Raw genomic sequence first — 171,413 nt, 5'->3', positions numbered from 1 at the left:
ATCCTGCGCAAGATTGCTGAGAACGACTATGGCGCCCTGGGTGATACCAGCACACTGGCCGATCCCGGCGTGGTCGATGATCTCATCGAAAATCGAATGAACCGCTAAGGTTTTCCCCGAAGCCGGGCGTCGATCCATCGCCCGGGTTCATTCCCTGTCGGGCCGACCTTTGTGTCGGCCCGTTTTTTCATTCTGCGGCGGATACCACCGCGTGCCCTGACCGACGCAACGTCCAAAGAGCGCTGATCAGCGCAGGCGCCACACAAGCGGCAGACAGCACAGACGCAACAGCAAACCCCTGCGTTTCAAACACCGGCCGGAACGCGGCGGTGCCCACAAACATCGCCACATAGGTGGTGGCACTATAAAGCCCCAAGATTGCCCCGCGCTGGCTGGGCGAGAGGGCGCTCATCTGCCCAACCAGAATGTTCAGGCCCATATGGTTCACCGCGCCCCAAAACAGACACACCCCAAAGATCGCAAGCCCCTGTCCAGCGCAGACCGCCATCAGCAGATAGACCAGTAGCAGCGCGCCGAACACCACCGGCGCGGCCCGCGTGGCGCCAAAACGATCGATCAACCGATCCAGCGGCGCCACCATGCCAAAGCCAACCCCGTAGGTTAGCGCACCCAAGCCCGCCATTCCGGTGGAAAACCCCAAAATCGTGGTGAGATGCGCCCCGAGGTAAGCATAGAGCCCATAAAACGCACTCATAAAGCAAACCACCGCCAACAAGATGGGCAACAATCCCGGTACGCGAAACGCTTTGAACGGCGACACCGCTTGTACCGCAGCCCGCTGTGGCACTTGCATCTTCCAGATCAGCACACTCAACCCAGCGCTCAGCGCGGCCATCAACCCAAACACCGCCCGCCAATGCAGCAGATCCGCGAGCACCGCCGCAAAGGATACGCCGGCCACAAGACTCAATGTCCAGCCAGTGAGCACCTTGCCCAGCGTTGCGCTCTCCTGACCTTTTGGGGACACATCCGCTGCCAGACCATAGGTGGCTGGTAACGCCAGCCCGGCACCAATGCCAGCCAACCCTTGTGCGAACGTCAAGACGTCCAAGCTTGGCGCCAAAGCACTGATGAATAGCGCGATCACCAGGATCACCAGAGCCACTATCAACGCCCGCTTCAACCCCATCTGGTCTGCGCGCGGCGCGAGAAACAATGCACTCACCGCTGTACTGCCGCCATAAACCGCGGAGGCCAACATTACATCCGGTGCGCTTTTTTCGACAAAGTCCAAGGCCACATCCGCCGCAATCGGGCTCAGCACCAAAGAATTGGCCCCCACAACAGCAATGGCACACATCAACACCCAAACTGGTTTCATATCAGACTCCGTATTTTGGAGACTGGATAGTCAATCTGGTGCAATCTGTGTATATCATAATGCGCTTTAGTAAAAATTCCGAATGAGGTTCAGGTGACACTCAAAGACACACAGGGTTTGGACGCCATTGACCGAAAGCTATTAGGCCTTTTGAGCGAAGATGCTGAGCAAAGCTACGCCACTCTGGGTGACAAGGTGGGCCTGTCCCCACCTGCCGTGCATGAGCGTGTGAAACGTTACAAAGCCTCCGGCCGCATATCTGGTGTGACCGCGCAGCTTGATCCAATGATGACCGGCAAACCGTTTTTGGCCTTTCTACATGTCGACACCACCGGTTGGGGCAAGTCCACCGCTATGATGGAGTTGCGTGACTTGCCCGAATTGGAAGAAATCCACTCTGTGACAGGAGACACTTGTATGCTGCTGAAAGTGCGTATGCAGGATTCCAAAGCCATGGAGGCCCTGCTCAAACGGCTCTACGACATGCCCGATGTGGTCAGCACCAAAACATATGTGGCGCTCTCGACATATCTGGAACGCCCGGTGCAGGCTGGCATCACCGAGTTCTGACATCTACCCACATTGTGTTGGCACAATCTTTCTGTTGCCTTGGTTAATCCGCCGCCCTAGCGTGCCGCGATGAACGATCATTCAGACCAGCAAGACCGCCCCTTGCTTGGCATCCTTTTGATGCTGGGGTTTTGCGTGCTCGCCCCGTTGGGCGACGCTGTAGCCAAACTCCTGTCCGGCGCGGTCCCATTGGGGCAACTGGTCTTCATCCGCTTTGCACTGCAAGCGCTGATCCTGATCCCGATTGTGATTGTGACCCGTCGCCCCTGGCGCACGTCTGGACGTGTCTTCAAACTGGTCGTCTGGCGCACCTTGCTGCACATCGCAGGCATTGCCTTTATGTTCACCGCCCTGCGCTATCTGCCCCTGGCAGACGCCGTGGCCATTGCCTTTGTCATGCCGTTCCTCATGTTGATCTTGGGCAAATATGTGCTCAATGAAGAGGTTGGCCTACGCCGTCTCATGGCCTGCGTGGTGGGCTTTGTTGGCACGCTCATGGTGATCCAGCCCAGCTTTATCGAAGTCGGCGCCCCCGCCCTGTTGCCGCTTGGTGTGGCTGTGATCTTTGCCCTCTTTATGCTGGTCACCCGCCAAATTGCCAAAGACACCGATCCCATTGGTGTGCAAGCAGTCAGCGGCGTGCTGGGCTCAGCCTTTATCGCCGTTGCACTTTTTGCCGGCCAATCACTGGAGTGGCCCGCTCTGTCACTTTCCAGCCCCGACACCCAATACTGGGGCCTCTTATTGGCGATTGGAGTAATCGGCACCGCCGCCCATCTGGTGATGACTTGGAGCCTGCGCTACGCGCCGTCGTCCACCCTCGCCTCGATGCAGTATCTCGAAATCCCCATTGCCGCCCTGATTGGCTGGTTGGTGTTTGGTGACTGGCCCAACGGTCTCGCCGCACTTGGCATCTGCATCACCATGGCCGCTGGTCTTTATGTGGTGTTCAGGGAGCGGGCCAGCCTTCAGGCGTCGCAAGCAGTGTCTTAACCAACAGCGGCAAAATCGCTTTGGGCACGATCAACAGCATACCAGGTCCGTCCATCTCCAACGTCACAACTCCGGTTGCCGCATTTGACGTGCCAATTGCTCCGCTGGGTGCAAAAGCAATGTCGTCGATTGCCCATTTCAGTCCCATTGAGCTCCCGGTCACATCCCGCATTGGGAAAAGGGATACCCGTGTACCCGCAGGCACATCCAGCATCAGTTTGGGTGGCACAACACACAGCACATCAGTTTCCCCTACCAGCACACAGCGCCGATCCGCACGCTGCACCAGCACGTTATACGCCGCCAGCTCGTGATCCATGCGTGCACCAGTGAAGCCCACAGCCACCACCAACGGCGTCTCTATATTGCGCAGAGCCTTGTCAAAATCGGTACTGTCCTGCTCTGTGATTTCATGCACACGTTCCCACGGAATGCTCGCCGCCTGAACCATGTCCAAACTGTCCAAATCCCCAATCACCGCCTCCGGCATGTGATCCGCTGCCAAACAATGCGCGGCGCCGCCGTCAGCCGCCACCAATGTCGGGGCAAGCGCCAATGAGTCGTCTATATCTGAATCTCGCAACGATCCCGCACCAACCAGCGTGATTGGTTCCATACTGTGAACAATAGCTGCCATGTCGCCCCGTTTCGCCCCTCTCAAAAGCCCCTCGCCACAATTTGGCCTAGAAATGATACCCTGTCTTCCACAGAATCGGTCACGTTTCGACTTTCCTTAGGTGGTAGTTTGATTGCGAGTAGTGCAAAGGACCCGCAGAAGATGGTTACTAATAACAAAGTGCTCACGGTGTCTTACGGGACATTCTCCTGCACCCTTGAAGGGTTTGAGGAGTCGTTTGATACAATGAAGGCAATCGCTGAGTATTTCAGGGATCTGGCGGCGGACGATCGGTATTTTGGTGCCGAACCCCCGACCCCGGATGCTGAGATGCTTGCCCGCATCGCAGAGAAAGAAATCACCCGCCGCGTTAGTGCGCGTTTGGATCATGGCGCCATCGTTTTGAGCGCAGGTGAGCCAAAAGACGAAAACGAAGCTCGGCCCGAGCAGGTAGAACAACACGTGGCCAAAGCCGCGCCTGAGGCGCAGCCAGGACCAGAACCACAAGCAGCACCTGAGCCTGTGGCTGAAGCACCTGTGATTGAAGAGGTCGTGGCACAGGCAGCGGTGCCAGCCGTTGAAGACACACCCGCAGAAGGGCTGGTTGACGTACCAGTAGAAGACGTTGCTGAAGCTGTTGTCGAGGACGCCCCGGTTGCAGCCGAAAAGGTGATCGAAGAGGAAGACGCGCCCGCTCCTGTAGAGGAAACCGTTGCAGAAGACGTGCTGGCCGAAGCACCTGTGGCTGAGGACACCCCTGCTGAAGTTGAAGCAGACGTGGCCGAAGTTGCGGTGACCGAAGAGCCCGCGCCGGAAGCGGGTTTTGAAGGCACTCCTGAACCGGTCTCTGAAGACAATATCGCTGACAGCGTGATGGCCGCAATTGCCGATGACAGCTTGCCAGAGGCCAAAGTAACCCCTGTTGTCGACATAATTGAAGAGACCATCGAAGAGGTTGCGGCCGAAGACATCGTTGAAGTCGCGTCCTCAGAAGTAGACCTCGCAGGCATCTCCGCCGCTGTGTCCGCTGTGGACGCCCTGTCTGATGACCAGCTGCAAACCGATTCCGAAGCAGACACCTCCGACCTTCTGATTTTGGATGCGCCTGTGGAAAGCAACAGCGCGGACCCGTTTGCCGAGAACGCGGCGGACAACGCCGTAGAGGCCGCCGATTGGGAAGACGCTGCCGACGAACCGGAGTTTGAAGAAAACTCCATCGCCGCCAAGCTGGAGCGCATTCGTGCCGTTGTCGCCCGTGTAGAAGCTGAGCCGGATACCGCGGCCGTGGACGCCGAAGACGATCAACCAGAGTTGACCACTGCCGAGGCACCTGCTGACAGCAACATCTTCGACGAAGAGTTGGCGCCGATGGATTTGACCCCAATCAACGCTGAAGACGATGAAGCTGTAGAGGCGGCCGCTGAGCTGACCGAAGACATCGTAATGTCTAAGGCCGAGGTCGAAGACGCCGAGATTGTAGATGTGCTGGCTGAGGAATCACCGACACCAGAAAAGGTCGTTGCTGAGGAAGAGGCAAAGCCGGAGCCAGTTGTGCAAAAAGTGCGCCCGCTGCGTGCCCGCGTGGTTCGAATGAAAAAGGCTGACTTTGAGGACGCCGTTGCCTCGGGCCAATTGGAAGCCTCTGCGGATGAAGACGGCGAAACGGTCCAATCCCCTGCGCCTGAGGCCCCAAAGCCAACCAGCTTGACACCCGAAGACGAAGCGGACCTGCTGGCTGAATTGGCGCAAGTGGAAGCCGAGTTGAAGCTGTCCGACGTTGCGCAGGCCGCGCCAAAGGCCGCTCCGCAAGATGACGCGCAGGTTGTTTTGGACACGCCGGTTGCACCGGAAGTCGAAACAATGGGTGAGCCTCGCCAGCAGCCTGAACCAGATCTTTCCCGCCTGATGGCCAAAGCCAACAGCGAAATGGAAGAGCCTCAAGGTAAAGGCCGTCGCAGCGCCATCGCGCATTTGCGCGCCGCTGTTGCCGCCACTCGCGCCGAAAAACGCGCAGGCAATGATGGCAAAGGCAAAGACGACACCGTCGCCTACCGTGACGACCTCGCCTCCGTTGTGCGCGCCGTACCAGGTGGCAAATCCGGTGAGGCCAAATCATCCAAATCAAGTGCAGCTCCGCTAAAACTGGTGGCGGCGCAACGTGTTGATGCCACCGAGCAAAATAAATCCGAACAACCCGCTCAACAAGAGCCTGAAAGTGTACAAAAAGCCCCCCGCCGCGTCCCTGTTCGTCCGCGCCGGGTGTCTTCTGACCAACTGGACCGCGACGAAGCCGCGAAGTCCGCTGCCCCGGTCAGCGCCAAAGGCACCACGTTGAGCGGGTTTGCAGACTATGCTGCGAGCATGGGGGCAAGCCAATTGCCGGAAAGCACCGAAGCAGCGGCGGCCTATTTGACTTATGTTGAAGGCCTGGAGCGGTTTTCCCGTCCGATGTTGATGCGCATGTCTCGTGAGGTGAACATTCCACAATTCACCCGCGAAGAGGGTCTGCGTGCCTTTGGACAGCTGTTGCGCGAAAAGAAGATCGACAAAGTGGCCGGTGGCCGGTTCACTGCCAACGCCTCGATCAACTTCAAGCCACGTGACAGCAAAGCAGGGTAAGTCAGCCTGCAAAATTTGCAAAGCAAAAGCCCGATCAGCCGATCGGGCTTTTCAATTTTGCAATATCGGTGCGTCACTTCCCACAGGCAGCAATGACCCACGGTAGCGCACCATCAAGCTACCCGTCGGTGCATACAGAGCCACATCAAAATGGAACGTCCCATCTCGCTCAAATTCTCGCGTATCACTGAACGGCAACAGTATTTTGGGCAAAGCCACTCCCAGACACCACGCGCGACGCACCGGCATATGAACCTCGGCATCTTCAACCTTCAGATCCATTTCAAACAAGAAGGCGCCAAACCGTTCTCGAAACCGTCCCTCTTTTGGCGCCAGCTCACAGCGCGACCGCATGACATGCCCACCAAAGTCGCGTGCCCAGACCTCTCCTTTTTCTGTCACTGTCTTGGTCACTGAAACCTGACACCGCTCTGTGGCCTTGGGAAACCCAAAGACCCGCGCCGCCGCTACAGCCAACAAGCCATTGCCCCTCTCAATCTGCGCGTGCCCGTGAAGCCGTGTGACGTCCACCACCCTATGCGCATCTTGCACCGCCGCAGGCAAGCGGTCCCAGAAGGCACCCAAAGCCTTCTGAAATTGAGGGACCCAAAGTTTTTCGCTGCGGGTGTCATGAACCTGTAAATCCGCAAATGCCGCCTGCATCTCTTTCAAAGGCACTTCCGTAACGCACGCCCGCGCGCCTGGGGGAATATCTGCCAAATTGCGGACCACCGCACGCGCAGCCACCGCAGGCATAAACGGCCCCTCTCCGGCCTCCGCCACCAACCGCCAGCTGCGGCGGACCGTCGCTCCGCTGACAGCCCCCACAACATCGACGGCCATCCCACCGCGATCCGTTCCAAATGGTTGCAGTATCTGTGCCAGCGACCGAAACACCGCCAACCGGCGTGTTGTAATCTCAAAAGGCCACACCGAGCGCACCGCCGCCACTATCGCCATGCCCCAATTCAGAATCCCAAGCTCCATGCCCGCCCGAAACATCACGGAACGCGCGCCAAACACTTTGGGAAACAAGCAAATGTCCGGCACCTCAATAAACCGTGCCCGACGCGTCAAGCCTGGCATCAAAGTCACCGACCGCGCATCACTCCATCCTTTTTGATCCTGCCAGCGGCTCCCGCGCCACACAGGGACCGCCGCCCCAAGTTGAGACAAGATGCTGGCCATAACAGAAGCGCCGCGCGGGGCTTGGTTTCCAGGGAGGATTGCGGTCTCGATCAGATCAACCTGCGCCATGTCCCGGCAAAGTTCCGCGGCCACTGCGCCTGACAATGCAGGCACGCTGGACACCCCGGAAAGAACCCGCCGTCCGGCGGCTTTGGCAGCCTCATCCAATCCACTGATGCCCTGCGCAAATGCCGCATCGTCAGCCAGATCCAGATAATCTGCGCCGATATCAATGCAAAGCCGCGCCACGTGATACCCATCGGCACCATAGGCCTGAAACGGTCCAGCGGCATCAATCACCACCTCAGGCTTCAGTTCCAGAAGTTTTTCGGCATCGCGATGAATATCAAACGCGGCCCAATCGCAGCCCAGCCTGGTTGCAAGCGCGTCTGCTTTTCCCGCATCGCGCCCCACGATGGTAACCTCATGCCCGTCGCGCAGCAAAAGCTCCGTCAACCGGCTGCCAAATACACCGTAGCCGCCCAGCACCACAATTTTCATTTTAACAACAACCGCGCCTTCAACTTTTCATCTGGTAATGAACACATATCGCCTGTGCCAAACATCGCGTAGCGATTGCGCGCGATCCGCCGGTAAATCCAATCCTGCATCCCACGCGGCAATATTCGCAAAACGCGTAGTATATGCCCAACGCCACCCACCGTTTGGCCGACACGAATGATGGCATCCAGCGAACCGTAAGCCTGCCCATCCATGATCAGCAACCAGCTTTCCGGATCGTCCGGCTTCAACCCATAATGCCCCAAAAGCGCCGTACCAAGCTCCGTCTGCCCAGGACAAATCCGAAACACCTCATCCCGATCAAACCGCGCAATCATGCGCGCGCCAAAACTGCACAGCGCGCACTCCCCGTCCATCACCGTGATTGGTCCACTGTCATCAAACGGCGGCACCGTGGGATCATCCCGATATGAAAAGGAAATGCGTGGGGTCAACTCAGCCATCGCCAACTGTCCCCCGCTCTAAGGGGAGCTGCAAGCCCTCACATCGACACCCCCGCAAAAACGCAAAACGGCGACACCGAAGTGCCGCCGCTCGCTAACTTTATGCAAGGTCACCCTAAGGATCGTCGTCAAACCGCTGCTTCGGCGCATCCGGATCCGCCTGACCAATGCCTTTGAACACCGATTTGAACGGCAGGATCCAAACAATCCCAAGCCCCACATAGAGCAGCAAAGTCACCAGAACTGAATCCGGTGCAATGGTGGTGGCCAGAACCGAGGCCACCAGAATGTAGATGGGCAAGCCAACCAGCAGCACCAGCAGCGCAACCCGACGACGGGCTTTGTAACTTAGGGCCATGTCAGTCTCCTGTCAGAGGCTTGCGCGATCAATCGGCAAACGGGTCAGTGACCAGAATGGTGTCTTCCCGCTCCGGGCTGGTCGACAACAGCGCCACAGGGCATTCGATCAGCTCTTCCACGCGCTTCACATATTTCACTGCATTGGCTGGCAGATCGTTCCAGCTGCGCGCGCCTTCGGTGGTCTCAGACCAACCCGCAATCTCTTCATAGATCGGCTTACACCGTGCCTGCTGATCCGCCGCCGTGGGCAAGTAATCCAGCGTTTCTCCATCCAGATCATAGCCGACGCAGATTTTCAGCGTTTCAAACCCGTCCAGTACATCCAGCTTGGTCAAGCAAATGCCTTTGATACCAGAAGTCGCACAGGTTTGACGCACAAGCGCAGCGTCAAACCAACCGCAGCGGCGCTGACGACCAGTGGTGGTACCAAACTCATGGCCACGGGTGCCAAGGCGCTCGCCGTCCACATCAGGGGAGCCATCGGCATTCAACAGCTCGGTTGGGAACGGCCCCTCACCCACGCGGGTGGTGTAGGCTTTCACGATGCCCAGCACATAGTCGATAGAACCTGGACCAATGCCCACACCGGTCGCCGCTTGGCCGGCAATCACGTTGGAAGAGGTCACAAACGGATAGGTGCCAAAATCAATGTCCAACAGCGCGCCTTGCGCCCCTTCAAACAGGATACGCTTGCCCGCTTTGCGCTTCTCGTTCAGCACTTTCCAAACCGGCGCCGCATAGGGCAGAATTTTTCCAGCAACCTCTTTGAGCTTCGCAACCAGTGCATCGCGGTCAATGGCTTCCACGCCCAGACCTTTGCGCAGCGGATCATGGTGCTGCAACGCGCGATCGACACGGGCTTCCAAAGTGGCGGCATCCGCCAGATCGGCAACACGGATCGCACGGCGGCCCACCTTGTCTTCATAAGCCGGACCAATGCCGCGCCCAGTGGTGCCAATCTTAGTACCTTTGGAGGCCGCCTCTTCACGCGCCCGATCCAACTCGCCGTGGAACGGCATGATCAACGGCGTGTTTTCCGCAATCATCAATGTCTCTGGCGAAATATCCACGCCCTGCGCCCGCACGGTTTCGATCTCATTCAGCAGGTGCCAAGGATCCAGCACCACGCCATTGCCGATCACCGACAGTTTGCCACCACGCACCACGCCAGACGGCAGCGCGTGCAGCTTATACACCTTGCTATCAATGACCAGCGTGTGGCCCGCGTTGTGCCCGCCCTGGAATCGCGCGATGACATCGGCACGTTCGCTGAGCCAATCAACGATCTTACCTTTTCCTTCATCGCCCCACTGAGCGCCTACAACAACAACATTGGCCATATCCGGTCCTTTGCAGAGAGTTCAAACCCGCGCCCTTGTAGCCATGTTGTTTGGCTTGGGAAACCGCAAAGTGCGTCGCAGACTGGACAGAGAGTGGCTTTTTGCGCGAGGATTGTGAAAAAACACAGGCAAGACATCTAAGGGGACAGAGATGGGGCTCTTGTTACGCTGGCTGATCGCCTTTCTGTTGTTGGCAGCAACCTACAACCCAACCGAGTACAATTTTGTTGTCTGGGCACAGGCCAACTACGCCGAAGAACTGCCCCTAACCGTGCTGCTCGGCCTTCTGCTGCTGATTGGCTACGTGATTTACCTGCGCGCCACCCTTCGCTCCATCGGCGCCTTTGGCATGTCGGTGGTGCTGGCCGTGCTCGCGGCCGTCGCCTGGGTTCTGCACGATTACAACATGCTCAGCCTGGATAACGGCGCGGTGAACATCTGGCTGGCCATCCTGGCTTTGTCGATTGTGCTGGGCATCGGCCTCGGCTGGTCCATTGTGCGCCGCATGCTGACCGGCCAAGTGGATGTGGACGACGTAGAGGCATAATCTCTGCTGATGGCTCCACCACGTATAGCGAACCTAAAGACGCTCAGGACAGTACACTCGTCATGACATTTAAAGATGGTGTGCAAATCGCAATTTCAGGCTCAGCAGGAAACAGCAAGTTTGGTATCGGTACGCGAGACGGGGACAAAATTTACGCTAGAGAAAACTCGATATATTACACCGCTGATGCAGACAGTCATGATGACGGAGCTGCTGCTTACCTTTCCAATCCAGACTCAACGGACTTAGAACACATGAGCTATGGCGCTTGGATTGACGCTGACTCCAACTCCTCCGGCTCAATTGCCGCAGGTACGTATGGAGCCGCCACGCCGGAGGCGGTCATGCCAAGCAGCGGATCAGCCACGTACACCGGCTAAGGTGTCGGCGTTGCAGACCTCAATGACGGTACGCTGTATGCAACCGAATTTGACGTCGCTGTTTCCACATCCAACTTCAGCACGGTCACGATCAACAGCTCCAACACAATCACGACCGATTTAGTCGGCACCAACGGCAGCCGCCACAACTCGTCTCTGAATTTCTCCGGTACCGGCAACGTTGATGGGTCCGGGATACGCGCCAATCTGACATCGTCGTCCGGCAGCGGTACCGCAACGGGCAGTTTTTATGGCTCCAATGCCGAAGAACTTGGTGCGACTTTTGGCATAGACGGCTCAAGTGGCGCACACGTCGGCTCCTTCGGCGCTTCGCGCTAATCCGAATGTGCCAACCTGACTGGCTGACCATGCGGCGTGGAGAGATAAGCCTCGGTCCACGCCGTTTTTAACTGCTGCATCGCGCCCGCATCGGCCAGCCCGCGCTCCGAAAGAAACCCTTCAAGCGTTTCCAGCCACGCGTTGAAGTAATCCTCGCCACCATCCAACTCTTTTGACAGGCCATGCGTCTTAAGTGTCGCGCCAAACCGCTCCGCCCAATCTGCCCAAACAAAATGCCCCGCTTCATTGAGCGCCACGGTGATCGCAAACACCTGGGCATGCCAAGGCTCGGAAAACGCTGGCTCCGGCTTGTCGCCACACCAAGTCATTGCGCAGGCTCCAAGTAACTCTCCCACAGGTCCAGCACGACCACATCGCGCGGGTCCGCTTCATCCCCCCACAATTCCTGCGCGGAAAACTGCACCGCATACAACGGTTCCGCCGCCTCGCCTTTGAAATGCGCATTGCTGTCGGGAAACACATGCGCGCCGTGCTGCAAAACAACCACACCTTCAGCCCCCGCCGCATAGGCTGGCAAACGCGTGTGTCCACCTGGCACCGCTACATTGCGCGCAATCCGACGGGTTTTCACCACGGCCCCCACTGCAAACTTAGGCCCGGCCGCGTCCCTTGTATACGGACTGCCATGCGTCAGAACCGCCTCGACCGACTCCGGCTTCGCGGCCTTGTCGGCAATTGGCGACACGCCCTCTGCCTTCCCGCTGGCCAGTTCATTAACAGTCACAACACCCCGATCCACCATCAGGTCCGCCAGACCACCCATCCACTTTTCATAATAGCTGAAGGACATGTAGTCCGTTGGATCCAACAACTCCCGCGCATGCCGGGACGCATCAATATTCCACTGGCCCAAAAATCCGCAGGCCACATTGAGCGCCAACGCCCGCTTGTGCCAGTCTTTGGCCTCCGCAAAATCATAGCCATCTTGCGGGTCCACCGGCCCCGTGCCTAAACGCCCGCCCATGTCATGGATACGGCTCATGCCCCCGGCTCCTGTGCCAAAGCGGTGCCAATCATACTGTCCCGCGACACCAGCGCCGCCAGTTCCTCTTGGGAAAAGCCTTCTGTCCCTATAGGCCGCTGTGGCACCACCAAATACCGCACCTCAGCGGTGCTGTCCCACACCCGCACTTTCTGACCTGCAGACAATGTGACTCCAAATTCAGCCAACACAGCCCGCGGTTCACGCACAGACCGCGCTCGGTAGGCGTCTGATTTATACCAGCCAGGAGGAATCCCCAGTAAGGGCCACGGGTAACAGCTGCACAGGGTACAAACGACCATGTTGTGCACGTCATCGGTGTTCTCAACAAACACCATATGTTCGCCCTGTCGCCCATAGAGCCCCATCTGCTGAAGCACCGGCATCGGATCCTCCACCATCTGTTTGTGAAACTCAGGATCACGCCACATCTTGGCCACCACTTTGGCGCCATTCTGAGGACCAATCTTGTTCTGGTAGAGATCTATGATCTCATCAAGCGCAGCGGGATTCACCAAGCCTTTGTTCGTCAACAGAGTTTCAAGTGCCTTGACCCGCAACGCGGGGTCCGATGGCAGGTGAGAATGCGGGTGGTCATGATCATGTGGCATGCCAAAACCCTGCCAGAACACCCCGTCTGCGTCCATCCTCAAAACCACATCCGCACCGCAGCAGGATCAACTTCACAAATCCACCTTGCCCCCCGCCTCAAACTTGCCTACATACCCCGCTAACAATCCGAACGCTCGCATTACAGGTCCCAATGGAAAACGTTGTCCTCATCATCCATCTTCTTCTGGCTTTGTCGCTGATTGGCGCCGTACTGGTGCAACGTTCCGAAGGCGGCGGCCTTGGAATGGGCGGCGGCGGCGGTGCCGTATCTGGCCGCGCAGCAGCCACCGCGCTGACCCGCGTCACCTGGATCCTCGCAGCCGCGTTTATCTGTACGTCGATCGCGCTGACCGTGATTGCTGCCAAAAATTCTGCCTCCAGCTCGGTGTTTGACCGTCTGGGCACGTCTGCCCCAGCGGCAGAAGAATCCGCACCAACCCTACCGGGCGCAGGCGACTCGCTTCTGCCGCCTTCTGAGGGCGACAATGCGCCACTGGTGCCACGCGCCGACTAAACGTCGCGCACTGTAAACAAATTCTGGCGGTCTCTCGGGGCCGCCTGATTTTTTGCCCGTTTCGGGCGTCCACCACAGCTTGAGGCCGATACGCCACCCGCAACAGCATCTTGCGGTCCGGTTGCCTTTTGTCTGCGAATCCTATATTACTTAAGTCCCGTGATGCTGGGTCAATTTTGCAGGGAAATCTGCACTGACTTGGGCGCTGCTACATCGACAACACGTCCGACCAATGGGTCGACAATCACGGGGGATGCCACGCACATGGCACGCTATATTTTCGTTACAGGTGGGGTTGTTTCATCGTTGGGCAAAGGCCTTGCGTCTGCGGCCTTGGGTGCGCTGTTGCAAGCGCGGGGCTATACCGTGCGCCTGCGCAAATTGGACCCTTATCTGAACGTGGATCCGGGCACCATGTCCCCGTTTGAGCACGGCGAAGTGTTTGTCACCGACGACGGCGCCGAAACCGACCTCGATCTGGGCCACTACGAACGCTTTACCGGCGTGCCTGCCCGCATGACCGACTCGGTCTCCTCCGGCCGCATCTATTCCACTGTTCTGGAGAAAGAGCGTCGCGGTGATTATCTCGGCAAAACCATTCAGGTGGTCCCACACGTCACCAACGAGATCAAAGACTTCCTGCACGTTGGCGACGACGAAGTTGATTTTATGTTGTGCGAAATTGGCGGCACTGTGGGCGACATCGAGGGCTTGCCGTTTTTCGAAGCCATCCGTCAGTTCTCCCACGACAAACCCCGTGGCGATGTAATCTTTATGCACCTCACCCTGCTGCCCTACCTGGCCGCCTCCGGTGAGCTAAAAACCAAACCAACCCAGCACTCGGTGAAAGAGCTGCAATCCATCGGCATTGCACCTGACATTCTGGTCTGCCGCTCCGAGCAGCCGATCCCGGAAAAAGAGCGCCAGAAGATTGCTCTGTTCTGTAACGTGCGCAAAGAGCATGTGGTGGCCGCATATGATCTAAAGTCGATCTATGAGGCGCCTTTGGCTTATCACCGCGAAGGTCTCGATCAAGCTGTGCTCGACGCCTTTGGCATCGCTCCGGCCCCACGCCCAGATCTGCGTGTCTGGGAAGACGTGAACGACCGCATCCACAACACCGACGGCAAGATCAACGTCGCCATCGTGGGCAAATACACCCAACTCGAAGATGCATATAAATCCATTAAAGAGGCGCTCACCCATGGCGGCATGGCCAACCGGGTGAAAGTCAACGTGAGTTGGGTTGATGCTGAGCTCTTTGACAAAGACGACGCAGCGCCTTTCTTAGAAGGCTATGATGCCATTCTTGTCCCAGGTGGTTTTGGCGAACGTGGCACCGAAGGCAAAATCAAAGCTGCGCAATTTGCCCGTGAGCATAAGGTGCCCTACCTCGGCATCTGCCTTGGCATGCAAATGGCGGTAATTGAAGCCGCCCGCAACAAAGCTGGCATCTCTGACGCAGGCTCCGAAGAGTTTGACCACGAAGCTGGTGAAACTCGCTTTGAGCCGGTTGTGTACCACCTCAAAGAATGGGTGCAGGGCAACGCCAAGGTCACCCGCAAATCCACGGACGCCAAAGGCGGCACCATGCGCCTTGGCGCCTATGATGCGACCCTGACCGAAGGCTCCAAAGTGGCCGCTGCCTATGGCGCCAACGCGATCGAAGAGCGCCACCGCCACCGCTATGAAGTAGATATCAAATACCGTGAGAAGCTCGAGGCCTGTGGCCTGCGCTTCTCCGGCATGAGCCCGGATGGCCGCCTGCCAGAAATTGTCGAATGGGAAGATCACCCGTGGTTCATTGGCGTGCAGTTCCATCCGGAACTCAAATCCAAGCCCTTTGATCCACACCCGCTGTTCCGCGACTTTGTACGCGCGGCAAAAGAAAACAGCCGGTTGGTCTAACTCTGCACTACAAGCTTCAAAGGGCGCGCTCACGAGCGCGCCTTTTTTTGTGCCTACACACCGTTCCTGCGCCTCCAGACCAAGACTTTCCTTGAGTGTGAGCGGGCCGCGCTTCCCGGAAAGGCAAAGGCTCCGCGCAAACACACCTCACTTGTGACACCCTTCGGTAATTTCTCCCCCCAAGCTTCCCTTGACCAAACGGTCAATTCAAACCGAAACTCCACCTCAATTGATTAGTTTGTTGAGGATGTCCCAAATGACCAATTTCGCGCGAATTTCCGCTGTCGCAGCCTTTTTCCTCTCTGCCCTTCCCGCCTTGGCTAGCGATGATGCCTCTGACACGTTGCTGCAACTGATCCGCGACAATGGCTGTCAAATGACCGCTGTCGAAGCGGTGGAAATCTTGCCAAGATACGGTCTCATGCCAGCCCAAACCCGCGACATCATCCGTGACTGGGACAAAAAGAAATGGCTGGCGGATCACAGCATCGCAGGCGTCAAACTCTCGAAGGATGGCTGCAAAGGCTAGTCGCTTGCTGATGACGTTGAATGCGCAACGTCCGCCCGATTAACCGTGACGTCAACGTAACCACACCGCACCTCCGTAAAACAGTCGCGATACCGACGTTATACCGACACGGATTTCATAGGTTGACACAGCCCCTTCCGATTGCGTTTGACCCGCTCTGCGCGGCGCAGTACCAAACTGGCAACACCAAAAAAAGGGCATGAGGCCATGATCTACAAATCTGCGCAGGACTGGCGCGATGCAGAGCAGAAAAAAGTGCTGCTCTTTGGCATGTCCGGATTGGGAAAAACCCATATTTCCAACACCTTGCGCGAAAATGGTGATTGGTTTCACTACTCCATCGACTACCGCATTGGCACCCGCTACATGGGTGAACACATCGCTGACAACGCCAAACGTGAGGCGATGAAGGTTCCGTTTTTGCGGGAGCTGTTGATGACCGACAGCATCTATATCGGCTCCAACATCACATTTAACAACCTCGCCCCCCTCTCCACCTATTTAGGCAAGCCCGGCGACCCCGAAAAAGGTGGTCTTCCCTTTGCTGAATACATGCTGCGCCAACGCCAACATCGCACCGCTGAAATGGCGTCGTTGATGGACACAGCACCCTTCATTTCCCGCGCCCATGACCTCTATGGATACGACCATTTTGTCTGCGATACCGGTGGATCCATCTGCGAAGTTGTGGATGCGGATGATCCCAAAGATTCGATCATGACCGCCCTGTCCCAAAACACATTGATGGTCTGGATCAAAGGCTCCGATACACACACCGAAGAGCTGATACGCCGGTTTGATAGATCACCTAAACCGATGTATTATCAGCCGGAATTCCTACTCGATAGCTGGCACACCTATTTGGATGAAACCGGCAAGAACGAGAGCAGCGTTGACCCGGATACCTTTGTGCGCTGGACCTATGGCCGCGCCTTGGCGCACCGTCAGCCACGCTACGAAGCCATGGCCCGCTGGGGTGTAACCGTGACTGCCGAAGCTGTCTCACAGGTCGCCACAGCTGCCGATTTCGTTGACGTGATCGCCACAGCCCTTGAGCATCCCGCGGTCCCTGCCTAACTATGGCCCTCACGCCACCTCAAACACCAAACAAACAAAGAGACTGACATGCCCATCAAGATCCCCGCCGACCTACCCGCCTTTGACGTGCTCAAGCACGAAGGCGTCATGGTCATGGCCGCGGATCAGGCCTCCCGTCAGGACATCCGCCCGATGCGGATTGGGCTTCTCAACCTGATGCCAAAGAAAATTCAGACGGAAAACCAATTTGCCCGTCTGATCGGTGCAACCCCGTTGCAGTTGGAATTGTCGCTGATCCGTATGTCGGAGCACAAAACCCGCAACACAGCCGCGGAGCATATGGCGGAGTTTTATCGGCCATTCCAAGAGGTTAAAGCCTCCGGTGAGAAATTTGACGGGCTCATCATCACCGGTGCACCCATCGAGCATCTCCCTTTCGAAGAGGTCACCTATTGGGAAGAACTCTGCGAGGTTTTTGATTGGACCCGCACCCACGTACACTCCACTTTTGGCGTCTGCTGGGGTGGCATGGCAATGATCAACTATTTTCACGGCGTGCAGAAACACATCATTGACCACAAGGCCTTTGGCTGCTTCCGCCATCAAAACCTCGCGCATTCCTCTCCGTATCTGCGCGGCTTCTCAGACGACTGCGTGATTCCTGTGAGCCGTTGGACGGAAATCCGGCAAGACGAAGTGGACGCCCGCCCGGAATTGCGCACTTTGCTGCACTCTGAAGACGTTGGTCCTTGCCTGATCGAGGCTCCCAAAACGCGAGATCTGTTTATTTTCAACCACTTCGAATACGATAGCGACACGTTGAAACAGGAGTACGATCGCGACATATCGGAAGGTACAACCATCAATGTACCGTCCAACTACTACCCGAATGATGACCCCTCCAACCCGCCGCAGAACCGCTGGCGCAGCCACGCACACTTGCTCTACGGCAACTGGGTGTCCGAGATCTATCAAACCACGCCATTTGACATGTCTCGCATCGGCCATGAAATCACCGACCTGCGCGCCTAACCTCGGCGCGCCGCCATCCCGATTGCGCTAAGGCGCAGGACACCCCATATTGGGGAAAACGGAGAGCTTTCATGGACTTGCCCTTTGACGGCGCGATAAGCGCCTACTTTGAGAACGAGGCCCCCGCCGAGGTGCGCGACGCCATTCAGCAAGCCGGCAAAAATGACATCCTCTCTGGCACCTATCCGCACAAAGACCGCTTGAGCCGCAAAACCTACGAGGCAGAGCTAGAAGCCTTACAGATCGAACTGGTCAAGATGCAGCACTGGGCCAAGGAGAGCGGTGCCCGAATTGCCTGTGTCTTCGAAGGCCGTGACGCAGCTGGCAAAGGCGGCACCATCAAGCGCTTCCGTGAGAACCTGAACCCGCGCGGCGCGCGCATTGTGGCCTTGTCCAAACCCACAGATTCTGAGCGTAGCCAATGGTATTTCCAACGCTACTTTGACCACCTGCCGTCGGGGGGCGAGTTGGTGCTCTTTGACCGCAGCTGGTACAACCGCGGTGTCGTTGAGAAGGTCTTTAGTTTTTGCGAGCATTACGAGCGCGAGCGCTTCTTCCATCAAGCCCCTAATCTCGAAGAAACTCTCGTAAACGACGGAATTTACTTGTTTAAGTTTTGGCTCAACGTCGGCCGCGCAGAGCAACTCCGCCGTTTTCTGAGCCGTGAAACCGACCCCCTCAAGCAGTGGAAGCTCAGCTGGATTGACGTCGAAGGCCTCAAACGCTGGGGCGCCTACACTGCCGCTATTGGCGAAACCCTGCGCCGCACCCATTCAGAGGCGGCACCGTGGACTGTCATCCGCTCAGACGACAAACGCCGCGCACGCCTGAACGCAATTCGTACTGTGCTGCACGCTCTGCCCTATGACCGGAAAGATGTAGATGCGATTGGCGCCATTGACGACAAGATCTGTGGCGGACCGGACATCTGGAATGCCTAAACGCGGCTATCATCACGGCAACCTGCGCCAGGCCTTGGTTGAGGCCGCTCTCAGCTTGATTGAGGCAAAGGGCCCGACCGGTTTTACCCTCTCAGAGGCAGCCAAGACCGCGGGCGTGACTCCGGCTGCGGTCTACCGTCACTTTGAAGGCCGTGAAGACCTCATCGCCGAAGCCGCCCGTCAGGGCTATGAAATCTTTGCAGATTTGATGCAGTTTGCCTTCGACAAAGGCCAGCCGTCCGCCTTGGCCTCGTTTGAAGCAACAGGCCGTGCTTACCTTGCCTTTGCCCGCAAATACCCCGGTCACTACATTGCGATGTTTGAAAGCGGGATTTCCGTCAACCGCACTCCAGAACTCGCCGCTGTTGCAACCCGGGCCCGCGGCGTGATGGAACACGCCGCCGCCGAGCTCTCCAAGCACATTCCGCCGGAAAAACGCCCTCCCGCCAGCATGTTCTCCGCCCACATCTGGGCCATGAGCCACGGCGTCGTGGAACTTTATGCGCGCAACTCGCCAGGTACCCAAAGTCCCTTTGCTCCGGAAGACCTGCTGGAAAGTGGGATCGGCGTGTACTTGCGAGGGCTCGGATTGATCGAACCGGACCAATGACCCAAGGAAACATCGTGGAAAAGCTTCTTCTATTGCCACTTCTTGCGGGATTTGCCACCCAAGCGCTGGCGCAAGACGTACGCCCGTTGTCGGAGTTCGCAGAGACGCGGGCGGCCTTCACTCAAGAAAGTGACCTTGCGTGTGCGGGCGACACTGAGGCATTTGGCCGTTTGCTCAACGCGGCGGACCCCGCACAACAAGGGGATCCGGCTGCGCTGTCAGCTTTGGCATGGCTTGTCGCCTCGGAGAACTGTGCTTACTACACCGGCGACGACGAGCAGGTTTCGTACTTCTACCTGCGCGCCGCTCAGGAAGGGTATCCCGTGGCCTTGGCCTATGGTGGCATACGCATGATCCGAGGTCTTGGCCTCCCCCAAAACCCAGACGCCGGGGCGGGGTTGGTGATGCTGGCTCTCGAAGGGGGGTTTGGGGACGCCGGCGCGATGCTCGCGGGGGAGCTAATCACTGGCATCTACATGCCGCGGAACCTCGAAGCTGCAAAGAACCTGCTTCAAGCAGCTGAAGCGACAGGTGCTGAAGGCGCGTTGCTGAACAACGTTTGGGCCGCCTACGCCGCCGTGTCGCAGTAACGCGCGGCGTTATTGATAGGCCAGAGCCACCCAGATGTGCACAGCTACCAAAGGCACCAACGCTGCCGACAACCCAATGTGGACCAACAGCCAAACAAGATAGATCATGTTGCTGCGATACCGCAGCACTTCCCGGTTTAGCACTCCAGTTAGGGCAACGAGAAATACCACGGCACTCAAGGTACTCATCCAGACATGGCCAAACCGCACCGCATGTATGGCAAACAACAGTGTCGCTGCCGTGCCCACCCAACGGTGCCGCACCACAGCCTGCCGGGCATTCCGATTATCTTTCGTCACGCGCTTGAAAAACAGAACCCACTGATACCCCAGCAGACCAAGCAGCAATAGCCCGGTCGCCACCTGTTGCGAAAATCCGGTGAGAGGCTTGGCCAGCACAGATTTCGCTTCAGAAGACAGCAGTATCATCCCGAGCCCCAGTGCAATCAGTATTATCAACACGTAGGGCGCTCTCTGCCAGGTCGAGATTAGAACCCGCATGGTTTGCTCTCCTCATCGGCTTGCACCGCCAACGTGCCTTGCCCCACTCCCCGAGGGCTACGCCGCTCTCGCATCACCGCCTGCAAAACCACTGGTGCGGCGTGTGCTTTTACCTCCGCCAAAAACACCTCGACATTTGGCAAAATCCGTCGATCTGCCGAAGGCCAGCTCTCCGATATCTCAACCGGCACCTCAAACCGCGCCGCCTTTCCCAGATACGTTTCATAGGTATGCGCGACAGAGACGTACATCGCGTCCAGCACGCCCAGAAACTCATCTGCCGTGACCTCATCACGCGGATAGGTCCAGGTCGTCGCGCCCATCACATCGTTGAGCTTCCAGTCCTTTTTGGGACTGTCTGGGTGTTCATTGTGGCAGATCACACAGGGGGCAACTTCCGCCACATCCGGATACATGGCCACAAATCCACTCTGCGCGTCGTCTGAATAAACTGCGGTGCGCGTTGCCTTAACAGTCTCAAACGCGGTCACCTGCCCCGCCCCAAACAAATTGGATTTATTGATAGGCGCGTCTGAACCCAAATACAGCCCGACCAGCGGCGGCAGGGTTTCCATGTGCGCCGCCGTGGCCCGCAGAAACAACGCAGGTAAGGGTCCCTGTTCCACGCCAGGCTCTTGCCACTCTTCACCAAATTTGAGACCCGATGCCATGCCCCCACCAACAATGCGTTTGGTATAAACCCCTCGCGCTGCCTGATTAATGGCGTTTACCCCGTCAAACAAAGCCTTGACTGGATGAAGGCACCCGGAAGCTTTTTCTTCCCCCTCCACCAATGGCGCTGGCGCAGACACAAACAGATATATCGCCAAGCTCCCCAAAACACCTGTTAGAAAAATGCGTGGCAAGGTCAAGGCGCTTTCCCTTCGTAGAGTTTGGTGCCGCCAAATGGATCATCGCCACCCTGAAAATAGCCCCAGATTTCCGCCGCGGGCAGTACTTCGACCATTCGCGTCGGAGGCTTCAGATGATGATTTCCATGAAAGTCATGACACCCCAAGCAACTGCCCCACTTTTCCAGCGAAACAAGGCGTTCATGGGACGTGTCTACCGGATCATTTTTCACGTTCAAATCTTCATGACAGGCCTGACAAAGGGTTGGCGCAACTGTCACGATTTGCGGAACATGTTCAGAGTGACATCCCAAACAGCTGCGCGCATCAACCTGGACAATTGCTTTGGCAAAACGCGGCTCTCTGAAACGATAGATCGGGTGACGCTCGTTGGGGCGCGCATGGCAGGCAAGACACTGCTCCGAGCCGACTTCAGCATACCCAAAATCCACCGGCGTTTGCCGCAACCCAAGCACATAACGGACCTGCGCCTGCACCTGTTGGCGCACCGTTCCAGGCGTTTTTAAATGACATGCGGCGCAGGCAACATCAGCGTGCGCTGCAATCAGCGGTCCGTGGGCAATTGATGGTTTAATCTTGGCGTGAGTGAGCGCAAATCCGGCCCACACCGCGGTAGGCATAATCGCCAACACAGCTAACAAACGCACAATTCGGGCAGGCGGCCACGCCATACGCCCCTCCAAAACCAAGAAACCGTTAACAACTTGTAAAGTGTTGCGGAAATTGGTTAATCAATCGTTAATTGAATTATCTAGGCACAAGCGAGAAGACATGCCAGTGGCACCTCTTCTCGATGAAAGACCAACAAGAGGTCGAAGTTACGCTCAAAGACAGCCACGCACCCAGTCCAGCCGCGCTTTTGGAACCAGGCCATAATTATAGAGGTTCACCCCGGTTGCGCCGTTGTCGCGCAACAGTTTGATCCGCTCCGCAAAGGCCGCAGCCCCGTCAAATTCCGGGTACCCCAACCGCAAGCCCACCTGCCCGCCTGCATTCTGTGGCAGAGCTGATGCATAAGAGGCCAAACCCAGCGCTGCCTCGTCCCCCATATCATAGGCGCACAACATAACTTTCAATCCAAGTTCCGCGGCCGCTTTATGGTCGCAACCGCCAAGCCAGCCCGCCTGCCCATCAATCAGCATCAACTCAGACGAGGGCGCGCAAGCCTCCTTGGCTTGCGCTAGCACCGCCTTCACATGGTCAAATCGCAAATCCAGATAGGCCCGCAATTCCGCATCAAATTCAAAGGCATCCAGCCCGCGTTCGGGGAAATCAGGGCACACGCGCTGGGGCGTACCCCCTGTACACATCTGATCGATCAGCCCCCGCACACGCGCTTGCAACGCCGGCATATCCAGACCGGCGGCCTGCCCGGCCTCCTGACAATGTTCACAGAAGCACAGCGCCATCAGAAAATCCCCTTCCGGTGGCAACCCAACCATGTCTTTCTCATGATGATACTCATGGGCAAAGCCAAGGAAATTGGGGCTCTCCAACTCAATCCGGTTTGGCTGATAGTTCCGCGAAATATCCTGCACCAGATTGCCGACATAGGCTTGTGCCTCGGGATTGGCAGGACAAAGATTGTAGGAATTTGCATCCCCAAACGCATTGCGTGTCACCAGATCCGGTTTGGCAAAACCAAGCGCGGAGTTATGCAGACATACGGTCCAGCAAGACACATCCAACCCACCTGCATCCCGCGCCTCAATCATCCCGCGCAACACATCCTGTTCCTGCGCCAACGACGACACCAAAGGCTGCACCGCTTGCCCTTGCCAGATGCTGGCATCCGGGCGGAAATACAATGTGCCATCCTCTGGAAAATACGCCCTCCGCTTGGGGCTGCGGACCTGCAGAAACCGACCCGCGTGATACACCGTTGCCAAGCTGATCATGTCAAAGCCCAGCTCACGCAACTCTGACGACACCGCCTTCTGTCCAATATCAGCGATATCCCAAGGGTAGGTCCACATTGCGTTGCTCACAGTCTTTCCTTTTAGATCAGCAGGTTGGCTCAAATTCTTTTACCGGAAAGCCAACCCGTTGCGCAGTCTGAAAATTCGTCAAAATCGGCAAAGCAACACCGCAAAAGAAAAGGCCGCTCCCAAAGAGCGGCCTTTCCAAAATATCTTGTTGTCCAGCGATTAACGCTTGGAGAACTGGAACGAACGACGCGCTTTGCGCTTACCGTATTTCTTACGTTCCACAACGCGGCTGTCGCGTGTCAGGAAGCCGGCGGCTTTCAGGGCGCCACGCAGGGAGGGTTCATAAAGCTGCAGAGCTTTGGAAATCCCGTGCTTAACCGCACCAGCTTGACCGGTCAGACCGCCGCCTTTGACGGTGGCGTAAACGTCGAATTCACCTTCAACGCCGGCAACCTGCATAGGCTGACGCAGGATCAGCTGCAGAACCGGACGGGCAAAATACACGTCTTGGTCCTTGCCGTTTACGATGACCTTGCCGGAACCCGGCTTGATCCAAACGCGGGCAACAGCGTCTTTACGTTTACCAGTCGCATAAGAACGACCGAGCTCGTCACGTACCGGCTCACGCGGTGCCGCAACTTCTACAACAGCTTCTTCACCAGCAACGGCGTTCAGCTCTTCAAGCGAGTTGATTTGATCAGCCATTGATTAGCTCCGGGTGTTTTTGCTGTTCATGGACTTCACGTCCAGCACTTCTGGGGCCTGTGCTTCATGCGGGTGCTCAGCACCGGCATATACGCGCAGGTTGGTCATAACCTTACGGGACAGGCGGTTGCCTGGCAGCATACGCTGAACCGCTTTGGTCACAACGCGCTCTGGGTGCTCACCTTCCAGGATCTGACCTGCGGTGCGGGATTTGATGCCGCCCGGGTGGCCAGTGTGCCAGTAGTAGGTTTTGTCCGCGCGCTTTTTGCCGGTCAATTGGATTTTATCCGCATTGATCACGATGACGTTGTCACCCATGTCCATGTTCGGAGTAAAGGACGCCTTGTGCTTGCCGCGCAGGCGCATGGCGATGATCGACGCGAGACGGCCCAGCACCACGCCTTCGGCGTCGATGATGATCCATTTCTTTTCGATGTCTGCCGGAGTAGCAGAGAAGGTTTTCATGTTAGGTCTTCCACGATTGGTTGACAGATACTTCGGTTGCCCGACGCATCAAAATACGATGGCCGGGTTATAAAGCACCGCCGCGTCACGTCAAGCGCACACAAGTCAAAATAACCATTCCTTTTCAATGACTTATGATTTAGGTATCATCTTACCCCATTATACCGGTGCATGTTGCAGCGGTTTTGACAGCATTTCCGACATGTTTTCCAGCGCCGCCCGCAAATCCGCCTCAGATACTTGTGGAGCCAAAGCAATGCGTACCGCATTTGGCGCCCGCCCATCTGCCAGCACGTATTCATCTGCCGACTTGATCCGTATGCCTTCCGCATCACAAGCCCGCACAAACGTGGACCCGCGCCAGCCATGTGGCAACTTAAGCCAAATGAAAGGCACAAACGGCCGCCAGCGAATGTCCCAGCTGCCAAGCACATTGACAGCCAGCTGCACACGCTTGTTGACAAAGCGCACAATCCGTTGCCGGATCTCGTCCGCCTGACCGCTCTGGATCAAGTCAGCACAGATGTCGAGCATCGGCTGCGGCAATCCGTAAAACATCGACTGAGCCACGTGCCGTGCAGTTTGCGAACTGCCCTCCGGAGCCACAAGGTATCCAAACCGCAGGGACGCTGAGACTGATTTGGTGAGCGAGCCGATATACCAAGCGCGATTCGGACAAAGCGCCCGATACGATGGCGTATCCGCCGGTCCTAAAGCGTGGCAATCATCCTCAATGATCTGCAAATTATAGCGCCGCGCGATCGCTGCGATCTCCTGCCGCCGCTCCAGCGGTACTTTGATTGCTGTCGGACTGTGCGCCTGCGCCGAGGTCACTAACACCTGCCCGCCGTGGCGCCTCAGCGCCTCTTCCAACTTCTCCGGCCGCATCCCATGTGCGTCCATCTCCACACCAATCACCTCTGCCCGCAACAAACGCCCAGCATGACGGACACCGGGGAAAGTCACCGCCTCAGTCAAAATGACCGGATGCGCGCCATGCAAACAGCATTGCAGCGCCGTCACCGAGGCGTTCTGGGCCCCCATGGTCAACACAATATCTTCTGCAGTGATCCGTCCCGCAACATCCGGACCAATCCAGTTAACCACCGCCTGACGCGCATGCAGGTCCGTGGCAGACGTCGGACACAACAAATATGACATGTCACCATGCGCCGCGACGCGGGCCATCGCCTCTCGGATGACGCGATCCTGCCCCACATCTGGCACGCGCACCGCCCGCATATCAAGGTCTTCCGTTTGCGAAAGCGAGATCAACGGCTCGGGCGGCAGCACCGTCTCTGGTCGCCCGTCCGCCACAAAGGTGCCGCGCCCCACTGTGGTCTCCAACAACCCTTCTTCCACCGCCAATTTATAGGCCCGTGCCACCGTACCGGGCGTGATGCCCAAGCGCCAAGCTAACTCACGCACAGGTGGAAGCTTCTCCCCAACAGGTAGATGCCCACTGCGCACCGCACCGCGAAGTGATTGTATCAATACAATGTATTTCGGATCGGTACAGCTTTCAAAACTAGGGGGCCATATTGTATCAATCACAATGTTTTCCTCGCAATTGTGCCACAGCAGGGGTACACCGCCCTTGTAACAAATTTAAGGATTGTATCAATACAATATTGGAGATGACCATGACAATGACCACAACAAACCTGCAAATCCTGACAAACCACAACGCAAACGCGCAACTTCCAGTTGCTGCACGTGCGGCGCTGTCGTTTGCGGCAGTGGTCACGGAATGGGACAAACGCGCCCGCACCCGCCGAGCGCTCGCCAAGCTGAACAAAGCGCAGCTGGAAGATGTTGGATTGACATTGCATGACGCCCGGATCGAGGCGCGTAAAATGATGTGGCAGTTCTGATCCCCGTCAGACGCCTCTTCCACTGGGTCGGGCTTGTCCCGACCCCTTTTTTGTTTGGGTTAGCTTTTACGTGGCGGAATTGCGTAGGTCATATTGGCCCGCGCCACAGGCGCCTCTGAGTCTTCCGAGTATATCAGCACGTTTGACACAGACAGCGTCCGCCCCAACTTCAACAGCTGCGTTTTGGCAATCAAATCTTTGCCCGCCTCCGGCTTGCGCATGAAATCCAACGAACAATTAGTGGTAACCGTCAACGCCTCTTTGCCAATGATGGCCATGGTTGCCACGTAGGCCGACACATCTGCTAAAGCAAACATCGATGGCCCCGAGACTGTGCCACCTGGGCGCAAATGGCGATCCTGAACCATCATCCTCATCACCGTGTTAACCCCATCTACGTGCTCCACAACAAAATCATCTTTGACCTGTGGGAATACCTGCTCGAGCCACGCGCCCATTTCTTCTGCAGTCATCACGGCTTGCATGCTTTTCCTCCGTCTCTTCCCGCGCTACCCTCGCGCCAACTTGGGAGGAGAGCAAGATGACACTTTTGGAACGTCGCGACACAAACGCAGTGGCGCATCTCACCATGAATGCGCCTGAACGCCTGAACGCCCTGTCAGACGAGATGCTCGCCGCGCTACAAAATGAGTTTGACACCCTCAAAGACGACACCTCCATCCGTGCCATCACGCTGTCTGGCAGCGGCAAAGCCTTCTGCGCCGGGCACGATCTCAAACAAATGACGGCCGGACGCCAATCTGAGGATGGCGGTCGCGACTATTTTGCGGATCTGTTCAACCGCTGCGCCACGATGATGCAGACCATCCAACAGCTGCCCCAACCAGTCATCGCACAGGTGCACGGCATTGCCACCGCCGCAGGCTGCCAGCTGGTTGCCACCTGCGATATGGCTGTGGCTGCCAAAGGCACCCGCTTTGGCGTGAACGGCGTGAACATCGGCCTGTTTTGCTCCACCCCCATGGTGGCTCTAACCCGTAACATCCCGCGCAAGCAGGCGTTTGAAATGCTAACTACAGGACAGTTCATTGACGCCACCCGGGCCGAAACCTTGGGCTTGATCAATCGCGTAGTGCCTGAGGAGAACCTGCAATCCGAAACCACGCAACTTGCTGAAACCATTGCGCAAAAGCTCTCTGCCGCTGTGAAAATTGGCAAACAAACTTTCTATGAGCAACTGCAAATGCCACTGAACCAAGCCTACGCCCATGCTGGTAGCGTCATGGTCGAAAACATGCTCTACGCGCAGACTGAGGCTGGCATAGAGGCGTTCCTCAATAAACAAACACCAACCTGGGATCAGTAACCCGTTTCCAATCCCCAAACGGTGTTTTTCCAACAAAGCTGTGTCGAATCCTAATCAACTTGGGCACAACAAAAACAACTTGAACCACACGCATGTGTGGCACCAGTTCGCTAAGCGGCTCGGCTCGTTACCGAACCGCGGGTTGCGCGGCGCCTCATAGGTCACTTTGTACTGCTTACTTCTGACTTGTGAGGCGCGCGCCTCTTTTACGCTTTCCTCTTCCCAAACGCCCATCCCTGCCCTATGTCCGCCACCATGACAGAGACATTGCATATCGTGGGCGGCGGCATGGCCGGCGCGGAGGCCGCATGGCAGGCCGCAAATATGGGCGTAAACGTGGTGATCCACGAAATGCGGCCCAAGGTTGAAACCTTTGCGCACCGCACCGGGCATCTGGCAGAAATGGTCTGTTCCAACTCCTTCCGCTCTGACGACGACGAGCAAAACGCCGTTGGCCTGCTGCATTGGGAAATGCGCGCCGCAAACGGGCTGATCATGGCCACCGCAGACAAACACCGTTTACCAGCAGGCGGCGCCCTCGCTGTGGACCGCGATCCGTTTGCGGAATCCGTGACCGCTGCGCTGATGGATCACCCCAATGTTTCGGTAGAATATGGCGAGATTTCCGAGCTGCCCACCGAAGGCCACTGGATCATCGCGACCGGCCCGCTGACCTCCACAGCCCTTGGAGCGGCCATCCAAGAAGAAACCGGCGCAGACCGCCTGGCCTTCTTTGATGCCATCGCCCCCATCATCTATGCCGAAAGCATCGACATGGACGTGGCCTGGCTGCAATCCCGCTATGACAAAGGCGAGACCGAGGAAGAACAAAAAGCCTATCTCAACTGCCCGATGACCAAAGACCAATATGAGGCCTTCATCGACGCGCTTCTGGCAGCGGACAAAACCGAATTCCATGAGGGCGAAACCGCTGGCTACTTTGACGGCTGCCTGCCGATCGAAGTCATGGCCGAACGTGGACGCGAAACCCTGCGTTTTGGCCCGATGAAGCCAGTTGGCCTGACCAACGCACACAAACCAGACGACAAGCCTTATGCCGTAGTGCAGCTGCGCCGCGACAACGCTTTGGGAACCCTTCTGAACATTGTGGGCTTTCAAACCAAGATGAAATACGGCGCTCAGACTGAGGTCCTCAAGATGATCCCGGGTCTGGAAAATGCTTCCTTTGCGCGCCTCGGCGGCATCCACCGCAACACTTTCATCAACTCGCCTACACTTTTGGACGACCAAATGCGCCTGAAGTCCCGTCCCAACATCCGCTTTGCCGGTCAGGTCACCGGGGTAGAAGGCTATGTGGAAAGCGCTGCCATGGGGTTGCTCGCGGGCCGTTTGGCTGCTGCCGAGATCCTAGGAAAACCGCAGGACACCGCCCCGCTAAACACCGCCATGGGGGCGCTGGTGCACCACATTACCGGAGGCGCAGAGGCCAAAACTTTCCAGCCTATGAACGTGAACTTTGGTCTGTTCCAACCTGTCGAAGGGCTCAAAGGCGGCCGTCGCGGCCGCAAAGACCGTTACAAAGCCTACACCGACCGCGCCAAGGCGGATTGGCAGGCCTGGGTGGACGCACAAGCGTAACTGGACGGCTCAGGCATCTTCAAATAACGTCAAAAGAGCGGGCCAATCGGACCTGCTCTTTTCGTGAAGACATCTCTATAAGCGACTGGAACTGTGACCTTTATCACCCGCCTCGCCCCATCCCCAACCGGCCCCTTGCATTTGGGGCATGCTTATTCGGCGATGCTGGCGCACGACATGGCGCAAGTCGCTGGCGGCACATTTTTCCTGCGCATCGATGACCTTGATCAGTCGCGCGCACGCCTACACTGGGAAGAACAAATCTACGATGATCTCACCTGGCTAGATCTCACCTGGGAGACGCCCGTCCGCCGCCAGTCCGACCACTTCGCTGATTACGACGCAACATTGCACAAGCTTTCGGAAATGGGCCTCACCTATGCCTGCACCTGCACCCGCCGCGACATCGAAGCCGCTGCAAACGCTCCGCAAGAAGGCGTCCCGCAATTTGGCCCCGACGGGCGCATTTATTCGGGAACATGTCGCAATGCAGGACACGCCTATTCAGACGCCAAATGCATCCGTCTCAACATGCGCGCCGCCTGCGAGAAGGCCCTGCCCGCACATTTTGAGGAAAGCGGCCCGGACCACGCAGGCACGCACGCCTTAGGTCTCGACACGATGGTCTCAACTGTGGGCGACGTCGTCCTGGCCCGCCCCAACATGGCCGCATCTTACCACCTGTCCGTCGTACTAGATGACGCCGCCACTGGCGTGACGGATGTCATTCGCGGCGCGGACTTGTTTGACGCCACTGCAATCCATGTGGTGCTGCAAAACCTGCTCGGCCTACCCACGCCCCGCTACCATCACCACAAATTGATCCGCGACGACAATGGCAAGCGCCTCGCCAAACGAGACGACGCCCGCGCCATTGCCAAATACCGCGCAGATGGGGCGTCCCCCGCCGACATCCGCGCCATGGTTGGCCTTTAGTCTTCCAATGGCTTCATCAGTTCCACTGTCTCACCATCGCGCACCGCCGTGTAAAAACATGTGCGTCGGTTGGTGTGGCAGGCTGCGCCGGTCTGCTCAACGAGCACCAAAATACAATCCTGATCACAATCATAGCGGAAATCGACCAGCTTCTGCACATGGCCAGAGGTCTCACCCTTGATCCAAAACGACTGCCGCGAGCGGCTCCAATAAGTGACCTTCTGGGTCTCCAACGTCTTGGCCACCGCTTCGGCGTTCATCCATGCCATCATCAGCACTTCGCCGCTTTTGCTGTCTTGCGCAATTGCCGGGATCAAACCAGCTTCATTGTACTTCAGCGCCTTTGGATCAAATCCCATACCATCGTCCCCTTTGCATCCGCGATTTTCCTCTCTATCTAGGAAAGGCGTAAAAAAGGAAACCGCGATGTCCGGCGAAACCGACCTGATCAAGCTCTACTCTGGCCAGATCCTGCAACTCGCAGCAGCCATTCCGCACACGGACCGGCTCGAGGCTCCTGATGCCACCGTGAAAAAGCGCTCGCCGCTCTGCGGCAGCACTGTGACCGTCGATCTCACAATTGAGGACGGGCGCATCGCCCGCTTTGGACAAGACGTCAAAGCCTGCGCCCTGGGCCAAGCCGCGGCCTCTGTTGTCGGCGCCAATGTCTTGGGACAAACCCGCGAAGGTATCGAAACCGCACGTGACGCGCTCAAAGCCATGCTAAAGCAAGATGGCGCCACACCGCCTGCACCCTTTGACGGCCTCGAAGTGCTGCGCCCCGCGCGGGATTACAAAAATCGCCATGCCTCCATCATGCTGGCATTGGATGCCACTGCCGAGGCTTTTGACGCGGCAGAGCAGGCAAACTGCGCCTAAAAAGCATCCTCCCCAATCTGCATGACCATCTTTCCAGCCGCGCGGCTTCTTCTATGAGCCATCTCCACAAAAAACCGCCGCACTTCCCAAAGGAAGGCGGCGGCAAGCGCAAGCGGTATCGTGTGGGACCCGGGCCATCCGACTTAGGGGGAGGCAGACCCCCAAGAGGACTATGAACAGGCAGTGTCAGTCGAAACGCATCAATTAGGGGACAGATGCGCGGACGGACCGGCACGAAATTCGCAGGCAGAATTAGATCAGACTCACCACGTCAAACTAGAACAAACACAAAAGCTCATATCAGAGCTCACACAAAACCCGGAACATGCAGCGCAAGCACCAGCATGAAAACCAAGGCCAAACCGCCAATAGCGTCCTGCAACAATGTATCGCCAGAGTTGCGCACAACCGATTTGATTTGCTGCATCATTTGGTCTCTCCTTCCCGAGCATTTTGTTGCCACTTTGTTCTCATATTGGGTGAGTCGAGTAAAGAACTTTTTGAGAACATTTGAGAACATTAAGGGAATTAGTACCTTAGAGAGAGACTAACCCACTGAAATCAAACGGATCGCCTGATCCTGCTCCATCAGCCACAAAAGAACACGTGCCGCTTGGCCGCGCTCACTTTCCAGCGTCGGGTCATCATGCAGCAGCTTGCGGGCATCGCTCTGTGCCACGGCCATCAGGCTCGCCTGCGTCTCCACATCCGCAATCCGAAAGCGTGGCAAGCCCGACTGCGCCGTGCCAATCAAATCTCCTGCGCCACGCATCTCCAGATCCGTCTCGGCGATCGCAAAGCCGTCTTCGCTTTCCCGCAGGGTTTTTAGGCGCTTCTGTCCCCCTTCGGTCAAAGGCGCTTGATACATCAGAAGACAGGTTGAAGCCAGGGAGCCACGCCCGACACGCCCCCGTAACTGGTGCAGCTGCGCCAGGCCAAAGGCCTCCGCCCGCTCAATCACCATGATGGTCGCATTGGGCACATCAACGCCAACCTCAATCACCGTGGTGGCCACTAATACTTGTGTCTCGCCAGCCTGAAACGCCGCCATGGCCGCGTCTTTCTGCTCGGGCGGCATTTGCCCATGCACCAACCCGCACACACCTTCGCCAAGCGCGCTGCGCAGCGCTTTGAACCGCGCATCCGCCGCCGTGTAATCCACCCGCTCACTTTCCTCGACCAGAGGACAAACCCAATAAGCCTGCTTGCCTTCTGCAACCGCCTTGCGCAAATGCTCCACTACTTCGTCCAGGCGTTCCGTCGAGATCAGCGCCGTGGTAATCGGTTGCCGCCCCGGCGGCTTTTCGTCCAGCACCGAGACATCCATGTCGCCATATTGCGCCAAAGCCAGAGAACGCGGGATCGGCGTCGCCGTCATCACCAGCACATCCGCCCCCTCGCCCTTTTTACCCAGTTCCAACCGTTGCCGCACACCAAAGCGGTGCTGCTCGTCGATGATGGCAAGCCGCAGATCAGCAAAATGCACATCCTCCTGAAACACCGCATGTGTGCCCACTAGAATATGAATGTCACCGCGCGCCAACGCCTCCAGCTTTGCCTGGCGGTCCTTGCCTTTGTCGCGTCCCGTCAAAACCTCTACAACAACGCCAGCGCTCTCCGCCAACGGTTGCAACCCCGCCATATGTTGCCGCGCCAAAATTTCGGTGGGCGCCATCATCACGCCTTGTCCACCAGCCTCGACCGCCACCAACAACGCCATAAACGCCACCAAAGTTTTTCCTGCGCCTACATCTCCTTGCAGCAGCCGGTTCATCCGCTGATCAGTTGCCATGTCCCGCGCAATCGCCTCAACCGCCCGCTCCTGCGCACTGGTTGGGCTATACGGCAGCGCCGCCCGCACCTTGGCTTGCAACACCCCGGTCTGCTCGGAAATCACGCCCTTGGCCCGCTGCAACTGGCTGCGCGCCAGAGCCAGCGTCAATTGATGTGCCAAAAACTCATCATAAGCCAACCGCTCCCGCGCCGGATGATTGGGCGACACCTGCTCCAAAGTCTCAGGCCGGTGCACCAGTTCCATCGCCTCACGCCAGTTGGGCCACTTCGCTTTGTTCTTTTGTGACGGATCAATCCACTCCGCCAGTTCCGGAGTGCGGTCCAAGGCGGAGCGAACCGCCTTCACCATGGTCTTTTGCGTCACACCATGAGTCAGCGGATAGACCGGCTCAAACGCCGGGATTTCCTCGGCTTCATCCGGTGCCACCACATATTCCGGATGCACCATCTGCGCGACGTTATCAAAGACCTCTACTTTCCCAGACACCACCCGCCGTGCACCTTCCGGCAGGATTTTCTTCAAGTAGTCTCCCCGCGCATGAAAGAAAACAAGCTGAAAGGAAGTCAACGCGTCCTGCACTGTGATCCGGTACGCCCCGCCACGGTTGCGTGGTGCGCGGTGCTCCCCCACCAAAACCTGCACGGTCACCACACCAGGCAGCTCGGCTTCATTCACAGAAATTTTCACTCCACGATCAATGCCAGAATATGGCAGCAAAAACAAAAGGTCACGCGGTTTCATGACGTCAATCTGCTCTAGGTGCTGCGCCGTTTTGGGGCCAACACCATCCAGTTTTGTCACATCCGCAAACAGCGGGAATAGAAGCTCGGGACGTCCGCTCATAAGCCCTCGATCATCGCCAGCCAGCTATCTTCATCGAGGATCTCGATGCCCAAGTCCCCCGCCTTTTTGGCCTTACTGCCTGCGCCGGGTCCCGCCACCAATAGGTCGGTCTTCTTGCTCACAGAGCCGGATACTTTGGCGCCCAAAGACTCAGCCCGCGCCTTGGCTTCTGCCCGTGTCATCTTCTCAAGTGACCCCGTAAAGACCACCGTCTTTCCCGCCACCGGACTGTTTTGTGCTGGGGCATCCGGCGACACCACGGTCAGCATGCCTACTAGCCGGTCAAACTCGCCGCGTTCCCGCTCGTTGGCAAAGACATCAGTAAGCGAGAGACCAACAGCCGCGCCGATCCCGTCGATCCCGGTCAGGTCATCCCACGCCGCCTGGGCCTCGACAGACACCTCATGCGCCGCCACGGCCGCATCCCGAGACTCTTTTACCTTCGCACGTCGCCCTTCGGCTTGCGCCGCTGCTCGCTCTCGATCTTCTGCCAAATCCGCCGCGCGCCATGCCAGCGCAGCCGGCCGAGCCTTTTCCGCCGCAGCGGTCATGTCGCCCCACGTCAAGAAATGCAGCGCCAAATCCTTGGCTGCTGTTTCCCCTACATGTCGAATGCCCAGACCAAACAACAACCGCGCAAAAGCAATCTCGCGCTTGTCCTCAATCGCAGCAAAGAGGTTGACCACACTTTTGTCTTTCCAGCCTTTTCGGTTCGAAAGCTTGGTCAGGTTCGCACCATCCCGCTCCGCAAGCGTGAAAATATCCGCAGGTGTCCTGACTGGTAGATCAGGATCTTCGTAAAACATCTCAATCTGTTTGGTGCCCAACCCTTCGATATCCAGCGCCTTACGGGCCACGAAATGCTTCATTTTTTCAACCGCTTGCGCCGCACAAATCAAGCCGCCGGTACAGTAGCGCACCGCGTCCCCTTCTTCGCGCACGGCTGCGGATTCGCATACAGGGCACTTTTCCGGAAATCCATACGGCACAGCCTCGTCTGGACGTTTCTTCAGATCTACATCCGCCACTTTTGGGATCACATCCCCGGCACGATAAACCTGCACCCAGTCACCTTCGCGGATGTCTTTTCCATCGCGAATGGTCGCCCCTTTGCTGTCTCGCCCAGCAATGTAGTCCTCATTGTGCAAGGTCGCATTGCTAACCACCACGCCGCCCACCGTCACCGGAGCCAATCGCGCCACCGGGCTCAACGCGCCCGTGCGGCCCACTTGAATATCAATCTCTTCCAACCGTGTCCAAGCTAGCTCCGCCGGGAACTTGTGTGCAATCGCCCAACGCGGCGTTGTCGAGCGGAATCCAAGTCGCTCCTGCAGCGCCAGATCGTTTACCTTGTAAACCACCCCATCAATATCATAGCCCAACGTCGCGCGCCGCTCTTCGATCATCTTGTAGTGTGAAATCAACGCTTCGGGACTGTCACACACTTTAGTCAAGTCGTTGATGACAAACCCAAAGCTTTGAAGCCGCGAAATTGCATCCATTTGGGTGTCCGCAAGGGATTCTGACAACTCCCCCCAAGCATAAGCAAAGAACCTCAGTGGCCGCTCTCGTGTGATCTGCGCATCCAATTGCCGCAGGCTGCCCGCAGCCGCATTGCGCGGGTTGGCAAACACCGTCTTTGGTTTCTTGCCAGCCGCCTCCAATTTTTCGTTTTCTTCGCTGATCCGCGCATTCAACGCCTCAAAATCAGCGTGGCTCATGTAAACTTCACCGCGCACCTCCAGCACCTCTGGCGCATTAGCAATGTTCTGCGGGATATCGGCAATCGTGTGCGCATTGGCTGTCACATCTTCGCCGGTGCTGCCGTCACCCCGCGTTGCCGCATGTACCATCTCGCCATATTCATAACGAATGGACAGGCTTAACCCGTCAATCTTTGGCTCCGCCGTAAACCCAAGCGGCTCGGCTCCCATACCCAGATACTTGCGAATGCGCTCGTCAAAATCGGCTACATCTTGATCTTCAAAGGCATTGCCAAGGCTCAGCATGGCCACCTTATGGGTGATCTTGCCAAAACCCTCGGACGGTGTCGCACCAACCTGCTCGCTGGGGCTGTCGTCACGCTTCAGATCCGGAAACTGTGCTTCAATCTCGGCATTGCGCCGTTTGAGCCGGTCATATTCCGCATCCGTGATCGTCGGCGCATCGGCCCCGTGGTAATCGCGATTCGCGTGGCCTAACAACGCAGAAAGGCGCGCGAGGGCCTCGCGCGCCTGATCTAAAGTCATATCTGTGACAGCAATCTCTTTGGCCACGGCCGCCTCCCTATACTACCCTCCCAAGCAATAGGGCTGACAACCGTCAACGTCCAGAGGTCGCAGGCGCCTTAGGCGCGCATCGCCACCGGATCGTCCGTTCCAGCTACCGGTTCCGGATCGCGCAGCACATAGCCACGGCCCCAGACGGTCTCGATGTAATTGTCACCACCGGTCGCCTCCGACAACTTCTTGCGAAGCTTACAGATAAACACGTCGATGATCTTTAGTTCCGGCTCGTCCATGCCGCCATACAGGTGGTTCAGGAACATCTCTTTGGTCAGCGTGGTGCCCTTACGAAGGGACAGCAGCTCCAGCATTTGGTATTCTTTACCGGTCAGGTGCACAGGCTTGTTTTCGACTTCGACAGTCTTCGCATCCAGGTTTACGTTAATCTGGCCAGTCTTAATGATTGACTGAGAATGGCCTTTGGAGCGACGGATAATGGCATGAATACGGGCCACCAGCTCTTCGCGGTGGAACGGTTTGGTCAGGTAATCGTCTGCACCGTAGCCAAAGCCCTTGAGCTTGCTTTCGGTGTCATCCGCACCCGACAGGATCAGAATTGGTGTGTCGATACGGGAGGTGCGCAACTGACGCAGAACCTCGTGGCCGGTCATGTCTGGCAAGCCCAGGTCCAGCAAAATAAGGTCGTAATCGTAAAGCTTCGCCAGATCGATGCCTTCTTCGCCAAGATCAGTGGCGTAAACATTCAGGTTGGCGTGAGTCAACATCATCTCGATGCTTTTGGATGTTGTAGGATCGTCTTCGACCAGCAGCACTCTCATTGGTTCGGCTTCCTTACGTTGGAGGGTTACTGTCGTTAACCTTAACGAATAAAGGTTAACGACTGGTTACCGATTTAGGAAGGTTAACAGAGATTGCTAGAGTTAGCGATATTTTTGAACGGCCGTCGCCTTCAGCGCGTCTTGCCCATGGGTGGAAACTGCTGTCACCCATTCATTAAATTCATCTTCACTTAGACTATACATTTCAAGCGCTTCCCGCTTGGTTATCAATCCATACGCCACGCCACGCACCACGGCCGCTTTGCGGGATGCCACCCATCGCTTGGTTTTGGCTGGCGGCAAGTCGGCACGTGTCATGACCTGACCATCGGTCAGAGTCACACATCTGGGGCCTTCCACTTTCTTTAAAAACATCTCGCTCATCCTCTTGGTGGGAAAATAATCGCGCATGGGACTTAACGAGGCCCTAAAGCAGCCCTTGAGAGTGTGTAAGATTTTCCTATATTCTCTTGGACTTCTGACCCGGAGAGACTCACCATGCCGCTTGATGGCGACACACCCCTTAATTCGCTCGGTTTTGCCAAACCCCCATCCGAGACCCGCGTGGTTGTTGCCATGTCCGGTGGCGTCGACAGTTCCGTGGTCGCCGCCCAATTGGCGGACGAAGGCTACGATGTGGTTGGCGTAACTTTGCAGCTTTACGACCACGGCGCGGCTTTGGCCAAAAAAGGCGCCTGTTGCGCCGGTATAGATATCCATGACGCCCGACGTGTGGCTGAGGAAAAAGGGTTTCCGCATTACGTCCTGGATTATGAGAACATTTTCCAAGATGCCGTGATTGATGAATTTGCCGACAGCTATCTTGGCGGCGCCACACCTGTGCCCTGCATCCGCTGCAACGAACGGGTGAAATTCAAAGATCTTTTGGAAACCGCCAAAGATCTGGAAGCGGATTGCATGGCCACCGGTCACTACATCCAGCGAAAACTCGGTGAAGAGGGTCCGGAATTGCACTCCGCCGCTGACGCCAATCGCGACCAAAGCTATTTCCTGTTCTCCACCACCCCGGAGCAGCTTGATTATCTACGCTTCCCACTGGGCCACCTGCCAAACAAAGACGCTACCCGTGCTTTGGCTGCCGAATACGGTCTTGCGGTGGCGGACAAACCAGACAGCCAAGACATCTGCTTTGTTCCCAATGGCGACTACGCCAGCGTGATTGAAAAACTACGCCCCGGTGCAGCGGAACCAGGCGAAATTGTTGATAACGAGGGCGCTGTCCTTGGCACGCACAACGGTGTGATCCACTACACCATTGGCCAACGGCGCGGTCTCGGCATTGGCGGCCTAACGACGCCGCTATATGTGGTGAAGCTCGACGTGGACAAAAAACAAGTTGTCGTTGGCCCCAAAGAGTTGCTTTCAACTCGCATCATTCCGGTCCGCGAAATCAACTGGCTTGGGGATGAGCCGTTTGAAAGCCGCAAGGAGTGGCACATGTCAGTCAAAGTGCGTTCCACTCGCCCACCGCGTGACGCCATCTTGCGTCCAACAGGACCGGACACCGCCGAGGTGGAGCTGCTCACACCAGAAGAGGGTGTCTCCCCCGGTCAGGCCTGTGTGTTTTATGACAACGACAGCTCCCGCATCTATGGCGGTGGCTGGATCTGGCGCGGCTACTGAGCCGCGCCGTCAGGTGATGTCAGTGCCAGTATTGATCACCACGTAAAGCCCGATGGCGATCATCACATAAGGTGCCAGCCACTCAAGGCGCTCCAGACGTGACACCTTCGCAGGGGCCATCGAGGCTAAGGCAGCTCCCCCAACGGCCAAACCCACCACAGAAAGGCCTGCGCCAAACAAAATTGGCGCTGTGTAACTCGGGCCCGAATCCGCCAACAACGGCGTGAACACAGCGAAACTGTCAAACGACACGCTGAGAAAAAGCGCAATAATTGCCAGAACATGCGACTTCGACACTTGCTCCGCGGCGGTGCTATCAGCGCCCAGATAGCGCCCAACCAAGGCATACAGACCCAATCCAATCGGAATGAACCCGAGGTAGCCAACCTGATGCGGCAAGCCAGTCTCTAGCCCGGCGGACACAAAGTAGGCCGCAGACAGCATCATGCCCTGTGCAATCAGATATCCGCTCAAGGTCCGCAACTGCCCAACGGTCAAGATCAAACCAACCATGATGGCGAGGTTGTCCAAATTGGTGGCCACATGCGCGGTCACTGCGGACAGCGCAATGCCAAACTCATCGATCATTTTTACAGTCCATCCAATACAGCTCGGGCTGCGCGCAGACCGGGGAACTCCTGTCCCCGCCCCAAACGCTCCATGGTCAGATCCATGGCCGCACGTTGTCCCGAAGAGTCATCCAGCACCCGCAGAATGGCGGGCGCAATGTCTTCAGCCTGAAACGCTGGCCCCATAAATTCCGGCACTGTCCGACTCTCTGCCACCAAATTCACCAACGTGCCCGTATCTATCAGGAGCATGCGGCTGATGATCTGCCAACTGATCCAACTCATGTTATAGCCAATAACCATAGGCGTATCGCTGGCGGCAAGTTCAAGCGACACGGTGCCCGATGCCGCCAAAGCCACATCCGCCGCCTTAAACGCCGCGAGTTTTTGCGCATGCGCCTCTGCTGCACTCATCTCATTTGGATCAAGCACAATTGGCGTGACTGTCCAGTCCGCTACCAGCTCTTTCACCAGCCCTGCCACTGGCGCTGCCGCAGGCACAACAACTTTCAAATCCGGTTTCTGGTGAACCAATCGCGCGACCACTTCGCCAAAGGTTGGCGTCATCCGACCAACTTCCCCCCGCCGAGATCCCGGCAGGGCCAGCAGCAACGGCGCGTCATCAATGCCATGGTTCATCCGAAACGCTGTAACCTCGTCGTCACTTGCCACTGGTTCAGTGACCACCGGATGACCAACAAAATCACAGCGCAGTCCAACCGCCTCCATGTAAGGCGGCTCAAACGGCAAAAGCGCCAAAACCTGATCCACGTGTTTGGCCATTTTCTTGGCTCGCTTTGGCCGCCACGCCCAAACCGACGGCGCCACATAATGCACGCATCGCAAGTTGCTCTTCGCCTTCACTTCCCGCGCCACGCGCAGGCAGAAATCCGGGCTATCGATGGTCACCATCACATCTGGCTGCCAGTCCAGCGCCGCATTTGCGGTTTGATGCATGCGCTTCACCAGATGTCGGTACTTGGGCAACACCTCTGCAATGCCCATCACACTTAACTCATCCATCGCGAACAAGCTCTCAAGCCCCTGCGCTGCCATCAACGGCCCACCAACGCCGGCAAATTGCACATCCGGCACCAGTTGGCGCAGCCCCTCCATGAGCGCCCCACCAAGCCGGTCGCCCGACAACTCGCCTGCGACCAGAAACACCTTCATCAGATCACCCGCGACAACAAGAACAGTCCGGTGTCTTCCAATGCTGCAAGAGTTTGCGATCGACCCAACACAACCACGCGCCCTGCCGCCACCACGACACCTTCTACGCCAGCCTTCGCAGCCGCTCGCACGGTATCCGGCCCAATCGCAGGCATATCTACCCGTAAATCCTGCCCCCGCTTTGGTGCTTTTAGGAAAACCCCTTTGCCGCGGCGCAAATGGTCCGGCGTCTCAGATACAAACCGCAACATCGCGTCGGTGCCTTGTAAGGTCTCAATGCCAAGCGCGAGCCCCGCCGCCACAACTGCACCCTGCCCCACATCCAACGGAGACAGTGCAAGCAAAATGTCCGCAGCCCTGCTTGCATCCTGCATGGCCTGCTTTGACGGTTCAGGACCTGCCAACAGGCCTTCTTCTGCGGTCAAACCGTCAAGCAGCTCATGTGCGCCAACAACCTCAAAGCCCTGCTCTTCAAACACCGCAATGATCAGCCGCAAAATTGCATCGTCGCCACCTTGCAGCGCGGGCATCAAGCGTGGCGCAATAGCCATCATTCCAGCATCAAACTCAGCAGGATTGAGAGGAGGACGTCCAAGGCCACCAGCCATCACAAGGCGCGTTACACCGCCATCCTTCAAGGCCTCAAACAGCCCGCCCATCTTTTCAAAACGATGAGAAAATACGTCGCCGGGCATGTCATGTGAAACACCTTCAAAGACAACACACATTGCGTCCGGATGCGCCGTTGCCAGCGTAACCGGCAAAGTGCCGCCGCCACAAAGAATAGCCAGCCTGCTCATTGTTTACCTCGGCGTCAGGAAAGAACGGTCAGAGTCGCCCATGATAAAGGCAACCATCTCTTGCACATACGCGCTGTCGGTCTCTTCGCCCAAACGCTTGGCCCGCGCTTGAAAAGCACCCTCGCCCTGCGCCAGCATCTGAAACGCCGCCCGCAAAGCGGTGATGTCAGAACGTGCCACACCGCGACGTTTCAATCCCACAAGGTTCAGCCCGTCAAGCTCGCCACGCGGTCCTTGCACCAGGCCATAAGGGATTACGTCGTTTGTCACCATACTGACCGCGCCAATGATGGCACCACGGCCAATACGCACCCACTGGTGAATGCCGCACAATCCGCCGATAATCACGTCATCTTCAATGATACAATGTCCCGCCACGGCTGCCGAATTCACCACAATCACGTTGTTGCCAATCTGTGCATCATGCGCGATGTGGCAGCCGGCCATGAACAACCCGTCGTTGCCTACGCGCGTAACTCCGCCACCACCCTCAGTACCACTGTTCATGGTGACATGCTCACGGATGCGATTGCGTTCACCGATCAGCAGCTTGGTGTCTTCACCACCAAATTTAAGATCCTGCGGAACTTCGCCAATCACAGAGAAGCTAAACACAACCGTGTTCGCACCAATCTCGGTGTCTCCGGTCACCACCACATGGGACTTCAGCTCAACACCCGACTGCAACACAACCTTTGGCCCCACCACACAAAACGGCCCCACAACGCAGCCATCCGAAACAACCGCGCCGTCTTCGATCACCGCTGAGGCATGCACCTCTGCTTTTGCAGAAATAGCCATCAGCGTTACTCCTTAGGCAAATCCATCATTGCGGTGAATTCAACTTCACACGCCACGTCGCCATCAACTGTTGCGGTGCCAGCAAATTTCCAGACTTTGCCGCCTGGTTTGCCTCGGGTGGTTTCCACTTTCATTTCCAGCTTGTCACCTGGAACAACCATCCGGCGGAACTTACATTTGTCGATGCCCATGAAATACACCAACAAGTCTTTGTCGGCCAAATCCAGTGCTACGCCCACCATAATGGCCGACGTCTGCGCCATGGCTTCCACAATGGTTACACCTGGCATGATCGGCTTTTTGGGGAAGTGGCCCTGAAAATGCGGCTCGTTCATCGTGACCATCTTGATGCCTTTGGCCGATTGATATCCATCGATATCAATCACTTTGTCGACCAGCAAAAAGGGATAGCGATGCGGAATGAGCCGTTGGATCAGTTCGATATCGGCGCTCTTGAGATCTTCGGACATAGTTTGCTCCTCGTGCGGCCTAAGACTTTGATCCTAGCCCTAGCAACCCGCGCCGCGAGGAGCAAGCGCCAGCCTGCAATCAATGACTTACCATGCCACCAAAATCGAAAACCATCGGAACAAGGCCAACACCCTGTTTCTATTCGTCTTCCGGTAGCCCGCTTTTGGCCCGCCCATCTCCCAACATTCGATTGAGGCGCTCAATCGCAAAAGACGTCACATCCACTGCCGGGTCTCCCAGCAAAATGTCCCGGCGCTCCAGGATCACGCTCGCCCCGGCATCCCGCATCAGCGCTGTCAAAACTGGGCTGGCAACACGGATAAAGGCCTCCTGCTCGCGCTGACGACGCTGCTCCAAATTGGAGGCTTTCTGGTCTTGTTCCAAGCGGATCTGCACCACCCGTGCGTCAAACGCCTCTGCCACCGCACGAAACGCGTCTGCGTCCATCTCACCGCGCTTGTCGGTGAGCGCCCTCTCTTCCGCCGTCAACTCCGCCTGAATGCGTCTGTTCTCCGCCAACAAAATTGACTCGTCCGCCGCCAACTCTTGGGCCACGCGAATGCCAAACATCGACTGACTGAACATCACGTCACTGTCGACAGTCAACACTTGGGACTGCGGCAATGCGGTTTCTTGCGCAAAGGCAAACGGGGCGCCGAGAAGCGCCCCGACCAGAAATACTATGCGAAGTGCATTTCCACTCATATCAAATCAGAACTGGGCACTGATGGTGAAGTCAAAACTCTGATCCCGATCAAACTCTTCTTTCTGCAGGGCTTTGGTGAAGTTGAACCGCAGCGGGCCAATTGGCGTTGTCCAGAAGATCGACGCCCCAATCACATGACGTAAGGTGAAGTCTTCATAGTAGACTGTGCCTACACCGCTTGTGTTGTCCAGCCCCCACAACGACCCAACATCGTAGAACAAGCCGCCTGTGATCCCCAGTTCTTCCGGCAGGCCCAACGGAAACTCCGCCTCAAACCGGGCCGAAGCGTAGTACTTGCCACCCAAGGCGTCATCCAACGACCCATCCGCCGAACGCTCACGCGGGCCGATGCCGTACGGCTCAAAGCCGCGGATGTCCCGATTGCTAACGATGTAGCGATCATCAATCCGACTGTCGCCATCTGGAGAGTACAAAGCACCACCTTGCAACGTGGCACGCAAGGTCACCTCTTCATGCCATACTTTGGATTCAGCCACCGCACGCGCGGTTGTTGAAACAAATGTATAGTCGCCGCCAAGCCCACCGAAGTCTTGTCCAAACTCCAAAAGGTACCCTCGGTTTGGATCAAGTCCGCGCCGGCGTGTATCATAGCGATAGGTGTAGCCGACGGAGCTCTTCCAGAGTTCGCCACGAGAAGCTTCAGTATCAATAATCGAGCCGGGCACCGCATTTGCGCTCTCAACGGTGATATCGGATCGTTCCAACTTATACCGCAGCTGCATGTTGGAATACTCACCCATCTCAAATCCGAGATATGGAGAAAACTCTCCAACAGTGTTGGTAAAGCGCGCTTCTCCGGGCTCGAACTCCTTGTAGAAGAACCCAAATCCGGCGGTCAAGTTACGCCCCAAAAACGCTGGTTCCGCAAACGACAAACTGTAGTCTTTAATGTCTGACGAGGTGGAGAAGGACAGTCCAAAGCTCTGGCCACGCCCAAGGAAGTTTGACTCGTTGAACCGCACAACAAGCCCCAGCCCATCGTTGGTCGAATAGGTACCACCCAGCGCCAATGAACCTGTTGGCTGCTCTTCAACATCCACATCCACAATCACTTGGCTTGGCGAGCTGCCCTCTCGGGCATTCACATCTGCCACCGTGAAGAACCCAAGCGCACGGATGCGTTCTGCGCTTTCACGGATTTCGCGTGGGTTAAAGGGATCGCCTTCGGCAATGCGGAACTGGTTCCGGATCACCTTGTCCAACGTTGTTGTGTTGCCTTCGATGTCGATGCGCTCAACAAAGATCTTAGGGCCTTTGGTCAGTACGAAATCCACATCCAGCGTCAAATCACGGTCGTTGCGCGAAATCCGCGGGTCCACCCGCAGGAAATCTTGCCCCTGTTTCAGACCAAACCGTTCCATCCGGGAAATTGAGTTTTCCACCAGTGTCGGAGAGTATACCACACCCGGCTTCAGACGCAGCGTGTCCAGATAGGCCTGCGCATCAACGCCATCAATTTCGCTTGTCGCCGTGATGTTGCCAAACTTGAACTGCTGGCCTTCCTCGATGTTGAACGTCAGGAAATAGCCGTCCCGCTCACGAGACAATTCTGCGTTCACACCCACCGTGCGGAAGTCGACATACCCTCGCGACAGATAGAAATCGCGCAGCACCTGCTTATCAAACTCGATGCGGTCATTCACAAAGGTGTCCTGTTTAAAGAACGCCCGAAGAAGACCTGCCTGTTTGGTCGCCAAAACACGACGCAACCGATTGTCACTAAAGTTGCGGTTGCCCACAAAGCCAATGCGCTCAATTTCGACGACACCACCTTCGAACACTTCAAAGATCAGGTCCGCGCGATTGTCGCTGCGTCGAATAACACGGGTGTTCACGCGCGCGGCCAAACGGCCCTGTTCAGAATACGCCTGTGTGATGCGCGCGGCGTCACGCTCCGCAACCGCTGGATTTAAAACACGACGAGACTCTGATTCCACCAACTGCGACAACGCCTCATCTTTGAGACGCTTGTTGCCCTCAAAGTTGATGCGGTTGATTGTGGGATACTCCGTCACCTTGATGACAAGGGTGCTGCCACTTGGAACCATTTCAACGGTTTCAAACACACCACTTCCCAAAACGCGCTGATACGCAGCATTCACCTGACCAGCCGTAACAGCCGTGCCACGTGGAATCGCAGCGTAGTTGGCCACCGCGGCGGCTTCGATCCGCTGATTGCCTTCCACCCGAATGGAGCTGAAATTATACGTTTGTGCGCGGCCAAAGGTTGGCATCGCGATCACAACCGCAAAAATTGCAAAGAAAAACGCTGTTATGAGGCGCCGATTCTGCACCTCTCCCCCGTCTTTGGCGATCGCCAAAGCCCTCGATTGTTTGGTCATTCCCAAACTCCGCAGTACATCCCAGTTGGATTGTGACTATCGGGTCTGAGGGCTGATGTCAAAACAGCATTGGCCTTTGATCAAAGAGAATCGGCCTGCGCGGCTTCAGCATGGATAGCGGGTGAGGCCTATTGCACCACACAATATTGTGTGCCGGCCCCGTTCCGCTCACTTGGCGTCAGTACAGGCCGCCATTCATGATCATCGTGCCGATGTAGGAGCCAAGCGACAACCCGGCGATGATCGCCGTTGGGAACAACAAACGTTCCCAGTTAATGTCGATGAGCAAACCAACTGCGCGGTATCCGTCTTCGATTGTGTGCATAGTTCCAAACCCAATTCTTACCTACTCGCTAACAGTAGCCGGCGAATTGGGCAAAAATTGGGCGCAGAGAAAAACCCACGCCCAAATTTTCGGTTTACGGGCAGAACAAATCGTTGGTCAGACCAAACACCATCATGCTCAATACCAATACCAAGCCCGCCGTCATCAGAATCCGCAGCACGCCGTCTGCAGGCGGTTTCCCGGTCACAGCCTCATAGGCGTAGAACACCAAGTGGCCGCCATCCAGCATCGGAATCGGGAACAGGTTCAATAGGCCAATTGCGGTGGACAATACGGCGATAAACCAAATGAAGCTCTGCGCCCCTTGGCTAGCCATCGCGCTGGAGGTCTGCGCAATTCCGACCGGACCTGACAGGTTACAGCTGCTGATCGCGCCGGTGATCATATGGTATAGCCCGCTGACAGAGCCTTCCATGATCCGCCCGGTCTGACGCACACCAGCCATAAATGCCTCGCCCGCTGGTAAAGTCTCTGTCGCTGGATCAAATGCCAACCCGCCACCAATGCCGATCCGCCAATGCGTGACGAACCCACCATCCGCTTGCGGTTCATCCACACGACGTGGTGTCAAATCAAATTGATCCACTGTGCCCGCACGGTCCACCGTCAACGACAACGTACGCCCTTCACCACCTTCAACAGCTTCCTTCAGCTGAGAGAAAGCCACAATCGGCGCCCCGTCGATCGCGGTGAACACGTCACCCACTTCCAGACCAGCGTTATAGGCCGCCGATCGCGGCGCCAGAGACTGCACCATCGGCGGATACAAAAACGGCCCGGACACCTCTAAAGTCCCGCCATCGCGCTCAACCGAATAACTCAGCACCGCTTCCTTGGGCATCGCCTTGGCAAATTCATCAAAAGCCGCTGGATCGTCAAACGACGGGATCTCCGCCCCAGCAATCGCGGTCACAACATCGCCCTGCTGCAACTCGTACGGCGCCTCCGGCAGATCCCAGATCTCACCCACGATCAGCTTGCTGCCAATCTGACCGTTGAACATCATCACGCCGGTGAAGATAATGATCGACAGAATGAAGTTGAACACTGGGCCCGCCAGAACTGTGGCAGCTCGCGCCCAAAGCGGGGCTCCATGCATGGTGTGGCGCCGCTCTTCCTCAGACATTTCATCCATAGCTTCGCCGTCTTTGCCGCTTGCAGCATTGGCGTCACCCTTGAACTTTACATAGCCGCCCAGTGGTATCGCCGCGATCTGCCATTTGGTGCCGCGCTTGTCATAGCGCGACCAAATCACCGGCCCAAAGCCAAGGCTGAATACGTCCGCGCCAATGCCGCTCCAACGGCCAACAATATAGTGACCATACTCATGGATCGCGACGATGATCGACAAGGCCAAAACAAACCACAACACGGTCAGCCCGCCGCCACCAATACCGGAAATCAGCGATAAAATATCCAAAGGGGTCGTCCTCTTTCTGGGGCGTTATGCCAATTTTTGCATGACCTGATCGGCCGTCTTGCGAGCCAGATGGTCGGTTTCCATAACCGTATCAAGGGTCATTTCGGCATTCTTGCGGCAATGTGATGGAGAAAGCAGTGTCAAAACCTCTTCGACCACCTCTGCCATCTGCAAAAATCCAATGCGATGCGCAAGGAACCCGTCCAGCGCACGCTCTTTGGCTGCGTTGAAAATCGCGCCGGCATGCCCACCCAACTCGAGCACCTCATGCGCCAGTCGCAGCGCTGGGTAGCGTTGCAGATCGGGTTCGCGGAAATGCAACGCACCAATCTTCGCCAGATCGAGCCGCTCAACCGGCAGCGTCTTGCGCTCCGGCCAGTGCAAGGCAAATCCAATCGCGTGGCGCATATCCGGTGGACCAACGTGGGCCATCAATGCACCGTCATTGAACCCGACCAAGGCATGCACCAGTGACTCCGGGTGCACCAGCACCTCGATTTGCTCATGCGCGCAGCCAAAAAACTCTTTGGTCTCAATGACCTCCAGCGCCTTATTGAACATCGAGGCACTGTCCACTGTGATCCGCTGTCCCATGTTCCAATTGGGATGGCTGCTGGCCTGTTCCGGCGTTGCCCGCGCCATGTCTTCCAGCGTCCAATCGCGGAACGCACCTCCGCTGGCGGTGATGATGATCCGCTCTACTGCGGCCATGTCTTCGCCAATCAGACCCTGGAAAATCGCCGAATGCTCGCTGTCCACTGGCAGGATACGCGCGTTGTGTGTCGCAGCGGTGCCCATGATCAACTGACCTGCCGTAACCAGAGATTCCTTGTTGGCCAGTGCCAATGTCGCGCCCTGCTCCAGCGCCACCAATCCTGGGGCCAGCCCCGCCGCGCCAACAATCGCGCTCATCACCCAATCGACAGGTCGCGCAGCCGCCTCGCGGATCGCAGCTGCGCCCGCTGCGGCCTCAACACCGCTTCCAAGCAGCACCGCGCGCAGCTCGTCCAACCGCATCTCATCCGCCGTCACCGCAATATCCGCATTCAGTGCCCGCGCGTCTGCCGCCAGTTGGGCAATGTTCTGCCCGCCACTTAGCGCCACCACGTCATAGCTATCAGGATCGCGTCGGATCAGGTCGATGGTGTTTTGCCCAATCGACCCGGTTGCACCAAAAATGGAGATTTTTCTCATGTAGCAGGCAGCCCCAATACTGCACCCAGCACCAGCACCAAAAGCGCTGCGCCCAACATCGCGTCAAACCGATCGAGCAAGCCGCCGTGACCGGGAATAAGATTAGAACTGTCTTTGATGCCTGTCCGACGTTTGATTGCACTCTCCGCCGCGTCGCCCATTTGTGAGGCAAATGCCGTCAGCACTGATAGGATAATCAATGGTGTGCCACCAAATACCATGCCTACACATGCCGCAGCCACCCAGCCGGCCATAGTGCCTGACCACGTCTTTTTCGGACTCACTTTCGGCCAGAACTTCGGTCCACCAAACACCCGACCAGCAAAGTAGCCAGCCACATCCGTGGCCACCACAACGGACACCAACCACATGACCCAATAGGCCCCACGCACGTCCCGCAGGACAATCAAGCCATAACAGGCCAACATAAGGCCCGCAGCGTAAGCCACGTATATTCCACGGTCTTTCTTGAGTTGCCCCGCACCTGCCAAAGGCACGGCCAACAACATCGGCAAAATCGCCTGTCCCGGCACAAAGTCAGTCAAGAACATGACCACAGCAGCCAACGCCCCCATGGACAGAGAGATTTTCTGGTCACCCCCGGACATCATCCGGCTCAATTCCCAAATCATGCCGCCGCAAATGATCACGACAAATTCGTGGAACAAAAAGCCCCCTTGCCAAATCGCCAAACCGCCCACGCCAAGCAGCACCACTGCTGACAGGGTCCGAGGCAACAAGTCGCCCCACTTACCAGCCACGCTGCTCACACCGTCACCGTGCCAAAGCGACGGTCACGTCGGGCATAAGCGTCCACCAATTTACGGAACTCCTCTTTGGAGAAATCCGGCCACAACGTGTCAATAAACTCGTATTCCGCATAAGCCGACTGCCAAAGTAGGAAATTAGAGATCCGGGCTTCGCCACTGGTGCGTATGACCAGATCAGGATCGGGCAACACATGTGTATCTAGATACTTCGGCAACGTCTCTTCGTTCACATCTTCCGGTGACAACGAGCCATTCGCCACGTCTTGCGCCAACCTTTGCGTAGCACGGGCCACTTCGTCGCGACCGCCGTAGTTCAACGCAATTGTGAGGTTCACACCGTCATTTTCTGCGGTGAGCTCTTCCAGCTCGTCCATCAACGCACGCAGCTTGGCATCCAATCGAGGCCGATCCCCAATGAACCGCACCCGCACACCTTCCGCCTTTAGCCCGCGCGCTTCTTTGCGGATATATTGGCGAAACAGGCTCATTAGGCCTGCCACTTCCGCTTGCGTGCGCTTCCAGTTCTCAGTCGAAAACCCAAAAATCGTCAAATACTCAACGCCCAAGGGGCGGCAGGCGCGCACAATCTCCTTGACGCGCTTGGCCCCGGCGTGGTGCCCAAATAACCGCGGGCGACCGCGTGCCTGCGCCCACCGCCCGTTGCCATCCATGATAATGGCCACATGCCGAGGGCCGGTCGCGGGAATCTCGTCACCCATGTTGCTTCAGACCTGCATGATCTCGGATTGCTTGTTCTCAAGCGCGCCGTCGATCTGCTTGATGTAGCTGTCGGTCATCTCCTGAACTTCAGCTTCCCAAATCTTTTGATCGTCCTCAGACAGACCATTCGCTTTGGCTTTCTTAATCGAGTCCATGCCATCACGACGCAGGTTGCGGATCGCCACACGGGCATGTTCAGCATATTGCGCGGCTACGCGGGTCAACTCGGTCCGGCGTTCTTGGTTGAGTTCCGGAATCGGCAACATCACAATAGTCCCGTTGGTCTGAGGGTTGATACCCAGACCAGAATTCATGATCGCCTTCTCAACGGCACCAACCATCGACTTGTCCCAAACGTTGATGGTCACCATACGCGGCTCCGGCACGTTTACTGTGCCCACCTGGTTTATAGGTGTCTTGGACCCATAGGCCTCCACCATCACTGGCTCCAACATACTTGCCGAGGCGCGGCCTGTACGCAGAGAGGCAAATTCAGTTTTCAACGCGCCCATTGCACCATCCATGCGGCGGGTCAGGTCGTTGGTATCAAGTTCGAACTCTTCGGACATGAGATTGCTCTCTTCTTCTGTGTATTTTCTTTTGTATTTTTCGCGCGTTGCGGCGCCACTGGCACCGCGTCACGCAGTCTCAATCACTTTAACGGGATCAGACAACCTTTGTATAGGTGCCCTTGCCAGCCAGAATACCCTTGAAGCCTCCAGGCTCATCCAACGGAAACACGATCAGCGGCAGGTTGTTGTCCCGCGCCAAAGCGATTGCACTGGCGTCCATCACCCGCAACCGCTTTGTGAGCACCTCATCATAGGTGATCTCATCAAAGCGCACTGCGTCATCATGCTCGGCCGGATCCTTGTCATAAATTCCGTCCACACCGTTCTTACCCATAAAGATGGCTTCGCAAGCCATCTCATTGGCCCGAAGCGTCGCCGCAGTGTCGGTGGTGAAATACGGGTTGCCTGTGCCGGCAGCAAAGATGCACACACGTTTTTTCTCAAGGTGGCGCACGGCGCGGCGACGGATGTAAGGCTCAGCCACTTCATCCATACGAATGGCGCTGATCACACGCGTAAACACGCCAAGTTCTTCCAATGCGCTTTGCATTGCCAGCGCGTTCATAACCGTTGCCAACATACCCATGTAATCAGCAGTGGTGCGTTCCATACCCTGCGCGGCACCGGACAATCCGCGGAACACATTGCCGCCGCCGATGACCATGCAGATCTCGACACCCATGTCGTGAACCGACTGCACTTCTCTGGCAATACGCGCAATTGTTGGCGGGTGCAGGCCGTATCCCTGATCTCCCATCAACGCCTCCCCCGAAATCTTCAACATCACACGGTTATAAGTGGCGTCGGCGGGGGCGGTGTCGTCGCTCATGTTGCACTCCATCTGCGCATCGTTTTAGGATTGGACGCAAAATGTCGGAAAAAGCCCGCAGGTTCAATGCGAGAGTTGGGAATAACCGACAAAAGTAAGCGCAAAGTCAGGTCACCCTCATGTCACAACTGCCGCCCATCGCCTCCAATCAACCCGTATTGATTGCAGGCCCCACCGCCAGCGGCAAAAGTGCCCTTGCTCTGGAGATCGCACAAACACAAGGCGGCGTGATCATAAATGCAGATGCGATTCAGGTGTTTGACAACTGGCGCGTGCTGACCGCCCGCCCCTCAGCAGACGACGAGGCAACCGCCCCTCACTCTCTGTACGGACATATTCCCTTTGACGCCGAATACTCCGTTGGCCACTGGCTACGCGAAGTTTCGCCTCTGCTCTCCAACGGCCCTCGCCCTATCATAGTTGGTGGCACAGGCCTGTATTTCACGGCTCTGACACAAGGCCTCGCGGACATCCCCGCCACGCCACCAGCCCTGCGCGAGCACGCCAACGCCCGCGTTGCAGCTGAGGGCTTCCAAGCCTTGCTTGCCGAACTTGACTCTGAAACCACTGCCCGGATCGACACCCAAAACCCGATGCGTGTGCAGCGCGCTTGGGAAGTCCTCACAGCAACAGGCCGCGCATTAGCTGATTGGCAAGACAACACGCCGCCCCCGCTCTTGCCATTGTCCGATACAATGCCGATTGTTTTTGACGTGCCCAAAGACTGGCTCAACGCGCGGATTGCTCGGCGGTTTGATCTGATGTTGGAACAGGGTGCTTTGGACGAGGCACAAGCCAACCTTTCGACCTTTGACCCAACACACCTCTCCGCAAAAGCCATCGGTGCCCCAGAGCTCATCGCGCACCTACGCGGAGAAATTGACCTCGACACCGCCCGCGAGCGCGCCACAGTTGCCACTCGGCAATTTGCCAAACGGCAACGCACGTGGTTCCGCTCAAAAATGAAAAACTGGCACCACCACACGCCCGCAGGAACCTAATCTCCGCGAAATTTCGCCAATTTCCAACACATTGTGGGCAGTCGCCACTTGCTCGAATCGGACATCCCGCGCTTAATCGTTCGCAGGATGACCGATAAAAATTTACATATCCCGTCATTTATGACCAAGCCAGGCATGGGCGGCATGTCTGCGGTGGTTCGCAGGCCAGCAGCATCTGTTGCCGCATCCCCGCCGCCACGCCCTGTTTTGGCAGATCAACCCTTGCCACAAATTCGTGTAGAGACTCTTGCCGGCCTGACCAAAGGCGCGCCCTGGATGCTTGAGCAATTACACGTGCGGTCCCATCACATCTTATTGTGGACCACTCGCGGGCAAGGGCGCGTTTTGCTGCACGGATTGCGGCGCGGCTTTGGTGCCCACAACGCGATATTTGTCCCCGCAGGCAAACTGCTCTCTTTTGAACTTGGCCTTCAGGTACAGGGCTTGGCCATGCTGATCCCGGATGATGGTCGCGTAACCTTGCCCGACCGCGCCCAACACTTGCGCCTGCAAGACGGCTCCGAGCAGGCAGAGTTCACCGCCATCCTGGATGCCCTGCGTCGCGAGTTACACGACAAGCGCCCATTTATGGCCGAAGCTTTGAATGCACACGCCCGCCTTCTGTCGGTTGCATTACGTCGTGACCTACAAGAGGCTGGCCCACCACCACCAACCCGTGCCTCAGAACGCATTGTGCGCCGCTTCTGTGATATCTTGGCGGCAGAATACGCCAGCGGGCGTCCCATGGCCTGGTATGCGGACCAACTTGAGATCACCCCAACCCATCTGACTCGCGTCTGCCGTCAGGCGGCCGGGCTTACGGCGGCCGAAATGCTGTCTCAAATGACGCAACACCGCGCCCGCAGTCTGCTTTTGGACAGCGACCTGCCCATCAAACGTGTGGCTGATTCCCTTGGGTTTGGCAGCGCCGCTTATTTCACGCGGTTCTGCCAACAGCACTTTGGTGCTGCACCGAGTCAGGTGCGCAAACAGGCCCGCGGCCGGTAATTTGTCTGAAGATATACAGGCTTACCCGCCCCAAATGACTCGCACGTAGTTGCGTGTCTCGGCATAAGGCGGCACGCCGCCATATTTCTCCACCGCACCTGGACCCGCGTTGTAGGCCGCCAAGGCCAATCGCCAGCTGCCAAACTTTTGATACTGCTGCTTAAGGTAGCGTGCCCCACCTTCCAGGTTTTGCTGCGGATCATGTGGGTCCACTCGCAGCACACGAGCAGTCTGGGGCATCAACTGCGCCAACCCCAAAGCCCCTTTGTGCGATTTGGCCTTGGCGTTCCAATTGCTTTCCTGTTGCACCAGCTTCAGGAAAAGATCCACCGGAACGCCATGCAAAAGCGCCGCTTCCTGCGCCATCACCAGATACGGCCCGCGATACTTGCCATTGTAGCTTCCGGAGCCCCATTTGGACGGGGTAATGACGGGTTTGGGTTTCAGTCGCACAGAGTTGCGATACTGCTCAGACGCCCGCCCATCCAGCACTTTTGTCTGGTTCTTGAACAACCGCGCATTGGACTTGGTCGACAGGCTTTGCGCTGCCACCGGCCCACACACCAAGGCCAATCCAATCACCAATCCCAAAATTCTGCGCGCCATGTGCGCCTGCTCCACCCTGCTTTTGCGGCCTTCTTAATCAAATTGCAGGGAATTTTCTAGACCAAGGACCGCCACTTGGCAAAATCCCGCGCGTCCCGCGTCTTTCCCGCCTCAGGTTATCCACAAGTTTCCTTCTTTGTAATGGGAGAAACCGCTTCCCATTCATCCCCCGCAGTGGTGTATGGTGCCCCAAATCGAGTTAAAGAATCCGTGGGAGACATAGGCGCATGGCCGGATCGGTGAACAAAGTAATTATCATTGGCAACTTGGGGCGCGACCCCGAGGTACGCTCCTTCCAGAACGGCGGTAAAGTGTGCAACCTGCGCATTGCCACTTCTGAAACCTGGAAAGATCGCAATACCGGCGAGCGCAAGGAACGCACCGAATGGCACTCCGTTGCTATTTTCCAGGAAGGCCTCGTGCGCATTGCAGAACAGTACCTGCGCAAAGGCTCAAAGGTCTACATTGAAGGCAAATTGCAAACCCGCAAGTGGCAAGACCAATCCGGTCAAGACCGCTACTCCACCGAAGTGGTGCTGCAAGGCTTTGACGGCGTTCTGACCATGCTCGACGGCCGCTCTGGCGGCGACGGCGGCGGCTTTGGCGGCGGTAGCAGCGGTGGCGGCTATGACCAAGGTGGCGGTGGATACGATCAAGGTGGCGGCGGCAATTTCGGTGGCGGCGGTGGCAGCAACCAAGGTGGCCCCGCTCCAAGCCGGGACATGGACGACGAAATCCCGTTCTAAGTCACACCAAAGTGAGACAGTTTCAGAGGTCGCCCTTTCGGCGGCCTCTTTTTGTGCGAACAACACCCGCGCCAGCCTTTACACCACCCCAAACTTCTCCCAATGTCTTGCACAAGTGAACGATCATTCAGCGAGGCCCGACATGAGCGACCCCACAAAATTTGACAACCAACTCTCGGACCGCCTGGTCACCTATTGCGCCATCGACAGCCAATCTGACGAACATTCCACCAGCACCCCATCGACCGAGATCCAACTCGACGTCTCCCGTCATTTGGTCGCGGAGTTGAAACGCATCGGTGCCTCAGACGTGGAATTGACCTCTTACGGCGTGGTTCTCGCAACTGTACCCGCCACGGTCGAGACCGCCCCCACAATCGGTTTTTGTGCCCATGTCGACACAGCGCCACAGTTCAACGCCACTGACGTAAAACCCCGCGTAATTGCCAACTGGGACGGCAGCGACATCACATACCCGGACAACCCGGATCTGGTTTTGAACCCATCTACTTCCGCTTACCTCGCAGGCAAAGAAGGCGAGGACATCATCGCCGCCTCCGGCCTCACCTTGCTGGGCGCCGACGATAAAGCTGGCGTCGCCATCATCATGACCATGGCCGAGCACCTGCTGACCACGCCAGACCTGAAACACGGCAAAGTCCGCCTGGCTTTCACACCAGACGAAGAGATTGGCAAAGGTGTGCACGCCGACCTGCCCGCCGATTTTGGCGTTGATTTCGCCTACACGCTGGACGGCGCTAAACGCGGCACAATGGAGTATGAAACCTTCTCCGCTGACGGCGCTGTAGTCACCATCACCGGCACCTCCGCCCACCCCGGCTATGCAAAAGACAAGATGACCAACGCCCTGCATGTGGCGGCACAGATCGTCTCTGATCTCGACGAGCCCGGCACCACCCCGGAAACCACCTCAGGACGTGAAAGCTTCACCCATGTCTACGCTCAAGAAGGTGGCAGCAGCGAGGTCACGCTTCGCTTCATCCTGCGCGCCTTTGAAATGGACGACCTCGAAGCCCAAGCCACCCGCCTGAAAGCCGCTTGCGCCAAAGCCGAAAGTGACTTCCCCAGTTCCAAAGTTGGCTGCGAGATCAGCAAACAATACCGCAACATGCGCTACTGGCTGGAGAAGGATATGACCCCCGTGGAGCTCGCTCGCGCTGCTATCCGCACCGAAGGCTTTGATCCGGAATCCGTGCCAATCCGTGGCGGCACCGACGGCTCCCGCCTGACCGAATTGGGTGTGCCCTGCCCCAATCTCTACACCGGCATGATGGAAATCCACGGCCCGCTGGAATGGGTCTCTGTGCAAGACATGGCCAGCGCCACACGCATGATTTCCAACCTCGTAAAAATTGCCGCCAAATAACAAAACAGCGCCCGGGGTCTCCCTCGGGCGCTGTCCTTTTCTACCTAGGACAAATGATCAGTTACCGACGCTGAACCCATAGGTCTCAGTCACATAGTCGATATCTTTATCACCCCGTCCTGACAGGTTGAGCAGAATCGATTTGCCCGGGTTACTCGCCGCTTCCCGCATGGCAAACGCCACCGCATGCGCGCTTTCAAGTGCCGGAATAATACCCTCGTGACGGCTCAGCTTGTAAAACGCATCCAACGCCTCTTTGTCGTTTGCCGCCGTATAGCTGGCCCGCCCGGTGCGATACAAATGCGCGTGCTCTGGCCCCACACCCGGATAATCCAATCCGGATGCCACCGTGTGCACCGGTGCAGGCTCACCGTTCTCGTCTTTCAGAAGCATGGTGCGGAACCCGTGAATGTCCCCGTCCTCACCATAGGTGATGGTGGCCGCGTGCTCCCCCAGCTTTGACGATGTGCCCAGTGGCTCCACACCATACAGCGCCACATCTTTGTCCTCAATGAATCCGGCAAACATGCCCATCGCGTTGGACCCGCCGCCGACACAAGCAGCAACGATATCTGGCAAGTTACCGGTCATCTCCAGGAACTGCTCGCGTGCCTCAATGCCGACAATGTGCTGGAAATCCCGCACCATCATCGGGAAGGGATGTGGCCCCACCACCGAGCCGATTGCAAACAGCGCGGTGTCTGCCTGTGGCACGTAGCTCTCAAATGCGCTGTCCACTGCTTCTTTGAGCGAGCGCCCACCAAAGCCAACAGGCACCACTTCCGCCCCCAAAAGCTTCATGCGCGTTACATTGGGCGCCTCTTTGGCAATGTCGATCTCCCCCATGTGGATCTCGCACTCCATGCCAAAATATGCCGCCGCCGTCGCCAGCGCCACGCCATGCTGCCCCGCACCGGTTTCCGCCATCAGCTTGGTTTTGCCCATGTGCTTGGCCAGCAGACCTTCCGCCATACAGTGGTTTAATTTGTGCGCGCCGGTGTGGTTCAGGTCTTCGCGCTTGGCGTAAATCTGTGCGCCACCGCAAATCTCAGACAGGTTTTTCAGGTGTGACACCGGCGTCGGGCGCCCTTGGAAATGTTTCCGGATGTAACGCAGGTCCCGAATGTAGTCTGCTGATTTTGAAATCTTATCATAGGCTTCCGCGATCTCTTTAAAGTGTGGCTCGAGCACGGGCGGCAATTGTGCGCCGCCATACTCCCCAAAAAAGCCGTCACGTGTCGGGGTTTCTTTCAAATACGAAGACATAAGCGGGGGTCCCTCTGGTTACCTTTTCAGAGGTGACCCTGTCCGCTTTGTAACATCTATGTCATGGGACCGATTGCCGCGCCGCTAAACTTACCGCCGTGCCAACTCTTCTTGCAGCAACTGGCGCACCACATCACACGGCACATCCGCGGTCACAAACGCCTCGCCAATCCCGCGCGCCAGAATGAAACGCAACTGACCATCCACAACCTTCTTGTCCTGCCCCATCAGCTCCAACAATTCATCAGCGTCCGGCAGTTCACCCTCAATGTCTTTGAGATCCACTTTCATGCCCATGGCCCGCAGATGCTCCCGCACCCGGCTTGGCGCTTCCTGCGCACAGAGCCCCAAACGCATCGACAATTCAAACGCCAGCGCACAGCCCACGGCCACACCTTCACCGTGCAACAACCGGTCGCCATAGCCGGTGGCGGCTTCCAAAGCATGACAGAAAGTATGCCCCAGATTGAGCAAAGCGCGATCCCCCTGCTCGGTCTCATCACGCACCACAATCTCGGCTTTCATCTCACAGGATCGTTTCACCGCCGCAATCCGCGCCGCCTCATCACCCGCTGCGAGCGCGGGCCCCTGCGCCTCCAACCATTCAAAGAAATTGGCGTCACCCAACATCCCGTATTTCACAACTTCGCCATATCCGGCGAGGAAATCACGCGGCGTCAGCGTGCCCAACACATCGATATCCGCCAAAACCAACCGCGGCTGATGAAAGGCCCCCACAAGGTTCTTTCCCAATGGACTGTTGATGCCAGTTTTGCCGCCAACTGAGCTATCCACCTGCGCCAAAAGACTGGTTGGGATCTGCACAAAGCCCACGCCACGGCGCAAGATCGCTGCCGCAAAACCGGTCAGATCACCAATCACCCCACCGCCAAGCGCCACCACAAGGTCCTTGCGCTCCACGCGTTGTGACAGCAACCACTCAACTGTTTGTTCCAAAAACGCCCAGCTCTTGGTGCTCTCACCCGCAGGCAGCACCAGCGCCTCCATGGCAATGCCTTCCGCCGCCAAGCCTGCTCGCAAGGTCTCCAGATGCAGCGCCGCAACATTCTCATCCGTCACCACACACACCTGCTTGCGTGCCAGCATCGGTCCAATCAAAGCACCGGATTTTGCCAGCAGGCCCGGCCCGATGTGAATGTCATATTCCCGGCCCTCAAGGCCAACGTGTACGGTTTCCACCACGACTTATGTCTCCGCCAAAACATCGGGGCGCGCGTCTAACAACGCCTGCGCCACCCGATCTGCCATTTCTTCGATGCTCAACCCGGCGTCTGCCTTCACCGGCAAGTCCGCCAAGCCATAAAGCGGCACTCGGGCCTCAAAAATCTCTTCCAGCGTTTGGCGCGGATTTTCTGTGCGCAACAGCGGCCGGGTATCTTTGTGTTTCACACGGTTCCACAAGAGTTCCACATCAGCGTCCAGCCAAACAGCCACACCGCGCTCAGAAATCTCCGCACGGTTGCCTTCCGCCAGATAGGCACCGCCACCAGTCGACAGAATGCAGCGCTCTTCTTCCAGAAGTCGGGCAATCACCTGACTCTCCTTTAGGCGGAAAAACGCTTCTCCGTCTCGCTCAAAGATTTCGGCGATGCTCATATTGGCTGCCTTCACGATCTCCGCATCGGAATCGATGAAGGGTACATCAAGTTTGGCCGCTAACGCCCTACCAACAGCGGTTTTTCCCGCCCCCATCATGCCAACAAACACAACGGTTTTTTTCAATTCATAGCTCATCAAATGCCCGCAATCGGCTAAGCCTTGCCCAAAAGTGTGGTTCGCGCATTGAATGACGTGATCTTGCCAGAAAGGCCAGTTATAAGTTGAAAAAAAGCAGGCAGGATAATCGAGGATATTATGGGCAGACTCTTTCGGGCCTTGTTGTTTCTGGTGGTATTGGCCGCGGTGGCCTTAGTGGCATACGCCTATCTGGGGCCAATTTTTGGCGCGGATTTCTCCGCGCCACAAGCCGAGGTGCGGATCCCCTTGGAATTGACGGGGCAATAGGGTGATACGCCCATTCCGCAACAGCCTCGCCGCGCTCTTTTTGAGCACCGCTGCGCTGCACGCCCAAACCGCACCGCTCTCAGCGATTGACTGGCTCGACCACACCCCAACTGTGACCTTGGACATGGGCCTGCCACTCTACGAAGCCCCAGTCAGCGAAGGCGTTGCCACTCCGGCAATCAACGTCAGCCCGCTCTCGGAAACCTCTCAAGACGCGGTGGGCCTACTGCCTTCCAACGTCACCGGCCTGCCCGCCTCGCTGTGGTCAGCCTCTGAGGCCGACACGCTCAGCGGGCTGGTCGCGGCCCAACGCCCGGAAGTCCTGCCCGCGATGCAAGCGTTGCTCTATACGCTTCTGCTGGCAGAGGCGGACGCCCCGCGCGAAACCGGTGTCACCAACGAGTTACTCTTGGCCCGTGTCGACAAGCTTGTCGAAATGGGTGCACTGGAGCAGGCCGAAGCTCTGCTAGAGCGCGCCGGCCCAACCACTCCGTCGCTGTTCAAGCGCTGGTTCGACGTGACCTTGTTGATGGGGCAGGAAGCCCGCGCCTGCGAGGCGCTCATAGCTGCACCACATCTTGCCACAGACTATGCCTCTCGAATTTTCTGCACCGCTCGCGCAGGCGATTGGCGCGCCGCCGCGCTGACGCTCGACACGGCCAAAGCGTTGGGTTTGATCTCAGAGGAATTGGATGCGCTCCTGCTGCGCTTCCTTGATCCGGAACTGTTCGAAGGAGAGCCGCTGCTGGTCGCCGCCAACGGGCCTGATCCGCTCAAATTCCGTCTTTATGAAGCCATTGGCGAAGGCCAAACCGCCGCCCGCCTGCCACGCCCCTACGCTCACGCGGACCTACGCGACACCGCAGGCTGGAAGGCTCAGCTTGAAGCCGCGGAACGGTTGGCGCGCACGTCAGCTCTACACGAAAACGCGCTGCTCGGCATCTACACAGAGGGTTCTCCGTCGGCATCCGGTATGATCTGGGACCGCGTTGCGGCTCTGCAAGCCTTTGATCGTGCGGTCACCAAGCAAGATCTGCGCGACGTGTCTGACACGCTGCCCCAAGCCTGGGCCGCGATGCAGCAAGTCCACCTTGAGGTGCCATTCGCGCGCCTTTATGGCCCAGACCTGTTGCAATTGCCGCTGCAAGGTGTCACCGCCCGTCTCGCCCGTGACATTGCTCTTCTTTCGTCAGACTACGAACGCGCCGCACGCTCCGGTCCACGGGACTTTCTGGCCGGCCTTGCCCTTGGCACCCCGCCTCGAAAACCAACCGATCCGGTGCACCGCGCCATTGCCGATGCATTTCACGATGCGGGTGTTCCGCAAGAAATTTCCTCCATGCTCGCCCGGGGCCAGCTTGGTGAAAGCCTGCTGACCGCCATGGAGCTCATGAACGATGGCGCTGCCGGCAACCTCGGGGCACTGACCGAAGCACTCGCCACCTTCCGCGCGGTTGGCCTGGAGGACACCGCCCGCCGCGCCGCATTGCAAGTGGCCCTCTTGGACACACGGGGCTGACATATGGCCGCGCCCGCCGACATGCTGCAGTGGATCGCCACCTTCCTGGAGGCACAGGCCGCCGAACTGGGCGCCTCCCCCAACACCCAGGCAGCCTACGCCCGCGACCTGCGCGACTTCGCAACATGGGCCACCGGCAAAAAACACACCTTCGACAGGCTCGCACAATCGGACATCGAGGACTACCTCCTCTATTGTGATGCGCAAGGCCTTGCCCAATCCACCCGTGCCCGCCGACTCTCGGCCATCAAACAACTCTTCCGTTTTGCCTTTGAGGAAGGCTGGCGCGGCAACAACCCCGCGGTCCAGATCAAAGGCCCCGGCCGGGCCAAACGTCTGCCCAAAACCCTGGACGTCACCGAAGTAGATGGGCTGCTTGCCGCCGCCCGCGCCCACGGTCGCACAACAGGGGACCGTCTGCGCAACACATGCCTGATGGAGCTACTCTACGCCACCGGTATGCGCGTGACCGAGTTGGTGAGCCTGCCAGTTTCCGCGGCCCGCGGCGACCCTCAAATGCTCTTGGTGATGGGCAAAGGCGGCAAGGAACGTATGGTGCCACTTTCGCCGCCTGCCCGCGATGCCCTTGCAGCCTGGCTCACCTATCGCGACGCCGCCGAAGATATCGCCCGCGCCAAAGGCAAGCCGCCGTCACGCTTCCTTTTCGCCTCCCGCAGCGCTTCCGGCCATCTGACCCGGCACCGGTTTTACATACTTATCAAAGACCTGGCCGTCGTCGCCGGCGTCTCCCCGGCCAAAGTCACGCCACATACGCTACGCCACGCCTTTGCCACACATCTTTTGGCAAATGGTGCCGATTTACGGGTGATCCAGACTTTGCTGGGACACGCCGATGTCGCCACGACAGAAATCTACACCCACGTTTTGGATGAACGTCTGCGTGAGCTGGTTACCACCCATCACCCTTTGGCCAAAGGCGGCAAGCGCAGTTCCTGAGGCAAAACATCCTCTGACGGCCAATATCCGCTGAGTAACGCATGATCATAGCCTTGCGTGAGCCCCGCGTTCTGCATAGCTGCATGAGCCGCCTCGACATCGTAAGCCAATCTCTTGATCTCCGGCACACCGTCGCGCAACACCGCAAACCGTGTCTCCTGCAGCCCATCATGGCTCGGCATACCCACCGCCCCCGCATTGAGCCACCTTACGTCCCCAACCTGCCGCTCAAACGCAATCCCGGAGTGCCCCGCAATCACCAGATCCACCGCCCCAACCAACACTTCCAGCGTCGCAATCTCCTCAACAAACATCGCCTCAGGCGACACTGAAAACACAAACCGAGCCACATCGGTCACACCACCGTGGATTACAGCCACGCGCTTGTCCGCCTGCTGGAACGTCACCACATCCGGCAACCTCGCCATCCACCGCCGCGCCTCAGAGTCGACCTCCGCGTTCGCATGGGCATACCAACCAGCAGACAACAGATCACAGGCCGTGCCCGCCTCAAAACCGCAACCACAGTCCAATGCATTGGCCGCCAGTTGTGCCTCACAATTCCCAGCAACAACCACGACGCCAGCTCGTCGCACGGCTGCCACAGTCTCCGCCGGCTGCGCACAATAAGCCACCACATCACCGGTGCAGATCACATTGCCTTTGGCCACTCCCAACGCCTCAGCCTGTGCCAGAACCGCCTCTGTTGCCTGCAAGTTGGAATACGGCCCACCAAACAGCAGCACCGGCCCCAAAAGCTCTCCCAAATCCTGATGTCGCACTGCCTGCCTCCGCCAAGTCTTTGCCGCAGACTTACGGCCTCACGTGCAAAGCGCCAATCACATGACCGTCAGAAACAAAAAAGGCCGGGGCATGCCCCGACCTTCCCGACATCATCTCACTTGAGACTTAGTCGTACTTCGCGACGAGGGCCTCTTGGGTGCCGTCCGCGACGATAGAATCGATGGCTTCGTCCATACGGGCAATCACGGCCCCGTCAGTGGTTTTGGAGCAAGCCAAAAAGAACTCATTCCGGGAGATTTCCATCGCAATTTCAAAGCTGCCGTCGGCAATCGCAACATCTGCCGCAGATTCCAACGCCACCATATAATCCACACGGCCTGCGCCCAGCTTCTTCAGGGTCATCTCCGCATCCGGTGCCAGGTCGATATCGCTTGCACCCAGACGGTCCAGCAACGCCACGGCAAAGTCACCAGTCTGCGTGCCAACTTTCTTGGAGAGCGCCTGTTCCACAGAAGAAACGTCGCCATTCGCGCCCGGTTTCTGGATCAGGTAGATCGCCTCGGAATACATCGGGCCGGCCCAGTTAAAGCGGTCCTCACGTTCGGGTGTACGTGCAGTGGTGAACACGCAAGTGTTGGCGTCCTGTTCGGCCAATGTAATGGCGCGCGACCACTTGGTCACCTCCATGTCTGCAGACACGCCAGAACGGGACAGCGCCTCGGTGATGATGTCCACACCGTGGCCGGTCAGTTCACCGTTTTCGACGTAGTTGTAAGGGGCATAGTCTTCCGTAAAAAACTTCACGTCCGCGGCCTGTGCAACAGTTGCTGTGGAGAGGGCCAACGCGCAGAGTGCAAGAGTTTTCATTAGTGGATTTCCTTGTTGTATATCTCTGCTGTTGGTTCTCGCGGCTATTTCTGAACGCCGTGTAAATAGGAAACAATTTAACATCGCAACTTTTCAAAGCCCTGCAAAACAACGATAAAAGGCCGAAGCAGCAGCCCCGGCCTTTCCTGATTTTCAACAGTAAGTCGCACCCTAGTACCGTGATACAATCTCAGCCTGTGTACCGTCTGTCATGAGAGAATCCATTGCAGCGTCAATCTCGGCCACAACGGCCGCTGGCGTGTCATGTGAACAGGCGATGAAATACTCATCCCGCGATACTTCCATCGCGATTTCCAGACCCGCGTCCGCTGCGGTTAGCGCATTGGCGCTTTCTTGGCCAAGGATCACATAGTCCAAACGCCCCGCTGCCAACTTCTTCATGGTCTTGTCCAGATCTGGTGCCGCATCCACTTTGGCCGCACCCAGCTCTTCCAACAGATCCACGGTGAAATCCCCCACCTGCGTGCCAATGGATTTGGTCAGCGCCTGCTCCAAAGATGTCACCTCGCCGTTGGTGCCCGCGTTCTGGATCAAATACATGCCTTCCACATACATTGGCCCCGCCCATTGGAATTTGTCTTCCCGTTCGGCCGTGCGAGCCGTCGAGAACACACAGGTGCTTGCGTCTTTCTCGGCCAGCGCTATGGCGCGGGTCCATTTTGTGATCTCAACCGTATGCGACAGCGCCGCGCGCTCTGCGACTTCGTTGATCAGGTCAATCGCGTGCCCTTTGGCTTGCCCGTCCGCCATCCAGGAATACGGCGCATAATCCTCGGTCAGGAACGACACGCTGGCCCCATCGGCCGTCACTACAGTTGGCAGCATAAGTGCGGCACATACAAAAGTTTTCATAGACTCAAATCCCCATGAGTGTTTCAACTGCCGCTCCCCTAGAACATTCACGCTAAAGAACGCTTAAGCGCACCGCCCCCCTTGATCCAACACGCGCAGGTGCCCATAACCTAGCTGACTGACCATTCAGAGGACCCCATGGAGCCAACCACCACATTTGACACCGCTTTCTGGATCACATCCGGTGTGATCTTATTTCTGCTGATGTTGTCTGCCTTTTTTTCCGGCTCCGAAACCGCGCTCACCGCGGCCTCACGCGGCAAACTGCGTGCTCAGGCCGACAAAGGCAGCCGTGGCGCCCAACGCGCCCTGAACGTGACCGAAGACAGCGAACGGCTGATCGGCTCTGTGCTGCTGGGCAACAACCTGGTGAACATCCTGGCCACCTCACTGGCGACCGCCCTCTTCACCCGCGCCTTTGGCGAAGGTGGCGTGGCGCTTGCCACTCTGGTCATGACACTCCTGGTTCTGATCTTCGCCGAGGTTCTGCCCAAAACCTACGCCATCACCCGCCCCGAAGATGCCGCTGCCACTGTGGCCAGCCCCATCAGCGTGATTGTCACACTGTTTTCACCCATCGTCGCCGCCGTGCGCGTGCTTGTGCGCGGTGTGTTGCGCCTGTTTGGTGTGGAAACTGACCCAGACAGCCAGGTGCTTGCCATGCGCGAAGAAATCGCTGGCGCCATCCAACTCGGCCACTCCGAAGGCATTGTCGAAAAAGAAGACCGCGACCGCATCCTTGGCGCGCTTGATCTGTCTGATCGTGTGGTTGAAGAGATCATGTTGCACCGTTCCGGCATCCAAATGATCAACGCCGACGACGCCCCTGCCGACATTCTCAAACAATGTTTGGAAAGCAACCACACCCGCCTGCCGGTCTATAAAGACGATCAGGAAAACATCATTGGCGTGGTACACGCCAAAGACCTGTTCCGCAGCATGTACACCCGTGCCGTGCAGGAAGAGACCAACGCCCGAGATCTCTTGGCCTTCGATTTGACCGAAGTTGCTAAAGAGCCCTACTTCGTGCCGGAAACCACCTCACTGGACGACCAGATGCGCGAATTCCTGCGCCGCCACGCCCACTTTGCACTGGTGGTTGATGAATACGGCTCCCTGCAAGGTCTGATAACGCTCGAAGACATTCTCGAAGAAATCGTCGGCGAGATCACCGACGAGTTTGACGAAGACGCCGAGCACCTGATCCGCAAATCCGAAGACGGTCAGTTCTTGATCGAAGGTGCCATGACCATTCGCGATCTCAATCGCGCCACGGATTGGTCTCTGCCCGATGACGAGGCCAACACCGTTGCCGGTTTGGTGATTCATGAGGCACAGATGATCCCAACAGTTGGACAGGTCTTTTCATTCCACGGCTTCCGGTTTGAGGTCACCGGCCGTGAGGCCAACCGGATAACCGATCTAAAAATCCGTCCGCTCTAAACGGACCTTTTGGCCCATCTCTGCACCGCGCGTGATGGGCCACATCACCAAAATGAATGAGGCTTTGGGCGCGTTTGTCGGAAACAGACTTGCCATGTCGCGTGCAGCTGTTCACCTGTGAAGCATCTGACGCGCGGACAAACTCATGCAAAACGTACACGGTATTCTGATCCTTGTGGCTGCCATGCTTGGCTTCACCCTTGAGGACATGTTCATCAAATCGCTCTCGGTCACCATCCCCGTGGGCCAAATCCTGATGGCGCTGGGTCTTGGCTCCGGGGCGGTTTTTGCCGTGCTCGCCATCATGCGGGGTGACAACCTCTTTGCCCCTGCAGCCTGGTCGCCGCGCATGTTGCTGCGCACGTCCTGTGAAGCAGGCGGCGCCGTGCTCTTTGCCACCGCCCTCTCCCGCGTTGACCTCTCCACCGTTGCTGCGGTGTTCCAAACCCTACCGCTGGTCATCACCCTTGGCGCGGCGCTCTTCTTAAGTGAACAAGTCGGCTGGCGCCGCCTCACAGCCATTCTGGTTGGCTTCACGGGCGTACTATTGATCATTCGCCCGGGCACCGACGCCTTTGATCCCAACGCCCTTCTGGTCCTCGGCGCCGTTCTCGCTGTGGCCATTCGTGACCTGATCACCCGCACCATTGACGCCTCTGTGTCTTCCTTTGTGGTTTCATTTCAGAGCTTCGCATCCCTTGTGCTCGCAGGCCCGCTCCTGATGCTCTTCAACACAGCAGACTACACAGAACTCACCACCTCCCACCTCACCATGATGGCAGGTGCCGTTGCCTTTGGGGCCGCGGGCTACTGGGGCGTGGTCACCGCGCTCCGGCTTGGCGAGGCCTCCGTTGTGGCCCCCTTCCGCTACTCCCGTCTGCTGTTCTCAATCCTCGTCGGCATGGTGGCGTTTGGCGAACGTCCAGACCTGCCCACCATGCTCGGCGCCACGCTGATCATCGGCTCTGGTCTTTTCACCTTCATGCGGGAGCACCGCCTCGCCAAAGCCACCGCCCCGGCCCAAGCTTAAGGAAATCCAGCAAAACAGCGTCCTCCTGTCACTGTTAGCCCTAACCTGTGGAAAAACCACCGTTAGCGCTATCAAACAGCGTTTACTTTTGCCCCCGCCCTGCTATAGCTGCGCCCGACATTTGTAGCCATCCGAGGGATCCTCCGACATGAGCACCATCATTGATATCTTTGCCCGCGAAATTCTCGACAGCCGCGGCAACCCAACCGTCGAAGTTGACGTGATCCTCGAAGACGGCACCATGGGCCGTGCCGCTGTCCCTTCTGGCGCTTCCACAGGTGCGCACGAAGCGGTTGAGAAACGCGACGGCGACAAAGACCGCTACTTGGGCAAAGGTGTTCTGGAAGCTGTGAACGCCGTAAACGGCGAAATCGCCGAAGCGCTGGTGGGCATGGACGTGACCGAACAGGTTGCCATCGACGAAGCCATGATCGAACTGGACGGCACCCCAAACAAAGCCCGCCTCGGCGCCAATGCCATTCTGGGCGTGTCGCTGGCTGCTGCCAAAGCTGCCGCAGACCACACCGCCCAGCCGCTGTTTCGCTACGTTGGTGGCACCTCTGCCCGCGTTCTGCCCGTGCCAATGATGAACATCATCAATGGCGGCGAACACGCCGACAACCCAATCGACATCCAAGAATTCATGATCATGCCAGTCTCTGCGGCCAACATCCGCGAAGCCATCCGCATGGGCGCCGAAGTCTTCCACACCCTGAAAAAAGAACTCTCCACCGCAGGCTACAACACCGGCATCGGTGACGAAGGTGGCTTTGCCCCGGCTCTGGAAAGCACCCGCAAGGCGCTGGACTTCGTGATGACCTCGATCGAGAAAGCGGGCTACAAGCCGGGCGAAGACATCTACCTCGCGCTCGACTGCGCCTCCTCTGAGTACTTCAAAGACGGCAAATACGAGATGGTGGGCGAAGGCAAATCCCTGACCTCTGCCGAGAACGCGCAATACCTCGCCGACCTCTGCAACGACTATCCAATCATCTCGATCGAAGACGGCATGGACGAAGACGACTGGGACGGCTGGAAAGCCCTGACCGACCTGATCGGCGACAAAGTCCAGCTGGTCGGCGACGACCTGTTTGTGACCAACCCAACCCGTCTGGCGGACGGCATTGCACAGGGCGTGGCCAACTCCATGCTGGTGAAAGTCAACCAGATCGGGTCTCTGACCGAGACGCTGAAAGCTGTCGATATGGCCCACCGCGCGCGCTACACCAATGTGATGTCCCACCGCTCCGGCGAAACCGAGGACGCCACGATTGCCGACCTCGCTGTCGCCACCAACTGCGGCCAGATCAAAACCGGCTCCCTGTCGCGTTCCGACCGTCTGGCGAAATACAACCAGCTGATCCGCATCGAGGAAGCGCTGGGTGAAACCGCCGAATACGCAGGCCGCTCAGTATTGAAGTAAGGCCTTTTTGATAGGTTGAAAAACCAAAGCCCCCGAACGCCGTTTCGGGGGCTTTTTTGTCTGGCGAAGACCAACGGTTCTGTTACCCCTGCATCTCCACTTGCTAGCGCGTATCTCGCTTAAACCCTCTTCGATCTTAACACAGGCGATCCGGCCACCTAAGATCAACCGCTTCATCCTGAACGTGTCAGTTCTGAAGCATGCCCAGCCTTCAAACTTTGCTTTGACCAAGTGAAAGCATGTCTGCGAAATTGATGGGCGAAAATCCCACACCAATTTTGTATGTGTCCAAATCCGCTTGTGAATGCGTGAGTTGATCCGTCCGAGCCAAGGTAGCAAGCTCCAGCTGCAACTCCCGAACTCGTTGTACAATGTGGCGAGCGGTCTTTTGTGAGATTCGACGCGTCTGCGTCGAGAACGTCGAATGCGCCGTGTCTTTCCTAAGAAAAGATGCCCGCAAAAAATCCATATTCAGTTGCAAAAGTTTTTGGTGCAGCGGACCATCGCGTCGAAAGTGAACCGGCGCTTGCACGGTAAGGCGAATGACGGTGTTCGGCATCACCTCCGCGAGCCCTAGCTTCTCGAGCCTCCGACCAAGGGAAAACAGCTCGATCTCCTCAAGCTGATATTGCTCACAGATCGTTTCAGAGCTCATACCATCCAAAAGCAACAAGAAAAGGTGGAACGCGTGCGGGTCTTCAGACAGCTGTATCTCCAATCTGTCGCCCAAATGAATAGGACGCACCTCCACACGATTAGCCTCCGTAACCAAGTCATCGAGCGTCAGTCCTAAAACATTACAAATCTCTGTAATGCGGCTAAGCTTACAATCTCGTTCCGAAAACACTCGTTTGACCGTAGGTTCTGACAGCCCCAAAGCACTGGCCAACTCGGCATAGGTCATACCCCGCGCCTTTAGCACGGATTTCAAGACTTCAAAAAGCTCGGCCTGCATATCCACATCCTAATACCATTGCCCTCAATCAAGTGTCATAAACCGATACCAATCGGGAAGTAATTGCCCCTCAAGTATATTCAATCGCATCTTCTGCTCCATATAGACACGGAGTATCTCATGAAAAACATCCTACCCACACTAACTGCCGGAACTCTCTGCATAGCGACATCTGTGCTGGCTGATCCTTCCGGTTGGACCAGCGGCGCTTTTGACATGCCCGAAAGCGCCATTTACGACGAAGCGCGTGATCGGATTGTCGTGAGCGTAATTGCCGGCCATCCGGGAGAGGCCGACGGCAACGGTGCCTTGGCACTACTGTCCCCGGAGGGCGACGTGATTGATCCAAACTGGATCACGGGTCTTAACGCGCCAAAAGGCATGGCGATTTTGGAAAACACGCTGTTGGTCGCGGATCTGACACAACTGCACGAAGTGAACCTTACAACCGGCACACTTCAACACAGCTGGGAGGTTGACGGGGCAGTCTTTCTCAATGACATCGCGTCCGACACGAAAAAGGCTTACATCAGCGACTTCATGGCCAACCAGATTTGGCGTTACGAAGCTGGGGAAATCACCTCCTGGCTGGTTTCCGACACGCTGTCACATCCCAACGGCCTCTATCTGGACGGTGACGAGCTTTTGGTTGGCTCCTGGGGGCAAGGTATGCAGAGCGATTTCTCAACAGAACACCCCGGATCGCTTTTGGCCGTGAACCTCGATGATCAAGAAATCAGCGTCATTGCGGAACAGGTTGGTAACCTTGATGGCATTGCGCGCATTGGAGACAAGCTTTTTGTCAACGACTGGATCACTGGAGATCTGTTTGAAGTGCAGGCGGATGGAAGTGTTGCCTCAGTTGCAAAATTTGCACCTGGACTTGCAGACATCGCCGCTTTTGGGAACGCGCTTCTTTTGCCGTCGATGCTGGAAGGCACCATTTCTATGCAATCCTTCCCCTAAGGTCATGATTTGAAAACAAAAAAACGAGGCGTGCCCCGCACGCCCCGTCCAATCTCTTTAACCACTGCACCAATCCATCCTGACCGAACCGGTCAAAACGCATCCCGCGCCTGCAGCCTCAGTGCAAATGCTCAGACAACACCTCAACAAGCTTATCAATCCGCACCGGCTTGGGAATAAAGCCGGAAAACCCGACCTCATCACATTCCTGCTTCTGCATATTGGACACGCTTGCGGTCACGGCGATGATCTTTGGCCCTTCCGGGGACAACAACCGGCTGATCTCGCGGGTGGCGTCAATGCCGTCCATATTGGGCATGTTGATGTCCATCAGGATCACGTCATACTGCCCGGATTCCGCTTTTTGCACACACTCGATCCCGTCATTGGCAACTTCGCAGTTGATGCCGCAATGCTTCAAAAGCCGCTGCATCACCTTCAAATTAATCGGTTCGTCATCGGCCACCAAAATACGCGGATTGAGGGCAGAAAAGTCTGGCTTGGTCATGCTGCGTTCCTTTTGTCTTGCGATGCGCCACTGCTGGCGGTGTTGAGTTTAGTCGGTATTGTGAGCGTAAACGTGGAGCCTTTGCCCACTTCACTTTCAAGCGTGATATCCCCGTTGGCTTCCTGTGCAATGCCCTGCGCAATCGACAGGCCCAGACCGGTCCCGCCCGCCTTCCGGCTTGAAGAACTGTCCGCCTGCACAAAGCGCTCAAATATCTTGGCCTGATCTTCCCGCGCAATCCCGGCACCGGTGTCCGTGACCGCCACGGAAAACACCGCGTCGTCCGATCCTTCGGTATGCGCGACACTCGCGGCCACATGAACCGATCCTTCGTCGGTGAACTTCACGGCATTGCCAACCAAGTTTACAACAACCTGCCGCAGTCGTTTGGCATCCCCAAGAATCTCCGGCGCGTTTTCAGGCACCTCAAGATGAAACGACAGATCCTTCTTCTGTGCCAATATCGTCGCGAAGCTGGTGGCGTTTTTCAAAAAGTCTTTCACCTCGATCGGATCAGATTTCATGCGAAGCGCCCCGGCTTCGATTTCCCCAAATGTCAAAATCTCTTCAATCAACGCCATCTGGTTGTCCGCACAGGAGTTCAGAATATCAATCAACTCTCTGTCTTCCTCCGGCAGGTCCGCCAGTTCCAAAAGCTGTGCCGCCCCAATGACACCGTTCATCGGCGTACGCAGCTCGTGACTGATGGTGGCAAGGAACTGCGTCTTGGCCATATCCGAGGCCCGCGCGGCCTGCGCTTCCTCTTGTAGCTCAGACTGAATGCGTAGAACTTCTCGCACCAGCGGTCGCGCCACGGTGAACCAGGCAAAAACCGCCGCAAACGACGCAATCACAAACACCAGCACGGACAGGAAAATGGGCAACTCACCTGCGGTTTGTGATTTCCGACTGAGCACCAGGTTCACGTGTTCGAGTTGCTCGGAAGACAATGTGTTGGCCTCAGCCCAGTACGCCTCCAGAGTTGCCGGGTCTTTTTTGCCATCAGCAAAGACCTCAGCGGCCGCCAGCAGGATTGTCCCAATCGAGTTCTCCAAGGAAACCACATCAGCGTCTGCGGCCTCCCATGTATCCTCGTCCTCTTCCCAGATTTCTTCCAAATCCTCGGGCATTTCATTGCCAAGCAGACCCAGCTCTCGGCTCAAGCCAATCGGGTCAATACCTGCCGCCTGCGTCCGATCATTCAGCGCTTGCCTCGTCTCGGAATCCGTCTCTTCCATAATCTCATCGCCGTCAGGGTCCGCAGCCCGCAAAGCCGAGTAATATCCAAGTGCTCGCACAAAGGTCTTTTGAGCTTCCGCTTCATCGTAAGACCGAGATGTCTCCAGCTGCGCAGCGTGGCCTTTCAATTTGGCCACAGCCTCAATCATCTGCCCAATGGTCAGCACATATCGGGATGTGGCAGCTGCGGACTGATGAAAGAAAATCGAGGCGGCGCTGGCGATAAACATTGGAACCAGCAGAACAGCGATCGTAGCAAAAAGCCTACGCCTTAGGTGACTTTGATGGATAGAGCCCACTTTTGTGCCCGTATCCTCTTTAGTGCTGTTCATTTCGGTCTCCGTGACTCTCTGAATCTTCAATAAATTTGGCACGCGGTTTTTTGTTGGTAGGCAACGCATGTTTCGAAACCATTAACCTTTGCCCAAAAAGCCATGTTTCGGCATCCCCTTTCCCAAAAGGCACACACTTTGCCATCAGAAATTGAAATCTCAAACAAGCAGAGACGTTTATGGAGAGTTGACCGCCTCCCCGCCTGCCCCTCCTCACGCCTTCGTGACCCCAATGTGTGTTGACCTCCCCCCACTGGAACCTGTCACACCGTGTTCAAACAAAACCACGAGGCGCGCATGGCACATCCCCCCAAATCTATCCAATTCACACGTCGATCTTTCCTGATCAGCGGCGCGCTCACCCCCTTTGTGGCAGCTGCCCCCGCTCTGGCGCTCACCGAAGCGGAGCCAGAGCCATCTGTGCAGCGCAACGTTTCTTCCTTCCGCACCCACGCATGGGAAGACCATTTTGACACGCTCGGTGTTGGTCTGATCATCTCCGACACCACCACCCGCGTGCTGCAGCACTGGACGGCGGATGGCGAGATGCGCATCTACCCCACCTCCGTTCCTCTCACCGACGAGCTGACCAAACGCGGCTATACCGAAGTCACCGAGAAACGCGCCAATCCCGGCTGGGCGCCCACGCCGTCGATGCGGGAGCGCAACCCCGAATGGCCGCCCTATGTGAAAGGGGGCGATCCCTCCAACCCGCTCGGAACCCGCGCGCTATATCTGTCGTGGCAGTACTACCGCATCCACGGCACCCACGACACGCGCAAGATTGGCCGCCGCTCCTCCAACGGCTGCATCGGCCTCTACAACGAGCACATCGAAGAGGTGTTTGACCGCACCAAAACCGGCACCAAAGTCAAATTGATCTGATCCTACAAAATGACCAAACCTCTCGCCATTGCAGGCGTGGTGCTGGCTCTGGGCGCGACCACTTTTGCCGCGCTCCAGTTTCAGCCCACCCCGGCCCAGCCAACCACCGTATCCGAAACCGCCGCCACCAGCGCCATGGTGGCCGTCAAGCAGCCCGCCGCTCACAATGAGCTGGCGCAACTGGGCAAGCGCGCCTTTGAGGCCACCTGCGCCACCTGCCACGTCGACAACGCTGCAGGCCAGGACGGCGTCGCCCCACCACTGGTGCACAAAATCTATGAGCCCGGCCACCACTCGGACATGGCCTTCTTCATGGCCGTCGACAACGGCGTGCGCGCCCATCATTGGGCCTTTGGCAACATGCCCCCTGTGGCGGGCTTGACCAAAGGCGACGTGAAAGCCATCGTGGCTTACGTCCGCGAGCTGCAACGCGAAAACGGCATTTTTTAAACGCCGCGCCAGAAAAACACCCAATCAAACACCCTGTAAGAGTACCCGTATGCCTCTCACCCGCCGCCAGTTCCTCGCCAGCACCGCCGCCCTCGCCCTATCACCAAAAACCAGCTTTGCGGCCACCTCCCCGGTGATCGAAGCCACCACAGGCCACGTGCAGCTGATTGACGCGGAGTTTGGCGATTACCCACAAACCGAGATCTGGGGCTACAACGGGTCGGTGCCGGGTCCGCTCCTGCGCTTCAAGCAGGGCGACACGCTCAAGCAAGAGCTGCTCAACAGCCTGCCCAGCCCCACGGCGATCCACTGGCACGGCATCCGCCTGCCCAACGCCATGGACGGCGTGCCTGGCATGACCCAGAACGCGGTGCCCACCGGTGCGCGGTTTCACTACGAATTCCCGCTCAAAGACGCCGGCACCTACTGGTATCACTCCCACAACCAATCGACAGAACAGGTCGCCCGCGGCCTCTATGGTGTGGTTGTGGTTGACGAAAACAACGCACCAGACGTGGACCATGACATCGTGGTGGTGCTGGACGATTGGCGCCTCAGTGACGACGCCCAAGTCACCGACGATTTTGGCGCCATGCACGATTGGACCCACGCCGGACGGCTGGGCAACTACATCCACGCGCAGCTCTCCGAGCAGCCGGACTCCGTGCCCGAAAACGCCCGCCTGCGCCTGCGCTTTGTCAACGTCGCTACCGACCGTGTGATCACCGTCTCCGTACAAGGCGGCGACGGCAAGCTGATCGCCCGCGATGGCATGCCACTGGAGACCCCCGAACCGATCGACGCCATGTCCTTTGGCCCAGCCGAGCGCGCCGACATCCTCATCGATACCAAAGCCAACGAGGCCAATGCCGTGCAGATCGTCCTGCACGAAGGCGACACGGGATACTTGCTCAAAGAAATCCCTATTGCTGGCTCCCAACCCGCCCGCGAGGCGATCCGCCCGCTGCCCGCCAATCCCATGCCCCGCCTCACCGACCTGACTGACGCCTTGACCGTGCCCCTGCATATGGAAGGCGGCGCCATGGGCGGCTTGCGCGAAGCCACCTATGAAGGCGAAACACTGGACATGCGCAGCTTGGTCGACAAGGGCCAGGTCTGGGCTTTCAATGGGCAAGCCGGGCTGAGCGAAACGCCGCTGGTCGAGGTCCCCCAGGGCCAGATCGTCCGCATTCCGATGCAAAACGACACTTCCTTTCCCCACGCCATGCACTTGCACGGCACTCATTTTCAGGAAGTCCTGCCCGACGGCAGCTTTGGACCACTCAAAGACACGCTCTTGATGCTACCGCGGGAGTCCCGCGAGATCGCCTTCATCGCAGGCGCGCCGGGCAAATGGCTGATGCATTGCCACATGTTATCCCATGCTGCCGCAGGAATGCGCACCTGGATTAAAGTGGTGTGAGCGGAAAACTTCCCCAATACAACGTGCATCACTGACCCCGTCGCGTGATGTATCAAATTTTTCTCGATCGATCCCTTGAGAAACCCACACAATCAAAGCAAGTATTCATGAGGAACAACTCACCTTATTGGCCATATTAGAATACATGTTTTTTAGGACCTCCCCCGACCAGCTACGCCGGCCCTTCCTGCGCGCCTCCCTGATATCGTTAGCAGGCATTTTTTCCGCCCTCAACACCTCTGCACAGGCGCAAGATATCTTCCCAGTTACGGACAAAGGAGGCTTGCACGGTGCATATGTGGTGCCCATTGAAGACTTCAACCGGGTGGATGTGCAGCTGATCGTCCTGTCCGGTGCCTACGATGATCCGGACCCTTCAGGCACCGCCCATTTGACTGAACACCTCACCGCTTTTTCTGCGGATGCCACCATCCTCAAAGAAGTGCGGGAACGCGACTTGAATGCCAGCACATTTAATGCGGCCACTGTCTACACCAACTCCGGCTCGCCAGAGGAGTTGGAAACCCTTCTACGCCTGTCCAGGGCGGTTCTGGACACCCCCGTTCTTCCAGACGATTTTGCACAAAGCGAAATCGATATTGTCGCGCGTGAGACGTTCTTACGGGAGCGTCAGTACGATGGTCACCGTCATTGATCGCCCCGACGTCACCCTTGCAGCGCTTTACCTCACCGCTAGCTTGCGCCTTATGCAAATGACTTGGCACTCCACAGCGCTCACCGATGGCACCGCGGCGGCCTGGCAAAACGCCAGCACAGGTCCCACGGTTGTCTTCCACCACGCCACCGCGCTTGGTCCGCGCTGTTATGCACCATTCCTCTCAAACCTCGGCACCACCTACCACCTCAAAGCCCTCGCCATGCGGACCCTGTGGCAAGACGCCCCGCCTCCCAATCGAAAACGCGAATGGGACCTCTTTGCGGACGATCTGATCGAATGGATCGAGGCCACACAAGATACCCCCATACTCGCCATGGGCCACTCCATCGGTGCGGCAACCACCGCGATGGCGGCCGTCAAACGCCCCGATCTGTTCAAAGGTCTCGTGCTGATCGAGCCCTCCGGCGTGACCCGCCGTATCCGCCTGCTACTGAAAATGATCCCCTACCGCCTGCGCCAATCCAAAGGCCCCGCCGCCGAGGTGCTCAACGGCCCAACCCATTGGCCACACTTAGAGGCAGCCTTCGCCTATTATCGCGCCTCCAAGGCCTACCGCCGATTTGACGATGCCACATTACGCGGCCTGATCGACGCGCTCACTGTCGCAACGGACACCGGCATCAGACTGGAATACCCGCGCAACTGGGAGGCCCATCTCTACGCCACCCCACCGCTGATTCTGCCAACCCTCAAGCGCCTCTGCGTGCCCACCGAGGTCATCATCGGCAAGCCTTCCCTGTTCATGGACCCTTCGATCGCCCGCAGCCTGCGCGACAGCCGCCCGGACATGACGTTCCAGTCCCTACCCGACTACGGCCATCTGCTCCCACTGGAAGCCCCCACACAAGTTGCCGCCGCCGCCCGCACCGCCCTCGACCGGTTGGCCTAACAACTTCTCGCTTGCCCCCACAGCCTCGACCTGCCCCTATGTCGCCAACAAACGACAACGGACGCAGCCCATGACCGCAGATCAGATCATCGCGCACCTGAACCTGACCCCGCCCCCCGAAGGCGGCCACTACCGCCAGACCTGGATTGCCGAGAGCGTAGACGGCGCACGCCCGGCTGGCACCTCGATCTATTTCTTGCTGAAGGCGGGTGAGACCTCGCACTGGCACCGCGTCGATGCCGCCGAAATCTGGCACTACTACGCCGGTGCCCCCCTGATCCTATCGCTTGCGGAAACCGACCAAGGCCCGGCCACCGACCACGTGCTTGGCCCAGACCTCGCCGCAGGCCAATTCCCACAACACATCGTGCCCAAAGACCACTGGCAAGCTGCCCGCAGCACCGGCGATTGGACCCTAGTAGGCTGCACCGTCTCCCCAGCATTTCATTTCGAAGGCTTTGAACTGGCAGCCCCGGATTTTGACATCCCGCGCTGATACCTCTTGCCCTTGTCGCCTACCCCTCAGGCTCACTCACCGTGCCGCCCCCCACAAGCGCCATCACGCCGGTGGTGCTGGGACAGCTTGTTGGCAAACCCCGTGCCACCCGTACCGCCAGATAGGCAAAGGCCTGCGCTTCAAGCATGTCGCCATCCAGCCCAACCTCTTCGACCGGCACCACCGGACAATCCAGCGACACCCGCAACATCTCCATCAACACCGGATTGAGCCGCCCGCCACCAGTGACCAGCACCCGGCTAGGCGCTTCGGGGCAGTGCCCCATGCCCTGTGCCACAGCGGCGGCACACATTGCCGTCATGGTCGCGGCCGCGTCTTCATCCGACAGCTCGCGCACCAGCTCCATCATCTCTGGGAAATCATTGCGGTCCAACGACTTTGGCGGCATGCGCGAGAAATACGCCTCCTGCAAAAACAGCTCCAACGCCCCTGTCGCTACGGTGCCCTCTGCGGCCACCTTACCACCTTCGTCAAAGGCCAGCCCGCGCCGTGCCCGCAACATGTCGTTCAGCGGCGCATTGGCAGGTCCGGTGTCAAACGCCAGCAACGCGCCCTCGTCCTCAGGCACAGACTTGCGCGGATCCACCCAGGTGATGTTACCCACACCACCAAGGTTCAAAAACACCACCGGCTCAGTGGCACCACACCACTTGGCACAGGCAAAATGGAAAAACGGCGCCAACGGCGCGCCTTCGCCCCCAAGTTCCACATCCGCAGAGCGGAAATCCCACACCACCGGCACGCCCAGCGCCTCAGCCAAAGCTTGCCCGTCGCCCACCTGACAGGTCCCACGGCCACGCGGCTCATGTGCCAACGTCTGCCCATGAAAGCCCACAAGCTCTGCATCCTGAAACCCGCTCAGCACCTCCGCATGCGCCGCTTCAATCACCGCCGCCGCCGCATCGGCCTCCGCCCCGGACCAATGGCCCAACGCTTGCGTCAGCACCGCCTGTTCTTCTTCGCAATAGCCGCGATAAGCCGTGGCGCCAAAACTCTGGATCACCTGCCCATCGGTCTCAACCACAGCCGCGTCCACACCATCCAGTGATGTGCCAGACATCGCCCCCAACGCACGTACAACCGTGTGTTTATTCTGGCCCTTGAACATGGCCTTATCCTTTTGGTTTGCTCACCCGATCCACGCGTCGGCGCGGTGGCAAAACCTTAAAGGATCAGCACCCCATATCACCAGCCCAAAACAGAAATGCCCCACGCTCTGTGTGTAATATCCAGACCGTGGGGCGGCCCTCAAACGGCACGCTCCGACTTCAGCGAGTATGGGGAGCCCCCAGAGCCGGAGACAGAGGAGCTCTGTGCACCTCCCGTCGCCAGGCTGCGCGTGACTTCACCCGAACCACAATCGCAATCAATCCAAGGCAAATCCAGAACACCTGGATCATAAACGATCCAAGATTGAAGTCCTGCACCAGACTCACCAGAACAAGTCCCGCACCAAAAATATTGATGACAAAAAAGGCAATGTCCTGACTGCTGAGAAAGCGAAAGGTGATCAGGGTATAGTTGGTCAGGTAAAGGCAAAACCCCAACACGCCACACCCAGTTGAAACAGGGGTGGGAAGCGCCTGAATATATTCAATAACATACGCAAACAATAACCGCGCTCCCCGATAAATAACTTCCTGTTCAATGAGCGTGAACCTACCTGAAACAGGCGCGCATATCCTATCCCCACTTGGGGACATTCAACACATCCTCAGGATTTCCATACCATCTGATCAAAACTCCGGAATGTCATAGCGCAGGCCATCCGGCGCCATGTCTTTTCCAGCCGCCCGCGCCGCCAACCAAGGCCAGTTCTCGATGTGGTGATAGTGGCCCTTGCCGCGCAATATGGTCAGCGTCGCATTGTTCAAATGCTGCGCCAGCAACTCCGCGCCTTGCATAGGCGCAACATTGTCGTCTGGCCCCTGAAAAATCTCAACGGGCGTGTGAATATCGGAGGGATCAAAATCCCACCCCTGCGCATTAAGCAGGTTCTCCTCCACCATCCCCTCCATGCCAGAAGCCGTGCGCAAAGCCAGCATTTCAGCCGTTCGCCTGCGGATCACTGGACAGGAAAGAATGCGAATATCGTCCGCACTGCGCGAGCGGCGGCAATAGCGGTCAAAGTAACGTTCTTTGTTTTGCAGAATCGAGCGCACCAAAAACGGAATGATCTGGCGCAACATCGACGGCCAGTGCCGCCCAAGTATGCAGGACATATGATAAAACTGATCCAGCTCCCGCCAGTTTTCATGGCGATAAAACGGATAGCTGGCCGAAGACAGCACCACCTTGGATATCCGGTCCTGCAACTCATGTGTCACCGCCAGCGCAGACCCGCTACCAAAGGACACCGACAACACCCCTGCCTGTCCAACACCCAGATGATTCAAAAGCTCCCGCACGTCTGAGGCAAAATCCCGCAGGCTCTGCATGTCAAACGGGTCTGACAAAAAACTGCCTGGGCGACAGGGGCAAATCAATCTCACGCCGGCCTGTTCCATCAAGTCATGGCAGCGTTGCGGATACCCAATCATATCGATGGTCACTCCGGACAGTGCGTCAAACACCAGTACCGGCACCCCATCTTCCGGACCAATGCAAAAATACTCATGTTGTCGCCCATCCCTCAAAGTGATGCGATTGCGCACTTGGAACAACACACTTGGCAACGCCTCTTGCGTGCGCACCGCCATAAGCGGTGATTGCGCCAATAGCGCCGCCAACTCATTGCGGCTTTTGGTGTCGGTCTTGTCATACACCCGCTTCAAGTAGGTGCGCACACTTTCATAAGAAATGCCCATGCGCCGCGCTGCTTCGCGCAGATCATAAGACTGCCCCATATGCCGCAACACTTCCGCTTCCCGCCGTGTCAGCTTGTGCTGCCTCGCCAAATGATCGGCGCCCATATGGGTCTGCAAACCAGAAGATATCACCACGCTTGCTGCAATAGGTGGGAACCCAATTCGCGCAGCCTCCTCTCGTGGCAAAACGATAATATCCGCCACCCCATCTTTTTGGCTCTGGTATTCCAACGCCACGCCGCTGCGGTTCACGTCTGCCGCACATTGGGACATCAACTGCCCTTCCCCCGACGCCGGCAAAAAAACCTGCACCTCCTCTCCCTGCGATACAGGCGCTGGCAACACCTCATACAGGGCACGGTTGGCCATCAACACATGCCCGTCTTCATTGAGCAGTGCCACGCCAAAGGCAAAACTGTTCAGGATGGACGACAGGTAGGCCTCGCGCTCCTGCAACCCCACAACACGCTCTGATATGCTAAAGGCGCGTCGAAAGTGCCGCGACAGGTTCTCAAACCCCCGCGTCTCTGCCTCAATCTGACGGGGGCTCTCCAAAAACCGACTATCACGCGCCCGGTGCACCTCTTCCACCAGCTCGGAAATCAACTCCGGCCACAGCGAATTGTCCAGCGACGCCTCATACACAAGATGCGTCAGGTCCTCAAAACGATCACTCATCAAAACAACTTCAAAAAAGGTCAGTTTAGCAGCGCAATCCTCCTCCACATAGTGAGGAAACCCCGCCCCCACACTGCCGTGCAATCCCGGCTTACAAACACGCGCCCAAGGTGCTAACAGGACGGGACGCGCCCCACCGGGGCCAGTGACAACCAACAACGGACAATGAGTGGCACCATGACCTACACGCCCAAATCGGAATTCCTCACCGTGATGCTAGAGCGCGGCTTTGTGGCCGATTGCACAGATTACGAAGCCTTTGACAAAGCGCTCTGTGACGGTGTGGTGCCCGGCTATATCGGCTTTGACGCCACCGCCAAGTCCCTGCACGTGGGCTCGCTCATTCAGATCATGATGCTGCGCTGGCTGCAAAAAACCGGTCACAAACCCATCACCCTGATGGGCGGCGGCACAACCAAAGTGGGCGACCCGTCGTTTCGGGCTGACGAACGCCCGCTGCTGACCAACGATCAGATCGACGCCAACATCGACGGCATCAAACAGGTGTTTGCCAAATACCTCGACTATGGCGACGAGGGCACCGGCGCGCTGATGCTCAACAACGCCGAATGGCTCGACGAGTTGAACTACCTCACTTTCCTGCGTGACATCGGCCGCCACTTCTCGGTCAACCGCATGTTGTCGTTTGAAAGCGTGAAGTCCCGTCTGGACCGCGAGCAATCCCTGTCGTTCCTCGAATTCAACTACATGATCCTACAGGCGTATGACTTCCTGGAGATCAACCGCCGCTATGGCTGTCTGGTGCAATTTGGCGGCTCTGACCAATGGGGCAACATCGTCAACGGCATCGACCTGACCCGCCGCGTGGATGAGACCCAGATCTTCGGCCTGACCTCTCCACTGTTGACCACCTCTGACGGCAAGAAGATGGGCAAATCAGCTGATGGCGCGGTCTGGCTCAACGCTGACATGCGCAGCCCGTATGAGTTCTGGCAGTTCTGGCGCAACACCACCGACGCCGACGTGGGCCGCTTCCTCAAACTCTACACCGAAATGCCGGTGGACGAGTGTGACCGCCTCGGCGCGCTGGCAGGCTCGGAAATCAACGAAGCCAAGATCATCCTCGCCAACGCGGTGACCACACTCTGCCACGGTGCCGATGCCGCGGCCACGGCGGAAGCCACAGCACGCGAAGTGTTCGAAAAAGGCGGCGTCGGCGACGACCTGCCCACTGTGACGCTCACCTCTGAGGACCTCGGTGACGGTATCTCCATTGTGCAGTTGATCGTAAAAACAGGTCTGGCCAAGTCGGGCAAAGACGCCAAACGCCTGATCAAGGAAAACGGCGCCAAGCTGGATGACGCCCCACTGACCAACGCCGGCCTGATGATCGACGCCGCCGCGCTCGCGTCCCCAATCAAGCTCTCTGCCGGCAAAAAGCGCCACGCATTGGTGCAACTCGACGGCTAACCTCTCGCGCAACGCATGTTATTCAAGGCCCGCGCCACTCGGCGGGCCTTTTGCTTTCTCATTCCTCCAATATCCCGGGGTGAATGCGCCAAAGGCGCAGAGGGGCTGGCCCCTCCCACTCCCCCCTAGACACACTGACGCCATTCAGGTTATTTGAACACACGTTCATTTACCGCCTAGAGGAGGCTTTCCATGAAACTTGATCAAACCTGCGCCGTGATCACCGGGGGGGCCTCCGGTCTGGGCGAAGCCACCGCCCGCCACTTTGCCGCAAACGGCGCCAAAGTGGCGCTGTTTGACCTCAATGAGGCGCGCGGCGCAGAGATCGCAGCAGAGCTTGGTGGCACCTTCCACAAAGTGGACGTGACCGATGAAGACAGCGCCGCTGCCGGTATTGCAGCCGCCAAAGCTGCCATGGGCAAAATCACCGCCGCCGTGAACTGCGCTGGCATCGCGCCTGCGGCCACCACCCTTGGCAAAAACGGCCCGCACCCGCTGCACACTTTTCAGAAAACCATCGACATCAACCTCGTGGGCTCCTTCAACGTCGCCCGCCTCGCCGCCGAAGTGATTGCGGAAAACGAAACCGAAGCAGACGGCGCGCGCGGCGTGATCATCAACACCGCCTCCATCGCCGCGATGGACGGTCAACGCGGCCAGGCCGCCTATGCCGCCTCCAAAGGTGGCATTGTCGGCTTGTCTCTCCCGATGGCCCGTGACCTCGCCCGTTCTGGCATCCGCGTCATGGCAATTGCACCGGGCATTTTCCTGACTCCAATGCTGCAAGGCTTGCCGCAAGAAGTCCAAGACCAACTGGCGCAAGACGTGACCTGCCCAAAACGTCTGGGGGACCCGTCCGAATATGCCCGCCTCGCTGGCTTCATTGTCGAAAACGGCTATCTCAACGGCGAAGTCATCCGCATCGACGGCGCCCTGCGCATGCAGTAACAAAACCGTAGGGTGCGCATTTACTGCGCACCTTGCTATCCTCTCCGCAAAGGAGAGCGCCATGCCCCGCCAAAACCGCGTACAACCAGATGGCCAGATCATCGCGCACCCCACGCGCGGGACCTTCATGGGCAACCGGGGCATCCTGCACGACGACACCGCGCACCAGCATGGCAAGCTGACCCACCGCCGCTGGCGTCACAAAGCCTGGGTCTGCTGTGTGTTGTCGTTCAAAAACCGTCAGCGCCAGCTCATGGCCCGCAACCGCTACACCGAACTGTTTTTCTATGACGAAGCTGTCGCGCTCGCCGCTGGACACCGCCCCTGCGCCGAATGCCGCCGCGCCGACCACAAGGCTTTCCTCGCCGCCGCCGACCACTCTGGCTGCGCCCCCGACTTCGACGAACAGCTACACACCGCCCGCGCCATTCCCCGCGTCTACGGCCAAAACCGCCCCCTTGAAGATATTACCGGCTTGCCAGACGCCACCTTCATCCTGACGGACACCGGCCCCGCGTTGCTACTTGGGGACATGGCGCTGCCGTTTACCCCAGAAGGCTACACCGCCCCGATCAAACGCCCGCAAGGCACACACCCCGTACTCACCCCCGCCCCCACGCGCATCGCGCTCCACAACGGTTTCCGCCCCATGCTCCGCCTGCCCGCCTCGCTGGCCTAAGCCCAAAACCACCGCGCTGTTGACAAACTTCCGCCGCCAAGTGCCTTTAGAGCAACAAAAACACCTTCAACGCGGACACCCAAATGAGCTTTCCCGATCTGTTTGACCACTTTGACCACGTCTACATCGTGAACCTGCCTTATCGGGACGACCGCCGCAGCGAGACCATTGCCGACTTTGCCCGCGTCGGTGTGACTATCCCAAACGAACACATCACTTTCTTTGAGGCCTCCCGCCCGAAGGAAAAAGGCGCGTTCCCCTCGATCGGCTCACTCGGCAACTTCCTCTCGCAAACCCGCGTGCTCGCCGACGCTCTAGAAAAAGGCTATGAGCGCATCCTGATCTGCGAAGACGATCTTGAACTCAACGATCTGCCGGACAGCACCGTCGCCAAAGTGCTCACGGACCTGAAAACCACAGATTGGTCGATCGCCGCTCTTGGCTACCTCGAACCGGAAACCCCACCCACCGACAGCATTGGCCTCAGCGAGTGGACCGGCGGCACCCGTGGCACGCAATTCTGGGCCATCCAGGGCGACAGCGTCCGCGCGTTCCATGACTACCTCGAACTTGTCCGCGCCCGCCCCTCCGGCCATCCCGAAGGCGGCTCGATGTTCTTTGACGGCGCCTTCAACATGGTCCGCACCATTGTGCCCGGCACCACCTTCCGCCTCGCCACGCCCTGCCTTGCGGGCCAACGCAGCTCCCGCACCGACATCCACGACCTGAGATTCTACGACCGCGTCGAACCGTTCCGCAGCATCGTTGGCGCCCTGCGCAAACTGATGAACCGTGCCAAAGGTTAATTTCTGCACCGCAGCACAAATCCCCACCTCCGCAAAACAGTCGCAATACCGACAAGATACCGACGTGGGTTTTGGCCGTTAACTTCTGCACCGCAGCACATCGCCAACCGGAATCGCTGGCACTCCGCAAAGCCCCCTGCCATACCTTGCGCAACACTTCACGCGCAGGACCACCACATGACCCAGATCGTCTCCTCTCTCGCCGAGATCTCCGACAATTACAAAGCGCTGTTTGTCGACCTTTGGGGCTGCGTACACAACGGCGTCACCGCCTATTCAGAAGCCGTTGCCGCCTTGCAAGCTTACCGCGCCAGCGGCGGCATTGTGGTGCTGGTCACCAACTCCCCCAAACCCCGCGCTGGTGTGGCCGAACAGCTTGGCTCCTTTGGCGTTCCTGACGATGCTTATGACACCATCGCCACGTCTGGTGACAGCGCCCGCTCCGCGATGTTCAATGGCGCCGTCGGCGAAAAGATCTACTTCATGGGCGAATGGCAACGTGACGAGGGGTTCTTCCAACCTCTTGAAATCCTTGACAACCCTGTCGACATTCAACGCGTCCCACTGGCCGAGGCTGAAGGCATTGTCTGCTGCGGCCCGTTTGACACCATGGCCGACCCAGCCGTGAACCGCGCTGATTTCCTCTATGCAAAAACCAAAGGCATGAAACTGCTCTGCGCCAACCCTGACATCATTGTCGATCGTGGCGACATACGCGAGTGGTGCGCCGGCGCCTTGGCCAAACTCTACACCGAAATGGGCGGTGAAAGCCTGTACTTTGGCAAGCCACATCCCCCCATCTATGACCTCGCCCGCCGCCGCCTCACCGCCATGGGTGCTTCTGTGTCTGATAGTGACATCCTCGCCATTGGCGATGGCCCACACACCGACATCTCCGGCGCCATGGGTGAGAACATCGATTCGCTCTTCATCACCGGCGGCCTCGCCGCAGCAGAGACCAAAACCGCGCATCAACCAGATGAAGCCGCGTTAACGAATTATCTCGCAGATCAGCAAGTCACACCACAATTTGCGATAGGCAAACTACGGTAACACAAAAGCACTTGATTTTTCTGCAACTGCAAAGTAACAATATTGCCAATCAAGCACAAATTGCGTCACTTAATTGCACAGCCAATCCAGACTCGGAGGGCCCAATGTTGGACAATCTGCCTCGCGGCACCATATTTATCGAAGACCTCGAAATCGGCATGACTCGCTACGTGCGCAAAACCGTGACCGATCAGGACATCGAAATGTTTGCCGCCGTGTCCACCGACCACAACCCGGTGCATCTGGACGAGGACTATGCCAAAGACACCATGTTTGGCGGCCGCATCGCGCATGGCATGCTCACTGCTGGCCTGATCTCCGCTGTGATCGGTGAGCAACTGCCCGGCCATGGCACCATCTACATGGGCCAGTCGCTGAAATTCCTCGCCCCGGTGCGCCCGGACGACACCGTTGTGGCCTCCGTGACCGTCACCGACATCGACATAAGCAAACGCCGCGTAAAACTTGAATGCGCCTGTATGGTAGAGGGCAAAAAAGTCCTCGCGGGTGAAGCCACCGTGCTGGCGCCGTCCCGCAAGCTGGACTGATCATTCCCAACACAAATCTCCTCCAAAACGGTAGGGCGGCGCCAAAAGCACCGCCCTATTTGCTTTAGAACTTACCATTCTCATGCGACATCTCGGCTGGAATCTCACTGATCGTGTCCCAATGTTCAACGATTTTGCCATCAGCCACGCGGAACAAATCGAAAAACGCGGTTGGGGTATCTCCCAACGCACCTTCAGACGCCGTAAACACAAAATTGCCTTCCGCAACAATCAAATGGGTTTCGTCATAGCGCATTTTCTGCCCCGCCTGTGCCATGGCTGCCAACGCCGCGCCAAGTCCATCCAACCCATCCGCAACCAAGGGATTGTGCTGCAAGTACGTGTCCGCCGAGATGTAATTCGCAATGTTTTCAGGCGCCTGTCCGTGCAGCACATCCGTTACAAACGCCGTCACAACCGCCTTGTTCTCAGCCGTTTTTTCGAGATCAACAACCTCGGTGCCACCGTCCGTCATCAAACGACCGGAAGGGTTGGGTGCCGCGAGCGGTTGAAGATTGTCCCAATGTTCCGCGACTTTTCCACCCTCTACTCGGAACACGTCAAACGCCACCAAAGTCTCCGACCCAAAGGCCTGTGCGTTGTTGTAAGTGGTGTGCAAAACCACAAAATCCCCCTCCGTGATCACCCGATGTGTGTCGATTGTGATGCCACTTGCCTTGAGTGCCGGAATGAAGCCGATAATGGGAGCCGCGCCAGTGGGCACTGCTGGATTGTGTTGAATGTAATCCGGCGCCAACAGCTCCGTCGCGGCCTCCGGGTCAAATTGAATGAACAGCGCGGACACCGCATTCAGAACAGTTTCAGTGATGGTCATAAGACAGCCTTTCGAATCACCTTGTTTTCATAGTGATTGAGAAGGTATTATTTCTGCACCAAGTATCAATTACGCACCTCAAAGGAACGAAGTATGGTCAAAGTAACCGCCCTTACAAAAGAGGAGGCTGAGAACTGCCCGGTGCGGTCTGTCCTGACCCGCGTGACCGGAAAATGGCAATTGCTGATAGTTCTCAATCTGGGCAACGGTGCGCAGCGCTTTGGCGAATTAAAGCGATCTATTGGCGATGTGACGCAACGGGTATTGACCGAGAACCTGCGCACATTGGAACGCGACGGTCATTTGACTCGCACGGTTCATCCTGGCCCGCCCCTGGCCGTCAGCTATGCGCTCACCGATCGCGGGTTTGCGCTGCTTACGGTTTTGAAACCGCTGGTGGATTGGGCTGCGGAGAACTTTGACGATATCGCACAATCGCGCAATTTGGCAGACCAGTAACCGCCGTTGCGTCCTCTCTTGCGCCTTGCCGCTTCAAGAGCTAACCCTGCCACATGCAGATCATTCGCGACTACCAGTTTGTGACACCCCAAGATCGCGGCGCCAGCGTCGCGATTGGCAATTTTGACGGCGTGCATTTGGGCCACCAATCGGTGATTAACCTTGCCCACAATGCCGCGCCTGACGCGCCTCTCGGCATCATGACCTTTGAGCCACATCCACGTGAATATTTTGCGCCCGACGCGCCACCGTTCCGCTTGGCCAGCGCCGAAACCCGCGCGCACCGTCTGGAAAAACTCGGTGTCGACAAGCTATATGAACTGCCGTTCAACACCGCGCTCTCCAGCCTCACCCCGGAGGAATTTGCCCGCGACGTGATCGCCAAAGGCCTCGGCCTCACCCATGTGGTGGTTGGTGCCGACTTCTGCTTTGGTAAAGGCCGCAAGGGCACCGCAGACGATCTTGTGGCCTTTGGCCAAGAGTTTGGCTTTGGCGTCACCGTCGCTCCGCTCATTCAAGCCGGCGACGGTCAGGTCTCTTCAACCTCCATCCGCCAAGCCCTCTCAGACGGCCGCCCCCGCGACGCTGCCAACATGCTCGGCCACTGGCACCGCATTGACGGGTCGGTGATTGGCGGCGAACAACGCGGCCGCGATCTCGGCTTTCCCACCGCCAACATGTCCATCGACGATCTGCACCAGCCCAAATACGGCGTCTATGCGGTTCTTGTGGACGTGCTCGACGGCCCGCACACCGGCAGCTATTTTGGCGCCGCCTCCATTGGCACTCGCCCGATGTTTGGCGAAAACAAAGCCAATATCGAAACCTTCCTGTTTGATTTCTCAGGCGACCTCTACGGCCACACCCTGTCTGTTGGCCTTGTTGAGTACCTGCGTCCAGAAGAGAAATATGACAGCCTCGACGCGCTTGTTGCTCAAATTGCACAAGACTGCGACGACGCCCGCAACATCCTGAATGCCCTATGACACGCCCCCCTTTTCTAAAAGCCCCCAGCGATCCCATCGAGCGCCACGGCCTCGCCAAACGCTTCTGGGAAAAGAAGCCGCTGACCTCCCTCAACGACAAAGAGTGGGAGGCGCTTTGTGATGGCTGCGGCAAATGCTGCCTCAACAAGCTCGAGGACGAGGACACCGGCGAAGTCGCCCTGACCCGCGTTGCCTGCCGGCTGCTGGACGATGAGACCTGCCGCTGTGTGCAATACGACATCCGCCATCAATTTGTGCCGGAATGCATTGTGATGACCCCGCAAAACATCCACGAGCACGCCTATTGGATGCCGCAAACCTGCGCGTATCGCCTGTTGTGGGAAAAGAAGCCGCTTTATGACTGGCACCCGTTGATCTCCGGCACGCCAGATACGGTGCACGACGCGGGTGTCTCTGTGCAGCACCAAACCGTATCCGAATTCGAAACCCCGCTGGAGCAGTGGGAAGACTTTATCATCGAGGAGCCCTCCTAATGCACTTTGCCTCTGACAACTCCGGCGCCGCGCTGCCCGAGGTCCTCGCCGCCATTACCGAAGCCAACGACGGCTACGCCATGGGCTATGGCGACGACGTGGAAATGACCCAAGTCACCGCCAAAATCCGCAAGATTTTTGAAGCTCCCGAGGCAGCCGTTTATTTGGTCTCCACCGGCACCACGGCAAATTCACTTGCGCTTGCAACCCTTTGTGATCCTTGGCAAACCATCTTCTGTACAGAAGTGGCGCATATCCACAAGGACGAGTGCAATGCGCCCGAGTTTTACACTGGCGGTGCCAAACTCACACTGGCGGCGGACAAAGACGTCGACAAGATGACGCCAGCATCACTGCGCGCCGCCATCGAGGTCGAAGAGACCCGCGGCGTGCACGGCCCGCAACGTGGCCCTGTGTCGATCACGCAGGTCACCGAATACGGCACCGTCTACACCCTCGCCGAACTCACCGCGCTGTGTGATGTGGCCAAATCCTACGACCTGCCCGTGCATCTGGACGGCGCGCGCTTCACCAACGCCATGGTCGCGCTTGGCTGCACCCCTGCCGAAATGACCTGGAAAGCCGGTGTCGACGCGGTCAGCTTTGGCGGGACTAAAAACGGCTGTATGGGGGTCGAAGCGGTGATCTTCTTTGATCCCAAACACGCCTGGGAGTTCGAACTGCGCCGCAAACGTGGCGGCCACCTGTTCTCCAAACACCGCTACCTTTCCGCGCAAATGCTCGGCTACCTGCAAGACGACGTCTGGATCGAAGCCGCCACCAAAGCCAACGCCAACGCCGCCCATCTCGCTGGCGGCCTACGCGCACTTGGGGCCACCTTCAAATACCCGCCACAGGCCAACATGATGTTTGTCGCCCTGCCCCGCGCCACCCACAAACGCCTGCTGGACGCCGGCGCGGTCTACCACCTCTGGGACGGCACTCTAGAGGGTGACGACGCCGAGATGGTCACCGCGCGTTTGGTCTGTGACTGGTCGCTCAACAAAGAGGTGATCGACCAATTCCTCGATCTGGCCGCAGGGAAATAATCCGGTGAGAGACAGCCTACGCGCCAAAGCAGTTCAGATTTGCAACGACAAGATCACCAAGAAAGGTGAGACCGTCGGCCTGTCCTTCTATGCCTTCTTTGCCAACAAGAACGACAACCCGGAGCTGCTGATGGAGGCCGCCACCTGGTGGATCCAAACCCATGAGCTGGACCACTTTGAGAAAGCTGTAAAGGTGCGGGATATGATCCTGTCCGGCGCATAAGAACCGCTCAAAGCCTCTCTTGAACCAACCACTTATAAGCCGCGCGCATTCCGTTTAGAGATTGCGAGCGGTTTCCGTACACAAACATCCAAAGTCCGGTGCTGAGATAAGAGTTGCCGGTGTAATTTCGCTCAATCAGCACCAAATCCCGCGCCGCATCAACCATCATAAAGTGCTCACCGTAGCCGTCGGTCCACACCGTGCCATCCGCGTCTTTTATCCACCAAAGATACCCCGCATGGCTGTATTGCCCGTAGCCAATATGATTGTCGCGCAGATCACTATGCGGCGCGGTTGAGAGCGCGATCCAGCTTTCCGGCACAACTTGCTGCCCCCGCCAGACGCCTTCCTGCGCCACCATCACGCCAATCCGCGCAAAATCCCGTGCGCTCATATAGGTGTGATAATGCGGGTGTTGCGTATCTGTGCTGGGCATAAACCACGGGTCGCCCATAATCACATTCTCTGCCTGAAAATCCTGCATCCCCAACGGCTTCGCCAGGAACGCGTCCATGAACGCCCCAATTTCATAGCCGGTTTCCTGCACAAAGATCGTGCCAAGCGCGTTGGCATCAAAATTGTTGGCAAAGAAGTACGCGCCGGGTTTGTAACTGTCCCGCTGCGGCCGATCCGTGATCTGCGCGTCATGTTCCCCGGCGGCAGGCAAAAACACCCCCGACCGGAACATCAACAAATCCCGTATGGTCGCGGTTTTTTCCTGCGCTGTGAGGGGAATGGTTTCATCAATTCCCAACTCCGCCAGTGTTTTGTTTAGGTCAATCAGCCCCTTATCCACCGCAATGCCATACATCAGGCTCATGATGGATTTGCGCATCGAATGGGTGTTCATGATCAGATCAGTAGGACCGTCGGCAAAAATGACATCGCCTTTATACAAGATCATACGCGCCCGCTTGCGATCATCCGGCCCCGGCGCAGGCCAAAGCGCTCCAATCTGGGAGCTGTCGAAATCCGCAAAACTATGTGCGGTTTGTGTCTCCGGTGAAGGGTTCCAAACTCGCGGCACAGTGACAAGGGCAAAGACACCCAACATCAACGTGAGGATAGACCAAACAAACAGTTTTCGCATGACAAATGCCCTCGTGAATTTATCACAACCCAGAGCTGACAAGTCCTGTACTAAATATCAAGTCGGTTTGTGGCGACCGTTGCTCAGAACTGATCAAGCCAAACATTCGTTTTAGAAGAGCCTCTCCAGTCCTGCCAACGGAAGAGGCTGGTGGAGCCAAAATCACAAACTGGATCAGTTTGAGAAAGTGCCGCAAGTGCTTTTGTCGGGGGGCGAAGCACTCGGTTCTTCAATCCAGTACATTCTTTTCAACAATATTGTGGTGAGAAATTTCTCACCAGCCCCTTTTGTTTTTGGAGAAACGACCCAAACAGCCAGGCCATTGATTTCAGTCAAGTTAGTAGCCCTGAAGTGGGCTAGACTCGAAACGTTATGTCAATCGACGGCATTTATCGGGGGTGTGCGATGTCCGAAATTCCAAAATGGGTTCGTCCTACGGCAATAGTTGCAGCGCTTTTTGGTGCCCTGACCGTTTTTTCTGGAGGTATGGTTCTTTTTGGTAATTCCGCCGCCAAAGCTGCGGCCGGGGACGCTGTTCCATTGGTTCTTTGGTTCAATTTTCTGGCCGGCTTCGCCTATATCCTTGGCGCATTTGCGCTCGTTTTTTCGACGACTTGGGGGCTTCGAGCCTCATGGGTGATAGGGATTGGCACCTTTTTGATATTCACCATACTGATTGCAATGGCCCTTAATGGAACCGCATTTGAATGGCGCACAATCGGTGCCATGAGTCTGCGTTCCGGTTTTTGGTTGGCAATTGCGATTGCGCTTACAAAACGAGTAAGGAAACGCACGCAATAGCAAAGCGCCAAATCCCCCAGACCGACAGCTTTCCCCGATGAATTCAACTGATCGCTGCAACGGCACCGATTGATGCCCGACAACCTAGTCCAGCGTACTCTCAACCATCCGCCGCACCTCAGCCGCCAGCACATCCGCATGGGTGATCGCGCCCATATGCCCCGCACCGGCCACGGTCACCCGCCGCCCGTTCTGCACCGCGCCTGCAACGCCATCACAAACCGGCTTCATAATCGCAGGGCTCTCCGCCCCGTCCATCACCACCACCGGCACGGCAATCTCGCCCAATCGCGGCATGATGGTGCCAATGTCTTCCAGCACATCCTGCTGAGAGGCCACCACAAACGGCACCTGCCGCGTGAAGGTCGCGCGGGTCTCTTCCGGCAACGCTTCCCAAGACGTCCCGTTCCCCCACTCCTCCACAAACATGCGTACCGCCGCTTCCGGATCACCAGCGTCATTGAGGGCAAACACCTGCCCCATATGCGCATCATTCTTGGCCACGGCCTCCGGCGCAGCCGCCTTGGCCGCCAGCATCATAACTGGCTCAAACAACGACAATGAGCGCACCAGATCCGGCCGCTCAATCGCCAACTGCAGCCCCAGCAGCCCGCCATAGGAATGCCCAATCACATCCACCGGGCCGTCCAGACGCGCCAATATCGCATCCAACATGGTCTGGCCGGTCAACGTACCCGGCACATACTCCGCACTGCGCCCATGGCCCGGCATGTCTGGTGCCTCAATCGTCAACAGATCGTCCAGCGCCGCGCCAATGCCGCGAAAGGCACCCGAATGCCCAAGGTTGCAATGCAGCGCCAAAGCCGCACGCGGCCCCTGCCCCAACACACGCCAATGCATGTCAGGCGTCTTTCTGGTGTCCAGTGCCATAGCTCTTGAAGTGTCCTTACAACTCACCCGCTAAATGCGCGTCCAAATCGTCCAACCGGTCCTGCCCCCAGAACCGCGCCCCATCGTCCGTCACATAAAACGGCGCACCAAAGGCCCCCGCTTCCACCGCTTCATCCAGATTGCGGGCATAGGTCTCCGCTCCAACCAACAAGCCGCTGTCCGCCAGCGACGGATCAAACCCGGCCTCAGTCAAACAGGCGCGGATCACATCATCCTGTGCGATGTCTTTCTCCTCAGCCCAGCACGCCCGCAAAAACCCATGCGCCAAAGCACCCAAGTCGCCACCACCGGAATTTGCCGCCGCAATGAAGGCATAAGAGGATGGCGCCATATTGGTCGGCCAATGTGCCGGGTTCAGATTGAAGTCCATGCCCAGCTTCTTAGCCTGCCGCTGCATTTCCTGCGCGCGGTATTCCTGCCGGCTGACGTGACGTTCTTTCGGTGGCGTGCCCCCGGTGCGGCCAAACAGCGCCACAATATCGAGCGGCTTATAAACGATCTCCGCGCCGTGTTTGGCCGCGATCTGTTCCAACCGTGTGCCTGCCAAATAGGAATACGGAGAAATTGTTGAGAAATAGTAGGTGATCGTGGCCATTTTTGCCTCCCATAGCACGCACGTCGCTTTGCGGGACGTTAGGGCCATGTTAAGGCGAGTGCAACGTCACGAATCTGTCACCAAAGCCACCTGGGGATTACCGCGCTATGGCCACCATTCTTGAACCAAAACTGATCACTGGCAATGCCAACAAACCGCTTGCCAGCGCCATCGCGCGGCGCATGTCGATGCACCGGGGCAGCAACGTCAACCTGATCGACGCCCGTGTCGAGCGTTTCAACGACGCCGAAATCTTTGTCGAAGTCTACGACAACGTGCGCGGCGAAGACATGTTCATCATCCAGTCGACCTCCAATCCGGCAAACGACAACCTGATGGAACTGCTGATCATGTCCGACGCCCTGCGCCGCTCCTCGGCCAGCCGCATCACCGCCGTGATCCCCTACTTCGGCTACGCCCGTCAGGATCGTCGCACCAAGGCCCGCACACCCATCACCGCCAAGCTGGTCGCCAACATGATGGTTGAGGCTGGCATCGAGCGCATCCTGACCATGGATCTGCACGCTGCCCAAATCCAAGGCTTCTTCGACATCCCGGTCGACAACCTTTACGCCTCCCCGGTGTTTGCGCTCGACATCAAAGCGCAGTTCAAAGATCAGCTGGACGACGTGATGATCATCTCCCCGGATGTGGGTGGTGTGGCCCGCGCACGCGAATTGGCGAAACGTATCAACGCCCCCCTGGCCATCGTCGACAAACGGCGCGAGAAACCGGGCGAAATTGCCGAGATGACCGTGATCGGCAACGTCGCAGGCAAAAAATGTATCATCGTGGACGACATCTGCGACACTGCCGGCACGCTGTGTAAAGCCGCCGAAGTGCTGATCGAGCATGGCGCCACCGAGGTGCACAGCTATATCTCCCACGGTGTGTTGTCCGGCCCGGCGATTGAGCGCATCACCAACTCGGTGATGAAGTCGCTGGTGATCACCGACAGCATCGAGCCCACCGAGGCCGTAAAGGGCGCCAGCAACATCCGCATCGTGCCCACCGCCCCGATGTTTGCTCAGGCGATCCTGAACACCGCCAACGGCACGTCCGTGAGCTCGCTGTTTGAAACCGAGACGCTGGAGCCAGCTTACGAAGGTCTGTTCAAGACCTGATCGGAGGGTCAACCGCTCTAACGATACGAGAAAGCCCCGGCGAAAACGTCGGGGCTTTTTCTGTGAGTATCTCGAGCACCTCCGAGTGACGGCGATCAGTGACAAGCAGACCATGACCATACCTGTACTTTCTATCGCCCGTTTGGGTACCAGATACTCCCTAACGAACAGGCCGAAACTTTCGAGCAGACAAGCGCCCAATGCTGGGCACAACATCAAACTTAAATGCCCGAAACGCATCAGTCTCTAAGTGCTGCCGCCAATGCATTTCTGACTGCCACACCTCGTAGATCAACCACTGTCCAGTTGCGCCCTCTTCTTCGCAAAGACTGTATTGCACACATCCAGCCTCTGCGCGTGACGCCGCGGTCAACAGCTTAAGCTCAGCCGCCATGGCCTCCTCATGACCATCACCAGCCTCCACTTCGGCAACAACGACAAATACAGTCATCTAATGGGCCTCCCGGATAAGGTCGGCGGCCTTTTCTGCGATCATGATCACAGGTGAGGCCGTGTTGCCGGACACAATTTTCGGCATGATAGAGGCATCGACCACGCGCAGACCTTCAAGCCCTCTCACCCGCAAGTCCGGCCCCACTACAGCGGCATCGTCCGTGCCCATTTTGCAGGTTCCAACCGGGTGAAAAATTGTGGTGGCAATATCGCCAATGGCAGAAAGTAGCGCGTCATCACTTTCCACCTCAGCTCCCGGGAGCATCTCTTCAGGCGCGTGAGGTGCAAGGGCGGTGGCCGTCATAATCTCGCGCACCTGCTTCACAGACGTCAGGGCCACTTGCCGGTCTTTGGCAGCAGACAAGTAATTCAACTGAATGTCTGGTTGAACCTGCCGGTCCGAAGTCGAGATATGGCAACTGCCAACACTCTCTGGCCGCAAGTTACAGACAGACACAGTGATGGCCGGATAGGGATGCAATGGGTCTCCCAATTTGTCGGTGGACAAGGGTTGCACATGGTACTCCAGATCAGGCGTCGCCATCGCAGGATCTGACTTGGTGAACATGCCAAATTGACTGGGAGCCATCGACATCGGCCCCGACTGGGTGAACATATACTGCAACCCGATCCGCGCTTTGCCTATGATTGAATTTGCCATGGTGTTCAGCGTTTTGGCGTTTTTGACCTTAAACACAGTGCGAATTTGCAAGTGATCCTGCAGGTTTTCGCCAACACCCGCACTCATGTGTTGTACATCAATGCCGTGTTCTTTCAGCACGTCCACGCGCCCAATACCCGACAGTTCCAGAATTTTGGGAGAGTTGATCGCCCCTGCGGCAAGCAAAACTTCCGCACTGGCTTTGGCCAATGTTTTCTGCCCCCTGTGGGTGAAATGCACGCCCGTGACCCGCGTGCCCTCAAGCACCACATGATCGGTATGTGCTTCAGTAATCACACGCAGATTGGGCCGCTTCATGGCCGGACGCAAAAACGCTTTGGACGTGTTCCAGCGGACCCCGCCTTTCTGGTTCACTTCAAACAGGCCGCTGCCCTCGTTGTTCCCATCGTTGAAGTCAGCGCGTGGCGCGATGCCAAATTCGCGCGCGCCCTCCTGAACCGCCTCAAGGATCTCCCAGCCCAAGCGTTGTTTGGACACTTTCCATTCGCCGCCCGCCCCATGCAACGCGTTCTCACCGGCATGGTGATCTTCCGATTTTCGAAAATACGGCAAGACGTCATCCCACGACCAACCGGCATTTCCCAATTGCCGCCAGTGGTCATAATCCGCAGCCTGCCCGCGCATGTAAATCATGCCGTTCACTGAGGAACAGCCGCCCAACACCTTGCCACGTGGATAGACCAGCGCCCGCCCATTCAAGCCAGACTCATTGGCGGTTTTCATCATCCAGTCGGTGCGCGGGTTGCCGATGCAATACAAATAGCCAACCGGGATGTGCACCCAATGGTAATTGTCCGACTTGCCTGCCTCCAACAAAAGAACCCGGGTTTTGGGATCTTCTGTCAAGCGGTTTGCCAGCACACATCCAGCGGTCCCCGCCCCAACTATGATGTAGTCGTAGTCACCCTCTAAAGGGGTTGGAATTGTCATATTCTTAGTCTCGGCTGTTTGGATCAGAAGGCAACCACAAGCTTGCCAATCATAGTGCCGCGCTCAATCAACGCATGCGCCTCTTTCAAGGTGTCAGCGCTTAAACCACGTAGCGTGGTGGTTTCCGTTGTGCTGACGATGCCATCATCCACCAAGCGCGCCATGCGGGCCAGTATCTGCCCCTGACGTGCCATATCCGGCGTCCCAAACAGGGAGCGCGTGAACATAAGCTCCCACATCAAAGCCGCTGACTTGCCTTGTAGCGCCGAGATATCAAGCTTTTCATCCGTTTCCACAATGGTGCCGATCCGACCCTGAGGAGCGATCAAGTCACACATGGCATCCCAGTGCTGGGCTGTGTCGGCATATTGCGCGATGAAGTCTACAAACTCCCGGCCGCTGGCCCGTGTGTCCGCAATCAGATCGCGGTGGTTCACAACCTCATGTGCCCCCATTTTTCGACACCACTGTGCACTTTCTTTGCGCGACGCGGTGGCAATGACTTCCAAGCCCGTGAGCTTGCGTGCCAACTGTTGTGTGATGGACCCGACCCCTCCGGCGCCACCAATCACCAGCAACGATTTGCGGGACGGCCCAGAGGCCACCTGCAATCGGTCAAACAACATTTCCCAGCTTGTGAGCGACACCAAGGGCAGGGCCGCAGCCGCCTCCGGCACCACATTGCCAGGCGCGTGGGACACTATCCTGTGATCCACGGCCTGTAGTTCCGCATAAGACCCGGGGCGGTTTGCATCCCCCGCATACCAAACACGATCTCCCACCTCGAAACCGGATACATCTGCCCCGATGGCCTCAATGCGGCCAACAGCGTCATAGCCCAAAATCATCGGAGCTTCATGTGGCGCGTCCACGGCAGTGCGAATGCGCCGTTTGGCGTCTGCTGGATTGACTGAAATGGCTTCAACCGCAACCAACAGGTCCATGGCGCCAATTTCAGGCGTGGGCATATCAACTTCAAACAGGCTGTCCGCGTGTTCGATGGGCAGAGAGTTTACAAAACCAATGGCTTTCATGAGTTGTCCTCCAGAGAGCGCATCTGCGCCCAGATAGGTTGCATTGCGTCTGACAGGGTCGCAAAAATTTCGGCGCGTTTTTGGTAATGCGCGCGCATCGCCGGATTGGGCGCAAAGGTCTGGCGTGGGCGCGTCATTTTGGCGATGCCCTCCGCATAATCCGCCACCAGCTCCACGGCCACCGCAGCACCAATTGCGGCACCCAGCGCGCCGGTTTCCTGCGCCTCGGCCACCACAATTGGCACGCCCAAACAATCGGCAAACATTTGCGGCCAATGTGGGCTTCGAGCGCCGCCGCCTGACAAAATAGCGCGGTCAATGTTCACCCCGGCATCTTGCAAAACCGCAATATGACGACGGTGTTCAAACATCACCCCTTCAAATAACGCGCGCAGCATATGGCCTTCAGTATGCCAGCCAGCCACACCATAAAACCCAGCGCGAAACTCTGCGCCTTGCCCCGAGCCGTAAAGAAACGGGTGAAAAAATGGATCATCCAGTCGCGGCGCAATCTCTCCGACACGTTGATTGCAGTACCCAAAGGGGTCGTCGTGATGCCCCCCTCGCTCCACAAATTCACGGACGTACCACTCCAAATTCACCGCAGAGGTGGCGCTGGCCTCGATATTGACAAACTGGCCGGCGCCAAACGCGCTGACCATAAAGACGTTGGGATCAACCACAGGCGCGTCAGAGAACACCTGATTGATACTCCAGGTGCCCGCAATAATTGAAGCGTCCCCCGCACAGCCCGCCCCAGAGCCCAAGGCACTGGAGACCACATCGAAATAGCCCCCGATCACTGGCGTGCCTTCCGCCAGACCTGTGATTTTTGCCGCCTCAGCCGTGACATGGCCCGCAATATCGGCGGGATCGATCAGGCGCGGCAACATCTCTTCTGCGTCGGCCAAGCCATACAGCGCCAAAAGCTCTGCGTCATAAGTGGCCTGAGGCATCCGGGTAAGGCCACAGCCGGACATGTCGGAGATGTCACTGACCCGCGCGCCAGTCAGCCGGTTGGTGATAAAATCTTTGCACAACAGCACCGTACCGGTGGCGGCATAAAGGTCCGGCTTATGCCGCTTCACCCATGCCAACAGCGCAGGTGTTTGCGACGGCCATGGTTTTTGCAAGCAGAGCTCATGCAGTCGATCACCATGGGCAAGCGACAACTCCTCAGCCACAGAGGCGGCCCGCGTGTCCAGAGATTGAATGCCAAGCAGCGGCGCCCCGGACTTATCCAACAGATAAAGCCCGTTGCCATGTCCCGCACAACCAACCGCCGCGATCTGTTCCGCGGCAATTTCGGCCTCCGCGATACAGGCAGCGATCACAGTGCCAGCATTGGCCCAAAGCTCGCCTAAATCACGTTCAACGTAGCCTGGCTGCGGCGTGCTGGTCTGGCCATCCAATACCTGCATCGCAACCTGTTGGCCCTCTAGATCAAACAGCACCGCCTTGATCACGGTGTTGCCTGCATCCAGCCCTAGGAGGTATTTTTGCGCTGATTTAACCACGGTTGTATATATCCCAAGCTTCGTCACCCGAAGCGCCGGAGTGGATCAGCGCCATCAGCGCAGCGACCACAGCCTTCGGATTGTCATGCTGATAGATATTGCGCCCGTAGACCATCCCCTGCGCGCCTTGCGCCATAAGAGCAGCGGATTTGTTCAGCACAGATTGAAGATCATCTTTGCCGCCGCCACGCACCAGCACCGGCACCCGAGCCGCCTCAATCACGCGGTGAAAATCCTCAGCGTTTTCAGTGGGATCCGCTTTGATAATGTCAGCGCCCATTTCTGAGGCCAAGCGCACGAGGGTCACAATTTTCTCAGCGGCGCCATCAACTTGATAGCCACCGCGCACATCGTTGGGCAGCATCACAAGCGGCTCGATCATCAAAGGCATGCCGTATTTGTCACATGACGCCCGCACACGGCTGATGTTTTCCACACACTGACGGAACAGCTCCGGCTCGTCGGGCAACATGAACAGATTGACCACCACTGCCGCCGCATCCATTTCCAACGCGCCAATAATCGGTTCATCAGCGTTTTGTAGCATCGACCACATCACCCGATGGCGCTGGTCGTTGTAGGGGTTGCCCATGTCGATGCGCATCACCAACGCCGGCTTGTCCTTTTCAGGGCGGTTTTGCAGCAGGTCAGCCTGACCATAAGCACATTGGATTGCGTCCGGCTTGGCCTTGATCAGCGTGTCCATCACACTTGGCATGTCTTCCAGACCCACCATGAAGCTGGGCTCATTACAGACGCCATGGTCAATTGCCACATCCAGACACCCGCCATTTGTGAACATGCGGTTCATCCGCGCTTTAGTGCTTACGCGCATTTCATACTCCATTGTTTTGTGCGTTCGGCCAGCATCTGCGGGGTCACCCCGTAGAAGTCCGACAATTCTTCGATCAATTGATTTTTCTGTGCTGTGGTTTCCGCAGCTGACAGGGACAGCTCCTCTGACAACACCTGCGCCAGTCCCCCGATAAGCCCTAAGGATATCTGCCCGGTGATCGCCAAAGAGGTGCGTCGCAAAGCAATGTCAGCGAGCGTTTGAACGTGTTCATCGGTGATGAGGCGGCGTATCTCGGCTTTCGAATACTGGACACCTTCGCCAAGGGAGACATCCCCTCCCAAAGATGTGCAAAACGCCTGAACAGACGCTGCAGCACTGCCGTAGTGCGACATCAAATGCCGCGCTCGATCCGAGCTGATGGCAAAACGATGCTGCAAGGCTTGGGTAAGCACCTCGGATTGCTCAGAATAGCCTTTGCCGCCGCCAATTGCCAAATTACGCGTATCGCGGCGCCGGGGCTTGCCCAGCTCTTGCAAAACCATATCGGCGGTTTGTTCCGCAAAGGCGCGAAAGGTTGTCCACTTACCGCCAACCATGCAAAATTGCGGCACATCTCCGGGCAACACTTTGACATCATGGCCACGGGAAATACGCCCAGTGAACTCCTGCGTGCTCTGCGGCAACGGCCGAATGCCCGAGTAGCTAAACACGACGTCGGTTGCGGACATCTCGATGTTGGGAAACACCAACCTCAACGAATCCAAGATGTAGTTGAGCTCATCCGCTTCGCACCGCACGCGGGCAGCTTCTTCGACCCGGATATCGGTAGAGCCCGCCAGAACTTTGCCCTGATACGGGAACACAATGCACACCCGCCCATCGGCGTTCTCAAAATAGGCCATATGGCCACCGAGCGCCTTTTCCAACGCAGGGTTGTCGATGATCAGATGGGAGCCTTTGGTGCCGGCCACCATCTTTTTCTCAGGTGCACCCGCCAAGTTTGACACCGATTTATCCAACCAAGCGCCCGTTGCATGCACAATTGTGCGGGGCTTAATGTCCAAGCTTTTGCCGGAGCGCTGACAGGTCAGTGTATAAGTGTCTCCAGATTTTTGCAGCTCGGCATAGTTTAGGGCGACGCAGTGCGGCGCGGCTTCACCCACATCAGAGATCATTTCCAGACACAGCCGTTCCGGATGCGAAATCCATGCATCGTAGTAAACCGCCGAACACTTGGCCTGTGCGGTGATGTCAGGCCAGCGCCTGCGGGTTTCCGCCCCGCCAAAAAAGGCATGTCTCGGCACCGCGCGACTTTTCCGGGTCACCCAGTCATACAGCCCCAGCCCCAATTTGATTGGCAGCGCACCGCGGCTCGACGGCTTGCCCTGCCGCCCTAAAAAACTCGCGGCAGAATTCAACATGCCAGAAAACAAAGAGGTTATTGGGATCACGGTTGGCAACGGCTTCACCATATGTGGGGCGTTGCGCAACAAGGCATCACGCTCCAGCAACGACTCTCGCACCAGATCAAATTCACCGTTTTCCAGATAGCGCAAACCACCGTGGATCATACGCGATGGTGCCGCAGAACATCCCGACGCAAAATCGTTTTTCTCCACCAACAGGACCCGCAATCCTTGCAGGGACAGATCCCTATAGACACCGATCCCATTCACCCCGCCGCCGACGACAACAACGTCAAAGGCATTGTTATCCTTGATCAAAGCCAGATTATTTTGGCGTGCGTCAGACATAGCTTTCCCGTTCACCGCAGCACATGCGATGTTGCAAAGGTTTCATTGTGACGAGAGTTACCCGTCGAGGTCGGTCAGGTTCTTTTGAGCCGCAGTACTGATGACTTCGAGATCGTCGCTGCTCAATCGCAAACGCCCAGCCTTGGCGTTTTCCGCGGCTTGACCAGCATCACGCGCACCACAGAGTGAAAAAGTTATGCCCGGTTGTTGCACGGTCCAGGCGATGACCGTTTGGGCACACGTGGCCCCATGTGTTTCCGCAACCTCTGAAATGGCTTGCATGAGCTGCGCCACTTTTTGGCGATTGGCCATCGAGAAACGCGGGTTGTCCTTGCGTTGGTCATCCCCCTCAAACACGCGATCCGGGCCAATTTTGCCGCTTAACAAACCCAGCGCGAGCGACGAATAACTCAGGATCGACACACCTTTTTCAACACACAGAGGCGCCATTGTGGTGTCCAGATCCCGCTTGATCATGGAGTACTCTTCCTGCACCGCATCCAATTGACCTGCGGCGAGATAAGCGGCCACGTCCTCTGGTGTGGTATTGCTGGCGCCAATCGAACGGATCTTGCCTTGGGTTTTGAGCTGTTCCAAAGCTTCCATGGTCTCTTCAACCGGCGTTGTTGGGTCCTGCCAATGGGTGATGTAGTGGTCAATCACATCTGTGCCCAAGCGCTTCAGGCTTTGCTCCACCTCATAGATGATCGCGTCTTTCCCCAGATACCGATGCACTGGGCCGCTGTCGTAATCAAAAAAGTGATTTCCCTTTTGTGTGTGCCAGACCAAGCCACATTTGGTGGCCAAAACCACCTTGTCGCGGCGTCCCTTAAGGGCCTTGCCGACAATTTCCTCAGCCACGCCTTGCCCGTAGGCCGGCGCCGTGTCGATCAGGCTGATACCTTCGTCAATAGAGGCCTGAATGGCCTTGATGGATTTGGCCTCATCTGTGCCCCCCCACATCCAGCCGCCAATGGCCCAGGTGCCTAGCCCAATGGCGGAGGCCTGGATACCAGAGCGGCCAATTTCACGCGTCAGCATGTTGTGTTCCTGTCGATCAAGCATTGAGCACTTCCTCTTTCAGCAAGGCGGTTGCGGTGTGCTCGTCCGTGACAAGCGAGTTGAAATACCCACCATTAAGCGCAGCGGCGATGGGTTCGACCTTTTCGGCCCCCGACGCGATGGCAATGGTGACGGGAATGCGGGCCAATTCTTGCGGCAGCAGCGCCACAAGACGGGAGTTGTAGGTGTTGCCAGAAACACTGCCGTCTTCCTGAATGAGGTGGCCGAGAAATTCGCTGCGCACCCCGGTTTTATACAGCCGTGCACGCTCCACTTCTGACACTGGATGGGCCATGTAGTATGTGCTGTCCGCACCAACGACGGCTCCGATGCCCACCACAGCCACATTGGCGCTGCGGGCCTCACTCATGACCTCGCGCACAGACTTAACCGACATCACCAGATCGCGTTCGCCTTCGGAATCCGCGTGTAGCGGCGCATGAATAAGCCGCGCGCGGCCCGACAACTTGTCAGCCAGCTGCGTCGTGATGTGGTTCACGTCGGTGTAATGCTGCCCTTGAACGCCGCCGGTCATTGGCACCACTTCAACGTCATAATGCGCGCTGACAGACAGGTTCTCGATCATCACGCTGAGAGTTTTGCCGCCCGAAACCGCAATCTTGTCGCCATCCCGGATCGCATCCAGCAATAGGTTCGCAGCGCCCTTGCCCACTTCAGTTAAAGTCGATGTCTCGCTGCCTGTCACAGACGGCACCACCAAACACCGTTTCAAAGACCAGCGATCCGCGATTTCGCGTTCGAGATCAAAAAAGCGCATCAACGGGCTTTTGATCGTGATCTGCACCATGCCAAGTTCCCGGCCCTGCTTGATCAGACGGTTCACCTTGGCCGTTGAAAGCTCCAGCGCTTTGGCAATGTCAGACTGCGCACGTTCATCTTCATAATGCATCGACAACACACGCACGATGAGACGCATTTGTTCTGGATTTGGGGTCAGGGAACTCACGATACTTTGCCCTTTTGACTAACAAGGTGGTTGGTGGCCGCCGCTGTCAAAAGCGCCGCGCCGATTACAAGTGTTTGATAATACGCAGGGACAATCGTCAACATGCCGACGGTCAACGCCATGATGATCAGCGCACCGACAAAAGAGCGCAACACCCGCCCCTCGCCACCGCTGAACGCCGTCCCGCCAAGCAGGACCACCAGGATCGCGGTGAGCTCCATGCCGTCGCCAGACAGCGGATCCCCCAGAGACATAAAGCTGGATCGGGCAATCCCGGCCAAGGCTGCGGTGACACCAACGATGACATAGAGCAGGAAAACAGTGCGCCCAGTATTGATGCCAGAGAGTTTGGCCGCAGTTGGGTTACCGCCCGTTGCGGCTGCGTATTTGCCAAGCTTGCCGCGGTTTTGCACAACAATCAGCACCAACGTCACCGCCACGGCGACCCAGAAGGCAGCCGGCAACTTGAGAAACACCCCGTCCCGTCCATAGTCATTAAACCACGCCGGCATTTTCAATCCACCACCGGATTTGATCGCCGAAACCCCGTCCTGCACCAACAGCAGCGCAATGCCTTTGAACAAACTCAGCGTGATCAGTGTTGCGATCACAGGCGTGATATTGAGGCGCACAACCAAGATCCCATTGATCGCTCCCAATACGGCACCAGCCAGCATTGTCAGCAGAAAGGCGGGCACAAACGGCATGCCATTGATCGCCAACATCGCATAGATCACCGCGGTCAGCCCCATTGTGCTGCCAATGGACAAGTCGATGTAACCTGACACCATCAGCAATGTGAACGCGCCAGCAACAACAAGAATGGGCGCAGACACACGCAAGATATTGATGATGTTGCGCTTGTTGAGAAAGTTTCCCCGCTCAAACAAGGCAAATTGATCCAGATTGGCCAGGCTAAGCAGCGCTACGATGGCCACAAGCACAAAGTAGATATAGTAGTTGCGCAGGAAGTTGGCCGCACCAGACGCGACACTCTGTTCCGCAGTTTTGGATTGAGATGACATCGACATCGTACTCACTTATTCCGACGGGCCAGCGCCCAGGTTTGCGTGACAATCGCGAGGAAAACGGCCACCGCTTTGAGAATGAACTGCCAATCCGGCGAAAGCACCAATCCTGTGGCCGCAGAGGTGACCACCGCAAGAATGATGGCACCAAAGAACATGCCAATCACGGAGCCAAAGCCACCTGCAATGGCAACACCGCCAAGCAATGCAATGACCAGGGCATCAAACTCCATCAGCAGTCCCCGATTGGAAAACCCCGATTTGTACTCAGACGCCAGAAGGATCCCCACCACCCCGGCAATACCGGCACTAAACAGATAAAGCTTGGTGATATGGCGCGCCCGATCGATGCCAGACAGGCTTGCGGCCTCCGGGTTGGCGCCAATCCAATAGGTGATGCGGCCAAACACCATTTTCCGCTCCACAAATATGGCAACCACCAACAACAGCCCCATAAGCACCACGGGAAATTTTATGGATGTGCCAAACAAACTCAGATTTCCAAGATAGCCAAAGGCATCTGGCAAGTTTGTGTTGCGCTGTGAACCATGGGTGATGACCTGCGCAATGCCACGCGCCACCATCATTGTACCCAAGGTGACAATGATCGACGGGATGCCAAATCGCACCACAAACAACGCGTTCAGAGCACCAATTGCCAAAGACCCAAGTAGGGCACATGCAATCGCAAGCCCATAAGGAAGCCCAAGCCCAGTGGACAGCGCATTTGCGCCCTCCGTGCTTTGAGCAAACCAGACGGACAAAACACCGGACAAGGCCACAATGCCTCCCACCGACAGGTCAAAGTTGCCAGACACCAACAGGAAGGACACCCCTACGCCAAGCGCAATCACCGCCCAATTGTTGGTGACCAAATTGACCACATTCTGCCACTGGAAAAAATTGGGAACCAACAGCGAGGCTATCAGAAAGAGACTGATCGCAACCGCCGCCACAAGGGACGAGATGAACCCTTCGTCGCTCATTTTGGACCGCGTTGGCCCTGAAGGGAGAGTGTCTGTCACGCTGCTCATCGTGCATCCTCGTCTTGACCACCGGTCACCACATTCAAAATATGGGCGATATCCACATTTGGGCCGTTTTCGATTTCTTCTTGAAGACAACCGTCAAACATCAAGAACACACGGTCACAAATGCCTAGAACTTCTTCCAGTTCCGAGGAAAACACCGCCACCGCATTGCCTTCGTTTGCCAGGTCCTTGATGATTTCATAAATTTCAGTCTTAGCACCAACATCCACGCCGCGCGTTGGCTCATCCAGAAGCAGAAGGTCTGCCTGCGAAAACAGACACTTGGCCAGAACAACCTTTTGCTGATTTCCGCCAGAAAGCTTTTCCGTGTGTTTCTCGATGGAGCTGGTCGCGATGCCCAGCTGAGTGACAAACTCCTGGGCCGCAGTGCGCACGTCTTCAGCTTTGAACACACCGTTTTGCGTCACCCTTGGCAGGTTCATCACCGGCACGTTTTCACGAATGGTCAAACTGGTGAACAGACCCTGCGTGCGGCGTTCCTCCGGCACCAGCGCGATGCCTTTGGCAATCGCTTCTTTAGGTGTCCTGCCGCCGGGTTTGCCGTGAAATGTGACTTTCCCATCAAAAGAGTCCGCACCAAACAACGCCCGTGCCACCTCGGTTTTTCCGGCCCCAACCAGTCCATAAAACCCAATGATCTCACCTTCTTTGATGTCAAAGGACACATTTTTCAGAAGTTTGGTGTTCAAACCTTCGGCCTTGAGCACCACTTTTTCACCGATCTTGCCGCGCGGTGAATAGCTCTGAAACACCGTCCGCCCGATCATCATTTCAATCAGTTCCGCGCGTCCGTCCACGTCGCTCAGCGGGCAGGTGGTGATATGTTTGCCGTCGCGCATGACAGTGACCGTGTCACCCAACTCAAATATCTCGTCCAGCTTGTGAGAGATATAGATCACAGTGACATTGTTTTCGCGCAGTCGCCGAATAACCGTGAACAAACGCTCCACTTCGCGCTCTGATAGCGCCGCAGTGGGTTCATCCATAATGATAATGTTTGCGCCGGATGACGCCGCACGTGCAATTTCAACAATCTGTTTTTGCGCGACACTCAAAGTCGACACCCGTGCAGCCGGATCAATGGCAGGTTCAATCGTGGCCAAAGTCTGGGTCACTCGGTCTTCAAGGTCCGACTTCACAAAAAACCCAAATCGACTTTTCTCCATGCCCAACGTCAGGTTCTCTAGTACTGTCAGCTCGTCAACCACGTGCAGCTCTTGGAACAAAGTTGCTATCCCGCCCTCGCGTGCCTCTTGCGGACTGGTGGGGACGTAAGCCTTACCATTCACCGTCATCGCGCCGGCCGTTGGCGCAAGTGCGCCCGTCAGCATCTTAACCAGCGTTGATTTGCCCGCACCGTTCTCCCCAACCAAACAGTGCACCACACTGTTTTGAATAGAAAATGTGACATTGTCGACAGCCCGGACACCCGGATAGTCTTTTGTCAGCCCATCAACGGAGAGCACCGATGTTTTCTGCTCTTCGGTCATGCCTGCTTCCCCCTGGCTCGAAGCACTTCATCTCGACTTGCGACGCCTCAGCGTTGTGGGTTTGTCGCAATGCTCAAATAGTTCTGGCAAGCTGGCGATCCCTATGACCCATCCCCGGTCACGTCAGAACCGCCAACCGCCTTCGTGTGGACTTATCCGCCGAACTGGCTGTCCAACCACTTCTCCGCATCAGCTTTGTCCATTGTCCAATTGGAAATGGTATACGCTTTGTAGAAGAACTCTTCAGCGGTGTCCGATTTCGGCGCAACCTTACCCTCAAGCACGTCCATAATCAGGTCGATACGGCCCATCGCTGTTTCCAGCGGTGGCAAACCCATGGACACTTTCAGGCTCGAGTTCGGATCAAACACGTGGTCAACTTCAACCGCGTCAAAATCCACGCTGGCCACGATCTCTGTCAACGGCTTGCCGTTTTCAAATTTGCCGCGCCCAAGCTGGGACAGGCCCGCCATGGTGCCAACGGTCAGGTTTGACGCTTCCGAGTAGATCAGGTTCACTTCAGGACGCTGGGTCAAGAGGTCCACGATAATCTGCTTGGCCGCTTCCTGACCTTTGCTGGAGTCCAATGCGCCGAGGTTTTCGGCCGACGCATCCACAGACAACACACCTTCAACAAACGGCGCTGTACGCCCAGAGTTGACCTCTGTGTGGTTTGGCCAGCCAAGCTGCACCATCACAATTGGCTTGTCTGGATGGGCCTCTTTCCAAGCGGTCGCCATTTGGGCGCCCATTTCAAACGACACCGATGCTTCATCGCTGCGGGCCGTAGGAATGCCAGTGTCGGTGATTGGGCTAAAGAAGGAGGTCATGACAATGCCCTCGTCCAGCGCGTCCATCACACCAGGCGTTGCCGCCTCAGCATCCCAAATGTGCAACGTTGCTGCATCAAAGCCACCAGCAACAACCTGATCAACGTTTTGAGTCATCACCGCACTGTCGGCCTGACCGTCAAACACAACAACCTTCGCGCCATACTCCTCCATCGCGTATTTCTCAGCAGCCGCGGCTTGCGACTGGTGAAACACGTTGGACAAGTCTGAAACAAAGAACGCGATACGCTTACCATCGTCTGCAAGCGCCGACCCTGCCGATATCGCCAAGGATGACACCATCAACGTGGTCGCCATAAGTTTCTTTCCAAAGATCCCCATTACACACTCCTCCCATGCATTGGATCAAAGAGATGACAGTCACCTCACTTTTCCGGTTTCCCGCGCACCCTCCCGAATCCGCAATAAATATCAACCGATGAAATATAATTCACATAACGGAAATTTATGTCAACCCTGACGAATGATGTGCCACCCCAAAACTCTGTAGCACTTTCAACAGAAACACTATTTTGAGCGCCGTGACCTGATTTTTTTCGCTGATAAGACACCTCAGACACCATTTTCAGACCAGAATGGCGTGGGGTTTCCGGCGTGAATTTCAAGCGACTCAGGTTAAAATCAACGTTGGGGGGCAAGTCCGAGGCGACGCCGTCTTGTCTAACGATCGCGTAGACGATGCAGCCCAACCGAAAAATAGGCAAAGCCAAACCAATCCCGCCTTTAAGGCGGTCAATAATGCACAAACACATCAGGCCAAGAGTAAATTCAATCTCTTGACAAAAATTTTCAGGATTCAGATAACCGCTCCAGATCAGCCAAGGTTATGCCTCCGCCAGTCACCTGCTTGTGTCATGGAGGGATAAATGGCCTATACTTTCAAACTTCTACCTGTTTTTTCAGCTGCGCTGATTGCGCTGGCGAGCCCTGTGCTGGCGCGTGATATTACCCATGAATTGGGCACCACTGACGTGCCAGATGACCCAAAACGCATTGTGGTTCTGGAATTCAGCTACATCGACGCTTTGGCCTCTGTTGGCGTTGCGCCGGTTGGCCTGGCCGATGACGGCAAACGAGACCGTGTCATCGCGCCTTACATCGATGTGATTGGCGACGACTGGGTGTCTGTTGGAACACGCAAAACGCCAAGTCTAGAGATCATTGCATCGCTTCAGCCAGACCTGATCATTGCCGATAAAACCCGCCACACGGCGGCTTATGACACTCTGTCAGAAATTGCGCCGACAATTGTTCTGGACAGCCTTGGTGGAGACTACCACGCATCAGTCGCGCAGATGGCCGCGATTGGCACAGCGATTGGAAAATCCGTCGAAATGGAGGCGCGGATCACAGCGCATAAGGCGACGATGGCGGAGTATGTCGCTCAGATCAAACCAAAAGCAGAAGGCATTGCAGCACAGTTTGGCGTGACCAATGCCAAGGGTCTGTGGTTGCATTCTCCCCGCTCCTACAATGGGTCTCTGCTGGAAATGTTCGGTTTTGACAGCAACATGGAAACCGCTGATGGCGCGGTTTATGAAAAGGTGTATGTGCCGACCACGCTTGAGCAACTGTCGGAGATTGACCCCGATCTCCTGCTGGTTGGCGCCTATGCCGACCCCAGTTTTGTGGACGGCTGGGCTGGTGAAACCCTTTATGAGAACCTGACTTCGGTAAAAGCTGATCAGGTGCTTCCTGTGACCGCGCACAATTGGTCGCGCCTGCGCGGCATGTTGGCAGCAGAGATGACCGCCGCGGATGTCGTCAGAATCATGGACGCGCTTGAGTGAGCCATTCCGTAACAGCGCATGGCGCGGGTAAGCTTCCGCGCGGGCTGGCCGTTGGGCTGGCCTTGGCGGTGCTGTTCAGTGGTGCGCTGTTCTCCTTGGCAACCGGGGGACGATCAGACGTTGGGCTGACCGATCTCTGGGCGCCGGAGGGGATTGCGGCGACGGTCATCTATGACACCCGGGCGCCACGCATGTTTGCGGCGACGCTGTTGGGGCTCAACTTGTCCCTGTCAGGTTTGATCTTGCAAGCAGCGACACGCAATCCGCTGGCGTCACCTGCAATCTTGGGGCTGAACCAAGGCGCCGCCCTTGGCCTGTCTCTTGGGTTGGTGTTGCCCCTGTTTAGCGGCGTTCCTTTACAGGTAATGGCCCTTGTGGGGGCGTTTGGCGCAGGTGTTGTGACCTTTGCCATCTCCGGAGGATTTACCGGACGTATGGACTCCTTGCGTCTCGTACTTGGCGGTGTGGCTGTTGGGGCGTTTTCTTACGCCATGGTCCGTTTTGCCTTCACCCTTGAGGATGAATTGGCACGGTCAGTGGTGCGGTGGACCGTCGGGGATATCACCGACATTCGATGGCCCGCGGTGCGGCGTTTGGCCCTGTGGGGCTTGCCGGGATTGTTTGCGGCGCTTGCCTTGTCACAAAGATTGAATTTGATGGCCCTTGGACAAGCGTCCGCCCAAGGGCTTGGGGCAGATTCACGCATCACTCTGTTGTTGGGCACTTTGATAGCCGCTGCCTTGACCGGTGTCAGCGTATCAGTTGCGGGACCAATTGCCTTTGTTGGACTTGTGGTGCCACATCTTGCAAAGCTGCTATTTGGGGGCGACCATCGCATTTTGGTGCCCGTTTCGGCCCTGCTTGGCGCAGCGCTCATGTTGTATGCGGATGGGGTGTCCAAAGTTTTGACTGCGCCGGTTGAAGCACCGGTTGGCGTGGTTGTCGCCCTGATTGGAGCCCCTTGGTTTCTATGGCAGACCGTATTTGCGCGAGATCTGTCATGACCAGACGCGCGCGGATCACTCTGCCTTCTTTGGTCCTCCTGTTGACGCTGGCCTTTGTCTGGTCGCTCTCTGTTGGGGCGGTGAAGATACCGGCATCTGTGATCATCAATACTTTGTTTGATCTGGACGGCGATCAGCAGAGGTTCATCATCAATCGGTCGCGGTTGCCACGCAGTTTACTGGCCGTGCTCACCGGCGGAGCGATGGCCCTGTCAGGCGTTATTGTGCAGGCGCTTTTGCGCAATGCACTGGCCAGCCCCAAGATCATCGGCATCAACTCGGGGGCGGCTCTGGCGGTTTTGCTGGGCACGTCGCTGGCGCCGGACTTGGCTTTGGCCTGGTTGCCTTTGGTCGCTTTGCTGGGCGGGACGCTGGCAGCAGGAACAATTTACGGCCTTTCGGCCCTGCGCCCGATGTCGCCGGAGCGGTTGATTCTTGTTGGCATTGCGGTGGGATTGGTCTGCGACGCAGGGGTAGATTTCATTATGGTCACCGCCAGCACATTTGAAATTTCCGCACCTTTGGTTTGGCTCACTGGATCCCTTTGGGCGCGCGGTTGGCAGCATTTGTCCGCAGTTTGGCCATTCCTGTCGCTTTTGTCCGCACTCTGTCTGTGCCTTTTCTTCCGACTGGACCTTATGCGCTTGGGCACATCACAAGCCACGGCGCTGGGCGTGAATGTACGGCTGGAGCGCTTTGTACTTTTGGCGATTGCCACCTTGCTGGCCTCGATCTCAGTCAGTGTGGTGGGTGTCATTGGCTTTGTGGGGCTGATGGCCCCCCATATTGCCCGGCAGTTGGTGGGTGGGCGTCATGGGGTGCTTTTGCCCACAGCGATGCTGATAGGGGCGCTTCTGGTGGTCTTGGCAGACGCAACAGGTCGCGTGTTGGTGCCGCCGTTGGAAATTTCCGCCGGCATTCTGACGGCTCTGTTTGGCGCGCCATTCTTTGTTTTTATCCTTTTGACCAGCCGCATGGAGACGCGCGAATGAGCATTGAGTTGACTGATATTCGTGCCGGATATGGCGGGTTCATGCTGGATCAGGTAACCGCCACCATCAAGGCCGGTGAATTAACCGCACTGATTGGACCAAACGGTTGCGGAAAATCCACTTTGCTTAAAACCATTGCGCGCCAACTGCCATTGAGTGCCGGTACAGTGCGGATTTCGGGGCGAGATACAGCACGTGAACCCACCAAAGCCATTGCGCGGCAGGTTGCGGTGTTGCCTCAGCATCCTGTGGTGCCTCCCGGGATCAGCGTCGGGCAATTGGTTGGTTACGGCCGTGCGCCACATCAAAATCTGTTTGGTGTACGCAGCCGCACTGATCAGGAAAAAATCGAAGCCGCGCTGGAAGCTGTGGCGATTGCAGATTTGCGCGATCGCATGGTGAGTGAGCTTTCAGGAGGGCAGCGTCAGCGGGCGTTTTTGGCCATGTGTGTGGCACAGGACACGCCTTATGTGCTGCTGGATGAACCCACAAGTTTTCTGGACATCAAATACCAATATGAAGTCTTAGAGCTAACCGAGACCCTGCACGCGGCTGGAAAAACCATTGTGGCGGTTCTGCATGACATCGGTCACGCCGCGCGGTTTGCCACCAACCTTGTGGTGATGAAAGATGGGCGGCTGTACGCGACGGGCACCCCAAACCAAATCCTGACGCCAGAGCTTGTCGAGCAGGTGTATGGTCTGCGCACGCGTGTCTACGCCGATCCCGTAACGGGCAGCAAAATGGTGAGCCCGGTGCCAAATATGCAGCCGTCACTTGGCCATGAAACGGCCAGGACCATGTGTGTCGGGCTTGATTAGAGATTTTGGGCAGCCCCAACAATCTCGCGTCCCATTCAGCCGCCTTGGATCAGACCGTCTCTTGCCATTGATCTGCAAGACCACCCCCAATGCCCAGAACGTCGATTGCGCGCGCGGCCAGTTGATCCACGATCTGGTTCACCGACGTTGGGTTCAGGTAAAACGCGGGCACCGGTGGCATCACAATCGCCCCCATTTCGGTCACCGATGTCATGTTCCTGAGATGCGCCAACGTCAGTGGGGCCTCGCGGGCCAGTAACACCAACCGCCTGCGCTCCTTTAACTGCACGCCAGCTGCGCGGGTCAGCAGATTGTCATCCAACCCGGCAGCGATGGCGGCCAGCGACCGCATGGAGCACGGCGCGACAATCATGCCCGCAACAGGCACGGACCCCGAGGCAATGCTGGCGCCAATGTTGTGCACGTCGTGAACCTGCGAAGCCTGCGCCTTCAAGTGGTCCCACGCGTCTGGGCCGACCTCCTCTTTCAATGTGCGCTGAGCCGCCGCGCTGGCCACCAAATCCACCTCGGCACCCACTTCACGCAACTGACGCACCACTGAAACGCCTAAGGCCGCGCCTGACGCGCCGGCAATCCCCACGATCACTCTTACGTTGCGCATCATTTTGCGTCCTTTTTGAGCCCTGGCATCACCTGAGCAACGAGGCTTTCCGCAAAGGCCGCGTCCGCTGGCGCTGTGTGCATGACAGCGCCCCAATCACGGCGGGTCTCACTCTCAATTTTGATGGTGGCATCAAGGCCAATTTTTCCGGCCAATCCGGGCTCTGGCGAGGCAAAGTCCAGATAGTCCATGGGTGTGTTTTCAAGTTGCAAGACATCGCGCCCCGGATCCATCCGGCTGGCCAATGCCCAGGCAATGTCGTCCCAATTGCGCACATCGATGTCGTCGTCCACCACCACAATCATCTTGGTGTAGCTGAACTGCGGCAGCATCCCCCACAGCGCCATCATCACGCGACGGGCTTGACCGGGATAACGCTTGTCGATGCTGATAACCGCCATGCGGTATGAACAGGCTGCTGGCGGCAGCCATACGTCGCGGATTTCCGGGATCTGTGCTTGAATGGTTGGCAGTGCCAGATGGTTGAACACCTCTCCAATCACCGCAGGCTCATCCGGAGGCCGCCCCGTATAGGTCGACAAATAAAGCGGGTCTTTGCGGTGGGTCACTGCTGTGACTTGCATCACTGGGAACGGCTCCGCCTTGTTATAGTAGCCAGTGTGATCGCCAAATGGGCCCTCCGGCGCTGTCTCTGTCTGCGAAACATAGCCTTCCAATACAATTTCAGCATTTGCTGGCACCAGCAACGGCACCGTCTTGGCCGCAACCATCGCAGGCCGTTGCCCATTGAGCGCTCCGGCGAAGGTCAGCTCCGACACGGTTTCCGGCAAGGGCAAGGCGGCTGACAACAGTGTCGCGGGGTCTGCACCCAATACCACCGCCACCGGGGTTGGCTCCCCAGCTTGTGCCCAGCTTCTATGATGCGCCGCGCCGCCGCGATGAGGCAGCCACCGCATGATCAGCTTGTCGCGGTTGAGCACCTGCGCGCGATACACCCCCGCGTTATATTGGGTCACCTGTGCGGCCTCCACGCCACAAGGTTTGGTGATCACAACTGGCCAGGTGATCAGCGGCCCTCCGTCCCCCGGCCAATGCGTTTGCACCGGAATTTTTCCAAGATCCACCGCTGCGCCTTCATGCACAATCTGTTGAACAGGCGCGGATCGCACCGTCTTGGGCCGCGTATTAAGTGCGGCTTTCAGCATCGGCCAACGCGACAGCGCATCCCGCAAGCCGTCCGGGGGTGTTGGCGCCCGAAGTGCTGCCAAGAAATGTCCCAGCTCTGAGACATTCTCTAAAGAAATGCCCAGCCCTGCGGCCACCCGTTCGGAGGTGCCAAACAGATTTGTCACCACTGGCATGTCAAATCTGCGTCCCGCGTCTGATTGCGGCGTATCAAATTGCAACACTGGCCCGCCCCGCTCCAACACATGCCGATGCACAGCGGTCATCTGATGACGCACCGCGACCGGGGCCGTAACGGCTTGAAATTGGTCGGTCTCTTTGCACCAAGCCAGAAAGTCTCTCAGGCTAGCAAAAGGCGGAAGTTGGCGCACGGGGGAGTCCTGTTTTTGTCTGTCCGCTCCGCCTAACAGCAAAAATGCCGAGCGAAATTGACCACCGTCAATTTGCCCCTCCCCGTCAGACTTTACGAAGGGAGCAATCAAGACAAGACCAAGGGAGTCCTCCTTGTCCCAAACTTCTGTTTCCGTGCCTCGGTGCCCGCCTCTTTTGGCAGTGCCGTTGCGCGCTGTGCCGCTTGCGCCGCTCTCAGCCTCACTCACAGCTTTCTCGCGCCGGATTGCCACCTCACATCCCGGGTTGTTTCGCCGCTTGGGTGACTATGCCAACACGCCGTTTGTGATTGACCCAACCGATCTGCCGCTGGTGATCTTGTTGCATCCCGGCAATGGCAAACCCACCATCAAACTGACCCGCCGTCCGGTCGAAGGGGCCGCCCGCATCGCAGGGCCTTTGGCCGCGCTTCTGGGGCTTGTGCATGGCGGCTTTGATGGGGATGCGCTGTTTTTCTCACGAGATCTGGTGATCGAAGGTGATACCTCTGCCTCGCTTGCGCTGCGCAACGCCATTGATGACGCGGAAATCGACTTCTCGGAAGAGCTTATGAACCTGACCGGTCCGCTTGCCGCGCCGGTCCATCGAGCGTTGTTGCTGTTGGAACGGCGCACTGGCCTGTATCTCACCCGTCCGGAGGAACCCGCATGGTGATGGAAATTGTCTGCCCGGCGGGCACGCCTGCTGCTTTGCGGGCGGCTGTGAAAGCCGGAGCGCACACGATCTACTGCGGCTTTGCGGATGAAACCAATGCCCGCAATTTTCCGGGGTTGAACTTTGACCGGACCGAAATGCGCGAGAGCGTTGCCTTTGCCCATCAACATGGCTCGAAAGTTCTGGTGGCCATCAATACCTTCCCCCGCGCGGGCGACGAAGCCATCTGGCACCGCGCTGTGGCAGATGCGGACTCCTGTGGCGCGGATGCGGTCATCCTGGCCGACGCAGGGTTGCTTGATTACGCCGCGCGCAATCATCCAAACCTGCGCCGCCACCTGTCTGTACAGGCCGCTGCCGCGAATGCTGACATGGTCAACTTTTACGCAGAAACTTTTGACGTGAAGCGCGTGGTTTTGCCACGTGTGTTGTCGGTGCCGGAAATTGCCGCCATCAACGCGGAAACCGAAGTGGAAACCGAGGTCTTTGTGTTTGGCGGTCTTTGTGTGATGGCCGAGGGCCGCTGTTCGCTCTCCTCATATGCCACCGGGCGCTCGCCAAATATGAACGGCGTCTGTTCCCCGGCCAGCCACGTGGAATACCACGATCACAATGGGGTTCTGGATGCCCAACTGGGCGGTTACACCATCCACCGCGCGCAAAAAGGCGACGCTGCCCCGTATCCAACGCTCTGCAAAGGCTGTTTTACCGCAGGCGAGAAAACAGACCATTTGTTCGAAGACCCGGTCAGTCTGAATGCCGAGCAGCTGATCCCACAGTTGCAAAAAGCAGGCGTGACCGCCCTTAAGATCGAAGGCCGCCAGCGGTCGCGCTCTTATGTGACCCAAGTGGTGCGCAACTTCCGCGAGGCGGTGGACGCCTTGGAGGATGGCCGCCCCCTGCCGCAGGGCATGCTGGCCCGTCTGTCCGAAGGTCAGGCCATGACCACCGGCGCTTACAAAAAGACCTGGAGATAACCCATGCAGCTCACTGTGGCCCCCATCCCGTTTTTCTGGTCCAAAGACACTTGGTCTGCGTTTTATGAAGAAATCGCCGAGACGTCTGTTGACCGTGTGGTGCTGGGAGAATTGGTCTGTTCAAAGCGCCTGCCGTTTTTTCAGGATCAGATTCCAGGCGCAATCGAACGTTTGATCGCCGCTGGCAAAGACGTCGCCTTGACCAGCCTTGCCCTGATCACACTCAAACGCGAACGCAAGCTGACCGCCGATCTGGTGGAGATGGGCCTTGAGGTTGAGATTAACGACCTCTCCGTGTTGTCTTACCTGCCCAAAGGCACCAATTTCTCTGTTGGCCCGTTGGTGAATGTCTATAACGAAGGCACACTGCGTTGGCTGGCCTCGCTTGGGGCAACGCGTATCTGCCTGCCGCCAGAGTTGCCTCTGGCTTCAGTAGAGATACTTGCCAAAGAGGCCGAAGCGCTGGGTGTGACGATTGAGGTTTGGGGCCATGGCCGCCTGCCGTTGGCCATCTCTGGTCGCTGCTATCATGCGCGGCTGCACGGCCGCACCAAGGACAACTGTCAGTTTGCGTGCGAAGACGACCCAGACGGGTTGGATGTCGCCACGCTTGATGGGCAGCCCTTCTTGACCATGAACGGCGTGCAAACTTTGTCCGACAGCTACGCCACCACGGTGCATCAGATCGACCAATTGCGTGCTGCTGGCGTGACGGCCCTGCGCTTGTCTCCGCAATCACAAGGCTTTGCCGACCTATGCCACCAGTACCGCGCCTTGGTGGAGGGCCAATGCAGCAGCGAGGCTGTGCTTAACGCCATCACCGGGCAAACCCCTGAGATCCGCTTCTCAGACGGCTTTTTGACCGGAGACCGGGGTGTGGCCATGTCCACGCCTCCAATTGCTGCGAGGACGTGAGACACAGCGCATTCTGGCAGGCGCCTTACCGGCCGCTGTTCACAGCCGCCGGTGTTTGGGCTGTACTGTGCATCGCCTGGTGGCCTCTGGGCACGTCTTTCGGAGTGCCTGCGCCTGCAATGTCAGCGCCGGTGCTCTGGCATATTCATGAGCTGTTTTTTGGCTTTGCCACCGCAGCCGTTGGTGGCTACCTGCTGACGGCCATGCCCAATTGGATTGGCAAGCCCCCAGAGCGGGGCTTGGTACTCAAGGGCTTGTTGTGCGCGTGGATTGCCGCGCGCCTCGTCATGGCGGCCTTTGATACCATGCCGCTGGCTGTGGTGCTGCCGGTCAATGCCGCCTACTTGGTGGTTTTGGCAGGTCTCATGGCGATCCGCCTGAAGCGCGCCAAAGCGTACCCAAAGCTTGGTTTTGTCGCCGCAATCCTTATGTTGGCAACGCTGGATGCGACTTTCCTCATCTTGGCAAAATCCGGCGACGTTGCAGCCTGTATCGCGCTGACACAGCTCTTGCTTCTGGGCTTCGCACTCTTGCTGACATTTGTTGGCGCCCGCATGATCCCGGCGTTCACACAAAGCTGGCAGCAGATCACAGGTCGTTATGACCTTGCGGTACACCTCCGGCCCCGCGCGCGGGTGTGTGCACTGCTCGCCCTGTTGGTGGCTGTGGTCGCCACAGTGCTGAGCCTGCCTTGGCTGGGCCCGCTTGCGCTCTTGATTGCGTCCTTCTGCACACTGTTCACAGCCACGGGCTGGCGCAGCATTATAACCCGGCACAATCCGCTGCTCGCGGGACTTCATGTCGCCTACCTCTGGTTGCCACTTGGCCTTGCCGCCCTCGCCCTCACAGACCTCTTCCCCGCCATCTATCCCGCGGGGGCCACCAAACACGCGCTCACCATAGGGGCCATTTCCGGCCTGATCCTTGCTGTCGCAGGCCGCGCAGGATCACACACGCCTTCTGGCCAGCTCAAAGCCCCCAAGCCGCTCATCCTCGCCATGATCTGCCTCTGGCTTGCCACCACCCTGCGCCTGATCGCGCCCTTGTCATCTTCCGAAACCACACTCCTCAATGGGGCAGCCCTGCTCTGGATCACCGCTTGGAGCGCCTTCCTGATCACCCTGCGTCCCAGCCTCATCGGCGCGCCGGTCCGCCCGGTGCTCAGCGGCAAAAAGGCCCCCAAAACCTAGCGCTCACTTGGGTCTGCGTGTGAGAGCGTCTTGTAGGGGCCCCAATCCTCAATCTCGGGATAAAACTGCCGCCGCCAAGCCCGCACCCGCGGATTGAACATGCGTCGCCACAACGGGGGCACCATCGCCAGCGCCGTCATTGGCGGATAACCGGTGGGCAACATCGGCACTTCGCTTTCATCATAGACCTGCAACAGAGGAAACCGCCGCATCGGGTGCACATGGTGATCGGCATGGCGCTGCAAATTGATCAGCAACGCTCCGGACACTTGATGGGCCGAGTCCCAGCTGTGATGTGGCTTCACTGGTTCATATTTGCCCTCGCCGAGGTATTTCCGTGTCAGCCCGTAGTGCTCCACATAGTTGGTCAGTTCCAGCTGCCACACCGCAACCAACGCCTGAAACGCAAACAGCCCCAGCCCAACCCAGCCACCAATGCCAAAGGCCAGCGCCAAGAATCCCGCCTGCAAGCCGAGGTATTTCCAAATCGGGTTGGACAGGTGCGTGGAGGGCAATCCTTTGCGGGCCAGCATCGCCTTTTCCGCCCGCCAGGCTGAGCCAAACCCAGTCGTCAGCACCCGCGCAAATGCCCGGTGAAACCCTTCGTTGTAGCGGGCAGTGACCGTATCGCGGCCCGTGCCCACATATGGGTGATGCACCAACAGATGTTCGGTGCGAAAATGCCCATAGAGCACCAAGGCCATCAGAAAATCACCCAGATTGCGCTCCAACTTGTTGGGCTTGTGAAACAGCTCATGCGCATAGACGATCCCGACAGTGCCGGTGGTCACGCCAATGCCAAACATAATTGCCAATGCTTCCCAGACGCCATAGTCCGCGACCCGTGTCACGTAATACAGCGCGCCAAACACGAGGCAGAACTGGATCGGAAACCAGATGATCGTCAGCAGGCGAAACCAGAAGAGTTCGTTCACCGGCGTATCTGGGTCCGGATTGCGCAAATCCTGTCCCAGCACGACGTCCAGCAACGGCATCAGGACCCAGCCATAAGCCGGGATCAACGCCACGGTCCAACCGCCCTTGATCACGGCCAGGATCACCAGCGGCACAAAGGTGAGTGTCAGCCAATACGGCCACGCGCGCAGCCGCGCCTTGTCCGGCGTTGTGGTCATCTCAGTCATGTGTCTTGTCCTTTGCCGCACCGCGAGGTGTGAGTTTGAGCCATATCCCGTCTTTGGACCGCACCGTCAGATGAGCCACCGGAACAGCAGGCTTTTCTGTCACAACCTCAAAGCGGTACGCCCGCACCAGCATTGCGAGCAAAAGCGTCCCTTCGGCCATGGCAAAGGCTGACCCCGGGCAGACCCGTTGCCCGGCGGAAAACGGAATATAGGCTTTGCGCAGGCACGCCTTGCCGTTTGGGGTTTCAAACCGGTCCGGATCAAACTCATCCGGCCGCTCCCAAAGCCGTTCGTGCCGGTGCAGGTGCCATGGACTCAGAATAACCTGCGAGCCGCGCTTCACGTCGCGCTTGCGGAAATGCTCGGGACAGGCCGCCTCCCGCACATACATCGGCACCGGCGGGTAAAGCCGCATGGCTTCGCGAAACACCGCCCGCGCTGCCCGCAGTTTTGACAGGGCTGAGAAATAGATCTTCTCTGGCGCAATCGCCTCCTGTGCCTCGGCCGCAACCTTGTCCTGCCACTCGGGGTAAAGCGCAAGTAAGTAGAGCGACCAGGACAGGGCCGCAGCCGAGGTCTCATGCCCCGCCAGAAAGAAGATTGCGACCTGATCGATCATTTCGTCGGTCTCAAACGTCTTTCCCGTCTCCGGGTCTGGCGTGGTCATGATCTTGGTGGCCAGATCGTCCGGCGCGGTTCCCGCCGCGATTTGCGCGGCCCGCGCTTCGGTCAATTGCCCAATCAGGCCACGAATGGTGCGCGCGGTCTCTTTGGTTTTGCGGGAATGAAAACGTGGCAACCACTTGGGCATGGGCAACACGGCGGCCACATTGGCCAAGGGTTGGGCCGCCTGATGGGTTTTGAAGGTTTCAAAGGCCGCCGCAGCGATCTCATGTTCGATGGGCACTGAAAACAGGGTGCGAAAAATCACATCCATGGCCACATGGCTGCAATGGCCCTCCATCTCAACTGGGGTGCCGTCCGCAAGCGGGCGCAGCCGGTCCACAATGGCCACACCGCTGTCCCACATCGCCGGAAACACGCTGCGCAGCCGCCCGCCTTCAAATGCAGGATCAATGATCCGCCGCTGACGCGCCCACAGCGCGCCGTTTGAGATAAAGATCGACTCCCCCAAAAGGGGCTTAAGCCCCACCCGCATGCGCTCTGATTTCGGGAAATCCATGGGGCGTTGTTTGAGCACCAGTTCCACCAACTCAGGATCATTGCACAGGTAAGACTGGAAAAACGGCGTGCGCATCTCCGCCATCCACGCGCGATACAAATGCGCAGGTTGGGCGGACAGAATATCCTGCCGAAACAGCTTCAGATAGGACCAGAGCGACACCTTTCCGGCGCGCGGTTTTGGCTTTGGAGGAGACTGCGGCGGGGCTGCGTGCGGGGTGTCAAACACTGTATTGTCCATCAAATTTCCTGCGCAAACAGCACGCAATTCAACCAGATGTAGAAGGGAAAATTTTGCGGTCATTGATTGTTGTCAAAAAACCGGCCGTCAATTTGTGACACAGCAGTTTTACCCGGCCACATCCTCCCATGGCCCAGCTTATGAGGTCTTCATGCGTTTGCCATCTCCCTCGGCCCACCCCTGCAGCCAATGTGCTTTTTATGATCAAAGCGTGTGGCAGCCCGTTGGCAAGGGTGCCATGTCTTTTTTGACCGGCGGATTTTCTCGCAGCGAGTTTGCCGAAGGTCAGGCACTCTACATGCAAGGGGATGAAAACCGCGGAGTATTCTGTGTGTCGCGTGGCCTTTTTGCCATTCGCGCGCACAGTGAAACCGGCAACACCACCTTGCTAAAGCTCGCATATCCCGGCGACGTTATTGGCTTCCGCTCCTACCTCGCAAACGACACTCACAAAACCGAAGCCCGTGCCCTTATGCCGTCCCGGGTGTGTACGGTGGCGCATCGCAACGCCAACCGGCTGGTGCAAACTGATGCCAAAGTGCTGGCCCGTCTCACCGCGCGCAGCATTGCAGAGATTGACGCCGCCCGTGATCGGATCATTGATGCGGCAACCGAAAGCAACCAGACCAGACTGGCCCGTATCTTGGGCAAATTGATGCAGGCGCACGGCACCCGCGACGGCGCTTATTTGCGCATGCATTTGCCATTGTCGCGAACCGACTTGGCAGATCTGTTGGGTATCAAACCAGAGACAGTCTCACGTGTTCTCAATCGATTGAAGGCGGACGGGCAGTTTGTCGTGTCGGGGCGCGACATCCGAATGCCTATTCTCCAACCGCACACCTCCGCGCTCAGCGGATCGTAACCGCCAAACCGGCACCTCTACGCCTTCAACTGCAGCCGGTGATCCTTTAGCCGCCAGCCCTCTGGAGTCTTAACCAATGTTTCAAAATAGCGCCCCACCACATAGGGTTTGATTTCGCCCTCCAAATTCTGGATCGACCGGCTGATACAGCTCAACTCTGCCGTCTGCCCGTCCCCACCGATTACAAAGTTGCTCCACACATGGGCCAACCCTGGCGGGAAAGACGCCGCGTTTGCTTTGGTCCAGGCCACAATGGCATCGCGCCTCTGCAGATCAATGCTCAACTCCGCCACCACAAAACTGACGTCCTCCACAAGCAACGCCCCCCGCAGGGCCTACGCAAGGCGTTGCACGCCGCTCAAGCAGACCTCGCAGGGTTTGATTACGACGAATACTTCTACTGGTTTCTTGCCCACCATTTGCTGGAACCGCAAAACGACACGTTTGAAACACGCACTTGGGCGCGAATCTCTCCGCTACTTGGCGAAGCCTGACAAAAACTGCACTTATAAAACCCAACCAATTTTCACACAAAGTAGTGTCGTCAAGATGGTGACTCAATCTAAACTTGCATTCTATCCATCCATACACGTATTTGGCTTGATGACCGCGCAAACTTACGTCTAGCTGCGCGCATATCCTCCAACAGGACCTTTCTCATGACTCCCACTCAGTCCCCAGGGACCGTGCGCCTCATTATGGCGCTGTTCTTCTTGCACCCATTTGCACTTGGCGGATGGTTGCCGCACATCCCACATGTGCAATCCAAACTTGACCTGACCAACGCGCAGCTCGCCCTGTCGCTTCTCGGCCTGCCCCTGGCCTTTGTGTTCATTTCGAAACTGGGCGCAAAAATCGTGGCGCAATACGGTGCGCCAAGAGTCCTCCAGGTCTTTTTCCCAATCCAAGCAGTCACAGTTGTGTTGCCGCTTTACGCCATCAACCAGGTCACGCTATTTTTAGCCCTGCTTGTCTTTGGTGCGTCGATGACCTGCCTCAATGTGGCGCTCAACGTCTACGCAGGCCAACTTGAGAAAGCCGCAAAGAAATCCGTAATGAACCGCTGTCACGGTTTCTGGGCGCTTGGCCTAACGGTTGGCTCCTTCTTGGCCGCAATGTTCACCGTTGCCTTGTCGCCTGCAGTCACTGTGCTTGCCCTCACCGCAAGCACCACAGTCCTGGCTATATGGCTTGCGCGGCCTCTGCCCAATCTGCGCCCGAAAAATTCAGACACCCAAAACGCAACCAAACGCCGCAAGCTGCGCGATTACCCAACACCCCTGTTTCTGATCGTACTTTTTGTGGTCTCCGTCACCATGGCCGAAGGCGCAATGGCCAACTGGGGGGCCGTCTATATGGCGGAACGTCTGCCGGAAGGCGCCAGCACCGCAGGCCTTGCTATAACCGTGTTTTCCGCCTTTGTGGCCTTTGGCCGTTTCATCGGTGATTTCTTGAAAGTCCGCATGGGCAGCACCAATCTCGCCCGCATGAACGTTGGCCTTGCCATCATTGGCTTGGTGATCCTGGTGGCACCGTTCCCGCCTCTGGTGTCTTTTGTCGGCTTTGCCTGCATAGGTCTGGGTCTCTCGGTTGGCTTCCCGCTGGCTGTGTCCGCCGCCGCTGCGCTGGAAGATGAACACGACGCCGACAACATCGCCTTCCTGTCGATCATGGCCGTCGGCACCAATGTGGTTGCGCCGCCTATCATTGGGCTACTGGCGGATAATGTTGGCATTTCCCTTGCCTTGGCCGCGCTTTTACCAGGTCTCTGCCTCAGCTTTGTGATGGCCCGTCATTTGACCCCAACACCTGAGCTGGCCAAAGCGGCCCCAGCCTAAACGCAGGTCTGCTCCAACATCAATTACCGTTCGTGCCCGCGTATTTTCCCCAACGCGCGGGCACGTTTGTTTCCTCTTTTGGTTCAATCACCTACGCCTTTTGGCGAGGGATGATCCCCCAAAGGCTGTCAAAATTGTCCAAAAAGTGAGTTGCCGGAGCACCGATCCTCAGTACACTGGACCTCCACTATCGCTCCTGTTTTCTTTTTCCCCGCGCCCACTCAACGGCGCCGTTGATGAGTTTTCGCGTGCTGACCAGTTTAAAAATCCAGTCCTTTCTCACCGTGGCCAAACAAAGCCTCAAGCAACGCATGCGCCCGCAAGTTCGGGCGCGGCGCAAGGCGGGCATGGCCTCAAATGACACCCCTGCTGACCCCACAGCGTACTTTTTCTGGAGTTTGGAACGTCATAAAGAGGCTCGCGCCAAGCACAAAGTGATCTCTGGGGACAACGGCATGCTTCTGCCGGAAATTGCCGAGCTGGATCCGCATTTGCGCAAACTCTGCATTCGCCACACGCCAATCACAGATATCTCCGCCCTGCGCGGCCTGCCCAGCCTGACTGAACTGGAAATCATCGCCTCACCGGTGGCAGACCTGTCTCCACTGGCCGACCTGCCCAATCTGGCAAAGCTAACCCTATCGATCCCACCGGAGACGCCGGTCTCCCTCCCTGATTTACCTAACCTGCGCAGCCTAAAACTGTCCCATCCACGCACACCAATACAGCTTGGCAACATGCCACGGTTGCAATCAGCCGATCTTCTGGCGCTCTGTGAAGACCCTTCACGGCTGGTGCAAAGCCCGGCGTTGACGGAGCTCAAGCTGCGCCTCTCGGACGGACAGTCGCTGGTTCCTCTGGCTCAGGCAGAAAACCTCTTAAGCCTGTCGCTGCGGTGTGACGGTGTTGTTGACTTGACGGCTCTCTCTTCTCTCCAGGAACTGGAAACCTTGGATCTGTTTGGCGCCAAAACAACCGACCTCACCTCCTTGAATGCCCTGCCAAAATTAAAAACTCTCTCACTTTTGAACACTCCGGCGCGCGAGTTTGGTTCACTGGCCGTGCTGACCACGCTCCAAAACCTCACAATTCAGTCGCTGGTGCCACTGTCCGACTTATCGTTTGTCGCCGCACTCACAGAGCTAAACCACCTGTCTCTGGGACAGGTGTCACAAAGCGATCTGTCGCCCTTGTCCCAATTGAACAAGCTGACCTACCTATTGCTGCAAGTCGCAGACCCGATCTTTGACCCTGCCCCACTGTCACATTGCACCGCATTGCAAACCTTGCATGTCCGTCTGGCCGATTCCGTGGACGGCTCCATGACTTCAGCTTGGCCACCGTTGCCCAACCTGCAAAGTGCCAGCTTAACAGGAACCGCTATTGTCTCCTTGAACGGACTTCAGCGCTGCCGAGCGCTTCAGAATCTGCAATGCACGGGCACGGCCGTCAAAGACCTCTACCCCCTGCACTCACTTCCAAACTTGGAATGGCTGGACATCACGGACACGGATGTTGCTGATCTGTCGGTGCTTCTCACCTTGCCAAAATTCACAAAGGCCAACGCCAAAGCGACACTGGCGATCAATGGAACCCCAGCCTTGCAATCCATGCAGGATTTGGAAGTTCTGGCGGCCTGCGCAAACGGGCGCGAATTTCACCACTACCGCCATGTCATGGCCAACCGCGTGATCGAACATTTACACGCTGCGGCCGCACCCTCGTCGGAAACAGCAAATGCCTAAACTCTGAATACATTGTTACGGCACCGTGGCGCCGCAACATATTCAAAAACCGCGGACAGTCGCAAAACAGACGTTATACAGACGCAATGCCGACGTGAAAATCAGCCGTTGCTTTCGGCCTTTTCCTCGAGCATCAGCCACTCTTCCTCTGCATCCTGCAGTGCGGTTTGACGTTCCACCAATGCCTCTGTGGCCTTCTGGAACTTCACCGGTTCTTTGGTGAACAACTCGGGGTCAGCCATAAAGCCTTCCAGCTTGGATATCTCCGCTTCCAACCGTTCCATTATGCCCGGTAGCGCCTCCAAACGGTGCTTCTCGGTGAAGCTCAACCCTGCAGCCGGCGCGGTTTTCCCTGCCTTGGCTTTATCAGCCTTAGACTTTGATTTCGCGGCTTTTTCTGGCGCATCCGCTTGCCGCTGCGTACGGTAATCAGACCACCCGCCAGCATAGGTCACCGCCTGCCCATTGCCTTCCATGGCAATGGTTGTGGTCGCGACGCGATCCAAAAAATCCCGATCGTGGCTCACCAATAAAACGGTACCGTCATAATCGTCCAACAGTTCTTGCAGAAGATCGAGCGTCTCCACATCCAGATCGTTGGTGGGTTCGTCCATGACCAGAAGATTGCTGTCTTTGGCCATCAGTTTTGCCAACAACAGCCGCGCCTTTTCACCACCGGACAAAGACCGTACCGGCGCCCGCGCCTGACGGTCATCAAACAGAAATTCTTTAAGGTATCCAACAACATGCTTGGGGTTACCGCGCACCATGACCTGATCAGCCTTGCCCGAAACCCGCATGTCTGGGTCGCCTGTCAGGCTGTCCCACAACGTCATGTCCGGGTCCAGTTTTGAACGCGCCTGGTCAAACACCGCTGACAACAGATTGGTGCCCAACGCCACCGATCCCGTGTCAGGCGCTACTTCTCCCATCAGCATTTTAATCAGCGTTGTTTTACCCACACCGTTGGGCCCAACAAAGGCAACACGATCGCCGCGCTGCACCGTCAGAGAAAAGTCCTGCACGATGCTTTTGCCATCATAGGATTTTGACAAGCCTTTGGCGTCAATAACCTTTTTGCCAGACTTTGGTCCTGCTGACAGCTCCATGGCCGCCGATCCTTGGCGTGTGATCATCGCCGAGCGTTCGGAGCGCAAGTCCTTTAGCGCCCGCACCCGTCCTTGGTTGCGTTTGCGCCGCGCACTGATGCCTTCCACAGCCCAACGCGCCTCTGCTTTGATCTTGCGATCCATCTTGTGGCGTTGCAGGTCTTCTTCATCCCAAACCTTGTCACGCCAAGCTTCAAAACCCTCAAACCCTTTTTCCTGACGACGCACCATTCCCCTGTCAATCCAGAGGGTTGCGCGAGTCAGCGCACGCAAAAACGCCCTGTCGTGACTGATCAAGACATAGCCCGCACGGGTGGCATTCAACTCCGCCTCAAGCCAGGCAATGGCTTCAATATCAAGATGGTTGGTCGGCTCGTCTAGCAACATCAACTCCGGCGCTTCGGCCATCAAGCGTGCCAAAGCCGCCCGCCGCCTCTCTCCCCCAGAAGCAGTCTCCACCGCACGTGCTGGATCAAACTTCAGCCCTTCGCCCGCGCGCTCAACCTTGTACATCTCACCTGGGTCCAGAGCGGCAGAGGCAAAATCACCAAGCGTGGCAAACCCTTTCATATCAGGGTCTTGCTCCATGTATCCAACGCTCACACCTGGCGGCACAACAATGTCACCGCGGTCCGGCTCCACCAATCCAGCCATCACTTTCAGCAAGGTCGATTTGCCTGATCCGTTGCGCCCAACCAAGGCCACCCGGTCTCCGGGTTGCACCACCAGGCCCAACTGATCAAACACAGGATCCCCACCAAAGGTCAGGGAAATATCATTCATCTGTAAAAGGGGTATACGTGCCATGCCCTGCGCCTAGCCCGCACAGGCATTCCCGTCAACCACGACCGCTGCGTCTAACCCGCCAAAGCGCGCAAAAGCCGTTTTCTTGCCGCAGGAATGGCCTTCACCTCAACACCAGTAAACACATGCAGCGTATTCATTTTTTGATCCACAACCGCATGGTCACTGACCCACCCCCCCATCAGAAGATAGCTACGCAACATCGGCGGCATGCTGAGTTGAGCGGCTTTGAGATTGGGCTTACGGCGCAATCGCGCTGCAAAGCGAAAAACTTTGGGCGCTTTCACTTTTGGCAACCACCGTGTTGGCGCCAAATGTCTGTCTCGCAACATGGCAAAGCTGTCAAGGTAAGTGCTGGTATCCGTGCCAGCAAAGGACGCACACCCAAACAGAAGTTCTACATTATTTTCATCAACATAAGACGTCATGGCAGCCCACGCCACACGCAAGACATCGGCATCATACACGTCAGGATGCACACAAAAACGACCCATCTCAACCATGCGGCCGTTGTAGGTTTTTAGGGCGTCCAGCTCATAAAACTGTGCCGAATAGCTGCGACCGATTTCATCCCCACCATTCAGAGGCAACATCCTAAACCCACAGACCAACCGGCCGCTGATCACCTCTTCGATCATGTAATGGGTACAAAGGGAATCGTAGGCGTCCGTATCCAAACCAGTGTCGTCGCCGCGAAAAGCCAAACTCCGCAACCGTTGCGCAGCGTGCAAATCCTGCACACCTTCCGCTACACGCACACGGTAACGCCCCAACTCAAGCTTATGACTGCCCATCTGCGCTCCTCTCACACAGGCAGTCTAACAGAGGTGCCGCGACATCCGAATGACAAACCGACACCTACCAGACTGAGGTGGCAAATTAGAAGCTTCCGTTGCTCGCAGTTGGCGAACCAGACGGCCCGAAGTTGCCAATGTTGGCCCCCAGCTGACGCAACAAGCCACCGGTTTCAATGCCGTTGTCGGTGATGCGTCGTTGAAGCGGCACAAAGCGCCCGTCTTCCAACGCGTAATGCTCTATATTGCGGGCGATACCTTTGCCATCAAATCCAATCACAACGACCTGTCGATCCACCACCTCAGGACGAATCGGGCCAAGATGCCTGACCCGAGAGCGCACGTATATGTAGCCGCTGTCATCCAACACGCCGGACGCAGACGGCGGACCAAACGTTTCGGCAACCGTGTCCCGGGTGTCCACCCCTAAGGTGATCGAGGCCAGCTCTTCTTCTGTGGGCACATAACCATGATTGCGATAGCGGGTAGAACAGGCTGTCAGCGACAGCAAAACCGCCCCCATGACCGCAAATTTGATCACTTTGGTTCGCGTCTTCATGCCTGCCCTCTTGTCTTGGCGTCTCTTGCCTTTTATCTCGCTTACAGAAGGAACGCGTTTGGTTCAAGATGACAACCGCGTTCCTAACGCCAACCGCCCTAAATCCGAAGTCAAAAACATGTCCCCAAGCGCCTCTTCTTCCACCGTTTTCCGCGTGGCCGATCTCCAACAGAACCGCCCCACCTCCTTTGAGCTGCGCCCCAGCCCGAAGGAATTGACTGCTTTGGCTGAAGCTTTGTCACTATCTACAGTCCGCAAAGTTGTCTTTGCTGGTGAAATTCGTGCCCACGGCAAATCTGATTGGGAGCTGGTTGCAAAACTTGGCGCAACGGTTGTGCAGCCCTGTGTTGTAACGCTGGACCCAGTCACAACACGTGTGGAGGACAAAATCGAGCGTCGTTTTGTCGCCCACCTGCCGGACCCAGACGGCGACGAAGAAGAAGAAATTGAGATGCCAGAGGATGAAAACGCTGAGCGATTGGAAACACACATTGATGTGCATGCCATCCTACATGAGGCTCTGGCATTGAACATTCCACAATTTCCGCGTGCCCAGGGAGCGGAATTGAAAGATGCGGTCTTTACGGAGGCTGGAAAAAAGGCCATGACGGACGAAGACGCCCGCCCCTTTTCCGGATTGGCCGCCCTGCGTGACCAGTTGGGATCAAAAGAGGACGAATAGGGCTTGCGTTGTGCGGAAATCGCAGTATTTTCGCGCGCTCATTCGAATTTAGCGTTGGACTCGGGCGCGCTTACCGCGTAGAGGCTCCAAACGCTCAGGAAACCGGGCTCCGGCCCCCAAGTAAATCAAAGGTTGCGACATGGCTGTCCAGCAGAACAAAGTATCGAAATCGCGCCGCAACAACCGCCGTGCACATGACGCCCTGGTTGCAGCGAACCCTAACGAATGCGAAAACTGTGGCGAGCTGAAGCGTCCACACCACGTATGCGCCTCCTGCGGCCACTACAGCGACCGTGAAGTCGTTGCGATGGTGGACGACGTCGATCTGGACGAAGACGCAGCATAAACAACGGGATCTGAGCCCGCATGACCGGTTTGGCGCAAACAGCAAACCCCGGCAGCGGGCGCACAGTGATCTCAGTTGACGCCATGGGTGGCGATCGCGGGCCGGCAGCTGTTGTTGCCGGCATTTCGCATTCCGCGAAGATTAATCCAGACATTGCTTTCATCTTGCACGGCCCCGCAGACGAGCTGGCCAAGCTTGTGGCACGCAAGCGCATATTGGACGGTCGTGTCGAGATTCGCGACGCCTCTGACGTGGTGTCGATGGAAGACAAACCCCGTGAAGTGATCCGATCTAAGACCACCTCGATGTGGTCCGCATTGGAATCACTACGCAGCGGAGAAGCAGCCGGCGTGGTCAGCTGTGGCAACACCGGAGCCTTGATGATGTTGTCGGTGGTTCGCCTCCGCAAAATCCTCGGAGTCGACCGCCCGGCAATTGCCGTACTCTGGCCGTCGCGCGCGCCGCAGGGTTTCAACATCATGCTCGACGCCGGCGCAGACATCAGCGCCGATGAGCATGATCTGCTACAATACGCACTAATGGGCGCCTCTTATGCCCGCAACGGGATGGACCTAGAGCGTCCCCGCGTTGGGTTGCTCAATGTTGGCACCGAAGAGCACAAGGGCCGCACCGAGCTAAAACTGGCGCATGACCTGATTGCGCGCAATGCCAAGAACGCAAACTATGACTTTGTCGGATTTGTTGAAGGCAATGATCTGCCGGCCGATAAGGCGGACGTGATTGTCACTGATGGGTTCACCGGCAACGTTGCGCTGAAAACCGGCGAAGGCACCGCTGGCTTGATCGGCTCCTTGCTGAAAGAAGCTTTCAGGTTCTCTCCTCTGTCACGCCTGGCCGCCTTGCTGGCCTATACGTCGCTAAACCGCCTCAACAAGCGCATCGACCCGCGTCGGGTCAACGGAGGCGTGTTTCTGGGCCTCAACGGCACCGTTGTGAAGTCCCACGGGTCTTCGGACGCCACAGGCGTGTCAGCAGCGGTAAAACTCGCCTTCAAACTGGCGCAATCCGGCTTCTCTGAAAAGCTCGCGGCGCGGGTTGCATCTGCTGTTTCCCTGCCGCAAGATGCTGACAGCACAAACGAATAACAATAATATAGCAAGGCACTGATATGACGACACGCGCCGTGGTTAAGGGCGTTGGCCACTACTTGCCGGAACGGGTCGTTCCCAACGCCGAATTCGAAAAAACTCTGGACACATCGGACGAATGGATTCGGACGCGCTCAGGCATCGAGCGCCGCCATTTTGCCGCCGATGATCAAACCACATCTGACCTCGCCAGCCTGGCCGCCAACGCGGCGCTTAAGGATGCGAATCTAGAGGCCAATGAAATTGATGCGGTGGTTGTGGCCACCTCCACGCCAGATCTCACCTTTCCTTCTGTCGCCACCATGGTTCAGCAGAAAATCGGAATGACCCGTGGCTTTGGCTTTGATGTGCAAGCGGTGTGCGCCGGTTTTGTCTATGCGCTCACCAATGCCAACGCCCTGATTCTGTCCGGACAAGCCAGACGTGTTTTGGTGATTGGCGCCGAAACCTTTAGCCGCATCATGGACTGGACCGATCGCGCCACCTGTGTGCTGTTTGGTGATGGCGCAGGTGCGCTGATCCTCGAAGCCCAAGACGGCACTGGCGACAATGCCGACCGCGGTGTCCTAAGCGCAGACCTGAATTCTGACGGCCGCTACAAAGACATGCTCTTTGTGGACGGAGGCGTTTCCACCACAGGCGACTCTGGCAAGCTGCGCATGCAGGGAAATGCCCTTTTTCGTCAAGCGGTTGAGAAGTTGACATCGACAGCTCACACTGCCCTGACCAAAGTTGGCTTCACAGACGACGACGTGGATTGGATTGTGCCGCACCAAGCCAACATCCGCATTATTCAAGGCACCGCCAAAAAGCTCGGTGTCCCCATGGATCGCGTGATTGTGACGGTTCAGGATCATGGCAATACATCCGCAGCCTCAATTCCGCTTGCACTGTCCACCGGTGTCGCGGAAGGCAGGATCAAGCGTGGCGATCTGCTGGTGACCGAGGCCATTGGTGGCGGTCTTGCTTGGGGTGCCGTAGTCATAAGATGGTAAGAGCCAGCCTAAGTCGTTGGCGAATATTGCAGATAATCGTCTTTGAGACGGTGCAAGTCATTGACTCGCAAATTCGCTTGCTTCTATGGTTTTTCAAACGAGTACCGGCAGGGGGGACCACATGACTGATAAGACATTGACCCGGATGGATCTGAGCGAAGCAGTGTTTCGCGAAGTGGGCCTGTCCAGAAACGACTCCGCTCAATTGGTTGAGAGCATTCTGACCCATATGTCCGACGCGCTGGTGCGTGGCGAACAGGTCAAGATTTCCTCTTTTGGCACTTTTAGTGTGCGAGACAAAGCCGCGCGGGTGGGCCGTAACCCAAAGACGGGTGAAGAAGTTCCGATCCAGCCGCGCCGTGTCCTTACCTTCCGGCCATCGCATCTGATGAAAGATCGCGTCGCCGCCGGCAACAAAAAATAAGACGAGACAAACTCCATGGCCAAATCGCGTGAGGCATTTCGCACCATCAGCGAAGTTGCTGACTGGCTTGACGTGCAAACGCACGTTCTGCGTTTTTGGGAAAGCAAGTTTTCACAAGTCAAACCCGTGAAACGTGCTGGGGGCCGGAGGTATTACCGCCCTCAAGACATGGAGCTTTTGGGCGGCCTGAAAAAGCTGCTGCATGAAGACGGACTGCCCATCAAAGAAGCACAACAGCTCCTGCGGGAAAAAGGTGTCAAACACGTCTCGAGTCTGTCCCGCCCCGTCGATCAGGATCAAGACGACCTCGAGGGCGGCGAAAACGTGGTCGCGGAGGACAGCGCAAAACTGCAAGAAGACGACGCAGTTCAAGACGAAATCTCGCCACCTGAGGTGCTGGAGACAGTCGACGCGCTTGAAGCTGCAGAAGAGCCCGTGCTTTCTGAAAACGTAACAACCACCAAAGACCTTCAGAGCGAGACTGTGTCCGAAGGACTTGAGGCCGAGGTCCCTGACGCCGAATCTGAGGCAGAGCTCCATACAGCCCCAGACGACACGGCACCGGACCTGCCCGATACAACAACGGAGTCCGCAGAAGACGACGACGGCTTTCTTGATGATCTCCTGGTCAAGGTTGATCATGAAGGGGCACCGACTACCTCTGAGGCCGAGACTGAGAGGACGCCACAGACTGCAGCCCCTGCAGCAGATGACGCCAGTGCGGTGCCCGCAGAAGGCGAAACACACGCCCCTTCAGCTCCGGGACCACAAACACCAATCGACCAAGACACACCCAGCCAAACACCGCCGATGGATGACCTGTTTGCCTCCATCGATGCTCCAGCAGAGTCCGCGCACCCAACGCAGAGCAATCCGGATGTCGAGGCACTGGAAGCTGCGACTTCCGACGATGTGCTGCCGCTCTCTTCCAACGCGCAGGACACCAACCCTCAAATCGAGCCGGCTGGTGTGACCACAGAAACCGCTGACACGGACCAAGCCGGAGACACCGAACTCACCGGAAGCTCGGCTCCTGTCTCCCCCGATGGGTCTTCTCTACCGTCAGCCGCCCTGACACCAACCGAAGGGGCACCGACGACAAAAGATCCAGACGTGGCAGCGCCTGTAGAACCTAAACCATCGGCACCCAATGCAACGGCAACATCACTGGGAGGCTCCGTATCGGCAAGTAAGCCTGCGCCAACCGCTGACGCCGCGTTCGACACACAAGCCGTCTCGAGTGCAGCAGACACGCCTGATGTGGAAACTGTGATCGCGCGCGAAAACACACGCGACGACTTCTTGTTGATGTTGACCAAGCCGGTGACCGTCGCCCCCAAAGACGCCTCTCGCGCCGCCGATCTTCTGGCCCGCCTGGAAGCGCTCAACAGCAAAGCTGGCTAATCATTCAGGGCGAGACAAAACTTGCACAATAAGACTTGCTCCCGCCCGCAATTCCGTTATGAACAGCCCATCGTCGGGCTATGGCGCAGCCTGGTAGCGCGTCCGTCTGGGGGACGGAAGGTCGCAGGTTCGAGTCCTGCTAGCCCGACCAATCAAAACCGCCCGTGTGCCGCAAGGCCCGGGCGTTTTGTGTATCTGGAGACTATCCAATGACCGGCGTTATTCCGAGCCAAACCATTGAAACAATGCTGAAAACCGGAGAAATATCGGTCACACAGCCCGTTGCAGAGGGTCAGGTGCAACCGGCCTCACTGGATTTGCGTCTGGGCACAGTTGCCTACCGCGTACGCGCATCGTTCCTGTCAGGCAGTGGCCGCAGCGTCCAGGATCGCCTCGCAGAATTCGAGATGCACCGCATTGACCTCACCAATGGTGCTGTATTGGAAAAAGGCTGCGTCTATGTGGTCCCGCTTATGGAAAGCCTCGCGCTACCGGACGGGATACAAGCCGTGGCCAACGCCAAAAGCTCTACGGGGCGTCTTGACCTGTTGACCCGCACCATCACCGACGGCGGCACAGAGTTTGACCGCATCGCCTCTGGCTATTCCGGCCCACTTTATGCTGAAATCTGCCCGCGCAGCTTTTCTGTGTTGGTGCGTCCCGGCATGCGTCTTAACCAAATTCGTTTCCGACAGGGCCAAAGCGTACTGACGGACGCAGACCTGAGTGTCTTGCATGACCGCAGTCCGTTGGTGGATGGCGATGCTGTAATTGACGATGGTCTTGGCTTTTCGGTCGATCTGAAGCCCGGCGAAGGTACGCTTGTTGGGTATCGTGCAAAACCACACACCGGTGTCATCGACCTCGACAATATCGGATACTACGATCCTGCCGAATATTGGGAGGAACTGCACGCTTCAGACGGAAAAATCATTCTGGACCCCGGTGCGTTTTACATTCTGGTGAGCCGCGAGGCCGTCAGCATTCCACCAGCTTATGCTGCTGAAATGGCACCGTTCTTGGCAATGGTTGGTGAATTCCGCGTGCACTACGCAGGTTTTTTTGACCCAGGATTTGGCCATGACGCAGCGGGCGGCACAGGCTCTCGTGGCGTGTTGGAAGTGCGCTGTCATGAGGCTCCATTTGTACTGGAACACGGACAGGTGGTTGGACGTCTGGTCTACGAACGCATGACAAACGTACCAGAACAGCTTTATGGCGTTGGCATCGCCTCAAACTATCAGGGACAAGGCCTGAAGCTGAGCAAACACTTCAAAACGGTCTAGTCCGGTTTAAAACCGGCCAATATTGCGTGTGACGCGCATAGCCTGCCGCGTGCGTTTGGCGTCAAACTGTGGGGTTTTGGTAGGTTTCGCGGTCTCTCCCCATGGCCCCGGCTCAGTAGGTGTTTTTTTCTGCACCTTGGACGCCGCGTTGATCCCAGCGTTGATGCCGCCATTGATCAGGCGGCGCATCACCATACGGGTGACCATATTGATCAGCTGATTGGCGTTCATTGAGTCTACTCCGAAAATTCACCCCCCCAATTTAGGAACAAATTGCGCCTAGAGTAAGGCAATTACCTTGTTTTTGAGGTTGGGCTTATTCCTCAAACAATTCCGGCTGCCCGTCATCAATGACCATCCCGTCTTCATCCTCATCGGAATTCAGACCCAATGGAATCGTGCCCGGTGGCGGGCGGTTTTCCAGAAGCCCCGCAGCCCGCAGTTCCTTGAGCCCTGGCAAGTCCCGCGGACTGGACAAACCAAAGTGATCCAAGAACTGCGGTGTTACCACAAAGGTCACCGGCCGCCCCGGCGTCATCTTGCGACGCCCAAACCGGATCCACTCCATCTCGAGCAATTGATCCACCGTACCTCGGCTCACGCTCACACCGCGGATTTCCTCTATCTCCGCCCGCGTCACCGGCTGATGATACGCAATAATGGCTAGTGTTTCGACGGCTGCACGGGACAGCTTGCGTGTCTCCACAGTCTCTTTTTGCATGAGAAAGCCAAGGTCGGGCTCCGTGCGCATCGCCCAGGCATCGCCGACTTTCACGACGCTGACCCCACGGCCTTCATACCGCTTGCGCAGATGCACCAACGCCTCCGCTGCGTCACAGCCATGCGGCATGCGGTTGTTCATCTCTTTGACGCTCACCGGTTCTGTACTGGCAAACAAGATGGCTTCACACATGCGCTCCTGCTCCGCGATGGGCGGCGCTTCAAACAGACTTTCCTCTTGTTCCGGAGCGTCCTGTACAGCGTCCTCAACGTCCGGCTCCGACATATTGATATCGTCACTCATCCCTGCCGTCTCTCTTTCGTACTTCTATCGGCGCAAAGGTCTCGCTTTGGCGGATAAACACCTTGCCTTCTTTGGCCAGTTCCAGCGATGCCGCAAATGTTGCCGCGGTGGCCGAACGGCGTTTCTTCGGATCGTTCTCCCAGCCCACGGGCAGATAACTCAGAATATCGGTCCATGCGCCGGCATAGCCAATCAACCCGCGCATTCGCTCCAACGCCTCTTCCATCGTGAACACCGACTCGCGGTCCAGAATAAAGGGACGGAACTCATCTCTTGTGCGCAGGCGTGCGTACCCCTGCATCAAGTCCATCAACGTCGCTGTGAAAGTGATCCGCCGCACACGCTCAACAGATTCCGGCACACCGCGCGCAAAGAAATCACGCCCCAACCGATCCCGAGCCATCAACTTGGCGGCCGCATCCCGCATCGCCTGCAAGCGCTCCAGTTGAAAGGCCAGGTGCGCCGCAAGTTCCTCTCCAGACGGTCCTTCTTCGGTTGGATCAGGTGGCAACAACAAGCGCGATTTCAGAAACGCGAGCCAGGCAGCCATCACCAGATAATCCGCTGCCAACTCAAGCCGCAGCCGTTTGGCCCGTTCGACAAAGTCCAAATATTGTTTCGCCAGCTCCAACACCGAAATCTTGCGCAGATCTACTTTCTGCGTTCGCGATAAGGTCAGCAACAGATCAAGAGGCCCTTCAAACCCGTCCACATCCACAATCAGAGCTTCCGCTGCCATGCGGTCAGCAACGGAAATCTCTTCCCGATCGTCCTCAAAGGACATCTGTAGAGTATGATTTAGGTCGGTCTCGGCCATGCCCCTGCCCGTCAAGCGCCTGTTCAGAACGCTTTAAGTTCCTCGGCAAGCGCTTCAATGTCAACAGGCACGGCCTGTCGCCGCGTTGCCAATACCACTTCGGCACGCCGTTGCCCTGCCTCAGTCATCTCACCAATAGCCTCCGCCACCGCTTGGCGCTCCGCCAAAGTGCCGTTGCAATGCAAAACTGCATCACATCCTGCGGCAATCGCTGCCGCTGCGCGTTGGTCCACAGAGCCGCTCAAGGCCTGCATGTCGATGTCATCGGTCATGATCAGCCCGTCAAAGCCAATCTCGTCGCGCATGAATTTCATCATCTTAGGTGATGTCGTCGCAGGTCTGTCATCCATGTCTTCAAACACAATATGCGCTGTCATTCCCATCGGAAGGCCTTTCAGCGCTTTAAAGGGCGCAAAATCAGCTTTCAACTGTGCCTTTGGCACAGAGACGCGCGGCAAATCCTTGTGGCTATCAACAACTGCCAACCCGTGCCCTGGCATATGTTTGACCACGGGGAAGACGCCGCCATCCCAAAGCCCCTCTGCAACTGCGCGGCCGATCTCGATAATCTGCTGCGGATCGTCGCCGTAACACCGGTTGCGCAAAAACGGATGTGTGGCAGGTCGAGCCACATCCACCATCGGCGCACAGTTGGCGTCTACTCCAAGCGCCATCAACTCATGTGCAATGATACGATAGCGCAAATACATTGCCCGCGCCGCATTGGGGCCCGCTTTTTGCACCTCTTCCAAGGGTGGCACCCACTCAGATGCCAACGGAGGCCGTAACCGCTGCACACGCCCACCTTCCTGATCAATCAGGATCGGTGCATGATGATCCACGCAAGCCCGTAGTTCATCACACAACATGCGCACCTGATCCGCGGTGTCGATATTACGAGCAAACAGTATGAAACCAAACGGCTGCACATCCCGAAAAAACGCCGTCTCTTCAGCCGTTAGGCGCAACCCGTCGCAACCAAAGATCGCGGCGCAAAACCGGTTCATCGCGTGGTGACCGGAATACAATCGGCGTTTTCTGCCTTCAGCGCAGAGCACAGGCGGCGTGCGTCACTAACGGTTTCAAAGCCCATCGCCCGCAAGCGATAAAACACCCGCCCGCCGCTGCTGGCTTTCTCAATCACACGGGATTTGTCGCCTAGATAGGTATCAAACCGCTGCTGCAGCTTGTCCCACTCCGCCCGCGCAATCTCCGGACTGGCATATGCGCCCAGTTGCACCAAACGCGTGCCTGCCGGAATGGTTTCTGCATCAACCTCTTTTAACGCGCCTTGAACAGCCGCATCAATCGACGCAACCTGCGTGCCTTGCGCCACAGAGGACAACTTGGCTGGACGCAACACCGGACGCAACGAGCGTTTCAGTCCGCCCTTAATTTCTAGCTTATCGGCGGTTGCCACATCAACGGAGACATCCGGCTCTTTCAAAGCCACCTGAATGGGTTTCACGTCTTCAACGTCGACGGTCTCCAAGGGCGTAGCACCAGCAGAAAGGCGTTCGGCCAGTTCTTCCACGGACAAAGGCGTACTCACATCCAGCGGTGCAGGCGCAACGATTGGCTCAATGGGCGCACGCGCGACCACTTCGGTCAATTTTTCCGTTTCCACAAGATTTGGCATCGTCGACCGATTGTCAGCAGGCTGCACGACCACAGGTGCACCTGTCACCATATCACGATCTGTCAAAGAAATTGGCGGTGGCGCAACAATCACCTGATCCGCTGGACCAGCCGCACTGCCATCCGCTGCCACCTGATTGACCATCAACCCCTGGTGACCAGCCTGACGTCCTCCCGGGTTGTCGGGCTGAATACGCATAGGCCCTTCCAAGGCCCGTACTACAGGCACGCCGCTTACATCGCGGGAAAGGATCTGGAACCCCCACACGCCCGTCCCGACAACCAGCGCGAGAGATACAAACATCCCTGCGCGGCTCACCAAAAGAGCTGCGTTCGGAGAGTCGCCTTTGGGCGCGCCATGCGCACCCATCGGAATTTCTGCCATTTTTGCCTCACTGCCCGCGCGCGTTACCGCGGATGTGCGGTGTCGCCGGGGTCGTCTTGCCTAGTCCTCAACCCCGACGAACGTGCAGCTTTAGCGCATCTCTTGTGCCGGAGTTACGCCCAGAATACCAAGACCTGCGGAAATAACAACGGCCACGGCGCGTGCGAGTGCAATTTTCGCCTGTGATGTATCTGCGTCACCCTCTTGCACAAAACGCAGAGAGGTATCCTCATTGCCTTTGTAGTAAAGCGCATGCAGCTCTCCGGCGAGTTCATAGAGGTAAAAGGCAATCCGGTGCGGCTCGTTGGTGCGCCCCGCAATTTCCACCAAACGTGGCCATTCGGCCAATTTTCTGGCCACAGCTATCTCCGCTGCATGATCCAGTTTGGACAGATCGGCAGCCGCCAAAGTTGCGTCATCCGCGGTAATACCCGCGGACTCAGCGTTGCGGATCACCGAACACACCCGTGCATGGGCATACTGAACATAGAACACCGGATTGTCTTTGGACTGCTCCAGAACCTTGTCAAAATCAAAGTCCAGTGGCGCGTCGTTTTTGCGGGTCAGCATCACAAAGCGGGTCACATCTGGCCCCACCTGATCCACCACATCGCGCAGGGTCACAAAGGTCCCTGCCCGTTTGGACATTTTGAATGGCTCACCGTTTTTGAACAGCTTCACCAGTTGGGTCAGCTTGATGTCCAATGGAACCTTGCCATCGGACAGTGCCGAAACAGCCGCCTTCATGCGCTTGACGTAACCGCCGTGGTCCGCTCCAAAGACATCGATCAGCATATCAAATCCGCGATCCACCTTATCGTAGTGATAAGCAATGTCTGGGGCAAAATAGGTCCACGCCCCGTCGGATTTCTTCACCGGACGATCCACATCGTCCCCATGCTCGGTCGACTTGAACAAAGTCTGCTCACGTGGTTCCCAGTCTTCCGGTTTCTTGCCTTTTGGTGGCTCCAAAACGCCTTCGTAGATCAGGCCCTTGTTATCCAGTTCCGCAATGGCAGCCTCGATCCGGCCAGTGCCATAGAGCGACTTTTCGGAATAGAACTTGTCCATCACCACGCCCAGCGCCTTCAGGTCAGCCCGGATCAACTCCATCATCGCATCGGTTGCGAAGAGACGGACATCCTGTAGCCAGACATCTTCAGGCTGGTCGATGTAGGCTGTGCCGACTTTTTCCTTAAGCGCCTTGCCGGTCTCGATCAGATAGTCACCGGGATAAGTGCCGTCTGGGAAAGCAACCTCTTGGCCATGCGCCTCAAGATAGCGCAGGTAAACAGACCGCGCCAACACGTCAACCTGCCCGCCACCATCGTTGATGTAATACTCCCGCGTCACGTCAAAGCCGACAAAGTCCAACAGCGACGCCAGCGCATCCCCAAACACTGCCCCACGGGTGTGGCCCACATGCAAAGGGCCTGTTGGGTTGGCAGAGACGTATTCGACGTTGACCTTTTTGCTTTCGCCCATGGTCGAACGGCCAAAGTTCTGACCGCCATCCAGAGCGGCTTTCACAACACCTTGCCACAACACCGGCGCCAAACGCAGGTTCAAGAACCCCGGACCAGCTACCTCGGCAACTTCAACACGCGCGTCTTCGGCCAGCTTTGCCGCCAGCACCTCGGCTATATCGCGTGGCTTCATCTTGGAAGGCTTGGCCAACACCATCGCAGCGTTGGTTGCCATGTCGCCATGCAACGCGTCGCGCGGGGGCTCTACCGCCACGTTTTTGAAGTCCAGTCCTTCAGGCAGCTTGCCTTCGGCTTGCATCGCAGTCAGCGCGTCGATCACGGCAACGCGGATCTCGGAAAACAGGTTCATCAGACCGTCCTATCAATGTGTCTTTGGTCTTTTCGGATTTGGCGTGGTTTATCACCCCAATCCGTCACGTCAACGTCACTTGCCCAGAAGCTGCTCATGTTGTTGCAGCGCATAGCGGTCCGTCATGCCGGAAATATAGTCCGATACCATGCGGGCCACCGCTGTTTCATTGTCACACTTTGCCAAATCCGCATGCCAACGTGTCGGCAACAAAGTTGGCTCAGACAAAAACAACGGAAATAGCTCCTGCACCACAACTGTCACTTCTTTGCGCATCTTCACCACGCTTGGCGCACGATACATGCGTGTGAACAGAAAACTACGGATCTCTTTGAGGTCCGCCCACAGCGCGGTGGAAAATTGCACCACAGGTCGTCCGCAGGCGCGCAGCTCTTCCACAGACTGCGCATCCACCTCGGCCAAGGCTGCGCGAGAGGTGTCAATCACATCACTCACCATCACGCCAAACACACGCCTCAAAGCTTCGTGGCGCCGTCGGATGGCCTCCAAGCCTGGGTATTTCTGATCCACCGCGGCAAAGGCCCCTCCTACGATGGGCAAGGCACAAATCTCTTCCTCAGAGAACAGCCCAGCACGGAGCCCGTCATGCAAATCATGATTGTTATAGGCCACATCATCCGCCAAAGCCGCCACCTGCGCCTCTGCACTCGCGTGAGTGTGCAACTCCAGATCATGCAGCGCATTGTAGTCCGCCAATGCATAAGGCAAATCGCCAGTCACTGGTCCATTGTGCTTGGCAATGCCTTCCAAGGTCTCCCAGGTCAGGTTCAACCCGTCAAAATCCGCGTAGTGCCGCTCCAGCGAGGTCACAATCCGCACCGCCTGTGCGTTGTGGTCAAAGCCCCCGTATGGTGCCATCAGCTCATGCAGTGCGTCTTCACCGGTATGCCCAAAGGGCGTGTGCCCCAGATCATGCGCCAGCGCGATCGCTTCGGTGATTTCCTGATTAAGCCCCAGCGCCCCGGCAATGGTCCGCGCCACCTGCGCCACCTCAATCGAATGTGTCAAACGGGTGCGAAAGTAATCACCTTCATGCTCCACAAAAACCTGTGTTTTGTGCTTGAGCCGCCGAAACGCGCTCGCATGAATGATCCGGTCCCGGTCCCGCTGAAAACACGACCGGAAGCTGCTCTCCTCCTCCGGAAAACGCCGTCCCTTGGCGCGCGCCGGATCTGAGGCATAGGGCGCCTGCATAAGCGTGGTCCTTGTAGCCTGTCCTTGGCCCTTCTATATTGGAGTTTATGCCCGCTAGGAACCGGGCAAATCGCGCGAATAGGACAAAATATCATGCAGTTGCCGCCCAAAGTGACCCAAAGAGCCTTCGAACGTCTCGCTGAAATTGGCGCTGCCGAACAAGGCCAGGCCCTGCGCGTGGCTGTAGAAGGCGGCGGATGCTCTGGCTTTCAGTATGAAATCAAACTCGATGCCCAAACAGACGACGACCTTGTACTGGAGGGCGCAGGCGAAAAAGTCTTGGTGGACAGTGTGTCCCTGCCCTTTTTGACAGATGCCGTGATCGACTTCACCGAAGAGCTGATTGGCGCACGGTTTGTGATCAACAACCCCAACGCCACAAGCTCCTGCGGCTGCGGAACCAGTTTTTCCATGTAAAGTCAGCCCGCTACGGCCTGCACCTTGCCCGTGGCTGGCACCATGTCAGCCACAAGCACCAACCCGCTCAACACGACCAAAGCGCCACCCAGCACCACCGCGCCAGAGATGGCCTCGCCAAACACCGCGGCACCAACAATCAACGCCCACACAAACTGAATGTTCATCAAGGGCGTCGCCACATAGGCTGGCAGCAGGGTCAACGCGACCATGCACAGCCAACGCGCCAAAAACATCACGCCACCGTAGAGACATGCCCACAGCAAATCTGAGACCGGCATGGGCACCGCCACAAAAGGCAAAATCGCCACCATCACCAAGCCCGCTGTGAGGTTTGGCCAAAACACCTGCGCCAGACACCCGCCTTCACGTTGTGTCATCCACCGCGCCAACACCATTGAAAATGCCGAAGTCACGCAGCCCACAAAAGCAGCAGCGTGCCCGCCGCCCAAAACACGTCCACCGTCGACAAAAAGACACGCCACACCAAAGCTGCCAACGGTCAATGCCACCCAAGCGGTCGCCCGCACCGGCTCATGCAGGACCGGCCCCGACAAAACCGCCACCCCAAGTGGGATCATGCCAATGAACAGGAACATTTCCGCCAAGGGCAAAAGCCGAAAGCCATGATAAAATCCAAAGGCCCCCAACAACCCAAGTCCGCAGCGTAAAACCATGAAACCTGAATACCGTGTTCGCAAGTGCGCGCTCACACGCAAGATGTTCCCATGCGCCTTCACGCTGACGGACATCATGCTCAGCGTCACCACAACCAAACAAGACACACCAAATAGCTGAGCCGCAGGGTAGCTCTGCGCGATCACCTTGATCAGCACATCCGCTCCCGTGATTACCAAAGAATAGGCGAGTACCACCACGCCGCCAACGACGCGCACTGAAGCAACAGACACATGACCCTCAACACACCAAAACACGAAAATTGTCGAAAGTACTCCTCACAGCCTGCCACAAGTTTCCAATTTCTCAAAATCGCTGAGGTCGCGCCGCTTCCACCGTGTAACATTCCGCCTTGCTGTTCCCTGCTATGGCTGGATAGATACCCCTATCCAGCGAACAGGAGCGCCCCATGAAAATCGCCACATTCAACATCAACGGCATCAAAGCGCGCATCGAAACCCTGCCCCGCTGGCTGGATGAGGCGCAGCCCGACGTCGCGCTCTTGCAAGAAATCAAGTCTGTGGACGAAGCTTTCCCGCGCGAAGTCTTTGAGGACCGCGGCTATCAGGTCGAAACCCACGGTATGAAAAGCTTCAACGGCGTGGCGATCCTGTCCAAGCTCCCGCTCGAAGATGTAACCCGAGGCCTGCCCGGTGATGATACCGACGAACAGGCCCGCTACATTGAGGCCACCGTCATGGGCGACACCCCCGTACGGGTCTGCGGCCTTTACCTGCCCAACGGCAATCCAACCCCGGGTCCGAAGTACGACTACAAACTGGCCTGGATGGAGCGTCTGTATACCCGGGCCCAAGAACTTATGGCCACTGAAGAACCCTTCCTAATGGCAGGCGACTACAACATCATCCCGCAGGACGAAGACGCGGCCAAACCCGAAGACTGGCAAGAAGACGCGCTGGCCCGTCCTGAAAGCCGTGCCGCCTACCGCCGCCTGCTCAACCTCGGCTTCACGGAAGCCTTCCGTGCCCGCAATCAAATGCCTGGTATGTATTCCTTCTGGGACTATCAAGCCGGCGCCTGGAATCGTAACAACGGCATCCGCATCGACCACTTCCTGCTCAGCCCGCAATGCGCAGACCTTCTACAAGACTGTCAGATCGACAAGGAAGAGCGCGGACGCTCTAAACCATCGGATCACGTCCCCGTTTGGATTGATCTCGCCGCCTAAGCGCCGTCCCAATCCACATCCGCGGCCTCTTCGATAGACAGCCGCCCGTTTGGCCAAGGCACCATTAATGGCGCAACCTCTTCCGGCGTGCCAGTGAGCCATAAATCAATCGCGTCTTTCTCAAGCAGAACCCCCATCCGATGATGGATTGGCTTCACGTCGCCATTGGGCTCACAAGTCACCGTCGCAACTTGGTAGACTTCCCGCCCTCCGGGCGCAATCCACAGATCCGTGATCGCCGAAAACACCAGTGGCTCCGCGCCCGTTATCCGCCAAGCTGTCTTCTTGCGCTTCTCACCGGTCCACTCATACCACCCATCTACAATCACCACAGCCCGCCCAACGCCATCAAACGCGGACTTGTCGAACACTGTCTCGGACCGCGCATTGACAATGGTCTCCATCACCGGCCGCCCCCGGGCGTTCACACGACCAACCGGAATGATGCCCCAGCGCATACGCGTGAAGCCATCCGCAGTCAGGCACACAATCTCCTGTCCCGGAGCAATGTTCCGGCGTAGCGGTTCATCAGAAACCCCAACAGTCTCACGGCCAGCCCACTGGCCGATTTCCGTCACAGGGGTTTCCAAAAACAGCCGCCCCGGCATAAATCACTCCTTTGCGGCACTCTCCGCCAAGCTTTGCACATGTGAGCCAAGAACCGGCACAATCCGCGCCACACCCTGCACATTTGGATGAATGCCATCCGCCTGCATCAGCGCACGCAACTCGTCAGCTGGCAAATCCCGAATGGCCTCAAAGAAATCCGGCGCCAGCGCCACATCATACTGCGCCGCCAACGCGCCATACATCCCATCAAACGCTTGCTTATAGTCCGCGCCAAAATTCATCGGTGCTTGGACACCTATCAGCAGCACATCCACATTCGCCATCTGACCGGCCTCAATAATCCCTGCCAAGTTGCCCTTACTCACCGCAGGATCAATCCCACGCAAAGCGTCATTGCCCCCCAGCGACACAATCATTGCGTCCACTTCCGGCCCCAAGGTCCAGCCAACCCGTGACAAGCCCCCCTGCGTGGTGTCCCCAGACACCCCCGCGTTCTGCACAATCACGTCCAGCCCCTGCGCCCGAAGCCAGCTTTCAAGCTGCGGCACAAAACCCTCTCCCTGTGGCACACCATAGCCATGCGTGAGACTGTCCCCCAGCGCCGCAATCACCACTGGCTCCGCAAAAACCTGCCAAGCCGTTACCGGAACAACTAAAATGCCGAAGGTCAGCGCCTTGCCCACGCGCTTGGACGCCCCATATAGGGTGGAAACATTCATCAACAGGCGGCCTCTTTCATGTCATCCATTCTCTCCCTTAAAGATGCGGTTTTGGCGCTGGATAGCAATGCCGGACGCATAGAAATCTTGCATGGCATCTCGTTGGACGTGCAGGCGGGAGAGACTTTGGCGCTTGTTGGCCCCTCTGGCTCCGGAAAGTCCTCGCTACTGATGCTGATGGGCGGCCTGGAACGCGCCACTTCTGGAACCATCACTGCACTCGGCTATGATCTGTCTGCAATGGATGAAGACGCTCTGGCACGATTTCGCCGTGAAAACATGGGAGTGGTCTTCCAAAATTTCCACCTAATCCCGACTATGACAGCGCTGGAAAATGTCGCCACCCCGCTGGAACTGGCAGGCCGCAAAGATGCGCTTGACCGAGCCAAAGCGGAACTCGAAGCCGTCGGCCTCGCCCACCGGGCTGATCACTACCCATCGCAAATGTCAGGTGGCGAACAACAGCGCGTGGCATTGGCCCGGGCCTGCGCACCCTCGCCACGTCTCCTGCTGGCTGATGAACCCACCGGCAATCTAGACCAATCCACGGGCAAGACCATCATGGACCTGCTGTTTGATCTGCACGCCAAGCGCGACACCACGCTGGTTCTGGTCACCCATTCCAATACGCTTGCAGAACGCTGTGAACGCATTGTGCGTCTGCGTGACGGCCGTATTGACGCAGCTTTGACCGCGGTCGAGGCCACTGCATGAGCCTCGCCGCCGCAACGCGCATCGCCCGCCGTGAGATCCGCGGAGGTCTGCGCGGTTTTGCCGTCTTCCTCGCCTGCCTGATCCTGGGCGTAGCCACCATTGCCGCCATTGGCTCCGTCCGCAGCGCCATTAAAACCGGCCTCGCTGCCGAAGGTGCGACGCTTCTGGGCGGTGACGCCGAAATGAGCTTCACCTACCGCCGCGCCACCGACGAAGAGCTGGCGTGGATAGTAGAAAACGCGGAAGCCACGTCCGAAATCATCGACTTCCGCTCCATGGTGGTGGTTCCACGCGCTGACGATACCGAACGCGCGCTCGCACAGGTCAAATCCGTCGATGATGCTTATCCGCTTGTTGGCACCGTCGACATCTCACCGGACATCCCATGGCAAGACGCGCTGGCTGGCTCAGACACCCTCCCCGGCGCAGTCCTGCATGGCCTCCTCGCAGACCGCTTGTCTCTCGACATCGGCGACACCTTCCAACTCGGCACCCAAGAATTCATCCTCACCGCGCGCTTGGATCGCGAACCTGACACCGCTGGCGGCTTCAACTTCGCCCCCCGCGCCTTTGTCCGCACCGAAGACCTCGCCAACAGCGGCCTGCTCGCCGCCGGCACGCTCTTCACCAGCCACTACCGCCTAGACCTGCCACCAAACCCGAACCTAGCCACCCTAGAGGCCGACGCACGCGCCAAATTCGAAAGCACCGGCCTACGCTGGCGCGACAGCCGCAACGGTGCCCCAGGCATCACCCGTTTTGTGGAACGCTTTGGTGCTTTCCTGATCCTCGTCGGGCTCGCAGGGCTTGCCGTGGGCGGCGTGGGCATCTCCACCGCCATCCGCGCTTACCTGTCGCGTAAAACCGAGACCATCGCCACACTGCGCAGCCTTGGCGCTGAGCGCCGTGTGATCTTCCTCAGCTACTTCCTGCAAATCGGCTTTGTTTCTCTTGTTGGTATCGCTCTTGGTCTTGCCCTAGGCGCGCTCCTCTCGATCCTGTTGGGCCCGCTGATCGAGTCGGTCTTGCCGTTCCCCGCGAACTTCAGTCTCTATCCGATCCCCCTGATCGAGGCCGCCCTCTATGGCGCCCTCGCTGCTGCAATTTTTACCCTTTGGCCCCTAGCCCGCGTCGAAAACGTCCGCCCAAGTGCTCTCTTCCGCGACCAACTGGGGGAAAACCGCCATTTGCCCGCCGCGCGCTACATCTTTGTGGTCGGTCTGCTGATCGCGCTCCTTTTGGGTCTTGCCAGTTGGCTTTCTGGCTCCCCCCGACTGACGCTCTGGTTTGCTGGCGGCGTGATAATCGCCATGATCGCGCTTACCTTTGCCGCCACCGGCCTGCGCGCACTTCTGCGCCGCCTCGCCACCCGCATGCGGCTGCGCCCTGAACTCCGTTGGGCCATGCAATCCCTTGGCCGCGCCGGTGACGCCACCACACCTGTGGTGCTCTCCCTTGGCCTTGGTCTCAGCGTGCTTGCCACTGTCGGTCAAGTCGACGGCAACCTGCGCAACGCCATTGCCCGCGATCTGCCAGACGTGGCCCCGTCGTTTTTCTTTGTGGACATCCAGCGCGACCAAATGCCGGAACTACAAGCCGATTGGGACGCCACACCCACCATCCACAACGTCGAAACCGCCCCCATGCTGCGCGGCGTGGTCACCCGCATCAATGACCAACCCGCCAAAGAGGTTGCAGGCGACCATTGGGTCATTCGCGGCGACCGCGGCGTGACCTACGCCGGTGCCATGCCAGAGGACACCAAGCTGACCGCTGGCACATGGTGGGATCCGGACCATACAGGCAAACCTCAGATCAGCTTTGCCGAAGAGGAAGCCCTTGAGATGGGCCTCAATCTCGGCGACAGTCTGACCATCAATATTCTGGGCCGCGACATCACCGGCACTGTCACCAGCTTCCGCGAGGTGGATTTCTCCTCCGCGGGCATGGGCTTTGTGATTATGATGAACGAAGCCGCGCTGGCTGGCGCGCCACACAGCTTCATCGCCACGGTCTATGCAGATGCGGACAGCGAAGCCACCTTGCTCAAAGACGTGTCCGAGCAATACCCCAACGTGACCGCCATCCACGTACGGGACGCCGCAGAGCAAGTCTCAAGCCTTGTTGCGCAACTGGCCAATGCCACCACCTACGGTGCCTCAACCATTCTGCTCACCGGCCTCTTGGTGATCTTTGGCGCCGCTGCAGCGGGCCAAGCCGCCCGCACCTATGAGGCTGCCATCCTCAAGACCCTCGGCGCCACCCGCGCGCATGTGCTGCGCAGCTTTGCATGGCGCGCGGCCCTGCTTGGGGCCGCCGCAGGCACCGTGGCACTGGCCGTTGGCCTCACCGGCGGCTGGGCCGTGATGACCTTTGTGATGGAAAGCGATTTCTATGTGATCTGGCCCAATGCCCTGTTGATCTTGTCCGCAGGCATTTTGGCCAATCTGTTGGCCGGCATGATGTTTGCCCTGCCCTCGCTCGCCAATCGCCCCGCACAAATCCTGCGCGCCCGCGATTAAGCCAAAACAGAAAAAGCCGGGCGACAAACCCGGCTTTCTCATTCTTCAAATACCCCGGAGGTGAGCTTGCCTTGGCAAACGAGGGGGCTGGCCCCCTCACCCAATCCGGCAGATTTTACTCCGCCGCGTCGGCGTAGTCATCCATTGGCGGACAGATGCAGACCAAGTTGCGATCGCCCCACGCGTTGTCTACACGGTTCACTGGTGGCCAATACTTGTCCACACGGAACGCACCGGGAGGGAAGCAACCCTGCTCGCGGGTGTAGGGACGATCCCAATCTTTCACGAGGTCTTCCATCGTGTGCGGAGCGTGTTTCAGCGGGTTGTTCTCCGCATCAATCCGGCCTTCCTCGATGTCGCGAATTTCCTCACGAATGGAAAGCATCGCATCACAGAAGCGATCTAACTCCGCCTTGTTCTCAGACTCGGTTGGCTCCACCATCAAGGTGCCGGCCACAGGCCAGCTCATGGTTGGCGCATGGAAACCGCTGTCCACCAAACGCTTGGCAATGTCATCCACGGTCACACCGGCGCTGTCGGCAAACGGACGCGTGTCGATGATGCACTCATGAGCCACACGACCGGTTGGGCCTTTGTACAAGATATCAAAAGCCCCTTCGAGCCGCTTGGCTATATAGTTGCCATTCAGGATCGCTACACGGGTTGCTTGTGTCAGACCTTCGCCTCCCATCAGCAACACATAGGCCCAGCTGATTGGCAGGATTGACGGCGAGCCAAACGGCGCAGCTGAGACTGGCCCTTCCTGTCCACCGGTTTCCGGATGGCCCGGAAGGTGCTGCGTCAGATGCGCTTTCACACCAATGGGGCCCATGCCGGGACCACCGCCGCCATGTGGAATGCAGAAGGTCTTGTGCAAGTTCAGGTGGCTCACGTCTCCGCCAAGATCGCCCGGACGGGACAGGCCCACCATCGCGTTCAGGTTGGCACCATCAATATAGACCTGCCCCCCGAACTCGTGGGTGATGCCACAGATTTCGTGCACCGTATCCTCAAACACACCATGCGTGGAAGGATAGGTGATCATACAAGCTGCGAGGTTTTCGGCGTGCTTCTCAGCTTTGGCGCGGAAGTCCTCCACGTCAATATCGCCGTTCTCCGCGGTTTTCACAGCAACCACTTTCCAGCCCACCATCTGCGCAGACGCCGGGTTGGTGCCATGCGCACTCATCGGGATCAGACACACATTGCGATGGCCTTCGCCTTGCGAGCGATGATAAGCCGCGATGGTCAACAGACCGGCATATTCACCTTGCGCGCCAGAGTTGGATTGCATCGAAATCGCATCATATCCGGTGATCTGGCACAGTTTGTCGCTCAGGTCGTCGATCATATGCGTATAGCCTGCAACCTGATCTTTTGGCGCGAACGGATGCATGTTGGAAAACTCTTCCCAGCTTACCGGCATCATTTCCACGGCGGCGTTCAGCTTCATGGTACAGGAACCTAGTGGGATCATCGCACGGTCGAGCGCCAAATCGCGATCCGCCAGACGACGCATATAGCGCATCATCTCGGTTTCCGCCCGGTTCATGTGGAAAATCGGGTGGTCTAGATAGCTGGTCTCACGCAGCAGTTTCTCCGGCAGGCGGTACTCCGGGGTATAGTCCTCGTCTTCTTGCACAATGCCAAAGGCACGCCAGACCGCTTCGATGGTCTGCGAACGTGCTGTTTCATCCAGCGAAATGCCAACCTTGGTCTTGCCAACCTTGCGCAGGTTGATGCCTTCCTGAACCGCGTGCTGCAGCACACCACGCTGCAACAGACCAACATCCACAGTGATGGTGTCAAAGAACACGCCCGGCTCCACAGTGAAGCCTGCATCTTCAAGACCTTTGGCCAAACGTGCGGTCTTGCGGTGAATGCGCTGCGCAATGGCTTGCAACCCTTCTGGCCCGTGGAAAACAGCGTACATAGACGCCATTACCGCCAGCAGCGCCTGCGCAGTACAGACGTTGGAGTTGGCTTTTTCACGACGGATGTGCTGCTCGCGGGTCTGCAGAGACAGACGGTAAGCGCGGTTGCCCTGCGCATCAATTGACACACCAATGATCCGGCCCGGCATAGACCGCTTGTAAGCGTCTTTACAGCTCATATAGGCCGCGTGAGGACCACCGTAGCCAACAGGCACACCAAAGCGCTGGGTGCTGCCCACGGCAATGTCCGCGCCCATCGCACCTGGCTCTTTTAGTAAGGTCAGTGCCAGCGGATCTGCCACCACAACACCAATCGCTTTGTTGGCGTGAAGCGCTTCAATCTCAGCGGTAAAATCGCGCACATGACCATGGGTGCCAGGGTATTGGAAGATCGCGCCAAAGACTTTGTCGGCCTCAAGATCATCCGGATTTCCGACAATCACTTCAATGCCCAGCGGCGCCGCGCGGGTTTGCATCACGCCAATGTTCTGTGGGTGACAGTTTTCATCCACAAAGAAGGCTTTGACTTTGGTCTTGGACACACGCTGCGCCATGGTCATGGCTTCGGCACAGGCCGTGGATTCATCCAACAGAGAGGCGTTTGCCACCTCCAAACCCGTCAGATCGCTGACCATGGTCTGGTAGTTCAACAGCGCCTCAAGACGGCCCTGCGAAATCTCTGGCTGATACGGCGTATAGGCTGTGTACCAAGCCGGGTTTTCCAGAATGTTACGCTGGATCGCTGGCGGCGTCACGGTGCCATAATACCCCTGCCCGATAAGGCTGGTTAGCACGTCATTCTTTTCAGCAACTTCCCGCATGTGGCGCAGCACTTCGCGCTCAGACATCGGACGGCCAAATTCCAGCGGCGCTTTCTGACGGATGCTTTCAGGCATGGTGTCCTCGACCAAAGCGTCAAGGCTGTCAGCGCCAATCACCTCAAGCATCTTACCCATCTCATCGGGAGACGGGCCGATGTGACGGCGGTTGGCAAAATCATAGGGAAGATAGTCGGTGGGTTTGAAGGTCATCTTCATCTCCTCAACAATCCGCGGCAACAGGTGCGGCGAAGAAAAAGTCAGATTGCGGTCCAGCCAGGAAAGCTGATCCTATCATGTTTTTGAAGATCATAGGGGGAGCGGACCCCTGTAGAGCCCGCTCGCGCAGCTGCGCTTACCCAATGAAGTCTTTATAGGCGGTTTCATCCATGTAGTCGTCCATCTGGGATAAATCAGATGGCTTGATCTTAAAGAACCATGCGCCCTCCATAGGATCATCGTTGACCTTGCCCGGTTCATCGACCAATGGCGCGTTCACTTCAACAATCTCGCCGTCCAATGGTGCCAGAACGTCAGACGCCGCCTTCACAGATTCAATCACGCAGACTTCTTCGTCTTTTGTGACCTCGGTGCCCGCTTCCGGCAGCTCGATAAACACAACGTCGCCCAATTGCTCGCTGGCGTGATCTGTGATGCCTACCACCACCAAATCGCCTTCAACCCGCAGCCATTCGTGCTCTTCGGTAAATTTCATTGTTTGCTCTCCTGTTGCTCAACGTTTGAAATTGGCGGGTACCAGCGGCATCTTTGCCACTGTCACGGGCATGCGCTTGCCCCGAACCTCACCAAAAATCTCTGTTCCGACAACGGCTTGTGCCGTGCCAACATATCCCATAGCCACCGGACCTTCATAGGTCGGACCAAAGCCACCCGAGGTTACTTCGCCAATTGGCTCACCACCTTCAGCCGCCGCAAACAACTGTGTGCCGGCTCGCATCGGTGCGCGGCCTTGTGGGGCCAAACCCACACGCTTGCGCGCCACGCCTTCTGCCAGATCGCCAAAGATACGATCGGCACCTGGGAACCCACCTGCGCGGTCGCCATCTGCACGGCGCACTTTCTGGATTGCCCAGGTCAGGGCCGCTTCAATCGGGGACGTATCGGTGCCGATGTCATTGCCATACAGGCACAGGCCACCCTCAAGGCGCAGGCTGTCGCGCGCACCAAGGCCAATGCCTTCAACCTCATCCATCTCCAGCAGCTTGCGGCAAATGCCAGCGGCATCCGCTTCCGGAATGGAGATTTCATAGCCATCTTCACCGGTGTAACCAGAGCGGCTGACCCAACAGGTCACGCCATCCAGCTCAACCTCGGTGAAATCCATAAACGCCATATCGACAACAGCTGGGTTCAACCGTGCCAAGGCAGTCTCCGCCGCTGGCCCCTGCAAAGCCACCAGTGCGCGACCGGTGATTTCTTCCACCGTCACATCTGGCGTCAATGCCGCAACCATGCGCGCAATGTCAGCTTCCTTGCAGGCCGCATTCACAACCACAAACAGATGATCGCCACGGTTGGCAAACATCAGATCGTCTTCGATCCCGCCTGCGTCATTGGTGAAAAAACCATAGCGTTGGCGCCCGGCGCCAAGCCCAACCACATCCTGCGGCACCAGCGCTTCAAACGCCTTGGCGGCCGCCTCATAGCTTTCGGCGCGCAAGGCAACTTGCCCCATGTGACTGACGTCAAACAAACCAGCTGCCGCACGACAGTGCAGGTGTTCTTTCATAACGCCAAGCGGGTATTGCACAGGCATATCATAGCCCGCAAAACCAACCATTTTGGCGCCAAGCTCAATATGCAGATCATAAAGCGGTGTGCGCTTCAACTCTCCCATAGACTTCGCCCTTCTCCTTCCGGGCGTGTCCATGTTCTGGAGGTCACATCCGGCATCCCATTTTCGCGCAGTTCGTCCGCGCGTGCGATGCCCCCTCTGTCCGATTGCCTGAGATCGTTATCCCTTCGGCGGGTGTCCTGACGAACACCACTCTCCAGAGTGTGTTTCCTAAGGTGGTCGGTCCCTGTGGCCTGAGAGTTTCCGGGGCGGTTGCTCCTTCGGCACTGGATCGTCCAGTTCTCCCGATTCACCTTGGTGTGCACCGTAGTATGCAGAACAAACTCTGACAAGCCTCTATGTTGCACCGGGTTATTGCGCGATAAGAGTTGCTTATCACGCTGTAATTCGCCCCCGAGGAACCAATGGCAAACAACACAGGGCCAAGTTGATCTGCAATGCCAACATAGGGCTGCTGCGCATCTTCAGCCAAACTTATGACCAGACCGTTTTCCCAGAAAGCTCCAATAGAGCAGCTGCCTTGGCTTCCGCTGCTCCTCCCTTTAGGAAGATGCCACCACAATTGGAACACAACCGATGCTTGCACTTGCCCTAATACTCTTTGTTGGCCCTTTTATCGGCGGTCTTTTGTCCTTTGGGGCCGGCGTTCAGCTTTGGCGAGGGCGGAAAGCTGAGGGACCAATAGTGGTTCTGCTGACAACTCTTTTGGCATGCCTGGCTCTTTGGGAATTACGCTACGATCTGGGCTTCAACCTGCCGGATCTCACATTCCTGCCTTCTGGGGCAGACCTCGAACGAACCCTGGTCATTCTGGCAGCGGCGCTTCTTGCAACGTTGTTTGTTGGCGCACTGCGATGGCCCTCTCGATTTAAGGGACGTTGGATGGCCTATGTCGCAATAGCTTTCTGGGCGGTAGTGATCGCAGCTGGGTTTGTTCTCGCAGGCATCGACTTCCGTCACTAATCCGGCTTTGTATAAGCTTCAGCCAACGGCCGCCCCACAGGGCTCAGGTGCCAGAATACCCAACAACGCCGTGTTGTCACAGACCAGTGAGTCCAGTGTCACCCTATCCAACCGTGCATAAAACGCCTCCGCGGCCTCCTGCAACGCAACTTTCAGACGACAGGCTTCCACCAGAGGGCAGGAATTGTCCACATCGGCAAAACACTCCGCCAACGGCACCGATGCTTCCATGGCGCGAAAAATCTCGCCAATTTCAATGTCTTTCGGCTCGCGCGCTAACTCCAACCCACCGTTGCGTCCGCGCTGCGTGCTCAACACACCCATTAGCGCCAGCTGGTGAATAACCTGCGCCAGATGGTTTTCTGACGCATTACACACCCCGGCAATCTCATGCTTGGTCACCAAGCGGCCACGATGCGCTGTGCAAAACATTAGCACACGTATGGCGATATTCGTCCGTTTGGTAATCCGCATGGTCTTCCTCTCAGTCCGTCCCAACGGTCAGATGGGTGGCGAGGTTGTGCCAGAGCAGGCCGCGCATAGCATTGACATGGATCAACACCCGTGTAGGGAGGAGGCATGACCGCCTCATATTTCTTTGGCTATGGCAGCCTCGTAAACCACAGCACGCATTCTTATGAGAATGCGTACCCGGCCCGCCTAAACGGCTGGCGGCGCGAATGGTGTCATACCAGTTTGCGCCCCATCGCCTTCTTAACAGCGGCACCAGACAAGTCTTGCGCTATTGACGGCCTCATAGCCCATGTTCCCGGCGATGATTGGGGCGCATTGGATGCCCGCGAATTTGCGTATACCCGCGTGCTCAGCACAGCCAACGTCACCCACCCAGTCATCGATCCCATCGAGATTGCGGTTTACACCACACGTCATGACATTGGTGTATCCGCCGACACACGCCTTCCGATCTTGCTCAGCTATCTGGACGTCGTTGTGCAAGGGTATTTGCAACAATTCGGCGAACAAGGCGTGGCGGATTTCTTCGCCACTACAACAGGTTGGGATGCTCCAATCCTGCATGACCGTGCGAATCCGCAATACCCACGCCACCGCGTGCTCAGCAAAGCGGAAACGGCGCTCGTGGATCAACACCTCGCCGCTTTGGGCGCAAAATTCATTAGCTAAAGGTCCGCCCCAATGCCCTCTTTGAACTGGCACGACGACCACGCAGAGGACGGCAAACAGGCCAACCGCAGGCTTTTAAAGCAGCTCGATCACTGGATTGCGGCTAACGACAAAGCGGCGCTGCTTGAGGCCCTCCAGGGCTGGCCCGCAGCTGACACAATGGCCGCGCTCACCCACTTGCGCCCTGCCCGCGCCCGCGTGATGTTTGACTGGATCCCAGATGCTCTTGGCCTCAAGGTCATGGCCGAACTTGACCCAGATTTGCGTTCGGTTCTGTTCTCGGAAACAGCGCTCACCACTTTCTCCAACATCATCGCCATGATGGACGTGGATGAGGCCGTCGACACGCTTCTCGAGCTGCCCCGCAGCTTTGCCGCACAACTGGTTTCTGCCCACCCTGAGGCCGAGACAATCGCCGCTGTGCTGCAAGCCCGTGACGACAGCGCCGCCACTGTCATGCGCCTTGGCGTCTTGATGGCTCCTGCAGACTGGACAGTTGCACAACTGACCCAAGACATCCGCGCCCGCAGCCAAAACCTTGGCAAAATTGACATGATGTTTGTCGTGGACACCGCCCGCAAACCGCTTGGCTTCTTACGTTTCCGCGAAGTGCTTGCCGCCTCCGACGAGGTGATCCTGAGTGACATCCTGCACCCGGAACTGCTCTTGGTTAGCGCCGACTGGGACCGCGAAGACGTGTTGTCCATGGCCCGCGCCAAAAACCTGCACGCGATTGGAGTGATCGACAGCACCGACAAACTGGTTGGTGGCCTCTCCCCGCGTGAACTCGGCGAAATTGTCCGCGAAGAGGCAGAAGAAGACATGCTGCGCATGGGTTCCGTCTCCCCCGCCACCACGCAGTTTGACAGCCCGTTCACCATCCTGCGCCGCCGCCTGCCTTGGCTGCTCGGCGGCCTTGGAGGCGCGGGCTTTGCCGCTGGCGTGATTGGTTCCTTTGAAGATGCATTGGCGCAAGCCGCCGTGCTCGCCAGCTTTATTCCCGTGGTCATGGCCACCGCCGGCAATGCCGGTATTCAGGCCTCCACGGTCTCCGTACAGTCCCTCACCTCCGGTGTGAACTGGCGCGGAGACTTTGGCGGACGCATCTTGCGCGAGCTTTCTGGTGCCATGCTCAACGGACTCTCCATCGGCAGCATCACCGCGCTTATGGTCCTGTTGGTCAGCCAATTTATCCCGCTGCACGCGCCAGTCTATCTGGCCCTGACAGCACTCTGCGCCCTCACCCTTGTAACCACCATCGCAGGCACAATTGGTGCGGTTATTCCGTTTGTTTTAAAATCTTTACGACTCGATCCTGCCGTCGCAACCGGTATCTTCATCACCACCACAAATGACGTGTTTGGCGTGCTGATCTTCTTCCTCGTTGCCTCTGCGCTCTACCTCTAACGGACACATCTCTCCGCGGAACAGGTCAACAACAAAGTCGTTCTTAGACCCACCTCATCGCGCCGCCGTCAGTTCCAGGCAACGCCGAAAGGACAATCGATATCTAATATGTAAGGCTTACATTCTGCATCAGTTCGTCACGCAGATCTTGGCCCCTTCTTCTGGAACCCCACATGAGCACCAACAAAACCGCCCCCTCAGACGTCTCCCCGCAGGATTTCCTGCAAACAGTGAAGCCCGCCCGCCGCCAATCTGACGCGTTGGCCTTACTCGATCTTTTTCAACGCGTCTCCGGCTATCCTCCTGTCATGTGGGGCCCGTCGATCATTGGCTTTGGCCAATACCACTACCGCTACAACAGCGGCCGCGAAGGAGACTTCCTCGCCACAGGTTTCAGCCCCCGCAAAGCCAACCTCGTGCTCTACATCATGCCCGGCTATCAGGACTACAGCGCCATCCTCGCCCGCGTTGGCAAACACAAACTTGGGAAATCTTGTCTCTACATCAACAAGCTGGATGACATCGACCTCACCGTGCTCGAGGAGTTGATCCAAACCGGCCTTGCCGATCTGAACGCCAAATGGCCGGTTCACGCAGGCTAACTGCCGCTTTTCTGGACAAATCACCCAAGGTGTGGAATGGGAACACGCAACAGGAGATTCCCATGACGACCACCCGTTTTGCCCCTTCGCCCACTGGCTACATCCACGTCGGCAACCTGCGCACCGCGCTGATGAACCATCTGATCGCTCGCAAAGCTGGCGGCACCTTTGTGCTGCGCATTGACGACACCGATCCAGAGCGCAGCAAACAGGAATATGTCGACGCCATTCAACAGGATCTCGAATGGCTTGGCCTGACTTGGGACCGCATCGAAACCCAGTCCTCCCGTCTGGACCGTTATGAAGACGCCGCGCAAAAACTGCGCGACATGGGCCGGTTCTACGAGTGTTTTGAAACGCCAGTCGAGCTTGATCTGAAGCGTAAGAAGCAGCTCAACATGGGCAAACCACCGGTCTATGACCGCGCGGCGCTGAACCTGTCGGACGACGAAAAAGCCAAACTGCGCGAAGAGCGCGGCAACGGCCACTGGCGTTTCAAGCTCGATCACGAACGTATCGAATGGACCGACGGCATCTTGGGCAACCGCTCAATTGACGCTGCCTCTGTGTCCGATCCGGTCTTGATCCGCGCCGACGGCCAGTTCCTCTACACGCTGGCTTCGGTGTGTGACGACATCGACTACGGCATCACCGACGTTGTGCGCGGTTCTGACCACGTCACTAACACCGCCACGCAAATCCAGATCATCGAAGCTCTGGGCGGCGCGGTGCCAAACTTCGCGCACCACTCCCTGCTGACCGGCCCACAGGGCGAAGCGCTCTCCAAACGCCTCGGCACCCTGGCCTTGCGTGACCTGCGCGAAGCGGGCGTGCAGCCGATGGCCCTCCTGAGCCTGATGGCCCGTCTGGGCAGCTCCGACCCAATGGAGCTGCGCGCCAACCTCGAAGAGATCGCGGACGGTTTTGACATCACCAAATTTGGCGCAGCACCCACCAAGTTTGACGTGCAAGACCTCTACCCGCTTACCGCCAAAGTGCTGCACGAAAAGCCACTGGAAGAGGTGGCAGACGCCATCGCCGCCGTGGGTGTGCCTGCCGATAAAGCCGAGCGGTTCTGGAACGTGACCCGCGACAACATCACCACGCTCAACGATCTGGGCAAATGGTGGGACCTCTACACCAATGGCGCAGAGCCAGAGATCGACGACGAGGACAAAGAGTTCATCGCCGAAGCCATGAAGCTCCTGCCCGAAGCCCCTTTTGACGACGACACATGGTCCACCTGGACCACCGCCGTGAAAGAGGCCACCGGCCGCAAAGGCCGCGGTCTGTTTATGCCCCTGCGCAAAGCCCTCACAGGTCAGAAAAACGGCCCGGACATGGCTTCTCTGATGCCGCTGCTGCAGGTCATCAAAGCGCGCGGCTAAGTCGCTTAAAAGAAAACGGCGCGTTCCAAAATAGGGACGCGCCGAAATTTTTGGGTCACGATAAAATGGCGTTTTGAGAACAGATGTCGGCTTTGCGGACTTGCTGGCGTTGGTCGGCTCAGCCGCGACGGTATCTGTCGGCTCCAACCTGACATTTACTTGTGTCGCTTTCGCCCATAAAAAACCCACGATCTGAGTTCGGGGAGTGGAGCCATGAAATTGAAACCGTCGCTTGTGGGCCTTGCGGTGCTTTTGATTAGCGTTCTCTTTGTCTTTGAGTTTAAGTCTAGCGATCGTTTCTCTTGGCCGAAATCCGCGCATAACAGAATTGAGAAGATGGCTTCGATGATTCAATCAATCGAGGGGCCTGCAAGATGGTGTACTCCGTCCAGAAACCCTCTGAATCTTCTTAACAGTAATGACAATTTGAAATCCCAACTCAACGAATGCATTGCGATAATTTCACCAGCTAGCGAATTTGAAGAAGTCTACCCCAGAGACTACATGAGACGCTTTTATAGGGCGCAAGTAGAGGGAAAATTCTGCGAAGTAACTCTATCAACCGTCTGGAACAATGACAGAGTTGTGGGGTCAGACTGCTACTATGGACTGTTTGATAAACGAGAAGACACAGGAGTTGGCCTAACGGCAGATCCATTCGGTTGATCGACATTCGCAATGGCCGGATCATCCGTCACAATGGCCTCAATCCGGCCTTTCGCTGTTGGACAGGGAGAGGGCGATTTTTGAAGCCCTACCTCCAAAGCCGACTCCTCAATCGCCCTTCACAGCAGCCGTAACAATCACCTCAACTTTCAGCACATCCCGCGCCAGTTTGGCTTCGCCGCAGGCCCGTGCAGGTGCATGGCCTTCCGGCACCCAGTCATCCCAAACCGCATTCATCTCGGCAAAATCCGCCATATCAGACAGCCACACGATGGCCTGCAAGATATGTTCACGATCCGACCCCGCCTCTTCCAGCAATGCATCCACGCGAGACAGGCAATCGCGTGTCTGCTCCGCAACCGTGTCACCCGCGCCAACTTGTCCGCACAGGTAGGCCACCTGATTGTGGATGACGATTTTGGACATCCGCGTGCCCGTGTGTTTGCGCTCAATCATGGTCTAGCCTCTGATAAATCTACGTTAGTTCTGTCGCTCAGCTCGGATCGCGGAACCGGTTTACAATCGGATAGCGCCGGTCCAGCCAAAACGCCTTCTTGCTCAACCGCGCACCGGGCGCGGACTGGAAGCGTTTGTACTCGCTGATATAGACCAGATGCTCCACGCGTTTGACCGTCTCCCGGTCATAGCCAGCGGCAACACAATCCGCGACGGATTTGTCCTCATCCACCAGCATGAACAGGATCGCATCCAGCACGTCATACGGCGGCAGGCTGTCCTCATCCTTCTGATCGGGGCGCAGCTCGGCGGAAGGCGGCTTGTCGATGATGTTCACCGGAATGACCTCGCCCTCAGGCCCGCTCATCCAATCCCGATGCACATTGTTGCGCCAGCGCGAGGTCTCAAACACGCGGGTTTTGTACATATCCTTGATCGGATTGTACCCGCCCGCCATGTCGCCATAAATCGTGGCATAGCCCACCGCGACTTCGGATTTGTTGCCCGTGGTCAGCAGCATCTCACCAAATTTGTTGGACAGCGCCATCAGCAGCAGCCCGCGCAGACGACTCTGAATGTTCTCTTCGGTCAGCCCCGGCTCCGTGCCCTCAAACAGCGGTGCCAGCGTGTTGGTGATCGCTGCGCGCCCCTCGGCAATTGGCACATAGTCATAATGCACACCCAACCGCTTCGCGATGTCCTCGGCATCGTCCAGAGACTCCTGCGACGTGTACTCAGACGGCAACATCACACAGCGCACATTCTCCGCGCCCAGCGCATCCACCGCAATGGTCGCCACCAGAGCACTATCAATGCCGCCAGACAGACCCAGCAACACTTTCTTAAAGCCGGTCTTACCCATGTAGTCGCGCAGCGCCTCAACACAAACGCGATAATCCTGCTCTTCCCCCGCCGGCAGCAACGCCTTTGGGCCGTCTTTGCACCGCCAGCCAGCAGCGGTGCGCTCAAACTCCACATGCGCGACCGCCTCGTCAAACACCGGCAATTGCGTCGCTAACTGCCCACCGGGGTTCAGCACAAAGGAGCCGCCATCAAACACCTGATCGTCCTGACCACCCACCATGTTGAGATACACCAGCGGCAGTTCGGTCTCGATCACCCGGGCAACCATGTGGTTCATGCGGCGATCAAACTTGTCGCGGTAGTAAGGCGAGCCATTGGGCACCACGAGGATCTCCGCACCGGTTTCTTCCATGGTCTCCGGCACATCCTCAAACCAGGCATCCTCACAAATCGGGCTGCCAACACGCACGCCGTTCACATCATACGGACCACCCATCGGCCCATGGGCAAACAGGCGTTCCTCGTCAAACACAGTGTAGTTCGGCAAATGGTGCTTTAGCTGCGTATGGGCAATCTTCCCACCCTTCAGGATGAAGTAAGCGTTGTACAACGCGCCGTCCTGCACCAGCGGACCACCCACGGCCACAACCGGCCCCTCAGCACAATCGACGGCCAGTTGTTCAATCTCTGCCAATGCTGCCGCCTGCAACGCCGACTTCAGGATCAAATCCTGCGCGTTGTAGCCAACAATGAACATTTCCGGGAACGCCACCATGTCGGACTGCGCCGCCTTGGCCTCAGCCCAGACCTCACGCACCTTATTGGCGTTGCCCGCCAGATCACCCATCACCGGATTGGCCTGCGCCAGTGTCAAACGGAATGTATCAGCCATCAATTTTCTTCCCGCACCGCGTTACTTGCGCAAAGATGTAGCAGACACAGCGCCAAGGAAAAGCGCAAACCACTGCCCCCGAACCGCTCAATCCCGCCAAAACAGGCCAAAGGTGCAAAACCGTTTGCCCCAATCACACCCTTGCCCTAAAATCACGCAAAACACCGCAAGGTGATGGGGATGCTCCGATGGGGCAACAGTGGGACTGGAAATTATGAGCAGAACTCAGGCACTTACCTTAGCCATCCTGTTGGCAGGCACATCCGCCTTCGCACAGGACAGCCAGGTTCTGACCAAACAATATGACGATGGCGGTGTCTATGAGGGTACCTTCAAGAACGGGCTGCAACACGGCACCGGCATCTACCGCCTGCCCAACGGCTACGAATACGAAGGCGCTTGGGTGGATGGTGAGATTGTTGGCGACGGCATGGCGCGCTTCCCCAATGGCTCGGTTTACGTTGGCAATTTTGCCAAAGGCAAACCACATGGCTTTGGCAAAATTACCTTCACCGATGGTGGCACCTACGAAGGGGATTGGGCTGATGGCAAGATCACAGGCACCGGCGTAGCCACCTACGCAAATGGCGTGCGCTACGAAGGCAACTTCCAGAACGCCAACCACCACGGCAAGGGTGTGATGATCAGCCCGGCTGGCTACCGTTACGAAGGTGACTGGCTCAATGGCATCAAAGAAGGCCTCGGCAAGATCACCTATGCTGACGGCACCATCTATGACGGCGAAATCAAAGCAGGTGAACGCGCCGGACAAGGCCGCCTGACCATGCCTGGTGGCTTGATCTACCAAGGCATGTGGGCTGCTGGCCAGATCGAAGGTGATGGCACCCTCACCCAACCCAATGGCGACGTCTACGTCGGCCAACTGGTGGGAGGGCAACGCCAAGGCACAGGCATGGTGACCTACGCCAATGGCGACACCTATGAGGGCGACTTCCAGGCAGATCAACGCCATGGCGAGGGCACCTTCAAAGGCAGTGATGGCTACGTCTATGTCGGCACTTGGGTCAACGGTGACATCGCAGGCAACGGCCAGGTCACCTATGCAGACGGCTCCATTTATATCGGGCAATTTTCCGACGGGCTTGCGGATGGTCAGGGCAAAATCACTTACACCGACGGCACGACTTACGAAGGTGACTGGCAAGCGGGCGTGAACGAAGGTGTGGGCAAGGCAATCTACGCCAATGGTCTGGTCTACGAAGGCGACTTCAAAAACGCCAAAAACCACGGTCGCGGCGTGATGACCTACGCGGACGGCTACCGCTACGAAGGCGAATGGCAGGACGGCCAGCGCCACGGCATGGGCGTTGCCACTTACGCCGATGGCACCACTTACACCGGTCAATTCTCTTTAGGCCAGCGCAACGGCATAGGCGAAATTGTCATGCCGGACGGCTTCAAATACGCCGGCGAATGGAAAACCGGCGAGATCGACGGGGTTGGCGTGGCGACCTACGCCAATGGCGATATTTATGAGGGCACTTTCAAAGGCGGTCAGCGTCAAGGCGAAGGCACGATGACCTACGCTTCCGGTGAAGAGCGCAAAGGCAACTGGGCCAACGGCACCCTGTCAGAGGCTGCGCCAGCGCAAAACGACGGCTGACTTGCCGCCTCAAACACTGAAAAGCCGCACCCTTTGCGCGGCTTTTGTTCCCACAGCTTCTCTGGCAATGCTGCTGTAACCCGCTGCCTGACTCCCCGACATCCATTTTCCAAACATTTCCTAGGGTGCACAGATCCGCTGCAACGGGGCAAATCTCGCGGCAAAAATCCAAAACTTTTGCTCTTTTCATTTGATCAACGGCATGTATAAATCTGCGCCATGATCACTCGAGCCCATATCGCAACAGACGCGCGCCTTCCGGCGCCCTTTGCGCGTGGTTTTGATCTACTCCTAGTCCGCCTCTGAGCGTGACCCTGTCGGTGCGCGTGCTCAGAGGAGACTGTTTCGCACCGATTGTCCCAAGCCACAGCGCTTAATCGACATTCACAGGACGCTAGGAAAGCTCTATGCAAAAAATCAACCTTGCTGAAAAACTGTCCAAGTTTTCAAGCCACTGGGACCCACATGTGGTTGCCAGCTACAATGACAATGACGTCATGGTGGTGAAGTTTCAGGGCGAATACGCCTTTCACCAGCATGCCACCACCGATGACTTCTTTCTTGTGCTAGAGGGCGAAGTCACCATGGACTATGACAATGCGCCCTCCGTCACTTTTGGCCCCGGCGAACTGGTCGTGGTACCCAAAGGTCAAATTCACCGCCCTCGGGCTGAGAAAGAAGTCAAAGTGCTTCTGATCGAGCCCACAGGCGAACCCAACTCAGGGGACAGCGACACGCCGCCTGCCCTCAAACCGCATATCTGAACTGGAATAGAACCATGTCCGACAACCAAGTCCTGATTTTTGACACCACCCTGCGCGACGGCGAGCAATCCCCCGGCGCCACCATGACCCATGACGAGAAACTGGAAATTGCCAGCATGCTCGATGACATGGGCGTGGACATTATCGAAGCCGGTTTTCCAATCGCCTCCGAAGGTGACTTTGCAGCGGTCTCTGAGATCGCCAAAAACTCCGTGAACTCCCGTATCTGTGGTCTGGCGCGTGCAAACTTCGCCGACATCGACCGTTGCTGGGAGGCGGTGAAACACGCCAAACAGAACCGCATCCACACCTTCATTGGCACCTCGCCGCTGCACCGCGCCATTCCCAACCTCACCATGGATGAGATGGCCGACAAGATCCATCAGACCGTGACCCACGCCCGTAACCTGTGTGACAACGTGCAATGGTCGCCGATGGATGCCACCCGTACCGAGTGGGACTACCTCTGCCGGGTGATCGAGATCGCCATCAAGGCGGGCGCCTCCACGATCAACATCCCCGACACAGTGGGCTACACCGCCCCGGCCGAAAGCGCCGACCTGATCAAACGCCTGATCGATACCGTGCCGGGCGCCGATGAGGTGATCTTTGCCACCCACTGCCACAACGACCTTGGCATGGCGACCGCCAACTCCCTGGCCGCCGTCGCAGGTGGTGCGCGTCAGATCGAATGCACCATCAACGGCCTGGGCGAACGCGCCGGCAACACCGCGCTCGAAGAAGTTGTGATGGCGTTGAAAACCCGCCACGACATCATGCCCTGGACCACCGGCATCGACACCACCAAGATCATGGCGATCTCCCGCCGTGTCTCCACCGTGTCCGGCTTCCTGGTGCAGCCCAACAAAGCGATCGTTGGCAAAAACGCCTTTGCCCATGAAAGCGGTATCCACCAGGACGGCATGCTGAAAAACCGCGAGAACTTCGAGATCATGCGTCCCGAAGACGTGGGCCTCTCCGGCACCTCGCTGCCCTTGGGCAAACACTCCGGCCGTGCGGCGCTGCGCGACAAGCTCGATCAGCTTGGCTTTGAGGTTGGCGACAACCAGCTCAAAGACATCTTTGTGCGCTTCAAAGAGCTGGCCGACCGCAAAAAAGAGGTGTTTGACGACGACATCATCGCCCTTGTGCGCGCGGACAGCGGCGAAGACGAAGACGACCGCTTGCAGCTGGTTTCCATGAAAGTGGTCTGCGGCACCGGCGGACCGGCAGAAAGCACCATCGAGATGGAAGTGGACGGCAAAGACGTCTCCGCCACAGCCGAAGGCGATGGCCCAGTGGATGCGTCTTTCAAAGCCATCCGCGAAATCCACCCCAACGCCGCGCGCCTGCAACTCTATCAGGTGAGCGCCGTCACTGAGGGTACCGACGCGCAGGCAACCGTCTCCGTGCGTCTGGAAGAAGACGGCGTGATCGCCACTGGCCAGTCCGCCAACACCGACACGGTTGTCGCCTCGGCCAAGGCTTACATCCACGCGCTCAACCGTCTTCTAGTGCGCCGTGACAAGGTGGGCGAAGGCGCAGATGCCAAAGAGGTGTCCTATAAGGACCTCGCTTAAGCAAACGAAAGGCCGCTCGGTAACGAGCGGCCTTTTTGATGATAGTCATCGACTTGTCGCCACGCCTGCCCCGTGGGGACGGTTCGGGCGCTGCCAAAGCACAGCCTTGGCATTCTCACGCGGAGCAACCGGTAAGTTTCTGAAAATTGTTGCTTGAGAAACAGAACACTCTGCAAATAGAATCCAGCCAAATAACTTCTATCAGTGTGATTTTTTACAGGAACATCGACTTGCCAAGTTTTGTCCATTTTCTAAAAAAGCTGGTTGGGTTCGAATCGGGCTTTCCTAAAGCTGCCTATGAGTACGGTCGCATCTTTTTGATTTTTCTTTTTTGCTTAGCGTCGATGGTTCCAATTCTGTTTCTTTTAAACTTGGCGACGCAATAGATCCTGCGTTCTGGAACCACTTCAAGCGCGGATTAGATACGTGACGTCAGGCGGAAGACTAAAACTGCCAATCCGTCGCAAAGGAAAGCGTAAGGCTTCCGGAAAGCGCTCCACACAAACATCCGACCACACCTCACCCAATCACCATATCCCCCGCCACCCCCAGGGCGAACCCGGCCACTGCTCCCAACGCAGGTGAATAGGCGCCGCTCTCATGCGCTTCCGGCGCGATGTCCTGAAACACCAGATACAGAATCCCACCAGCGGCAAAAATCGTGATCGCTCCCAGCGTTTCCGGATCATCCGCCAGAAACGCAAAACCAAACAGCGCACAGAGCGGCCCCAACCCGGCCAGCGCAACAAACACCAAAAGCACCTTGGCCGCTGGCATTTTCCCCTGCGACCAAATCTCGCGAAACGCCGCAAAACCTTCCGGCAGGTTCTGCAAAAACATCATCGCCAACAATAGCTTCGCCGTCGTTGCCTCAGTCACCAGTAACGCCCCCAGCGCCATGGCTTCCGGCAAGAAATCCAATAGCATCGCCAGCACAAGCGCCCCGCTGCCGCCCGCCTTCGCCAAGGCCGCATCCACCAGCGCAAAACACACGCCCCCGGCCACCAACAAACCAACAGCCAGCACCACCGGCAGCACCTCCGCGCCCTTCGGTACCAGCACCAAGGCCACCGCCGAGAGCAACGCCCCGCCGCCAAAAGCTGTGATGGATTTCAGAAACCGCGCCTCAACCGCGCGGTTGGAAATATGCTCAACCCGCGCCAGAACGCCCCCCAAAGGGATCGCCAGACCAGCAACTAACGATAACAAAAGCGCGTAATGAATGGGTCCCATGGCGCAATGCTACTACGCCTCCGCCACAGAGCAATCCATTTGTCACATCAGGGCGTTACGCCCGCCCCAAATCCTCCAAAATCGGACAATCCGGCCGCCCGTCACCTGCGCAATTTGCCACCAGATGGCTCAACGTCCCGCGCATGGCCTGCAAATCCGCAATCTTGCGGTCAATCTCGCTCAGGTTCTTTTGTGCCACACGCTTCACATCCGCGCTGGCCCGGCCTTGGTCCTCATAGAGCGCCATCAACGTCCGGCAGTCCTCAATCGAAAACCCAAGCCCACGCGCCCGGCCCAGAAACACCAGTTTGTGCTGATCCTTCTCGCTGAAGCTGCGATAGCCATTGTCGCCCCGCGCCGGGGTCACAAAACCGATGTCCTCATAGTAGCGAATGGTCTTCGCCGGCAGGCCGGTGTTCTTGGACACTTCCCCGATATTCATCACGCACCTTCTTTCTTGCTGGACTGAAACGCCGGCTGGATGCGCCGCAATCGCAGCGCGTTGGTGAGAACAAACACGCTTGAGAGCGCCATCGCTCCCGCACCCAACATCGGTGACAACGCAGGCCCACCAAACGGCACCAGAATGCCTGCCGCCACAGGGATCAGCGCAACGTTATAGCCAAACGCCCAAAACAGGTTCTCTTTGATATTCCGCATCACGCGGCGGCTCAGGTCAAAAGCGGTCACAACGCCGCCCACGTCGCCCGCCATCAACACCACGTCGGCTGCCTCAATCGCCACATCCGTGCCGGTGCCAATGGCAATGCCCACATCCGCCGCCGCCAGCGCAGGCGCGTCGTTGATGCCATCACCCACAAAGGCCGCCTTACCTACGGTTGCCCGCAACTCTTCCAAGGCCAGCACCTTACCATCCGGTAAGACCTCTGCGACCACATGATCTACGCCCAACTCCCGCGCCAATGCCCGCGCTGTTCGCTCCGTATCACCGGAGATCAGAGCCACGGTTTTTCCCATATTGTGCAATGCCTTGATCGCCTCTTCTGAGGTGGATTTCACCGCATCCGACACTGCAATAACAGCGGCCAACTGACCATCAACCGCCACATAGATCGGCGTCTTGCCCACCTCGGCAAAGGCCACCGCCCGCGCCTCGAGACCACCCAACGGCACTTCCAGCGCCATCATCAACCGCGCTGCCCCTACGGCCACCTGCGCGCCGTCCACAGTGCCGATCAACCCATGTCCAACCCGCACCTCCAGGTCTGCACAGGCCACCACATCAAGCCCGCGCGCCGCAGCTTCCGCAACCATCGCGCGCGCCAGCGGATGCTCGGATTGTGCCTCAACCGACGCCACCAGCGCCAGCACGGCATCATCGTCAAAGCCATCGGCCAAAACCACATCCGTCACCGATGGCTTGCCCATCGTCAGCGTGCCGGTCTTGTCAAACGCCACCACGTCGCAGTCCCGCAAGCCTTGCAGCGCGTCCCCTTTTCGGAACAACACGCCCAACTGCGCCGCCCGTCCGGTGCCGACCATGATGGAGGTTGGCGTCGCCAATCCCATAGCGCAGGGACAGGCAATGATCAGCACCGCCACCGCCGCCACCAGCGCATGACCCAAGCGCGGCTCTGGCCCCACCAGCATCCAGACCACAAAGGTCGCCGCCGCAATGGCCATCACCACCGGCACAAACACCGCCGTGATCCGGTCCACAAGGTTCTGGATCGGCAGCTTCGCACCCTGCGCCTGACGCACCATATCGATGATCTGCGCCAACATCGTGTCGCGCCCAACCTGCTCCGCCTCATAGCGCAGCACACCCGCGCCATTCACCGTGCCTGCGATCACCGCATCGCCTGCGGTTTTCTCCACCGGCACTGGCTCACCCGAGATCATCGCCTCATCCACAAACGAGCTGCCATCGAGCACGCGGCCATCCACGGCCACCCGCTCACCGGGCCGCAAATGTAAAACATCGCCCACAGCAACCTCTTCAATCGGCAGCTCGGAAACCGCGCCTTTGCGCTCCACCTGCGCCATGCGCGGCTGAAGCCCCACAAGCGCCTGTATGGCCGCTCCAGTACGCCCCTTGGCCCGCGCCTCCATCCAGCGCCCAGCAAGGATCAGCACCACAATCACCGCGGCCGCCTCAAAATACACATTTGCCGTACCAGCAGGCAGAAGCCCCGGCGCAAAGGTTGACACCACCGAGAACAGATACGCCGCCCCAGTCCCCAACGCGACCAGCGAGTTCATTTCCGGCGCGCCTTTCAGAAGCGCGGGTATACCTTTTGCGTAAAACTCCCGCCCCGGCCCGATCAGCAGGATTGAGGTCAGCACAAATTGGAACAAATAGCTGTTCTGCATCCCCACATTGGTCATCAGCCAATGATGAAACGCGGGCACCATATGCCCACCCATCTCGATGCAGAACACCGGAAACGCCAGCACCGCCGCCAGCAACACCCGCCGCTTGGCCGCCTTGGCCTCTTCCTCTTTCCGATCCGAAATGTCCTCTGGCACGCCGTCTTCCGGCACCCGCGCCGGATAGCCCGCCCTTGTGCTCAGCGCGGCAATCTGGTTGGCGGTGATCGCCCCCTCCAAAAAGCGCACGGTCGCGCTTTCGCTGGCAAAATTAATCTCCGCGGAGAGCACTCCCGCGCCCGCCGCCATCGCAATTTCAGCCCGGCGCACACAGCCCGCACAGGTCATGCCGCCTACATCCAGCGTCACCGTGGCTTCCCGCGCCGGATATCCTGCGCTTTTAAGCGCCGCTATCACACTGTCGCGCGCAGCGTCTTCTTTGAACGTAACCCGCGCGGACGTGTCCGCTAGATTCACACTTGCCTCCTGCACACCGTCAACAGCCGCCATCGCCTTTTGCGCCCGGTTCACACAGCCCGCACAGCTCAACCCATCAAGTTGGAAATTTAATACATGCGCCGTCATCGACTCGCCTCGTTCTGATCTTTTGTCGAGTACATCACATAAAGGTTCCAGTCACGGGAGGGTCAAGCAGGCATGGCCATTTTTTTTGATCTGCCCCACACGCCTCACTCCAACAGTGTGTTATTTAACCAAAAAAACCCCAACCCCTGCATATTTCCGCGCAACGCAACGCAACAATTTCCGACCCAATTCAATTTCTAGTTTGATCTTCCATTTAATTTGATACACAAATTAAGTCGAAAGACCTGAGGAGGAGCCCCCATGTTCGTTGGAATTGATCTGGGCACGTCTGGTGTACGCGCCTTGCTGATAGACGCGTCCCAACGTGTGATCGGTGCAAAAGAAGCCGCTGTGGACACGGCCCGGCCGCATTCCGGGTGGAGCGAACAACTGCAATCGGGCTGGATCACGGCCACCAAAGCGGTCTTTGCTGACCTAAAAGCCGACCACCCTGCTGAGGTCGCCGCTATCCAAGGAATCGGCGTGTCCGGTCACATGCACGGAGCCAATTTGCTCGACAAAAATGGCACGCCCCTGCGTCCCTGCATGATGTGGAATGACACCCGCTCCGCCACGCAGGCGGCCAAGCTCGACGCCACCGATCAAGTCCGAGACCTGTCCGGCAACATCGTCTTTCCCGGCTTCACAGCCCCCAAGGTGGCTTGGGTTGCCGAAAACGAACCAGATATATTTGCCAGAACCGCCAAGGTATTGCTGCCAAAGGATTTCCTAAACTTCTGGCTCACTGGCATCTTCGCCTCAGACATGTCCGATTCCGCAGGCACAAGCTGGCTCGACGTCGGCGCCCGTGACTGGTCCGACACTCTACTGGACGCTTCAGGCATGCGCCGCGACCAGATGCCCGACCTGTTTGAAGGCTCAGACGCCATCGGCACCGTGCGCGATGACATCGCCGCCGAACTGGGCCTGCCCAAAGGCGTGATCGTCGCCGCAGGCGCAGGTGACAACGCCGCCGCAGCCTGTGGTATCGGTGCGCTGAACGACGGTGACGGATTTGTATCGCTAGGCACCTCTGGCGTGCTGCTTACTGGACGCGACGCCTACGCGCCCAAACCGGCCAGCGCCGTGCACACCTTCTGTCACGCCATTCCAAACCGTTGGTATCAGATGGGCGTAATCCTGGCCGCCACCGACAGCCTCAACTGGCTCTCCCGCAACTTGCAGGAAACACCAGCCAACCTCACCAAATTGCTCGGCGACAACATTTCCGGCCCCGGTACCATGCGCTTCCTGCCCTATCTCTCAGGCGAGCGCACACCACACAACGACGCCACCATGCGTGGCGCTTTCCTGAACATCGACATTGATGCAGGCCACGCCGCCCTCACCCAGGCCGTACTCGAAGGTGTCAGCTTCGCCCTGCGCGACAATCTCGAAGCGTTGAAATCCACCGGCGCCAATCTGCAAAGCCTGATCGCCATCGGCGGAGGCTCTCAATCCCCTTATTGGGTCGAGCTTATCGCCACCCTGCTCAATCTGCCCATCTCCCTGCCCAAAGCAGGCGAGTTTGGCGCAGCCCTCGGCGCGGCCCGGCTGGCGATCTGTGCAACCACAGGTGCCGA

176 protein-coding genes, 1 tRNA gene and 2 riboswitches (1 of these 179 only partly in view) are annotated in these 171,413 nt (G+C 57.5%); of the genes, 82 read left to right on the top strand and 95 right to left on the bottom strand.

Going from position 1 to position 171,413, the window contains the following annotated elements; all coding sequences use genetic code 11:
- Positions 1-187: 187 nt before the first annotated feature.
- Positions 188-1,342 (bottom strand): MFS transporter, encoded by a 1,155-nt coding sequence (locus QOL67_RS13095; RefSeq protein ID WP_283426413.1) that lies wholly within the window; start codon positions 1,340-1,342, stop codon positions 188-190.
- Between the two features lie 93 nt (positions 1,343-1,435).
- Between QOL67_RS13095 and QOL67_RS13090 the strand changes: the two genes are divergently transcribed.
- Positions 1,436-1,912, top strand: a complete 477-nt coding sequence (locus tag QOL67_RS13090; RefSeq protein ID WP_283426412.1) for an Lrp/AsnC family transcriptional regulator — start codon at positions 1,436-1,438, stop codon at positions 1,910-1,912.
- Between the two features lie 69 nt (positions 1,913-1,981).
- Positions 1,982-2,905 carry a DMT family transporter gene (locus QOL67_RS13085; protein WP_283426411.1) on the top strand — a complete coding sequence of 308 codons (924 nt, stop codon included), beginning with the start codon at positions 1,982-1,984 and terminating at the stop codon, positions 2,903-2,905.
- Here the strand turns inward: QOL67_RS13085 and QOL67_RS13080 are convergent.
- Positions 2,862-3,542: a thiamine diphosphokinase gene (locus QOL67_RS13080; RefSeq protein ID WP_283426410.1), complete on the bottom strand. Its 681-nt coding sequence runs from the start codon at positions 3,540-3,542 to the stop codon at positions 2,862-2,864. The genes QOL67_RS13085 and QOL67_RS13080 overlap by 44 nt on opposite strands.
- A gap of 141 nt (positions 3,543-3,683) precedes the next feature.
- Between QOL67_RS13080 and QOL67_RS13075 the strand changes: the two genes are divergently transcribed.
- Entirely contained in the window at positions 3,684-6,140 is a 2,457-nt protein-coding gene (locus QOL67_RS13075) for a hypothetical protein (protein WP_283426409.1), read from the top strand.
- 51 nt (positions 6,141-6,191) lie between these two features.
- On the opposite strand, the gene QOL67_RS13070 is transcribed toward QOL67_RS13075, so the two are convergent.
- The 4 genes from QOL67_RS13070 to QOL67_RS13055 all read right to left on the bottom strand — a co-directional run bounded on the left by QOL67_RS13070 (position 6,192) and on the right by QOL67_RS13055 (position 9,993).
- On the bottom strand, positions 6,192-7,829 hold the full coding sequence (locus QOL67_RS13070; protein WP_283426408.1) for a saccharopine dehydrogenase family protein: 1,638 nt from the start codon (positions 7,827-7,829) through the stop codon (positions 6,192-6,194).
- Positions 7,826-8,293, bottom strand: a complete 468-nt coding sequence (locus QOL67_RS13065; protein ID WP_283426407.1) for a thiol-disulfide oxidoreductase DCC family protein — start codon at positions 8,291-8,293, stop codon at positions 7,826-7,828. Before QOL67_RS13065 ends, QOL67_RS13070 begins: the two co-directional genes overlap by 4 nt.
- 115 nt (positions 8,294-8,408) lie before the next feature.
- Positions 8,409-8,651 (bottom strand): DUF2842 domain-containing protein, encoded by a 243-nt coding sequence (locus QOL67_RS13060; protein ID WP_283426406.1) that lies wholly within the window; start codon positions 8,649-8,651, stop codon positions 8,409-8,411.
- Between the two features lie 28 nt (positions 8,652-8,679).
- Positions 8,680-9,993, bottom strand: a complete 1,314-nt coding sequence (locus QOL67_RS13055; RefSeq protein ID WP_283426405.1) for an adenylosuccinate synthase — start codon at positions 9,991-9,993, stop codon at positions 8,680-8,682.
- 151 nt (positions 9,994-10,144) lie between these two features.
- Between QOL67_RS13055 and QOL67_RS13050 the strand changes: the two genes are divergently transcribed.
- Both QOL67_RS13050 and QOL67_RS13045 read left to right on the top strand, forming a co-directional pair.
- Positions 10,145-10,540, top strand: a complete 396-nt coding sequence (locus QOL67_RS13050) for a DUF6524 family protein (RefSeq protein WP_283426404.1) — start codon at positions 10,145-10,147, stop codon at positions 10,538-10,540.
- A 62-nt stretch (positions 10,541-10,602) separates the two neighbouring features.
- Entirely contained in the window at positions 10,603-10,920 is a 318-nt protein-coding gene (locus QOL67_RS13045; protein ID WP_283426403.1) for a hypothetical protein, read from the top strand.
- On the opposite strand, the gene QOL67_RS13040 is transcribed toward QOL67_RS13045, so the two are convergent.
- Positions 10,917-11,126, bottom strand: a complete 210-nt coding sequence (locus QOL67_RS13040) for a hypothetical protein (RefSeq protein ID WP_283426402.1) — start codon at positions 11,124-11,126, stop codon at positions 10,917-10,919. The two genes, QOL67_RS13045 and QOL67_RS13040, sit on opposite strands and share 4 nt — an antisense overlap.
- Here QOL67_RS13040 and QOL67_RS22080 point away from each other — a divergent pair.
- Entirely contained in the window at positions 11,029-11,259 is a 231-nt protein-coding gene (locus QOL67_RS22080) for a transferrin-binding protein-like solute binding protein (protein ID WP_430458954.1), read from the top strand. The two genes, QOL67_RS13040 and QOL67_RS22080, sit on opposite strands and share 98 nt — an antisense overlap.
- Here QOL67_RS22080 and QOL67_RS13035 read toward each other — a convergent pair.
- From QOL67_RS13035 to nthA, 3 genes are read right to left on the bottom strand one after another with little or no spacing between them, the layout of a single operon-like run.
- On the bottom strand, positions 11,256-11,588 hold the full coding sequence (locus QOL67_RS13035) for a nitrile hydratase accessory protein (RefSeq protein ID WP_283426401.1): 333 nt from the start codon (positions 11,586-11,588) through the stop codon (positions 11,256-11,258). The genes QOL67_RS22080 and QOL67_RS13035 overlap by 4 nt on opposite strands.
- Positions 11,585-12,262: a nitrile hydratase subunit beta gene (gene nthB / locus QOL67_RS13030; RefSeq protein ID WP_283426400.1), complete on the bottom strand. Its 678-nt coding sequence runs from the start codon at positions 12,260-12,262 to the stop codon at positions 11,585-11,587. Before nthB ends, QOL67_RS13035 begins: the two co-directional genes overlap by 4 nt.
- Positions 12,259-12,873 (bottom strand): nitrile hydratase subunit alpha, encoded by a 615-nt coding sequence (gene nthA / locus QOL67_RS13025; RefSeq protein ID WP_283426399.1) that lies wholly within the window; start codon positions 12,871-12,873, stop codon positions 12,259-12,261. Before nthA ends, nthB begins: the two co-directional genes overlap by 4 nt.
- Positions 12,874-13,025: 152 nt before the next feature.
- On the opposite strand from nthA, the gene secG reads away from it, so the two are divergent.
- From secG to QOL67_RS12985, 8 genes are all read left to right on the top strand, one after another.
- Entirely contained in the window at positions 13,026-13,388 is a 363-nt protein-coding gene (gene secG, locus QOL67_RS13020) for a preprotein translocase subunit SecG (RefSeq protein WP_283426398.1), read from the top strand.
- A 264-nt stretch (positions 13,389-13,652) separates the two neighbouring features.
- A complete protein-coding gene (pyrG, locus tag QOL67_RS13015; RefSeq protein WP_283426397.1) occupies positions 13,653-15,296 on the top strand; it encodes a CTP synthase in 1,644 nt (547 codons plus the stop codon).
- A gap of 256 nt (positions 15,297-15,552) precedes the next feature.
- Positions 15,553-15,825 (top strand): hypothetical protein, encoded by a 273-nt coding sequence (locus QOL67_RS13010; RefSeq protein ID WP_283426396.1) that lies wholly within the window; start codon positions 15,553-15,555, stop codon positions 15,823-15,825.
- A gap of 207 nt (positions 15,826-16,032) precedes the next feature.
- A complete protein-coding gene (locus tag QOL67_RS13005) occupies positions 16,033-16,902 on the top strand; it encodes an ATPase (protein ID WP_283426395.1) in 870 nt (289 codons plus the stop codon).
- A 48-nt stretch (positions 16,903-16,950) separates the two neighbouring features.
- Entirely contained in the window at positions 16,951-17,895 is a 945-nt protein-coding gene (metA, locus tag QOL67_RS13000; RefSeq protein WP_283426394.1) for a homoserine O-acetyltransferase MetA, read from the top strand.
- Between the two features lie 71 nt (positions 17,896-17,966).
- Positions 17,967-18,836 carry a polyphosphate kinase 2 gene (gene ppk2 / locus QOL67_RS12995; RefSeq protein WP_283426393.1) on the top strand — a complete coding sequence of 290 codons (870 nt, stop codon included), beginning with the start codon at positions 17,967-17,969 and terminating at the stop codon, positions 18,834-18,836.
- Positions 18,829-19,446 carry a TetR/AcrR family transcriptional regulator gene (locus QOL67_RS12990; RefSeq protein ID WP_283426392.1) on the top strand — a complete coding sequence of 206 codons (618 nt, stop codon included), beginning with the start codon at positions 18,829-18,831 and terminating at the stop codon, positions 19,444-19,446. The genes ppk2 and QOL67_RS12990 overlap by 8 nt, the downstream gene beginning before the upstream one ends.
- A gap of 14 nt (positions 19,447-19,460) precedes the next feature.
- Positions 19,461-20,036, top strand: a complete 576-nt coding sequence (locus QOL67_RS12985) for an SEL1-like repeat protein (protein ID WP_283426391.1) — start codon at positions 19,461-19,463, stop codon at positions 20,034-20,036.
- 9 nt (positions 20,037-20,045) lie between these two features.
- Here the strand turns inward: QOL67_RS12985 and QOL67_RS12980 are convergent, their stop codons facing one another.
- The 7 genes from QOL67_RS12980 to QOL67_RS12950 form a co-directional block, all read right to left on the bottom strand.
- Entirely contained in the window at positions 20,046-20,537 is a 492-nt protein-coding gene (locus QOL67_RS12980) for a hypothetical protein (protein ID WP_283426390.1), read from the bottom strand.
- Positions 20,525-21,208, bottom strand: a complete 684-nt coding sequence (locus QOL67_RS12975; protein WP_283426389.1) for a c-type heme family protein — start codon at positions 21,206-21,208, stop codon at positions 20,525-20,527. Before QOL67_RS12975 ends, QOL67_RS12980 begins: the two co-directional genes overlap by 13 nt.
- A 197-nt stretch (positions 21,209-21,405) precedes the next feature.
- Positions 21,406-22,080 carry a cytochrome c3 family protein gene (locus QOL67_RS12970; protein WP_283426388.1) on the bottom strand — a complete coding sequence of 225 codons (675 nt, stop codon included), beginning with the start codon at positions 22,078-22,080 and terminating at the stop codon, positions 21,406-21,408.
- A gap of 153 nt (positions 22,081-22,233) precedes the next feature.
- The gene (locus QOL67_RS12965) at positions 22,234-23,397 is read right to left on the bottom strand and encodes a glycoside hydrolase family protein (protein ID WP_283426387.1); all 1,164 of its coding nucleotides are present in this window, start codon (positions 23,395-23,397) and stop codon (positions 22,234-22,236) included.
- A 159-nt stretch (positions 23,398-23,556) separates the two neighbouring features.
- Complete coding sequence (gene rpsI / locus QOL67_RS12960) at positions 23,557-24,042, bottom strand: 30S ribosomal protein S9 (RefSeq protein WP_093320630.1); 486 nt, start codon at positions 24,040-24,042, stop codon at positions 23,557-23,559.
- Between the two features lie 3 nt (positions 24,043-24,045).
- A complete protein-coding gene (gene rplM / locus QOL67_RS12955) occupies positions 24,046-24,507 on the bottom strand; it encodes a 50S ribosomal protein L13 (protein WP_283426386.1) in 462 nt (153 codons plus the stop codon).
- Between the two features lie 159 nt (positions 24,508-24,666).
- Positions 24,667-26,061 carry an aminotransferase-like domain-containing protein gene (locus tag QOL67_RS12950; RefSeq protein ID WP_283426385.1) on the bottom strand — a complete coding sequence of 465 codons (1,395 nt, stop codon included), beginning with the start codon at positions 26,059-26,061 and terminating at the stop codon, positions 24,667-24,669.
- A gap of 89 nt (positions 26,062-26,150) precedes the next feature.
- Here QOL67_RS12950 and QOL67_RS12945 point away from each other — a divergent pair, with 89 nt between their 5' ends.
- A complete protein-coding gene (locus QOL67_RS12945) occupies positions 26,151-26,381 on the top strand; it encodes a DUF1127 domain-containing protein (protein WP_283426384.1) in 231 nt (76 codons plus the stop codon).
- 59 nt (positions 26,382-26,440) lie between these two features.
- Here the strand turns inward: QOL67_RS12945 and QOL67_RS12940 are convergent, their stop codons facing one another.
- Positions 26,441-26,866, bottom strand: a complete 426-nt coding sequence (locus tag QOL67_RS12940; protein ID WP_283426383.1) for a PaaI family thioesterase — start codon at positions 26,864-26,866, stop codon at positions 26,441-26,443.
- Positions 26,867-26,922: 56 nt separating this feature from the next.
- Here QOL67_RS12940 and QOL67_RS12935 point away from each other — a divergent pair, with 56 nt between their 5' ends.
- From QOL67_RS12935 to gluQRS, 3 genes are all read left to right on the top strand, one after another.
- Complete coding sequence (locus QOL67_RS12935; protein WP_283426382.1) at positions 26,923-27,708, top strand: enoyl-CoA hydratase; 786 nt, start codon at positions 26,923-26,925, stop codon at positions 27,706-27,708.
- Positions 27,709-27,963: 255 nt separating this feature from the next.
- Positions 27,964-29,307: a methylenetetrahydrofolate--tRNA-(uracil(54)-C(5))-methyltransferase (FADH(2)-oxidizing) TrmFO gene (gene trmFO, locus QOL67_RS12930; protein ID WP_283426381.1), complete on the top strand. Its 1,344-nt coding sequence runs from the start codon at positions 27,964-27,966 to the stop codon at positions 29,305-29,307.
- Positions 29,308-29,400: 93 nt separating this feature from the next.
- Complete coding sequence (gene gluQRS / locus QOL67_RS12925) at positions 29,401-30,243, top strand: tRNA glutamyl-Q(34) synthetase GluQRS (RefSeq protein ID WP_283426380.1); 843 nt, start codon at positions 29,401-29,403, stop codon at positions 30,241-30,243.
- Here gluQRS and hisI read toward each other — a convergent pair.
- The gene (gene hisI, locus QOL67_RS12920; protein ID WP_283426379.1) at positions 30,240-30,602 is read right to left on the bottom strand and encodes a phosphoribosyl-AMP cyclohydrolase; all 363 of its coding nucleotides are present in this window, start codon (positions 30,600-30,602) and stop codon (positions 30,240-30,242) included. The two genes, gluQRS and hisI, sit on opposite strands and share 4 nt — an antisense overlap.
- A gap of 67 nt (positions 30,603-30,669) precedes the next feature.
- On the opposite strand from hisI, the gene QOL67_RS12915 reads away from it, so the two are divergent.
- The gene (locus QOL67_RS12915) at positions 30,670-31,122 is read left to right on the top strand and encodes an iron-sulfur cluster assembly scaffold protein (RefSeq protein WP_283426378.1); all 453 of its coding nucleotides are present in this window, start codon (positions 30,670-30,672) and stop codon (positions 31,120-31,122) included.
- Positions 31,123-31,429: 307 nt separating this feature from the next.
- Here QOL67_RS12915 and QOL67_RS12910 read toward each other — a convergent pair whose 3' ends face one another.
- The 5 genes from QOL67_RS12910 to sciP all read right to left on the bottom strand — a co-directional run bounded on the left by QOL67_RS12910 (position 31,430) and on the right by sciP (position 37,199).
- Positions 31,430-31,552, bottom strand: a complete 123-nt coding sequence (locus tag QOL67_RS12910) for a hypothetical protein (protein ID WP_283426377.1) — start codon at positions 31,550-31,552, stop codon at positions 31,430-31,432.
- A 117-nt stretch (positions 31,553-31,669) separates the two neighbouring features.
- A complete protein-coding gene (recG, locus tag QOL67_RS12905) occupies positions 31,670-33,760 on the bottom strand; it encodes an ATP-dependent DNA helicase RecG (protein ID WP_283426376.1) in 2,091 nt (696 codons plus the stop codon).
- On the bottom strand, positions 33,757-36,009 hold the full coding sequence (gene ligA, locus QOL67_RS12900; protein ID WP_283426424.1) for an NAD-dependent DNA ligase LigA: 2,253 nt from the start codon (positions 36,007-36,009) through the stop codon (positions 33,757-33,759). Before ligA ends, recG begins: the two co-directional genes overlap by 4 nt.
- A gap of 98 nt (positions 36,010-36,107) precedes the next feature.
- The gene (ctrA, locus tag QOL67_RS12895; protein ID WP_283426375.1) at positions 36,108-36,824 is read right to left on the bottom strand and encodes a response regulator transcription factor CtrA; all 717 of its coding nucleotides are present in this window, start codon (positions 36,822-36,824) and stop codon (positions 36,108-36,110) included.
- A gap of 102 nt (positions 36,825-36,926) precedes the next feature.
- Positions 36,927-37,199 (bottom strand): CtrA inhibitor SciP, encoded by a 273-nt coding sequence (sciP, locus tag QOL67_RS12890; RefSeq protein WP_283426374.1) that lies wholly within the window; start codon positions 37,197-37,199, stop codon positions 36,927-36,929.
- A 123-nt stretch (positions 37,200-37,322) separates the two neighbouring features.
- Here sciP and mnmA point away from each other — a divergent pair, with 123 nt between their 5' ends.
- Positions 37,323-38,468, top strand: a complete 1,146-nt coding sequence (mnmA, locus tag QOL67_RS12885) for a tRNA 2-thiouridine(34) synthase MnmA (RefSeq protein ID WP_283426373.1) — start codon at positions 37,323-37,325, stop codon at positions 38,466-38,468.
- A gap of 9 nt (positions 38,469-38,477) precedes the next feature.
- Here the strand turns inward: mnmA and QOL67_RS12880 are convergent, their stop codons facing one another.
- The 14 genes from QOL67_RS12880 to pyrH all read right to left on the bottom strand — a co-directional run bounded on the left by QOL67_RS12880 (position 38,478) and on the right by pyrH (position 51,202).
- Positions 38,478-39,056, bottom strand: coding sequence for a cadmium resistance transporter (locus QOL67_RS12880; protein WP_283426372.1), 579 nt, complete (start codon positions 39,054-39,056; stop codon positions 38,478-38,480).
- A gap of 2 nt (positions 39,057-39,058) precedes the next feature.
- The gene (gene lpxB / locus QOL67_RS12875; RefSeq protein ID WP_283426371.1) at positions 39,059-40,210 is read right to left on the bottom strand and encodes a lipid-A-disaccharide synthase; all 1,152 of its coding nucleotides are present in this window, start codon (positions 40,208-40,210) and stop codon (positions 39,059-39,061) included.
- Positions 40,210-41,010, bottom strand: coding sequence for an LpxI family protein (locus QOL67_RS12870; RefSeq protein ID WP_283426370.1), 801 nt, complete (start codon positions 41,008-41,010; stop codon positions 40,210-40,212). Before QOL67_RS12870 ends, lpxB begins: the two co-directional genes overlap by 1 nt.
- A 3-nt stretch (positions 41,011-41,013) precedes the next feature.
- Positions 41,014-41,811, bottom strand: a complete 798-nt coding sequence (gene lpxA / locus QOL67_RS12865) for an acyl-ACP--UDP-N-acetylglucosamine O-acyltransferase (protein ID WP_283426369.1) — start codon at positions 41,809-41,811, stop codon at positions 41,014-41,016.
- Between the two features lie 5 nt (positions 41,812-41,816).
- Positions 41,817-42,281, bottom strand: a complete 465-nt coding sequence (fabZ, locus tag QOL67_RS12860) for a 3-hydroxyacyl-ACP dehydratase FabZ (RefSeq protein ID WP_283426368.1) — start codon at positions 42,279-42,281, stop codon at positions 41,817-41,819.
- Between the two features lie 139 nt (positions 42,282-42,420).
- Positions 42,421-42,987: an OmpH/Skp family outer membrane protein gene (locus tag QOL67_RS12855; RefSeq protein ID WP_283426367.1), complete on the bottom strand. Its 567-nt coding sequence runs from the start codon at positions 42,985-42,987 to the stop codon at positions 42,421-42,423.
- A gap of 6 nt (positions 42,988-42,993) precedes the next feature.
- Complete coding sequence (gene bamA / locus QOL67_RS12850) at positions 42,994-45,351, bottom strand: outer membrane protein assembly factor BamA (protein ID WP_283426366.1); 2,358 nt, start codon at positions 45,349-45,351, stop codon at positions 42,994-42,996.
- A gap of 178 nt (positions 45,352-45,529) precedes the next feature.
- Complete coding sequence (locus QOL67_RS12845) at positions 45,530-45,676, bottom strand: hypothetical protein (RefSeq protein ID WP_283426365.1); 147 nt, start codon at positions 45,674-45,676, stop codon at positions 45,530-45,532.
- 94 nt (positions 45,677-45,770) lie between these two features.
- Entirely contained in the window at positions 45,771-47,117 is a 1,347-nt protein-coding gene (rseP, locus tag QOL67_RS12840) for an RIP metalloprotease RseP (RefSeq protein ID WP_283426364.1), read from the bottom strand.
- A 24-nt stretch (positions 47,118-47,141) separates the two neighbouring features.
- Positions 47,142-48,311 carry a 1-deoxy-D-xylulose-5-phosphate reductoisomerase gene (gene dxr, locus QOL67_RS12835; protein ID WP_283426363.1) on the bottom strand — a complete coding sequence of 390 codons (1,170 nt, stop codon included), beginning with the start codon at positions 48,309-48,311 and terminating at the stop codon, positions 47,142-47,144.
- Entirely contained in the window at positions 48,308-49,081 is a 774-nt protein-coding gene (locus QOL67_RS12830) for a phosphatidate cytidylyltransferase (protein WP_283426362.1), read from the bottom strand. The genes dxr and QOL67_RS12830 overlap by 4 nt, the downstream gene beginning before the upstream one ends.
- A complete protein-coding gene (gene uppS, locus QOL67_RS12825; protein ID WP_283426361.1) occupies positions 49,078-49,800 on the bottom strand; it encodes an undecaprenyl pyrophosphate synthase in 723 nt (240 codons plus the stop codon). The genes QOL67_RS12830 and uppS overlap by 4 nt, the downstream gene beginning before the upstream one ends.
- A 6-nt stretch (positions 49,801-49,806) precedes the next feature.
- Positions 49,807-50,370 (bottom strand): ribosome recycling factor, encoded by a 564-nt coding sequence (gene frr / locus QOL67_RS12820; protein WP_283426360.1) that lies wholly within the window; start codon positions 50,368-50,370, stop codon positions 49,807-49,809.
- A 97-nt stretch (positions 50,371-50,467) separates the two neighbouring features.
- The gene (gene pyrH / locus QOL67_RS12815; protein WP_283426359.1) at positions 50,468-51,202 is read right to left on the bottom strand and encodes a UMP kinase; all 735 of its coding nucleotides are present in this window, start codon (positions 51,200-51,202) and stop codon (positions 50,468-50,470) included.
- Between the two features lie 119 nt (positions 51,203-51,321).
- Between pyrH and miaA the strand changes: the two genes are divergently transcribed.
- Both miaA and QOL67_RS12805 read left to right on the top strand, forming a co-directional pair.
- Positions 51,322-52,203: a tRNA (adenosine(37)-N6)-dimethylallyltransferase MiaA gene (miaA, locus tag QOL67_RS12810; RefSeq protein WP_283426358.1), complete on the top strand. Its 882-nt coding sequence runs from the start codon at positions 51,322-51,324 to the stop codon at positions 52,201-52,203.
- 87 nt (positions 52,204-52,290) lie between these two features.
- Positions 52,291-53,211, top strand: coding sequence for an AraC family transcriptional regulator (locus QOL67_RS12805; RefSeq protein ID WP_283426357.1), 921 nt, complete (start codon positions 52,291-52,293; stop codon positions 53,209-53,211).
- A 21-nt stretch (positions 53,212-53,232) separates the two neighbouring features.
- Here QOL67_RS12805 and QOL67_RS12800 read toward each other — a convergent pair whose 3' ends face one another.
- Positions 53,233-53,817: a lytic transglycosylase domain-containing protein gene (locus tag QOL67_RS12800; RefSeq protein WP_283426356.1), complete on the bottom strand. Its 585-nt coding sequence runs from the start codon at positions 53,815-53,817 to the stop codon at positions 53,233-53,235.
- 227 nt (positions 53,818-54,044) lie between these two features.
- On the opposite strand from QOL67_RS12800, the gene ssb reads away from it, so the two are divergent.
- Together ssb and pepT are read left to right on the top strand one after the other, a co-directional pair.
- Positions 54,045-54,563, top strand: a complete 519-nt coding sequence (ssb, locus tag QOL67_RS12795) for a single-stranded DNA-binding protein (protein WP_283426355.1) — start codon at positions 54,045-54,047, stop codon at positions 54,561-54,563.
- A gap of 142 nt (positions 54,564-54,705) precedes the next feature.
- Complete coding sequence (pepT, locus tag QOL67_RS12790; protein ID WP_283426354.1) at positions 54,706-55,950, top strand: peptidase T; 1,245 nt, start codon at positions 54,706-54,708, stop codon at positions 55,948-55,950.
- 57 nt (positions 55,951-56,007) lie between these two features.
- Here the strand turns inward: pepT and trpB are convergent, their stop codons facing one another.
- The 3 genes from trpB to QOL67_RS12775 form a co-directional block, all read right to left on the bottom strand.
- The gene (gene trpB, locus QOL67_RS12785) at positions 56,008-57,216 is read right to left on the bottom strand and encodes a tryptophan synthase subunit beta (RefSeq protein ID WP_283426353.1); all 1,209 of its coding nucleotides are present in this window, start codon (positions 57,214-57,216) and stop codon (positions 56,008-56,010) included.
- 90 nt (positions 57,217-57,306) lie between these two features.
- Positions 57,307-58,419 (bottom strand): 3-dehydroquinate synthase, encoded by a 1,113-nt coding sequence (aroB, locus tag QOL67_RS12780; protein ID WP_283426352.1) that lies wholly within the window; start codon positions 58,417-58,419, stop codon positions 57,307-57,309.
- A 3-nt stretch (positions 58,420-58,422) separates the two neighbouring features.
- Positions 58,423-58,971 (bottom strand): shikimate kinase, encoded by a 549-nt coding sequence (locus tag QOL67_RS12775; RefSeq protein WP_283426351.1) that lies wholly within the window; start codon positions 58,969-58,971, stop codon positions 58,423-58,425.
- A 120-nt stretch (positions 58,972-59,091) separates the two neighbouring features.
- Between QOL67_RS12775 and QOL67_RS12770 the strand changes: the two genes are divergently transcribed.
- Genes QOL67_RS12770 through QOL67_RS12760 form a run of 3 tightly spaced genes read left to right on the top strand, consistent with a single transcriptional unit; the run spans position 59,092 to position 61,717 of the window.
- Positions 59,092-59,241: a hypothetical protein gene (locus QOL67_RS12770; RefSeq protein WP_283426350.1), complete on the top strand. Its 150-nt coding sequence runs from the start codon at positions 59,092-59,094 to the stop codon at positions 59,239-59,241.
- A gap of 1 nt (position 59,242) precedes the next feature.
- The gene (locus QOL67_RS12765; RefSeq protein ID WP_283426349.1) at positions 59,243-60,760 is read left to right on the top strand and encodes a hypothetical protein; all 1,518 of its coding nucleotides are present in this window, start codon (positions 59,243-59,245) and stop codon (positions 60,758-60,760) included.
- 3 nt (positions 60,761-60,763) lie between these two features.
- A complete protein-coding gene (locus QOL67_RS12760) occupies positions 60,764-61,717 on the top strand; it encodes a site-specific tyrosine recombinase XerD (RefSeq protein ID WP_283426348.1) in 954 nt (317 codons plus the stop codon).
- On the opposite strand, the gene QOL67_RS12755 is transcribed toward QOL67_RS12760, so the two are convergent.
- The 3 genes from QOL67_RS12755 to QOL67_RS12745 all read right to left on the bottom strand — a co-directional run bounded on the left by QOL67_RS12755 (position 61,681) and on the right by QOL67_RS12745 (position 64,201).
- The gene (locus QOL67_RS12755; RefSeq protein ID WP_283426347.1) at positions 61,681-62,499 is read right to left on the bottom strand and encodes a metallophosphoesterase family protein; all 819 of its coding nucleotides are present in this window, start codon (positions 62,497-62,499) and stop codon (positions 61,681-61,683) included. The two genes, QOL67_RS12760 and QOL67_RS12755, sit on opposite strands and share 37 nt — an antisense overlap.
- 127 nt (positions 62,500-62,626) lie before the next feature.
- Positions 62,627-63,328, bottom strand: a complete 702-nt coding sequence (locus tag QOL67_RS12750) for a substrate-binding periplasmic protein (RefSeq protein ID WP_283426346.1) — start codon at positions 63,326-63,328, stop codon at positions 62,627-62,629.
- Positions 63,329-63,499: 171 nt separating this feature from the next.
- A complete protein-coding gene (locus tag QOL67_RS12745) occupies positions 63,500-64,201 on the bottom strand; it encodes a substrate-binding periplasmic protein (protein WP_283426345.1) in 702 nt (233 codons plus the stop codon).
- Positions 64,202-64,339: 138 nt separating this feature from the next.
- On the opposite strand from QOL67_RS12745, the gene QOL67_RS12740 reads away from it, so the two are divergent.
- The 3 genes from QOL67_RS12740 to eno all read left to right on the top strand — a co-directional run bounded on the left by QOL67_RS12740 (position 64,340) and on the right by eno (position 68,097).
- Positions 64,340-65,644, top strand: a complete 1,305-nt coding sequence (locus tag QOL67_RS12740) for an HlyC/CorC family transporter (RefSeq protein WP_283426344.1) — start codon at positions 64,340-64,342, stop codon at positions 65,642-65,644.
- A gap of 145 nt (positions 65,645-65,789) precedes the next feature.
- Positions 65,790-66,674 carry a DMT family transporter gene (locus QOL67_RS12735; protein WP_283426343.1) on the top strand — a complete coding sequence of 295 codons (885 nt, stop codon included), beginning with the start codon at positions 65,790-65,792 and terminating at the stop codon, positions 66,672-66,674.
- A 148-nt stretch (positions 66,675-66,822) separates the two neighbouring features.
- Complete coding sequence (eno, locus tag QOL67_RS12730; RefSeq protein WP_283426342.1) at positions 66,823-68,097, top strand: phosphopyruvate hydratase; 1,275 nt, start codon at positions 66,823-66,825, stop codon at positions 68,095-68,097.
- 211 nt (positions 68,098-68,308) lie between these two features.
- Here eno and QOL67_RS12725 read toward each other — a convergent pair whose 3' ends face one another.
- On the bottom strand, positions 68,309-69,052 hold the full coding sequence (locus tag QOL67_RS12725) for a helix-turn-helix domain-containing protein (RefSeq protein WP_283426341.1): 744 nt from the start codon (positions 69,050-69,052) through the stop codon (positions 68,309-68,311).
- A gap of 120 nt (positions 69,053-69,172) precedes the next feature.
- Between QOL67_RS12725 and QOL67_RS12720 the strand changes: the two genes are divergently transcribed.
- Complete coding sequence (locus QOL67_RS12720; RefSeq protein ID WP_283426340.1) at positions 69,173-70,018, top strand: hypothetical protein; 846 nt, start codon at positions 69,173-69,175, stop codon at positions 70,016-70,018.
- A gap of 118 nt (positions 70,019-70,136) precedes the next feature.
- Here QOL67_RS12720 and QOL67_RS12715 read toward each other — a convergent pair whose 3' ends face one another.
- Positions 70,137-70,526 (bottom strand): response regulator, encoded by a 390-nt coding sequence (locus QOL67_RS12715; protein ID WP_283426339.1) that lies wholly within the window; start codon positions 70,524-70,526, stop codon positions 70,137-70,139.
- Positions 70,523-72,097, bottom strand: coding sequence for a sensor histidine kinase (locus QOL67_RS12710; RefSeq protein ID WP_283426338.1), 1,575 nt, complete (start codon positions 72,095-72,097; stop codon positions 70,523-70,525). Before QOL67_RS12710 ends, QOL67_RS12715 begins: the two co-directional genes overlap by 4 nt.
- Before the next feature lie 297 nt (positions 72,098-72,394).
- On the opposite strand from QOL67_RS12710, the gene QOL67_RS12705 reads away from it, so the two are divergent.
- The 6 genes from QOL67_RS12705 to QOL67_RS12680 all read left to right on the top strand — a co-directional run bounded on the left by QOL67_RS12705 (position 72,395) and on the right by QOL67_RS12680 (position 76,919).
- Positions 72,395-72,982: a L,D-transpeptidase family protein gene (locus QOL67_RS12705; protein ID WP_283426337.1), complete on the top strand. Its 588-nt coding sequence runs from the start codon at positions 72,395-72,397 to the stop codon at positions 72,980-72,982.
- Between the two features lie 9 nt (positions 72,983-72,991).
- Positions 72,992-73,432 carry a c-type cytochrome gene (locus QOL67_RS12700; RefSeq protein ID WP_283426336.1) on the top strand — a complete coding sequence of 147 codons (441 nt, stop codon included), beginning with the start codon at positions 72,992-72,994 and terminating at the stop codon, positions 73,430-73,432.
- 49 nt (positions 73,433-73,481) lie between these two features.
- The gene (locus QOL67_RS12695; protein WP_283426335.1) at positions 73,482-74,855 is read left to right on the top strand and encodes a multicopper oxidase family protein; all 1,374 of its coding nucleotides are present in this window, start codon (positions 73,482-73,484) and stop codon (positions 74,853-74,855) included.
- Positions 74,856-75,138: 283 nt separating this feature from the next.
- Entirely contained in the window at positions 75,139-75,510 is a 372-nt protein-coding gene (locus QOL67_RS12690) for a peptidase M16 family protein (RefSeq protein WP_283426334.1), read from the top strand.
- Positions 75,494-76,423 (top strand): alpha/beta fold hydrolase, encoded by a 930-nt coding sequence (locus tag QOL67_RS12685; RefSeq protein WP_283426333.1) that lies wholly within the window; start codon positions 75,494-75,496, stop codon positions 76,421-76,423. The genes QOL67_RS12690 and QOL67_RS12685 overlap by 17 nt, the downstream gene beginning before the upstream one ends.
- A 70-nt stretch (positions 76,424-76,493) precedes the next feature.
- Positions 76,494-76,919 carry a cupin domain-containing protein gene (locus QOL67_RS12680; RefSeq protein WP_283426332.1) on the top strand — a complete coding sequence of 142 codons (426 nt, stop codon included), beginning with the start codon at positions 76,494-76,496 and terminating at the stop codon, positions 76,917-76,919.
- A gap of 19 nt (positions 76,920-76,938) precedes the next feature.
- Here the strand turns inward: QOL67_RS12680 and QOL67_RS12675 are convergent, their stop codons facing one another.
- From QOL67_RS12675 to QOL67_RS12665, 3 genes are all read right to left on the bottom strand, one after another.
- The gene (locus QOL67_RS12675; protein WP_283426331.1) at positions 76,939-78,048 is read right to left on the bottom strand and encodes an anhydro-N-acetylmuramic acid kinase; all 1,110 of its coding nucleotides are present in this window, start codon (positions 78,046-78,048) and stop codon (positions 76,939-76,941) included.
- A gap of 160 nt (positions 78,049-78,208) precedes the next feature.
- Positions 78,209-78,643 carry a CBU_0592 family membrane protein gene (locus QOL67_RS12670; RefSeq protein WP_283426330.1) on the bottom strand — a complete coding sequence of 145 codons (435 nt, stop codon included), beginning with the start codon at positions 78,641-78,643 and terminating at the stop codon, positions 78,209-78,211.
- Between the two features lie 33 nt (positions 78,644-78,676).
- A complete protein-coding gene (locus QOL67_RS12665) occupies positions 78,677-80,425 on the bottom strand; it encodes an alpha/beta fold hydrolase (protein WP_283426329.1) in 1,749 nt (582 codons plus the stop codon).
- Between the two features lie 177 nt (positions 80,426-80,602).
- Here QOL67_RS12665 and tyrS point away from each other — a divergent pair, with 177 nt between their 5' ends.
- The 6 genes from tyrS to QOL67_RS12635 all read left to right on the top strand — a co-directional run bounded on the left by tyrS (position 80,603) and on the right by QOL67_RS12635 (position 85,890).
- Positions 80,603-81,856 (top strand): tyrosine--tRNA ligase, encoded by a 1,254-nt coding sequence (gene tyrS, locus QOL67_RS12660; RefSeq protein WP_283426328.1) that lies wholly within the window; start codon positions 80,603-80,605, stop codon positions 81,854-81,856.
- Between the two features lie 192 nt (positions 81,857-82,048).
- Positions 82,049-82,804 (top strand): SDR family oxidoreductase, encoded by a 756-nt coding sequence (locus QOL67_RS12655; RefSeq protein ID WP_283426327.1) that lies wholly within the window; start codon positions 82,049-82,051, stop codon positions 82,802-82,804.
- A gap of 61 nt (positions 82,805-82,865) precedes the next feature.
- Entirely contained in the window at positions 82,866-83,483 is a 618-nt protein-coding gene (locus QOL67_RS12650; protein ID WP_283426326.1) for a hypothetical protein, read from the top strand.
- An 83-nt stretch (positions 83,484-83,566) separates the two neighbouring features.
- On the top strand, positions 83,567-84,289 hold the full coding sequence (locus QOL67_RS12645) for a glycosyltransferase family 25 protein (RefSeq protein WP_283426325.1): 723 nt from the start codon (positions 83,567-83,569) through the stop codon (positions 84,287-84,289).
- Positions 84,290-84,466: 177 nt separating this feature from the next.
- Positions 84,467-85,342, top strand: a complete 876-nt coding sequence (locus QOL67_RS12640) for a TIGR01459 family HAD-type hydrolase (RefSeq protein WP_283426324.1) — start codon at positions 84,467-84,469, stop codon at positions 85,340-85,342.
- Between the two features lie 104 nt (positions 85,343-85,446).
- Complete coding sequence (locus QOL67_RS12635; protein WP_283426323.1) at positions 85,447-85,890, top strand: MaoC family dehydratase; 444 nt, start codon at positions 85,447-85,449, stop codon at positions 85,888-85,890.
- 64 nt (positions 85,891-85,954) lie between these two features.
- Here QOL67_RS12635 and QOL67_RS12630 read toward each other — a convergent pair whose 3' ends face one another.
- Positions 85,955-86,725 (bottom strand): nuclear transport factor 2 family protein, encoded by a 771-nt coding sequence (locus QOL67_RS12630; RefSeq protein WP_283426322.1) that lies wholly within the window; start codon positions 86,723-86,725, stop codon positions 85,955-85,957.
- A gap of 93 nt (positions 86,726-86,818) precedes the next feature.
- On the opposite strand from QOL67_RS12630, the gene QOL67_RS12625 reads away from it, so the two are divergent.
- Genes QOL67_RS12625 through QOL67_RS12605 form a run of 5 tightly spaced genes read left to right on the top strand, consistent with a single transcriptional unit; the run spans position 86,819 to position 89,936 of the window.
- Positions 86,819-87,184, top strand: a complete 366-nt coding sequence (locus QOL67_RS12625) for a winged helix-turn-helix transcriptional regulator (RefSeq protein WP_283426321.1) — start codon at positions 86,819-86,821, stop codon at positions 87,182-87,184.
- Positions 87,185-87,237: 53 nt separating this feature from the next.
- The gene (locus tag QOL67_RS12620; RefSeq protein ID WP_283426320.1) at positions 87,238-88,170 is read left to right on the top strand and encodes a bifunctional riboflavin kinase/FAD synthetase; all 933 of its coding nucleotides are present in this window, start codon (positions 87,238-87,240) and stop codon (positions 88,168-88,170) included.
- Positions 88,167-88,664 (top strand): YcgN family cysteine cluster protein, encoded by a 498-nt coding sequence (locus QOL67_RS12615; protein ID WP_283426319.1) that lies wholly within the window; start codon positions 88,167-88,169, stop codon positions 88,662-88,664. Before QOL67_RS12620 ends, QOL67_RS12615 begins: the two co-directional genes overlap by 4 nt.
- Positions 88,664-89,713: a threonine aldolase family protein gene (locus tag QOL67_RS12610; RefSeq protein ID WP_283426318.1), complete on the top strand. Its 1,050-nt coding sequence runs from the start codon at positions 88,664-88,666 to the stop codon at positions 89,711-89,713. The genes QOL67_RS12615 and QOL67_RS12610 overlap by 1 nt, the downstream gene beginning before the upstream one ends.
- 4 nt (positions 89,714-89,717) lie before the next feature.
- On the top strand, positions 89,718-89,936 hold the full coding sequence (locus QOL67_RS12605) for a DUF6500 family protein (protein ID WP_283426317.1): 219 nt from the start codon (positions 89,718-89,720) through the stop codon (positions 89,934-89,936).
- A gap of 7 nt (positions 89,937-89,943) precedes the next feature.
- On the opposite strand, the gene QOL67_RS12600 is transcribed toward QOL67_RS12605, so the two are convergent.
- Positions 89,944-91,026 (bottom strand): serine hydrolase domain-containing protein, encoded by a 1,083-nt coding sequence (locus tag QOL67_RS12600; protein ID WP_283426316.1) that lies wholly within the window; start codon positions 91,024-91,026, stop codon positions 89,944-89,946.
- Between the two features lie 405 nt (positions 91,027-91,431).
- Between QOL67_RS12600 and QOL67_RS12595 the strand changes: the two genes are divergently transcribed.
- On the top strand, positions 91,432-91,827 hold the full coding sequence (locus QOL67_RS12595) for a hypothetical protein (protein ID WP_283426315.1): 396 nt from the start codon (positions 91,432-91,434) through the stop codon (positions 91,825-91,827).
- Between the two features lie 84 nt (positions 91,828-91,911).
- Here QOL67_RS12595 and QOL67_RS12590 read toward each other — a convergent pair whose 3' ends face one another.
- Together QOL67_RS12590 and QOL67_RS12585 are read right to left on the bottom strand one after the other, a co-directional pair.
- The gene (locus QOL67_RS12590; protein ID WP_283426314.1) at positions 91,912-92,718 is read right to left on the bottom strand and encodes an alpha/beta fold hydrolase; all 807 of its coding nucleotides are present in this window, start codon (positions 92,716-92,718) and stop codon (positions 91,912-91,914) included.
- 16 nt (positions 92,719-92,734) lie between these two features.
- Positions 92,735-93,334 (bottom strand): 2-hydroxychromene-2-carboxylate isomerase, encoded by a 600-nt coding sequence (locus QOL67_RS12585; protein WP_283426313.1) that lies wholly within the window; start codon positions 93,332-93,334, stop codon positions 92,735-92,737.
- Between the two features lie 107 nt (positions 93,335-93,441).
- On the opposite strand from QOL67_RS12585, the gene QOL67_RS12580 reads away from it, so the two are divergent.
- A complete protein-coding gene (locus QOL67_RS12580; protein ID WP_283426312.1) occupies positions 93,442-94,458 on the top strand; it encodes a ribose-phosphate pyrophosphokinase in 1,017 nt (338 codons plus the stop codon).
- Positions 94,459-94,618: 160 nt separating this feature from the next.
- On the opposite strand, the gene QOL67_RS12575 is transcribed toward QOL67_RS12580, so the two are convergent.
- The 13 genes from QOL67_RS12575 to QOL67_RS12515 form a co-directional block, all read right to left on the bottom strand.
- Entirely contained in the window at positions 94,619-94,909 is a 291-nt protein-coding gene (locus QOL67_RS12575; RefSeq protein WP_283426311.1) for a putative quinol monooxygenase, read from the bottom strand.
- Positions 94,910-96,523, bottom strand: a complete 1,614-nt coding sequence (locus QOL67_RS12570) for a GMC family oxidoreductase (protein ID WP_283426310.1) — start codon at positions 96,521-96,523, stop codon at positions 94,910-94,912. It lies immediately after the preceding gene.
- A 23-nt stretch (positions 96,524-96,546) separates the two neighbouring features.
- The gene (locus QOL67_RS12565) at positions 96,547-97,557 is read right to left on the bottom strand and encodes a zinc-binding alcohol dehydrogenase family protein (RefSeq protein ID WP_283426309.1); all 1,011 of its coding nucleotides are present in this window, start codon (positions 97,555-97,557) and stop codon (positions 96,547-96,549) included.
- Positions 97,554-99,074 (bottom strand): FGGY-family carbohydrate kinase, encoded by a 1,521-nt coding sequence (locus QOL67_RS12560; RefSeq protein WP_283426308.1) that lies wholly within the window; start codon positions 99,072-99,074, stop codon positions 97,554-97,556. Before QOL67_RS12560 ends, QOL67_RS12565 begins: the two co-directional genes overlap by 4 nt.
- Positions 99,067-99,909, bottom strand: a complete 843-nt coding sequence (locus QOL67_RS12555) for a class I fructose-bisphosphate aldolase (protein WP_283426307.1) — start codon at positions 99,907-99,909, stop codon at positions 99,067-99,069. Before QOL67_RS12555 ends, QOL67_RS12560 begins: the two co-directional genes overlap by 8 nt.
- Positions 99,900-101,624 carry a glycerol-3-phosphate dehydrogenase/oxidase gene (locus QOL67_RS12550; protein ID WP_283426306.1) on the bottom strand — a complete coding sequence of 575 codons (1,725 nt, stop codon included), beginning with the start codon at positions 101,622-101,624 and terminating at the stop codon, positions 99,900-99,902. Before QOL67_RS12550 ends, QOL67_RS12555 begins: the two co-directional genes overlap by 10 nt.
- A gap of 57 nt (positions 101,625-101,681) precedes the next feature.
- A complete protein-coding gene (locus tag QOL67_RS12545; RefSeq protein ID WP_283426305.1) occupies positions 101,682-102,689 on the bottom strand; it encodes an aldo/keto reductase in 1,008 nt (335 codons plus the stop codon).
- On the bottom strand, positions 102,682-103,653 hold the full coding sequence (locus QOL67_RS12540) for a sugar-binding transcriptional regulator (protein WP_283426304.1): 972 nt from the start codon (positions 103,651-103,653) through the stop codon (positions 102,682-102,684). Before QOL67_RS12540 ends, QOL67_RS12545 begins: the two co-directional genes overlap by 8 nt.
- Positions 103,650-104,684 (bottom strand): ABC transporter permease, encoded by a 1,035-nt coding sequence (locus QOL67_RS12535; RefSeq protein ID WP_283426303.1) that lies wholly within the window; start codon positions 104,682-104,684, stop codon positions 103,650-103,652. The genes QOL67_RS12540 and QOL67_RS12535 overlap by 4 nt, the downstream gene beginning before the upstream one ends.
- 5 nt (positions 104,685-104,689) lie before the next feature.
- Complete coding sequence (locus tag QOL67_RS12530) at positions 104,690-105,715, bottom strand: ABC transporter permease (protein WP_283426302.1); 1,026 nt, start codon at positions 105,713-105,715, stop codon at positions 104,690-104,692.
- Positions 105,712-107,223, bottom strand: a complete 1,512-nt coding sequence (locus QOL67_RS12525; protein WP_283426301.1) for a sugar ABC transporter ATP-binding protein — start codon at positions 107,221-107,223, stop codon at positions 105,712-105,714. Before QOL67_RS12525 ends, QOL67_RS12530 begins: the two co-directional genes overlap by 4 nt.
- Positions 107,224-107,375: 152 nt before the next feature.
- Positions 107,376-108,395, bottom strand: a complete 1,020-nt coding sequence (locus tag QOL67_RS12520; RefSeq protein WP_283426300.1) for a sugar ABC transporter substrate-binding protein — start codon at positions 108,393-108,395, stop codon at positions 107,376-107,378.
- A 44-nt stretch (positions 108,396-108,439) separates the two neighbouring features.
- Positions 108,440-108,784, bottom strand: a complete 345-nt coding sequence (locus QOL67_RS12515) for a hypothetical protein (RefSeq protein ID WP_283426299.1) — start codon at positions 108,782-108,784, stop codon at positions 108,440-108,442.
- A 156-nt stretch (positions 108,785-108,940) separates the two neighbouring features.
- Here QOL67_RS12515 and QOL67_RS12510 point away from each other — a divergent pair, with 156 nt between their 5' ends.
- The 4 genes from QOL67_RS12510 to QOL67_RS12495 are packed head-to-tail and all read left to right on the top strand — an operon-like array spanning position 108,941 to position 112,681.
- On the top strand, positions 108,941-109,864 hold the full coding sequence (locus tag QOL67_RS12510; RefSeq protein WP_283426298.1) for an ABC transporter substrate-binding protein: 924 nt from the start codon (positions 108,941-108,943) through the stop codon (positions 109,862-109,864).
- On the top strand, positions 109,861-110,868 hold the full coding sequence (locus QOL67_RS12505; protein WP_283426297.1) for a FecCD family ABC transporter permease: 1,008 nt from the start codon (positions 109,861-109,863) through the stop codon (positions 110,866-110,868). The genes QOL67_RS12510 and QOL67_RS12505 overlap by 4 nt, the downstream gene beginning before the upstream one ends.
- Positions 110,865-111,860 (top strand): FecCD family ABC transporter permease, encoded by a 996-nt coding sequence (locus QOL67_RS12500; protein WP_283426296.1) that lies wholly within the window; start codon positions 110,865-110,867, stop codon positions 111,858-111,860. The genes QOL67_RS12505 and QOL67_RS12500 overlap by 4 nt, the downstream gene beginning before the upstream one ends.
- Positions 111,857-112,681, top strand: a complete 825-nt coding sequence (locus QOL67_RS12495; protein WP_283426295.1) for an ABC transporter ATP-binding protein — start codon at positions 111,857-111,859, stop codon at positions 112,679-112,681. Before QOL67_RS12500 ends, QOL67_RS12495 begins: the two co-directional genes overlap by 4 nt.
- A gap of 49 nt (positions 112,682-112,730) precedes the next feature.
- Here the strand turns inward: QOL67_RS12495 and QOL67_RS12490 are convergent, their stop codons facing one another.
- Both QOL67_RS12490 and QOL67_RS12485 read right to left on the bottom strand, forming a co-directional pair.
- Positions 112,731-113,303: a UbiX family flavin prenyltransferase gene (locus tag QOL67_RS12490; protein ID WP_283426294.1), complete on the bottom strand. Its 573-nt coding sequence runs from the start codon at positions 113,301-113,303 to the stop codon at positions 112,731-112,733.
- Positions 113,303-114,820: a UbiD family decarboxylase gene (locus QOL67_RS12485; RefSeq protein ID WP_283426293.1), complete on the bottom strand. Its 1,518-nt coding sequence runs from the start codon at positions 114,818-114,820 to the stop codon at positions 113,303-113,305. The genes QOL67_RS12490 and QOL67_RS12485 overlap by 1 nt, the downstream gene beginning before the upstream one ends.
- Positions 114,821-114,953: 133 nt before the next feature.
- Between QOL67_RS12485 and ubiT the strand changes: the two genes are divergently transcribed.
- Genes ubiT through QOL67_RS12465 form a run of 4 tightly spaced genes read left to right on the top strand, consistent with a single transcriptional unit; the run spans position 114,954 to position 118,575 of the window.
- Positions 114,954-115,493, top strand: a complete 540-nt coding sequence (gene ubiT / locus QOL67_RS12480; RefSeq protein ID WP_283426292.1) for a ubiquinone anaerobic biosynthesis accessory factor UbiT — start codon at positions 114,954-114,956, stop codon at positions 115,491-115,493.
- Complete coding sequence (gene ubiU / locus QOL67_RS12475) at positions 115,493-116,470, top strand: ubiquinone anaerobic biosynthesis protein UbiU (protein WP_283426423.1); 978 nt, start codon at positions 115,493-115,495, stop codon at positions 116,468-116,470. Before ubiT ends, ubiU begins: the two co-directional genes overlap by 1 nt.
- A 3-nt stretch (positions 116,471-116,473) precedes the next feature.
- Complete coding sequence (ubiV, locus tag QOL67_RS12470; RefSeq protein ID WP_283426291.1) at positions 116,474-117,385, top strand: ubiquinone anaerobic biosynthesis protein UbiV; 912 nt, start codon at positions 116,474-116,476, stop codon at positions 117,383-117,385.
- On the top strand, positions 117,382-118,575 hold the full coding sequence (locus QOL67_RS12465; protein WP_283426290.1) for an NnrS family protein: 1,194 nt from the start codon (positions 117,382-117,384) through the stop codon (positions 118,573-118,575). Before ubiV ends, QOL67_RS12465 begins: the two co-directional genes overlap by 4 nt.
- Here QOL67_RS12465 and QOL67_RS12460 read toward each other — a convergent pair.
- Together QOL67_RS12460 and QOL67_RS12455 are read right to left on the bottom strand one after the other, a co-directional pair.
- Positions 118,572-119,708 carry an alkane 1-monooxygenase gene (locus QOL67_RS12460; protein ID WP_283426422.1) on the bottom strand — a complete coding sequence of 379 codons (1,137 nt, stop codon included), beginning with the start codon at positions 119,706-119,708 and terminating at the stop codon, positions 118,572-118,574. The genes QOL67_RS12465 and QOL67_RS12460 overlap by 4 nt on opposite strands.
- A 1-nt stretch (position 119,709) precedes the next feature.
- Entirely contained in the window at positions 119,710-121,140 is a 1,431-nt protein-coding gene (locus QOL67_RS12455) for a cytochrome P450 (protein WP_283426289.1), read from the bottom strand.
- Between the two features lie 238 nt (positions 121,141-121,378).
- Between QOL67_RS12455 and QOL67_RS12450 the strand changes: the two genes are divergently transcribed.
- Positions 121,379-122,005, top strand: coding sequence for a Crp/Fnr family transcriptional regulator (locus tag QOL67_RS12450; protein ID WP_283426288.1), 627 nt, complete (start codon positions 121,379-121,381; stop codon positions 122,003-122,005).
- A gap of 17 nt (positions 122,006-122,022) precedes the next feature.
- Here the strand turns inward: QOL67_RS12450 and QOL67_RS12445 are convergent, their stop codons facing one another.
- Entirely contained in the window at positions 122,023-122,319 is a 297-nt protein-coding gene (locus QOL67_RS12445; protein ID WP_283426287.1) for a nuclear transport factor 2 family protein, read from the bottom strand.
- A 345-nt stretch (positions 122,320-122,664) separates the two neighbouring features.
- On the opposite strand from QOL67_RS12445, the gene QOL67_RS12440 reads away from it, so the two are divergent.
- Positions 122,665-123,843 carry an MFS transporter gene (locus tag QOL67_RS12440; RefSeq protein WP_283426286.1) on the top strand — a complete coding sequence of 393 codons (1,179 nt, stop codon included), beginning with the start codon at positions 122,665-122,667 and terminating at the stop codon, positions 123,841-123,843.
- A 236-nt stretch (positions 123,844-124,079) separates the two neighbouring features.
- A complete protein-coding gene (locus QOL67_RS12435; RefSeq protein WP_283426285.1) occupies positions 124,080-125,588 on the top strand; it encodes a leucine-rich repeat domain-containing protein in 1,509 nt (502 codons plus the stop codon).
- 101 nt (positions 125,589-125,689) lie between these two features.
- Here the strand turns inward: QOL67_RS12435 and QOL67_RS12430 are convergent, their stop codons facing one another.
- The 3 genes from QOL67_RS12430 to QOL67_RS12420 form a co-directional block, all read right to left on the bottom strand.
- Positions 125,690-127,504: an ABC-F family ATP-binding cassette domain-containing protein gene (locus QOL67_RS12430; protein WP_283426284.1), complete on the bottom strand. Its 1,815-nt coding sequence runs from the start codon at positions 127,502-127,504 to the stop codon at positions 125,690-125,692.
- A gap of 50 nt (positions 127,505-127,554) precedes the next feature.
- Positions 127,555-128,295, bottom strand: coding sequence for a GNAT family N-acetyltransferase (locus tag QOL67_RS12425; protein ID WP_283426283.1), 741 nt, complete (start codon positions 128,293-128,295; stop codon positions 127,555-127,557).
- A gap of 85 nt (positions 128,296-128,380) precedes the next feature.
- Positions 128,381-128,854, bottom strand: a complete 474-nt coding sequence (locus tag QOL67_RS12420) for an outer membrane protein assembly factor BamE (protein WP_283426282.1) — start codon at positions 128,852-128,854, stop codon at positions 128,381-128,383.
- Positions 128,855-128,972: 118 nt separating this feature from the next.
- On the opposite strand from QOL67_RS12420, the gene QOL67_RS12415 reads away from it, so the two are divergent.
- From QOL67_RS12415 to QOL67_RS12380, 8 genes are all read left to right on the top strand, one after another.
- A complete protein-coding gene (locus tag QOL67_RS12415; protein WP_283426421.1) occupies positions 128,973-129,536 on the top strand; it encodes a YceD family protein in 564 nt (187 codons plus the stop codon).
- Positions 129,537-129,675: 139 nt separating this feature from the next.
- A complete protein-coding gene (rpmF, locus tag QOL67_RS12410; protein ID WP_283426281.1) occupies positions 129,676-129,882 on the top strand; it encodes a 50S ribosomal protein L32 in 207 nt (68 codons plus the stop codon).
- A 20-nt stretch (positions 129,883-129,902) separates the two neighbouring features.
- A complete protein-coding gene (gene plsX / locus QOL67_RS12405) occupies positions 129,903-130,988 on the top strand; it encodes a phosphate acyltransferase PlsX (protein ID WP_283426280.1) in 1,086 nt (361 codons plus the stop codon).
- A gap of 23 nt (positions 130,989-131,011) precedes the next feature.
- The gene (locus QOL67_RS12400) at positions 131,012-131,986 is read left to right on the top strand and encodes a beta-ketoacyl-ACP synthase III (protein WP_283426279.1); all 975 of its coding nucleotides are present in this window, start codon (positions 131,012-131,014) and stop codon (positions 131,984-131,986) included.
- A gap of 121 nt (positions 131,987-132,107) precedes the next feature.
- Positions 132,108-132,410: an integration host factor subunit alpha gene (gene ihfA, locus QOL67_RS12395; protein ID WP_283426278.1), complete on the top strand. Its 303-nt coding sequence runs from the start codon at positions 132,108-132,110 to the stop codon at positions 132,408-132,410.
- A 15-nt stretch (positions 132,411-132,425) separates the two neighbouring features.
- On the top strand, positions 132,426-133,814 hold the full coding sequence (locus tag QOL67_RS12390) for a MerR family transcriptional regulator (RefSeq protein WP_283426277.1): 1,389 nt from the start codon (positions 132,426-132,428) through the stop codon (positions 133,812-133,814).
- 74 nt (positions 133,815-133,888) lie between these two features.
- A tRNA-Pro gene (locus tag QOL67_RS12385) sits at positions 133,889-133,965 on the top strand.
- Positions 133,966-134,023: 58 nt separating this feature from the next.
- Positions 134,024-135,100 (top strand): 2'-deoxycytidine 5'-triphosphate deaminase, encoded by a 1,077-nt coding sequence (locus tag QOL67_RS12380; RefSeq protein ID WP_283426276.1) that lies wholly within the window; start codon positions 134,024-134,026, stop codon positions 135,098-135,100.
- A 6-nt stretch (positions 135,101-135,106) separates the two neighbouring features.
- On the opposite strand, the gene QOL67_RS12375 is transcribed toward QOL67_RS12380, so the two are convergent.
- From QOL67_RS12375 to QOL67_RS12345, 7 genes are all read right to left on the bottom strand, one after another.
- Positions 135,107-135,331: a hypothetical protein gene (locus QOL67_RS12375; protein ID WP_283426275.1), complete on the bottom strand. Its 225-nt coding sequence runs from the start codon at positions 135,329-135,331 to the stop codon at positions 135,107-135,109.
- A gap of 85 nt (positions 135,332-135,416) precedes the next feature.
- A complete protein-coding gene (gene scpB, locus QOL67_RS12370; protein ID WP_283426420.1) occupies positions 135,417-136,106 on the bottom strand; it encodes an SMC-Scp complex subunit ScpB in 690 nt (229 codons plus the stop codon).
- 10 nt (positions 136,107-136,116) lie between these two features.
- Positions 136,117-136,908: a segregation and condensation protein A gene (locus QOL67_RS12365; RefSeq protein ID WP_283426419.1), complete on the bottom strand. Its 792-nt coding sequence runs from the start codon at positions 136,906-136,908 to the stop codon at positions 136,117-136,119.
- Between the two features lie 56 nt (positions 136,909-136,964).
- Entirely contained in the window at positions 136,965-137,948 is a 984-nt protein-coding gene (nagZ, locus tag QOL67_RS12360) for a beta-N-acetylhexosaminidase (RefSeq protein ID WP_283426274.1), read from the bottom strand.
- Entirely contained in the window at positions 137,945-138,964 is a 1,020-nt protein-coding gene (locus QOL67_RS12355) for an SPOR domain-containing protein (RefSeq protein ID WP_283426273.1), read from the bottom strand. The genes nagZ and QOL67_RS12355 overlap by 4 nt, the downstream gene beginning before the upstream one ends.
- Positions 138,965-139,054: 90 nt before the next feature.
- Positions 139,055-140,800 carry an arginine--tRNA ligase gene (argS, locus tag QOL67_RS12350; RefSeq protein WP_283426272.1) on the bottom strand — a complete coding sequence of 582 codons (1,746 nt, stop codon included), beginning with the start codon at positions 140,798-140,800 and terminating at the stop codon, positions 139,055-139,057.
- 75 nt (positions 140,801-140,875) lie between these two features.
- The gene (locus QOL67_RS12345; RefSeq protein ID WP_283426271.1) at positions 140,876-142,015 is read right to left on the bottom strand and encodes a deoxyguanosinetriphosphate triphosphohydrolase; all 1,140 of its coding nucleotides are present in this window, start codon (positions 142,013-142,015) and stop codon (positions 140,876-140,878) included.
- 93 nt (positions 142,016-142,108) lie between these two features.
- Here QOL67_RS12345 and QOL67_RS12340 point away from each other — a divergent pair, with 93 nt between their 5' ends.
- Positions 142,109-142,432: a HesB/IscA family protein gene (locus QOL67_RS12340; protein WP_164646343.1), complete on the top strand. Its 324-nt coding sequence runs from the start codon at positions 142,109-142,111 to the stop codon at positions 142,430-142,432.
- Between the two features lie 2 nt (positions 142,433-142,434).
- On the opposite strand, the gene QOL67_RS12335 is transcribed toward QOL67_RS12340, so the two are convergent.
- Complete coding sequence (locus QOL67_RS12335) at positions 142,435-143,343, bottom strand: DMT family transporter (RefSeq protein ID WP_283426270.1); 909 nt, start codon at positions 143,341-143,343, stop codon at positions 142,435-142,437.
- Between the two features lie 176 nt (positions 143,344-143,519).
- Between QOL67_RS12335 and xth the strand changes: the two genes are divergently transcribed.
- Complete coding sequence (gene xth / locus QOL67_RS12330) at positions 143,520-144,299, top strand: exodeoxyribonuclease III (RefSeq protein WP_283426269.1); 780 nt, start codon at positions 143,520-143,522, stop codon at positions 144,297-144,299.
- On the opposite strand, the gene QOL67_RS12325 is transcribed toward xth, so the two are convergent.
- Both QOL67_RS12325 and QOL67_RS12320 read right to left on the bottom strand, forming a co-directional pair.
- The gene (locus QOL67_RS12325; protein WP_283426268.1) at positions 144,296-144,907 is read right to left on the bottom strand and encodes an SOS response-associated peptidase; all 612 of its coding nucleotides are present in this window, start codon (positions 144,905-144,907) and stop codon (positions 144,296-144,298) included. The genes xth and QOL67_RS12325 overlap by 4 nt on opposite strands.
- A gap of 3 nt (positions 144,908-144,910) precedes the next feature.
- The gene (locus tag QOL67_RS12320) at positions 144,911-145,588 is read right to left on the bottom strand and encodes an arylesterase (RefSeq protein ID WP_283426267.1); all 678 of its coding nucleotides are present in this window, start codon (positions 145,586-145,588) and stop codon (positions 144,911-144,913) included.
- A gap of 18 nt (positions 145,589-145,606) precedes the next feature.
- Here QOL67_RS12320 and QOL67_RS12315 point away from each other — a divergent pair, with 18 nt between their 5' ends.
- Together QOL67_RS12315 and QOL67_RS12310 are read left to right on the top strand one after the other, a co-directional pair.
- Positions 145,607-146,302, top strand: coding sequence for an ABC transporter ATP-binding protein (locus tag QOL67_RS12315; RefSeq protein ID WP_283426266.1), 696 nt, complete (start codon positions 145,607-145,609; stop codon positions 146,300-146,302).
- Entirely contained in the window at positions 146,299-148,824 is a 2,526-nt protein-coding gene (locus tag QOL67_RS12310; protein ID WP_283426265.1) for an ABC transporter permease, read from the top strand. Before QOL67_RS12315 ends, QOL67_RS12310 begins: the two co-directional genes overlap by 4 nt.
- Positions 148,825-148,939: 115 nt before the next feature.
- On the opposite strand, the gene gcvP is transcribed toward QOL67_RS12310, so the two are convergent.
- The 3 genes from gcvP to gcvT all read right to left on the bottom strand — a co-directional run bounded on the left by gcvP (position 148,940) and on the right by gcvT (position 153,434).
- The gene (gcvP, locus tag QOL67_RS12305) at positions 148,940-151,789 is read right to left on the bottom strand and encodes an aminomethyl-transferring glycine dehydrogenase (protein WP_283426264.1); all 2,850 of its coding nucleotides are present in this window, start codon (positions 151,787-151,789) and stop codon (positions 148,940-148,942) included.
- Between the two features lie 142 nt (positions 151,790-151,931).
- Positions 151,932-152,291: a glycine cleavage system protein GcvH gene (gene gcvH / locus QOL67_RS12300; protein WP_283426263.1), complete on the bottom strand. Its 360-nt coding sequence runs from the start codon at positions 152,289-152,291 to the stop codon at positions 151,932-151,934.
- Between the two features lie 18 nt (positions 152,292-152,309).
- The gene (gene gcvT / locus QOL67_RS12295) at positions 152,310-153,434 is read right to left on the bottom strand and encodes a glycine cleavage system aminomethyltransferase GcvT (RefSeq protein ID WP_283426262.1); all 1,125 of its coding nucleotides are present in this window, start codon (positions 153,432-153,434) and stop codon (positions 152,310-152,312) included.
- An 86-nt stretch (positions 153,435-153,520) separates the two neighbouring features.
- Positions 153,521-153,602, bottom strand: a riboswitch (glycine riboswitch).
- Positions 153,603-153,689: riboswitch (glycine riboswitch) on the bottom strand.
- 387 nt (positions 153,690-154,076) lie between these two features.
- Here gcvT and QOL67_RS12290 point away from each other — a divergent pair.
- Complete coding sequence (locus tag QOL67_RS12290) at positions 154,077-154,355, top strand: hypothetical protein (protein ID WP_283426261.1); 279 nt, start codon at positions 154,077-154,079, stop codon at positions 154,353-154,355.
- An 18-nt stretch (positions 154,356-154,373) separates the two neighbouring features.
- Here QOL67_RS12290 and QOL67_RS12285 read toward each other — a convergent pair whose 3' ends face one another.
- Positions 154,374-154,829 carry an RrF2 family transcriptional regulator gene (locus QOL67_RS12285; protein WP_283426260.1) on the bottom strand — a complete coding sequence of 152 codons (456 nt, stop codon included), beginning with the start codon at positions 154,827-154,829 and terminating at the stop codon, positions 154,374-154,376.
- Between the two features lie 105 nt (positions 154,830-154,934).
- Here QOL67_RS12285 and QOL67_RS12280 point away from each other — a divergent pair, with 105 nt between their 5' ends.
- The 4 genes from QOL67_RS12280 to gltX all read left to right on the top strand — a co-directional run bounded on the left by QOL67_RS12280 (position 154,935) and on the right by gltX (position 158,895).
- The gene (locus tag QOL67_RS12280) at positions 154,935-155,498 is read left to right on the top strand and encodes a gamma-glutamylcyclotransferase family protein (RefSeq protein WP_283426259.1); all 564 of its coding nucleotides are present in this window, start codon (positions 154,935-154,937) and stop codon (positions 155,496-155,498) included.
- A 12-nt stretch (positions 155,499-155,510) separates the two neighbouring features.
- Entirely contained in the window at positions 155,511-156,905 is a 1,395-nt protein-coding gene (locus QOL67_RS12275) for a magnesium transporter (protein WP_283426258.1), read from the top strand.
- 173 nt (positions 156,906-157,078) lie between these two features.
- The gene (locus tag QOL67_RS12270) at positions 157,079-157,507 is read left to right on the top strand and encodes a DUF1801 domain-containing protein (RefSeq protein WP_283426257.1); all 429 of its coding nucleotides are present in this window, start codon (positions 157,079-157,081) and stop codon (positions 157,505-157,507) included.
- A 62-nt stretch (positions 157,508-157,569) separates the two neighbouring features.
- A complete protein-coding gene (gene gltX, locus QOL67_RS12265) occupies positions 157,570-158,895 on the top strand; it encodes a glutamate--tRNA ligase (protein WP_283426256.1) in 1,326 nt (441 codons plus the stop codon).
- A gap of 774 nt (positions 158,896-159,669) precedes the next feature.
- Here gltX and QOL67_RS12260 read toward each other — a convergent pair.
- Both QOL67_RS12260 and QOL67_RS12255 read right to left on the bottom strand, forming a co-directional pair.
- Complete coding sequence (locus tag QOL67_RS12260) at positions 159,670-160,017, bottom strand: RidA family protein (RefSeq protein WP_283426255.1); 348 nt, start codon at positions 160,015-160,017, stop codon at positions 159,670-159,672.
- 37 nt (positions 160,018-160,054) lie between these two features.
- Entirely contained in the window at positions 160,055-161,713 is a 1,659-nt protein-coding gene (locus QOL67_RS12255) for an NAD+ synthase (protein ID WP_283426254.1), read from the bottom strand.
- A gap of 214 nt (positions 161,714-161,927) precedes the next feature.
- On the opposite strand from QOL67_RS12255, the gene QOL67_RS12250 reads away from it, so the two are divergent.
- From QOL67_RS12250 to QOL67_RS12240, 3 genes are all read left to right on the top strand, one after another.
- The gene (locus QOL67_RS12250; protein WP_283426253.1) at positions 161,928-163,337 is read left to right on the top strand and encodes an MORN repeat-containing protein; all 1,410 of its coding nucleotides are present in this window, start codon (positions 161,928-161,930) and stop codon (positions 163,335-163,337) included.
- Positions 163,338-163,744: 407 nt separating this feature from the next.
- A complete protein-coding gene (locus tag QOL67_RS12245; RefSeq protein ID WP_283426252.1) occupies positions 163,745-164,101 on the top strand; it encodes a cupin domain-containing protein in 357 nt (118 codons plus the stop codon).
- A 14-nt stretch (positions 164,102-164,115) separates the two neighbouring features.
- On the top strand, positions 164,116-165,681 hold the full coding sequence (locus QOL67_RS12240; protein WP_283426251.1) for a 2-isopropylmalate synthase: 1,566 nt from the start codon (positions 164,116-164,118) through the stop codon (positions 165,679-165,681).
- Between the two features lie 519 nt (positions 165,682-166,200).
- On the opposite strand, the gene QOL67_RS12235 is transcribed toward QOL67_RS12240, so the two are convergent.
- Genes QOL67_RS12235 through QOL67_RS12225 form a run of 3 tightly spaced genes read right to left on the bottom strand, consistent with a single transcriptional unit; the run spans position 166,201 to position 169,830 of the window.
- Complete coding sequence (locus QOL67_RS12235) at positions 166,201-166,914, bottom strand: ZIP family metal transporter (RefSeq protein ID WP_283426250.1); 714 nt, start codon at positions 166,912-166,914, stop codon at positions 166,201-166,203.
- Between the two features lie 55 nt (positions 166,915-166,969).
- Positions 166,970-167,356, bottom strand: a complete 387-nt coding sequence (cueR, locus tag QOL67_RS12230; protein ID WP_283426249.1) for a Cu(I)-responsive transcriptional regulator — start codon at positions 167,354-167,356, stop codon at positions 166,970-166,972.
- Positions 167,356-169,830 (bottom strand): heavy metal translocating P-type ATPase, encoded by a 2,475-nt coding sequence (locus QOL67_RS12225; RefSeq protein ID WP_283426248.1) that lies wholly within the window; start codon positions 169,828-169,830, stop codon positions 167,356-167,358. The genes cueR and QOL67_RS12225 overlap by 1 nt, the downstream gene beginning before the upstream one ends.
- Positions 169,831-170,091: 261 nt before the next feature.
- Here QOL67_RS12225 and xylB point away from each other — a divergent pair, with 261 nt between their 5' ends.
- On the top strand, positions 170,092-171,413 hold the 5' portion of the coding sequence (gene xylB, locus QOL67_RS12220; protein WP_283426247.1) for a xylulokinase. Its footprint extends 133 nt past the window's final position; only the first 1,322 of its 1,455 coding nucleotides appear in the window; the start codon lies at positions 170,092-170,094; its stop codon lies off the right edge, out of view.

The sequence above is a fragment of the Shimia sagamensis genome (genome assembly GCF_900182745.1).
In the GTDB taxonomy this organism is placed as follows: domain Bacteria; phylum Pseudomonadota; class Alphaproteobacteria; order Rhodobacterales; family Rhodobacteraceae; genus Shimia; species Shimia sagamensis.
Note: the sequence above shows the minus strand (reverse complement) of the source record. Positions and strands in the feature narration are given on the sequence as shown.

Coding starts and splice junctions, on each gene's coding strand:
- gcvH (WP_283426263.1), bottom strand. CDS start 152,291: ATGAAATTTACCGAAGAGCACGAATGGCTGCGGGTTGAAGGCGATTTG.
- scpB (WP_283426420.1), bottom strand. CDS start 136,106: ATGTCGGAGCCGGACGTTGAGGACGCTGTACAGGACGCTCCGGAACAA.
- QOL67_RS12280 (WP_283426259.1), top strand. CDS start 154,935: ATGACCGCCTCATATTTCTTTGGCTATGGCAGCCTCGTAAACCACAGC.
- QOL67_RS12520 (WP_283426300.1), bottom strand. CDS start 108,395: ATGGGGATCTTTGGAAAGAAACTTATGGCGACCACGTTGATGGTGTCA.
- QOL67_RS12550 (WP_283426306.1), bottom strand. CDS start 101,624: ATGTCTGACGCACGCCAAAATAATCTGGCTTTGATCAAGGATAACAAT.
- QOL67_RS13005 (WP_283426395.1), top strand. CDS start 16,033: ATGATCTACAAATCTGCGCAGGACTGGCGCGATGCAGAGCAGAAAAAA.
- QOL67_RS12655 (WP_283426327.1), top strand. CDS start 82,049: ATGAAACTTGATCAAACCTGCGCCGTGATCACCGGGGGGGCCTCCGGT.
- QOL67_RS13060 (WP_283426406.1), bottom strand. CDS start 8,651: ATGGCCCTAAGTTACAAAGCCCGTCGTCGGGTTGCGCTGCTGGTGCTG.
- QOL67_RS12600 (WP_283426316.1), bottom strand. CDS start 91,026: ATGCGAAAACTGTTTGTTTGGTCTATCCTCACGTTGATGTTGGGTGTC.
- QOL67_RS12640 (WP_283426324.1), top strand. CDS start 84,467: ATGACCCAGATCGTCTCCTCTCTCGCCGAGATCTCCGACAATTACAAA.
- QOL67_RS12495 (WP_283426295.1), top strand. CDS start 111,857: ATGAGCATTGAGTTGACTGATATTCGTGCCGGATATGGCGGGTTCATG.
- miaA (WP_283426358.1), top strand. CDS start 51,322: ATGTCACAACTGCCGCCCATCGCCTCCAATCAACCCGTATTGATTGCA.
- rplM (WP_283426386.1), bottom strand. CDS start 24,507: ATGAAAACCTTCTCTGCTACTCCGGCAGACATCGAAAAGAAATGGATC.
- hisI (WP_283426379.1), bottom strand. CDS start 30,602: ATGGGATTTGATCCAAAGGCGCTGAAGTACAATGAAGCTGGTTTGATC.
- QOL67_RS12490 (WP_283426294.1), bottom strand. CDS start 113,303: ATGCGCAACGTAAGAGTGATCGTGGGGATTGCCGGCGCGTCAGGCGCG.
- QOL67_RS12670 (WP_283426330.1), bottom strand. CDS start 78,643: ATGTCCCCAAGTGGGGATAGGATATGCGCGCCTGTTTCAGGTAGGTTC.
- nthA (WP_283426399.1), bottom strand. CDS start 12,873: ATGCCACATGATCATGACCACCCGCATTCTCACCTGCCATCGGACCCC.
- QOL67_RS12595 (WP_283426315.1), top strand. CDS start 91,432: ATGTCCGAAATTCCAAAATGGGTTCGTCCTACGGCAATAGTTGCAGCG.
- QOL67_RS12665 (WP_283426329.1), bottom strand. CDS start 80,425: ATGAGTGATCGTTTTGAGGACCTGACGCATCTTGTGTATGAGGCGTCG.
- QOL67_RS12855 (WP_283426367.1), bottom strand. CDS start 42,987: ATGAGTGGAAATGCACTTCGCATAGTATTTCTGGTCGGGGCGCTTCTC.
- dxr (WP_283426363.1), bottom strand. CDS start 48,311: ATGAGAAAAATCTCCATTTTTGGTGCAACCGGGTCGATTGGGCAAAAC.
- QOL67_RS12800 (WP_283426356.1), bottom strand. CDS start 53,817: ATGGCGCGCAGAATTTTGGGATTGGTGATTGGATTGGCCTTGGTGTGT.
- QOL67_RS12375 (WP_283426275.1), bottom strand. CDS start 135,331: ATGAACGCCAATCAGCTGATCAATATGGTCACCCGTATGGTGATGCGC.
- trpB (WP_283426353.1), bottom strand. CDS start 57,216: ATGTCTTCGTATTTGAAAGAAACCCCGACACGTGACGGCTTTTTTGGG.
- pepT (WP_283426354.1), top strand. CDS start 54,706: ATGAGCGACCCCACAAAATTTGACAACCAACTCTCGGACCGCCTGGTC.
- QOL67_RS12225 (WP_283426248.1), bottom strand. CDS start 169,830: ATGACGGCGCATGTATTAAATTTCCAACTTGATGGGTTGAGCTGTGCG.
- QOL67_RS12715 (WP_283426339.1), bottom strand. CDS start 70,526: ATGACCAAGCCAGACTTTTCTGCCCTCAATCCGCGTATTTTGGTGGCC.
- QOL67_RS12450 (WP_283426288.1), top strand. CDS start 121,379: ATGTCTTTTTTGACCGGCGGATTTTCTCGCAGCGAGTTTGCCGAAGGT.
- gcvP (WP_283426264.1), bottom strand. CDS start 151,789: ATGACCTTCAAACCCACCGACTATCTTCCCTATGATTTTGCCAACCGC.
- frr (WP_283426360.1), bottom strand. CDS start 50,370: ATGTCCGAAGAGTTCGAACTTGATACCAACGACCTGACCCGCCGCATG.
- QOL67_RS12500 (WP_283426296.1), top strand. CDS start 110,865: ATGACCAGACGCGCGCGGATCACTCTGCCTTCTTTGGTCCTCCTGTTG.
- QOL67_RS12845 (WP_283426365.1), bottom strand. CDS start 45,676: ATGCACACAATCGAAGACGGATACCGCGCAGTTGGTTTGCTCATCGAC.
- QOL67_RS12590 (WP_283426314.1), bottom strand. CDS start 92,718: ATGGCACTGGACACCAGAAAGACGCCTGACATGCATTGGCGTGTGTTG.
- QOL67_RS12430 (WP_283426284.1), bottom strand. CDS start 127,504: ATGGCACGTATACCCCTTTTACAGATGAATGATATTTCCCTGACCTTT.
- argS (WP_283426272.1), bottom strand. CDS start 140,800: ATGAACCTGTTTTCCGAGATCCGCGTTGCCGTGATCGACGCGCTGACT.
- QOL67_RS12535 (WP_283426303.1), bottom strand. CDS start 104,684: ATGTCGATGTCATCTCAATCCAAAACTGCGGAACAGAGTGTCGCGTCT.
- QOL67_RS12740 (WP_283426344.1), top strand. CDS start 64,340: ATGGAGCCAACCACCACATTTGACACCGCTTTCTGGATCACATCCGGT.
- QOL67_RS12870 (WP_283426370.1), bottom strand. CDS start 41,010: ATGAGCAGGCTGGCTATTCTTTGTGGCGGCGGCACTTTGCCGGTTACG.
- xth (WP_283426269.1), top strand. CDS start 143,520: ATGAAAATCGCCACATTCAACATCAACGGCATCAAAGCGCGCATCGAA.
- QOL67_RS12310 (WP_283426265.1), top strand. CDS start 146,299: ATGAGCCTCGCCGCCGCAACGCGCATCGCCCGCCGTGAGATCCGCGGA.
- ctrA (WP_283426375.1), bottom strand. CDS start 36,824: ATGAGAGTGCTGCTGGTCGAAGACGATCCTACAACATCCAAAAGCATC.
- QOL67_RS12340 (WP_164646343.1), top strand. CDS start 142,109: ATGCAGTTGCCGCCCAAAGTGACCCAAAGAGCCTTCGAACGTCTCGCT.
- pyrG (WP_283426397.1), top strand. CDS start 13,653: ATGGCACGCTATATTTTCGTTACAGGTGGGGTTGTTTCATCGTTGGGC.
- QOL67_RS12255 (WP_283426254.1), bottom strand. CDS start 161,713: ATGGCTGATACATTCCGTTTGACACTGGCGCAGGCCAATCCGGTGATG.
- QOL67_RS12555 (WP_283426307.1), bottom strand. CDS start 99,909: ATGCGCGTAAGCACTAAAGCGCGGATGAACCGCATGTTCACAAATGGC.
- QOL67_RS12770 (WP_283426350.1), top strand. CDS start 59,092: ATGGGCAGACTCTTTCGGGCCTTGTTGTTTCTGGTGGTATTGGCCGCG.
- ubiV (WP_283426291.1), top strand. CDS start 116,474: ATGCAGCTCACTGTGGCCCCCATCCCGTTTTTCTGGTCCAAAGACACT.
- QOL67_RS12380 (WP_283426276.1), top strand. CDS start 134,024: ATGACCGGCGTTATTCCGAGCCAAACCATTGAAACAATGCTGAAAACC.
- QOL67_RS12530 (WP_283426302.1), bottom strand. CDS start 105,715: ATGAGCAGCGTGACAGACACTCTCCCTTCAGGGCCAACGCGGTCCAAA.
- ubiU (WP_283426423.1), top strand. CDS start 115,493: ATGGAAATTGTCTGCCCGGCGGGCACGCCTGCTGCTTTGCGGGCGGCT.
- recG (WP_283426376.1), bottom strand. CDS start 33,760: ATGAGCGGACGTCCCGAGCTTCTATTCCCGCTGTTTGCGGATGTGACA.
- QOL67_RS12315 (WP_283426266.1), top strand. CDS start 145,607: ATGTCATCCATTCTCTCCCTTAAAGATGCGGTTTTGGCGCTGGATAGC.
- QOL67_RS12760 (WP_283426348.1), top strand. CDS start 60,764: ATGGCCGCGCCCGCCGACATGCTGCAGTGGATCGCCACCTTCCTGGAG.
- bamA (WP_283426366.1), bottom strand. CDS start 45,351: ATGACCAAACAATCGAGGGCTTTGGCGATCGCCAAAGACGGGGGAGAG.
- QOL67_RS12915 (WP_283426378.1), top strand. CDS start 30,670: ATGTCCGGCGAAACCGACCTGATCAAGCTCTACTCTGGCCAGATCCTG.
- QOL67_RS12970 (WP_283426388.1), bottom strand. CDS start 22,080: ATGGCGTGGCCGCCTGCCCGAATTGTGCGTTTGTTAGCTGTGTTGGCG.
- QOL67_RS12435 (WP_283426285.1), top strand. CDS start 124,080: ATGAGTTTTCGCGTGCTGACCAGTTTAAAAATCCAGTCCTTTCTCACC.
- QOL67_RS12625 (WP_283426321.1), top strand. CDS start 86,819: ATGGTCAAAGTAACCGCCCTTACAAAAGAGGAGGCTGAGAACTGCCCG.
- QOL67_RS13075 (WP_283426409.1), top strand. CDS start 3,684: ATGGTTACTAATAACAAAGTGCTCACGGTGTCTTACGGGACATTCTCC.
- nthB (WP_283426400.1), bottom strand. CDS start 12,262: ATGAGCCGTATCCATGACATGGGCGGGCGTTTAGGCACGGGGCCGGTG.
- gltX (WP_283426256.1), top strand. CDS start 157,570: ATGACGACCACCCGTTTTGCCCCTTCGCCCACTGGCTACATCCACGTC.
- QOL67_RS12575 (WP_283426311.1), bottom strand. CDS start 94,909: ATGACTGTATTTGTCGTTGTTGCCGAAGTGGAGGCTGGTGATGGTCAT.
- QOL67_RS12745 (WP_283426345.1), bottom strand. CDS start 64,201: ATGAAAACTTTTGTATGTGCCGCACTTATGCTGCCAACTGTAGTGACG.
- eno (WP_283426342.1), top strand. CDS start 66,823: ATGAGCACCATCATTGATATCTTTGCCCGCGAAATTCTCGACAGCCGC.
- rpsI (WP_093320630.1), bottom strand. CDS start 24,042: ATGGCTGATCAAATCAACTCGCTTGAAGAGCTGAACGCCGTTGCTGGT.
- rpmF (WP_283426281.1), top strand. CDS start 129,676: ATGGCTGTCCAGCAGAACAAAGTATCGAAATCGCGCCGCAACAACCGC.
- QOL67_RS13045 (WP_283426403.1), top strand. CDS start 10,603: ATGACATTTAAAGATGGTGTGCAAATCGCAATTTCAGGCTCAGCAGGA.
- QOL67_RS12700 (WP_283426336.1), top strand. CDS start 72,992: ATGACCAAACCTCTCGCCATTGCAGGCGTGGTGCTGGCTCTGGGCGCG.
- QOL67_RS12415 (WP_283426421.1), top strand. CDS start 128,973: ATGTCCCCAAGCGCCTCTTCTTCCACCGTTTTCCGCGTGGCCGATCTC.
- secG (WP_283426398.1), top strand. CDS start 13,026: ATGGAAAACGTTGTCCTCATCATCCATCTTCTTCTGGCTTTGTCGCTG.
- QOL67_RS12750 (WP_283426346.1), bottom strand. CDS start 63,328: ATGAAAACTCTTGCACTCTGCGCGTTGGCCCTCTCCACAGCAACTGTT.
- QOL67_RS13035 (WP_283426401.1), bottom strand. CDS start 11,588: ATGACTTGGTGTGGCGACAAGCCGGAGCCAGCGTTTTCCGAGCCTTGG.
- QOL67_RS12455 (WP_283426289.1), bottom strand. CDS start 121,140: ATGGACAATACAGTGTTTGACACCCCGCACGCAGCCCCGCCGCAGTCT.
- gcvT (WP_283426262.1), bottom strand. CDS start 153,434: ATGGGAGAGTTGAAGCGCACACCGCTTTATGATCTGCATATTGAGCTT.
- mnmA (WP_283426373.1), top strand. CDS start 37,323: ATGCCGCTTGATGGCGACACACCCCTTAATTCGCTCGGTTTTGCCAAA.
- QOL67_RS12650 (WP_283426326.1), top strand. CDS start 82,866: ATGCCCCGCCAAAACCGCGTACAACCAGATGGCCAGATCATCGCGCAC.
- QOL67_RS12240 (WP_283426251.1), top strand. CDS start 164,116: ATGTCCGACAACCAAGTCCTGATTTTTGACACCACCCTGCGCGACGGC.
- QOL67_RS12630 (WP_283426322.1), bottom strand. CDS start 86,725: ATGACCATCACTGAAACTGTTCTGAATGCGGTGTCCGCGCTGTTCATT.
- metA (WP_283426394.1), top strand. CDS start 16,951: ATGCCCATCAAGATCCCCGCCGACCTACCCGCCTTTGACGTGCTCAAG.
- QOL67_RS12705 (WP_283426337.1), top strand. CDS start 72,395: ATGGCACATCCCCCCAAATCTATCCAATTCACACGTCGATCTTTCCTG.
- QOL67_RS13055 (WP_283426405.1), bottom strand. CDS start 9,993: ATGGCCAATGTTGTTGTTGTAGGCGCTCAGTGGGGCGATGAAGGAAAA.
- QOL67_RS12725 (WP_283426341.1), bottom strand. CDS start 69,052: ATGCAGGCCGAGCTTTTTGAAGTCTTGAAATCCGTGCTAAAGGCGCGG.
- QOL67_RS13050 (WP_283426404.1), top strand. CDS start 10,145: ATGGGGCTCTTGTTACGCTGGCTGATCGCCTTTCTGTTGTTGGCAGCA.
- QOL67_RS12805 (WP_283426357.1), top strand. CDS start 52,291: ATGACCGATAAAAATTTACATATCCCGTCATTTATGACCAAGCCAGGC.
- trmFO (WP_283426381.1), top strand. CDS start 27,964: ATGACAGAGACATTGCATATCGTGGGCGGCGGCATGGCCGGCGCGGAG.
- QOL67_RS12440 (WP_283426286.1), top strand. CDS start 122,665: ATGACTCCCACTCAGTCCCCAGGGACCGTGCGCCTCATTATGGCGCTG.
- QOL67_RS12460 (WP_283426422.1), bottom strand. CDS start 119,708: ATGACCACAACGCCGGACAAGGCGCGGCTGCGCGCGTGGCCGTATTGG.
- QOL67_RS12685 (WP_283426333.1), top strand. CDS start 75,494: ATGGTCACCGTCATTGATCGCCCCGACGTCACCCTTGCAGCGCTTTAC.
- tyrS (WP_283426328.1), top strand. CDS start 80,603: ATGACCTACACGCCCAAATCGGAATTCCTCACCGTGATGCTAGAGCGC.
- QOL67_RS12365 (WP_283426419.1), bottom strand. CDS start 136,908: ATGTCCTTTGAGGACGATCGGGAAGAGATTTCCGTTGCTGACCGCATG.
- QOL67_RS12245 (WP_283426252.1), top strand. CDS start 163,745: ATGCAAAAAATCAACCTTGCTGAAAAACTGTCCAAGTTTTCAAGCCAC.
- ihfA (WP_283426278.1), top strand. CDS start 132,108: ATGACTGATAAGACATTGACCCGGATGGATCTGAGCGAAGCAGTGTTT.
- QOL67_RS12620 (WP_283426320.1), top strand. CDS start 87,238: ATGCAGATCATTCGCGACTACCAGTTTGTGACACCCCAAGATCGCGGC.
- QOL67_RS12615 (WP_283426319.1), top strand. CDS start 88,167: ATGACACGCCCCCCTTTTCTAAAAGCCCCCAGCGATCCCATCGAGCGC.
- QOL67_RS12680 (WP_283426332.1), top strand. CDS start 76,494: ATGACCGCAGATCAGATCATCGCGCACCTGAACCTGACCCCGCCCCCC.
- QOL67_RS12720 (WP_283426340.1), top strand. CDS start 69,173: ATGAAAAACATCCTACCCACACTAACTGCCGGAACTCTCTGCATAGCG.
- fabZ (WP_283426368.1), bottom strand. CDS start 42,281: ATGTCCGAAGATCTCAAGAGCGCCGATATCGAACTGATCCAACGGCTC.
- QOL67_RS12975 (WP_283426389.1), bottom strand. CDS start 21,208: ATGGCATCGGGTCTCAAATTTGGTGAAGAGTGGCAAGAGCCTGGCGTG.
- lpxB (WP_283426371.1), bottom strand. CDS start 40,210: ATGAAGGTGTTTCTGGTCGCAGGCGAGTTGTCGGGCGACCGGCTTGGT.
- QOL67_RS12400 (WP_283426279.1), top strand. CDS start 131,012: ATGACGACACGCGCCGTGGTTAAGGGCGTTGGCCACTACTTGCCGGAA.
- uppS (WP_283426361.1), bottom strand. CDS start 49,800: ATGGGTGACGAGATTCCCGCGACCGGCCCTCGGCATGTGGCCATTATC.
- QOL67_RS12250 (WP_283426253.1), top strand. CDS start 161,928: ATGAGCAGAACTCAGGCACTTACCTTAGCCATCCTGTTGGCAGGCACA.
- QOL67_RS12285 (WP_283426260.1), bottom strand. CDS start 154,829: ATGCGGATTACCAAACGGACGAATATCGCCATACGTGTGCTAATGTTT.
- ssb (WP_283426355.1), top strand. CDS start 54,045: ATGGCCGGATCGGTGAACAAAGTAATTATCATTGGCAACTTGGGGCGC.
- QOL67_RS13095 (WP_283426413.1), bottom strand. CDS start 1,342: ATGAAACCAGTTTGGGTGTTGATGTGTGCCATTGCTGTTGTGGGGGCC.
- QOL67_RS12420 (WP_283426282.1), bottom strand. CDS start 128,854: ATGAAGACGCGAACCAAAGTGATCAAATTTGCGGTCATGGGGGCGGTT.
- cueR (WP_283426249.1), bottom strand. CDS start 167,356: ATGAATATCGGGGAAGTGTCCAAGAACACCGGCCTGCCGGCGAAGACC.
- QOL67_RS13010 (WP_283426396.1), top strand. CDS start 15,553: ATGACCAATTTCGCGCGAATTTCCGCTGTCGCAGCCTTTTTCCTCTCT.
- QOL67_RS12610 (WP_283426318.1), top strand. CDS start 88,664: ATGCACTTTGCCTCTGACAACTCCGGCGCCGCGCTGCCCGAGGTCCTC.
- QOL67_RS12565 (WP_283426309.1), bottom strand. CDS start 97,557: ATGAAAGCCATTGGTTTTGTAAACTCTCTGCCCATCGAACACGCGGAC.
- QOL67_RS12275 (WP_283426258.1), top strand. CDS start 155,511: ATGCCCTCTTTGAACTGGCACGACGACCACGCAGAGGACGGCAAACAG.
- QOL67_RS12260 (WP_283426255.1), bottom strand. CDS start 160,017: ATGATTGAGCGCAAACACACGGGCACGCGGATGTCCAAAATCGTCATC.
- QOL67_RS13080 (WP_283426410.1), bottom strand. CDS start 3,542: ATGGCAGCTATTGTTCACAGTATGGAACCAATCACGCTGGTTGGTGCG.
- QOL67_RS13065 (WP_283426407.1), bottom strand. CDS start 8,293: ATGGCTGAGTTGACCCCACGCATTTCCTTTTCATATCGGGATGATCCC.
- QOL67_RS12425 (WP_283426283.1), bottom strand. CDS start 128,295: ATGGGCAGTCATAAGCTTGAGTTGGGGCGTTACCGTGTGCGTGTAGCG.
- QOL67_RS12325 (WP_283426268.1), bottom strand. CDS start 144,907: ATGCCGGGGCGGCTGTTTTTGGAAACCCCTGTGACGGAAATCGGCCAG.
- lpxA (WP_283426369.1), bottom strand. CDS start 41,811: ATGGCTATTTCTGCAAAAGCAGAGGTGCATGCCTCAGCGGTGATCGAA.
- QOL67_RS12910 (WP_283426377.1), bottom strand. CDS start 31,552: ATGATGCAGCAAATCAAATCGGTTGTGCGCAACTCTGGCGATACATTG.
- QOL67_RS12390 (WP_283426277.1), top strand. CDS start 132,426: ATGGCCAAATCGCGTGAGGCATTTCGCACCATCAGCGAAGTTGCTGAC.
- QOL67_RS12880 (WP_283426372.1), bottom strand. CDS start 39,056: ATGATCGATGAGTTTGGCATTGCGCTGTCCGCAGTGACCGCGCATGTG.
- QOL67_RS12710 (WP_283426338.1), bottom strand. CDS start 72,097: ATGAACAGCACTAAAGAGGATACGGGCACAAAAGTGGGCTCTATCCAT.
- QOL67_RS12980 (WP_283426390.1), bottom strand. CDS start 20,537: ATGCGGGTTCTAATCTCGACCTGGCAGAGAGCGCCCTACGTGTTGATA.
- sciP (WP_283426374.1), bottom strand. CDS start 37,199: ATGTTTTTAAAGAAAGTGGAAGGCCCCAGATGTGTGACTCTGACCGAT.
- QOL67_RS12940 (WP_283426383.1), bottom strand. CDS start 26,866: ATGCAAGCCGTGATGACTGCAGAAGAAATGGGCGCGTGGCTCGAGCAG.
- QOL67_RS12510 (WP_283426298.1), top strand. CDS start 108,941: ATGGCCTATACTTTCAAACTTCTACCTGTTTTTTCAGCTGCGCTGATT.
- QOL67_RS12775 (WP_283426351.1), bottom strand. CDS start 58,971: ATGAGCTATGAATTGAAAAAAACCGTTGTGTTTGTTGGCATGATGGGG.
- QOL67_RS12935 (WP_283426382.1), top strand. CDS start 26,923: ATGACACTTTTGGAACGTCGCGACACAAACGCAGTGGCGCATCTCACC.
- QOL67_RS12320 (WP_283426267.1), bottom strand. CDS start 145,588: ATGAATGTTTCCACCCTATATGGGGCGTCCAAGCGCGTGGGCAAGGCG.
- QOL67_RS12570 (WP_283426310.1), bottom strand. CDS start 96,523: ATGACAATTCCAACCCCTTTAGAGGGTGACTACGACTACATCATAGTT.
- QOL67_RS12345 (WP_283426271.1), bottom strand. CDS start 142,015: ATGCAGGCGCCCTATGCCTCAGATCCGGCGCGCGCCAAGGGACGGCGT.
- ppk2 (WP_283426393.1), top strand. CDS start 17,967: ATGGACTTGCCCTTTGACGGCGCGATAAGCGCCTACTTTGAGAACGAG.
- QOL67_RS12695 (WP_283426335.1), top strand. CDS start 73,482: ATGCCTCTCACCCGCCGCCAGTTCCTCGCCAGCACCGCCGCCCTCGCC.
- QOL67_RS12525 (WP_283426301.1), bottom strand. CDS start 107,223: ATGACCGAAGAGCAGAAAACATCGGTGCTCTCCGTTGATGGGCTGACA.
- QOL67_RS12355 (WP_283426273.1), bottom strand. CDS start 138,964: ATGGCAGAAATTCCGATGGGTGCGCATGGCGCGCCCAAAGGCGACTCT.
- nagZ (WP_283426274.1), bottom strand. CDS start 137,948: ATGAACCGGTTTTGCGCCGCGATCTTTGGTTGCGACGGGTTGCGCCTA.
- ligA (WP_283426424.1), bottom strand. CDS start 36,009: ATGACTTTAGATCAGGCGCGCGAGGCCCTCGCGCGCCTTTCTGCGTTG.
- pyrH (WP_283426359.1), bottom strand. CDS start 51,202: ATGAGCGACGACACCGCCCCCGCCGACGCCACTTATAACCGTGTGATG.
- plsX (WP_283426280.1), top strand. CDS start 129,903: ATGACCGGTTTGGCGCAAACAGCAAACCCCGGCAGCGGGCGCACAGTG.
- QOL67_RS12945 (WP_283426384.1), top strand. CDS start 26,151: ATGACAATGACCACAACAAACCTGCAAATCCTGACAAACCACAACGCA.
- QOL67_RS12545 (WP_283426305.1), bottom strand. CDS start 102,689: ATGCTTGATCGACAGGAACACAACATGCTGACGCGTGAAATTGGCCGC.
- QOL67_RS13085 (WP_283426411.1), top strand. CDS start 1,982: ATGAACGATCATTCAGACCAGCAAGACCGCCCCTTGCTTGGCATCCTT.
- QOL67_RS12585 (WP_283426313.1), bottom strand. CDS start 93,334: ATGGCCACGATCACCTACTATTTCTCAACAATTTCTCCGTATTCCTAT.
- QOL67_RS13070 (WP_283426408.1), bottom strand. CDS start 7,829: ATGAAAATTGTGGTGCTGGGCGGCTACGGTGTATTTGGCAGCCGGTTG.
- QOL67_RS12580 (WP_283426312.1), top strand. CDS start 93,442: ATGGCCACCATTCTTGAACCAAAACTGATCACTGGCAATGCCAACAAA.
- QOL67_RS12270 (WP_283426257.1), top strand. CDS start 157,079: ATGAGCACCAACAAAACCGCCCCCTCAGACGTCTCCCCGCAGGATTTC.
- QOL67_RS12635 (WP_283426323.1), top strand. CDS start 85,447: ATGTTGGACAATCTGCCTCGCGGCACCATATTTATCGAAGACCTCGAA.
- QOL67_RS12235 (WP_283426250.1), bottom strand. CDS start 166,914: ATGGGACCCATTCATTACGCGCTTTTGTTATCGTTAGTTGCTGGTCTG.
- QOL67_RS12675 (WP_283426331.1), bottom strand. CDS start 78,048: ATGTTCAAGGGCCAGAATAAACACACGGTTGTACGTGCGTTGGGGGCG.
- QOL67_RS12645 (WP_283426325.1), top strand. CDS start 83,567: ATGAGCTTTCCCGATCTGTTTGACCACTTTGACCACGTCTACATCGTG.
- QOL67_RS12735 (WP_283426343.1), top strand. CDS start 65,790: ATGCAAAACGTACACGGTATTCTGATCCTTGTGGCTGCCATGCTTGGC.
- QOL67_RS12990 (WP_283426392.1), top strand. CDS start 18,829: ATGCCTAAACGCGGCTATCATCACGGCAACCTGCGCCAGGCCTTGGTT.